This window comes from Duganella rhizosphaerae (genome assembly GCF_040364205.1).
Taxonomy (GTDB): domain Bacteria; phylum Pseudomonadota; class Gammaproteobacteria; order Burkholderiales; family Burkholderiaceae_D; genus Rugamonas; species Rugamonas rhizosphaerae.
In genome coordinates, this window is sequence record NZ_BPWK01000001.1 from 625714 (window position 1) to 848511 (window position 222798).

The window sequence follows — 222798 nt, forward strand, 5'->3', positions numbered from 1 at the left end:
GCGCAGCGCGGCCAGTTTGGGCGCGCCGATTTTTTCGGCGAAGTCGGCGCCTGTCTTTTCCGCGATCGCCAGCGGCAGCGGGGCTTCCAGGCCGAGCAGCGAACCGCTCTCGCCGATGGCGCCGGCGATCAAGTCCTTGGCCAACGGCGACATCATCTGCGCGCTGACCGACCACGAGCCGGCCGATTCGCCGGCGATGGTGACGCGCGCGGGATCGCCGCCGAAGGCCGCTATGTTCTTCGCCACCCATTGCAGCGCCGCCGCCTGGTCCATCAGGCCGTAGTTGCCGGAGGCCTTGTGCGGCGATTCGGCCGTCAGTTCCGGGTGGGCCAGGAAGCCGAAGATATTGAGCCGGTAGTTGACCGTCAGCGTGACGATGCCTTTGGCGGCCATGCTCTCGCCGTCGTAGCGCGGTTCGGAGCCGTCGCCCGCCGCGAAGCCGCCGCCGTAGAAGTACACCAGCACCGGCAGCTTGTCCTTGGCCGACTTGGCCGGCGTCCAGACGTTCAGGTAAAGGCAGTCTTCGCTGACGCCGTCGGAGCGGAACACCATGTCGCCGAACAGCGGCAGCTGCATGGCGCGCGGACCGAAGTGGTCGGCCTTGCGCACGCCCTGCCATTTCTGCGCCGGCTGCGGCGCCTTCCAGCGCAAATCGCCGACCGGCGGCGCCGCGAACGGTATCCCCTTGTACGATTTGACGCCGGAAGCCTCCAAAGTGCCCTCGACCACGCCGGTGGCGGTGGTGGCGCGTGGCGCGGCCGCGAAAGAGGGAGCGGCGATCACACTGAAAGCAGCCAGCAGCAAACCGTATTTATTCATGTCGTCATCGTGGAAGTTGAATGTCGACGCCCACTATAACTGGAAGCACTTCCACCTGTGATAACTTATTTACGATTTGCCATGCCAATCTGATCTACCCATGGAAGTATGCCGCCCGCTGCGGCGACATATCGGTTGGCATCATGTTGATGTTCGCGTTGTGCATGACGCACAGCGAGCCGGCCACCACGATCACGATCAGCAGCGCGGTGCAGATGAAGACCGCCGTGTTCTCGCGCTGATCCTTCGCCGCGCCCATGTGCAGGAAGTAGATCAGTTGCGCCAGCAACTGCGCCACCGCCAGCACGACGATGGACACCAGCCGCATGTCCGGCGGGATTACGCCGGACATGACGGCGCTGAACGATGCCAGTGCCAGTAGCGCGGACAGGGCCAGGCCGAGCCCATGGCTTTGCAGGCCGCCGTGGGAAGAGGTGTGATGTGCTTTCATGTGAACTCCCGCAGGTAGACAAAGGTGAAGACACAAATTCAGACCAAATCCAGGAAGTGCCAGAACAGACTGAGGCATGAATGTCGGGTTTTCAGGCATACTAGCGGCAAGCAAAATCCATACATATGGAAAAAATGTCGCAGTCAAAATCCATACAAGATGAAAGCCATGCGATCGCCTGGATAGGCCGGTTCGCCCAGCACTCCGGGCCGCGCTACCTGCAGATCGCCGATTTCGTCGAGCAGGCGCTGGCCGACGGCCGCCTGAAGCCGGGCGACCGCCTGCCGCCGCAACGCCGGCTGGCGCAGCTGCTCGACGTCGACCTGACCACGGTCACGCGCGCCTACGACGAGGCCAGGCGCCGCAATCTGCTGGAGGGGCGGGGCGCGCGCGGTACCTACGCTGCCGCGCCCAAGGTGGAGCTGGCGCAGCTGCTGGACCTGAGCATGAACATCCCGCCGCCGCCGGCCGGCGTCGACTTCGACGACCTGCTCAAACAGGGACTGGCGCAGGTGCTGCTGCGCACCGACAGCGGCCTGCTGATGAACTACCACCTGGGCGGCGGCAGCCAGGCCGACCGCGCAGCCGGCGCCGCGTGGCTGGCGCCCATGCTGGGCCGGGTGGACCAGGAGCAGGTGGTGGTGTGTCCCGGCGCGCAAGCCGCGCTGGCGGCGCTGATCCTGACCTTGAGTCGCCCGGGCGACACCATCCTGGCCGAACCGGCCGTGTATCCCGGCCTGCGCGCGGCCGCCGCGCAGCTCGGGCGGCGCGTGGTGGCGGTCGAGGTGGATGCGGCGGGCATGCTGCCGGACGCGCTGGAAAAAGCCTGCGGCAAGCAGCGCGTGGCGCTGCTCTACCTGAACCCGACGCTGCAAAATCCGACCACGCACACCATGCCGGCCGCGCGCCGGCGCGAGATCGCACGGGTGACGGCGCGCTGCGGCGTGCAGGTCATCGAGGACGATCCCTACTGGCTGCTGGCCGACGCTGCGCCACCACCGCTGGCGCATTACGCGCCGCGCCAGGTCAACTATATTTCGACGTTGTCCAAGTGCCTGGCGCCGGGCTTGCGCACGGCCTTCGTGCTGCTGTCCGATCCGCAGCGGCGCGAGGCTTTCATGACGGCGCTGCGTTCCTTCGTGCTGATGTCCACGCCGTTGACGACGGCGCTGACCACGCAGTGGATACACGACGGCTCGGCCCAGCGGCTGCTGGCGGGCGTGAAGGAGGAGGCGCGCAAGCGCCAGGTGATGGCGCACCAGCTGTTGGCCGGCAAGGTAGAGGCAGGGGCGGGGGCTGGCGCGGATGGCATCCATGTCTGGCTGCCGCTGCCCGCTTACTGGACCGCGCACGAACTGGCGCAGGCGGCGCAGGCCGAGGGCCTGGCCGTGACATTGTCGGAAGCGTTCTACGCGGGCCCGCGCCCGCCGAACGTGATCCGTATTTCATTGGGCTCGATCCGCGACAGCCGCCATTTGGCGGCCGCCTTGCGCAAGCTGTCGCAGCTGCTGGCGCGCAAGCCGTCGTCGCGGCATCAAGCCCTGGTCTGAACCCGGATCAGCCGCGGCGCGCGCGGCGGCGCGCCAGGCCGATCAGGCCCAAACCGCCGAGCAGCATGGCGTAGGTTTCCGGTTCCGGTACCGCGGCGATGGTGCCGTTGACGGCGAAGGGCAGCTCCACCGACAAGCCGCTGCCGGTTTCCTCCAACGTGGCGAATGGATCGCCGCCGGTCGATTGCGCGGCGTTGCCTTCACGGGCGTCGGACGTAGGCGGCTGCCATGGACCGGAAGCGGCGGTGCCTGCCAGGCCCCAGGTCAGCCAGTAGTGGCCGGAAGCCAGCGTGACGTCGGTGATGTCGGCGTTGACCGTGTAGATGGCGCGCTGCTTGTTTGTGAGCGTGCCTTCGGTGACGCGATAGCCGGCCAGGCCGCCATTGGTAACGCCGGTGGTGCCGGAGGCAACCACGGTGCCCGAATTGACGTCGCTACCCGAGACGATGCTCCAGGTGGCCGAAGTGAAGCTGAAGCCGTTGGCGCCGGTCTGGTAGCCAAAGAAGCTCAGGCTGGAGACATTCCAGCTTTTGCCCGCCGTGACATTGAAATCGTCGGCAACGAAATTGCCCGCACCGCTTTGAGCGCCGAAGCCGTAGGTGGAGGCGTCCTGGCCGATCACGGAGACACCGGTGGCATCGACCACCGGTCCGTTGTTATACAACTCGCCAGCGTTGGTAACACCGGCGACCAAAGCGAGTACTGCGAATGCGATTTTGTTCATCATTTCCCCATCTCTGTTGTAAGAAATGCAAAAATAACACCATTCGCCATTGTTGCCAATAAATTATTTCAAATATGCAAATTACATTCGATTAACGCAGCGTTTCCGTCAGCACCCGGCCCTCGGAACCGGCCGGCGGCCGCACGTGCAGCAAATTGGCCAGGGTCGGCGCGATGTCGACCACTTCCGCATACTGGCCGTAGGCGCCCGGCTTGATCCAGCGTTTGCCCATGATCAGCAGCGGCACATTGGTGTCGTAGGCGTACGGCGAGCCGTGCGAGGTGCCGCTGGTGCCGCTGCCGAAGTACCAGTAAGGCTTGGTGACCACCATCAGGTCGCCCGACGCTTCGCGGTTCCAGGCGCGGCGCATCAGCGTGGCGATGCGGGTGGTGTTGGCGGCGCCGCTTTCGAGCTGGGTGCGGGTGTAGGCTTCGACGATGCCGTTCTGCGCCAGCAGGTAGCGGGCGGCGGCGGTTTCCACTTCCTCGCGTTTCAGGCCGCTCTTGTCGATCTGCGCGTAGTCCAGGTGGATGTTGGGCAGCGACCAGGCGCTCAGCAGCTTGGCGCCGTCGAATTTTTCCGACAGGTGCTTGTCCAGCGCGGCCATCAGCTTGTCGCCGTCGATGCGCTGGGCGTCGATGTGCTGGGTCTGCGAGAACTCGGGCGTGTTCGGGAAGCCGTGGTCGGCGGTCAGCACCACCAGCACGTTGTCCATGCCGACGCGCTTGTCGAGGTAGTTGAAGAAGTCGCCCAGCATGCGGTCCACGCGCTGCAGGTGGTCGTGCGACATTTTGCTTTCCGGGCCGAAGGCGTGGTTGACGTAGTCGTGCGCCGACAGGCTCACGCCCAGCAGGTCCGGCACGCCGGCCGGATTGCGGCCGAGGTTTTCGCCTTCCACCGCGGCGCGCGCGAAGTCCAGCGTCAGCTGGTCGAGGAAGGGGCCGGTCTTCAGGCTGTTGTAGTAGCCGGCGTCGATCTGGCCGCTTTCGCTGTAGTAGGCGTAGGGCAGGCGGTTGTGGCTGCCCGGCTTGACCTGGTTCAGGTCTTCGCTGGCGTCGCCGGCGTAGGCCGCTTCGGGCAGCAGCGGCGTCCACGACTTGCCGTAGTAGCGGTCCTGCGGCTTGGTCGCCTGGTATTGCTGGACCCAGGCCGGATGCGCTTTCATGTAGAAGGTGCTGCTGGCGAAGTTGCCGCTCTTGTCCATGTACATGTAGGCGGTGCCGGTTTTGCCGGCCAGCAGAATCGCGCCGCGGTCCTTGCCGGAGACGGTGACCACCTTGCTGCGGCTGCCGGTGGCGTAGCGCAGCTGGTCGCCCAGCGTGTCGACTTTCAGGCGGGTCGGCGCGGTGCCGTCGCTCGGCTTGGTCTCTTCGCCGATGTAGGTGTAGTTGCTGTCTTCGGTGCAGTACACGGATTTCTTGGTGACCGGGTCGATCCAGTTGTTGCCGATGATGCCGTGCACATACGGGTAGGCGCCGGTCAGCACGGCGCTGTGGCCGATCGCGGTGACGGTGATGCCGTGCGCCTGGTGCGCGTTGCTGAACGACGCGCCCTGGTCCAGCATGCGACGTAAGCCACCTTGGCCACCCTGGCCGAACTGGTCGCGATAGCGCTGCACCTGCTCGTTCGGCAGGCCGTCCACCACCAGCACCACCACCAGTTTCGGCAGGGCCGAGGCGGCGCTGGCGGCAGGGGCGGCGGCATGCGCGGCGCTCAGCGCCAGGCAGGAGGTCGCGATTACGAGTGCGGGCAGGGACAGTTTCTTTGTCATGTTGGGTCGTCGTCAGGTTGGGAAGGATCGTCGGCGCACAGCCTACCATGCGCCGGCGATATCCTACCCCATCCTTGTGACGGCTCGATGACAAACACTAGGGCTGCGGGTTCCAGCCGGCGCCGCCGTTGTAGGCCGCGAACACCTTGGCGCGGTCGGCGAAGCCGGCCGCCACGTCGCTGGCGCTCAGCTGGAAGCCGCCGACGCGCGCCGCCAGATTGATCGGCGCGCCGGCCAGCGTGGTGCTGCCGTATTCGCGCCAGCCGCTGGCGGCGGTCGGCGTTACCGGGTTGGGGGCCGGCTGGCCGTTCACGCCGGCGCCGGCCCAGCCGACGGTGGCCACGTGCGCGTCCATCCTGGTGTTGATGAAGGCGACGTTGTCCCAGGTGGCGGTGCCGCCCGGGCTGCGCGCCAGGTAGGTCGAGCCGGCCGGCACGTCGCCATGCTGAGGGCCGGGACCGGCGCCGTGCGTCAGGCTGCTGTTGAGGAAGACGTAGCCCTTGTCGGTGGCGTTGGCCACGCGCGCTTGCAGCACGTAGCCGCCGCTGCCGGCGTTGGCGGTGTCGCCCACCGAGCGGATCTCGCTTTCCTCGAACAGCGCGGCGCGGCTGCCGCCCCAGATGAAGTCCACATTCCCCGCCACCAGCGAGTGATAGAACCAGGCGTAGCCTTTCAGGTTCAGCGTGTCCTGCTCGCTGTAGAAGTTGGCGTTCTTTGCCAGCAGGCGGCCGCTGTCGGTATTGAAGTATATCGTTTCCGCCTGGGCCGAAATGGCGCCCGAGCGCAGCGTGGTGTTCTTCAATGTCAGCGTGTCGAGGGTCAGCATGTCGGCCGCTTCGACCAGCATGACGGCGCGGCCGCCGGCTGGCGTGGCGCTGTCGCCGTTGGCCTGGCTGCTGCCGGAGCCGGTGTTCAGCGTGTCGTAGTTGGCATACTGGATCACGGCGCCGTCGCGGCTTTCGCCGGCCAGGGTGAGGTTGTTCTTGCCGCGCAGGTAGAGCAGCTCGTTGTAGGTGCCGTTGCGCACGGTGATGGTCAGCGGATCGTTGGCGGCCAGTTCCTTCATCGCGTAGTTCAGCGCCGCCTGCACGGTGTTGAAGTCGGCGTCGTCGGCGGCGCCCACCGTCAGGCTGGTGCTGCCGGCGGCCGGGCCGGCGGCGCGCGTGGTGAACCACCAGTCGCCCAGTTTGCCGATGCCGGCGAACGGTACGCCGCCCAGCGTGGCGCCGTTGAACACGCCGTTGGCGACGGCGACGTAGTATTCGGTGCCGTAAGCGAGCTTGTTGCTGTGCGGTTTGATCGTCACCGTATTGCCGCTGATGCTGACCGGCGTGGTGTTGACCTTGCGGATGGTCGGCTGTCCGGCATAACCCAGGATGTCGGTCTCGCCGGAGAGCCGGATCACATCGACCAGCGCGTCGTCGCTCTTTCGGAAGATGCGGATGCTGCCGCCGCTGCCCAGCGTCGGCGGGGTGTCGAAGGTCAGCCTGAGCGAGGCGTCGATGTTGGCGCTGCCGGCTTGCGCGGGCAGGGCGGCGCCGGTCAGAGGATAGGTTTGCGTCGGCTGCACGAACTGCGGGCTGATGGTGGCGGCGATAGTGCGCTGCAAGGTCGGATCGGAATCGCTGGTGATGACGATGCTGGCGCTGCCGGCGCCCACCGGCGTGATCGTCAGCAGCGTGCCGTTGATGGAAACCGCCGCCACCGCCGGGTTGCTGGAGCTGGCGCTGAAGCCGTCCAGCGCGCCGTTCGGCTTGACGGCGGTGACGCTGACGCCGAGCGGCGCGTCGCCCACTTCGGCCGCGTAGCTGGGCGAGGATGGATTGAGCGTCAGCTGCGAAGGCTTGAGCGCCGGATCGCCGATGCGCACGTCGTCGATCTGGAACGATTTGTTGGCCGTGTACAGGCCGACCCTGCCACGCTCCGCGAAGGCGGCATCGGTCACGGTGCCCAGCGCTTCGCCGTCCAGGTAGATGGTCAGCGAGCTGCCGATCATTTCAAAGCGCACCGTGTAGAACTGCGCGTCCATCGCGATCGGCTTCTTCACCTGCTTGGGGCGCGACAGCGAACCGGCCAGCATCCTGGCGATTTCCACCTGCGTGCTGGCGGTGCTGCTTTGCACATTGAGGCCGCCGCCGTACCAGTTGGCGGCGTCCTTGTAGCGGGTCACCAGGTACAGCTGCTTGTTGCCGGTGGTGCCGTTGGTCAGGGGCTTGATGCGGGCCTCGACGTAGTAGTCGGCGGACGGCACGCCGCCCAAGGCCGCAGGTTTGAGTAACGCCAGCACGCCGCCGGTGCTGGCCGCCGTGTACTGCATCACCAGGTTGGCGCCGCCCACGCTTTCGGCCTTGACGCTGAAGCTGCCGTTGGCGCCGGCCACCGGCAGCAGGTCCCAGTTGGCCGCGCCGCCGTTCTGGAAGTCGTCGCAGAAATACAGGCCGGACGGCGGGCAAGTCAGCATCACGCTGACGTCGGGCGTGACGTTGCCGCTGCCGCTGATGGCGGTGCTCAGCTTGCCGCCGCCGGCCTGCGCCAGCGCGTTGGCCTTGACCAGCGCCAGCGGCCGCGCCGCGTAGGCGTAGGGCACGGTGTAGGCGACGCTGTTCGGCGTCGAGCAGCCGGCCAGCGGCGCGCCGTTCAGCATCGAGCCGCTGTCCTTGAACGCGCCCGGCACGGTGCCGCCGATCGGTTCGACAACGTCGTCGCAACGCAGGGTACGCGGGCCGGCGATCTCGAACACATTGTTGTTGGACAGGATCTGCGCCGCCTGGCCCACGCCTATGCTGTATTCGTAGGGGTAGGCCGGATGCGATTTGCTGCCGACGAAATAGTTGTTGTACACGTGGACCTGGCCGTAGCGCACGCGCGGCGCGCGGCTGACGATGTCGCGGAAGACGTTGTTGCTGAAGCTGACGTGCAGCTTGCCGCTGTCGGCGGAGGCGCTGTCGCTGGAGCCGATCAGGTTGTTCTTGCGGTGCTGGCCGAAGACGTTGTACGACACCGTCACGTAGTCGGAGGCGTTGGTGATGTCGAGCGCGCCGTCGTGGCACTGCTTGGGCTGGCCGTTCTCGATTGGCAGCAGGTCGTCGCTCATGGCGCCGTCAGTGAAGGTGTTGTGGTCGATCCAGATGTGGTCCGAGCCGCTGACGCCGATGCCGTCGTAGGCCGAGTTCCAGTTGCCGATCGCGCCGTCGCTCGGGTCCCAGACCGGGCCGACGTCGCAAGGGTTGACGATCTTCAGGTTGCGGATGATGACCTGCGAGACGTTGGCGACCACGATGTGGCCGTTGACGATGCCCGACGCCGCGCCGTCGCCGATCAGCGTGGTGTTGCTGGGCAGGCGTATCAGGCCGCGTATCGCCTGGTCGCCGGTGTTGGCGTAGGGCACGCCCTCGCTCATGTCGATGGTGCCGCTCAACTTGATGATCTTGGGCGCGGCGCCGCCGTGCTTGATGGCCGCCAGCAGTTGCACGCGATTGGTCGCGGTGTAGATGTTGGACGACAGCGCCGTGGCGCCGCCGCTGGTGCCGCCGGCCATGGCGGCAAAGCCGTCGGCGGGCGCGGTCTGCAAGGCGACGTCGGGCGATGCCGCCTGGGCGGACAGTGCAATGAGAAGGGACAGGCGTAGCGCCGCCCTGAAACTGTAGCGTTTCATATGGTGCTCCTTGGATGGTGAGGGCGGTTTAGTGCTGCGGCTTGCGGCGGCGCGCCATGGCGCCCAAGCCTGCGAGTCCGGCCAGCAGCATCCAGCCGGCGGCCGGTTCCGGCACCGGCATCGCTTGCAGGACGATGGCGGTTTCCAGCGCGTTGAAGTCGCCGTTCCAGTTCACCGCGCTCAGGTCGATGGCGATGGCATGGCTGTTGACGATGGTCAGCACCGGCGTGCCGCTGGTGGCGCCGCTGTCGACAACGCTGAAGCCGGCGATGGGCGCGGCCAGCGTGGCGCCGAAGTCGAAGGTTGCGCTGTAGCTGCCGCCGCTGACCGGGCCGTTGTTGAGGATGGTCAGGTGGCCGTCGGCCGAGAAGTCGAAGGCCAGCAGGTAGTCGGCGCTCAGGAATTCGGCGCCGGGAGTGTTGGGATCGAGGCCGCTGACGTTGCTGCCCGGTTCGGCGTTGAAGCCGTGGTCCAGGCCCAGCATGCCGGCGGCGTCGCCGTTGTAGCTGGCGCTGATGACGGCGTTGTGCAGCGGAGCGGCCGCCTGCGCGCTGCCGCCGGCGAGGGCCAGCGGCAGGGCGATACAGGCGGCAGAAGTGGCGGCCGCCACGGCTTTGAGTAAGTTGACGTGCATTTTTGTCTCCAGATATTGAGTTGCATAACGCCGGTCTGCGCCGGTCGCCGGTCGGCACACCTCGCGTATGCCGTGCCACCGCGAGGAGGGCGCGGGGAGCGCCGAGCTCGTGGTTGGTCAAAAATCTGTGTAATGCGGGAAGAGGGTGGTGCTGTGGTCAATTGGTCAGCCAATTCTACGGTGGCCTGACCAATTAATCAAGGTGGACTGTCCAATAAGGTGGCGTGAGGGTCACAAGCGCATGTGCATGAAGGTGGTGGGCCCAAGCGTGCCGTCGGGCAGGGCGGCGTAGTCGGGCACCACGCCGGTGACGGCGAAGCCCAGCTTTTCATACATGCCCTGCGCAGGGAAGCCGGTGCAGGTATCGAGCACCAGCAGCTTGCAGCCCAGCGCGCCCGCCCGCGCCAGCGCATGCCGCATCAGCGCCTGGGCGATGCCTTGCCGGCGCGCGCCGGAATGGACCAGCATCTTGGAAATCTCCGCGCGGTGGCGGCCGTTGGGCAGGCGGCACAATACCAGTTGCACCGTCCCGCACAGCGCGCCGTGGTCATCATGCGCGATGAACAGCAGCCGTTCGCCGCTGTCGACCTGCGGCGCCAGCGCCAGCCAGAAGGCCTCGGCTTCTTCTTGTGAACAGGGCAGCAGGAAGCCGACGCTGGCGCCGTGCAGCACGCAATTGCGCAGCACGTGCGCCAGCTCTGTGGCATGCCGGCGCAGGCCGGCGGCATCGAGTTGGGTTATGGTGGACATAGGGCGATCAGGTAGCGGGCCGGCGACGGCCCTGGGCAGAAAAAGCGCGTGGCGCCGAACAGGTGAAAACGCAGGCAATCGCCCGCCTGCAGCTGATGGGTGACGCCGTCGAGCGTGTAGTCCAGCGCGCCCTCCAGCAGCCACAGGTGCTGCTCCATGCCGGGCACCGGGGCGCTGTCGTAGTCGATGCGGGCGCCGGGCGGCAGCCAGCCCTCCACCAGTTCGACGCCGTAGCCGCGCGCCGGCGGCGACACCATGCGCCGCCGGAAACCGCTGGCGGGGTCCTGCCATAGCGCCTGGTCGGCGGCGCGCAGCAGCTCGCCGGGCTGCGATTCGGCCTCGGCGATCAGGCGCGACATCGGCAAGCCGAACACGGCGCACAGCTTGCCCAGCAGGGCGGCGGTGGGACTGGTCTCGCCGCGCTCCAGGCGCGACAGCGTGGCGCGGCTGATGCCGCTGGCGCCGGCCAGCTCGTCCAGCGACAGTCCGCGCTCCACGCGCAGGGCGGCCAGGCGCTGGGCCAGGCGGGATTCGATCTCGTTTCTCATAATCGAGAATATATCTCTATTGTGAGATGGTGGCAAGGCCGGTCCGCTGATTTATCAACGACTCCTCTGCGCTGCATCAATCGCGCGGCCATGGCGGCCAGTATCTTTTGACGGTAATCCCAATCGAAAGGAGCTTACGATGGCCACGACATCCACCCCCCATATCATTCCCGGCAGCGGCCAGTTGGCGTTGCAGGGCGCGGTCGCGCTGGGTCCGGTTGCGGACGAGCAGACCATAGAAATCACCGTGCGGCTGCGCGCCGCGCCCGATCGCGCGCCGCTCGACCTGCAGGCGGCCACCGCCGACGCCCAGCCGGTCGCGCGCCAGTACCTGAGCCGCGAACAGTTCGCCCAGGCCCACGGCGCCAGCGACGCCGACATCGCCCAGGTCGAGGCCTTCGCGGCCCAGCAGGGCATGGTGGTGATCAGCAGCGATGCGGCCCAGCGGCGCGTGGTGCTGGCCGGCACGGCCGCGCAGATGTGCGAGGCCTTCGGCGTCCAGCTGGAAGAGTACGAATATCCGGACGGCAGCTACCGCGGCCGGACCGGCGAACTGAGCGTGCCCGCTGCGCTGGCCGGCGTGGTCGAGGGCGTGTTCGGGCTGGACGACCGGCCGGTCGCCACGCCCAAGTTCCAGCGCCTGCAGGCGGACGGCTTCGCCTCGGCGGCGGCCGCCAACATCGCGTTCTCGCCGCCGCAGCTGGCGCGGCTGTACAACTTCCCGCAGGGGCTGGACGGCAGCGGCCAGTGCATCGCCATCATCGAGCTGGGCGGCGGCAGCCGGCCGCGCGACCTGAAGGTGTATTTCGGCGAGCTGGGCTTGCCGGTGCCGCGCGTCAAGTCGGTCTGCATCGACCACGCCAAGAACCGCCCCTCCACCGCCAACAGCGCCGACGGCGAGGTGATGCTCGACATCGAGGTGGCGGGCGCGGTGGCGCCGGGCGCGCTGATCGCGGTCTACTACGCGCCCAACACCGAACGCGGGTTTCTCGATGCCATCACGGCCGCCGTGCACGACGCGACCAACAAGCCGTCGGTGATCTCGATCAGCTGGGGCGCGCCGGAATCGGCCTGGACCGGCCAGGCCATGACCGCCTTCGAACAAGCCTTCGCCGACGCCGCCGCGATGGGCGTGACGATCTTGTGCGCGGCCGGCGACAACGGCTCCACCGACGGCGTCGGCGACGGCGCCCAGCACGTGGACTTCCCGGCGTCGGCGCCGCACGCGCTGGCCTGCGGCGGCACCCGCGTGATGCTGCAGGACGGCGGCCCCGCCGTCGAAACCGTGTGGAACAGCGGCCCCAACAGCGCCACCGGCGGCGGCTACAGCAGCTTCTTCGGCTGCCCCGACTACCAGCAGGGCGTGGTCAACGGCCATGCCGCGCGCGGCGTGCCGGACGTGGCCGGCGACGCCGATCCGGCCAGCGGCTACAAGGTGCGGGTCGACGGCCAGAACCTGGTGTTCGGCGGCACCAGCGCGGTGGCGCCGCTGTGGGCCGGCCTGCTGGCGCTGATCAACCAGCGGCTCGGCCGTCCGGTCGGCTTCCTGCATCCCTTGCTGTACGGCTCGCTGCAGGGCAGGGGCGTGACCAGGGACGTTACGAACGGCAATAATGGCGCCCAACAGGCGGTGCCGGGATGGGACGCCTGCACGGGTTGGGGCTGTCCCGATGGGGAAAAACTATTGCAGGCTTTGAGTGATTAATTTTGTAAATTAGAACAATTCTTTAGTGCAAGTTTCGCATGGGAAAAAGACACTTTTTCGCTCTACAGCCCGCTAAAAATGGTGATTGTTGCCAAAACCTTGATAGAATGATGGGGTAGAAGTTATTTTTGCTCGACAGTTCCAGGTGTCGTCAAACAGGAGTCGATTATGATCATGGTGAACAATATTGGTGGTGCTTCCCTTCCTGCGGCCGTGGTCGCGGAGAAGACGCTTGAGCCGAAGAAAAACGCCACGCCTGTAGCCGAAACCAATGCGGACTTGAGCGCATCGGTCGCCGCCTATCTGTCCCTGCCTGGCTTCAATTCCCCGGTGCAAAACGACCCCGTGCTGACCGCCAACGCGGCCGACAAGGCCAGCGCCGTGGTCAAGGCCGTGGCGGAATCGGATGACGATGGCATGAAGCTGGCGTTGAAGCAATTCGACGAAGGCTTGAAGCGCCTGGTGCAGCGTCCTGAGACCGAGTTCTTCCGCGCCAAGTTCGGCGTCGACGCCAGCGCCGACGACAGCAACAAGCTGGTGTCGCCCGATCCTTTGCCGGGCGTCGATGAAAACGGCGTGCTGGGCAGCGGCAAGGTCGACATGGCCGCCGACACCAACAAGGACGGCAAGATCAGTCCCGAAGAGCTGCGCCGCTACCAGATGCCGATCACCTACCGCAGCAGCGAGCGCGCGGTGGATTCCGCCGTCAACGGCCCATCGGCCTTTTCGCTGACCGAAGTCAACCGCGCTTACGGCGTGGTGGCCACCGCAGAAGCCGCCTGACCTGTCCCACACAGCTTGCCCTAAAACGGGCTTCGCCTTCACGGCGGAGCCCGTTTTTTTTCGTGCTGCAAGTTTCGCGGCGCAAACGTCATACAAAAAACACACTCAGCACCTAAAAAATGCGAATATGTCAGGCAAAAGTGCAGTTCAGTTAACCTTTTGGTCTGGCATGACCCTTCAGCGGGAGTTTTTTGTGAGAAAACAGAACTTCAGGCAGTTCCACCGGCAAGCCGTGCACGCCGGCGTGGCGGCGCTGGTCGCGGCGGGATTGGGCGGCTGCGCCCTCGGCCCCGAATTCAAGACGCCGGCCGCACCCGCTGCGGCGGGCGAGCGCTACACCCCCACGCCGCTGGCGGCCCAGACGGCGGCATCGGCCGGCGTCGGCGGCGCCGCCCAGCAGTTCGCCATGGGCCAGGATATTCCGGCGCAGTGGTGGACGGTGTTCCGCTCGCCGGCGCTGGACCAACTGATCCGCAGCGCGCTGGAGCAGAACCCGAATATGGCGGCGGCCGAAGCGGCGCTGCGCCAGGCGCAGGAAAGCTATAACGCCCAGTCCGGCAGTCTGGTCTATCCCACGGTGAACGGCCAACTGGGCGTGGCGCGCCAGAAGGTGTCCGAGTCCGGCGGCGGCAACGGCGGCGTCTTCAACCTGTACAACGCCTCGGTCAACGTCGCCTACACGCCGGACGTGTTCGGCGCCACCCGGCGCACGCTGGAAGGCGCGCGCGCCCAGGTCGACTACCAGCGCTTCCAGGTCGAGGCGACCTACCTGGCGCTGAGCGCCAATGTGGTGACCACCGCCATCCGCGAAGCGTCGCTGCGCGCGCAGCTGAAGGCCACGCAGGAAGTGCTGGCCGCCCTCAACCAGCAGCTGGGCGTGATCGAGAAACAATTCCAGTTCGGCGCCGTGCCGCGCAACACCTTGCTCACCCAGCGCAACCAGGCGGCGCAGATCGCCGCCACCTTGCCGCCGCTGGAAAAGGCGCTGGCGCAAAGCCGCCATCAGCTGTCCGTGCTGGCCGGCAAGCTGCCGAGCGAGGCCGGCATGCCCGAGTTCGAGCTGGCCTCGCTGACCCTGCCGGAATCGCTGCCGGTGTCGCTGCCGTCGGCGCTGGTGCGCCAGCGGCCCGACATCCGCGCCAGCGAGGAACAGCTGCACGCGGCCAGCGCGGCGATCGGCGTGGCGACGGCGGCCCAGTATCCGCAGTTCACGCTGAGCGGCAGCTACGGCTCGTCGGCCCAGACCTTCAGCAAGCTGTTCGACGCCGAGACCACCGCCTGGAACCTGGCCGCCGGCCTGACCGCGCCCATCTTCAACGGCGGCGCCCTGAGCGCCAAACGGCGCGCGGCGGAAGCGGCCTACGACGTGGCGGCGGCCCAGTACCGCGCCACGGTGCTGACGGCGTTCCAGAACGTCGCCGACAGCCTGCGCGCGCTCGACTCCGACGCCGCCGCGCTCAAGGCCCAGGCCGAGGCGGAGTCGCTGGCGGCCGAATCGCTGGCGCTGGCCACCCAGCAGTACAAGCTGGGCGGCATCAGCTACCTGGTGCTGCTGGACGCGCAGCGCAGCTACCAGCAGGCCCACGTGGCGCTGGTGCAGGCGCAGGCGGCCCGCTATGCCGACACGGCGGCGCTGTTCCAGGCGCTGGGCGGCGGCTGGTGGAACCGCGCCGGCGGCGTGCCGGCGGCCACGGCGGTGTCGGCGGCCGCGCCCTACGGCAGTGCCAAGTAAGCAGCACATATCAAACAACACTAAAAAGCAGGAGAACGATACATGACCAAGCGTATGTTCATCATGATAGGCGCCGTCCTTTTACTGATCGTCGTGCTGGCGTTCGGCAAGTATTTGCAGATTAAAAAACTGATCGCCAGTTCGCCCAAGCCGACCGCGCAGGTCGTCACCGCGATCAAGGCCACCGTCTCCGAATGGCAACCGCAGCTGACGTCGGTCGGCACGCTGGTGCCGGTGCGCGGCGTCGACGTCACCACCGAGATCGCCGGCCTGGTGCGCCAGGTGCACTTCAAGTCGGGCGACGAGGTCAAGGCCGGCCAGGTGCTGTTCGAGATGAACGCCGATTCCGACATCGCGCAGCTGCGCGCGCTGCAGGCGGCGGCCGACCTGTCGGCCTCGGTGCTCAAGCGCGACAAGCTGCAATTCGCCGCCCAGGCCATCAGCCAGGCCCAGCTCGACAACGACGACGCCGACCTGAAGAGCCGCAAGGCGCTGGTGGCGCAGCAGCAGGCCGTGGTCGACAAGAAGACCATCCGCGCGCCGTTCGCCGGCAAGCTGGGCATCACCGCCGTCAATCCCGGCCAGTACCTGAACCCCGGCGACAAGCTGGTGACCTTGCAAACCATCGATACCGTTTATATCGATTTCTTCGTGCCGCAGAAACAGCTGGCCGGCCTGTCCATCGGCCAGAAGCTCAGCCTGACCAGCGACGCCTATCCGGGCGTGGCCTTCCCCGGCAAGGTGACCTCGATCAGCCCGAAAGTCGACGCCGCCACCCGCAACGTGCAGGTCGAGGCCACGGTGCCGAACGCCAAGCGCCAGCTGCTGCCGGGCATGTTCGCCAACGTCAGCCTGGACCAGGGCGACCAGAAGAAATACCTGACCCTGCCGCAGACCTCGATCACCTACAACCCCTACGGCTCGACCGTGTTCGTGCTGGCGCCGCCGCCGGCCGACGCCAAGGACACGCTCAAGGATGACAAGGGCAACGCCCACCTGGTGGCGCAGCAGGTGTTCGTCACCACCGGCCCCACGCGCGGCGACCAGGTCGCCATCCTGACCGGCGTCAAGGAAGGCCAGACCGTGGTCACCAGCGGCCAGCTCAAGCTGAAGAACGGCACGCCGGCCGTGATCGACAACAAGGTGCAGCCGGCCAACAACCCGAACCCGACGCCGCAGGAACACTAAGGGAATCCGCGCCATGAATTTCACCGACATCTTCATCAAGCGGCCGGTCCTGGCCAGCGTCGTCAGCCTGCTGATCGTGGTGCTGGGCCTGCGTTCGTTGTTCAGCCTGCCGATCAACCAGTATCCGAAGACGCAGAACGCGGTGGTCACCATTTCCACCACCTACTACGGCGCCGACGCCTCCACCGTGGCCGGCTTCATCACCCAGCCGCTGGAAGGGGCCATCGCCCAGGCGCAGGGCATCGACTACCTGTCGTCGTCGTCCAACAGCGGCGTGTCGGTGATCACCGCCACCCTGCGGCTGAACTACGATTCCAACCGCGCGCTGACCGAGATCACCACCCAGGTCAACTCGGTGCGCAACCAGCTGCCGCAACAGGCGCAGCAGCCGGTGCTGACGGTGCAGACCGGCCAGACCACCGACGCCATGTACATGGGCTTCTACAGCAACACGCTGCCGACCAACAACGTCACCGACTTCCTGGCGCGCGTGGTCAAGCCGAAACTCGATTCGATCCAGGGCGTGCAGACCGCCGAGCTGCTGGGCGCGCGCCAGTTCGCGCTGCGCGCCTGGCTGGACGCCGGCAAGATGGCGGCGCACGGCGTCACCGCGACCGAGGTCAGCGCCGCGCTGGCGCAGAACAACTACCTGACCGGCCTGGGCGCCACCAAGGGCCAGATGGTGACCGTGCCGCTGACCGCCGGCACCGACCTGCACACGGTCGACGAGTTCAAGGCGCTGGCCATCAAGCAGGCCGGCGGCGCCATCGTCCACCTGGAGGACATCGCCACCGTCACGCTGGGTTCGGAAAACTACGACTTCAACGTCGCCTTCAGCGGCGTGCGCTCGGTGTTCATCGGCATCAAGGTGGCGCCGGAAGCCAACATCCTGGACGTGGCCAAGCGCGTGCGCGAGGCCTTCCCGCCGATCAAGGAACAGCTGCCGAACGGCCTGACCGGCGAGATCGTCTACGACTCGACCGAGTTCATCAACACCTCCATCGACGAAGTGGTCAAGACCCTGATCGAAGCGCTGGTCATCGTCACCATCGTCATCTACCTGTTCCTGGGCAGCTTCCGCGCGGTGATCGTGCCGGTGATCGCGATGCCGCTGTCCTTGATCGGCACCTTCTTCGTGATGCTGATGCTGGGCTATTCGATCAACCTGCTGACCCTGCTGGCCATCGTGCTGGCGATCGGCCTGGTGGTGGACGACGCCATCATCGTGGTGGAGAACGTCGACCGCCACATGAAGGAGGGCATCAAGCCGTTCGACGCCGCCATCATGGCCGCGCGCGAGCTGGGCAGCCCGATCCTGGCGATGACGGTGGTGCTGATCGCGGTGTACGTGCCGATCGGCTTCCAGGGCGGCCTGACCGGCGCGCTGTTTACCGAGTTCGCCTTCACCTTGGCCGGCGCGGTGGCGGTGTCGGGCATCGTCGCGCTGACCTTGTCGCCGATGATGTGCGGCCACTTCTTCGACCCCAAGCAGGATGAAGGCAAGTTCGTCAAGGCCATCGACAAGGTGTTCGAGAAGGTCCATAGCGGCTACCTGCGTTTGCTGCACAGCCTGCTCAACACCTGGCCGGTGCTGATCGTCATGGGCCTGATCCTGAGCCTGCTGCTGGGCGTGATGTTCAAGATGTCGCAGTCGGAACTGGCGCCGGAAGAGGACCAGGGCATCGTGCTGTCGCAGGTGGTCGGCGCGCCGACCGCCACCTCGGACCAGATGCAGGCCTACGCCAAGCAGATCTTCGACATCGCGCACCAACTGCCCGAATACGAGCAGATGTTCCAGATCACCGGCGTGCCGACCACCAATTCGGGCATCGGCGGCGTGCTGTTCAAGTCGTGGGACAAGCGCTCGCGCTCGGCGCACGAGATCCAGCAGGACCTGCAGGAAAAATGGAGCCATGTGGCCGGCGGCCGCGTGGCGGCGTTCCAGTTCCCGGCGCTGCCGGGCAGCTCGGGCTTGCCGGTGCAGTTCGTCATCACCACCACCGAGCCGTTCGAGAACCTCAACACGGTGGCGCAGGCGGTGCTGGACAAGGCGCGCAAGGACAACAAGTTCTACTTCGCCGACGTCGACCTGAAGATCGATTCGCCGCAGGCGCGCGTCGAGGTCGACCGCGACAAGCTGGCCACGCTGGGCCTGACGCAGCAGGACTTCGGCAACGCCATGGGCGCGGCGCTGGGCGGCGGCTACGTCAACTACTTCTCGATCTCCGGCCGGTCCTACAAGGTGATCCCGCAGGTGCAGCAGGTCGACCGCCTGAACCCGGCCGACGTGCTGGACTTCTACATCAAGACCCCGGGCGGCGTCATGATTCCGGCCAGCACCGTGGCCAGCATCAAGTACAGCGTGCAGCCGGAATCGGTGACCCGCTTCCAGCAGCTGAACTCGGCCACCATCGCCGGCGTCACCGGCGCCTCGCAGGGCGAGATCCTGGAATACCTGCGCAACACCGTCAAGGAAGTGGCGCCGTCGGGCTACACGGTCGACTACTCGGGCGGCTCGCGCCAGTACATGAGCGAATCGGGCGGCTTCGTGGTGACGATGGCGTTCGCCGTCATCATCGTGTTCCTGGCGCTGGCGGCGCAGTTCGAGAGCTTCCGCGATCCGATCGTGATCCTGTTCTCGGTGCCGATGGCGCTGTTCGGCGCGATGACCTTCATCTTCCTCGGCTACGCCTCGATCAACATCTACACCCAGGTCGGGCTGGTGACGCTGATGGGGCTCATTTCCAAGCACGGCATTTTGATCGTGGAAGTGGCCAACCACCTGCGCGCGGCCGGCAAGAGCAAGCGGGAAGCGATCGAGGAGGCGGCGGCCACCCGCCTGCGCCCCATCCTGATGACGACCGCAGCGATGGTGTTCGGCGTGGTGCCGCTGGTGGTGGCCTCGGGCGCCGGCGCGGCCGGCCGCCATGCGATGGGCCTGGTGATCTTCACCGGCCTGTCGATCGGCACCTTGTTCACGCTGTTCGTGGTGCCGGCCATGTATATGTTCCTGTCCGGCCAGCATAAAGCCGAACCGCAGGCCGAACCGCAGGCCGCCCCCCACGGCGCCGGCGGCGCGGCGCCGGCCCACACCGCCGGGCAGCCGACCTGAAGCCGGGTACGATGTCCGCCGCGGACCAGGAGACGGCGCGGCGCTTCGGCTGGCTGAACGGCCAGCGCAAGCGCAGCATGGAAGAAGTCATTCTGATGATGCTGTGCGCGCTGTGCGTGCCCAGCATCCTGCCGTTCGGCATCTACCGCCTGATGCAGCACCAGTGGCTGTCGGCCATGGTCGACATGGCGCTGGTGCTGGCCATGCTGGCGGTGATCGCGCATGTGTGGCGCACCGGCCGCCACCGGGTCGCCAGCTTCTGCGTCACGCTGTTTTATTCGGCCGGCATGCTGGCCACGGTGTACCTGCGCGGCGTGTCGCTGATCTACTGGGTGTATCCGACCATGATCGCCTGCTACTTCGTGCTGCGGCCCGGCGTGGCGGTGGCGATCAACAGCGTCTCGCTGGCGGTGCTGGTGGTAATCCTGCTGTCGCAGCTGGCGGTGCTGAACCTGATGACCATCGTCGTCACCATCGGCCTGGTCAACCTGTTCGCGTATATCTTCGCCCAGCGCACGGGCGCGCAGAACAAGGCGCTGCACACCGAGGTGGAGCTGGACTTCCTGACCGGCGTCGGCAACCGCCGCTCGCTGGACCGCAAGCTGGCCGACCACGCCGACGAGCGCCGTCCGCACCTGCCGTCCTGCCTGCTGTTGCTGGACCTGGATCACTTCAAGCAGGTCAACGATCTGTACGGCCACGCGGCCGGCGACCAGGCGCTGATACGGCTGTGCGAGGTGATGCGCCTGCATACGCGCTCGAGCGACCGCATCTTCCGCTACGGCGGCGAGGAGTTCGCCGTCATCGCCAACGGCGCGGCGCTGGACGCGGCCAGCCGCCTGGCCGACAACCTGCGGGCCGCCGTGGCCGCGGCCAGCCTGATTGAAGGCCATCCGCTGACGATCTCGATCGGCGTGGCCTTCATGGACAAGCGCCGCACGCCGGCCGACTGGCTGATGCAGGCTGACAAAATGCTGTACGCGGCCAAGCAGGGCGGGCGCAACGCCGTGCGCGTGGCCGCCGGCGATGCGCCCGACATGGAGCAAGTATGAGAAATACCATCGTCGCGGGAATATTGGCGGCCATGCCGCTGCTTGCCTGGTCTTTGCCGGAAGTGCCGCCACCGGCCCCCAAAGCGCAGCCCGAACTGCTGGCGCGCGACCTGAGCCTGCCGCCCGCGTTGTCCGACGAGATGATACGCAAGGCGGTACGCGCCACCATCGTCGAAGATCCGCATCCGGCCGACACGGCGAACCGCGCGGCCGGCGTCTTCGGCACCACGGCGCCGACCATGCATGACACGATGACGGCCGCCTTCGAGCAGGCCAAGGTGCCCGATTGCCTGCACGGCGACGCGCTCAAGCTGCAACCTGCGCATATCGGCCCCATCGCCGTGGTGGGGCCTTACTCGCTGCCGTGGGTGATCGCGGCGGTGATACGGGGCAAATGCAACTGAGGTGTCAGAACGGCTTCACGCCGATCAGCATCTGGTGCAGCCAGTGGGCGAACAGCACCGCCACACCGAAGCCGGCCACCACCGTGACGGCCGTCGCCACGCCCTTGCCGGGCGGGTAGATGGTGCCGGCGGCGGCGTCGCGCCGGCGCGCCGTGCGGAACAGCAGCACCGACCACACCAGGAAGCTGCCGAACAGGATGATGTCATGCAGCGTGCCGTTGGCCAGCAGGTGGGCCAGCGCCCAGACCTTGACGGCCAGCGTCATCGGATGATGCAGGCGCGCCTTGATGCCGTTGCCCGGCACATAGGCCGCCATCAGCAGGATGAAGGACAGCACCATCAGCGGCGCGGCGATGTGCGCCATGAAGCGCGGCGGCGACCACACCACCACCGGCTGCTGGCGCGCCAGCCCGTAGCCCCAGACCAGCAGGCCGAAGCCGGCCAGCGACACCAGCGAATACAGTCCCTTCCAGCCGTTCTCGCCCAGGCGCGCGCGCATGGCGCCGCGCCAGTCGTCGGCGAAGATGCGGACCGAATGCAGCCCGAGGAAAATCAGCAAACCTAATATCAGTAGCGCCATCATCACATCCCTGGAGTTGGTTGAACTGCGCCGACGATACACCGGCTGGCGGCGGCATGCAATGTCGGCGTAGTCAGCGTAGCCGGCCCGCGAGGTGGACCATGTCGCCGCCGCCGGCCAGCCGCAGCGCGCGCCAGCCGTCGGCGCCGGCCTCCGATGCCAGCTGCACCGACAGCGCCTGGCCGGGCAGCGTGACCGGGCGCAGGAAGCGCACATCGAGCTCGCGGAAGCTGCCCGGCGCCAGCGTTTCGTAACTGCGCGCCAGGCTGCCGAAACCGTGCAGCACCTTGCCGCCGAAGATGGAGCGGCGCGCCAGCGGCCCGCACCAGTGGATCGGGTTGAAGTCGCCGGTCAGCAGCGAGAAGCGCAGGCCGTCGCTGGCGTCGGCGCGCCAGGTGCCGGCGGTCAGCCAGGCGGGATCGGGCGGCCGGACCGGGGTGTTGCGGGCGGAACGCCCGCCAGGCAGGCGCACGCGCATGTGCAGCCGCGACTCCACCAGGCGCGCCTGCTGCGCGGTGCCGGTGCCGACCGCCACGACGATCCTGGCCCAGCCGTCCGCATGCGCGACCTGTTCGACCGAGGCGCTCAGCGTCAGCGGCGTGTCGCGCGGCAGCGGGCCATGCACCGTCATCGCAACGCCCTGGTTGATGATGCCGGTGAGCCGGTAGGGCAGCTGCATCAGCAGTTCGCTCACCAGCGGCAAGCTCCATTGCGACACCATGTGCGGCGGCAGCTGGCCGTCGTAGCGGCCGGCCGCGCCGCACCAGCGGATGTAGTGTTCGACCAGCTGCGCCGGCGGCGCGGCGATGCGGCGCTGGAGCGGTGCGACGGCGAGCGTCCGCACCGGGGGCGCATCCGGTGGCGCATCGGCGCTATGGGGCACCTCGGGCGCCTGGGGCGCCAGCAGGGCGCGGCCTGCGGCTTGCAGCAGCATCCTGGCGGTGGCCCTGAGCATCGCGCCCTGGTGGCGCAGCAGGCCGTAGGGAATGGCGTCGGCCGCCGTCATTCCAGCGCCCTGATCACGGCGCCGAGCAGCGCCTGCGGCTGATAGTTCAGGCGACCCGGCGTCAGGCCCAGCCGCACCAGCACCAGCTGCTTCGACGGCACGATGGCGATGGTCTGGCCGTCGTGGCCCTCCAGCCAGTAGGTATCGGCCGGAAGCTTGAACGGCGGGTCCGGGTCCTGTCCTTCCGGCGTGCTGCCGGACGGTCCCCAGCGCCATACTTGGCCCTGTCCGTACTGGCCGCCGGAGGCCGGCGCCACCTGCTGCATAGTGGCCACGAAGCCTTCCGGCAGCAGGCGCTTGCCTTGCCAGACACCGTCCTGCAGCAGGAACTGGCCGAAGCGCGCCCAGTCCTGCGTGGTCGCATACATATAGCTGGAGCCGACCAGATTGCCGCGCGCATCCGCCTCCATCACGGCGCTGCTCATCCCCAGCGGCTCGAACAGGCGCGCGTGCGGCAGCGACAGCACGGCCGCCGATGTCGGCGCAGCGTTCGCGCCGGCCGCCGCGCGCTGCCAGATCCGCGACAGCAGCAGCGTGGTGCCGCTGGAGTAGTTGAAGGCGGCGCCGGGTGGCTGCACCAGCGGCCGGGCGGCGGCGTAGGCCGCCATGTCCGGTTCCAGGTACAGCATGCGCGTGACGTCAGAGACGTCGCCATAGCCTTCGTTGAATTGCAGGCCGCTGCTCATCGCCATCAGCTGCGCCAGCGTGATGGCCGCGCGCGGATCGGTATCTGGGCTGCCTGCATTCGGCCAGAAGCCGCTTTGCTGCAACGCCAGTTTGCCGTCGGCGATCAGGATGCCGACCAGCGCCGCGCTGACGGTCTTGGTCATCGACCATCCCAGCAGCGGTGTGCCGGCGTGGAAGCCGGCGCCGTAGCGCTGCGCTACCAGGCGGCCATGGTGGATCACGGCCATGCCGCGCATGCCGGGACCGGCCAGCGCATCCTGCGCCAGCAAGGCCTGCACCGCCGGCAGGGTCTCCGGCTGCGAGCCGGTCGGCCACGCCACATTGGCGGACGGCGCCCAGATCTTCAACGGCGAGAACCGGTACTGCGCGGCCTGCGTAACGTCGTTGTCCGGCACCACGGCGCATCCGGTGCCGGGCCGGTACACGGCCAGGCCCTTGCCGATAAAGCCCAGCAGGTCGGCGCGCACCAGCTTTTGCTCCTGGTCGACGCGCACTTGCAGCAGCTTGAGGAGGGGATGGCCGGGCGCCTGCACGTCGTCGGCCAGCACGGCCTGCGCATCGCGGCCGGCGATGAACACATTCGAGCACACCATCTTGGCGCCGTAGCTGGCGCCCACCCGCAGCAGCTCGGGCGGATGCAGCGCCAGCGTCAGCACGGCGCCACCCACCAGCACCAGGGCTGCGGCGGCGGTGAGCTTGAGTACCTTGGCCATCTACAAGCTGGCCCGGAATTCCACCGCGATCATGCGCGGCGGCGTGAGGTAGGCATAGGGCGCACCATATTGCTCCGTTTGTCCACCGAGGCTGGTAATGTAGCGCTGGTCGAACACATTGTTGACCAGCAGCGCCACGCCGTAGCGCGAACTCGGGCTGTCCCAGCCCAGGCGCAGGTCGAACTTGCTGGTGGCCTTGCCCGTCTCAAGCTGCGCGGTGCGCAGGCACTGGAGCTTGGCGGTGTCGCTGTTGCAGCGCTGCGCGCTCGAATGCGTGCCCTGGAAATTCAGGCTGCTGCGGCCGCCCAGTGTTTCCCAGTTGAGGTTCACGCCCGCCATCGCCGTCAGGCGCGGCGTGCCGACCGGCTGGCCGCCCAGGTCCAGCGTGACGTTGCCTGCGGCGTCGAGGCGCTGGTAGCGGGTATAGGTCTGGTCGATGTATTCCATGCCGCCGAATACCGTCACGCGCGGCGTGATGCGCATGCGACCGTCCAGATCCAGGCCGTGCGCCTTCTGGTCGCTGGACACCACGTTATAGGTCGGCAGCGTGCCCACGCTGTACAGCTGGATGTCCTGCAGATTCTTGAACTTGTAGGCGAACAGCGAAGCGTTGACGGTGGCGCGCAGCTCGGGGAAGGCCAGCTTCACGCCGGCTTCGAAGTTGGTCATCTTCTCGGGCGCGAAGCTCGGGTCCTTGCCGGTGTTGGTCGGCGAGGCCGGATTCGGCGGCGTGAAGATATTGAAGCCGCCGGCCTGGTAGCCGCGCGCCAGGGACGTGAACAGCAGCGTGTCCTTGTTCAGCTTATGGTCCAGCACCAGGCGCGGGCTCCAGTCGGTCCAGTCCTTCTCGCGCGTGACGGGCGACGATGCCAGCTGCGCCGCCGTGCTGAAGATGACGTTGGACGGGAAGGCCGAGGCATCGAGTCCCGCCAGCGGGCCGAAGCTGTTGAGGAAGTTGTCCAGCTGCGGCGACACGCGGCCCGGCACGTACCAGGTCATCTGCTTGTTATCTCGCGTGTAGCGCAGGCCGGCGGTGACGTTGGTGGCCGGCGTCAGGTGCCAGATGGTGTCGCCGTAGATCGAGACCGACTTGGTCTTGACGTCGCTGTAGTGCGTTTCGTCCCAGCTGAACACCGTGTTCGGGCCGATGCCCGGCAAGCCCGCCGCGCCCAGGCCGCCGAACAGCATGGCGAAATTCGGCTGGCCGCCGCCGAACTGGCTCAGCGTGTCCAGCGTGCCGGTGGTGACGAAGGCGCCGGCGTCCTGGTGCTCGTTGTTGTGATAGAAGCTCAGACCCGCGATCCAGTCCAGCTTATCGGTTTTGCCGGACAGCTTGAACTCCTGCTGGAAGCTGTGGGCGCGCTTGGCGTCCAGCGTGGTCAGGTACAGGTCGGGACGGGCGCCGCCGTCGTTGTCGGTCACGTTGTGGGTGCTGAAGCGGCGATAGGCGGTGGTGGAGTTGAAGGTCATGCCGGCCAGCGGCGTTTCGAAGCGCAGCGTGGCGCCGTCGAACTTCCGTCCCTCGGTGCCCTGGTCGTCGTTCTGCAGCGGCGCCTTGAAGGGATCGACGAAGTTGGCGGTGTAGGCCGCGTCATAGACGCCGGTGTAGCCGCCCAGCGGCAGCCGTGGATCCTTGATGACGCCGAAAGCGGGGCGGCCATGCTGCTCCATGTTCTCGTGCTCCCATGCGAACACCAGCTTGGCGGCGTCGAAGTCCTTGCGCAACGTCAGGCGGGTGGCCCAGTCCTTGTCGCCGCCGGATTTTTTTCCGGTGGCGGTGTTGTCGACCCAGCCCTCGCTGCCCGAGCGCACCGCCACCAGGCGCGCGGCGAAGCTGTCGCTGATCGGCAGGTTCATCATGACGTCGGCATTGGCGCGGCCGTATTTGCCCAGCTTTATATGGCCGGCGGCGTCGAGCTCCTTGCCCGGTTCATTGGTGGTGATGGCGATGGCGCCGGCCGCGCTGTTACGGCCGAACAGCGTGCCCTGCGGACCCTTGACCACTTCGATGCGCTGGACGTCGATGAAGTTCATCAGCGCGCCGCCGGTCTTGCCGGTGTAGACGCCGTCGACATAGATGCCTACCGGCGAATCGGTGGCGATGCCGAAGTCGCCGGTCTGCACGCCGCGTATGCCGAAGCCGGGCTGGGTCGGCTCGACCGCGTCCACCACCAGGCCGGGAACGTAGCCGTTCAAATCGCCCAGGTCCTTGGCGCCGATGGCGTCGAGGTCTTTGGCGGTCAGTACCTGGATGGTCATCGGCACGTCCTGCACGAACTGCTTGCGGGACTGTGCGGTGACCACCACCGACGGGATCTCGTCGGCGGCCCACGCGGGCGGCACGAAGAAGGCTGCGGCCAGGCTGGCGGAAATTACGGTGCGGGCAGGGATGCTCATGTCGTCCTCCATTGGAAAGTTTTTATATTCTTGTCCAGCCAAACTACAGCGATCACCATGACGACCAGGATCGTCAACTTCAAAACCATCGGCGCTGCATACCCGAACCACTGCGGCAGCAGCGCGAACGCCAACCCTAGTCCCAACGCGCGCGCCTGTTCCGCGCGCAGCGCCCACCGGCGGTCTTCCAGCAGCGCCCCCAGCGTCAGTGTGCTGGCGACGACCACGCCCGCATACAGCAGCAACTGCGGCTGCGCCAGCGAAGGCGCGATCGCGATCAGGTGCGATACGCACGGCACCAGCAAGGCGAATTGCAGCATGGCGTAGAGCGCGGCGGCAGGCGGCGTGGCGGGGCGGTAGTGCGTGAACAGGGTGGCGTCGAAGTGACCGAGCGGTTCGCCGGTCCAGCCGCCGGGTGGCCCGAACCACACATGCAGCTTGCCGCGCCAGCCGCGAACGCTGCGCGACGCGAGCCACAAATCGGCATAGTAGTGCAGGTTGGCCCAGGCGGGATTGAGGCTGCGCAGCGGCGTGCGCACGCCGTAGATAATGCGTTCGTCCGCGCGCTCGTCGGCGTAGGTGCCGAACATGCGGTCGAACAGGATCAGGATGCCGCCGTAGTTGCGGTCGATGCAGTAGTCGTTCTGGCCGTGGTGTACGCGGTGGTTGGACGGCGTGACGAACACCCGGTCCAGCAATCCGAGGCGGCCGACCATTTCGGTGTGCACCCAGTACTGGTACAGCAGGTCGATCAGGCCGACGCCGACCAGCACCAGCGGCGGCACGCCGGCCAGCGCCATCGGCAGGTAGAACAGCCAGCCCAGCACCCAGCCGCTGGAGGTCTGGCGCAGCGCGGTGGAGAGGTTGTAGAACTCGGACGAGTGGTGCACCACGTGCGCGGCCCACATCACGCCGACCTCGTGGCCCAGGCGGTGCGTCCAGTAGTAGCAGAAATCGTAGGCCAGCAATGCGCCCAGCCACACCCACACGCTGTTGGCGGGCAGCGAGACGAAACGCCAGTGCTCGTAGACGGCGGTGTAAATGCCCAGCATCGCCAGCTTGACGAACAGGCCGACCACCTGGCTCACCATGCCGAGGTGCAGGCTGGTGAGGGCGTCGGCGGTATCGTAGGCGGCCAGTCCACGGCGATGCGCAATCCATGCTTCGAGCAGGATGGTCAGCATGAAAACGGGAATGGCGAAGACGATAGGATTCACTTCGGGCCGGGGTCGTTTAAGTCCAAACGATTATGCCTATATCCATGCAAGATACACAAGAATTAACGGCAATGTTGAGGCTTGTGAAACACAAACGGGTCAGATTTACATTGATAGTTAATCCAGTTGCAGCCGGGACTTGCCGGCCATGAGCGCAACCGCGCCGGCGACGACGCCGAGCAAGTGCGCCTGCCACGCGACCACCACGTCGGCCGGCAGGTTGGACCAGCCTAGCTGCTGGCCAAGATCTGCGCCGGCGGCTTCGGCGCAGATCTTGGCCAGCAGCGTAGCGGCCATCAGCAGCAGGGCTGCGCGCGTGGAGCGGGCGGCGCGCGGCCACAATGCGCCGCCGGCCATCACCACCAGCATCGCGGCGATGCCGGATGCGCCGCGGTAGTACAGGCAGTGCGGCGCGAGCAGCAGCATGCCCAGCGAGATGAACGGCGCGCCCAGGCCCAGTGCTACCAGCAAGCGGCGCATGCCGGCGGCCGGCGATGCGCTCAGGTGCACCACGATGACGGCGGCCGCCAGCACCACCGCGAAGTCGATCAGCGCATGCCGCATGGAGTAGTGGACCAGGTGCCCGGTCCATAGCCGCCATAGCTGGCCGGCCAGCAGGGCGTGGCGGTCGAATTCCAGCAGCTCAGGCACGGCGCCCCAGTCGCCACGCCAGGCCTGCCAGCAGCGCCACCAGCGCCAGGCCTAGCCAGTCCATCGCGCCGCCGCCCTTGTAGCCTTCCTTGTTTTCCACCTGGTAGTTGGCGTCATGCTTGATGCGCTCGCGGAAGTTGTCCAGCTCCGCTTGCAGGTTGGGCACCAGCTGGTCGACCGCGGCGTTGTAGCCCTCGACCTGCGCGGCGCGCGATTTTTCGCTGAATCCCGCCCAGCTGGCGCTGCCCTTGACCTGGCTGGTGCCCGGCGCGCGGAACAACAGCTTGTGGCTGCGGACATCGAACACCGAGGCGTCCAGCATGGTCTGCACATCGTACTGGTCGCCGTGGATGACGTAGGCGCCGATGATGGTCCAGTACAGCATCGACAGCGCGTTGGAGTCGTTGAACTGCACCTGGTCGTAGGAGAGCAGGGCCACCACTTCAACGTCGAACATGCGTCCCACTTGCTCAAGATTGGTGAAGCCGCCCCTGGCCCGCATGTACTGGGTTGGGATGATTTCGATCTTGCCGATGTAGGGATGCCTGGAGAAGGAATCGCGCACGCGCTCCAGCAGTTTCATGCGGGCCGCCTCGGACGTGCCGTTGCCCCAGCCCGCGCCGGGCACGAAGGCGATGCCGACCTTTACCGGCGGCCGCAAGCGCGTGACCGTGGGCGTCATGGCCGGTGGTTCCTAGGCGTCCGGGTAGAGGTAATCGACGATGCTGCCGGTCTGTTTGACGCTGCGGCTGTAGCTCATGGAAGCGCAGCTGGACAGCAAGGCCGCCAGCAGCGCAATGGTCAGGATATTCAGGATACGCATGTGGATTCTCCGGTGGTTGCGGATTATGCGTTCCTGAATCTCCTGTGTGAAAGCGCCGTGCCCGTAGTACTACCGGATGCTACAGGCGGTATCGTCGCAGTGCACTTCCGGCTGCGCCACCGGTTCGGCGAGCAGGCGGCCGATCAGCGCGCCAACCTGCATGTCGTCGGCGCGGCCGAAGTGGTTCAACCGCAGCCGCCCCTGGCGATCGATCAGCAACAGCGTCGGCGTCCCGCGCAGCTGGTACTGTTCCATCGTCAGCGGAATGGCGCCGCGCGGCGCCGGCTGGTCTATCGCCACCGGGAACTGGATGTGGTACTCGTGCACAAAGGCTTCCAGCGCTTTGGCCGTCATGACGTCGTGGTGCTCGAACACGGAATGCAGTCCGATCACGGCGACGTCCTGCTCGTCGAAAGTGCTGCGTATCGTCCTGGCCTGCGGGATGCCGTGCGAAACGCAGCCGGGACAAAGCATCTGGAAGGCATGGACGGCGACGACCTTGCCGCGCAGCTGACTTAGCGACAGCGGCTGGGCGGTGTTCAACCAGGCCGCAACCTGGAGTTCGGGGGCGATAGCGTGCATGGTTGCTCCTTATTTGGCGCGCAGTTTCACCGCAGGGAAGTCGACCGGCACCTGGAAGGCGACGTTGACGTAGTTGGTGAACAGGTTCAGCGCTACATGGGCCATGATCTCGACGATGGCCTCGTCGTTGAAGCCGGCGATGCGCAGCGCTTCCACGTCCTCGTTGTCGATCTGCGCGCGGTTGCTGACGACGGCGACGGCGAAGCGCAGCGCGGCGGCGGTCTTTGGATCGGTTGACTGGCCGGCCTGCGCGGCGCTCATTTCGTCAGCGCTGGCGCCGGCCTTGCGGCCCAGGGCCGTGTGCGCGGCCAGGCAGTAGTCGCAGGCATTGCGGTCGGCGATGGCGACGGCGATCTGCTCGCCGAGTTTTGCGTCGATCACGCCGCCGCCGAGGGCGCCGAACGAGCCCCACATGCTCTTCAACGCGGCGGTCGAATTGGCGACGGCCTTGAACATATTCGGCGTGGCGCCGAACGCGCCCTGGATTTGCGCCAGCAGTTGTTGGCGTTCGCCGGTGGTGTCGGCAGGGGTGACGAGGGAGATGCGGTTCATGGTATTTCCTTTCAAGGGTTAAAAAGTACTGCGGTTAAAAAACAAGTAGGACTCCTAATTATTGTGGCGAAAAAAAATCTCAGGCAAACACCTTCCAGTTGCGGCGGCGCGTGGCGGGATCGGCCGGCACCTGCTCCGGGCAGTCCATGCGCAGCAGCGCTACCGACAGCGGCGCGTTCACCAGCCCGCAGTGGTGCGGCGCGGGCTTGCCGGGATGGCGGTTGGCTTCGAAATACTGGCATGACAGGCAGGCCCGCATCTCGGGGAAGCGCTCGGTCTTTTGCAGTTGTGCGATCAGCTTGAACAGGCCTGTCAGCAATTCAGTCTGCTGGGCGGCGGGCAGGGCGGCGGCGGCATCTTCGGCAAAACTCAACGCGCTGCCGATGCGGGCCGCCGTGGCGACGCCTTCATCGGTGAGGAACAGCGCGGTGGCGCGGCCGTCGTCCTCCGCCCTGGCCTTGTACAGCAAACCCTTGGACACCAGCGCCGACACCGAATCGCTGGCGCTGGCCGCGCTGATCGACAGCTGCGACGCCAGCCAGGACAGGCGCACACCCTGCTTGCGGCCTTGCAGCAGCTGAAGGATCTCGGCCTGCGCCGGATTCAGGTTTTCGGACGTGGCGAACTCCCACATACCGGAGCGCATCACACTGGCGATGCGTCCGATAGAGGTGATGATACGCGCGGAGACATCCGGCGTATCCTGCCACGGCTTGTTTGGTTTGGTGTCCATGCTGTGCATTATACACAGGGATTCCAATTTAACAAGGACTCCTAACTAAAATCAGAATCCGACCGAAATTCCAGCGTAAAGCGTGCGGCGAGCACCGTATTGCGGCGCGCCCACGCCTACGCCGGAACCGTCGCGCAGCAGATAGGATTTGTCGAAGGCGTTGACCAGCGCCAGGCGGCCTTCGACGTTGCCGATCGCTGTATTCTTCCAGTTGTGCGTCAGGGACAGGTTGACTGTGGTGTAGTGCGGCAGCGTACCGGAGTTGGGCGCGGCGCCGTCGGGCGTCATGCGCAAGCCGCTTCCGTACAGGAAGTCGCCGTTCAACTGCGTCGCGCCCCAGTGGTAGTGGGCGCCGCCCGATACCGTGTAGGTCTGGTCGTGGTCGACGTAGATGTAGTGGTTGGCGATGTAGGCCAGTTCGTCCGGGCCGAACAGCGACTGGCCGGAGACGATGTTCTGGCCCTTGGCCTGCTGCGTGGTCAGATTGAGGAAGCCGCCCCAGTTGGCGCGGTTGTACACCGCCGACAGCTCCAGGCCCTTGGCATAACCACGGTCATAGTTAAACGGCGACAGTATCAGCGCCTGGCCGAACTGGCCTTCATCCAGCATGTTGCGGATTTTCTTGTAGTAGGCGTCGGCCGTCACGGTCAGCTGTTCGTTGACCTGGTGACTCAAGCCGATGTCGTAGTAGTTGGTGCGCTCGGCCTTGACGTTGTCCGACACCGCCACCTGCGGCGCGTTGGTGGTGCCGGCGTATTTGTCGATGCTCGATTGCGCGGCCAGTTCCTGCGGCGGTGGCGTGAAGTAGCGCGAGTAGCCGGCATGCAGCGCCGTACCTTTGGCGAGCTGGTAGGCCAGGTTGACACGCGGGCTCCATTGCTGCTCGTCGACGAAGGCCGATACCTTGTCGAAGCGCAGGCCGTAGTTCAGCGTCAGCGGCGCGGCGATATGCCATTCGTCCTGCAGATAGAAGCTGGACAGCTTGCCGGTCTTGCTGCTGTTGTCGATGATGGTGCGCGGATCGGTGCCGGCCTGAGAGCCGCTGTCGTCGGTGTCGAACACGGCGACCGCGTTGTCGCTGTGGGTGGTCTGGCGCGAGTAAGCCAGGCCGGCGCGCACGGTGTGGCTGTCGTTGAGTTTATAGCTGGCGTCGAACTGGGCGCCGCTGGCGGAGTTGGAGCGCAGCGTGTTGGAAGCGACGCCGTTGTAGATCAAATCGCCCAGCGCGTCCGGCGTGTAGTGCAGTTCCGAATACTGGTGGAAGGCCGATACCTGGTAATTCAGGTCGCCCAGGCTCTTTTGCAGCGACAGCACCAGGAAGCGGTTCACCTCGCGCTGGCGCTCGTCCAGCTGCGACGACGGCAGCTTGCTGGTGCCGGCGGCGGCGTCGCTTTGGCCGGTGAGGGAGAAGCCCGGCGCCTGGTCCGGATTGTTCGGAATCTGGAAGCGGCCGTTGTAGGTGCCGAACATCAGGCCCAATCGGGTTTGCTCGTCCAGGAACCAGGAGAGCGCGCCGAAGGACTTGCTTTGTTTGGTGCGGTCGTGCAGCGCGGAGCGGGTGGCCTGCGGATTCTCGATGCCCAGCGCGTTCGACAGGTAGCTGCCGGACAGGTAGTAGTTGAAGGCGCCCTGGGTGCCGAAGAATTCCGCGCTCGGTTCGACGTAGTCGTTGCCGCCCACCAGCACGCCGACGCGGCCGCCCGATTTGACCGTACCTTCCTTGGTCTGGATGTCGACGATGCCCGAGGTGCGCAGGCCGAATTGCGCCGGCAGCGCGCCGGTGATGAAGTCGGTCTGCTGGACGAAGCGGGTGTCGATCGACTGGCCGAAGCCGGTGATACTCTCCGGCAGCTGTACGCCGTTGACGCGGTACTGCACATTGGCGTGGTCGTCGCGCACGTGGATGGAGCCGGAGCCTTTCGAATCCTGGCTTACGCCGGGAAGGCGCAGCAGCACTTCGTTGAACGGCGTATTGTCGCCGCGGCCAAGCTGCTCGATCATGTGGCGGTCGATCGAATAAACGGTGGTGCCGACGTTCGGCGACAGGTCGATGCGCGCGCTCTTCAAATGGGCGGCGGTCACTTCCACTTGCTGCATCGGACTGCCGTCGGCGCTGGCCGGTGGGGCTGCGGGGCTGGCCGCGGCATCGTCGGCGGCGCTGGCGTGGTGGGCGCAGAAGGCGGCTGCGAGCAGCAGTGGAAGGGCGCGGAGTTGTGGCGTGCGTTGCATGGTAAGTCCTTGAATGTTCAGGCGTGGCTAGCCTCCGGCCTGCGCGATCATGTCGGGCAGGCGCGCGGCTACGCGCACGGGGCGCAAAAGTGCGGCCGTGTTAGGTGTAACGAAAAATCGTTACGAAAAATCGCGACGAAAAAAGCGAATCAGAGGGAGATAGCGGCAACGCCGGGTGGCGCGTGCGAGGGCGGGGTGAGGAAGTCGATCCGGCGGGCCCGGATGGATCGCTGCGGGACGAGGGCGGGCTGGCTGACCAGCATCGCCACCGGCACCACCGCCAATGCCGGTGGCGGAACACCGGCCGGCATGTGCGCGATTACGCAAGCTGCGCAATCGTTTTGAGTGTCGGCATAGGCGTGCTTGTGCGAGCTCGCCCCGATCAGTTGCAGCGACAGGAACACCAGCACGAACAGCATCAGGACGCGCTGGATGCGCGTCTTGTGATGTGAAGTGCCTACGGAGAGTGTATGTGCATGCATGCCTTGATTTTACAGCGCTTCTGCGAAGTTCGCCAATGACTATCTGGTAATGAAGTCAATGCTGGCCGATCGCGCCGTCGCCCACCAGGCCGCGCCGGGTGGCCAGCACCACCGCGTGGGTGCGGGCGGTGGCGCCCAGCTTGTCGAACAGTCCCTTGACGTGGGTCTTGACGGTGCCGACACCGATGCCCAGTTCGCGCGCGATCGACTTGTTGCACTGGCCTTGCGCCAGCAGTTGCAGCACATCGGTCTCGCGGCTGGTCAGGCCGACGCGGGTGAAGCTGTCGGCCACGCAGCGGCTCAGGTCCGCGCTCAGGTAGCGCAGGCCGCGGCTCAATGCGCGCACCGCCGCCGGCAGCTGGTCGGCGGCGCAGCTTTGCAGCAGGTAGCCGTGCACGCCCGCCATCATGGCGGTGCGCACTTCCCATTCGCGATCCATCTGCGTGACGATCAGCACGCGCGCTTGCGCCTCGCCGTGATGCGGCGCGTTGGCGCGTTGGCGCATGAGCTCCAGGGCGCCCTTGTGGTCGAAGATGACGACGTCCGCCTGGTTTGGCTGCGGCGGCGCCGCGTCATGCGCGATCTGCATGTCGCTCTCGGCGCCGAGCAGCGCGGCCAGGCCGGCGTTGATGATGGCGTCGCTGTGCGCGATCAGCACGCGCACCTTGACGTCCTGGTTGGCGAGGTTGCCCCCGATTGCGGTGTGTGGCCAGTTCCTGGTATCCAGTCGCATCTCAATTCTCCCCGAATAGTGACATTGAATTCGTTTGCTGTCCTGCGGCAGAAGATTAAACTGGATGAAGGTTTTTGCCACGCCCCGATACGGGGTAACGGCACTACCCAGAAAGGGTGATGGATGAAATGCATCCGACGATTTCAGACGAAACCGTCAGATGCACATGGGGGTGTTACTGAGTCGACGGCGTGGTCGTGGTTACTGTTGGCCAGTAGCGCGGGAACTCCGTGCGGATCAGGTCCGTGACTCGTTTCAGGTCGGCGTTGTTGCCGTTCCAGGTGGTGTACATAAAGCCGTCCACACCTTTCACGCCGTCGGCTTGCTCGCCCGCTTGCAGGTTAGTCAGCCAGGTACGGGTGGATGCCAGCGAGGAGTCGTCGTAGTACAAGGCGATCATCTGCCGGAAGTCCTTGTCCGAGAAGAATTTCAACGACTGGCGCTGCGACATGGTACTCCAGTTCATGATCGTCGTGTTCGGCTTCAGGCCTTTCCAGGCATCCGTCAGGTCGCCGTTGACGGCGAAGTACTTCGGCAAGGCGTTGAGGTTCGGGTCGAACATGTCGTTCCAGATGTACATGTTCACGTTGGGATTGGTTTGCAGTACAGTGTCCTGCATCTTGGTCGTGGTGCGGGCCAGGTAAGCGCCGGCGGTAGCGTCGGTGCAGGACGGATCCCAGTTCATCACGCGCCACTCGTCGTAGTAGATGAAGTAGTTCGACGGCGCAAACAGGTTGTTGATGCCGTCAAAGACCGCCTTCTGTTCGTCGAAGTAGGTTTGCGAGCAGGTCGACGCCGGCGTGGCGTAGCGACCGCTGAAGTTGTCGCCCGATTGGTACGACGATACCAGCAGCTTGTCGCCATTGCGTATCCGTCCGGTCGACAGGATGGACAGTTTCTCGGCCAACACCCTGTAGTCGGTCCCTTCGGTATAAACGGTGCCGTCAAGCGCGGTGACTTTTACCGGCAGCGTAGCGCGGCGGACGGTGTGCGGCAGGCCGACTTCGCGGATATCGATGTCGTCGATCCAGGCGGCGCCGTCGGTTTCCATGGTATTGCTCCACGTGCCCATATACAGGCGGAAGCCGTCGTAGTTGAGGGTATTGATATCGAAGTCGTAGCGCGTCCAATCCTGGTCGGCGGCAAACGTATTGGGGTTGTCGTTCCAGTTGCCGTTGCTCTGCGTGCCCCAGCCCATGCCGGCGTTGCTCGAGTAGTTACGATAGATGGCGTTCACGCCGGTCGGATCGTTGACCATGACAGTGAATTTGTTTTTGTAGTTCTGGGTCTTCATCCAGAACGAAACCCGGTACGAGGTGTGCGGCTTGAGATTGCCGAACTGGTGCCACAGGCGGGCGGTGCCATAATTCGGACCGTTCAGGCCGGCCGTCGAAATGAATTTGACCGAGTTCGTTTCTCCGCTGGCCGAAGGGTGGCCGACGGTGGTATCGAGCGTCATTCGGCTGATCGGATCTGCCAAGCCCCAACCGCCGAGGCCGTTCGCGAAGGTTCCGTCCGTGACGATCGACGTGCCGTCGGCCTGCGCCACGGCGCCATTGACGGTGAACGCCATGCGGTCGACCGGGATCGCCTCGACCAGTTCGGGATGGCGGTACTTGGGGATTTCCGGACCGCCGGAGACCGGGATCAGGTCAATGCCGAGATTCTTGGCCTTCAGGGACAAGGCCTTAAAGTTATCGACAAAGTTGCGATGGGGATTGTCCGGCGTGCCGAGCAGCGTCAGGTAGCTGCTGGCCAAAGCAATACCGTTGTAACCGTTGTCCTTGGCCGTGGTGATCAGATTGTTCAGGATGACGTAATAAGGATCCTGTTCGTACAGACCGTTGCCCATGTTGGACGAGTAGTAGATCCAGCGTTTTTTGAAGCAGGTATTGGTCGACTGGCAGGACGCCTCCGGCTCGAAAGGGGCGGCGGTGGTCATGACCTCGCCGGGGGCGCTGGTGGCTTGCGCTTGCGCTCCCTGGCAGGCAAACATCAGGCCCAGGCTCAATGCCAAGGGGGTTAACACGGGTGTGCGCATAACATTCCTTATTAAAAATCAATGGTTGTCTATTATGCTATGAGATTACAATTAATAAATATTTTTTTACAACTAACACCCCAAAAGTAGGAGCAAATGGGGATCATTCCCGGTGATGGCAAACCGAGAGCCGCCCTCTAGACTGTGGGCATGCAACGCTCACTCCTATTCGAGGAAACCCCCATGTCCAAAATGTACGTCGTGTCGCTGGCCGTTGGCCTGCTGGTTGGATTAATCTATGGCTTCCTGAACGTACGCTCGCCAGCGCCGCCGGTGGTGGCGCTGGTCGGCCTGCTGGGCATCCTGCTCGGCGAGCAGCTGCCGCCGCTGTTGCGCCAGTTGTGGCAGCCGCAGGCCAAGCAGGTGTCGTGGATCGAGGAGCACGTCAAGCCGCATTGCTTCGGCCAACTGCCGTCCGCGCAAAAGAATGACGAAACCAAAGGGAAAGCATGATGAGACTAGACCTGAACCCGCAGCCTGACCTGATCCTGCATCGCGGCCTGTTCACCACGCTCGACCGCAGCAATCCGCACGCCGAAGCGGTGGCCATCAAGGACGGCCGCTTCACCCATGTCGGCCGCGCCAACGAGATCCTGGCGCTGGCCGGTCCACGCACCAGGGTGGTCGACCTGCAAGGCAAGCGCGTGCTGCCCGGCCTGATCGACAACCATTGCCACATCATCCGCGGCGGCCTGAATTTCAACCTGGAGCTGCGCTGGGACGGCGTGCGTAGCCTGGCCGACGCGATGGCCATGCTGAAGGCGCAAGTGGCGATCACGCCCGCGCCGCAATGGGTGCGCGTGGTGGGCGGCTTCACCGAACATCAATTCGCCGAGAAGCGCCTGCCGACCATCGAGGAACTGAACGCGGTGGCGCCCGATACGCCGGTGTTCATCCTGCACCTGTACGACCGCGCGCTGCTCAACGGCGCCGCCTTGCGCGCCGTCGGCTACACCAAGGATACGCCGGAACCGCACGGCGGCCAGATCCTGCGCGACGGCGCCGGCAACCCGACCGGCCTGCTGCTGGCCAAGCCGAATGCGGCCATCCTGTACCAGACGCTGTCGAAGGGCCCCAAGCTGCCGCTGGAATACCAGGTCAACTCGACCCGCCACTTCATGCGCGAACTGAATCGCCTCGGCGTGACCGGCGCCATCGACGCCGGCGGCGGCTTCCAGAATTATCCCGAGGACTACCAGGTGATCCAGCAGCTGTCGGACGCCAAGCAGCTGACGATACGCCTGGCCTACAACCTGTTCACGCAAAAGCCCGCTCAGGAAAAGGAAGACTTCCTGAACTGGACGCAAAGCGTCAAGTACCAGCAGGGCGACGACTACTTCCGCCACAACGGCGCCGGCGAAATGCTGACCTTCTCGGCGGCCGACTTCGAGGACTTCCGCCAGCCGCGCCCGGACATGCCGGAGACGATGGAGGACGACCTGGAAGGCGTGGTGCGCGTGCTGGCGCAGAACCGCTGGCCGTGGCGCATGCACGCCACCTACGACGAAACCATCAGCCGCGCGCTGGACGTGTTCGAGCGCGTCAACCAGGACATTCCGCTGGCGGGATTGAACTGGTTCTTCGACCACGCCGAAACCATCTCCGACCAGTCGATCGACCGCATCGCCGCGCTGGGCGGCGGCGTCGCCGTGCAGCACCGCATGGCCTACCAGGGCGAGTACTTCGTCGAACGCTACGGCCACGGCGCGGCCGAGGCCACGCCGCCGGTCAAGAAAATCCTGGAGGCCGGCGTGAAGGTCTCGGCCGGCACCGACGCCACGCGCGTGGCCTCGTACAATCCGTGGGTGTCGTTGGCCTGGCTCATTACCGGCAAGACCGTGGGCGGCATGCAGATGTACCCGCGCGCCAATTGCCTGGACCGCGAAACGGCCCTGCGCATGTGGACCGAGAACACCACCTGGTTCTCCAACGAGGTAGGCAAAAAGGGCCGCATCGAAGCGGGCCAGCTGGCCGACCTGATCGTGCCGGACAAGGACTTCTATGCCTGCGCCGAAAGCGAGATCGCCGACATGACGTCGCGCCTGACCATCGTCGGCGGCAAGATCGTCTACGCGGCCGGCGAATTCGCCAGCTACGACGAGCCGCCGCCGCCGGCCATGCCGGATTGGTCGCCGGTGCGGCGCTTCGGCGGCTACGCCGGCTGGGGCGAGCAGATCGGCAACAACCGCGCCGCCCTGAAGGAGCTGGAGCAGCGCAAGCGCGAGCAGCAGCAGCTGCGCCAGCAGCAGGCCGCCTGCGGCTGCGCCAACCAGTGCAACGTGCATGGCCACCAGCACGCCAGCGCGTGGGCCAGCAAGCTGCCGACGTCGGACCTGAAGAGCTTTTGGGGCGCGCTGGGCTGCGCCTGCTGGGCGGTGTGATGGCGGCGCTGCTCAAACCCTTGTTCAAACCATTGGGCGCACCGTGGCTGCGCTGGATCTTCCTGCTGCTGATCTGCGCCGCCTATCTGCAAGGCGGCATCAACAAGCTGCTGGACTTCCCGTCGGCCATCGGCGAGATGCAGCATTTCGGCCTGTCGCCGGCCGGCCCGATGGCCGCGCTGGTGATCGCCGGCGAACTGGGCGCCTCGCTGATGATTTTGTCCGGCTTCTACCGCTGGCTGGGCGCGGGCTACCTGGCCGCGTTCACGCTGATGGCTACCTTTGTCGCCAACCGCTACTGGGAAATCACCGGGCCGGAGCGCTTCATGGCGGCCAACGGTTTCTATGAACACCTGGGCCTGGCCGGCGCCTTTTTGCTGGTGGCGTGGCACGATATTCAGAAGGAGACCTGATGGAGCGTGGCGAGACTAAACAAAGCATGGCGCTGGGCTTCCTGGCCGGCTATGTCGACACGCTGGGCTTCGTCGGCCTGTTCGGATTGTTCACCGCCCACGTCACCGGCAACTTCGTGCTGATCGGCAGGGCGGTGTCGCGGCCGGCGCCGGACGTCTTGCTCAAGCTGCTGGTGTTCCCGGTGTTTGTGCTGTTCGTGGCGCTGGCGCGCTTGTTGATACTGCATTGGGAACGCGCCGGCGGCCGCCAGCTGCGCAACAGCTTCCTGCTCCAGGCCTTGCTGATGGCGGGCAGCGTCGCCAGCGCCTGGGCAGGCGCGCCGATCGAAGCACCCAATGCGCCGCTGACTTTGTTGACCGGCATGCTGTGCGCGGGCGCGATGGCGGTGCAAAACGCCTACGGCAAGCTGCTCTTGGGGAAGGTGGCCGCCACCACCGTCATGACCGGCAACGTGACCCAGCTGGTGATCGACCTGGTGGACACGCTGCGCGGCGACGCCGATGCGCACGGACGCCTGAAGAAACTTGCCTGGCCGGTGCTGGCGTTTGCCGTCGGCTGCATCAGCGGGGCGCTGGCGTTCGTGCAGGCCGGCTTCAACGGCCTGATACTGCCTTGCGTGCTGCTGATCTGGCTGGCCTGCGCGGCCAGCGACTAGATCGACATGATGCCGCGCTTGAGGGCGATCGTCACCGCATGGGTGCGATCGTTCGCGGCCAGCTTGGACAGCACGTTCTTCATGTGCGCCTTCACCGTCTCTTCCGAGATCGACAGCCGTTCGGCGATGCGCCGGTTGGAATGGCCGTTGGCGGCATGGCTCAACACTTCCGTCTCGCGCGCGCTCAACGGACCCTGGCCCATGTGCTCGGCCAGTTCCATCGCGATCTCCGGCGGGATGCGGCGCTGCCCCTGGTGCACGCCGCGTATCGTATCGAGCAACTCCTTGCGCAAGGTACTCTTCAACAAAAAGCCCGCGGCGCCGGCCTGCACGGCGCGCAGGATCTGCACGTCGCCCTTGTAGGTGGTCAGCATGACGACGCGCGCGCCGGGATGCGCGCGCCGTATCGCTTGCAGCGCGCTGACGCCGCACATCTCCGGCATGACGATGTCCATGATGGTGACGTCGGGCCGCAGGACCTCGTGCTGCTCGACGGCCTCGCGGCCGTTGCTGGCTTCACCGACCACGCGCATGTCATCCTGGCTGGCGATGGCTTCGCCCAAGCCCATGCGTAGCAAGGGATGGTCATCCACCACCAGCACGCTGATGGGGCGAGGGATGTCAGGCATTTCCATGTCGGCCAGTTTAACGCAGCTGCGTGTAATTCGCCGGCACCCACTGGTAAGCCTTGCCGCTGCTGCGCAAGTGGCCCAGGCCGGGGAAGGGCAGGTGGGCCGCGCCGATCAGCGCGCCTTCCTTGGCGGCCTCGGTGAAGGCTTGCTTGCGGGCTTGGGCGGCGGTCTTCGGATCGGTGTCGAAGCCGATGGTCACTTCCGGATGGTCGAACTGCACGGCGCCGGCGTGGATCAGGTCGCCCACCACCAGCAGCTTCTTGCCTTTGCTTTCAACCATGTAGCTGATGTGGCCCGGCGTGTGGCCGTAGCTGGCGACGGCGCGGATGCCCGGCGTGATGTCGCTGGCGCCATTGAACGGTTGCAGGTGCTGGTTGGCGACGTACGGCGCCAGCGACGTCATCGCGCCCTGGAAGAAGCCCTTGCTGTCGGCCGGCGCCTTGTCCATATTGGCCTGGCTGAGCCAGAAGTCGGCATCGTGCTTGTCGGCGCGGATGGTGGCGTTGGGGAAGGCCGCCTGGCCGTTGGCCGCGAGGCCGCCCACGTGGTCCGGGTGCATGTGGGTGATCAGCACTTCGTCAACCTGCTCCGGCTGGTAGCCCGAGGCTTTCAGGTTGGCCAGCAGCTTGCCCAGCGTCGGGCCGAACAGGCTGCCGGCGCCGGCGTCGATCAACACCAGCTTGGCGCCGGTGTTGACCAGGTAGCCGGTGACCGAGGTCTCCACCGGGTTGCTCAGGAAGGAGCGGGCCAGTTCCTGGTCGGTCTTGGCGGCCGGCTGCTGCAGCAGCTTGTTCATCGGCAGATCGACGGTGCCGTCGCTGATCGCGGTCACTTCAAAATCGCCCAGCATGATGCGGAAGAAGCCTGGCGCGTTGGTGCCGGCCAATGGTGCTGCGGCCATTGCAGGGGCGCTGATGGCGAAAGCCAGGGCAAGCGGGCTGAGTTTGCGTAAGAGTTGCATAAAGTTCCTCATTAATGAATTTACTAAACACAGTATGCAGCTTTGCAAAAAATGGCACAATATCCAATAATGCAAATTGTATTTGCGCGAATTGCAAAGAAAGGGAACGTGATGATCGATTGCCTGAAGTGCCTGTTGGCGGTGGTGGAGCATGGCAGTTTGTCGCGCGCGGCGGCGGAGCTGAAGATGGCGGTGTCCTCGGTGTCGCGCAAACTGGACGCGCTGGAGGCCGAAGTGGGTTCGCGCCTGCTATTGCGCAGCTCGCGGCAAATGCTGTTGACCGACGCCGGCGAACGCTTCCTGCCGCGCGCGCGCAACATCCTGGCCGAACTGGCCGAAGGCAAGGCCGCCGTGCAGGAGTTGGACAGCGAACCGCGCGGCCTGCTGACGGTGACGGCGCCGGCCGCCTTCGGGCGCCTGCACGTGGCGCCGGCCATCGCCGAGTTCCTGCGCCACTGTCCGCTGCTGGAGGTGGAGCTGCACGTCAGCGACGATATCGTCGACCTGTCGGCGCGCCGCGTCGACGTGGCGGTGCGCGCGGGCGTGCTGCCCGACAGCGACCTGGTGGCGACGCGGCTGGCGATCCAGAACCGCGTGGTCAGCGCCAGCCCGGATTACCTGGAACGCCACGGCTGGCCGCAAACGCCGATGGACCTGCTCAACCACCAATGCCTGACCGTGACCGGGCGCTCGGCGCCGCGCGGCTGGTGGCGCTTCGACGGCGTGAACCAGAACCAGCCGCTGGCCGTCAAGGGCAAGCTGCGCTGCGACGATACCGATTCCTTGCTGCACGCGGCCATCGGCGGCGCCGGGCTGGTGCATCTGGCGAACTGGCTGGTGAGCGACGCCATCGTCGCCGGCCAGCTGGTGCCGGTGTTCCCGATGGCGCCGGTGCTGCGCGGGGCGGCATCGGACCGGCGTGAACCGCACGAGTCCGCAGTGCATGCGGTGCACATGCCGGGCCGTTCCAACCAGGCCAAGGCCCAGCTGCTGATACGTCATTTGAAGGAGTATTTCGGCGATCCGCCGTATTGGGATCTTGCGATGGAAGCTGCCGGGGCGGGCGAGCGCCGCGCCCCGTGAGGTGAAAAGAGGAGCGGAGATTAATCCCAGTCGCCGCCACCGCCGCCGCCACTGTCGCCGCCGCCACCGCTGCTGCCGGAATCGTCCCAGCCGCCGCTGACGCCGAAGTCCTGGCCGCCCATGTCATCGCGGCGCAGCAGTTCGTCGCGTGACGGATCGTCATAGACGATGTCGTTGCGCGGCTGGCTGCTGTTGCCCGAATCGTGGTTGCCGCCGGTGAACTGGCGCGCCAGCGCTTCACCGGCGACGATACCCGCGCCTACCGCTGCGCCGGTCGCCAGGCCGCCCATGATGCGCGAACCCATGCCGCTACCTTGTTGTGGCTGGCCGTAGCCCGGTTGCGGATAACCCTGCTGCGGATAAGCGCCTGGCGCATAGCCGGGCGCCGGAGCGCCGCCGGGATTGAAGCCGGCCGGATTGTTGTAGCTGTCGGCTGGCGGGTTACGGCGCGACATGAAGCGCGACGCCAGCCAGATAAAGCCTATCAAGCCGCCGCCCAGGATCAGGATGGTGCCCCAGGGGATGCCGCTGCTTTGCGGTGCGCCGTAGTTGCCGTTGCTGTAGCCGGCGTTGCTGCGGGCGGGCTGCTGCTGCGAATAGTTGGCCTTGGGTTTCTGGCCCTCGGCCAGCAGCGTGCGCAGCTTGGCCAGCGCGTTTGGATTCACCTTCGGCAGGCCGGGCGACAGCCGTTCGGCCGTGGCCAGCTCGCCCTGCGCGGCGGCGAACTTGCCTTGCTTGGCCAGCAGTTCGGCCTCCACGAAGTGCGCGGTGGCGCTGTTCGGGTGGGCTTTCAGTACCTGGTCCATCAGGTCCTGGGCGTCGCTGTACTTGCCTGCTTCTGCGGCGACATAAACATCGTGTATCGTGGGTTCGGCCGCAAACGCCGGCACCGCCAGCGCCAAAGCGCCGGCCAGCAGGGTCATACGTGCGAAAGATTTTGCCGTCATGTCAGATCTCCTTGTAGTCCTTGTAGGGACAGGCTGAATATAGTGGCAGTTTACGCCATTTTCAAGCCCTGCGCGGTACGCTGGCTAACCGATGGCGTTGGAATGCCCACTGCGGCCATGACGGTATCGGCGATGATGTCGGCCGTGGCGGCCGATAAAGTCCAGCCCAGGTGGCCGTGGCCGGTGTTGTAGAACACGGTGGGCGCCTTGCCGCGGCCGACGCGCGGCATCAGGTTCGGCATCATCGGCCGCAGGCCGGCCCATGGCGTAACGTCGCGCGTGCTGATGTCGGGGAAGCATTGTTGCACCCAGTTGTGCAGCGGCGCGATGCGGTCGGCGCGGATGTCGCGGTTGTAGCCGTTGAACTCCGCCGTACCGGCCACGCGCAGGCGGTCCTCGCCCAGGCGGCTGGCGACCAGTTTGGTGGCGTCGTCCACCAGGCTGACGTTGGGGGCTGCGGCCTGGCTGGCGGCGTCGTGCAGATGTACGGTGATCGAGTAACCCTTGACCGGATAGACGTTGACGCGGTCGCCCAGCATGGCCGCCAGCGCGCGGCTGGCGGTGCCGGCGCAGACCACCACGGCATCGTAGCGCCGCGTGTCGTCGGCGCCGTCGCGGGTGGTGGTGATGAAGGCGCCGTTGGCGTCGGCGCGGACCTTGGTCACGTGCTGCTCGAAGCGCAGGTCCACGCCCAGTCGCTGCGCCGCTTGCGCCAGGCCGGCGGTGAATTTGTGGATATCGCCGGAGCTGTCGCTTTCGGTGTAGTGGCCGCCGTAGAACTGGCCGGTCAGCGTAGGTTCGAGCGCGCGCATTTCCTCGGGCGTGACCGCGCGGCGCGGCAGGCCGCCTTGCGCCAGCAGTTTTGATACCTCGGCCGCGTGCTCGAAATCGGCGCGGTCGCGATGGATGTGCAGGATGCCTGCGCGCTTGTGGTTGAAGTCTATGCCTTCCTGCGCGGCCCAACTGAACAGATGCTCGCGCGCGGCCACGGCCAGCCTGGTGGTGGCGATGGTGTTGTAGCGATAGTGGGGCAGGGCGGCGATGAACTCGGCGAACCAGGACAACTTATGCCAGCTGGGTTTCGGGCTGACCAGCAGCGGCGCGTCGTTCTTCAGCATCCACTTCAGGCCTTTGACGATGGTGCTGCGGTGGTTCCACGCTTCGGCGTTGGAGGCGGACAGCTGGCCGCCGTTGGCGAACGAGGTTTCCATCGCGGTGTAGCGATGGCGCTCCAGCAGCGTGACGGCGTAGCCTCTGCTGGCGAGCGCGTAAGCAGTGGTGACGCCGGTGACCCCGCCGCCGATGATGGCTATGGTTTTCATCCAAATAGTTTACCATCTAAGGTGGCGCCAGCCCTGGAAGCAGACTAGACTAGGAAAAAAACAGGGAGAAAACCATGGCGCGTATCCGTTTGCTGCTGGTTGTGCTGGGCGTCGGCCTGATCAACGCTTGCGGCGGGGGCGGCGGCGGTTCAGGCGGCAATACCCAACCCTTTGTCCCTGTGCCTACGAATACCGCCAGCGGTACGGTCATGTTCAAGGGCGCGCCGCTGGCCGGCGCCACCGTGACGGTCTACGAGACCAATAGCAACCGCGTCTTCGCCACCCTGACCACCGACGCCAATGGCAATTACAGCGTTGGCGGCCTGGGGACTTCCTGCACCATGTCCTGCACCATCAATTACCAGTTCTTTGCCTCGAAAGCCGGCTACGCGTTCAATCCGTTCATGGCGACGAATGTGTCGGGCGACCGTTCCGCCTATCTGTGGGACCCATCGCCCAAGAATTGGTACGCCAATAGCGGCGCCGCCGTGACGCGGGCCGGCTATAACGGTGCGTTTTCGAATCCCGATGGCGGTTCCGGCATCATGTTCAACGTCGTCAATTTGAATTCGTCAGTCAACAACTCCATCACCGGCGCCAACTTCAATGCCTACGACGGCAGCAATCCATTGGTGAGCATCGCCTCGACCGGGCTGTCGAAACGCTACACCGACAATCAAGACGGCACCGTCACCGACAACTTGACCGGCCTGGTCTGGCTGAAGAACGCCGGTTGCCTCAGTCCGGCATTATGGGCGAACGCGCTGACCGAGGCCAACCAGCTGGCGAGCGGAACGTGCGGATTGACGGATGGATCCAAGGCCGGCGATTGGCGCTTGCCCAACCTGGTGGAACTTGAAAGCTTGGTCGACGTCTCCGCCAGCAATCCGGCGCTCACCGCCGGCAACCCGTTCACTTCCGTATCGACGGGAATCTACTGGACCTCGACCAGCTACTACGGCGGCCAGGCGGGCTCGCCGAACGCATGGGCGATCCGCATGCAGGATGGGCGCTACATCAACGACACCGCCAGTTCGAATCTCAACCTCAAGGCGACATCGACGAACGCGGTGTGGGCGGTCAAAGGCACGAGTTCCGGGGCGGGCAGGTTGCAGGCGACGGGGTTCTATGTTTTCTACGCCAAGGGCGACGACGGCTCGCTGGAGAAGGGCGCACCGCTCCCCGCGCCACGCATGCGCGACAACGGCAACGGCACGGTCACCGACACGGTCACCGGCCTGGTCTGGCTGAAGAAAGCCGATTGCATCCAGCAAAACTGGACGGCGGCTCTCGGCGCCATCAGCACGCTGGCGAGCGGCCAGTGCGGCCTGACCGATGGTTCCGTCGCGGGCGCCTGGAGAATGCCGACCCGGAAAGAAATGCTGAGCCTGGCCGATCGTGCGCAGGGCAATATGGCGGACTATTTTGACGAGTCCTTCAACAGCTCGGCGGCGGGCATCGCCTCGCAGCCCGCCAGCTTTACCAACTTTGCGCAGTTTCAGTACTATTGGACATCCGGCACCAATGCCGCCAGTCCCGGCGACGCGTGGAGCGTGTTCAGCTGCGACTTTGGCGTCTACAACATCCCCAAGGGGAATGCCGGCTATGCGCTGGCGGTTCGTTAGTCGTCCAAGCCTTTGCCCTTGAGGATGTGCGGAATACATTTCTCGACTCTGGACTCGCGGGTCTTGGCTTGCTTAGCTGAGGAGAAGTGCAGCAGGTAGCCGCGTTGCCGCCCCGGCGTCAGGGCGGCGAAGGCTTCCTGCAGTTCGGGCGATTCCTCCAGCCGGTTCAGGAATTCTTCCGGCATGGCGAATTCGGCGGTCTTCTTGAATTCCACTTGCGCGCCGGACCGCTCCACCTTGATGGCGTCGCGGATGTAGGACTTCAAGGTCGACGCCATCTTGGCGATTTCTTCGGCGCTGGTGAAACGGATCTGGCGCCCCGCCTGCACGTTCTCGGTCTGCTGGATCAGAATGCCTTTGGGATCCTGCATCAAAGCGCCTTTGAAAAACAGCAGCGCGCAGTATTCCTTGAAGCCGTGGATCAGCACGATGTTCTGGTCGTCGAGCGTATAGCAGGGATGGCCCCATTTGAATTCCTCGGTCAGATCGCAGTCGAGGACGATGGCGCGCAGCTTGATGTATGCATCCTGCCATTGGCCTGGCTTGCCGACGTAGGCATCGACCTTGGAATTCAACGTCTTCTCTGTCATAGTGCACCTCGATGGAGTCAATAGTGGCAAAAAAATAATTATACCCGGCTCATTGCCGGGCGCACCCTGATGCCTTCGGCCGAGTTCCAAAACCGGAATTAGAGAAAATTTGGTGCGCGCACTGGCCAACGCATTTCTCGCCACGCTTAACAAGGATAGAAGTGAGTCTATACACGATAAAAAGTCTTTTGATGGCCACTGCAATTTTCGGTCTCAGCCTACCGCCTGTCGCACTTTGTGCCAATAAAAGTCCAGACAAAATAACGTTAGAGAAGATGACATGCCCGGCCTCAAGCATAAAGAATGCTGTGTGCATAAAAGCCATCGTTCCTGAAAACTACGATTTACCGAGTGGTCGCCAAATTAGTTTGGATGTGGTCATCCTCAAAGCCGCCATGCCGGCCACTCCGTCACGATCACTTTTTGTGCTCCAGGGTGGCCCAGGTCAAAGAACTACTTCAACGATAGAGGACGAATCTGAGGTTTGGAAAAAACTGGGACGCACGCATGACCTTGTATTCATTGATCAGAGAGGCACGGGCATTTCACCGGACCTCCATTGCGCGAACCCGAATGAAGACAAAAGTGTCTTACTGAGAGATCTCTGGTCAGCCGAAAATCTCACCGCATGCGCGAAACGCTTGTCCGACACTGTCGATCTGACGCGGTATACGACGACCGACGCCGCGCGCGACTTAAACAATATCCGGGCGGCCTTGTCTTACGATCAGATTGGCATAGTGGCCTATTCTTATGGAACCCGCTTGGCACAGGAATATCTTCGCCATTATGATAATTCGGTGCGTGCGACATTGCTAATGGGCCCGGTGGCGCCAGGGACATATGTACCCGCCGGCCTTGCCAGCGAGGCTGAAATCTCTTTAACCCAAATATTGAACCGATGCAAAGCCGACAAAAAATGTTCGACCGCGTTTCCAGATGTCTTTGGTGACCTGAAAAAATTGAAGGCTATTCTCAACGGACGAGGTCTTGTTCTGCACAAAGGATCGAAAGGCCAGGCCAACGACGTGCAGATTTCATCCGGTGTTGTGGCGTCATATTTACGCATGTATCTTTACGCAGTATCAAGCGCGGCGCCCCTGCCGCGATTGATACACACGCTTGCCAACGAAGACAAGAATCAAGAACAGCTCGCGTTGATTGTTCAATGGCGCGAACAATTCGAGGATGCGGCGCCTTGGGGCTTGTACATGGCTATCACATGCAATGAGGATTTGCCTTTCATCGATGAGAAGAAAGAACGTAGGCTTGCCGCAGGTACCCTCATCGGATCATTCCGCATCGATCAGCAGTTTGCCGCTTGCCGGAACTGGCCGCGGAGTCAGGTAAGTCCGGAATTTCATACCCCCGTCGATTCCGACAAGCCGATCTTGCTACTTGTTGGCCAATTTGATCCATCTACTCCCTCAAGCAACAGCGAACAAATTCTCTCCCATATGCCGAATGGCAAATTAATCATTGTCCCCAACAGGTCGCACGCCATGTTTGAAGATTGGGACGAGTGCCTTGAAAAGGTAACGACCAATTTTCTGGAAAATGCAAATGCAAGAACCGTCGACACTGCCTGCGTGAACCGCCTCAGATTGCCGAGTTTCGACATCCCACCCCTGTAGATTCTAACTTGGGCCGTTACACCTCAGGCCTTCTTCGCGCCGTTGATGTAGCGGTCCACCACCGTCGGCAGCACCGTCAGCGGCACGCCGCAGCTTTGCACCAGCGCGTCGTTGAAGCCGGCCAGGTCGAACGTGCCGCCCAGCGCGGCCTTGGCGCGTTCGCGCTGGCGCAGGATTTCGTTGTGGCCCATCTTGTAGCCGCAGGCCTGGCCCGGTGACACGCAATAGCGGTCGATCTCGCTGGTCATCGCCTGCATGCCACGCCCGGTGTTCTCGACCAGGAAGCGGATCGCCTGCTGGCGTGTCCACTTCATCGCGTGGATGCCGGTATCGACCACCAGGCGGCAGGCGCGGAACTGCTGCGCTTGCAGATAGCCGATCTGGCTGAACGGATCGTTGGCGTACAAGCCGAATTCGTCGACCAGCTGTTCGGCATACAGCGCCCAGCCTTCGACGAAGGCGTTAAAACCCATCAGCGAAGCAATCAGCGGCAGCTCGTCGTGGTGCTCGGCCAGATACGCGCCCTGGAAGGCGTGGCCCGGCAGGCCTTCGTGCGCGGTCAGCGTGGCCAGTTCGGACTTCGGCCACAGTGTGGTCGATTTCAGGTTGATGTAGTAGATCGCCGGGCGCGAGCCGTCCAATGCGGCGAAGTTCATATACCCCAGCGCGGCGCCGGCTTCGATATCGACCGGCACGCGCTTGATTTGCAGCGGCACCTTCAAGTCCATGTGCGAAATCTTCGGCATCAGTGCGCGCACGGCGTTGACGCGCTCATTGCAGTAGGCGATCAGCTGTTCGCGGCCCTGGGCGTTGTCGGCGTAGAAGCGCTTCGGGTCCTTGGCCAGCGCCTGCAAGCGCGCGCCCACGGTGCCCTGCGTGATGCCCTGCGCCTTGAGGATGGCGTGGATGCGCGCTTGCAGCTGCTTGTTCTGTTCCAGCCCGATCGCGTGGATCTCCCTGGCGCTATGGCTGGTCGAGGTGCCCAGCTTGAGCGCCCATTCGTAGTACGCGCCGCCGTCCGGCAGGCGGTGCACGCCGGCGACGCTGGTCGCCTTGGCGGTGGCCTTGGCGAAGGCGGCGATCTGCCGGTCCAGCGCCGGGTAGACCGCGGCTTCCACCAGCTTGGCGGCGCGCGCGTTCCAGTCGCCGGCGATGCCCAGCTTTCCGGTGCGCTCGCTGATCGAGGTGACCAGTTTTTGCGCGGCGACGGCGGTTTTTCGGTAATCCTTCAATTGTCCGATGGCGGTGCGGGCGATGAAGTCCGGCGGCATGATGCCTTGCCCGGCCTGGTCGACGATGCGGGCGGTTTCCTGGTCCAGCATGCGCGCCATGCCGGCCACGCGTTCGAGGTAGGCCTCGGCATCGGCGGCGTTGGCGATCTGGTGCTGCGAATCGAGGAACTCGGGGATGCGGGTCAGCGCGCCGTCCTGCTGCGTGACGGGGAAGGGCGCGGTGCCGCCGAAGAAGCCGCTGGCGGCGCCGCCGAAGGAAAAGCGCAAACCGGCCACGCCTTCGTTGGCGGCATAGCGCACGGTGTCGTAGCGGATTTGCGCGTCGGCGCCGAGGGCGTTGCGGTCCAGCGCGGACAGGCGGCCCAGCATCGACTCGACCTGCGCGGCCCAGGCGGCGTCGCCGACCGGAGACAAGTCTTCCAGTTGCGCCTTCAGGCCGGCGCGCGCGCCCTTGTCCAGTCCCAGCGAGGTGGCGCTGGTCGGCGCCAGCCGCAGAATCTCGTCGGCGAAGTTCTCCAGCAGCGTGGCGAACCGGGCGTCGGCCGGTGCGGCTTGCGCCAGTGCGTAGCCGGGCAGGGCGCTGACGGCGGTGGCGGACAAGGCGGACAGCAGCAGGTCGCGGCGGGAGAAATTCTGAGGCTGATTGTTCATGACTTCCTTTATGGTCGGGCTAAGAATTCGTGCGAGGACGACCTTAGCCCGACGCCGGGAAGCGTGTCAATCAATTTTGCCGGGGGCGAAGCGCAAGTGATAGCGTTCTACCAAGTTACGCAGGGTGTCGAGTTCCTGGCGTGGCAGGGCCAGCGCCACGTGCATATCGGGGCGGACCAGGTAGGCGGCGTCGCGCAGCAAGCCGGCGTCCGCTGCGGCGTCGCTCCATGGATAGACATGCAGCGGCAGCGACACTTCGTGCGCGGCGGCGCTCAGCAAGGCCGAAGGCTGGCCGTAGACGTGCAGCTGCCAGTCCAGCGTTTGCAGCGCGCTGAAGTTGTCCTCGCCGTCCGGCTGCGGCACCCACGGCAGGCGGTCGCCGCCGATCACGTCGCCGGCGCGCCCGCCGCTCAGATGGCTGTCGGGATAGTGGATCTGCACTTGCGACAAGGTCTTGAACAGCGTGCGGCGCGCGGCCGCAAAGCCGGCCAGCACCGGGAACACATGCGGCACCAGCCATCCGCGCAACAGCTGGCCGCCGGCTCCCTGCGAGACGATCATCTGGAAGGCGCGGTCGGTGGTGGCCACCAGCTTGCGCGCGAACACGATGCGCTCGGCCTGGTAGGTCTCGAGCAGGGCGGGATCGGCGCGGCCCTGCAGCACCTGCGCCAGTTTCCACGACAGGTTGACGGCGTCGCCGATCCCGGTGTTCATGCCCTGGCCGCCGGCGGGGCTGTGGATGTGGGCCGCGTCGCCGCCCAGGAAGCAGCGGCCGGAGCGGAACTGCGACGCCACCCGGTGATGCACGCGATAGGTGGAGAACCAGTTGACCTGTTCCACCTTGATGCCCAGCAGCGGCTCCAGCACCGGGCGGACGTCTTCAAAGCCCGGCTCGGGCAGCGCTTCCGCTTGCGGCGGCAAGATGCCGATCAGCCGCTGCATGCCGCGCGAGCGCACCGGCAGCATCAGCGCAAAGGTGTTGGCGCCGATGTGGCCGACCAGGTCGCGGTTCTCCGGGCCGGAGGTCTTGACGTCGGCCACGTAGTACAGATGTTCGTAGGTGCCGCCGCTGAAATCGAATTTCAGCGACTCGCGCACACGGCTGCGGGCGCCGTCGCAGCCGCACAGGTAGGCGCTGCTGCTGGCGATGCGGTCGCCGTTGCGCTCCAACACCGCGCGCACGCCCCATTCGTCCTGCGTGAACGACTCCAGCTCGGTGTTCCATTCGACCTCCACCCCCATGGCCTTGAGCTGCTCGACCAGGAAGCGCTCGTGGTCGTCCTGCGGGAAGGCCAGCACAAAGGGATAGGGACTGAGGCCGGCGCCGATGTCCTTGAGCGGCAGCTGGGCGACATCTTCGCCGCCTTCGCGCAGGTGGATGGCTTCGATCTTGATGCCGAGGTTGACGACGACATCGGCAAAGCCCAGCTGGCGGTAGAATTCCAGCGTGCGCGCATGCACCGCCATGGCGCGCGAAGCCTGTCCGGGGCCGCTGTTTTTGTCGATGATGCGCACGGCGACACCATGCCTCGCCAGGCGGATAGCGAGCACCAGGCCGGTGGGACCGGCGCCGACGATGAGGACTTGAGGGGCCATGCGAAGAGTCTACATCCGGCGCAGAATAGAGGGGCGTTCAATTGAATACGGGCTTAAGAAACGGCTGGTAAGATGCCAAACATTGCTTAACTTACACCTGTGCACCATGACCGTTTTCGCCTCCCGCCGTGCCCTGATCCTGGCGCTTGCCGCCGCCCCCTTCGCCCATGCCGCCGATTTGCTCGATTCCGCCCCGGCCTCCGCGCCGAATTCGGCGGCGGCGCTGCTGGCCAAGCTGGAGGGCGAATCGGGCGGCCGCCTGGGCGTGGCCGCGCTGAACACGGGCGACGGCCGCCGGCTGCTGCATCGCGCCGACGAGCGCTTCCCGTTTTGCAGCACCTTCAAGACGATGCTGTGCGCCGCCGTGCTGGCCAGGGAGCCGGCGCTGCTGAAGAAGCGCGTGCACTACACGAAAAAAGACCTGGTGACCTACTCGCCGGTCACCGAAAAACATGTCGGCAAGAGCATGACGGTGGCGGCGCTGTGCGAGGCCACCATCCAGACCAGCGACAACACCGCGGCCAACCTGTTGATGCAGCAGATCGGTGGACCGGCCGCAGTGACGGCGTTCGCGCGCTCGATCGGCGACATGGAATTCCGGCTGGACCGCATCGAAACAGAGCTCAACACCGCACTGCCCGGCGATCCGCGCGACACCACCACGCCGGTCTCGATGGCGGAGTCGCTGCACAAGCTGCTGCTGGGCGACGGCCTGGGCGCGGTGCAGCGCAAGCAGCTGAAGGACTGGATGCTGGGGAATACCACCGGCGACACCCGCATCCGCGCCGGCGTCCCGTCCGGCAGCCTGGTGGCCGACAAAACCGGCACCGGCGACTATGGCAGCACCAACGATATCGGCGTCATTTGGCAGCCGGGCAAGGCGCCGATCGTGCTGGTGACCTACCTCACCCAGCCCGGCAAGGACGACAAGGCGCGCAGCGAGATCCTCGCCGAGGCGACCAGGATAGTCGTCGAAGCGTTCCGAGTCGGTTAAACTACGGCCTTACACATTAAGGCCAGACCATGACGAACAAGAAACAAGCAGCGCCCGCGCCTACGGGCCGGGTAGCGAATCCCTTCCTGAACGCCGAGTTTTACTCGCGCATGCGCGACTACACGGAGCGCGATGCGGCGTTTTCCAAGGAAACCAAGGCGATCGGCGAGAGCGGCGCCGGCAAGCAGAGCACCGATGCGCGCCATGCGCCGTCGCTGGCGCTGCTGCGCGCTGTGGTGAAAAAGGGCCTGACGCTGGAGGAAATGTTGAACCGCATCGTGAAAGGTGTGGAATCGGGCCTGTGGGAGCCTTGGCTGACCGCCTTCGGCATCGAACTGCGCGGCGTGAACTACGCCAAGACCGGCGAGCGCAATGCCCGCCTGGCGATCGACATGAGCATGAGCTCCAAGGCGCACACGATCTTCTCCGCCGCCGGCGTCGGCAACTGGCGCAGCCTGGTGGCCGAGGACTGCGCCCAAATCCAGATCGACAAGCCTACCGAGAAGACCCCGGCCAAAGTCACCGCCATCTTCTTCCTCGACGCCGCCGCCTAGTTCCACTCCAGATGCACCACGCTGTAGCCGCGCTGCTTGAGTAGTTTGAGCAGCGCCGGCAACGCTTGCGCGGTCGGCACGTTCACGTCGTGCATCAGGATGATGCCGCCGCCGGTGTCGTCCAGGCTCTTGACGAGGCGCTGCACCAGGATGTCGGTGGTGTCTTCCGGCAGCCAGTCGTTGATGCCGAGGTCTACCGACATCACGGTGATGCCGGCCTCCTTGAGCGCCGCCAGCATGGTCGGCGTCTCCTCCAGATAGGGGAAACGATAGGCAGGCGTGGCCTTGCGGAATACCGCCTGGTAGGCTGCCAGCACTTGACGAAGGTCGGCCAGCTGCTCGGGCGCGCTCATCGCGGACAGATGCGGGTGCGTCTGGCTGTGCACTCCGGTCGAATGGCCTGCCGCCACAACGCGCCGCGCCAGTTCAGGCGATTTCTCCAGATTGCTGCCGACCATGAAGAAGGTGGCTCGCGCGCATTGGTCCGCCAGCGCCTTGAGTACCAGCGGCGTGGTTTCCGGCACCGGGCCGTCGTCGAAGGTCAGCACGACTTCGCCCTTTTTCAGCGGCAGCGGCGCATGCTGCAAGGCGCCGTAGAGCGCGGCCTCGCGTTTCAGCGTGATGGTGCGGGCGGTGCCCAGTTTGTCGGCGCCGCAGTCGGCGGCGCTGGCTATTCCGGCCAACGCCATCAGCAGGCCTGCTATCGCGATTTTCATTTGATTGGCTCCCAAGGACGGCAAGCCAGCGAGGCTACCAGATTATTTGGGAGCGGGGCGGAACGCGCGGGCGTCGCCAGCGCTGCAATCTCGTCGCACCATTCGGCAAGTTGAATGCCATGGCATTTGAGCTTGGCCTCGTGCCTGGTCCAGGCGAGCACGAATGCGAGAGTCTGTTCGGCGGCCGGCGTCGTGGCCAGCGTGGCGCAGACTTCCGGGCCGAGATAGTCGCGCGCCACCGCTTGCCAGTCGAAGACTTCCTCCACCCGCATCAAGTCGACGCCGACCGCGCCATGCAGGTTGATGGCGGCCAGCGAATATCCGTCTTCATGCGTGAATGAGCAGCCGATGGTGCGCTCGTCGCCTGCCAGCGTGACGCGCGGCGCCTGGCCGGGCGTGCTGTCGATGAGGATATGGTTGGCATCGACGCCCAGCACCGAGGCCAGCGCGGCGCGTGTCGCCGAGCGGATTTGTTCGCGCGCGCGTGGCCGCTCCACGCTGGTGGCAACGCCTATCACGAACAGGCCATCCTGCGTCGTCGGCACGGGACCGGGCCAGGGGTGGACGATCAGCTCCATCATCGCGCCGGCGCGGCCGGACAGCCCGCCCAGTAGCCGTTGGCGGGAATCTGCTCGCCCTTCATCACCAGCGTCAGCGCGCCCAGACGGGCGTTGTCGCCGACGACGGCGCTGTACAGCACCGCGCTGCGCGGCCCCATGTAGACGCCCTTGCCGATGGTGACGCGGTCGATCTTCATCACGCGGTCTTCGAACAAATGGGTCTGCGGGCAGGTCAGCGCATTGAGTTCGCTGTGGTCGCCGATGTGGACGCAGTCGAATTCCGTGATGTCGGTGGTGTCCAGGTAGACGCCCTTGCCGATGTGGGAACCCAGCATGTTGAACGCCAACGGCAGCCACGGCGTGCCGCGCAGGTAGCGCATGAAGTTCGGCACGGCGATGCCTTCGTACAGATTGGTCACGCCTTCGGACAGCCAGACAAACGGCGTCCACATCGGCTCCGACTGTTTGCGATAGCGGCCGATCAGCAGCCATTTCAACAGCACCACGAAGAAGTAGTTGCCGATGCCGTAGCCCAGGCCCGCCAGCGTCAGGTCCCACGTCACTTCGGACCAGCGTCCGGCGCCGGCGGCCGGCATCACCGCCAGCACCAGCGTGTAGCCCACCGCGATCACCAGCGCATGCGGCGCGACGATGCGGAATGCCTCGATCAGGCCGCGGCCCAGGCGGCGCATGGGCGACGGGTGGAAGGTCAGGTTTTCAGGATAGCCGCTGGTCTGCTCGCGCGCGGGCAGGTTGATCGGCGGGGAGCCGAGCCAGGTGTCGCCGCTCTTCATCTGCTCATTGTCCGGCGCGCGCGAGTGCACGCCGATCAGCACACTCTCCGGCAGGATGGTGCCGTCCGGGATGTAGGCGCCGTTGCCGACGAAGCTGCGGTTTGAAATCACGGTCGGCTTCATGATCATCCAGCCGCCGTCGATTTCCTCGTCGCCCAGCATGACCGCGTCGGCGATGAAGGTTTCGTCGCCCAGGGTCAGCATGTCCGGCACCACGCCCAGCGCGGTGGAGATCTCGGCATCCTTGCCGACCTTGGCGCCCAGCAGGCGATACCAGTACGGCGCGAACACCGTGGCGTAAATGCCGTGCAGGACGTTGAGGCTCGATTCCTGGATCTGGCTCACCAGCCACTTGGCGCAGTAGGTGTTGCTGTGGATGGCCGAGCGGCCCGGCTGCAGGCGTGGCAGCACGCTCCAGCGGATGCCGGCCGACAGCAATGCCGTCAGCACGATCAGCACCGTACTGGCGGGGAAGGCCAGCAGGAAGTAGCGCAGCAGCTGGATGCGCAGGTCGTCGCCCTGGATCCACGGCAGCCAGCCTTGTTCGTCGAACCAGTCGATCAACACGAAGCTCGGGAACACCGGCATGAAGAACAGCGTGACGATCAGCAGGATGCCGAAGACGAAGAACACGCCTTCGCCCATGCGGCGCGCGGCGCTGACCTGGGGACGCGGCGGCAGGCGGGCGGTGTCGAAGGCGCCGGTGTCGCGCGCCGGCGAACCGGCCCAGACGCGGCCGGCCGGCACGCGCATGCCGTCGCTCAGCGCCGACTGGCCTTCCAGGTGGCCCAGCGCTTCGATGTGCGTGTTCCCTTCCATGACGGCGAAGGAACTGACGCAGGTGTCGTCTTCCAGCGTGATCTGGCCCAGCAGCAGGCGGCCGCGCTGCACGCGGGCGTTCTCGAAATTGACGGCGTTGCCGATGCTGACGTTGTCGCCGATGCTGAGCAAATCGGGCGAGCGCAAGGTCATCGAGCCGATGATGACGTCCTTGCCCACCTTGGCGCCCAGCGCGCGCAGCCACCAGGCGCTGAGCGAGGAGCCGCTCAGCAGGTAGGCCGGCGCCGCTTCGACCAGCCGGTCGGCCAGCCACCAGCGGTAGTAGGTGACGCCCCACAGCGGATAGTCGCCGGCCTTCAGGCGGCCGGCGATCAGCCATTTGCCGGCGATGGCGATGGCGAATTCGCCGATGGTCGCCAGCAGGAACACGCCGACCGAGGCGGCGATCGCGCGCGCCACCGAGTCGCCCGGATCGCCGGTGAAGAAGTGGTAGGTGAAGAACGGCGCCAGCCACTGCGCCATGCGCAGCGCCACCAGCGCCGGCATCGCGGCCACTTGCGCCAGGCCGCAGGTCCAGCGCTTGAGCGTGGAGGGCGGCGTCCAGTCGGCTTCCGCTTCGGCGGCGATGGGCGCGTCGGCCAGCACCTGGGCGATCTTGCCGATCTGGCGTTGCTGGTAGATGTCGCGCACGGTGATGTGGGCGAAACGTGGATCGGCGCGCAGGGCCGAGGCCAGGCGCGCGGCGAAGAACGAGTGGCCACCGAGGTCGGTGAAGAAGTCGGCCTGGCGCAGCACCGGCTGGCCGGGGAACAGCGCGGCCAGCGCGGCGAACAGCGCCACTTCGGCCGGCGTTTCGGGCAGGTCGGAATCTTCGTTGCCGCCGGCCGGCGGTGCGCTCAGCGGCATGGCCTTGAGCGCCTTGCGGTCGATTTTGCCGGAGGTCAGGCGCGGCATGGCTTCCTGCATTTCGTAGCGGCCGGGGACCATGTACGGCGGCAGCTTGGCGGCCAGGCTGGCGCGCAGGGTCTTTGTGTCCAGCGCAGCGCCGGCTTCCGGCACGATGTAGGCCACCAGCTGGTCGATGCCGTCGTCCTTGCGCAGCAGGACGGCGACGGTGCCCACGCCTTCCTGCTGCGCCAGCACGGCTTCGATCTCGCCCAGCTCCACGCGGAAGCCGCGGATTTTCACCTGGTCGTCGGCGCGGCCGAGGCACAGCACTTCGCCCTCGGCGTCGATGCGGGCCAGGTCGCCGGTGCGGTACAGGCGGGCGTCGTGCTGGCCGCTGGACCACGGATTGACCAGGAATTTTTCTTCGGTCAGGTCCGGGCGGCCCAGGTAGCCGGCCGCCAGGCCAGGGCCGGTGATGCACAGCTCACCGATCTCGCCGCGCGGCAGCAGGCGCAGCGCCGGCATGGCGTTGGTGTCGATCACCAGCAGGCCGTAGTTGGGCAGCGGCGTGCCGATGGTGACCGGATGGCCCGGTTGCAGGCGCGCCAGGCTGGCCGATACCGTGGCTTCGGTCGGGCCGTAGGTGTTGAACATCTGCCGGCCGGGGCGCGACCAGCGCTCCACCAGCGATTCCGGGCACATCTCGCCGCCCAGGTTGATCAGGCGCAGGCTGGGCACTTCCTGATTGAACAGCGCCAGCAGGGTAGGCACGGCGTGCAGCACCGTGACCTGGTTCTCGTCGAGCATGCGCGGCAGCGTTTCCGGGTCGCCGCTGATTTCCTTGGGGCCTATCCACAGCGTGGCGCCAACCAGGTAGGCGATCCAGATCTCTTCGAACGACATGTCGAAGGCCACCGAGAAGCCTTGATAGACTTTGTCCCCGGCCGTGACGCCGAGCACCGCGTTCTCGCTGCGCAGGAAGTGACAGATGCTGCGCTGGGTGATCAGGATGCCTTTCGGCTTGCCGGTCGAGCCGGAAGTGTAGATGACGTAGGCCGGTACGTCGGGCGAAACGGCGCCACGGCGCGACAGTACGGCGCCGGTGGCGGGGGCGGCCAGCAGCGCTTCGGCGGTCCACACGGGACGGCTGAAAGTGCCGAGCGCGGCCAGGCGCGGCGCCAGGGCGTCGCAGGTCAGCACGCCGGCGCCGTCGGCGTCGTCCAGGCACACTTGCAGGCGGTCGACCGGGGTGTCCTCGTCGACCGGCAGCCAGGCCGCGCCGGCCTTGGCGATGCCCGCCTGCAGTACCAGCAGCTCGATCCCGCGCGGCAGCCACAGGCCGACGATCTGGCCCGGCCGCACGCCGGCGTCGATCAGGCGGGCGGCGACCAGGTCGGCCTGGGCGTTCAATTCGCGGTAGCTGAGGCGGCGGTCGCCGAAGATCAGCGCGGTCTGGTCGGGAGTGCGGGCGGCGCTTGCTTCCAGCAGGTCCGCCAGGATTTCCTCGCGCAGCAACTCGCTTTGCGGTTTCCCGTAAAGAATGTCTGGATGCGATTGTGGAATGTGCGGCGATACTGGGTCGTTCATGCTGATACTTTATTTTGTGTTGGCGGGTGTCATTGTACGGTACGCGTGTACGTTCCAATAGAGGGAGAATGCAAGTTCCGCTTACAGCCTTTACAATAGGAAATATCGGGAGATTTTCCTGTTTCATCGAGGAGCCGCATGTCAATGAACCGTCCGTTTATCGCCCCCATGCAATTTGACGATCCGATTGCCGCTTATGAACAGGTGTTGGCCATCTACGAGGCCAACGTCGCCCACTTGCGCGACGCCATGAAACGCTTTGTCGCCGGCGAAGATGTCGGCGAACATGTGCGCGGCTGCTACCCCTTTGTGCGGGTCCATACCGACACCGTGGCCCGCGCCGACTCGACGCTGGCGTTCGGCTTCGTGGCCGGTCCGGGCACCTACGAAACCACGCTGACCCGGCCCGACCTGTTCGCGCGCTACTACCAGCAACAGTTCAAGCTGCTGCTGAAGAACCACGGCAGCCACCACCTGCGCATCGAGGTGGGTACCAGTTCGCAGCCGATTCCGATCCACTTTTCGTTTGCCGAGCACGAGCACATCGAAGGCAATATGAGCGCGGAACGACGCCTGCTGATGCGCGACGTATTTGACCTGCCCAACCTTGCCGCGATGGACGACGGCATCGCCAACGGCACCCACGAGCCGCCGCCGGGCGAGGCGCAGCCGCTGTCGCTGTTCACGGCGCCGCGCGTGGACTACTCGCTGCAACGCCTGCGCCACTACACCGGCACCTCGTGCGAGCACTTCCAGAAGTTTGTGCTGTTCACCAACTACCAGTTTTATATCGACGAGTTCGTCAAGCTGGGCCACGAGCTGATGGGCCAGGCCGCCGGCGCGCCGGACGACGATTACATCGCCTTCATCGAGCCGGGCAATATGGTCACGCGCCGCGTCGGCCAGGCGGTGCAGGCCAGCGACGCCCACGGCGCGCCGCTGCCGCGCCTGCCGCAGATGCCGGGCTACCACCTGATCCGCGCCGACGGCACCGGCATTTCGATGGTCAATATCGGGGTCGGTCCGGCCAATGCCAAGACCATCACCGACCATATCGCCGTGCTGCGCCCGCATGCCTGGCTGATGCTGGGCCATTGCGCCGGCCTGCGCAACACCCAGCAGCTGGGCGATTACGTGCTGGCGCACGGCTATGTGCGCGAAGACCATGTGCTCGACGAGGACTTGCCGCTGTGGGTGCCGATCCCGCCGTTGGCCGAGGTGCAGGTGGCGATCGAGGCCGCCGTGGCCGAGGTCACGCGGCTGACCGGCCACGACCTCAAGCGCGTGATGCGCACCGGTACCGTCGCCAGCACCGACAACCGCAACTGGGAATTGCTGCCGCAGCGCACGCCGGAGCGCCGTTTCAGCCAGAGCAGGGCGATCGCGCTGGACATGGAAAGCGCCACCATCGCCGCCAACGGCTTCCGTTTCCGCGTGCCGTACGGGACTTTGTTGTGCGTGAGCGACAAGCCCATGCATGGTGAGATCAAGTTACCGGGCATGGCTAACCAGTTTTATCGCGAACGCGTCGACCAGCATTTGCGCATCGGCATCCGGGCGCTGGAACTGCTGCGCGCCTTGGGCGTGGACAAGCTTCACAGCCGCAAGTTACGCAGCTTCACGGAAGTCGCGTTCCAGTAAAACTATGCAGAAAATGCATAAAAGCCCGCCAAGTGCGGGCTTTTTTTCAGTTTCTCCACCTGTGGCGATACTTTTTTCGGTATCGAAAACCCGAAAAAATTGATTGGTTTGTTTTTTAGCCAGACCCTAAGATGATTTTGAGGTTGCTGCACAAAACTATAAAACAGATAACACAGGAGACGTATGAACAAACTATCAACCGGGACTTTCGAGTCCCAGGCGAAGCATCGCCTCGTCCTGAAAACCGGCGTCGCGGTGCTGGCCGCAGCCGGCCTGCTCAGCAGCGCCTCGGTGTGGGCGCAAGCGGCCGCCGAAAAGTCCGAGCCTGCCGACGCCGCGACCGTGGTCGTCACGGGTGTCAAGGCATCGTTGATCAAGAGCCTGGCCATCAAGCGCACCAGCGACCAGGTCGTGGAATCGATCGTTGCCGAAGACATCGGCAAGCTGCCCGACAACAATGTCGTCGAAGCGCTGCAGCGCGTGACCGGGATCCAGGTCACCGACCGCTCCGGCGGCGAGGTCGGCACCTTGTCCATCCGTGGCTTGCCCGACGTCCAGACGACCTGGAACGGCCGCACCATCTTTACGGCGTCGGGCACGCAGGTCGCGCTCCAGGACATTCCGTCGACCCTGGTTCGCCAGATCGACGTCTACAAAACGCGCGACGCCAGCCAGCTGGAAACCGGCATTGCAGGCCAGGTCGACGTCAAGTCGCTGCGCCCGTTCGATTTCAAGGGTCAGAAAATTTCGCTGACGGCGCGTGAAACCTATCTCGAGCCCGCGAACAAGGCCAACCCACAGCTCAGCGGCATGTACAGCAACCGCTGGCAAACCGGCATCGGCGAAGTCGGCGCCCTGGTCAACCTGTCGGATGTGAAGACGAAATACCGCAACGAAAGCGTGGCGCCGGGTGCGATGGTGCCGTTCACCAGCCCCAATGCCGCCGAAGTTCCCGCGGGTTACACGCCCTTGCAGCGCATCTTCGACAACAATGTCTGGACGCCAGGTACCCATGCCGGCTTGTCGAGCGCAGCGGGTTCGACGCTCAATTTCAACGGCAAGGCTTATCCTTACTACCTGGCGCGCGACGCCGTTTTCCAGTCCGACAACAAGGGCGAGCGCGAGCGTCCCTCCGCCAACCTCGCCTTGCAGTGGAAACCGAACAGCGACTCGGTCTACACCTTCGAATCGATGTACAACGGTTATCGCGACAAGGCCTTCAACCAGATGCTGTTCAGCTTTGTCGACTGGTGGGGTGACCTCGGCAGCAACCCTGCAAGCTCGATTACGACCTTCCCGGGGACGAACATCATCAAGAGCCGTAACGTCAACAACGTCTATGGTTTCAACAGCGGCGACTACACCACGTCGGCAACCGACTCCTACGTTTATGCCCTGAACGGCAAGTGGGACATCAGCGACAAGCTGAAGCTGGAAGGCGACCTGTCGTACCAGACCAGCACCTTCCACTCGGAATTCACCGCCACCCGGATCGATCGCGTTGCACCGTCCATCTCGGTCGATTTCAATGGCGGCGGCAACAACACGGCGTTCCGCTTCAATAACAATGCCGACCTGACCGACCCGACCAAGTGGAATGTCGCGCAGTTCTACGATACCGCCAACCGCAACAAGGGCAGCGCCGCGACGGCCAGCCTGGGGGGCGTCTACGATACCGACTGGGGTCCGCTGCAGACGGTCCAATTCGGCCTGCGCTACGACGACCGCAAGGCGTCGGAGGCCAACCGGAACCAATCGGCCTTCCTGGGCCGCAACCTGGCCTCGCTGGGTCCGGCGTATTCCTCCACCAACTCGAACTTCGGCACGTCCATCTCGGACGTCCCGCGCTCCTGGGTGGAGCCCAACGCCTACTACATCCGCGACCATATCGACGAGTGGCGCAAGATGTATAACGCGGCCGATGCGAACTTCCTGACGACGGACAAACTGAGCCTGCAGAAGACGTTCGACGTCGATGAAAAGACGAAGAACCTGTTCGTGATGGGCAATACCCAGAACGAGCTGTTCGGCCATCGCCTGCGCGGCAATTTCGGCATGCGCTACGTTAAGGTCGATACCGACATGAACTTCTACAAGATTGATGCCACCACCAAGGCGGTCACGCCGTCCGGTGCCAGCAAGTCGACCAGCAAGTTCTTGCCCAGCATGACCCTGATCTACGACCCATCCAAGGACGTCGTGGTGCGCTTTAACTATGGCCAGACCCTGCGCCGCCCGAGCTTTGGCGACCTGAATCCTGTCCTGCAACTCGGCGACGACGTTTCGAAGGTGGGGTATGGATCGGGCACCGGCGGCAATCCCGACCTGAAACCGACACGTTCCACCAACCTCGACCTGACGGGTGAGTGGTATTTCCAGAAGGACAGCGCACTCTACGGCACTCTGTTCAAGCGCAAGATCGACGGCCTGATCGTGAGCTTGCGTCACAAGGTGCACGTCGATCCGGCGAACGACCCGTTCCGCAACTCGACCTCGGGCGGCGACCATACGAACGGCTATGACTACGTCATCAACTCGCCGGTCAACGCCTCCAACGGCGACATCAAAGGCGCCGAGGTCGGCTTGATCTACTTCCCGAAAGGGTTGCCGAGCCTGCTGGACGGCCTGGGCATCCAGGGCAGCTATACGCGACTCAGCTCGTCGCAGAACGTGCCCGACGCCAATGACGCCGGCGTCATCGTCTCGCAGCTCGAGACACCGTTCTTCGGCGTGTCGCACAGCTCGTACAACGCCACCCTGGCTTACGAAAAGGGCCCGATCAGCGCGCGCTTGTCCTATGTCTGGCGCTCCGCCTTCCTGGCCAAGAACGAAGCCGCCCTGTTTGCCAATCCGATTGGTATCTGGCGTAGTCCGGAAAAGAGTGTGGACATGCAAGTCTCCTATAAAATCAACGACAGGATGTCGGTCGATGTCAGCGGTGTCAACTTGACCAACTCAATGCAGCAGCAGTACTACCACTTCGGTAGTGCGGGTACCCCGCAGTTGAACAATTTCGGTACGCTGCAGATCGGACGTTCGGTCTCGGCCGCCCTGCGCTGGCAGATGTAACTGCAAGATCTAAGAGCGTTCCCGTTAGCGGGAACGCCAACCTGTTGGAGTATCCGATGTCGAATCAAAAATTATCGTTGCTGGAAAAAGTGGGCTTTGGCGCCGGCGACATGGCGCTGAACGTGGTGATTTCGTCGATGATGTTGATCATTACCTTCTTCTACACCGATATCTACGGCCTGAAGACGATGGACCTGGCGCTGATGTTCGGCGTGGTGAAGTTCGTCGGCGCGATGGCCGACCTGACGATGGGGCAGATCACCGACCGCGTCACCAGCCGCTGGGGGCGTTACCGTCCGTGGCTGCTGCTGTTGGCCGTGCCGTATGGGCTCAGCGTGTTCTTCGTCTTCACCACGCCCGATTGGGGCTACAGCGCCAAGCTGGTTTGGGCCTACTCGACCTACATCATCATGACCATCATGACGGCGGGCGTGGGCATTCCATACATCTCGCTGCCCAGCGCCTTGTCCAAGGATCCGCAGGAAACCTTGTCCGCCAACGGCTACCGCCTGTTCTTCGCCAAGATCGGCGCCTTCATGGTGACGGTGATCGTGCCGCTGCTGTCGGAACGCTGGGGCGGCGGCAACGCGGCCGCCGGCTACCAGTTCGCCATGGCGGTGATGGCCGGCATGGGCGTGCTGCTGTTCCTGTTCTGCTTCTTCACCACCCAGGAGCGCGTGCGGCACGTGGTGCAGCGCCAGTCGCTGTGGGCGCAGATCAAGGTGCTGGTGAAAAACGACCAGTGGCTGATCCTGTGCGGCGTCTGCGTGACCGGCACCATCGGCTATGTGGTGCGTGGCTCGGTGGCCATCTACTACGCAAAATACTATCTCGGCGCGGACGGCCCCACCATCTCGGCCTTCCTGTCCACCGGCGTGGTGGCCGCCATCGTGTCGATGATCGCTTCGACGTGGATCACCAAGGTCTATTGCAAGGTCAATCTGTTCCGCTGGACGCAGATCGGCGTGGGCCTGATCAGCGCCGCGATGTATTTCTTCGTCGGGCCGGGCGACACCATGCTGGCGTTTGTGCTGTACTTCCTGCTGTCGTTCGTGGTGGACCTGCATGCGCCGGTGTTCTGGTCGGCCATCGCCGAGACCATCGACTACGGCATGGTCAAGACGGGCAAGCGTGTATCGGGCTTCGCTTTCGGCGGTATTTCGGTCTGCCAGAAGGCGGGCATGGGCATTGCCGGCATCTTGGTCGGCAAGTTGTTGACGCATTTCGCCTATGTGCCCAACGTCCAGCAGACCGCTTACGCGTTGCACGGCATCGTCCTGATGATGACGTTGATTCCGGGTTTCTTCCATACCGTTATGGGACTTTTGATGTTCAAGTATCGTATCAACGACGAGTACTACACCGAGGTCAAGGCGGAAATGGGAGTCAAGGGTTATGTGGCAGTCTAATTTTTTGGAAATCGAAGCAATGGAAGATGTACTCACGCCGCTGATCGAGCAGCGCGCCGATCCTTTTATCATTCGTCACAGCGACGGCTACTACTACTTCACCGCCTCGGTGCCACAGTACGACCGCATCGAGCTGCGCCGCGCGAAGACCATCGCCGGACTGGCGGATGCGGACAAGGTCGACGTCTGGCACAAGCCGGACACCGGTCCGTATAGCGAACTGGTTTGGGCGCCGGAGCTGCACTTCAATGACGGCGCATGGTACGTCTACTTCGCCGCCGCGCCGAGCCGCGAGATCAAACACAAGCTGTTCCAGCACCGCATGTACGCGATCCGCAACGCCAATCCGAATCCGTTGGAAGGCGAGTGGGAGTTCATGGGGCAGATCGACACCGGCATCGACACCTTCTGCCTGGACGCCACCACCTTCAGCCACAAGGGCCAGCTGTACTACCTGTGGGCGCAGAAGGACGTCGCCATCGAGGGCAATTCCAACCTGCACATCGCGCCGATGAAGACGCCGTGGCAGCTGGGCGGCCCGCCGGTCATGCTGAGCAAGCCGGAATTCGACTGGGAGATCCGCGGCTTCTGGGTCAACGAAGGCCCGTCGGTGCTGAAGAAGAACGGCAAGATCTTCATCAGCTATTCGGCCAGCGCCACCGACGAGAACTACGCCATGGGCCTGTTGTGGGCGGACGAACAGGCCGACCTGCTGGACCCGGCGTCGTGGACCAAGCTGCCGCAGCCGGTGCTGCAAACCTGCTACGAGCATGGCGTGTACGGACCGGGACATAACAGCTTCACCATTGGCGATGATGGCGAGACGGTCATGTTGGTTTATCATGCACGCACCTATACCGAGATTATCGGCGATCCGCTGTGGAACCCGGACCGGCACACCTACGTCAAACCGTTGAAATGGGACGAGCAGGGCATGCCGGTATTCGGAAAGCCATCGTTAGCTTAAAAGCACGTCGTCCTCGCGAAAGCGGGGACCCATAGAACATTCGCGGCGGCCACGGGATACGAATCCCGTCGGCCGCCGTTGCCGTAGAAAGCACCCATGCAGCCAACCATCGCCACATCGGCCTTCGGCCCCGAAGCTACCCTGTACACCCTGACCAACGCCAACGGCATGATCGTCAAGATCAGCGACCTTGGCGGCGTGATCACCGAAATCCACACCCCGGACCGGGACGGCCACCTGGCCGACGTCTGCCTCGGCTTCGACGATGCCGCCGCCTACCTGGGCGAATCGCACTACCTCGGCGCGCTGATCGGCCGTTACGGCAACCGCATTGCCAACGGCCGCTTTACGCTGGACGGCGAAACCTATCAGCTGAATGTGAACAACGGTGTAAACCATTTACACGGAGGCCTGGATGGCTTCCACCGCCGCATGTGGGAAGCCGAAACCTTCGCCACGCCCAAATCGGCAGGCCTGATCCTGAGCTACCTGAGCCCCGACGGCGAACAAGGCTACCCGGGCAACCTGGAAGTGACGGCGATCTACGAACTGCGTAACAATAACGAATTGCGTATCGCTTTCCACGCGATCACCGATAAAGCGACGCCGGTCAACCTGACCAACCACGCTTATTTCAACCTGGCCGGCAAGGGCGACATCCTGTCCCACGAGCTGACCATCGCCGCCGACGCCTACACGCCGGTCGACAGCGGCCTGATACCGACCGGCGAACTGCCTGCGGTGGCCGGCACGCCGTTCGACTTCCGCACGCCGCACGCGATCGGCGCGCGCATCGACGAGGACGACGAACAGCTGCGCCACGGCGCCGGCTACGACCACAACTTCGTGCTGAACAAATCCGCGCCAGGCGCGCTGGAACTGGCGGCCCGCGTGCGCGATCCGTCCTCGGGCCGCGTGCTGGAAGTGCTGACCCAGGAGCCGGGCGTGCAGTTCTACAGCGGGAACTTCCTGCACGACGGCATGGGCGGAAAAGGGCGCATCTACAGCCATCGCAGCGGTTTTTGCCTCGAACCGCAGCACTATCCCGACTCGCCGAACCGTCCCGAGTTCCCGTCGACGATACTGCGTCCGGGCGAGGAGTACACCACCGTCATGAGCTACCGCTTCTCCGTGGAGGACTGATACCGATTCGGGTATCGAAGTCGAATAATAATTTATTGGAAAGATATCTCACTACAACTTAGTATGGCTTATCGATGCGGGGGCATGACAAGCACGCCCCCGTACAAGAACATACTTAGGAGATATGCATGTCCGATAATGACAAAAAGGTGAAGCTGCGCTCCGCCGAGTGGTTTGGTACCCAAGACAAAAACGGTTTCATGTACCGCAGCTGGATGAAGAATCAGGGCATACCCGATCACGAATTCCAGGGCAAACCTATCATCGGCATCTGCAACACGTGGTCGGAACTGACCCCTTGCAATGCCCACTTCCGCAAGCTGGCGGAACACGTCAAGCGCGGCATTCTCGAAGCAGGCGGCTTCCCGGTTGAATTCCCGGTGTTCTCCAACGGCGAATCGAACCTGCGTCCAACCGCCATGCTGACCCGTAACCTGGCCAGCATGGACGTCGAAGAATCCATCCGCGGCAATCCGATGGACGGCGTGGTGCTGCTGGTCGGCTGCGACAAGACCACGCCGGCGCTGTTGATGGGCGCCGCATCGGTCGACATTCCCACCATCGTTGTCAGCGGCGGTCCTATGCTGAACGGTAAGCTGAACGGCAAGAACATCGGCTCCGGCACCGCCGTATGGCAGCTGCACGAGCAGGTCAAGGCCGGCGAAATCACCATGCACGAATTCATGTCGGCGGAATCGGGTCACTCCCGCTCCGCAGGCACCTGCAACACCATGGGCACCGCGTCGACGATGGCCTGCATGGCCGAAGCGCTGGGCACCACGCTGCCGCACAACGCCGCCATTCCCGCCGTCGATTCGCGCCGCTACATCCTGGCGCATATGTCGGGCATCCGCGCCGTCGAGATGGTCAAGGAAGGCCTGACGCTGTCGAAGATCCTCAGGCGCGAGAACTTCGAGAACGCGATCCGCGTCAACGCCGCCATCGGTGGTTCGACCAACGCCGTGATCCACCTGAAGGCCATCGCCGGCCGCATCGGCGTCGACCTGGAGCTGGAGGACTGGACCCGCGTCGGCCGCGGCACGCCGACCATCGTCGACCTGCTGCCGTCGGGCCGCTTCCTGATGGAAGAGTTCTACTACGCCGGCGGCCTGCCGGGCGCGATCCGCCGCATGGGCGAGGGTGACCTGGTGCCGCATCCGAGCGCGCTGACCGTCAACGGCAAGTCGCTGTGGGACAACTGCAAGGATGCGCCTATCTATGACGATGAAGTGATACGCCCGCTGGACAAGCCGCTGCTGAAGGATGGCGGCATCTGCATCCTGCGTGGCAACCTGGCGCCGCGCGGCGCCGTGCTGAAACCGTCGGCCGCCACGCCGGAGCTGATGCAGCATCGCGGCCGTGCAGTGGTGTTCGAGGACTTTGAGCATTACAAGAGCCGCATCGTCGATCCTGAACTGGAAGTCGATGCCAACTCGGTGCTGGTGATGAAGAACTGCGGCCCGAAAGGTTATCCGGGCATGGCCGAAGTAGGCAATATGGGACTGCCGCCGAAACTGCTGGCGGCCGGCGTCAAGGACATGGTCCGCATCTCGGATGCGCGCATGAGCGGCACCGCCTACGGCACCGTGGTGCTGCACGTGGCGCCGGAAGCGATGGCCGGTGGCCCGCTGGGCATCGTCAAGGATGGCGACTGGATCACGCTCGATTGCGCTGGCGGCCTGCTGAATCTGGAGATTTCCGATGCGGAGATGGCGGAGCGCCAGGCGGTGCGCGTCGCCGGCTCGGCGCCGGGTCCCAAGACCGGCTACCAGAAACTGTACATCGATCACGTGCTGCAAGCCGATGAAGGCTGCGATTTCGACTTCCTGGTCGGGAACCGCGGATCGGCCGTGCCGCGCCACTCGCACTAATCAAATTCGGAGACACCATGCTACTCGTGCAATTCAAGAACGAACAAGGCGCGCGCCAGATCGGCGTGCTGGAACAGAACACCATCCGCGTCATCGAAGGCTACGATACGACCTACGCACTGGCGCAGGCAGCGATACGCCAGTCGACCGGCCTGGCCGACCTGGCGACCAAGGCCGTCGGTCACGCCGTGCAGGCGTTTGACGCCGTCGCGGCGGCGGGCCGTCTGCTGCCGCCGCTGGACCACAGCGACGACGCCCATTGCTACGTCACCGGCACCGGACTGACCCACCTGGGCAGCGCCGACACCCGCGACGCCATGCACAAGAAAATCGGCGGCGATGTTGAATCCCTGAGCGACTCCATGAAAATGTTCCGCATGGGTGTTGAAGGCGGCAAGCCTGCCGAGGGCGAAGCCGGCGTGCAGCCGGAATGGTTCTACAAGGGCGACGGTTCCATCGTCGCCGCCAGCGGCCAGGCCCTGAGCATGCCGGACTTCGCGCTGGATGGCGGCGAAGAGCCTGAAGTGGCGGGCCTCTACGTGATCGGCGACGACGGCCAGCCGTATCGCGTCGGCTACGCCATCGGTAACGAATTCTCGGACCACGTGACCGAACGCCAGAACTACCTGTACCTGGCGCACTCCAAGTTGCGCGCCTGCGGGTTGGGCCCGGCATTGCTGGTCGGCGAAGCGCCTGCGCACATTGAAGGCACCTCGCGCATCTACGACGTGGAGGGCAAGGTGCGCTGGGAGAAGGCGTTCTTCAGCGGCGAACAGAATATGTCGCACACCATCGGCAACCTGGAACACCACCACTTCAAATACCCGCTGTTCAAGCGTCCCGGCGATGTGCACATCCACTTCTTTGGCACGGCGACGCTGAGCGTGGCCGACAACATCGTCGTCAAACCCGGCGAAACCTTTGAAATCGAAGCGCCGCAATTCGGTCCAGCCCTGCGCAACAAGCTGACCGTGTACAAAACCGAAGTCGCGAAAGTGAAGGCATTATGATCATTACCGGTGAAGCGCTGATAGGCGGCGTTGCCGTCAAAGGAACGGGCGCTGCGATCCGCGCCTTCAATCCATCGCTGCAACAGCCGATGGAGCCTGAATTTCATACCGTCGATTTCGCGCAGATCGACCAGGCTTGCCATCTGGCCGACGCCGCGTTCGACACTTTCCGCGCGCTGAGCGACGAGCAGCGCGCCGTCTTCCTCGAAACCATCGGGGAGCAGATCATGGCGCTGGGCGATGTGCTGGTGGAGCGCGTGATGGCCGAAAGCGGCCTGCCGCGCCCGCGCATCGAGGGTGAGCGCGGCCGCACTGTCGGCCAGCTGAAACTGTTTGCCAACCTGCTGCGCGAAGGCTCGTGGAACGACGTCCGCATCGACAAGGCGCTGCCGGAACGGACGCCGCCGCGTCCCGACCTGCGGATGCGCATGATCGGCCTCGGTCCGGTGGCGGTCTTCGCGGCCAGTAACTTCCCGTTGGCTTTTTCTGTCGCTGGTGGTGACACCGCGTCGGCCTTGGCGGCCGGCTGCCCGGTGGTGTTGAAGGCGCACTCCGCGCATCCCGGCACGTCCGAGCTGGTGGGGCGCGCCGTGGTCAAGGCGGTGGAGCTTTGTGGCCTGCCTGCCGGCGTGTTCTCGCTGCTGACCGGCAGCGGTAACGGCATCGGCCAGGAGCTGGTGCGTCATCCTGCGATCAAGGCGGTCGGTTTCACCGGCTCGCGCAGCGGTGGCATGGCGCTGATGGCTGTTGCAGCCGCGCGTTCGGTGCCGATTCCCGTGTATGCGGAAATGAGTTCGATCAATCCGGTGTTCCTGATGCCGCGCGCATTGGCTGCGCGCGCCGAGGAAATCGCCGCCGGTTTCGCCGGTTCGCTGGTACTGGGCGTGGGGCAGATGTGCACCAACCCGGGATTGGTGATCGGCGTCGGCGGCCCTGACCTGGACCGTTTTGCCAACGCCGCCGCCCAGGCGCTGGCCGGTGGCGCCGCCTGCGCGATGCTGTCGCCGGGCATCGCCGGCAGCTTCCAGCGCGGGATCACGCAACTGGCGGAACATGCGGACGTGAAGACGCTGGCGCTGGCGCCGCAATCGGAGGGCAAGGGCGCCCCGGCGCTGTTCGTCGCCAGTGGCGCCGCATTCCTGTCGCAGCATGCATTGTCGGAAGAAGTATTCGGCCCGGCTTCGCTGCTGGTCGCCTGCAAGGACATCGCGGAGCTGCATCAAGTCGCCGAAAGCCTGGAAGGCCAACTGACCGCCACCCTGCAGCTGGACGATGGCGATCTGGATCTGGCGCATGCACTGCTGCCGGTACTGGAGCGCAAAGCCGGCCGCATCCTGGCCAACGGTTTCCCGACCGGCGTGGAAGTGTGCAGTGCGATGGTGCACGGCGGCCCGTTCCCGTCGACTTCCGATGGCCGCAGCACGTCCGTAGGTACGGGCGCTATCGTGCGCTTCCTGCGTCCGGTGTCGTACCAGAACCTGTCGCAGGCCTTGCTGCCTGAGGTATTGCGCGACAACGGCGCCGCAACCTGGCGCCGCCGCGAGGGCGAGCTGACGCGCGGTTGATAAAAATAAAAACGGAGACTGTATGACCCAGTTGGCCAAATTTGGCAGCTTGCGCGGCAAGCGAGTATTCATTACGGGTGGTGGCACCGGCATCGGCGAGGCGATGGTGATTTCCTTCGCCGAGCAGGGCGCGCAAGTGGCGTTCGTCGACATCGCGCGCGACGCCAGCCTGGCCTTGATACGCCGGGTGAAGGAAGCCGGCTACCCTGAGCCGCTGTTCCGCCAGTGCGACATCACCGATATCCCGGCGCTGCAAGCCACCATGTCCGAGATGGCGGCCAACGTCGGCGATTTCGACATCCTCGTCAACAACGCGGCCAACGACCAGCGCCACGAGACGGCCGAGGTGACGGTGGATTACTGGAACGAGCGCATCGCCATCAACCAGCGGCCGATGTTCTTCACCTGCCAGGCGGTCCTGGAAGGCATGAAGAAGAAGGGCTCCGGTTCGATCATCAACGTCGGTTCGATTTCGTGGCATGTGAAGAACGCTGGCTATGCGGTGTATGCCACCTCCAAGGCGGCGGTGCACGGCTTGACGCGCGGACTGGCGCGCGAGTTCGGCGCGCACGGCATTCGCGTCAACACCGTCACGCCGGGCTGGGTGATGACGCAGCGCCAGATCGACCTGTGGCTGGACGAAGCGGGCGAGCAGGATATCAAGCGCAACCAGTGCATGCCGACCAAGCTGCTGCCGCAGCACGTGGCATCGATGGTGCTGTTCCTCGCCGCCGAAGACGGCGCGATGTGCACCGCCCAGGAGTTCATTGTGGATGCAGGCTGGGTTTAAAGTTCTGCCCCGGAGACAACCGTCCTATGAGGCGGCGGGAATATATAACCATAAAAAGGCAAGAACATGGCAAAGGCATGTTTCTCCGCGCTGGCGCTCGCAGCCAGTGCAATGACGGCGGCCGCTGCGCCGCCTGAACTCAACAGCCCCGATCATCACATCAGCGTCAAGGTGCACGCCACCGCTGGTGGTGGGTTGGGGTATTCGATCTCGCGCGATAGCAAGCCGGTGCTGCTGGCTTCCGACCTTGGCTTGCAACTGCAAGGTGCCGATCTGGCGAGCACACTGACAATTGCGGCCACCTCCAAGGCCCGCGCCGTCAGCGACCAGTACCAGATGGCCGTCGGTAAAAAGAGCAGCATCAGTTATCGCGCCAACGAGCAGACCTACACCGTGCGCAACGCGCAACAGCAGGCGATGGACATCGTGTTCCGCGTGTCGAACGATGGCGTGGCCTTCCGCTACGTCGTTGCCGAGCCTTCGCTACCGCACAAAAAACTGATACAGGAGCGCACCACCTTTGCCTTGCCGCCTGCGGCCAAGGCATGGCTGCAACCGATCGCCGTGGCCCAAACCGGCTGGGGCAGAACCAATCCGTCCTACGAAGAGCACTATCAGATGGACATCCCGGTCGGCACCACGTCGCCGTCGCCGGCTGGCTGGGTGTTCCCGGCGCTGTTCAAGAGCGGCGACAACTGGGTGGCGATCTCCGAAGCGGGCATGGACGGCAGCTTCCAGGCTTCGCGCCTGGCGCCGGAATCGGCTGGCGGAAAATACAGCATCGGCAATCCGATGGCCGCGGAAATCTATCCGGGCGGTGGCCTGCTGGCCGAAGTAGACGGCACGCTGACATCGCCCTGGCGCCTGCTGGCACTGGGTTCCCTGAAGACTGTGACCAACTCCACGCTCGGCACCGACCTTGCCGCCCCGGCCATCGCCTTCGACAAACAACTGGTCAAGCCAGGCCACGCTTCGTGGAGCTGGGCGTTGATGAAGGACGACGCCACGGTCTACGACGTGCAGAAGAAGTTCATCGACTACGCCGCCGACATGCACTGGGACTACACCCTGATCGACGCCGACTGGGACCGCAAGATCGGCTACGAAAAGATCAAGCAACTGGTCGACTACGCGGCGACCAAGCAGGTCGGCATTCTGCTGTGGTACAACTCGTCCGGCCCATGGAACTCAACCGAATACTCGCCTAAAAGCCAGCTGCTGACCCATGAGCAGCGCGTGGCCGAGTTCAAGCGCCTGCACGATATGGGCGTCAAAGGGGTGAAGATCGACTTCTTCAACGGCGACGCGCAATCGATGATCGCCTACTACGTCGCCATCCTTCGCGACGCTGCCGATGCAGGGCTGCTGGTCAACTTCCATGGCGCCACGCTGCCGCGCGGCTGGACCCGCACCTGGCCGAACCTGATGACGATGGAAGCCGTACGCGGCATGGAGTTCACTACCTTCGAGCAGGCCGACGAAGACAAGATGCCGACCCACGCGGCCATGTTGCCGTTCGCCCGCAACCTGTTCGATCCGATGGACTTTACGCCGATGGTGTTCGGCGATATCCCCAAGATCAAGCGCACTTCCAGCAACGGCTTCGAGCTGGCCACGTCGGTGCTCTACATCTCCGGCATCCAGCACTTCGCCGAGATCCCGGAGGGCATGGCCACCGTGCCGGCCTACGTCAAATCCTTCTTGCAGGAGCTGCCGCGCAGCTGGGACGACAGCCGCCTTGTGGACGGCTATCCAGGCCAGTACGCCGTCATCGCGCGCCGCTCCGGCGACACCTGGTACATCGCCGGCATCAACGCCACCAATGCAGACAAGGCGTTGACGCTGGACCTGTCCTTCGTCGGCGCCAGGCAGGGCGTCATTATCGGCGACGGCAGTGCCGAACGCGATTTCAGCCAGCGCAGCATCGCTGCCGGAAAAAAAGTAGCTGTAACGATCAAGCCGCATGGCGGCTTTGTCATAAAACTATAAACAGGAGATTAGAATGAACTACATCAAACATGGCGTACTTTCCCTTTGCCTGCTCGCTTCCGGCGGTGCCTTCGCTGCCGACGCCATCGGCCTGACCATCGATGCCGGCAAGCCGGGCGCCGTCATCAACAAGGACATCTACGGCCAGTTCGCCGAGCACTTGGGTACCGGCATCTACGAAGGCATGTGGGTCGGCCCCAAGTCGAAAATCCCGAATACCAAGGGCTGGCGCAACGACGTCGTCGGCGCATTGAAGGCCATGCACGTGCCCCTGGTGCGCTGGCCGGGTGGCTGCTTCGCCGATGAGTATCACTGGAAGGATGGCCTGGGCCCGCGCGAGAAGCGTCCGGTCAAGGTCAACACCAACTGGGGCGGCGTGGCGGAATCCAACGCCGTCGGCACGCACGAGTTCTTCGACCTGGTCGACCTGCTGGGTGCCGATGCCTACGTCAACGGCAATCTCGGCACGGGCAGCGCGCAAGAGATGTCGGAGTGGATCGAGTACATGACCTCCGACAGCCAATCCACGCTGGCCAATCTGCGCCGCAAGAACGGCCATGAGAAGCCGTTCAAGGTCGCTTATTTCGCGATCGGTAACGAGGCCTGGGGCTGCGGCGGCAATATGTCGCCGGAACATTACGCGGACCTGTACAAGAACGTCGAGACCTTCCTGCGCGCGCCGCAGCAATACCGTCCGAAGATGATCGCCAGCGGCGGCAACGACAACGACGTGACCTGGTCCGAAGTGCTGAGCAAGCAGCTGAAGCGCCAGACCGACGGCATCAGCTTCCACTACTACACCATCCCGACCGGAAAATGGGAAGTGAAGGGCGCCGCCACCGGCTTCCCTGAGAAGGAGTGGATGTCCACGCTGACCAATACGCTGCGCATGGAAGATCACATCCGCAAGAACTCCGCCGCGATGGACAAGAACGACCCGGAGAAAAAACTGGGCCTGTTCGTCGATGAGTGGGGCACCTGGTACGACGTGGAGAAGGGCACCAACGCGGGCTTCCTGTTTCAGCAGAATACCCTGCGCGATGCGGTTGTTGCAGCGCTTAACTTCAACATCTTCCATGCCCATGCGGACCGCGTGCGCATGACTAATATCGCGCAGATGGTCAACGTGCTGCAATCGATGATCATCACCGACAAGGACAAGATGGTGCTGACGCCGACCTATCACGCCTTCGAGATGTACGTGCCGTTCCAGGGCGCGACCTCGCTGCCGCTGACGTTGTCGAACAATCCGCAGTATGCGCTGGATGGCGCAAGCGTTCCTGAAATCAGCGCATCGGCCGCGCGCGGCACCGATGGCAAGCTGTATCTGGCGCTGGTCAACACCAATCCGGGGCAGGCTGCGGATGTGGCGATCAACGTACCGGGACAGACGATCAAGTCGGTCAAGGGCCGCGTGCTCACCGCCGCCGCGATGGATGCGCATAACACCTTCCAGACGCCGCAGGCGATCAAGCCGGCGCCGTACAGTGCCACCGCGGTCGATGGCAAGCTGACGGTGAAGATCCCAGCCAAGGCTGTTGTCGTTGTAGCGGTGGAGTGAGAGCATGAGTGAACACGATATCTCGATCTCGCGCCGCAAGGCCATCGCCGGCGGCGTAGCACTGCTGCTGGCAGGCTGCGGTGGTGGCGGTGGAAGCTCCAATCCGGTCACGCCGGTGCCGACGCCAGCGCCGACGCCTACACCTACACCAACTCCGACTCCGACTCCGACTCCGACTCCGACTCCAACGCCGTCGCCGACCACCATCACGTTTGGCGATGCATCGGTACACGACCCGGCCGTGATCAAGGTAGACGGCACGTACTACGTATTCGGCTCGCACCTGGCCGCCGCCAAATCGACGGACCTGATGAACTGGACCAAGATCGCGGACGGCGTCAACGCCGCCAATCCACTGTTCAACAACGTCGTCACCTCACTGGCGGACACCTTCACCTGGGCGCAGGTGACGGATCTGTGGGCCCCGGACGTGGTCAAGCTCGGCGACGGCAAGTTCTACTTCTACTACAACGCCTGCAAGGGCGACTCGCCCCGTTCGGCGCTGGGCGTGGCCGTGGCGGACAAGATCGAAGGCCCATACGTCAACAAGCAGCTCATGCTCAAATCCGGCATGTGGGGCCAGGTCAGCGAGGACGGCGTCAACGTCTACGATGCGCTGACGATGCCGAACGTGGTCGACCCGAACACCTTCTTCGACAAGGACGGCAAGCTGTGGATGATCTACGGCTCCTACTCCGGCGGCATCTTCATCCTGGCGATGGATCCAGTTACCGGTTTGCAGAAGCCTGGACAGGGCTACGGCAAGCACCTGATGGGCGGGAATCACAGCCGCATCGAGGGTGCGTATGTGATGTACAGCCCACAGTCGAAGTACTACTACCTGTTCACGTCCTTCGGCGGACTGGATGCAAACGGCGCCTACAACATGCGCGTGGCGCGCTCACTGAATCCGGACGGTCCCTACGTGGACGCCAAGGGTAACGACATGGCGAACGTCAAGGCCAATCCCGCGCTACCGCTGTTCGACGACGCCAGCATCGCACCGTTCGGACAGAAGATCATGGGGAACCACCAGTTCGCGCTGGCGGACGGCGAGACCGGCACGCCGCTGGGCTACGTATCGGCAGGCCACAACTCCGCATATTATGAAGCGGCGACGGGCCAGTACTTCCTGGTGTTCCACACGCGCTTCCCCGGCACCGGAGAGTTCCATCAGATCCGCGTGCACGAGATGTTCATCAACGAAGACGGCTGGATCGTCGTGTCGCCGTTCCGCTATGCTCCGCTCAGCAAGAACGCGACGGCGCTGTCGGCCGAGGTGACCGCCGCCGATGCCGCCGGCACGTACAAGATGATCAATCACGGCAAGGACATCACGGCGGCAATCAAGGCTTCGCAGAATATCAAGCTGGCGGCCGACGGCACGGTTTCCGGCGCCGCCACCGGCACTTGGAAGCATAATGGCGCCAACAAGATCACGATTTCGCTGGGTGCTACCGGAACCTTCAACGGCGTTCTGTCGCGCCAATGGAATACCAACGCCAGTGCCTTCGTGGTGACGTGGACCGCGCAGTCGGTGGATGGCGTGTCGATCTGGGGCGCGCGCACAGGGAGCTAGGATGAAGTCAGCGATATTTGCATTGGGCCTGTTGGCGCTGTCGGCTTGCTCAGCCAAGGAAGTCAGCGTCCACGATCCGGTGATGGCGAAGGAGGGCGATACCTGGTATGTATTCAGCACCGGGCCGGGCATCACCTTCTACAGCTCCAAAAACATGAAGGACTGGACGCCGGAAGGCCGCGTCTTCAAGGAGCAGCCGGTGTGGGCCAAGCGCGCCGCACCGACCTTCGACGGCCATATCTGGGCGCCGGATGTGCACTTCCATAACGGTCAATACTATTTGTACTATTCCGTTTCGGGCTTCGGCAAGAACACATCGGGTATCGGCGTCACGGTCAACAAGACGCTCAATCCCCGCTCGCCGGACTACCGCTGGGAAGACAAGGGCATGGTGCTGCAATCGGTGCCGCTGCGCGACGACTGGAACGCCATCGACCCGAACATCGTTGAAGACGGCAAGGGTGGTGCGTGGATGGCGTTCGGCTCATTCTGGAGCGGCCTGAAACTGGTCAAGCTGAATGCGGATTGGACCGGACTCGCGGAGCCGCAGGAATGGCATGCGATCGCCAGCCGTTCGCGCGGGCCGTCGGTGGCGGAGAAGTCGGCGGGGCCGGATGAAATCGAGGCGCCGTTTGTCTACAAGAAGGGCGATTACTACTATCTGTTCGCGTCGTTCGGGCTTTGCTGCCGCAAGGGCGACAGCACCTACCACGTTGTTGTCGGCCGGTCCAGGGAGGTCGCTGGTCCTTATGTGGACAAGAATGGCGTCGACATGATGAAGGGCGGCGGCTCCACTGTCATCGCCGGCGACAAGGATTGGAAAGGCCTGGGCCACAACAGCGCCTACACCATCGACGGCAAGGACTACCTGGTGCTGCACGCCTACGAGACGGCGGACAACTACCTGCAAAAGCTGAAGATCATGGAAATGAAGTGGGATGCCAGCGGCTGGCCGGTGGTGGACCAGGCGGACCTGAACCGGTACCGCAGCAACCAGCTTCCATCGCCATGAAGGGAGCCCTGAAGGCGGCGTTGATCGCCGCCGTCATGCTGTGCGCATCGGCTACGGCCGCTCCGTTGCAGCTGTTCCCTCTCGGCGATGTTCGCCTTGGCGACAGCCCCTTCCTGGAAGCCCAGCGGACGGACCTCCATTACCTGCTTGAGATGGAGCCCGACCGCCTGCTAGCGCCGTTCCTGCGCGAAGCCGGCCTGCCGCTGAAGCAGCCCAGCTACGGCAATTGGGAAGCGTCCGGCCTGGACGGCCACCTTGGCGGCCACTATCTGTCCGCGCTGGCGCTGATGTACGCGTCCACCGGCGACGACGAAATTCTCCGCCGCCTGAACTACTTCGTGGCGGAGCTCAAGCGCTGCCAGGAACGCAACGGCAACGGCTACATCGGCGGCATCCCGGACGGCAGCGCCGCATGGCAAGCCATCGCCAAGGGCGAACTCCATGCCGACAATTTCTCCGTCAACGGCAAGTGGGTCCCTTGGTATAACCTGCACAAGGTGTATGCGGGCCTGCGCGATGCCTACACCTACGCCGGCAACGCCGACGCCCGCGCCATGCTGATCGCCATGTCCGACTGGGCGCTGGAATTGACCTCGCACCTGAGCGAGGAGCAGATGCAGTCCATGCTGCGCAGTGAACACGGCGGCATGAATGAAGTACTGGCCGATGTCGCCCAGATGACGGGGCAGAAAAAATACATGGACCTGGCGATCCGCTTCTCCCACCAGGCCATCCTGCGGCCGCTGGAAGAAGGCAAGGACCAGCTCACCGGCCTGCACGCGAATACGCAGATTCCCAAGGTGATCGGATTCAAGCGCATCGGCGACATCACCGGCCGTCGCGACTGGCAGCAGGCCGCACAATTCTTCTGGCAGACCGTGCACGATCACCGCACCGTCGCCATCGGCGGCAACAGCGTCAAGGAGCACTTCCACGACGATAAGGACTTCTCTTCGATGGTCGATGAAGTCGAAGGCCCGGAGACCTGCAACACCTACAATATGCTCAAGCTCACCGAGCTGCTGTTCCTGGGCGACGCCAAGGGCAGCTACGGCGACTACTACGAGCGCGCGCTGTACAACCATATCCTGTCTTCGCAGCGGCCGGACAGCGGCGGCTTCGTCTACTTCACGCCGATGCGGCCCAATCATTATCGCGTCTACTCCCAGGTGGACAAGGCCATGTGGTGCTGCGTAGGCTCCGGCATCGAGAGTCACGCCAAGTACGGAGAATTCATCTACGCCCATCGCGGCGACCAGCTCTTCGTGAACCTCTTCATCCCTTCGACGCTGAACTGGCGCGAACAAGGCATAAGCATCACGCAGGCCAACCGCTTCCCGGACGAGGACCGCAGCACGATTGTGGTCAAGGGCAGCAAGGCGTTCACGATGAAGATCCGTTATCCCGAATGGGTGGCACGAGGCGCCTTGCGTATCACGATCAACGGCAAACCGGTGACGGCCGATGCGGAGGCGGACCGCTACGTCAGCCTGCGCCGCGAATGGCGGGACGGCGACAAGGTCGAGATCCTGCTGCCGATGAAAACCCATCTGGAGCAGATGCCGGACAAATCCAACTACTATGCGGTGCTGCACGGCCCCATCGTAATGGCGGCGAAAACCAACCCCTTCGCCGGCGAGAAGCTGAACTTCTTCGCCGACGATTCGCGCATGGGCCATGTAGCACAGGGACAGGTCTGCCCGTTGGAATCCGCACCGATGCTGGTCAGCGACACCAAGGCCTTCATGGACCGTTTCAAGCCCGTGCCGGGCAAGCCGCTGACGTTCACGGCGCCGGGTCTGGTGCAGGGAAAGAATGTCGGCAGCGTGACATTCATCCCGTTCTTCCGTCTGCACGACTCGCGCTACGTGGTCTATTGGCCGTATTCGACGCCGGCCAACCTGGCCTTCATGCAGTCCGAGGCCGCCCAGGACGAGGCTGCGCGCCTGGCGCTGGACGCCCAGACCATCGACCAGGTGGCGCCGGGCGAGCAGCAGCCGGAATCCGATCACTTCTTCAAAGGCGAGGGCGCCGACGCCGGCATCAACAAAGGCCTGCACTGGCGGCATGCGAGCGGCTGGTTCAGCTACGACCTGACCGACAAGAAGGGCGAAGCGAAGACCCTCAGGCTGACTTATTCGACGCTGGATGCCGGCCGCCGTTTCGACATCTTTGTCAACGGCCAGCTGCTGGCCGAGGTGGCGCTGGACGCGGCGGCGCCGCAGGAGATCTATACCAAGGACTACGCCATCCCGCCCGTAATGGCGGTTGGCGGAAAACTGGTGGTCAAGTTTGTCGCCCGCAAAGGCTCGATGGCCGGTGGTTTGTATGGTTTGCGCTTGTTGCGTTGATATCAAAATTGGTATCGAACTGCCAGAAAATGTCATTGGATAGATATTCTCGTTTCTCATAGTATGTGATCCAGAAAATACACAAAAATCCATCTGGAGACTTCGCTATGACATGCAATCGCAGAACCGTGCTGGCCGCCGCATTCCTCGCCGCCTTTACCTTCAACGCCCCGGTCTTCGCGGCCAAGCCGCTGGTGATCGGGTTCTCGCAGGTCGGCGCCGAGAGCGAATGGCGCACCGCGAACACCGTGTCGATCAAGGACGCGGCCAAGAAGGACGGCATCACCCTCAAATTCGCCGACGCCCAGCAGAAGCAGGAAAACCAGGTGAAGGCGATCCGCTCCTTCATCGCCCAGCGCGTGGACCTGATCGCGTTTTCGCCGGTGGTGGAATCGGGCTGGGACACCGTGCTGCGCGAAGCCAAGGCCGCCAAGATCCCCGTCATCCTGACCGACCGCGCCGTCAACGTCAGCGATCCTTCGCTGTACGCCACCTTTATCGGGTCGGACTTCGTCGAGGAAGGTCGCCGCGCCGGCCGCTGGCTGCTGGAGCGCGCGAAGAAGACGCCCGATACCGTTATCAATATCGTTGAGCTGCAAGGCACCGTCGGTTCTGCCCCCGCGCTGGACCGCAAGAAAGGCTTCGAGGAAGTCATTGCCGGTAATCCGAAGCTGAAGGTTATCCGCTCACAGACCGGCGACTTCACCCGCGCCAAGGGCAAGGAAGTGATGGAGGCTTTCCTCAAGGCCGAGGGCAAGAAGATCAATGTGCTGTACGCGCATAACGACGACATGGCGATCGGCGCGATCCAGGCCATCGAGGAAGCGGGCCTCAAACCGGGCAAGGACATCGTCGTGATTTCCATCGACGGCGTCAAGGGCGCTTTCGAGGCGATGATCGCCGGGAAGCTGAACGTGACCGTGGAATGCAGCCCGCTGCTGGGTCCACAGTTGATGCAGCTGGCGCGCGATGTGGTGGCCGGTAAGCCGGTGCCGAAGCGCGTCGTTACTCAAGAAGGCGTGTTCCCGGCCGAAGTCGCGGCCAAGGAATTCCCGAACCGTAAATACTAATCCAATGGCTATCTTAACTTCCGCGCCTGCTCCGGTGCTGGAGCTGCGCGGCATCAGCAAGGCATTCCCCGGTGTGCAGGCCTTGAGCGGTGTGGCGTTGAACCTGTATCCGGGCGAGGTGCATACGCTGATGGGCCAGAACGGCGCCGGCAAATCGACCCTGATCAAAGTGCTGACCGGCGTGTATGCGCCGGACCAGGGCCAGATCCTGCTGGAGGGACGGGCGATACAGCCTGCATCCACGCTGGAAGCGCAGAACCTTGGCATCAGCACTGTTTATCAGGAAGTGAATCTTTGCCCGAATTTGTCGGTGGCGGAGAATATCTTCATCGGCCGTTATCCGCGCAAGCGCGGCGGCATCGACTGGGCCGGCATGCAGCGGCAGGCGGTGGAGCTGCTCGAGCGGATGCAGATACGGATCGATGTATCGCTGCCGCTGGCGCGCTATCCGCTGGCGATCCAGCAGATGGTGGCGATCTCGCGCGCCTTGCTGGTATCGGCCAAGGTGCTGATACTCGATGAGCCGACATCCAGTCTCGACGAGAAGGAAGTGGAGCTGTTATTCAGCGTATTGCGTGGCCTGCGCGAGCAGGGCATGGCGATACTGTTTGTGACGCACTTCCTGGACCAGACCTATGCGATTTCGGATCGCATCACCGTCATGCGCAATGGCGAACGGGAAGGCGAGTACGCGTGCAGCGAGTTGTCGCGGTTTGATCTGGTCAACAAGATGGTCGGCGCCGCTGCGGTTGCGGTCAGCGAGGGCTCAGCCGCGCCAGCCGCACCTGCTGCGCCGTCGAAACTGGCGACCTTCCTGCGCGCGACCGGCTTGGGCCGCAAGGGTGCCTTGTCGCCGATGGATATCGAATTGCGCCAGGGCGAGCTGCTAGGCCTGGCCGGCCTGCTGGGATCCGGCCGCACCGAGGCGGCGCGCTTGCTGTTTGGGGCGGACAAGGCGGACAGCGGCGACATCGTCGTTGACGGCAAGGCGTGCAGCTTCGCCTCGCCGCGCGACGCCATCGCCGCCGGCATCGGCTTCTGCTCCGAGGACCGCAAGCATGAAGGTGCTGTGCTTGAGCTGTCCGTGCGTGAGAATCTGATCCTGGCGCTGCAGGCCCGCACCGGCATCCTGCGCGCGATTCCGCTCAAGCGTCAGCAGCAACTGGCGGAGGAATACGTCAAGGCGCTGGGCATCAAGACGGCGAGTATCGAAACGCCTATCGGCACGCTCTCCGGCGGCAATCAGCAGAAGGTGCTGTTGGCGCGCTGGCTGGCCACCGAGCCGAAGATGCTGATCCTGGACGAGCCCACGCGCGGCATCGACGTGCGCGCCAAACAGGAGATCATGGACTATGTGACCGCCCTGTGCCGCAAGGGCATGGCGATCCTGTTCATTTCGTCCGAGCTGCCGGAAGTGCTGCGCGTGAGCGACCGTATCGTCGTCATGCGCGACCGCAAAGCCGGCGGCGAGTACCCGCGCGGCGCGCTGGACGAGAGCTCGGTGCTGCAAGTGATCGCCGCAGGAGACGTCCATGAATAGCCCGTTGAACGAAATCGCCGTGCCACGCCCCGCTGCTGCTACGGCTGTGCCGAATGCCGGCTCAACCTCACCATCGACTGTATCCATGTTTGTGCGCCATCCCTTATTCCGCCCGCTGGCCGCGCTGCTCTTGCTGCTGCTGGTGGACTTGCTGCTGGTTCCCGGCTTCTTCCATCTGGAGATCAAGGACGGCCATCTGTACGGCAGTTTGATCGACATCGCCAACCGCGCCGCGCCGCTGGTGCTGGCAGCCCTCGGCATGACGCTGGTAATTGCCACGCGCGGCATCGACATCTCGGTCGGCGCCGTGGTCGCCATCAGCGGCACCGTCGCCGCGATGCTCATCGGCGGCACGATGGTGATGCAGAACGGCGTACCCGAATACGTCGCCAACACGCCGATGGTCTGGGCCTTGTGCGCAGCCATGGGCGCGGCGCTGCTGTGCGGCGCCTGGAACGGCCTGCTGGTGGCCGGCCTTGGCCTGCAACCCATCGTCGCCACGTTGATCCTGATGGTGGCCGGGCGAGGCCTGGCGCAGCTGTTCACGGACGGCCAGATCGTCACCGTCTACTACAAGCCATTCTTCTTCCTCGGCAGCGGCTACCTGTTCGGATTACCGTTCTCGCTCTACATCGTCGGTGCGGTATTCCTGGTCACCGCGCTGTTGATGCGCAAGACAGCGCTGGGCCTGTTCATCCAGGCGGTCGGCATCAATCCTGTCGCGGCGCGGCTGGCGGGCTTGAAGACTGCTGTGCTGATCTTCTTCGTCTATGTGTTTTGCAGCGCCTGCGCCGGCCTGGCTGGCCTGATGATCAGCGCGAACATCAAGAGCGCGGACGCCAACAACGCCGGCCTGCTGCTGGAGCTGGACGCTATCCTGGCCGTCACGCTGGGCGGCACCTCGCTGGCGGGAGGTAAATTCAGCCTGGCCGGCAGCGTGATTGGCGCGCTGATCATCCAGACGCTGACCTACACCATCTACTCCCTCGGCCTGCCGCCGGAAATCAACATGGTCGTCAAGTCGGTGGTGGTCTTCCTGGTATGCCTGTCGCAGTCGGCGGAATTCAAGAACATGTGGCGCGCCTTCCGCGCCCGGACTAAAGGTGGCGCAGCATGAGCACCATGATACTTCGCGGGCGCGCCTGGATGGCGTCGCCGTATTTCACGTCGCTGGTCACGGTGCTGCTGCTGATCGTCCTGCTGGCGGCGGGCGGCGTGGCCTATCCCGGCTTCCTGTCCTTGCAGGTGCTGTTCAATCTCCTGATCGACAACGCCTTCCTGCTGGTGATCGCGGTCGGCATGAGCTTCGTCATCCTCTCCGGCGGCATCGACCTGTCGGTGGGGTCGGTGCTGGCGCTGACGACGATGATCTCCGCCTGGCTGCTGCAAAGCTGGCACCTGCCGCCGCTGCTGGTGATCGTGATCGCACTGGCGCTGGGCGCGGGCTTCGGCGCGGCGATGGGCGCGATGATCCACTACTTCAAGCTGCAACCGTTCATCGTCACGCTGGCCGGCATGTTCCTGGCGCGCGGCCTGTGCTACCTGATCAGCATTAACTCGATTACCATCGACGATCCGCTGTACGTCGCCATGTCGCAGACCCAGTTGCCGATACTGGGTGGCTTCATTTCGCCTGGAGCGCTGATCGCGATACTGACCTTGGCCGCGGCGATTTACGTCGCGCACTGCACGCCGTTCGGCCGCGCCATCTATGCGGTCGGCGGCAACGAGCAATCGGCGTTGATGATGGGCTTGAGGGTAGGGCGCACCAAGGTGCTGATCTACGCCTTCAGCGGCTTCTGCGCCGCGCTGGCCGGCGTGCTGTTCTCGTTCTACATGCTGTCCGGCTACGGCCTGCACGCGCAGGGTACGGAGCTGGACGCCATCGCTGCGGTGGTCATCGGCGGCACCTTGCTGAGCGGCGGTTATGGCTACGTGGCCGGCTCGCTGTCGGGCGTGCTGGTGCTGGGCACCATACAAACGCTGATCGCCTTCGACGGCACCCTCAGCTCCTGGTGGACCAAGATCGTGATCGGCGGCCTGCTGTTCGTCTTCTGCGTGGTGCAGCGCCTGATGGCGCTGGGCGCAAAACATAAAAAATAACCGGAGAGACCTTTGAAAATCAAGCTGACTAAATTCGTGGCTGTTGCCGTGGCGGGCCTGGCGCTGAGCGCCGCGCAGGCGGCCAACCCGCTGTTCCCCAAGCTGTTCACGGCCGATCCGTCGGCGTACGTGGAAAACGGCACCGTCTACCTCTACGTCGGCCACGACGAAGCCACGCCGAAAAGCCCGGACTACGTGATGAACGAGTGGCGCGTCTACACCAGCTGCGACATGAAGAACTGGACCGACCGTGGTTCGCCGGTGCAGGCATCCACCTTCAAATGGGCCAAGGGCCACGCCTGGGCCGCCGACATCACCAAGCGCGATGGCAAGTACTACTTCTATTCGACCGTCGATCACGCGACCATCCCCGGCCACGCCATCGGCGTCGCCGTCTCCGACAGCCCGACCGGCCCGTTCGTCGATGCCCGCGGTTCGGCGCTGGTCAGCAACGACATGACGCTGCAAACGCCGATCGCCTGGGATGACATCGATCCGGCCATCTTCCAGGACGACGATGGCCAGGCCTATCTCTACTGGGGCAACACGGTGCTGAAGTACGCCAAGCTGAAACCAAACATGATCGAATTCGACGGCCCGATCCAAACCGTCGGCATGGACATGTTCACCGAAGCGTCCTACCTGCACAAGCATAACGGCACATACTATTTATCCTATTCCCGCAACTTCCCGGAAGAGACGGCGTACATGACCGGCCCGAGCGCGACCGGCCCGTGGCAGTATCGCGGCGTGATCATGTCGAAGAACGCCAAGGTCAAGACCATACACCAGGCCATCATCGATTTCAACGGCAAGTCCTACATCTTCTACCACAACGCCAAGCTGCCGGGTGGTAGCGAATACCGCCGCTCGGTCGCGCTGGAGGAGTTCCAGTACAACGCCGACGGCACCATCCCGTTCATCAAGCAGACCAAGGAAGGCCCCGCCGCCAATCCTTCCGTGGCGTGCAAGTGATACCGCAACAGTCGGTATGCCATTAACATCAATACCGATTGTGATATCATTTTTCCATGGAAACTAACCCGAACTGGTTCTTGCGCGCGCGTCTCAAAACGCGCCAGCTGCTGCTGCTGATCGCGCTCGATGAACAACGCAATATCCACCGCGCCTCCGAAGAACTGCACATGACGCAGCCGGCCGCCTCCAAGCAGCTGAAGGACCTGGAGGAGATGCTGGGCGTGCAGCTGTTCGATCGCCTGCCGCGCGGCATGGAGCCGACCATCTACGGCGAAACGATGATACGCCACGCCCGCATGGCGCTGACCAGCCTCTCGCTGGCGCACGAGGACATCGTCGCCATCAAGGCCGGCCTGTCCGGGCAGGTGGACATCGGCACCATCATGACACCGGGGATCGCGCTGCTGCCGCAGGCGATCACGCGCACCAAGCTGCAGGCGCCCAAGCTGCGCATCGGCGTGGAGATGGAGCAGTCCAATATCCTGCTGGAGCAGTTGCAGCGCGGCCGGCTGGACTTCATGATCGGCCGCATCCCCGAGCGCCAGAGCGCAGAGGGCTTGAGCTACGAGGAACTGGGCGACGAACCGGCATGCGCGGTGGTGCGTCCCGGCCATCCGCTGCTGAAGGCGCGCAACCTGTCGCTGCGCGATATCGCCAGCCAGCCGTGGATCCTGCCGCCGCAAGGCAGCATCCTGCGCGCCCGCTGCGAATTGATGTTCCGCCGCGCCGGCCTCGAAGTGCCGGTCAACGTGGTCGATACCACCGCTGTGCTGTTGATTAAACCGCTGTTGCAGCAGACGGACGCGCTCAACGTCATGCCGATCGCCGTCGCCAAGTACTACGAATCGCAGAATGTGCTCAACATCCTGCCGATCGAGCTGCCATGCCGCATGGACGCCTATGGCATCATCACGGTCGATGGCCACATCATGTCGCCGGGCGCCGGCCTGCTGTTGAAGGCCGTGCGCGAAGTGGCGAAAGAAATGTTCTAAGTCTTGTGCGGCGCCGGCTGCTCGAAGCTGGCGAAGGCGTCCAGCAACACTTTGGCGCGGAACGGTTTGAGGATCACACGGCTGATGTGGCGTTCCCGCAGGTCGCTCAGCAGCTGGGCGGTGGCGTGTTCCGCCATCACGGCGATAGGGATGTCGCTGTCGCTGGCGTACATGCCGTTGCGCATCCGGTCCAGCAAGGTCAGGTTGTAGGTGCAGCCTGGCAGCAAGCCGCAGTCGATCGAGATCACCGCGCCGTGGAAGCTGTGCTCGCGCAGCAGGCGTTCAGCCGCTTCCATGCTGGCCGCTTCATGGATGGTTCCCAGTCCCAGTGTGCGCGCCGTCAGCGCGACGGTCCGGCGCAACAGCGTTTGCTCCTCCACCAGCAGCATGTTCAGGTTCTTGATCGCATTCTCAGGCATGTGGCGCCTCCGGACTTTGGCTGAGTTCTTCGAGCAGCAAGTCGCGCAGCGTCGTCAGGATCGCCAGTTCGGTCGCATCCAGCGTGCGCGGCTTGTGGTCGATCAGGCACAAGGTGCCGATGGTGAAGCCGGACGGCATGGACAGCGGAGCGCCGGCGTAGAAGATCACATGCGGCTCGCCGGTGACGATGGGATTGTCGGCAAAGCGCGCATCGGCGCGGGCGTCGGGGATGACGAAGATGTCCGATTGCAGGATCGCGTGGCCGCAGAAGGAAATGTCGCGCGCGGTCTCGCATACATCCAGTCCCACGTTGGCCTTGAACCACTGGCGGTTTTCGTCGATCAGCGACAGCAGAGCGATCGGCATGTCGAATTCCTCGGCGGCGAACTGCACCACCTTGTCGAAGCGCTCTTCCGGCGGCGTGTCCAGTATCAGTAGTTCGCGCAATGCCGCCAGACGCTCGGCATCGTTGTCGGGGATCGGGGCTGCTTGCATGGGCATCGGGGCGGGAAGTAGGGTTGTTGTGACTCTAGCACCGCTACGCCCGTTGCGGGATTTAATGTTGACTGAGTCAACAATCTGTTGCAAAATCGGCTTATGTTCCAGCCGGAGGTCGTATGTCTGTCCCTGTTTTTGATGACCGCGTCGCGGCGGTCCGTTCTTTCAACCGCTTCTTCACGCGCCAGATCGGCGTGCTGCGCGAGGGCCTGCTGCACAGCGAATACACACTGACCGAGATGCGCGTGCTGTACGAGCTGGCCCAGCACGGTGACCAGCCGGCGGCGGTGCTGGGCCGCGATCTTGGCCTGGATCGCGGTTACCTGAGCCGCATCCTGGCCAAGTTCGAGAGCGCGGGGCTGGTGTCCAAGGTGCCGTCGGCCACCGATGGCCGCTCCAAGCTGCTGCACCTGACGGCGCAGGGGCGCGCCGTCTACGAGCCGCTGGAGCGCCGCTCGCGCGATGAAATCGGCGATCTGTTGGGCCGCTTCGGCGAGGCCGACCAGCTGCGCATGCTCGATGCGATGCACACCATCCAGCAGCTGCTGGACGCCGGCAGTGGCCTGAAATACGCCCAGCCCTTCGTGCTGCGCACCTTCCGTCCCGGCGACATGGAGTGGATCACCCGCCGCCACGGCGCGCTGTACACGGCGGAGCAGGGCTGGGACGACAGCTTCGAAACGCTGGTCGGCGAGATCTGCGCCGACTTCGCGCGTAACTTCGATCCGGCGCAGGAGCAATGCTGGATCGCCGAGATGGCGGGCCAGCCGGTCGGTTCGATCGCGCTGGCGCGCAGCGGCGAGGCGGGCGTGGGCAAGCTGCGGCTGCTGCTGGTGGAAGAGCAGGCGCGCGGCTACGGCCTCGGTTCGCGGCTGGTGGACGAATGCCATCGCTACGCGCGCGCCGCCGGCTACCGCACCATGCGCCTGTGGACCACGGACCAGCAAAAGGAAGCCCGCCAGATCTACCGCGGCAAGGGTTATGTGCTGGTGGCCGAGGAGCCGGTGCACGCCTTCGGCCAGGACATGGTCAACGAAACCTGGGAGCTGAAGCTCTGACATCAAGCAGCTGATTGCCTGAGCGGCCCGTTCTCTGGCACTATCCCCAACATGGCAATTTAATCAATCGTGGGGATTTTATGCAAAAAAACAGGCTGGCGGTGTGGTCCAAGCGTGTCGTAATCGGACTGGTGGTGTTGATCGGGCTGGCCATCGCGGCGGCCTGGATGTATTTGCGCGGCAGCCTGGCGCAGTTGGAGGGCACGGTGCCGGCGGCGGGGCTGGAGACCGGCGCCAGCGTGGCGCGCGATGAACACGGCGTGCCGGTCATCAGCGGCGGCAGCCGGCTGGACGTGGCCTACGCCACGGGTTTCGTCCACGCGCAAGAGCGCTACTTCCAGATGGATTTGCTGCGCCGCGTATCGTCCGGCGAATTGTCCGAACTGTTCGGCGCGCGCGCGCTGCCGCTGGATAAATCCCATCGCCTGCACCGCTTCCGTGCCCGCGCCGAACTGGCGCTGGCGGCCATGCCGCCGGCCGACCGCGCACTGCTGGACCGCTACGTGGCCGGCGTCAATGCGGGCCTCGATAAGCTGCGCGCCAAGCCATTCGAGTATGCGCTGATCGGCATGCCGCCGCGCGCCTGGTCGGCGGCCGATTCGCTGCTGGTGATCTGGGCCATGTACTTCGACCTGCAGGGCAGCCAGGAACCGCGCGAACTGGCGCGCGGCTGGTTCCGCGACCATGCGACGGACGAGCAGCGCGCCTTCCTTGCGCCGGAATCGACGCAGTGGGATGCGCCGCTCGACGCGCCAACCATCGCAGCGGCGGACATCGCAATCCCGGCCACGCCGCCCGCATGGTGGGGCAAGCCGAAGGCGAGCGGAGAAAAGTCGCACACCGATCCCAAGGTGGCGGCGGCGGAATTCCTCAACACGGTGGGCAGCAACAACTGGGCCGTGGCCGGCGCCCGCAGCGACACCGGCGGCGCCATCGTGTCGGACGATATGCACCTCGGCATACAATTGCCGGCGATCTGGTACCGCGCGGCCTTGCAGTTCCCCGACGGGAAAGGCGGCCAGCGCCGCGTGGTCGGCGTGACGCTGCCGGGCGCGCCGGTGGTGGTGGTCGGCAGTAACGGCCATGTAGCCTGGGGCTTCACCAACAGCTATGGCGACTATCTCGACCTGATCGCGCTCGACACCGACCCGGCCAAGCCTGGCCAGGTGCGCACCCAAGCCGGCTGGGAGACCCCGGCACTGCATGAGGAAACGATATTAATCAAAGGCGAGCCGGCCGCCAAACTGGCCGTGCGCGAGACCAGCCTCGGTCCGATCCGCGAGGCCATGGGCCGCAGCTACGCCATCCACTGGGTCGCGCACACGGCGGCCGCCGTCAACGTCAACGCCAAGAACCTGGAGTTCGCCGACACGCTGGACCAGGCGCTGGCGATCGCGCCGACGATGGGCATCCCGGCGCAGAATTTTGTCGGCGGCGACGACAAGGGCAATATCGGCTGGACCATCGCCGGTGCGCTTCCGCGCCGCGCGCCTGCCGGCGTGGCCGCCACCTATCCGCTGTCGGCGGACGACCAGGCCGGCGTCTGGACCGGCTGGCTCAAGCCGGAGGAATATCCCAAGGTCGTCAACCCGGCAGGCGGCCAGCTGGCCACCGCCAATAGCCGCCAGCTGGCCAACGCCGGCGCCGAGCTGCTGGGCGACGGTGGCTTCGATCTCGGTGCGCGCACCCACCAGGTGCGCGACGACCTGACCGCGCTTGGCGCCAAGACCGATGTGAAAAAAGTCTACGCCATCACGCTGGACGACCGCGCCGTCTTCATGAGCGCCTGGCGTGACCGCGCCATCGCCGCGCTGGACGGCAAGGCCGTCGAAGGCCATGCCGAGCGCGCCGAGGCGCTGAAGATGCTGAAGGACAGCTGGACCGGCAAGGCCAGTGTGGACTCGGTAGGCTACCGCATCACGCGCGCCTATATGTACGCGCTGTACGACATCCTGTTCGAAAGCGCCAACGAGGAAATGGCGAAGGTCGACGCCAAATCGAACATGGCCGCGGTGACGTCGCGCTGGCCGGTGGTGGTGGCGCGCGTGCTGGATCAGCAGCCGGCCGCCTGGTTGCCGCCGCAGTACGCCAGCTGGCAGGCCTTGCAGCTGGCGGCGCTGGACCGCGTGATCGCCGACCTGACCAAGGACGGCAAGCCGCTGGCCAAGGCCACCTGGGGCGATCGCAATACGGCGGCCAGCGCGCATCCGTTCGCGGCGCTGGTGCCGGTGCTGGGCAAATACCTTAAAGTGGCGCCGGACATGATGTCGGGCGACCAGCACATGCCGCGCGTGGCGGGGCCGGCCTTCGGCCAGTCCGAGCGGCTGACGGTGTCGCCGGGCCATGAGGAGCAGGGCGTCTTCAACATGCCGGGTGGGCAGAGCGGCCATCCCTTGTCGCCGTACTTCCTGGATGGCCGCAGCGATTGGCTCAGCGGGCGGGACTCGCCGCTGCTGCCGGGACCTGCGGCGCATACGCTGACGCTTGTGAAGTAGCGCGACCGAGGCCGAACAGTGGGCGCAGCACGGCGATGCGGCGCACCACTTCGAACACGCCGAAGCTGATGGCGAAGGTCAGCACGATCAGCACCACGCCTTCGATGCCGGGCGCCAGCTTCACCGGCTTGAGCCAGTGCGCCATGCTGACGATCAGCGTCTGGTGCACGATGTAGACCGGGAACACGGCTTCGGTCAGGTAGCGGCGCTTGGCGCTGTCGAAGGCCAGGTGGCGATGGCCGAAGCCGCAGATCGCCATGATCGGCGCCCATTGACCGAGGCAGACGATCATGCGCAGCAGCGGCTTCAGTTGCGCGATGATGGGCAGGTTGGCCACCGGTTCCGGCATGCCGTTCAGGCACACCACCACCGCCCAGCTGAACAGCCACAGACCCAGGCTGGTCCAGCGCAGCTTGTCCACATTGGCCCAGAAACCTTTTTGCAGCGCCAGCATCACACCCATCACGAACAGGAAGAAGTAGTGGGCGTGGTTGTACCAGTCGTTGACCAGCGCGTGGGTTTCGGGGAAGGACTCGACCAGCGCATAGCGGGCCACGAACAGCACCAGCACCGGCAGCGCGATGATCTTCCAGCCGGTCAGCTGGCGGCCCAGCGTGGCGGACCATGAGCGCAGGCGCTCGGCGCCGGCCAGCGCGGCCACGGCGCCGATCACCATCGTGTAGGCCCACAGGTAGATCACGAACCACAGATGGTTCCAGGTTGGCAGGTCGAGGCAGCCGCCGTCCTTGCAGAAACCGTGGTAGCCGCTGACGTACAGGCGCATGAAGTCGGCGTAGCTGCCGGCGTAGTTGAGTTTTTCGATCACTTCAAAATACGGCTGGGGCGGCACGATCACCAGCATGCCGAACACCAGCGGCACCAGCAGGCGCCAGCTGCGCTGCCTGAGCAGGGCGCCGACGCGGATTTTCTGCAGCATGAAGGCGGTGGCGACGCCGGAGATCATGAACAGCAGGCCAAGCCGCCATGGCGAGGACAGCATCATCAGCGGTTCGATGGCGTCGCTGGCGTACGGGCTCTTGACGTGCCAGCCCCAGCTTACGTAATACATGCCGGTGTGGTAGAAGATCAGGACGAAGAACGCGAAGATGCGTATCCAGTCGAGGAAGTACAGGCGGTTGTTCTCGGTGGTGTTCATAGGACTGGCTCCTGGTTGAATGAAGCCAGTCTAGCGAGGCCCCGCCGCCGGCGTCCAGCGCGCTGGGGCGAACCGGGATGCGGCCGGGGCGAGCCGGTTTTTCGGCTTGATTATTGCCCGGCGTAGGCCTTCTTCAGCGCCGCGAGGTCGATGCGTTTCATGCCCATCAGCGCCGCCATGACGCGCCCGGCTTTCTCCGGGTCGGCATCCATCAGCATGGCCGGCAAGGCCGTCGGCACCACCTGCCAGGACAGGCCGTATTTGTCGGCCAGCCAGCCGCATTGCCTGGCCTCCGGCGCGCCGCCCTCGGACAGCTGGTTCCAGAAGTGGTCGATTTCTTCCTGGCTTTCGCAGTTGACCACGAACGACACCGCCGGCGTGAACTGGAAGGCCGGGCCGCCGTTCAGCAGCGTGAACTCCTGCCCGTCCAGTTTCACGGTGACGATCATGACGCTGCCGGGCTGCTGGCCGTGCTGCTCCCGGCCGGCCTCGGTGTAGCGGACGATATTGCAGATCTTGGAATTGCGGAAGATGCCGACGTAGAACTCGGCCGCTTCCTCCGCTTGCCCCGCGAACCACAGGAAGGGGGTGATCTTCTGGATGCTGTGCATGGCTGTCTCCTGGTCTGGTGAGAGACGGACAGGTTAACAGGACGGCGGCCGCTCCGGCGCACGGATAGGCTACGGCGGCGCCTGCAGGCGCTCCATCACTTCGGCCCGGTACTGACGCGAGCAGGGCACGCGCACGCCGCTGCGCAGCACCAGTTCGCCGTCGCCCTTGTCGAGATGCTGCACGCTGGCGATCCAGTCCAGCTGCACGGCGGCGCGCCGGTGGCAGCGCTGGAAGCGCGGGCCGAGCTTGTCGACCAGGCCGGCCAGGGTCTGGCGCATCAGCGGCTGGCCGTCGGCCGTGTGCAGCACGACGTAGTTGTCGGCCGTTTCTATCCACTGGATGTGTTCGACGCGGACGATACGGGTGCCGCCCCGTTCCGGGATCAGCAACTGGCTGATGGCGGGCAGCGGATGCGACTTGATAGGGGCTGTGGTATGGACAGGTTCGTCGGTGAGCGTTGGCGGCATGGGCTGGACGGTCAGGGCGGCGCGCTGCTGGGCGAGGCGTTCGCGCACGCGCTGGAGGGCGCGCTGCAGGCGCTGCTGGTCGTAGGGTTTGAGCAGGTAGTCGATGGCGTTGGCGTCGAAGGCGCGGATCGCGTATTCGTCGTAGGCGGTGACGAACACCACCAGCGGCGCCGGCGCCGGCAGCGAGGCGGCCACTTCCAGGCCGGTGATCTCCGGCATCTGGATGTCGAGCAGCAGCAGGTCGGGCGCGAAGCCGGGCAGGCGTTCCAGCGCGTCGACGCCGTCGCGGGCTTCGTCGATGGCGCTGATGTCCGGCTCCTGCTCCAGCAGGCGGCGCAGCTTGTCGCGCGCGGGGCGCTCGTCGTCGACGATCAGGACGCGCATGGCAATCGCATTTCCGCCCGCACGCCGGCCGGCGAGAGCTGGATCAAATCGAAGGAGGCGCCGGCGCCGTACAAGGCCGCCAGCCGCTCGCGCAGATTGCGCACGCCGATGCCGCCGCCCGGCCGCGCGTCGGCGGCTGGCAGCATGCCGCCATCGTCGTCCAGCCGCAGCAGCATCGCGCCTTGCTCGCGGCTGACCGAGATGGTGATGCCGGTGGCCTGGCGGCGCCGTTCGACGGTGTGCTTGAAGATGTTCTCCAGCAGTGGCTGCATGCTCATCACCGGCACCTGGCAGCCCAGCAGCGCCTCGTCGATCTGCCATTCGATGTGCACGCGGTCGGAAAACCGTTCGCTCATCAGGGCCGCGTAGCCGCGCAGCAGGCGCAGCTCCATCTCCAGCGTGACCTGGTGCTGCTCGCTGACGTCGAGCGTGGCGCGCAGCACGTCGGCCAGCTGGATCAGCATGGCGTCGGCGCGCGCTACGTCGCTGTGCATCAGCGAGGAGATGGTGTTGAGGGCGTTGAACAGGAAGTGCGGCTGCATCTGCTGGGTAAGCCGCAGCAGCTGCGCTTCGCGCAGCGAGGCGTTGACCCGCTCGACCCGCAGCTTCTCGTTCTGCATCGCGTGGTAGGACAGCACGCCGAACATGATGGTGGCGAAGATGCTGAAGAACACCGTCATCTTCACATCTTCGTACATAAAGGTTTGTGGCCACGGCAGGTGCTCGTAGGTTTCGCCGGCCAGCGCGTACACGCCGGCGCGGATGCCGAAAGCGATGGGGACGAACAGCACCCAGTAGATCGGCAGCCACACCAGTTGGCGCGCGAACCAGCGCAGCGGCTGCGCCAGCAGGTGGTCATACCTGCGCGTGAAATGGCGCTGGGCCAGCAGCAGCAGGGTGCCGGTCAGCGCGGACGAGCTCTCCCACACGATCGGCTTCCACACACCGTGCTCATGGTCGCGCAGGTATTCCTGAACGGCGGTGACGTTCATCAGCAGCCAGAACAGGATCCAGGCGGCGGCGATGGTGATTTGTGTGCGCTTCGGTAGCATGGCCCAGATGATTACCGATTCTTATCAATACGTCAATGAGCTGAAAAGACTAGCGGTAGCGCGCTTCCATCAGGTCGATCTCGCGCACCAGCTTGCGCGAGATCTCGTCGGAGATGTGGTCGTGCCGCGCCAGCTCGTAGACGGCGTGCCGCTCCGCCTCCATCGCCGCCAGCCGCAGTTCCTTCTCGGCGTGGTCGGTCTTGCGCCAGGCGGCGTCGTTGCCGGGATCGACTTCGCGCAGCTTGTGCTGGTAGAAGGCGATGATGCGCGCCGCCGCTTGCGGATACACCTCCGGGTCGACGCAGGAATCGGCCTCCATCAAGGCGATCTGCGTCTGCTCGACGGCGGCGATGGCGGCGTTGGCCGCCGCGCGCCGCGCCAGGTCTTCCTCCTGCTGTTCCTCCGGCGAGGCCGGGAAGGTCATGCCGGCCAGCAGGCGCGGCAGGCCCAGGCTGGCCGTCAGCAGCGAGATCAGGATCACCGAGCAGGCCAGGAAGATGGTCAGCGCGCGCGCCGGGAAGGGCGTGCCGTCGGGCATGGCCAGCGGCAGCGTCAGCACGCCCGCCAGCGTGATGGCGCCGCGCGCGCCGGCCAGCGTGGTCGCCAGCAGCAGGCGCGGATTGATCTTCATGCGCGGCTGGTTGCGCATCTTCTGCTTGTAGATGGTCAGCCGCAGCGAAGCCCACACCCACAGCATGCGCAGCACCAGCAGGCCGACGTTGATGGCCACCGCATACACCGCCAGCCACCACGGATTCAGATGGCCGCTCTCCTCGATGGTGGCGCTGGCGCCGCGGAAGATGTCCGGCAGCTGTTCGCCCAGCAGCACGAACATGATGCCGTTCAGCGCGAACTGCACCGTGTCCCACACGGCCGAGCGCTGGATGCGCGTGTTGGCCAAGGTGTGGCCGCCCAGCTCCGCGTAGCTCATGGTGATGCCGGCCGCCACCGCCGCCAGGATGCCGGAAGCGTGCAGGCGCTCCGCCACCAGGTAGGCGCCGAACGGCAGCAGCAGGCTGACCAGGATGGGCGAGCCGGTCGGCTCGCCGTAGCGGCAGCTCAGCCAGTATTGCGCGCGCGTCACCAGCATGGTCACCGCGACGCCGGCGCCGATGCCGGCCACCACCAGCCAGAGGAAGGTGAGGCCGGCGGTGCTGACCGAAAACGCGCCGGTCAGCGCGGCGGCCACGGCGAAGCGGAAGCACACCAGGCCGGAAGCGTCGTTCAGCAGCGATTCGCCCTCCAGGATGTGCATCAGGCGCTTGGGGATGGGCGTGGTGGCGGCGATGGCGCTGACGGCGATCGGATCGGTGGGTGAGATGATGGCGGCCAGCGCGAACGCGACCGGCAGCGGCATGGCGGGGATCAGCCAGTGGATCAGGAAGCCGGCGCCGATGACGGTGAAGATCACCAGCCCCAGCGCCAGCTCCAGGATGGTGCCCTTGTCGCGCAGCAGGCCGCTCTTGGGGATGCGCCAGCCATCGAGGAACAGCAGCGGCGGCAGGAACACCAGGAAGAACAGGTCCGGCTCCAGGTCGACGCCACGGGTGGACTTGGCGGCGATCAGCGCGCCGAGCGCGATCTGCACCAGCGGCAGCGGCACCGCGCGCGGCAGGAAGCGGGTGAGGTAGGCGCTGGCCACCACCGCCAGCAGCATCACCAGCACGACTTCGATCGAATCCATACCCATTCCTTCATCATTGCGAAATGTTTGCCAGCTTACACTATCGATGGTTTTGTAAAAAGTTGAAGCTGAGCACTAGTAAAGTGGAAATCTTTCTGTCATAATTTCGTCTTCTGCGGGAGTAGCTCAGTTGGTAGAGCGCAACCTTGCCAAGGTTGAGGTCGAGAGTTCGAGACTCTTCTCCCGCTCCAGAATTCGGTAGCACATTGAAAGGAAGCCTGCGGGCTTCCTTTTTTTACGTCCGCACGTCCGGCAACCGTTGTATCTCGTGCTGCAAAACAATATCTCTGCGCCCAAAGTGTGACGGGGGCAGTGGCAGCCGCTATACTTGCTACGAAGCTACCACCGACGGAGACGAAATCTATGAAATCAGTTCAGCAGGAAGTTGATGAGCGCAGTAACCTGACCAACTCCAATAAATTCGAACTGCTACTGTTCCGCCTTGGCGCCGACGCCAACGGCGAACATTCCGAGTTGTTCGGTATTAACGTCTTCAAAATCCGCGAAATCGTCGCGATGCCCGAAGTGACCGCAGTGGCCGGATCCCCGCCACATATGCTGGGCGTCGTCAATCTGCGCGGACAAATCATCACGGTGCTGGATTTGCCAGGCATCGTCGGTGTGACCCCAAAAACCGGTCTGAATATCATGTTGGTCACCGAGTTCGCGCGCACCACCCAGGCGTTCGCCGTGGAATCGGTGGATGAAATCGTGCGCCTGGACTGGAGCCAGGTGCTGACCGCCGAAGGCACCGCCGGCGGCAAGGTCACCAGTATCGCCCGCGTCGACGGCGACGTGCAGAACACCCGCCTGGCGCAGGTGCTGGACGTGGAAACCATCCTGCGCGAGCTGGTGCCGTCCGAAGGCAAGGACGTCGATCCTGAAACCATCGGCCCGAAAGTCATCCTCAAGCCGGGCGCGGTGATCCTGGCGGCGGACGACTCCGTGGTCGCCCGCAACCTGATCGAGAAGGGCCTGGAAGCGATGGGGGTGCACTTCATCATGACCAAGTCCGGCAAGGAAGCATGGGATCGCCTGCAGCACATTTCCGACGGCGCCAAAGCCGAAGGCGTGCCGATCACCGACCGCGTGGCCATGATCCTGACCGACCTGGAAATGCCGGAGATGGACGGCTTCACGCTGACCCGCCTGGTCAAGCAGGATGCGCGCTTTGCCAAGATCCCGGTCGTGATCCATTCCTCGTTGTCGGGCAAGACCAACGAAGACCACGTCAAGGGCGTGGGCGCGGATGCTTACGTGGCCAAGTTCTCGGCCGAAGAGCTGGCGGGCACCATCCGCACCGTGCTGGCCAAAGCGGCGGCGTAAGCACGCCAACCCGAACAAGGGTACTATCGAAGGGCCGTGACGGCGACGTCACGGCCCTTTTTTTGTTTTTCATTTCTTGAAAGGATATACCGTGGCGGCTAAGAAAATACTGTTTCTGACGGGCGACTTTGCAGAAGACTACGAAACCATGGTGCCATTCCAGGCGCTGCAAATGGTGGGCCATGCGGTGCACGCGGTGTGCCCCGACAAGCGGGCGGGCGACACCATCAAGACAGCCATTCATGACTTCGAGGGCGACCAGACCTACACGGAAAAACCGGGCCACCTGTTCGCGCTCAACGCCAACTTCGCCGATGTCGACGTGGCCAATTACGATGGGCTGATGATCGCCGGCGGCCGTGCGCCGGAATACCTGCGGCTCAATCCGCGCGTGATCGAGATCGTGCAGCAGTTCGCCGCCGCGAACAAGCCGATCGCCGCCGTTTGCCACGGCGCGCAGTTGCTGGCGGCGGCCGATGTCATCCGCGGCAAGACCATCTCGGCCTATCCGGCTTGCGCGCCGGAAGTCAAACTGGCCGGCGCCAATTATGCCGACATTCCTGTCGACCAGGCTGTCACCGACGGCAACTTCGTCACCGCGCCCGCCTGGCCTGCGCATCCTGCGTGGCTGGGCCAGTTCCTGCAGCGCCTGGGCACGGAAATCAAGCTGTAGATCAAGTTGGCGCTACAGCGCCGCCAGGCAGCGCGCGTGGAAGCGGATGTGGTCTTCCATGAAGCTGGCGATGAAGTAGTAGCCGTGATCGTAACGCGCATGCCGCCGCAGTTCCAGCGGCTGCGCGGCGGTGCGGCAGGCCGCTTCGAACACTTCCGGATACAGCTGCTCCTTGAGGAACTTGTCGCCCAAACCCTGGTCGATCAGGATGCCGGCCGGGAAGGGCGTGTGCGAGCGCGCCATCAGCAGGCTGGCGTCGTACTGTTCCCAGTCGCCGGGATTGTCGCCGAGGTAGCCGCTGAAGGCCTTCTTACCCCACGGGCACATCGACGGCGCCGCGATCGGCGCGAAGGCGGAGACGGAACGGAACAGGTCCGGCCGCTTCAACGCGATGGTCAGCGCGCCGTGGCCGCCCATCGAGTGGCCGAAGATGCCGATGCGTTCGGCGTCCACCGGCAGTTCCCGCACCACCAGTTCGCGCAGTTCGTGGATGTAGCTGTACATGCGGTAGTGCGTGGCCCACGGTTCCTGCGTGGCGTCGAGATAGAAGCCGGCGCCGACGCCGAAATCCCAGTTGTCCGTTTCGCCATCGACGCCGGCGCCGCGCGGGCTGGTGTCCGGCGCGATCAGGATCAGGCCCGCTTCGGCGGCGGCGCGTTGGGCGCCGGCCTTGATCATGAAAGTCTCTTCGTTGCAGGTCAGTCCGGCCAGGTAGAACAGCGCCGGCACGCGGCCTTCGGCGGCCTTGACTGGAATGAAAACGGAAAAGCGCATCGGCAGGCCGATCTCGCGCGACGCGCGTTGGTAGAAACGCTGTACGCCGCCAAAACAGGCGTGTTCGCTGATTAGTTCAAGCATGTTGCTCCCTTATGTTTCTTAGCGCACAGTCAAAATGCCAGTAATTGTACAGAATTGTACAAGTATCTTTTAAAAGGAGAAGTACATGCCGGATATTCAGGTCTTCATGGCCGAACTAGGCTGGCCCTTGGCGATTGCGCTGGCTTGGCTGTCAGGAGAATTCATACACCGCTGGACCCGTTTGCCGCGCATCAGCGTGTACGGCCTGGTCGGTTTTTTAATGGCGCAGGCTTTTCCGACCGCGCTGAGCAGCGGCGCCTCGAGCACGGTGACCCTGTTGGCCAACCTGGCTTTCGGACTGATACTGTTTGAATTTGGTTATCGCATCAATCTGCACTGGCTGCGGATTAATCCCTGGATCGCGGTCAGCGGGCTGGCCGAATCGGCCGCTACTTTCGGCGTGGTCTATCTGATTTCGCACCTGACCGGCATGCCGTCGCTGACCTCGCTGTTGCTGGCGTCGCTGGCCATGTCCACTTCGCCGGCCGGTGTGCTGCGCGTGATTAACGAGGAAGACAGCTCGGGCCAGGTGACCGAGCGCGTGCTGCACCTGGTGGCCATCAACTGCGTGCTGGCGGTGTTCGTGTTCAAGGTGGTGGTGGGCTTCTGGGTGTTCCAGACCTCGGGTAGTTTGACGCAAGCCGTGTCGCACAGCCTGATCGAGTTGCTGATGTCGGCCGTGATGGGCGCGGTGCTGGGCTTTATCGTGCCGGCCGTGCTGCGCCGCCTGGGCGCGATCGCGCAGGACGGCACAGTCGCCTTCGCCATGGGCGTGGTGCTGCTGGTGGCGTTGGCGCATGCCTTCGACGTCTCGCCGGTGCTGGCGACGCTGACCTTCGGCCTGGCCGCGCGCCACAGCCGCGTGGCGTTCAGCCGCACCGAGCGCAACTTCGGCGGCATCGGCGAACTGCTGACGGTGCTGTTGTTCGTGTTCGCCGTCTCCACGCTGGAGTGGGAGCGCGTGGTGGCCGGCGCCGGCCTGGGCGTGGTGCTGGTGCTGGCGCGCTTCCTGGTCAAGGCGGCCGCCGTGGCGGCGTTCGCGCACGTCGGCGGCATCTCGTGGCGCAAGGGCGTGCTGACCGGGATCGCGCTGTCGCCGATGTCGGTGTTCGTCACGCTGCTGCTGGAACAGACCCGCTACATGGGCATTGTATTGGTCGACGAACTGGCCGCGCTGGCGGCCATGACGCTGTTGCTGGAAGTGGTAGGCCCCATCATCACGCAGCGGGCGCTGATCTGGGCGAATGAAACCGCCGCTAAAGAGGAGCATTAACATGCCATTGGAACCCTTCAAATCATCGCAGCCGCTCACCATGGGTGTGGAGCTGGAGCTGCAACTGGTCAGCCTGTCGGACTTCGATCTGACCGCGTCCAGCCCGGACTTGCTGCATCTGTTGAGCCGCAAGCCATTTCCCGGCAACGTCACGCCGGAAATCACCGAGAGCATGATCGAGATTAACAGCGACGTGCACACGCATCACAGCGAGCTGGTGTCGCAGTTGCAGGTGATCCGCGACACGCTGGTGCAGGCCGGCGAGCAGCTCAACATCGGGATCTGCGGCGGCGGCACGCATCCGTTCCAGAAATGGTCGGAGCGCAGGATTTTTTCCAAGCCGCGCTTCAAGGAAGTGTCGGAGCTGTACGGCTATCTGGCTAAACAGTTTACGATTTTCGGCCAGCACGTGCACATCGGCTGCGCCTCGGGCGACGATGCGCTGTTCCTGCTGCATTCGCTGAGCCGCTACGTGCCGCACTTCATCGCGCTGTCGTCGTCGTCGCCGTATGTGCAGGGCAACGACACGCTGTTCAATTCGGCGCGGCTGAATTCCGTGTTCGCCTTCCCGATGAGCGGGCGGGCGCCGTTCACGCAAAGCTGGACGACCTTCGAGCACGAGTATTTCGCCAAGATGGAGCACACCGGCGTCATCAAGAGCATGAAGGACTTCTACTGGGATATCCGGCCCAAGCCGGAGTTCGGCACCATCGAGCTGCGCGTGTGCGACACGCCGTTGACGGTGGAGCGGGCGGCGGCGCTGGCGGTGTATCTGCAGGCGCTGTGCCGCTACCTGCTGGAGCGGCGCGAGGAGGCGCCGGCGGAGGACGACTACCTGGTCTACAACTACAACCGTTTCCAGGCCTGCCGCTTCGGCCTGGACGGCACGTTGGTGCATCCGAAGACGTATGAGAGCCTGTCGCTGCGGGAGGACATCCTGACCACGTTGCGCAAGATGGAGCCGCATGGTGCGGCGCTGGGCGGCACGGCGGGCTTGCAGCATCTGGTGCAGGTCACGCACGAGGGCAGCGACGCCCACTACCTGCGCCAGCAGTTCGACCGCAGCGGCAGCGCCGAAGGGATGGTCGACGCGGCGATCCAGCGCTTCCGGGGCGCGTGATCGGCTAAGGAAGAAAAAATTTCAGCCTGAAGAGGTGGTCACAGTTTGTGACCAGCTCCAATTTTTCGGCAGCTGCTTATTTAAGCGCGATCGCCTTGTTCAGGCGGATGATGACGTCGTCCGGCACGCTCTTGCTGCACATGACGTGGCGTTCCGGGCCGTGCGGCATGTCCTTGAAGTGCAGCAGGCGCAGGTTGCCGGTCTCGGAAACGGGATGGTGGGCCATGACATATTGGCCTTCGTCCTCGGAGATGAACATCATGTCCACCACACCCTTGCTGATCGACTGCACCATCTTGCCGGCGGCGGCCGTGGACACGGCCAGCGCGGCCTTGCGCGGCGCCAGCAGCTTGTCCAGCTCGGTGCCGTAGGAGTAATTGTCTTTCACGATGATGCGGGTTTCTGGCCGTTGCAGCAATTGGTGCAGCGAGGTGTCGCCGCGCGCGGCCAGGGCGGTATTGGCCAGCACCATCCAATCCTTGTCGCGGTAGATCGGCTTGGTGAACTTGGCGAAACCTTCGCGCTCGGCAGTCCAGAACCAGCCGACTGCACAGTTCAGCGCGGTGGCGTCACGGATCATCAATAGCTGACGGTTGGTCGGCATCTTTTGCCAATTGACGGGTATGCCCGCGGCCTTGAAGGCATTAACGGTGGGTGTTCCGGTCAGTCCGCTTGGCGCGCCGTCGGGCATGGACACCATGTAGGGCGGGCGTTCGCTGTAGGCGACATTGATGGTGTTTTCGGCGGCGCAGGGCAGTATCAGAGAGCTGACAGCGATCATGGTGGCGCTACGCAAACACGTCATGGGAGGCCTCGTTGGGTGTATCCCTTGAGTTTACACCCGGCAAGCATCCTCGGCCAATATTTTCCTAGAAGCGGGTCTCGCGCGCCACGCGCAGGAAGTTGTCCAGGATGGCAGTGCAGTCGAGCAGTTCGACGCCGCCGGCCTGGTGGAATTCCGGGTGCCATTGCAGGCCCATGACGAAGGGCGCCTTGCGGTAGCGGATCGCCTCGATCATATTGTCCGGCACCGACAGCGCTTCCACGCCCATATCGCGGCCCAGCGTCTTGACGGCCTGGTGGTGGATGGAGTTGACCAGGCCGGCGCTCTTGCCCTTGAACAGCTTGGCCAGCGAGGAACCGGCCGGGAAGCTCACTTCGTGGCGGTTGCGGTCGTAGTCGTCGTTGACGTGGGCCAGCGAGTCGGGCACGTCGGAGGCGATGTCCTGGTACAGCGTGCCGCCGAAGGCGACGTTGATCAACTGGCAGCCGCGGCAGATGCCCAGCACCGGTTTGCCCGCCTCGACGAATTCATGCAGCAGCTCCAGCTCGTACATATCGCGCGCGCGGTCGCCACCCCATTCGGGGCGGGTCGGCGTTTCCGAATAGCTTTGCGGCGAGACATCGGCGCCGCCTTGCAGCACCAGGCCGTCCAGGTGCTTGGCGTAGTCGCGCAGGCGGATGTTGGAGGGGTGGAGCAGGCCGTCGGTGTTGACGGTCGGGATCATGAACACCAGCACATCGCGCGACATCACCCATTGCGCGATGGACTCTTCGAGGTATTGCAGGTTCTTGCTGCGCAGGCCGGTTGCGCCGGGTTCCGGATGGAAGATGCGGGCCGAGACGCCGATGTGCAGCGGCCGTTGGATGATGTGGCGCGTGACGGCGACGGCGACGCGGCGGTAGCGCGCCATCAGCACGCGGCCCCACAGGCTGAAGACGGTGTCGCCGGGGTCCAGATAGCTCGGCGTGCCGATCTCCGGGCGCGACGCGCGGCGGTCGCGGTCGCTGCTGCGCCGATGCTCCGATGGCTTTGTTGGATCCTTGTCGTCCGGTCCCGCGCTCATGCTTTCCTCTTGCCCTGTCTACAGGATTGCAGTGTGCCACAAGCCAGCGCCATCAGTCGCCCGCTACAATCCCGGATTTAGCTCGCGGACCAGGGCGTCGGCGAAGGCGGTCACCAGCGGCTCGGCTTCGCGCCGGCTGGCCAGGCCGACCTTGGTGATCAGGGCGCCGCGCGAAAGCGGGATGAAGCGCACGCCGGCCGGCGCCATCAGCTGCATGCACTCCGGCACGATGGCGATGCCGAGGTCGGCCTCGATCAGGCTCAGTTGCGAGGATTTGCGCGACAGTACCCGCGCCGGCGTCGGGAAGAAACCCTGGTCCAGGCACAGGTTGGCGACCAGGTAGCTCAGGCCGCCGCGGTCCTTGTGCGGGATCGAGATGAACGGTTCCTTGCTCAGGCTGGCCAGTTCGATGTTGTCCAGCTTGGCCAGCGGCGAATGCTGCGACACCGCCACGACCAGCCGCTCCGTGGTCAGCTCGCGCACCTGGATGTGCGGATACTTGCGCAGGGTCGGCATGCGGATCAGGCCGATATCGGCGCGGCCTTCCTCGATGTCCATGGTCTGGTCCTCCGACGGCGCCATCGAAATTTCCAGTGTCGCGCCGGGGAACTCCGCCAGCAGCCGGCTCAGCGCGGCCGTCATCGCCGGTGTCAGGATCACCGAACTGGAATGCTGCAAACGGATCAGGCCTTGCGCGCCCAGGCCCACCTGGCGCGCCTGGACGACGGTGTGGTCGATGTCCTCGAGGATGCGTTTGCTGCGCTCGAAGAACAGGCTGCCGGCCGGCGTGAGCTCGATGTGGCGCGAGTCGCGCGTGAGCAGCTGGGTTTGCAGCTCGTCTTCCAGCTCCTTGATCTGCCGGCTCAGCGCCGATTGCGCGACGTACAGTTTTTCCGCCGCGCGCGAGTAGCTGCCGGCCTCCACGATCTCTACAAAATATTTAAACTGTTTAAGGGAAATCACCGTTATGCCGTTTCGAGATAGTTGGACGCCGTATTTGATATTGGATTGATAAGCGTGGCGCCGTTACAGTGAAGCGTCTCTTCACCATCTACGGAAACCGCCATGTTGGAACTCATCGGAATAATCGGCGTGATCGTAAGTATTGCAGTAAAACTAATATTCGTCCAGATCGGGGGCAGGAGCAGCGTCGACGATAAGGAGGACTAATGCCCCTATAATCGGGCATGCTAAAAAAATACCTGATCCTTGCCGGCAAGCTGTGCGCCTCCTTGTTGATGTTGTGCCTGTCGCTGTGGGGTGGCGGCGCGCTGTGGTTCCAGGCCGCGCCTGTCGTGGCGGTGGTTTGGGGCGTTTTCAGCGTGGCGACGCTGTTGGGGTGGTGGTGGCGTCGCAGCGCGCGCGTGCTGCTGCCGTGGGTGCTTGCGGTTGTGGTGATGATGGGCTGGTGGAGCACGATCAAACCCAGTCACGACCGGGTTTGGGCGGACGATGTGGCGCGCATGGTCACGGGCCGCGTGCAGGGCAGCGTCGTCACACTGGACCAAGTTCGCAATTTTGACTGGCGCAGCGATGCCGATTACACGCAGCGCTGGGAGCAGCGGTCGTATGACCTGAAGCAGTTGCAGTCGGTCGATGTGGCGATGTCGTACTGGATGGGGCCGGCGATCGCGCATACGCTGGTGTCGTTCGGCTTTTCCGACGGCCGCTACCTGACGTTCTCGATCGAGATCCGCAAGGAGCGCGGCGAGAGTTTCGACGGCATCGCCGGTTTCTTCAAACGCTTCGAGACCGTGCTGATCGCCGCCGACGAGCGCGACATCCTGCGCGTGCGCACCAATGCGCGTGGCGAGGACATGTATCTGTATCGCCTGAAGATGCCGCCGGAAGTCATGCGCTCGTTGTTCCTGTCGTATCTGGACGAAGGCGCGTTGCTCAAGCGCGAGCCGCGCTTCTACAACACACTGACCGCCAACTGCACCACCATCGTCTTCGAGATGGCGCGCCGCATCGATCCCGGTTTGCCGCTGGACTGGAGACTATTGGTGTCCGGTTACCTGGACCGCTACCTGTACGACATCGGCGCGCTGGCCGGGCAGGGTGGCTTCGATTCGCTGCGGCAGCAAGCGCACATCACCGCCAAGGCGCGCGCGGCTGACAAGGCGACCGACTTCTCTGACCGCATCAGGCTTCGTTGATAATCTTCGTTTATAAGTGTTCCCCTCTATCGCGGAAAATTTCATATTTTCTGCGAACACTCTCCGGACTTTATGGCGTTTCGAATTGCCGTCTGGCTGGCGTGACAATGCACGCCTTTTTCGAAAGAGCAAGATGCTACTATGACGACCATCGGCCGAGTTCGGCCAACAGCCGCCATTAAAACTTGAAGATAGATTTGTATGAACGAACGTCCAATACCTGCAGCAGCACAAAGGGACGCGGCATCGGTGGAAATGCTGCGCGTATGGGTAGCTGAAAAGCAATTGCATTGCTCATTGAAGATCGGCATGTACAGGGACGGGATGGGCGTTGACGAGGAATTGGCCTGGGGGACGATACTTGCGGACGCGGCCCGGCATATTGCGCGAGCACTTCATCCTGAAAATGCTGATGAAGAGCAGGTAGCTCTGCAAAAAATTCTTCGTGGGTTAAACGAGGAGCTCGCCGCGACGACCTCGGATCTCAAAGGTGGATTTGTATAATCGACTCAGTTCGGCCAGAAGCTGCCGGTCGCCTTCCGCCTTGCTAAGTAATGGAACTACTATGGAAATTATGTCGGTGTCGCCCGAAAAGAGTTTTGAGGTGCGAACTGAGGTCTGGGAGGCTCGGAACTCGCTGTGGGTGTATAGCCCGTCGATATGGGACGCCAGGCACAGCAGCTGTATATTTTCGTTTAAAGACGAGAACTGGTCGGTAGACACCAGCGTTTGGAAAGACGACGCTACCGTTAGCCTCTGTCTCCGCAAGTTTCCAGGAAATCACCGGCCAGACAGTCTAAGGGTTGAGATAAACTGTTTAGCGTTGCAGGCAAAGGTGCTTATGCCCGCGGCAGTTGTGGCCATTGAAGACCTTGAAAGTGCTTTAGATAAAGCGTTGAAATTTGACCGTTGACTCTTGAGAAGAGTGCGGCAACGTTCGGCCAGCAGCAACCCCTTCCCAACCTTGCGATACCATGAATACTGATTTAAACGCCTCTGAATTCGACCAAATGATTTCACTTCGGGATGCTTACCGTTGCATGGAAGTGTTCGTCGAGGCATATGTCGCTCGCGGCGACGGAGCTGTTTCCGAGTTCTTGGATTTCTACGTCAGCACGGCTGCCGATGGGCTTGCCAAAAATTCTGGTGCACCAAGAGACTTTTTGAATGCGTTTCGTGCGGCTCACCGTGATGAACGCTGCTAGCGGCCAATAACCGACGTTCGTCAGTGACAAGAAGACCTGAATGGAAATGACATATCTTCGCCACCAGAAGATTTATCAGGACGCAATGGCACAATTCGTTCAAGACGCGCTGTCGGCTGATGAGTTCATTATCCGTTTTATGCAGCAATGGCGTTTGGACCGGGATGCTCTATGGGAGCATATTAATGCAGGTAAGGCCAGAGTCGTTGACGACCGTGTGTTTTGCGAAATCATGGATCAAGTTTTCACAGCATGTGACTGCTACTCGCCCGAACCGTCATCTCCACCAGACATATCGGCGGCTCAGCTCAAATCCGAGGTCAGAGAGAGTTACCAAAGGTGGTGGACAGAACCAGGCGCATAACGGCTGTAAGCAGTCAAACACGCCGCCTCCTTAGCGGAATATGATAAGTGACAACGATGACAGAAGATTGGGATTTCTATTTTTGTACTGTGGATGACAAGCTCGCCTCGATCTATGTGGATCTGGGGACCATCAAAATGTTGCCAATTGAGACGCATCCTTTTATGGCCTACGTGCGCTTGACAATGGTTACCCCCCGGGAGGATGGCATGTCGAGCAGCGAAGAGTACGACAAGCTCATTGCGGTTGAAGACGCACTGGAGACTTTGTGTTTTGGCGGCGAGGTGAATTATGTGGGGCGCTGCACTTCGGACGGACACCGTGATTTTTATTTCTACATTAAGGACGGAATTATTTGGCAAGATCGCGTCGCCGAATGTTTGCGTGCTTTCCCCGACTACCAATACGAAATAGGTAGCCGTGAGGATTCAGCTTGGTCGACCTACCTCTCTTATCTGTACCCCAGCGATGCTAATCGCCAGTCTATTGAGAATCGCCGCGTCTGCGTAGTACTGGAGCGTAATGGCGACAAGCTGCTCGTTGCCCGGGAGGTGGATCACTGGGCTGAATTTGCTGACGTGGCTGGAAGGGACTCATTTGTCGCGGGCGCAGTCAGGCTCGGCTTTGCGGTGCGTGCGCTCACAACGCGTGAAGACGATGGAAAGTTCTGCGCTCAACTTTTCCGCAGTGATATTCCAAGCATGAACGGAATTGACGATGTCACTTTGCCCTTGTATAAGCTCGCCCAGGAGTGCGACGGGAATTATGACGGGTGGGAGTCCGTCGTTGTACGCTCCGATCCGAAGGTGGGGGACAGTGTTCCGGCCGAGACTTTTGCTACGCGACTCAAGAATGCGTGCCGGACCTTTATAGGGATGTGACACTGATATCCCAGTGTTTTAATTTGGATGGCGTCAGAGTTCCGATGTCGGCCAGCAACTGCCGTTCGCTCGTCAGTAAAAAATTTTGCAAAGGGTTATATGCTCGATCAATTCCTTTCAACAATTGAAGAAGTTCAAGCAGACGGCGCGGTCGTACTCCTGAAATGGGATGGGCAGCGTGTGGCCAATCGATACACGGTGGTCATTACTAAATCCGATGTGGACTACGTGTGGCGTCAGGATTGCGACGATATGGCACAAACACTTCAGGCAGCATTGACCGATTACAAAAAGGCGCAGGGCTTGTAGTACTCGTCGCTATCGGCCACAACCGGACATAAAAATTTGTGAGGTTAGGAATGCACTTCGCTACGATGTTAAGTATTGTAGGTTCGACTGTTGCGATGGCCAGCTTTGCTTGGCAAAAACAATGGCTGCCCTCGTTGATTTTCGCCTTTTCGCTAAGCTACACAATCTTCGATAAGGTATTTCCGGCCCTTCTACCTGAGCATTTGGTTACCGGGTTGTCCGTCATCTCTCTGGTCTTAGCGATGATTTTTTGCTGGCAGACTTTTTCTCGCAAAAGAGACATCTAGCGGCCACGCGGCCAGTGTTTTGGAGCAGAAGATGGACCGAAAAAATATGCAGCGTTACATCAATATTGTGACCATCGTTCTGGGATTGGTCATTGCTGGCGCGGTGGTGTGGGAGTTGCTCTTTCCCGGCTCTCGCCTGGCTAAAATTACCGGTTTCATTGCGTTCGGTGCGCTTTGCATTTTTCTTCGGACTGTTCCGCCAAAATTTTTAATTCCGAAGCCGAAGAAGTAGAGTGCGAACTTCTGGCACCGGCCAGAAGCCGCCCCTCGACTTTATAAGCTTTTGAGTCCACAAGTGGGTAAAGGGATAGGAGATACTATTTGAACATCAATGAAGTGAACTCGTTGCTTGAGGAAATCCAACCCGCGTTGGTTGCGGCAGTAACGCACGATATCGAGAAGCACGTGGCAAGGTTGGCAGCAATCGGCAGGGAGTTTTACGGATACGCGCTTCTTCTAGGTGAGTCCCACGACATGCGTGGTGTCGTTGTTGTGACCAATAGCGAAAGTGATATCAAGGTCCCAGTCTCAGACAATCTGTATCGTTACCACCGGTTCTCTGTGGACGAATGGACGAGTTGGGAGCGCGACGAATTCGGCAATACTAATTCCGTTCTGGTAGAGGCGAACAAGCTCTTCCAATCGCAGCATTCGCGTGAGCATGATAGTTTCCTGATGGACGAATGCGAAGTTGCGTTCGTTGGCGGATTGTTGGAATCATTGGTCAACGGCCTTGAGGCAGCAAAAAAGGCAGGAGCATTCGGCGACACAGAAAAGTTCCTGGTTGTATGGATTTCGGATTCAAACGTGCCAATTATGTCAGAGTCGGCGAAACGCCTGAATTCGGCTACGGTCGCAGCTGAATTTACGGAGGAGTTCGGATAAAAGGTGTCCGATGGCTATAGCCCCAATCAAGGTGTGCCTAGAGAGGTACTTGTGATGTACTCGAAAGAATTCAAGGTGTTTAGACGCTGGAACAGAATCGGCGTCGCTTCGTTTGTCTGCACTGTAGTGTGCTTTTTTGCTAGCAAATGGATAAAGTCAACTAGTGGGGTTAGTGATCTGATTCCGCTGCTTCCTGCTGTTATTTTTGCGTACAGTCTCATGCGGGTAACCTTATTCCGATGCCCAAGATGTGGAAAGCCATTTTCTCTGACGTTGAGATATGGAAAATCTACAGGAAGAAATTGTGCACACTGCAATCTCGCTTCAGAATTCTAGCCGAAGGGCTTCGTAGTTTTGCGCGACTTCGGTACAGGAGCAGTTCGGCATTCTCAAATGCGATTGTCCGATGTTGGATGAATTTGGTAAATAAATTTGAAGGTCCGAGTTAGGGCGGCTTCAGTCTAAAGTGAGAATTCGTGAGTTTTGCTGATTGGCAAGCTGCTATCCTGAACGCCGTCGGCCGAGTTCGGCCAAGAGCTGCCCTTCAAGATCATATGAGCATACATACTTCAACCGGATGGATTCTCCTCGCGCTCGCCTTGGTGGCGCTTGCCCTTGATGCAATCGCCATGCGAAAAGTATTGGCTTCGCCATTTTACGAGCCTGCGCAACGGTGGGCACAAGCTGCTTTTATCTTGCTTGTGCCAATATTAGGTGCTTACCTAACCTGGTACTTGGCGCGTGAGCACGTTCCACTCTTCCAGTCGCCGCCAGTCGATCATGTTAAGGATATTGACCCTACCTGCGGAGATATTGATTATCATGGATGAAATTGCAGATATGGCATTCGGCCAGAAACGGACGACGTCGTATTGCGCAACTGCATGAATAAACAACCTTAGAAGGCTACATGAAAATAATATTTTTTATTTCGTTATTTTTTATTTCAGAAATGGCATTTTGCGCAGACGAAATTACGCTGCCAGCGGAAGGTTTTTCCTCGGCCGAAAGTATTCGAAATTGTGAATCCCAACTAGCCAAGCTGGAAAAATATCAGAAAAAAGTGAGAAAAACTACAAATGGTTACACGAAAATCGATCCGAACTCAGATTCATTTATCTATGTTTTCACCACCTCATCTGAACCAGCGCACCCGGCCATGATAAAAATTACACTACATCGCATGGCTGATGTTCGACATCCGGCGCCCAGTGAAATAGAGACTTTTGGTTCGTACGCTGGTAAGGAGAAGGATTTTCTCGCGTGGGGGAACCGCGTTACATATGAGCTAGGAAGAGGTTTTGGAGATGCGGTAAACGGCAATAAGTAGCCTAGCTTTAAATATGATGTGATTGCCACAATCGGCCAAAAGAGACTTCCAGGAATGGCAGAACGCCTGAACTGACCCTATGCATACTTATGCGTACTAATGCCTCGAGAACTGCCCCTAATTCCACTCGTTGATTTTTCGTCTGTTTGATCAACTATAGGATCTTTTAATATGTACGAAGACGACAAGGATAAGGTTCGTCGCAACCTAGTGGCTTTGAGTGGATTCATCCTTGTCTCCGCATATCTCGAGCTGAAGTTGCCGAATAAAGTATTTGACGTTCAACTACCGAAAGAGACCAACAAGATATGGGTTGTGGTTTTGGTCGTCTTGGCCTATGCGTTTTGGCGGTTTATTCATACCGACGACGCGCGTAAGGCACGGTCGAGCATTGCCTCTCAATATGCCGATTGCAGAACCCAGGTCTTTAATTTCTTGATCTTTCGAGACTTGAAGCGGGTGTTTCACGCCAAGCCGCCACGATGGATCAATGCCGCTCCAATTGAGGCCAGGATGGAGCAAGAGCGAAATAGTGGCCAGTATCAATATGTCCGAGTTACTGCGCTTGTGCCAAGTAACACGCGGAGGTGGCCACATAATGGATTCGAGCAACGGAGCGGCTCGACAGTGATAGATGTCAAATTTGCGTTTCTGTACACTCCAGAAATGGCGGGTCATGATGCAATATTGCACAACTTTGAACAACAGGCTTCGACAGGCGTCGGAGAACTAACGTTTACGTTCCCCCGATGGATCGAATTTTTTGTAACCTTGTCTTCAATCGTGATTTTATTGGTGCGTAGCGAGATTATTCCCGAAGTTATAATTCCATATGGTATGGCTGTCGGTGCAGGAGTGATCACACTGACTCGGGCACTGAGCTGATTATCTTCACGAAGGTCCGAGTTGGGGCGGAAACCGCCGGTCGTCTGATGTAATGCGTCAAATCAAATCTGAGGAATTCCACTTCAACGGGCGAAGTAAAGGTCGTGGAGATGCTGGAGCTCGACTTCGGATGCCGATTGGGACAGGGCGACGCGCCCACTTTGCATCAGGTAGACGTGATCCGCCGCGGCCACCGCGCGTTCGGTGTTCTGTTCAACCAGGATGATGGTGCGGCCGCCGGCCTTGAGCCTTTCCAGTATCTCGAACAGTTCGTTGACGACCAGCGGCGCAAGGCCGAGCGAGGGTTCGTCGATAATCAACAGGCGTGGGTTGGACATCAGCCCGCGCGCCATTGCCAGCATCTGCGCCTCTCCGCCGGACAGCGATCCGGCCAGTTGCGTGCGGCGTTCGCGCAGGCGGGGGAACATTTCGTAGACTTCTTCCAGCCGCTGCTTCATATGGGCACGGTGCGATTTGTGGAAGGCGCCCATGATCAGGTTTTCTTCCACGCCCATGTCGCGGAAGACCATGCGGCCTTCGGGGATCATGGCGATACCGTGGTCCGCCATCTCCCACGTTGGCGTGCCGTTCAGGCGCTGGCCGTCCAGGCGGATCTCGCCGGCGCTCAGCGGCGCCAGTCCCATGATCGCGCGCAGCAGCGTGGTCTTGCCGGCGCCGTTCGGGCCGATGATGGTGGTGAGCTTGCCCGCTTCGGCCTTCAGCGATACATCCCACAGCACGTTGATCGCGCCATAGCCTGCGCGTATCTGGTCTACTTCAAGCATGCGCCGCTCCCGTGTAGCTGCGGATGACTTCCGGATCGTTGAACACTTCGTCCGGCGTGCCGTCCGCGATCAACTGGCCGAAGTTGAGCACTACCACGCGCTGGCACAGCGAGTTGATGGTCTCGATATCGTGTTCGATGATGACGATGCCGACACCGAAGCGCGCGTGCATCTCCTTCAACATGCCCATGAAGCGCCGCTTGCCGCTGGTCTCCAGTCCGGCCAGCACTTCATCCAGCAACAGCAGCTTGGGCGTGGTGGCCAGCGCCTTGGCCACTTCCAGCGCTTTGAGCTCGGTCAGCGCCAGCTCGGTGGCGGCGTCACGATCGGCTTTGTCGGCCAGGCTGGTGAACTCCAGGATCTCGTCTATCTTGTCCTCGTCGACCTTGCCGGTGCCGAAGCGCTGCGCCACTATCAGGTTCTCGCGCACCGTCAGTTCATGCATTGGTTGCGGTATCTGGAAGGTGCGGCCTATGCCCAGCCGCGCGCGCCGGTAGATGGGCGTGCGCATTACGTCGTGGCGGTCGAAGCGTATCGTGCCGCCGGTCGGCCGCACCAGACCGGAGATGGCGTTGAACAGCGTGGTCTTGCCGGCGCCGTTGGGGCCGACGAGTCCGACCACGTCGTGCGTGCCGACCGTCAGGTTGACCGCGTTGACCGCCGTCAGGCCGCCGAAGCGGACCGAGAGATTGTTCAACTCAAGCATGGTTTTTCCTTCGCAGCAGGGCAAGCAGGCCGGTGGGGCTGAAGATGATCATCGCCACCAGCAGCCCGCCCAACACCAGCTGATGCCCGGTGGGTATCAGCGACTTGAACACCAGTTGGTCCAGCAGGTACACCACCAGCGCGCCGACCACCGGCCCGGCGATGCTGCGGTAGCCGCCGAAGATGGCGGCGACGATGGGCACCGTCACCCACACGCCGTTGAAGGCGTAGTCAGGTTCGAGGAAGTTGATGTAGTGGGCGTTGAACGCGCCCGCCACGCCCGCCATGAAGGCGGACACCATCAGCATCAGCCCTTTGAGCAGCGTGCTGTTGACGCCGACCACGCGGGTGGCGTCCTCGCTGTCGTGCATGGCGCGCAGGGCGATGCCGTAGTAGCTGGCGCGGATGGTGCGGTAGGCCAGCGCGAACAGCAGCACGATGGTAAGTATCACCAGGTAGGCGCCGGTTTTGCCGCTCATGTCGTAGCCGAAGATGGTCGGCAGCACCGGGATGTTGGCGATGCCGCCGGAGCCGCCGGTGAGCGAGCTCCATTCGGTGGCGAGGATGCGGAAGATGTGGGCGTATGCCAGGATGGCCAGCGCGAAGTAGGGGCCGCGCAGCCGCAGCACCGGCAGCATCGCCACGGACGCCAGCAGCGCGCCGACGCCGCCCAGCGCGATCCCCGCCAGCACCGGCACGCCCAGCTTGACGGTGACGATGGCCGATACATAGGCGCCCACGCCGAAGAAGGCGCTGTGGCCGAAGCTGACCATGCCGCCCATATTCCCCAGCAGCGCCCAGGACAGGGCGACGCAGCCGATCACCATGGCCGCGACGATCAGGCTCATGACGTAGTTGTTGGAACCCAGAACGGCGGGAACGACCAAATATGCAGCTGCGATCAGCAAGCCGTAGACTAGCCTTGCAGACTTCGATTGAGCGCCAACCCGCAACCCGGACGCCGGGGTCAGACCCCGTACGGGGTCTGACCCCTCCCTGCCGCCGTGCGGGGTCATCCGCGCCTCCGGGCCGCGCCCATCAAGCCATTCGGCATCACCAGCAGCACCAGCAGGAATAGCGTCATGCCGGCCAGTTCCTGCAAGGCGGAACTGGCCAGCGTGACGGTCAGCGCCTCGGCCACGCCGAGCAGCACAGCGCCCAGCAGCACGCCGGGAATCGAACCTATCCCCGCCAGCACGGTGATGATGAAGGCCTTGACCGTCAACGCGCCGCCATACGCGGGCTGGATCACGCCATAGCTGTACAAGGCCACACCCGCAAATCCGGCCAGCATGCCAGCCACGATGAACGACACCAGCTCCGTGCGTCCGGGCGCGATGCCCATCAACTTGGCGGCGTCGCGGTTGCTGGACACGGCCCGCAGCGCGCGCCCATACCAGCTGCGCGACAGCCACCACCACAAGCCGCCCATCAACACCAGGCTGACCACGAAGAAGATCAACTCGCTGCGCATGCTGTACAGCGGCCCGACCACGAAGGCTTCCTGCAGCCAGCTGGAACTGGTCGAGCGCACGTCGGCCTTCCAGATCAGCAGGATCAGATTGGTCAGGATCACGCCGATGCCGAAGGTGAGTATCAGCGAATTGATCTCCCTGTCCTTCTTGATGCGGCTGACGACCCAGTACACGCCGGCCGACGTCGCGCCTACCACGACCACCGCGACCGGTATCGCCCACGCCGGATTGAGCCCCAGCCCCGACTCCACCGAGTAGGCGATATAGGCCGCCAGCAGCACCAGCTCACCGTGGGCCAGGTTAATCACCCGCATGGTGCCGAACACCAGCGCCAGTCCCAGCGCGATCAGCGCGTAGGAGCCGCCTTGCAGCAGGCCGGAATACAGCGCCTGGAGTATCAGTTCCGTCACGGCGGCTTACCAGGGCAGGCCTGGATACACCATCTTGCCGGTCGCCGTCTCCTTGGGCCAGACGATGACGATGTTCTTGCCCTGGTGCTGGCCCATGCGGTGCACGAAGTTGGGATTGTCGCCGTTGGCGCCGAACTGCACCCGGCCGATCAGCGTTTCGCGGTCGGTCTTGCGCAGCTCCTCGGCCACGCCGCCTTTCTTCACTGTGCCTTTGTCGGCGGCGCGGGCGATGGCTTCGAACAGCAGCGACGCCTGCACGTAGCCGAACTGGCCCAGGTAGTCCGGCTCCTTCTTGTACAGCGCCTTGTAGGCGTCGGCGAAGGCCTTACCGTCCGCAGTGTCGAAGACGGCGGGGAAGGGCAGCAGCGCGGTGCCGTACACATTGGGCATCAGGTCCGGGAACTCGGCGGCCATCTTGGGCGTGGCCAGCGACCACACACCGATCATTGCCTTGACCGGCGGCTTGAGCACGCGCGCGGCGCGCAGGATCCCGACGTAGTCGTTCTCGTAGCCGACCATCAGTATCGCCTCCGATTTGTCCTGGAGCTTGATCTTGTTGATGATGGGCTTGAAGTCGGTGATGGCCGGATCGAAGGAGTGCGTGGTGACCTTGATGCCCTTGGCGGTCAGCGCCTTCTGCACCGAGGCGGTCAGGTCGGACGTGGCCTCCTTGGTCGAGAACACGATGGACACGGACTTCGCGCCCATGTCGGCCAGCAGTCCCAGTACGGCTTTTTCGTAGCCTGCGGTGTTATTGATGCGGAAGAAGTTCTTGCGGCCGCTGTTGACCAAGCTATCGTCCACGCCGCCGGAGGTCATGTAGACCAGCCCCAGTTTGTTGGCCGCATCCGACGCCGGCGAGATGTTGTTGGAGCCGTAGCCGCCGGTGATCGCCACCGCGCCCTGGCTGGCCAGCTTTTCCACCGCCGCCACCGCCTTGGCCGGCGCCGATTCGTCGTCGATGGTGATGATCTTGATTTTGTGCTTGCCGTTGGTCTTGTTGAAGACTTCGGCGGCCACCAGCACGCCTTCCTGCATGCCCGAACCCACGCGGGCCAATGCGCCGGTCAGCGGCAGTTCCGCGCCGACGGTGAATTCCTCGGCGCGCGCGCCGCTTGCCAGTGCCATCGCGATCAGTGCCGCGATTGTCGTGTTTTTCATGCTGGTCTCCCGTTGTGGTTATTTTTGTGCCAGTTGCCGCAGCTGTCCTTTCAATATCTTTCCGGTTGCCGCTGCGGGCAGGGCTTGCATTGCGATGATCTCGGATGGGCATTTGTAAGGCGACAGCAGGCCCGCCAGGTACTGCTGCAATTCTTCGGGCGTGACGCGATGGCGCGGATCGATTTCCACGAAGGCGACCACTTCCTCGTTGCCGTCGGCGGCGTTGCGGCCGACCACGGCCGATTGCGTCACCGCCGGATGGGCGTTGAGCACCGTCTCCACTTCCAGCGGATAGACGTTGAAACCGGAACGGATGATCAGCTCCTTGGTGCGGCCGACGATGAACAGCGCGCCGTCCGCATCCTGACGCGCGACGTCGCCGGTGTTGAGCCAGCCGCCGTCGCGCATGGCCGCCGCCGTCAGTTCTGGCTCGCGGTAGTAGCCGGCCATGATGTTGGGGCCGCGCACCCACAGTTCGCCGTCGGCGCCGGGCGTTACGTCGTCGCCGCCGGCGTCCACCAGGCGCAGTTCGACGCCGGGGATGACCTGGCCGACCGAGGCGTCGTTGCGCGGTTGGTCGAGGCGGGTCTGGCTGACGGTGGGCGAAGTCTCGGTCAGGCCGTAGCCGTTGTGCAGCGGCAGGCCAAACAACTGCTGCACCTGCGCCTTCAGGCTGGGCGCCAATGGCGAACCGCCGGCGTAGATGAAGCGCAACTGGGACTTGATTTGTTCGCCAGCGCCCAGGGTCTCCAGCAGGCGCGCATACATGGCGGGTACGCCTTGCAGGATGGTCAGGTCGTCGTCGCGGATCGCCTTCAGCACGGCGTCCGGCGAGAAGCGCGGGCACAGGTACAGGCAGGCGCCCGCGTACAGGGTGCCCAGCATGACCGAGGCCAGGCCGTAGACGTGGGTGATGGGCAGCACGCCGTAGGCGCGGTCGGTGGGCGTGAGGCCGCGCAGGGTGCTGGAGACGGCGGCGATGAACAGCAGGTTGCGGTGCGTGAGCATCACGCCTTTGGGCTGGCCGGTGGTGCCGGTGGTGTAGATCAGCGCCGCCACCTGCTGCGCCGAGTCGGCGTGCACCGGCTCCGGCGCGCAGTCGGGATTGAGCGTGCCTATCATCCACGGGCCGAACGGCGAGGGCGTTAGCACGGCCGCATGGCGCTGGCCGTGGGCGGCGGATTCCGGTGAAGTGGGCGTCGACAGGTAGATCACGCGCCGCGCCCCGCTGTGACCGCGGATCTGGTCCACCTCGCGCGCGGACAGCCTGCCGTTGACGTTGACGATCCACGCGTCCACCTCGGCGGCGGCGAAGATCAGCGCCACCTGCGCCGCGCAGTTTTCGCCGACCACCATCAGACGGTCGCCGGGCCGCACTTGCAGTGCGCGCAGCAGGGCGGCGGTTTCATCGACGGCCGCCGCCAGTTCGGCGTAGGTCCAGTGGCGCGCGCCGTCGTGCAGCGCCCACGCCTGCGGCGCGCGTTCGGCCCAGCGGCGCGGGATGCCGCTGAGGCGCTCGGGCAGCGTCGCCAATATGTGGGCGGTGGCGATGGCCTCCATCAGGCCTCGGCCGCCTTGATCATGTTGCGGGCGATGACCAGTTGTTGGATCTGCGAGGTGCCTTCGTAGATGCGGAACAGCCGCACGTCGCGGTAGAAACGCTCCGCCGCGTACTCCGACATGTAGCCGGCGCCGCCGTGGATCTGCACCGCGCGGTCGGCCACGCGGCCGCACATTTCGGAGGCGAACAGCTTGCAGCAGGAGGCTTCGGTGGAGATGTCCTCGCGGTTGTCGCGGCGGCGGGCGGCGTCCAGCACCATGCTGCGGGCGGCGTAGATCTCGGCCTTGCTGTCGGCCAGCATGGCCTGGATCAGCTGGAACTCGGCGATGGGCTGGCCGAACTGCTGGCGCTCCATCGCATAGCGCAGCGCGTCATCCAGCATGCGCTCGGCCACGCCGACGCAGATCGCCGAAATGTGCAGGCGGCCTTTGTCGAGCACCTTCATCGCGGTCTTGAAGCCCTGGCCTTCCTTGCCGCCGATGATGCTGGTGGCGGGCACGCGGCAGTTCTCGAAGATCACGTCACAGGTGTGGGCGCCTTGCTGTCCCATCTTCTTGTCGTTTTTGCCGAGCGAGATGCCGGGCGTGCTGCGTTCGACGATGAAGGCCGAGACGCCGCTGGGCCCCTTGCGGGTGCTGTCGGTGCGCGCCATCACGGTGAACACGCCGGCCTCCGGCGCGTTGGTGATGTAGCGCTTGGTGCCGTTGATGATGTAGTGGTCGCCGTCGCGCACGGCGGACGTGGCGAGCGAGCCGGCGTCGGAGCCGTATCCGGGCTCGGTCAGCGCGAAGGAGCCAACCACTTCGCCGGAGGCCATGCGCGGCAGCCAGGTGTTCTTTTGTTCCTCGGTGCCGTCGATCAGGATGCCCTGCGAGCCGATGCCGTTGTTGGTGCCGAACAGCGAGCGGAAGGCGGGCGAGGTGCGGGCGATTTCAAACGCGGCCAGCACTTCCTCTTCCATCGTCAGACCCAGGCCGCCGTATTGTTCGGGGATGGACAGGCCGAACAGGCCCAGTTCGCGCATCTGCGCCACCAGCGCGGGAGGGATTTCGTCGGTGTCGGCCACTTGCTGCTCGTGCGGCACCAGTTGTTCACGCACGAAGCGGCGGATGCTATCGAGCAGAATGTTCAGCGTTTCCTGGTCTCTTATCATGGGTCTCCCTCTTCGGCAGACTTCAATGTGCCGATTCGGCCAGACCCTGTCAAGCTTTGGTATTGATTAGGGTGCCGATATTCTGGTCGGCGGCCTGGATCACCTTGGCCGACAGATCGAATTGCGCCTTGTAGACCAGCGAGTTGGTGGTCTCGGTGGCGAGGTTGGTGGCGCTGGGCGCGTCCGCCGCTTGCAGCTGCTGCGCCTGGAAGGAGATCGACACGCCGCTGCCGGCCGGGGCGCTTTCCTTGAACACGGCCTGGGTCGGCTGGAAGCCCTGGGTGCCGAGGTTGGCGATCGCGTGCGCGCTGTTGCCCAACGCCCGTTCGGAAGCGTTGAGACCGGTGATTCCTGAGCTGAGTGCGGCGATGGCCATGATATTTCCCTTCGGCAAGTGTTGAAAGTGTACACCCGTGCGCCTCTGAATGCACGTGTTTGATTAAAAATTCAGCAGACTTGACGCCGCCGGGCAACTGGGTGACTATTGTCATGGAGATACTTTGGTGGAACTGGAGATATGTCTACGCTACGCCGAATGCTGTGCGCCTGCCTGATGCTGCTTGCGGCCGAGTCTGTGCTTGCTGCGGCGGCCGAACCCATCCTGATCCACTATCCACGCGCCGAGAGCATCGACGACGAGCGCGGCGAATACGGCCTGGCGTTGTTGCAGCTGGCGCTGGCCAAGACCGGCGCCCAGTACCGGGTCGAGCTGTCGCCGACCCGCATGCAGCAGAACCGCGCGCTGGTGGAGTTACAGTCCGGCTCCGGGCGCATTGATATCATCGGCACCATGACTTCGATCGAGCGCGAGGCCGCGCTGCTGCCGGTGCGGATCCCGATGACGCGCGGGCTGATCGGCTGGCGCATCGGCCTGGTGCGCGCCGACCACAAGGATTTGCTGCGCGACGTGCGTTCGCTGGAGGACTTGAAGCGCTTCAGCACGGCCCAGGGGCATGACTGGCCGGATCTGGAGATACTGCGGCATAGCGGGCTGAAGGTGCATCCGGTGGCCGTGTACAGCGGCCTGTTCGGCATGCTGAACGCCGGCCGCATTGACTGGACGCCGCGCTCGGCCAACGAGATCTGGGCCGAAGCGGCGCACCATCCCGAACTGGCGATCGATACCCACATCGTGCTGCACTATCCCACCGCCGATTATTTCTTCGTCAACCGCAACAACCCGGCGCTGGCCGAGGCGGTTCGGCTAGGCCTGGAGGCGGCGCTGGCCGACGGCAGCTTCGAGCAATTGTTTTATCTGCATTACGGCCGCCTGCTGCGCAACGCCAGGCTCGAGCAGCGCCTGATCATCCAGCTTCCCAATCCTTTGCTGAGCCCGCAAACCCCGCTGGCCCGCAAAGAACTGTGGTTTTCGTTAGACGATTTGAAACGCTATCCATAAGACAAGTCACTAGCTTTATGCTACGCTCCCGCCCTTAGTTGTATTTGGGAAACATGTACTCAAGTTACATGAATAAAAAGGGGCTTTTCATATGGCAATTTTTGATTTTCTGGAAAAGGAGCGGACGGTAGCGGGGTCCGGCTTCAATCGTTGGCTGGTGCCGCCTGCGGCGCTGGCGATCCACCTGTGCATCGGCATGGCCTACGGCTTTTCCGTGTTCTGGCTGCCGCTGTCGCGCGCGCTCGGCATCAAGGAAGCGCTGGCCTGTCCGGCCGACATGGACTTGATGGCCAAGATCCTGTCGTCCACCTGCGACTGGCAGATCTCGATGCTGGGCTGGATGTACACCATGTTCTTCGTCTTCCTCGGCCTGGCCGCCTGGCTGTTCGGCGGCTGGCTGGAACACGCCGGTCCGCGCAAGGCCGGCGTGGTGTCGGCGCTGTGCTGGTGCGGCGGCCTGGTGATCTCGGCGCTGGGCGTGTACCAGCATCAGATCTGGCTGATGTGGCTGGGCTCCGGCGTGATCGGCGGCATCGGCCTGGGCCTGGGCTACATCTCGCCGGTGTCGACGCTGATCAAATGGTTCCCGGACCGCCGCGGCATGGCGACCGGCATGGCCATCATGGGCTTCGGCGGCGGCGCGATGATCGGTGCGCCGCTGGCCGACAAGTTGATGAAGTTCTTCGCTACGCCCGACTCGGTCGGCGTGTGGCAGACCTTCCTGGTGATGGCGGCGATCTACTTCGTCTTCATGATGGCCGGCGCGCTGTCGTACCGCGTGCCGCCGACCGGCTGGAAACCGGCTGGCTGGACGCCGCCCGCCAAGGCCAGCGCCAACACCATGATCACCAGCCGCCACGTCCACGCCAGCAAGGTGTGGGGCATACCGCAATTCTGGCTGGTGTGGCTGGTGCTGTGCCTGAACGTGACGGCAGGTATCGGCATCCTCGGCATGGCTTCGCCGCTGCTGCAGGAGATCTTCGCCGGCCAGCTGCTGGGCGTGAATGTCGCGTTCAACGACTTGACGCTGGCGCAGAAGGGCCAGATCGCCGCCATCGCCGCCGGCTTCACCGGCTTGCTGTCGCTGTTTAACATCGGCGGCCGTTTCGTCTGGGCCTCGTGCTCGGACTTCCTGGGCCGCAAAGCCACCTACGGCATCTTCTTCGTGCTGGGCATCGCGCTGTACGGCCTGATTCCATCGATGGCGCATGGCGCGCAGCTGGCGTTGTTCGTCGGCTTCTTCTGCATCATCCTGTCGATGTACGGTGGCGGTTTTGCAACGGTGCCGGCCTACCTGGCCGATTTGTTCGGCACCCAGATGGTGGGCGCGATCCACGGCCGCCTGCTGACCGCGTGGTCGATGGCCGGCGTGTTCGGCCCATTTCTGGTGACGTACGTCCGCGAGTACCAGATCGCCCACGGCGTGCCGAAGGCGCAGGCCTACGACATCACCATGTACGTGCTGGCGGGCCTGCTGGTGATTGGCCTGCTGTGCAACCTGATGGTGCGCCCGGTGGCCGACAAGCACTTCATGAGCGAGGCCGAACTGGCCGCCGAGAAGAAGCTGGCGCACGAGCGCGACGCCGCCGCATCGAGCGGCACGGTGGTGGCGTCGAACGGCGTGACCAGCCCGGCGGCGGTGGCTTTCGGCTGGCTGGCGGTCGGCATTCCGCTGGCGATCGGCGTGTGGCTGACGGTGCAAAAAGCGGCCGTGTTATTTAAATAACGCAGTAGAATAAGGCACCCCGCAAGCGGGGCCGGTCCGGCATGGTGCTGGCCCGGCCCCGCTTTCATTTTCAGGAGCGCTTTGTACATGCTTGAACTACGCAACGTCGTCAAATCTTATACGAAGAACGTGCGGGCAGTCGACGACGTCAGTTTGAACCTGCCGGCCGGCGTGGTCGGCCTGATCGGCCACAACGGCGCGGGCAAGACCTCGCTGATGCAGATGATCGCCACGCTGACCAAGCCGACCAGCGGCGAGATCCTGTTCGACGGCGCCGACATCGTGAAGAAGCCCGATGCGATCCGTGGCCGGCTGGGCTTTCTGCCGCAGGACTTCGGCGTGTATCCGAACCTGACGGCGCTGGAGTTCCTGCAGTACTTCGCGGCGCTGAAGGGCGTGCGCGATCCGGCCCGTCTGCGGCTGCTGCTGGAGATGGTCAACCTGCACGAGCATGCGCACCGCCAGGCGGCGGGCTTCTCGGGCGGCATGCGGCGCCGGCTCGGCATCGCGCAGGCGCTGCTCAACGATCCCGATGTGCTGATCGTCGACGAGCCGACCGCCGGCCTCGATCCCGAAGAACGGCTGCGGTTCCGCCATCTGCTGTCGGAGATCGGCTTCCGCAAGCTGGTGATCGTGTCGACCCACATCGTGTCCGACATCGAGAACATGGCCGGCCACCTGGCCATCATGAACAAGGGGAAGCTGGTGGCTTTCGATACGCCGGACAGCTTCGTGCACGGCGCGCGCAGCCAGGTATGGTCGGTCACGGTGGAGGCGCAGCACTACGAAGCCTTGCGCGCGGAGGTGCAGGTGTTGCAAGCGCAGCGCAATGAACATGGCATCAACCTGCGCATTGCGCATCCAACGTCGCCGTGCGCGGGCGCGGTGCCGGCCGAGCCGACGCTGGAAGAAGCGCTGATGACGCAGCGTTACGCGGTGCAGGAAGCGGCGGCATGAACGCGCTGGCATTGAAGCTGTTGGTGCTGACCGAGGTGCGGCTGCGCATGCGCCGCACCGGCACTTTGGTGGCCGTGCTGGCGTTGATCGCAGCGACCTGGCTGATGGTGGGCGATCCAGCCAAGGGGCAGGCGATGATCGTCGCCGACAATGTGCGCGTGGCTTACACCAGCAGCTGCCTGGCCTTGGGCAGCGCGGGACTGGGCGGCCTGTTTTTCGGGCTGGCGGGTTTCTACCTGGTGCGCGGGCGCATGAGCGAGGACGTGCGCAGCGGCGCCGGCGCGGTGCTGGCGGCTACACCTGTGAGCAACGCCGTGTTCCTGCTCGGCCGCTGGCTGGGCGGTGTAGCCTACCTTTGCGGGCTGCTGCTCATCTTCATGTTGACCATGCTGGTGCTGCATTTGTTGCGCGGCCAGGGGCCGATACAGCTGCTGGTCTATCTGCAGACCTTCGCGATGCTGTTGTTGCCGCTGCTGTTCTTCACCGCCGCGATGGCGCTGCTGTGCGACGCCTGGGCGCCGCTGATGGGCAGGCGCGGCGACGTGCTGTACTTCATCTTCTACATGGCGCAGCTGGCGGGGCCCATCGTGTTGACGGCGGACAGCAATGACGCATGGTCGCCACTGCTGCTGCTCGATTTCTCCGGCATGGGCGCGACGGTGCTGACGGTGAAGGCGCTGCTGCATACCTCGAATTTCGTCATCGGTGGCGGCGATTTCAATCCGGCGCTGCCGCCGGTGATACTGCCCACCTGGTTGTGGTCGGCGGAACTGGGGGCCACGCGCGTCGGTTGCGCGCTAGTGGCCTTGCTGCCGCTGCTGCCGGCCTGGCGGCTGTTCCATCGTTTCGCGCCGGATCGGGTCAAAGTGCGAGCATCCGGCGGTGGCCGCTGGTCGCCGCTGGCATTGGCGAACCGCTTGCTACGGCCATTGATGCGGCTGGTGCGCCCGCTGTTCGGCCTGGCCGCACGCGTTCCCGGCACGGCCGGCCAGGCGCTGGCGGTGCTGGCATTGACGCTGGTGTCTAATCCGGCGGCGGTGGCGGCGGCGCTGGTGCTGTTGATCGTCGGCAGCGTGCTGCCGGTGGCGGCGCTGGGCGGCGTGGTCATTGCAGCCATCGCCATCTGGGGTGTCCTGGTCAGCGACATCGGCGTGCGCGACCACCAGCACGACGTGGACGCGATGAGCGGCACGGCGCCGGGCGGCGCCGTGCGGCGCTATGGCGCGCAGTTGCTGGCGTCCTGCCTGCTGGCGCTGTTGTTCACCGCGCCGGTGCTGTGGCGATGGACGATGGCTGCGCCGTTGCGCGCTGCCGCGCTGTCGACCGGCGTGCTGGCGCTGGCCGGCGTCGCCAGCCTGCTCGGAGGCCTCAGTCGCAGCGCGCGCACCTTCCTCGCGTTGTTTCTGTTCGGCCTGTACATCGCAACGCAGGCGACCAAGGTGCCCGTGCTGGATGTGGTCGGTTTCAACGGGGTCGCCACGACCCAGACGGTCGGAGTGCAGCTGTTGCTGGGGCTGGTGCTGGCCGCTGGCGGACTCTGGCATGAACGCTGGCGGGCGGCACGGAACTGAAGAAGGGATGACCTAGGATTAATCCGCTTTGCAGAGTTCCTGCGACAGCGGCAACGCACGTTTGATCTAGATCAGACGTCGCGGGACGGTCTAACGTAGCCTTGGCATTCGCGCTGCGATGCGGCGTCGAAACCGGTTCGACAATTCCCAGGCCATCTTTTACTTTCTTTTCGAGGCATCTATGTATCCATTTTCTCAATCTGTCACCCCAGCAGCCAAAACCCATATGGAAGCCCAACTGGCGTTCTTTAACGACATGTCGAAATCGCTGTTCCGTACAGTTCAGCAGTACAGCGACCTGAACATCCAATTGGCTCAAACCTTGCTGGAAGAAAGCACGACGACGGGCCAGCAAATCATCACCGCGCACCGTCCGACGGAGGCGATTGCCGCCGCCGCCGCCCATGCCCAACCCACCGCAGAGAAGCTGCGCGCCTACCAGCAGCATCTGTCTCGCATCGCCGCCGACACCCAGGTCGACCTGTCCAAAGTGGCGGAAGAGCACGTGCAGGAAACCAGTCGTACCGCCAAGGCCCTGGCTGATGAAGTGGCCCGCGTGACGTCGGAAGAAACGGAAAAAACATTGCGCAGCCATCAGGACGCGGTGGAACGTTTCTCCGATCCGTTCATCAGCCATAGCGATGGCGCACGCCAATCGCGCGGCAATGAAATGCGTAGCAGCTCGACCATGCAAAGCGCAGGTCAGAACGGCACCGAAAGCCGCGAAAGCCGCGAAGGCAGCATGCAAGGCGGCCAGCAAGCCTCCCAGGCCCAGACTGCCGCTCAAGCTGCTCAATCCGCCAAGCAAACCGGCGCCCGCAAGGAAACCTGAGCCTGACGACAGAGCCGACAGGCTCTAGTCTTCGCCGCGCCCGCGATCTTGCATCGCGCGGCGCGGCATTTTTTTTGTCCTTGCTTTATCATGGCTGGCTTGATGCTGTCTGGAGATAAAGATGACGAATACCGCCGCCGTGCAGCCCGAATCGCTGCACATCGTTTGCCCCCATTGCGACGCCGTGAACCGCGTGCCTTCCGCCAAGCTGGCGCAGCAGCCGGTGTGCGGCAAGTGCCAGAAGGCGCTGTTCACCGGACAGCCGCTGGAATTGTCTGCCGCGCGCTTTCTCAAGCACATCGAGCGCAGCGACATTCCTGTGCTGGTGGATTTCTGGGCGCCGTGGTGCGGGCCTTGCAGGACCATGGCGCCGTTCTACGCGCAGGCCACGCAGCGGCTGGAGCCGGAGTTCCGCGTGGTGAAGCTCAACACCGAGGAGGCGCAGGAACTGGCGGCGCGCTATGCGATCCGCAGCATTCCGACGCTGGCGCTGTTCAAGGGCGGGCGCGAAGTGGCGCGGCAGCCGGGCGCGATGGATGCGTCCAATATCGTCGCCTGGGCGACGCAGAATAATCGAGGTTGAGTGGTAGCGTCGCCGGCTACTCGGCGGCGCGTTCCAGCCATTTGCGGATGCCGTCCAAGGTGCGGAAGTCGGCCACGGAGCGGGTGTTGATGTGCGGGTGGCGGCTTTGCAGCATGCGCGATAACGCGGCGCCGGGGCCGAGTTCCAGCGCGTAGGTGATGCCGGCTTCGGCGGCGGCGTCCATGCAGGCGGCCCAGTGTATCGTTTCCGCCAGCTGGCGCGAGAGCTGGTCCACGGCCGACGCTTTGCTGTTGACGGCCATCGCGCCGACGCCCGCCAGTACCGGTGCAGTCATCGGCTGGAATGCTGTCCGCTGCAAGGCTGCGGCGAAGGGGGCAACCGCTGCCTGCATGTAGCGCGTGTGCGAGGCCACCTCCACCGGCAGGCGCGTGCTGCGGCCGCCGGTGGCGTGCACCGCCCGCTCAAGCGCTTCGGCGCCAGCGGCCGGGCCGCCAGCGATGCAGGCGTCGTCGCCGTTCTCTATGCTCATGTGAAAAGCGTGTTCGGCAAGCAGGGCCGAGGTGCGGGATAGCGGCAGGCCGGAAATCGACATCAGCGTTTGGCCGGGCAGGGCGCGGGCACAATCGTCCATCAACTGCGCGCGTTCTGCCGCCAGTTGCACCACCGTCTGCGGCGGGAGGGCGCCGGCGACGCCGTAGGCGGACAGCTCGCCGATACTGTAGCCGGCCACCAGCGCCGGCGGGGGCGTGAACTCGCGTATCGCTGCCCACATCGACAGCGTGGCCGCGACGATCAATGGCTGGGCGTTGCGGTTGGCGTAGATGTCCGCGTCGTCGGCCAGCGCCAGGCCGGCCAGCAGTGCGCTGGCGGCGGCGTCGCCGGACGGACCGCTACGGGGCAGGTCGAACATCGCGGCATGCTGGCCGCCTTGGCCGGGGCAGAGCAGCAGCAGGCGGGATGGCGCGCCGTAGGACGTGATCATGGTTCGTACTGCTCCATCGCGGCGATGGCGTGTACCAGGCAGCTGGCCGCCAGCAAGTCCGCCGCGCCGCCTGGGGACAGGTGCTCACGCACGAACGCCTGATGGCTGGCCAGCGCCTGCGCGCGCCATTCGGCGTTGGCCGTGCCGCCCAGATCGACGAAGTGCTGGGCGTGCGTGCGCACCGTTTGCGCGCCTTGAAGACCGGCGCGGTGATAGACGTTGCTGTCGCTGATGCGCGCCATTAGCGTGAACAGAGTGTCGATGCGCGCATGCGTCATGCTGGCGCCGCGCGCGCGTGAGGCCAGCAGCGCCGGCACGCCGATTTCGAACACCGAAGGCAATCCGAGCGCGCCTTCTTCCCGCGCGCCGCTGACCGCATATTGCGCCGCGACGCGCAGGCCGTTGCTGGCCGGCGTGCTCGATGGAGCGGCATGCATGGCCAGCTCCTCGCCCCAGCGTATCAGCATGGCGGCGCGCAGCGCGGCTGGCGTCAGCGGCGTGCCTTGCGCGCGCGCGCGACCGGCGGTGGCGCACAGCAGGCCGAGGCTGAAGATCGCGCCTCGATGCGTATTGATGCCGCGTGTCGCCTTCAGCATCGCCGCTTCTGCTTCGATGCCCAGATGTTTAAGCCGCGCGAACGGCGCATCGCCCAATCCTGCCAGGCATATTTTCTTGAAGTAGTGGCGCAGCGAGAACAGGCTGCGCATGAAGGTCTGTGCATCCATGTCGTCATGACTGCCAGAGTCCACCAGCGACACCAGTCCCGGCTTGGGATACAGGCAAAGCTCCGCGTGCAGGCTGCGAACCGCCAGCCGCGCCACGTCGCCGGCGAAGCTGTGCTGCGCCGTGCGGCTCAGCCTCGGCATCATCATTGCTTGCGTCCGCAGGCGCGCAGGTGCGAGGGCGGTGCGCATCAACGAGACTCCAAGGTCGCCAGCAACGACGCCGTATCGGCCAACCGCACCGCGTGCAGTTCCTTGACGATCACCCTGGCCGGATTTTCCATCGCCATGCGCCATTCCTTCCACGACACCGCCTGGCCCCCGGGGAATACGATCTCGCCATCGAGCGGCACGTGCGCCGCGTGCCGCGACAGCAGCGCCACGCCGTCATGCAGCTCCTCGCGGCTGCGCGGATGGAACAGTATGTCGATGTCCGAGGCGGGCGTCAGGTACAGCAAGCCAGTCAGCGCCTGCATCGCCATCGAGCCGTAGATGCGCAGGTGCAGATGCTCTGTCTCGCGCTCCAACGTCGCCAGCGCCTCGCGCCACGGCCCTGCGCAGCGCAGCGCCGACCGCAGTTCCACCGCCTGCGATGTCCTGCTGATCTCTAGCGTCTGCGTGCGCAAGGAAATGCGCACCTTCTCACCGCTGTCCTCATCCGGCGGCAGCGGCAGGCCGAGGCAAACTTCGTCCGGCTGCGCGCCGATATCGAAGCGCCGCACCACGGCCGGCCAATCCTGCCCCTGCCAGAGCGTGAGCGCGGCCTTGTGCTGCGGCTGCGCCGCGCGCAGTACCGACTGCCAGCCCGGCTCCGTAAGCCAGACCAGCATATGCCGCTCAAGGCCGCGCGTGGCGGTCCCTGGCTGCAGCATCTGCTCCGATTCAGGCAACATGTACATGACTGTCAGTCATCACGGCATCGATCACCGGTTGCGCCCAGCGCCGTCCGCCGCGCTGGAGTCCCAATGCGCTGCGCTGGTCGCCGTCGGCCGTGCCCGCGAGCGCGGCGCGCAGATGCGCCGCCAGGTCGCCCTCCCAGATCGCTTCCAGCCCGCCCATGCGCAGATAGTTCTCCGGCCCAGGCGCGAACACCGGATTGCTCTGCGCGAGTTCGGTCAGGCGTTCTTCCGGCACCTTGGTGATGCGCGCCATCGCGGGCAAACCCATCACGCGGATGGTCGCGTCGGGCAGGGCGTAGCAGGCGTCGGCCATCAAGCCGCTGGTGATGAAACCGCCCGACAGCGCCTGGTCGTACACCAGGCCGATGATCTTGTGTCCCTTGCGACGTGCGAGGTCCACGCATTTTCCGAGGTGCGCCATGTAGCTGTTGATGCCCAACATCTCGTCGCGATGGCGCAGGCGCTGGCCCTGCGTATCGACCAGCATCAGTATCGGCATGCCGGGGAATTCGCGCACCGTGCGCAGGATGGCCTTGGCCTGCGCCAGCGCGATCTCCACGCCGATCGGCGTGTGGCCGGTGGTGCCGATCACCGCCACCGCTTGCCCGTCCACCTGGGCGCTGCCGCACAGGAAGTCGTTCTGCTCGACGATGGCATGCCCTTGCGGGAACAGCGTGTCCGCCAGTTTTTTCCAGTCCATCTCAGACTCCCATGCGGCGCTTGTCGGCGGCCGCGATAAAACTGTCGACGTCGAGCATCGGAATATTGGCCGCATCGGGGATCTGCATCGCGGCCCAGATATCGACCGGATCGGCGAGGGCGCCGAAGCGGGCGATGCGATCGACCAGCATCTGCTGTTCGGCTTCCAGTGCTTCCAGCGTCAGCTCCACCTGCGTGCCGGTCAGCGCGGCCACCGCATCGCGCGCGGCTGCGCGGAAGGCGGCGATATCGTCGGCCACGATGCGCTGGCAATCGCCCATCAGGTAGCGGTGCTTGCCGCCGCTGGTGCGCCACACCAGTGCGCGGTCGCGCGAATCGAATTCCTCGACGCCGCTTGCGGTCTCGATGACTTCCGGACCGGACATCGCCAGCCGGCCTTCCTCGGACATCACCACCACATTGGCGCAGCGCGAGACGATGCCCATGCCGCCAAAGGCGCCGTTCGAGCCGCCCACCAGCACGATCACGGGGATGCCGGCGGCGCGCGTATCGAGCAGCGCGCGCATCACTTCCGACACCGCGATCAGGCCGGCGTTGGCTTCGTGCAGGCGCACGCCGCCCGATTCCACCAGCAGCACCACCGCAGCGACCTGGTCGCGCACCGCGCGCCGCAGCAAGCCGACCAGCTTGGCGCCGTGCACCTCGCCGACCGCGCCGCCCATGAAACCACCTTCCTGCGCCGCCGTGTAGACGGTTACGTCGTCCAGTTTTGCGCGGCCTACCGCGACACCGTCGTCAAACGCGACCGGCGCGTTCAGCTGCCCCAGATGGGGGCTGACGATGCGCTCCGACGGCGGCAGGAATTCTTCAAAGCTGCCCGGGTCGAACAGCTGCTGCAACCGTTCGCGCGCGTTCGCTTCCTGGTAGCTGGATGTTCGGCTCATCAGGATACTCCCAGCATGGTTTGCACCGCCTGGTCCATGCGCAGGCTGACGACGGCGGGCGTGGCTCCCATGTCGTTGATCGAGATGCGGGTGTCGGCCAGCAGCCAGCGCTGGTGGAAGTCGCGCATCACCGCCTCCCAGATCGGCCCGAAGCCGACGGCGGCGGTGGTGATCTCGATGGTGCAGGCGCCGGCCAGGTCGGCCGGTTCGATCAGCACTTCCAGGTTGCCGGAGCCGACCACGCCCACTACGTGCGGCGTCGCTTTCAAACGCTGCGTTCCTTGTTCAAATCGGTAGTTCAGGGTTTCCATTGTCAGGCTCCTTACCAGTTGCGGAAACGCTTGGGCGGCTGGTACAAACCGCCCGATGCGCGCACCAGGTCTTTCATATTGCGGGCGGCCAGCAGGTCGCGCGTGGCCATGCGCTTGTCGATGCCGAGATCTTCCGCGCGTTGGATGATACCGCGATCGCGCAGGTTTTCCACCATCCGCTTATCCCGCGCCAGGCCGACCGGCGTGTAGCCGGCCACGCCGCGTATGGCCTGCTCGCGTTCCTCGTCGGTGCGGCACATCAGCAGGTTGGCGATGCCTTCTTCGGTCAGGACGTGGCTGACGTCGTCGCCGTAGATCATCACCGGCGGGATCGCCATCTTGGCCTGTTCCATCAGCTCCCATGCGTCGAGCTTATCGACGAAGGCCGGCTGCATATGTTCGCGGAAGGTCTCCACCATCTGCACCACCAGCTTCTGACCGCGCGGGATGGTGTTGCGGCCTTCGCGCGCCTGCTGGCCTGCCTTCAGCCACGCAGGGCTGGCGTGGCGCCGTCCGCGCGCGTCGGCGCCCATGTTGGAGGCGCCGCCGAAACCGGAAATACGGCCGGCGGTGGCGGTCGACGAATTGCCCTGCAAGTCGATCTGCAGCGTCGAGCCGATGAACATGTCGCAGGCGTAGTGGCCGGCGGCCTGGCACATGGCGCGGTTGCTGCGCATGGTGCCGTCCGGGCCGATGGCGAAGACGTCCGGCCGCGCATGGATGTAGTCCTCCATGCCCAGCTCCGAACCGAAGGAGTGCACCGACTGCACGAAGCCCGCTTCAATCGCCGGGATCAGCGCCGGGTGCGGGTTGAGCGCCCAGTGCTTGCCGATCTTGCCGCGCAGGCCCAGCGACTCGGCGTAGGTCGGCAGCAGCAGCTCGATGGCGGCGGTGTCGAAGCCGATGCCGTGGTTCAGGCGCTGCACGCCGTATTCGGCGTAGATGCCTTTGATCGCCATCATCGCCATCAGCACCTGGATCTCGGAGATCTGCGCCGGATCGCGCGTGAACAGCGGTTCGATGTAGTAGGGACGGGGCGACTGTACGACGAAATCGACCCAGTCGCCCGGTATGTCCACGCGCGGCACGGTGTCGACGATGCGGTTGACCTGCACGATGACGATGCCTTGTTTGAACGCTGTCGCTTCGACGATGGCCGGCGTGTCTTCGGTGTTCGGCCCGGTGTACAGGTTGCCGTGGCGGTCCGCCGCTTCCGCCGCGACCAAGCAGACGCGCGGCGGCAGGTCGATGAAGTAGCGGCTGAACAGCTCCAGGTAAGTGTGGATCGCGCCGATATTGAGCTTGCCGGCGGACGCCAGCCGCGCCACGCGCACCGCCTGCGGGCCGGAGAACGAGAAGTCCAGCTTCGAGGCGACGCCGCGTTCGAACACGTCCAGATGCTCCGGCAGCGCCAGCACCGACTGCAGCATGTGCAGGTGGTTGATGCGCTCCGGGTTCAGGTTGGCCAGCGCGTGGCCGAGGAAATCGGCCTGCTTCTGGTTGTTCCCTTCGAGGCAGACGCGGTCGCCGCACTCCAGCACCGTGTGCAGCAGGTCGGCGATGCGCGCGGACGGCAGGGTTTTGCCGTCCAGCTCATTGCCCAATGCGGTGCGCGCCCGCTGCAAGCGCGCATCGCGGTTGTCCCGAAGGGTGTTCCAGTTCATTTACTTTGCTCCCATGATCATGTCCGGCAGGCCGGTGGAAATAGACGGGAAGACGCACAACAGCAGCACCGCCACGAACATCAGGATCAGGAACGGGAACACGCCCCACACCACATCCTTGAGCGGAATGTCGGGCGCGATGTTCTTGATGACGAAGATGTTCAGGCCCACCGGCGGGTGGATCAGGCCCATCTCCATCACCACCGTCATGACGATGCCGAACCAGATCAGGTCAAAGCCGGCGGCCTTCAGCGGCGGCAGGATGATGGGCGCGGTCATCAGGATAATCGATACCGGCGGCAGGAAGAAGCCGAACACGATCACCATCAGCAGGATCACCGCCAGCAGCAGCCACTTCGACAGGTGCAGGCTGACCACCCACGCGGCGGCGGACTGGCTGATGTGCAGGTAGCTCATCACATACGAATAGAACAGCGACATGCCGATGATCAGTAACAGCATCGTCGATTCCTTGATCGATGAGCTGAGGATGGGTGACAGGTCCTTTGGCCGCCACACGCCGTAGATCACGGCCAGCAGCACCAGCGCCAGCAGCGCGCCCAGGCCAGCGGTTTCGGACGGCGTGGCGAAGCCGCCGTACAGCGCGACCATTACGCCGATCAGCAGGATGATGAAGGGCAGCACGCGCGGCAGCATTTCCACTTTTTGCGCCAGCGTGAAGTGTTCGTCTTCGAGGTAGGCCGACTTGGCGCCGCCCTGTTCGTAGATCACCAGCGCGGCCTTGTATTCCTTGTGCGCGCGGTAGACGGCGTAGCCGGCAAACAGCAGCACCAGCAGCACGCCGGGGCCTATCCCGGCCAGGAACAAGCGGCCCAGCGACTGTTCGGCGGCGACCGCGTACAGGATCATGGTGATCGACGGCGGCAGCAAAATGCCCAGCGTGCCGCCGGCGGCGATGATGCCGGCCGCGAAACCGGGCGAGTAGCCGCGGCGGCGCATCTCGGGAATACCGGCCGAGCCGATGGCCGAGCAGGTGGCGGGCGAGGAACCTGCCATCGCCGCGAACAGCGCGCAGGCGAAGACGTTGGCGATACCCAGGCCGCCCGGTATCTTGTGCATCCATGTGTGTATGGCGGAGTACAAGTCCTTGCCGGCCGGGGATTTGCCGATGGCCGCGCCCTTCAGGATGAACAGGGGGATGGACAGCAGCGTGATCGACGCCATCTCCTCGTACACGTTCTGGGTGATCGTGTCGAGCGAGGAGGGCGGCATGCAGAAGTACATGAAGCCGGTGGCCACCACGCCCAATGCGAAGGCGATCGGCATCCCGGAGAACATCACCACCAGGGTAACGGCGCCGTACAGGGCGCCAAGAGTCAGGTCGCTCATGCCGCGCGCTCCGTTTTGTTGGTCATACGTGCCAGCGTTTGCAGCACGATTTGCAGCGTGAGGATGCTCATCCCGGCGGCCATCATGGCGTAGGGTATCCACAGCGGCGGCGCGAAGGTGGAGGAGGTGGTCTGGCCGTCGACCCAGGCTTCGTGGAACAGCGTCCACGATTTCCAAGAGAAGAAGGCGCAGAACAGCGCCGACACCAGGTCCACCATGAACAGCCGCGCCGCGTTCACGCGCGGCGGCAGCAGCGACGCCAGCGCCTCGATGCCGATATGGCCGCGATGCGACTGCACGTAGGCGGTGCAGAAGAAGGTCACGCCGACCAGCATGAACACCGACGCTTCGTCCTGCCAGTCGGTGGGCGCGTGGAAGAAGTAGCGCGACACCACCGAGTAGGTCAGCACGAACGCCGTCAGCACCAGCGCCACCATGGACACCATCATCAGCGCGTGATTGAGTTTGCCCAGCAGTGCGGTCGCCATCGCGACGACGGCGTTGTCCGGCGGCGCCGCGGCGCGCGGCGGCTCCAGCTCTATGCCGTGGCTCATAGCGTTTTCTCTGCCAGTTTCAGCAGCTTGGCGCAGTTCTCATTGCGTTCGCCGTAGTCCTTCCATGCGGTGGTGCGGGCGATGGCCTGCCATTTTTTCAGCGCGGCCGGATTCAGGTCGACCACCTTGGCCTTGGCTTTGGCGTAGACGTTGGCCACTTCCGAGTCGTCGGCCTTGGCGGAGTTCAGTGCGAAGGTCTCCATCTCGGCGCCGACGGCCATGATGGTGGCTTGCTGTTCTTTCGTCAGTCGGTCGAAGATGGCCTTGGACATCATCAGCGGCTCGAACATGAACCAGTAGGCGCCCGCGCGGCCGGTGGTCAGCGCCTTCGACACTTCCTCCAGGCGGAACGAGATCAGCGAGGTGGAGGAGGTCAGCGCCGCCTCCATCGCGCCGGTCTGCATGGCGGCGTAGATTTCATTGGATGGCAGCGACACCACGGCGGCGCCGGCGGCCTTGAGGATCAGGTCCATCTCGCGCGAGCCGCCGCGTATCTTCATGCCCTTGGCGTCGTCCGGATCGATCACCGGCTTGGTGCGCGAGGCCACGCCGCCGGCCTGCCAGATCCAGCTAATGAGCACGATGCCTTTTTCGTTCAGGATGCGGCTCAACTCCTTGCCCACTTCGGCGTTCTTCCAGCCGTAGGCCTGCTCGTAGGACGTCACCAGGCCGGGCATCAGGCCGATGTTCACTTCCGGGACTTCGCCGCCGGCATACGACAGCGGCACCAGCGACATGTCCAGCGCGCCCTTGCGCATGGCCGAGAACTGGGCGTTGGTCTTCATCAGCGAGGAACCCGGATAGATCTCGAATTTGAGACTGCCCTTGCTGCGTTTTTCCACCTCGGCCGCGAACATGCGGGTCAGGCGGTCGCGGAAATCACCCTCGGCGACCGTCCCGCCGGGGAATTGGTGCGAAATCTTGAGGGTGGTGTTCTGCGCCCATACCGGTTGCAGCAACAGCGGGCTGGCGGCCAGGGCGGCCAGTACGGACCTGCGGGTGATTACGCTCATGATTCCTCCAAGGTGGGTCAAATATGCAACGATCTTTTTTGTGTATACAAGAATATATCGTTGGAATACATTGTCAAGCTAAATTCACTGCTTATAATGAAGCTTGTTATACACAAGACTGAAAAAACACCATGACCACGCATTCCGCCACGCTGCGCGAACAAATAGAAGAGATGATCGCCGTCGGCGAGCTCAAACCGGGACAGCACCTGGACGAGACCGAACTGGCCACGCGATTCGGCGTTTCGCGCACGCCGGTGCGGGAAACGCTGATCCAGCTGGCGTCGATGGGACTGGTGGTGATACGCCCACGGCGCGGCGCCATCGTCGCCGAGCTGGGCCCGCAGCAGCTGGTGGAGATGTTCGAGGTGATGTCGGAACTGGAGGCGACCTGCGGCCGCCTGGCGGCGCGGCGCATGACGCCCGAGGAGCAGCAGGCCCTGTTGGCGGCGCACCAGGCCTGCCAGGATGCGCGCGACGCGCAGGAGCCGGACGTCTACTACTACAAGAACGAGCTATTCCACGAGGCGATCTACGCCGGCAGCCATAACCAGTTCCTGATCGAGCAGACGCGCAATCTGTACCGGCGCCTGCGGCCTTACCGCCGCTTGCAGTTGCGGGTGCGCGATCGCCTGGCCACGTCCTACCACGAGCATGACGGCGTGGTGCAGGCCATCGTCAATGGCGACGGCGACCTGGCGGCGCGCCTGCTGCGCGAGCACGTGATGATACAGGGGCAGCGTTTTTCGGATTTGATGTCGTCGCTGCCGCGGCTGCGGCAGGACGCGGCCTAGCGCTAGGCTGCGGCGCCGCGCACGATGCGCACCGGCTTGGCCGCGTCGGGCGCGGCCTGCGGCAGCATGTCTTGCAGCGTTTGCTGATCCAGCACGGCCAGGAAGGCTTTGGTGGCGTCGTTGAGCGTGTGCTTCAGCGCGCAGTTGGGCGTCAGCGGGCAGGTGTCGGTCGCGCGGTCGAAGCATTCGGCCATGAAGAAGTCGGTCTCCGTCATCCGCACCAGCGCGCCGATGTTGATGTCCTTCGGCTCCTTGGCCAGCCGCAGGCCGCCATTGCGGCCGCGTACCGTCTCCACCAATCCCGACTGCCCCAGCTGATAGACCACCTTCATCAGGTGGTTCTTCGAGATCGAGTGCATGTCGGCGATGTCCTGGATCGTGACCAGCCGGTCCCGGTGGGCGCTCAGGTACAGCAAGGTCCGCAGGGAATAGTCGGTGAAGGAGGTGAGGCGCATGGCTGGCTCGGGATCGTGACAATGCAATCCACTATTCTACATGTTGATTAAGCTTTACTCCATTTGCACCAGAATGTCGCGCACGCGCAGCAGCGCGATGTCGATGTCCAGCGTCTCGATGCCGCCGTAGCCGAGGAACAGCCCGGCCTTGGGCGGCGTCGACGCGTAGAAGTTCGACAGCGGATAGAGGCCGACGTCGGCGCGCCGCGCCAGCCGCAGCAGCAAGTCCAGGTCGAGCGGCTTTTTGCAGAGCGCCGCCAGGTGGAAGCCGGCGCTGGCCGGCACCAGCTCGAACCACGGCGACAGCACATCGGCAAACAGCGTTTGCAGGCGCTCGCGCCGCGTCGCGTAGATCGCGCCGCAGCGGCGGATGTGGCGCGACAGATAGCCGTCGGCGATGAACTTGGCCAGCGCGTGCTGGTTGGCGGTGGCGGTATGCCAGTCGTTGAGGTGCTTGACGGTGAGGGCGGCGTTCAGTATCGCCTCCGGCAGCACCGCGTAGCCCAGCCGCAGTTCCGGCAGCATCACCTTGGAGAAGCTGCCGACGAAGGCCACCACGCCGTGACGGTCCATGCTTTGCAGCGAATCGGTGGGCCGGCCGTCGTAGCGGAACTCGCTGTCGTAATCGTCTTCGATGATGATGGCGCCGATCTCCAGCGCGCGCGCCAGCAGCGCCTCGCGGCGGGCCACGCTCATCTGCATCCCCAGCGGGAACTGGTGGGCCGGCGTGGTGTAGATCAGCCGCGTGCCTTGCGGGATCTGGTCGACCAGCATGCCTTCCCGGTCGACGCCGATGCCGACCACCTTCGCGCCCTGGCTGGCGAACAGCATGCGCGCCGCCGGATAGCCCGGTTCCTCGACGGCGACCACGCAGCCCGGTTCCAGCAGCACGCGGCCCAGCAGGTCCAGCGCCTGCTGGGCGCCGTTGGTGACGACCACGTTGTTGGCGGTGCAGACCACGCCGCGCGCAAAGGCCGCATGGTGGGCGATCGCGGCGCGCAGCTCGGCGATGCCTTCCGCCTGGCGGTACATGCCGCTGCCTTTGACGTCCTGGCGCAGGCCGTGCAGCATGCAGCGGCGCCATTCGTCGATCGGGAACAGCGAGGGCGTGACGCAGCCGCCGACGAACTCATAGCGCGAGCGGCCTTCGGGGAAGGGGATGCGCAACGGCGTGTGCATGGCGTCCCATTTGGCGACGATGGCGGCGCTGGCCAGGTTGTTGGCGAGCTGGCGGCGCGGCCTGGCCTCGGCCGGCGCGCTGACGAAGCTGCCCTTGCCGACCTGGCCCAGCACCAGCCGCTCCTGCGTCAGGCGGGTGTAGACATCGGAGACGGTCTTGCGGGACAGGCCGAGCTGCTCGGCCAGCAGGCGTGTAGGCGGCAATTGCTGGCCGTCGGCCAGCCGCCCGCTGCGGATCGAGTCGCTCAGCTGACGGTACAGCTGACCACCCAGGTCCTTCTTGCCTTCGATGACGATGTGGAGTTCCATGGTATGTTGGTGCGGCGCCTAACGGACGATACCGGCAGTTTGCCACAGACTGGCAATAACCACAGGAGGTACTATGGATAAGGAAGCCGCGCGCCGCCAGTTCGTCAACGAACTTTGGCAGCGCTATGAACAACTGCAGCAATGGGCTGAGGATAACTGGCCGGACAAGGAGAACCCCTTGTCCAGCGCGGACTTTGTCGAGACCCGCAAGGAGCTGCTAGGCCTGCGCAACCCTGCGCAGGCGCCGGGCCGGGCAGCGTCGGCCGGTGCTCAGGGCGATGCCCGTGAGCCGGAGCAGGGCGGCGCCCAATACATCGACGCGAATCCGACGCCCTGGCCTTGACGGCTTAGTGCAGGCTTGGTGCGGTCTTACTCGTGCGTGACCGGCTTGCCGGTCTGCGCCAGCAGCCAGGCGATCACGCTGACGACCAGGCTGGCGAGCACGCCCCAGGCCAGTTTCAGCGCGCTGTCGAACAGCAGCGGCGCCACCAGGCCGGACACCAGCGCGAACAGCAGCATCTGGATAAACGACTGCATCGACGACGCCAGTCCGCTGTTGTTGGGGAAGTACTCCAGCGCGATCAGCGACAAGGGCGTCATCGCCAGCGCCAGTCCGAAGGAGTAGATAAACAGCGGCATCACGGCGTAAGGCACGGCCGCGACAAAGGCGCTGTTGTAGGCGACGTTGATGACGCCGGCGGCGATCATGATGGCAAGGCCGATCCACACCTGCGTGTTGCGCGCGAACTTGAGCGCGAATTTTCCCGACAACGCCGAGCCGACCACCATGCCGCTGATCAGCGGCACGAACATCCAGGCGAACGCCGTCTCCGGCAGGTGCAGGATGTTCATCACAAAGTAGGCGGCCGAGCCGATATACAGCGCCACGCCCGCAAAGCTCATGCCGACCGCGATCGACAGCAGCAGGAACTGGTGGTGGCACAGCACCTTCCAGTAGTTGCCTGCGATGACGCCCAGATGGAAGGGATGACGGTCCTTGACGGGCAGGCTTTCCGGCAGCGCGCGCTGCACGGCGATGAACATCAGGACGCCGAAGGCGCTGAGGAACCAGAAGATCGAGCGCCAGCCGAAGCTCACCTGCAGCCAGCCGCCCAGCACCGGCGCGATGGCGGGCGCCAGGCCGAACACCATCATGATATGCGCCAGGATCTTCTGCGCGGCGGCGCCGGAGAAGCGGTCCTGCACGATGGCGCGGCCGACCACCGAGCCGGCGCCTGCCGCCAGGCCTTGCACGATGCGGCAGGCCAGCAGCACGCCGATGGACGGCGCCATCGCGCCAATGACTGAGGCGGCGATGTAGGCCACCAGCGATACCAGGATCACCGGGCGGCGGCCGAAGGAATCGGACAGCGTGCCGTAGAACAGCATCATGAAGGCAAAGCAGAACAGGAACATGCTCAACGTCTGCTGGATCAGCATCGGACTGGCGTCGAAGGTCTGGGCGATCGCCGGGAACGATGGCAGATAGGTGTCGATGGCCAGCGGCCCGACCATGGAAAGGCCGGCCAGCAGCAGTGTCAGCAAAATATTCATTTAAGGCGTATTGTTCAGTGGACCGAGCATTTTACGCGATATGCAGTCATCGTATATCCAAGGCGGAAATCATTCCTTCGCTTTAGGTGCGCGGCTGATTAAGCTGCCAGCATGGGCAATGCTGCCCGCGTTTTTATAATTCGAGACATTATGACTATCGATACCTATGATGGAACCGGCGTCAAGCCGTCGCATTGGAACCTGGGCCACGTGATCGAGCAGCTGCGCGTGTCGCGCGAGGCCACACACAACATCCGCCATCACGGCAAGGTGCGGGAGCTGCCCTCGCGCGAGGCGCTGACGATCATCGTCAACGGCCTGTCCGCAGTGCTGTTCCCCACGCATTACGGGCGGCCCAACCTGACCGACGAGAGCATCGACTACTTCGTCGGCGACACGCTCAACACCACCTTGAACCGCCTGACGGAACAGGTCCGGCGCGGCCTGCAGTTCTCGCTGGAGGACGCCACGCCCGATGAAGAAGCGCTGACCCGTCACGCCCATGCCATCACGCGTGAGTTCGCGGCCGGCCTGCCGGGCATACGCGGGCTGCTGGTGTCCGACGTGCAGGCGGCGTTCTCCGGCGATCCGGCGGCGACGTCGGTGGCCGAGATCATGCTGTGCTATCCGGGCACCATCGCCATCCTGTACTACCGGCTGGCGCACAGCCTGCACCGACTGGGCTCGCCGTTCCTGGCGCGGCTGATTTCGGACATCGGCCATTCGCTGACCGGGATCGACATCCATCCCGGCGCGCAGATCGGCGGCAGTTTTTTCATCGACCACGGCACCGGTGTGGTGATCGGCGAGACGGCGATCATCGGCCAGCGCGTGCGCCTGTACCAGCACGTGACCTTGGGCGCCAAGCGCTTCCCGGCGGACGAGAAGGGCACCCTGATCAAGGGCGTGCCGCGCCATCCCGTAGTGGAGGACGACGTGGTGATTTACGCCGGCGCCACCATCCTGGGCCGCATCACCATCGGCGCCGGCTCCACCATCGGCGGCAACGTGTGGCTCACGCAAAGCGTGCCGGCGGGGAGTAATGTGTCGCAAGCGCAGATGCGCAACGATTAGGGTATGCTTTTGGCTTGAATTTGCATGGAGTTTTGAATGACTGATCAATCGAAGTACGTACCGCCGAAAGTCTGGGTAGCCGAAGCGCCTTCGGGCGGCACCTTTGCGAGCATCAACCGCCCGGTTGCGGGCCCCACGCATGAGAAGGAGCTGCCGGTCGGGCAGCATCCCTTGCAGCTCTATTCCCTGGGTACGCCGAACGGCGTGAAGGTGACGATCCTGCTGGAAGAGCTGCTGGCCGCCGGGCATACCGGCGCTGAATATGACGCCTGGCTCATACGCATCAACGACGGCGAGCAGTTCTCCAGCGGCTTCGTCGACATCAATCCCAACTCGAAGATACCCGCGCTGGTGGACCGCAGCGGCGCGCAGCCGTTGCGCGTGTTCGAATCCGGCTCGATCCTGGTGTACCTGGCGGAGAAGTTCGGCGCCTTCCTGCCGAAGGAGCTGGCGGCCCGCACCGAGACGCTGAACTGGCTGTTCTGGCAGATGGGTTCCGCGCCGTTTCTGGGCGGAGGCTTCGGCCATTTCTACGCCTACGCGCCGGAAAAGCTGGAGTACCCGATCAACCGTTATGCGATGGAAGTCAAGCGCCAGCTCGACGTGCTCGATCGCCAGCTGGCCGATCACCGCTACGTCGCCGGCGACGACTACACCATCGCCGACATGGCGATCTGGCCGTGGTACGGCGTTCTGGTACTCGGAAAGATCTACGGCGCCGGCGAATTCCTGTCGGTGCACGAGTATAAGAACGTCCGCCGCTGGGCCGACGACATCGCAGCGCGTCCGGCGGTGATCCGCGGCCGCAAGGTCAACCGGACCTTCGGCGAACCGGAGGAGCAGGTACCTGAGCGGCACGCTGCTTCCGATCTGGACTAAGTATCACTTGCCCGGCTTGCCCGTGCCGGCCGCTTCCAGCGCCAGCTGGTCTTCGGTCTTCGAGTAGTCGGGGAAGTATTTGTTGGTCACGGCCAGGAACTCGCGCGAACGGTAGGCCGCCGCGAGATCCTTGGCGAACTGCTTGTCCTTGTCGGCGCTGCGGATCGCCACCAGGTTGATGTAGTTGGACGAGATCTTCTCGGTCAGCAGCGCCTCTTTCAGCTTCATGCCCGACGCCAGCGCGTAGTTGCCGTTGACGAAGGAGTAGTCGGTGTCCTGCAAGGAGCGCGGCAGCTGCGCCGCGTCCAGCGAGATCAGTTTGAGTTTCTTGACGTTGACGGCGATGTCCTTCTCCGATGCCTTCACCGGATCGAACTTGTCGCGCAGCTTGATCCAGCCCAGTTGATCCAGCAGCACCAGCGCGCGCGCCTGGTTGGTCGGATCGTTAGGCATGGCGACGGTGCCGCCTTCCTTCACCTCGGCCAGCGTCTTGTGCTTCTTGCTGTAGATGGCGATCGGCGCGGTCGGGATCTTCACCAGGTCGGCCAGCGGCAGCTTGTTCTTGGCCGCGAATTCATTCAGGTAGACGATGTGCTGGAAGACGTTGGCGTCCAGCGAACCTTCAGCCAGCGCGAAGTTCGGCTGGATGTAGTCGTTGAACTCCACCAGCTTGATCTTGTAACCTTGCTTTTCCAGGATAGGCTTGATGCCCAGCTTGATCTGGTCCGCATACGGGCCGGCGCTGGTGCCGATCACGATTTCTTTCGGATCCTTGGCGTAGCTTGGCGCGGCGATGCCGAGGGCGATGGTCAGTGCGGCGAGCAGCAGGTTGCGGCGAGGTGCGTTCATGTTGATTCCCTTGATTAGCGTTTGTCGAGGCGTTTGGCGATGCGGTTGCCGGTGAACTGGATCAGTTGCACCATGGCGATCAGGATGGCGACGGTGGCGACCATGATGTCGGTCTCGAAGCGGTAGTAGCCGTAGCGGATGGCGAGGTCGCCGATGCCACCGCCGCCCACCACGCCGGCCACGGCGGAGTAAGACAGGAAGCTGATCGACAGCACGGTCAGCGCCAGCACCAGGCCGGAACGGGCCTCCACCAGCAGCACCTTCAATACGATCTGCATCTCCGAGGCGCCCATCGCGTGGGCCGCTTCGATGACGCCGCGCGGCACTTCACGCAGGTTCTGTTCAACCATGCGGGCGAAGTAGGGCACGGCGGCGAAGGACAGCGGTACGGCGGCGGCCAGCGGCCCGATCGAGGTGCCGGCGATGATGCGCGTGAACGGCACCAGCGCCACCAGCAAAATGATGAAGGGGAAGGAGCGCACCGTGTTCACGAACCAGCCCAGTACCAGCGAGGCGGGGCGGTTTTGCAGCGATTGGCCGTCGGCCACCAGGAACAGCAGGATGCCGAGCGGGCCGCCGATCAGCACCGCGGCGGTCAGGCCGATGCCGAGCATGGTCAGCGTTTGACCGAGGGCGGTCCACATCTCCGGCAGCATGGCGATGATGGCGTCGAGCGAGGCGAGATATTCAGACATAGGCTGCCTCCGTGTTGGCGTTGTTGATGTTGGCGAGCGCGTTGGCGGCGCCGTGCTGCGCCAGCTCCCGGCCCAGCGCGGTCTTGCGCGGTTCGGCCGCGCTGGCGGCGTCGTCCAGCGCGAATTGTTCGGCGATCGCGCCGTCTTCGATGACGGCCACGCGGTTGCAGATCTCGCCCAGCACCGACAGCTCATGGCTGACGATCACGATGGTCACGTTCAGGCGGCGATTGATGTCGCGCAGCGTGGCGAGCAGCGCGCGCGTGGTCTCGGCATCCAGCGCGGAGGTGGGTTCGTCGCATAGCAGCACGGCCGGGCCGCTGGCCAGCGCGCGGGCGATGGCGACGCGCTGTTTCTGGCCGCCCGACAGCTGCGCCGGATAGCTGGCCGTCTTGCCGCTCAACTCGACCAGCTCCAGGCAATCATTGACGCGGGCGGTGATCTGCGCCGGCGTCATGCCGCCGTGGATGCGCAGCGGGAAGGCGACGTTGTCGAACACCGTGGCGTTTTGCAGCAGGTTGAATTGCTGGAAAATCATGCCGATATTGCGGCGGGCGTCGCGCAGGTCGCGCTTGGACAGCGCGGTCAATTCGCGGCCGTCGACGAATACGCGGCCGCTGTCGGGCTGCTCCAGCAGGTTGAACAGGCGCAGCAAGGTCGATTTTCCGGCGCCGCTTTTGCCGATCAGGCCGAAAATGTCGCCTTCGTTCACTTCCAGGGTAACGTCGCGTACTGCGTGGAACGCGCCGCCGTCGGGCAACGCAAAGGTTTTACTCGCATGATCGATGCGAATCAGTGGTGTAGTCATCAGAAATAGGGGTTGGTGCCGGTTGTAAGGTTCCGGTGCGCGAAGTATCGCATCAGCTGCTCATGCGGCAAACGAAGTTTTTCCCCTTTCTATATTCCAAAAAATTATAAAGAAGAAAATGCATATCAAAACGTAAAACTATTCGTTTTGATTTGATTGCTGCGGAATTAATCTGGTTGTCACGAACAGTCATGAATAGTCATGAACAGTCACGAACAACACCGGGAGCAGCAATGAGCATACTTCTGATCGGCGGCAGTCCCGCACTCCCTTCAAGCACCGGCCGTTTGCTGGATCACGTGGGCCAGAAGCTGGCCATTTACGGCCTTCGACACGGCACCTTGCAAGTGCGCGACCTGCCGGCGCGGGCGCTGCTGCATGCCGATACTTCGGACCTGGCGATCAAGCGCGCCCTGGCAGCGGTGGCCAACGCCGACGCCATCGTCATCGCCACGCCGGTGTACAAGGCTTCGTTCACCGGCATCCTCAAAGCTTTTCTCGACCTGCTGCCACAGGATGGCCTGGCGGGCAAGCTGGTGCTGCCATTGGCCACGGGCGGCAGCCAGTCGCACATGCTGGCGCTGGACTATGCGCTGCGGCCGGTGTTGCATGCGCTGGAAGCGCGCCATGTGTTGGCCAGTATCTACGCCACGTCGCAGCAGCTGGCCTGGAGCGACGACGCCGGCTTGACGCTGGACCCGGCCGTCGCCTGGCGCGTGGACGCCGGCGTGGAGGATCTGGCGACCGGCCTGCAAGCACTGGCCGGCCGCACCGAAGAAGTGTACGTGGCGCCGCTGCAGCCGGTACGCCTGGCACGCTGATTACTACAAAAAAGGAAAACCATGAGCATCGAACAAAAACGCGCAGCACGTCGCCACACATTGGGCCTGCTGTTTGCAGCGGGGGTCTTCGCAGCGGGCGCACCATCGGCCGCCAACGCGCAGGCCAGGCAGGAAGTCCGCATCGGCTACCAGAAATACGGCACGCTGACGTTGCTGAAAGGACGCGGCACGCTGGAGCAGCGCCTGGCCGCCAAAAACGTCACCGTCAAATGGACCGAGTTCCCGGCTGGCCCGGTGCTGCTGGAGGGACTGAATGTCGGCAGTATCGACTTCGGCACCGTCGGCGAAGCGCCACCCATCTTTGCGCAGGCGGCGGGCGCCAATCTGGTTTATATCGGCAATGAGCCGCCGTCGCCGTCCAGCGAGGCGATCGTCGTGCCCAAGGATTCGAAGATCCGCAGCCTGGCGGACCTGAAGGGCAAGAAGGTGGTGCTGAACAAAGGCTCCAACGTGCACTACCTGCTGGTCAAGGCGCTGGAGAAGGCCGGTCTGGCGTACAAGGACATCGAAGCGATCTACCTGCCGCCGGCCGATGCGCGCGCCGCGTTCGAACGCGGCAGCGTGGACGCCTGGGTGATCTGGGATCCGTTCCTGGCCGCCGCCGAGAAGCAGCTGGGCGCGCGCGTGCTGGCCGACGGCAAAGGGCTCGTATCCAATCACCAGTTCTACCTGGCCTCGCGCAGCTATGCGGAGAAGAACCCGGAGATCGTCCGCATCGTGCTCGATGAAATCGCCAAGGTGGACGAGTGGGGCGAGAAGAACCAGAAGGAAGTCGCCGTCATCCTGGCCGCGCAGACCGGTTTGTCCGTCGACGTGGTGGCGCTGGCCGCCTCGCGCTATGCCTACGGCGTCAAGCCGATCAACGCCGCCGTGATCGAGCAGCAGCAAAAAGTGGCGGATGCCTTCTCCAACCTGAAGCTGATCCCGAAATCCATCGTGGTCAAGGAAGCACTCTAAGGAAGCCATCATGTCCCTGAATATTTTCTGGTTCATCCCCACGCACGGCGACAGCCGCTATCTCGGCACCTCCAAAGGCGCGCGCCCGGTCGATGCCGACTACCTGAAACAGTGCGCAGTCGCCGCCGACACGCTGGGCTACGACGGCGTGCTGCTGCCCACCGGCCGTTCCTGCGAGGATGCCTGGGTGGTCGCCTCGTCGCTGATCGGCGCGACGCAGAAGCTCAAGTTCCTGGTGGCGATCCGTCCGGGCCTGACCACGCCGGGACTGGCGGTGCGCATGGCCGCGACGTTCGACCGTTTGTCCAATGGCCGCCTGCTGATTAACGTCGTCACCGGCGGCGACCAGGGCGAGCTGGAAGCGGACGGCCTGTTCGCCGACCACGCCAAGCGCTACGAGATATCGGATGAATTCATCCGTGTGTGGCGCGCCTCGCTGTCGGGCGAGGGCGGCGAGGCGGGCTACAACTTCGAGGGCAAGCATATCAAGGTCAGGGGCGCGAAGACGCTGTACCCGGCGGTGCAGAAGCCATATCCGCCGCTGTACTTCGGCGGCTCGTCGGAACCGGCGCACGCGCTGGCGGCCGAGCAGGTGGACGTCTATCTGACCTGGGGCGAGCCGCCGGCCGCCGTGGCCGAGAAGATCGCCGACATCCGCGCCCGCGCCGCCGCACATGGCCGCACCGTGAAGTTCGGCATACGCCTGCACGTGATCGTCCGCGAAACCAATGAGGCGGCGTGGCGCGCGGCCGATGAATTGATCAGCCACCTGGACGACGACATCATCGCCAAGGCGCAGGCGGCGTTCGGCAAGATGGATTCGGTGGGCCAGCAACGCATGGCCGCGCTGCACGGCGGAAGCCGCGACAAGCTGGAGGTCTCGCCCAACCTGTGGGCGGGCGTGGGCCTGGTGCGCGGCGGCGCCGGCACCGCGCTGGTGGGCGATCCGCAGACGGTGGTGGCGCGCATCCAGGAATATGCGGACCTGGGCATCGAGACCTTCATCTTCTCCGGCTATCCGCACCTGGAGGAATCGTACCGCTTCGCCGAACTGGTGTTCCCGTTGCTGGGCAAGGGCAAGGCGGCCGGCGAGCAGTCGCTGAGCGGTCCGTTTGGTGAAGTGATGGCCAGCGACATCGTGCCGCAGAATCTGCCGAAGAAGGCGGCATGACATGAGCACCACCGCCGCCCGTCCCAACGCCTTCGCGCCGTGGATACTGCCGGTGTTGCTGATCGCCGGCTGGCAGGCCGCGTCGCAACTGGGCTGGCTGTCCAGCCGCATCCTGCCGCAGCCGTGGGCGGTGGCCAAGGCCTTCTGGACATTGGCCGTCTCCGGCGAATTGTGGCTGCACCTGCGCACCAGCTTGTGGCGTGCGGCCAGCGGCTTTGCGATAGGCGCGGGAGCGGGACTGCTGCTTGGCCTGTTGACCGGCAGCGTGCGCCGCGCCGAAACGCTGCTCGACACCACGCTGCAGATGGTGCGCAACATCCCGGCGCTGGCCTTGATCCCGCTGGTGATCCTGTGGTTCGGCATCGATGAAACGGCCAAGCTGTTCCTGCTGGCGGTGGGCGTGTTCTTCCCGGTGTACTTGAACACCTTCCACGGCATCCGCTCCGCCGACCAGGGATTGATCGAGATGGCGCGCAGTTACGGGCTGTCCGGCTGGCCGCTATATCGCGACGTGATCCTGCCTGCGGCGTTGCCGTCGATACTGGTGGGCGTGCGCTTTTCGCTTGGCCTGGTGTGGGTGCTGCTGATCGTCGCCGAAACCATCTCGGCGCAGGCAGGCATCGGCTACATGACCATGAACGCCCGCGAGTTCCTGCAGACGGACGTGGTCCTGGTGGGCATCCTGCTGTACGCCTTGCTGGGCAAACTGGCCGACCTGCTGTCGCGCGGGATGGAGAGGCATTTCCTGCGCTGGAATCCCGCTTACCGTTGATGAAGGAAACCGTATGCATATCTCGACCGCTTTATTTGACACCGGCCATGCCGTGAGCCGCCGGCCCGCAGCGCCCACGCCCGTGCGGCGGCAGGGCGTATCCCTGGCGCTGGACGGTGTGAGCAAATCGTTCGGCGCCAGGCCGGTGCTGAGCGACGTGCGGCTGGAGCTGCGCGCCGGCGAGTTCGTCGCTGTGGTGGGCCGCAGCGGCTGCGGCAAAAGTACGCTGCTGCGCGCCATCGCGGGCTTGGACAATGCCGATGCCGGCAGCATCGCCGTCGGCAGCGGCAGCATCGCCGCCAGCATTCGCATCATGTTCCAGGAGGCGCGCCTGCTGCCGTGGAAATCGGTGCTGGAGAATGTGGCGATCGGCATGCCGCACTCGTTGAACGCGGCGGCGGCCACGCTGGCTACTGTCGGCCTGGCCGACCGCGCCGACGATTGGCCGGCTGAATTGTCGGGTGGCCAGCGGCAGCGGGTGGCGCTGGCGCGCGCCTTGCTGCACGAGCCGCAGTTGCTGCTGCTGGACGAACCGCTGGGCGCGCTCGATGCGCTGACCCGCATCGAAATGCAGCAGCTGATCGAAGCGCTGTGGCAGACGCGCGGCTTCACCGCCGTGCTGGTCACGCACGATGTGCAGGAGGCGCTGGCCCTGGCCGACCGCGTGGTGCTGATCGAGGAGGGCCGCATCACGCTGGACCTGAAAGTGGACTTGCCGCGCCCGCGTGCGCGTGGCAGCGTGGCGTTTGCCGCGCTGGAGCAGCGGCTGCTGGGCCGCATCCTGCATCATCCGGCGGTGGTCGCCGCCGCGGCCTGACATTCTTCCGTGGCCGCCATTACCCGGCCGGGTAGGGCGGTCACCGGTCTTTAGGCAGATCGCCGTTTCACGCCTGCTCCGTTATCATCCCTACATGAGTCGCCGGTTTTATGATCGATTTTATCGATAATAAGGCGGTAAATTTTTCGTTTTACAACTGTAGATGTGACGAGCATAATCGGTCCACTCGAAAGACATGCACCGGGCGGCTAGTATCGGCCAGGTCGAGTTCTTATACATTGTTCCCACATTCTGGAGTCTTACTAATGAAAAAAATCTTCGCCCTGCTGGTTGCCGCTGGTATCTCGCTGTCCGCCTTCGCCGCACCGGAAAGCTTCACCTCCGACGCGAATCACACCTTCGCCCGTTTCGAATACAGCCACTTCGGCTACTCGACCCAGCAAAGCCGCTTCAACAACACGACCGCCAAGATCGTGCTGGACCGCACCGGCAAGACCGGTTCGGTTGAAGCCGTGATCGACACTAAATCGGTGGACACCGGCTCGAAACTGTTCGACGGCCACATCCAGGGCGAAGACTTCCTCGACACCGCCAAGTTCCCGACCATCACCTACAAGTCGACCAAGTTCAACTTCAAGGGCGACGTACCGTCGACCATCGAAGGCAACCTGACGATCAAAGGCATCACCAAGCCGGTTACGCTGACCGTGACCCACTTCCAGTGCATGGATCACCCGATGATGAAGAAGCTGGCTTGCGGCGCCAACGCCACCGCCACCATCAAGCGTAGCGAATTCAACGCCGGTAAATACGCACCTAACGTCGGCGACGACGTCACCCTGACCTTCTCGGTCGAATCCATCAAGGACTAATCGAACTGAGCAAGGCTCAATTCGTTTGCCTCTGATGTGGGCCGGCGCGGTGCAAGCATCGCGCCGGCCCGTTTATTTTTAGGAGTAGTACAAATGAAATTGAACCAGCTCGCGTTCGCGGCGGCACTGGCTTGCACGAGTCTTGCGCAGGCCGCGCCGGATCTCATCATCAGCAACGGCAAGATCGCCACCATGACCCGGGAGGGCGCTTTCGCGCAAGCCCTCGCCATCAAGGACGGCAAGATCCAGGCCGTTGGCAGCAATGCCCAGATCCTCAAACTCAAGGCGGGCGGCACCCAGCTGATCGACGCCGGCGGCAAGACCGTCATCCCCGGCCTCAACGACTCCCACCTGCATATCATCCGCGAAGGCTTGAACTACAACGCCGAGCTGCGCTGGGACGGCGTGACTTCGCTGAAGAAGGCGCTGCAAATGCTCAAGGAGCAGGCCGCGCGCACGCCGGACGGCGCCTGGATCAAGGTGGTGGGCGGCTGGAACGAATTCCAGTTCGAAGAAAAACGCCTGCCGACGCTGGCGGAAATCAACGAGGCGGTGCCGGACAAACCGGTGTTCCTGTTGTATCTGTACGGCCTGGGTTTCCTGAACCAGAAGGGCATCGCCACGCTGGGCTACAACGCCGATACAAAATTCAAGGACGGCGTGGTCGAACTGGGCGCGGACGGCAAGCCGACCGGCCTGCTGATCGCCAAGCCCAACGCGATGATCCTGTACACCACGCTGGGCAAGACCAACGTGCTGCCGCGCGACCAACAGCTGAACTCCACGCTGCAGTACTACACCGAGCTGAATCGCCTCGGCCTGACCAGCGCCATCGATGCCGGCGGCGGCGGCCAGGCCTATCCCGACGATTACGCGGTCAGCCTGGAGCTGGCCAAGAGCGGCAAGCTGACGGTGCGCACATCCTACTACCTGTTTGCGCAAAAGCCCGGCAAGGAGCTGGAGGATTACCAGCGTTGGCTCGCGATGACCAAGCCGGACAAGAACGACCATCTGTTCTACGCCAACGGCTACAACACCGAAGGCGGCGGCGAGAACCTGGTGTGGAGCGCGGCCGACTTCGAGAACTTCCTGGAGCCGCGTCCGGACATGCCGCCGCAGATGGAGAGCGAGCTGGAGCCGGTGCTGCGCCTGCTGATCAAGAACCGCTGGCCGTTCCGCATCCATGCGACTTATGACGAGAGCATAGACCGCGACCTGGCCGTCATCGAGAAAGTGAACCAGGATACGCCGCTGAACGGCCTGCGCTGGTTCTTCGACCACGCCGAGACCATCAGCGACAAGCAGCTGGCGCGCGTGAAGGCGCTGGGCGGCGGCATCGCGGTGCAGAACCGCATGTACTTCCAGGGCGAGCTGTACTGGAAACAGTACGGCGCGCAAACCCGCCAGATGCCGCCGATCAAAAAAATGCTGGAGATGAAGATTCCCGTCGGCCTGGGTACGGACGGCACACGCGTCAGCAGTTACGGGCCGTGGCCGTCGATCTACTGGGCCGTGACGGGCAAGACTGCGGGCGGCCTCAGCGTATGGCAGCCCAAGGACGTACTGAGCCGCTATCAGGCGCTGAAGCTGATGACGCAGGGCAGCGCCTGGATGAGTGGCGAGGAAAAGCTCAAGGGCACGCTGGCCGCTGGCCAGTACGCGGATCTGGTGATACTGCCGCAAGACTATTTCTCGATGGCGGTGGAGCAGATCAAGAACCTGGACAGCAGCCTGACCATCGTCAATGGCAAGGTGGTGTACGCGGCGCGGGAGTTCGGGCAGTATGCGCCGGCCATGCCCGAGGTGCGGCCGGACTGGAGCCCCGTGAAATACTACGGCGGCTACCAGAACCCCGCACCGCGATGAACCGTTGGGGTCTGACCCCGTACGGGGTCAGACCCCGCTGTGCCGGGGGTTAAACCAGCTGGAACCAGCCCAGCAAGGCGCCGCCGGCCAATATCCACAGCAAGTGGATGCGGGTACGCCAGATCACCAGGCCGGCAACCACCGACAGGGTCCACAAGGGCCAGTCGGTGGCCCAGCTGTGATGCGCGCTGCCGAGTATGATCCCCACCGACACCATCAGCCCGACCACCACCGGCGCCATGCCTTGCTTGAAGGCGCGCACGCCCAGCAGTTCGCGGTTCTGGTGGCCCCAGCGCGCCGCCAGATAAGTCAGCGTGGTGCTCGGTATCATGATGCCCGTCATCGTCACCAGCACGCCGGCCATCGCCGCCGTGTAGCTGCCGGCGTTCAGGCCGACGTTCCAGCCCATCAGCGCCACGAACAGCACGTTCGGGCCCGGCGCCGCCTGGGCGATGGCGATCGAATCGTTGAACTGCGATTGCGTCAGCCAGTGATGTTCCTCGACCAGGAAGCGGTGCATCTCGGAGGTGGTGGAAATCGCGCCGCCGATCGACATCAGCGACAACAACATGTAATGGGCGAACAGGTTGAGCCAGTCGCCAAGGCTCAACACCAGATGCAGCGGAGCGTCGTTCATGGCTGGTGCCCCTTGAGCTTGCGGTGGGTGAGCGTGACGCCGATGCTGCCCAGGATCAGCAGGGTGTAAGCCAGCGGCAGGTGTAGCAGCACCACGAACACCACGCACAGCAGGGCGATGGCGCCGGTCAGCCACATCGGCAGCGGATGCTTGCCGAGCGCGGACGCAAGCTTGAGGCCGGTGGCGGCGATCATCCCGGCGGACACCGCCGCCATGCCGCGCAGTGCGCCGGCTACGCCGGGGTGGTGCGCGTAGTGGGAATGCAGCACGGCCAGCACCAGCACCACCAGCAGCGGCACGGTCAGCATGCCGGCCAGCGCGACCAGTCCGCCGCGCAAGCCAAAGTAGCGGTTGCCGATCATCAGCGCCAGGTTGACAACGTTGGGGCCGGGCATGATCTGGGCCACCGCCCATTCCTCGATAAATTCTTCCTGGGTCAGCCAGCGCTTGCGTTCGACCAACTCACGTTGCACGACGGCCAGTACGCCGCCAAAACCCTGGAGCGCCAAAATGGTGAAAGAGACGAATAGATCAAGTAGCGAGGCGGGGCGGAGGCGGGGCGGATCGATAGGCATGCACCATTATCGCGCCGGTATTGCCGCATGTCTATGAACTCAGGAGCACGGCGTGTTTTAAATTCGGAATTGATAGGAAGCTGACATTGACTTTGGTCTAGGGTCGCTCATACTCCTTTAGCATGCTGCAAATCAAAGTCAAACCCTTCAATTCTTGTTAAGGATCATGATGAACGTTTCGCTACTACAGCAGCGCAGTGATGAGCAATGCAGTGCCGCAGTGAATCGCGGCATTCAGGTGCAGTCCAGCTTCAATACCGTTTGTGCGATCGAATACATGAAATCCCATAATGTCGATCCGCAAGTGATCGAACGGGTGCTATTACACCCCGAACAGCGTCGAAAATCCCCTCATTGAGATGGCCGCTTAGAGCGGTATCGCGTTTACTTATGCACAAACCATGTTGACAAGAATTATTTTCAAAATATTTTCTTGCCACAATACGTTACGCGCTAAGTATTTGATTTGTAAGGGGTTTAATTTTGCCTTTTGGATGGGCAGTTTGTTGGAAACCGCATAGGTAAAGCCTCTCTGCGGTGTCAATGGGGTGATATCCACATAGATATCCACAGCCTCTGTGGATATCCCGAAAAGAGCTATAACAATCCGCGACTTACAGTGTTCTAGCGGGCGCTACAGCGGCCGTTTGAGCGCTTGCAGCACGCTGGCGACGACGATGTAGCGCGGCGGGCTGTCGGCGGTGGCCGTCACGGTGGCGCGCAGCCGCACCTCCTGGCCGTCGCGGCGCCAGGCGCTGACCACGTCGGTCCAGGCTTCGCCTTCCTTCAGCGCTTGCAGGGCGTCGGCCAATTGATCCGGCGGATAGGGCGGGGCGTGCAGCAGGCGCGGATCGGCGCCTTGCAGTTCCTCGCGGCTGTACTGGAATACCGCGCAGAATTTATCATTGACCGTGACGATCTTGCCGCGCGCATCCAGCGTCATCATGGCCGCGTGCTGGTCTACCGCGGCCAGCACCGTCTTGGCCTGGTCCAGCTCCTGTTGCAGCGACTGTATCTGCCGGTGCGCCTGCTCCAGCCCGGAATACGCGCGCAGCGACGAGATCACCGTGGTGAACAGCTTGCGCGTGGTGAGGTCGGTCTTGCACCAGAAATCGTTGATGTCGTAGTCGAGGATGATGCTGTGTTCCAGCGCCTGTCCCGGCTGGCCGGTGCGCAGCACGATGCGCACCAGGTTGTTGTGCAAGGTGTCGCGGATGTGGCGGGCCACGTTCAGGCCGGCGTCGCTGGTTTCCATGATGACGTCCAGCAGCACCAGCGCGATATCGGGCGTGGTGCGCAGCGTCGTCAGGGCTTCTTCGCCGCTGTAGGCGTGCAGAAAGCTCAGCCGCCGTCCCTGGAAGCAGACATTGCTCAATGAGAATTTGGTGACCACGTGGACATCGACATCGTCGTCCACGATCAGCACCCGCCACGGAGCGGGCGCCGGTGCGGCGCCGGGTTTGCCTGGCAGCGGCTGGCTGGCCGGCGGCGCTTCGTCTTCTATCATCCAATCGGTGTCGTCGTCGTTCTGGTTCATGCATCAATCCCGCGATAAGTCGAAGAAGGGAATTGCGGACCTTCAGAGTGACACTATTCCTTGCTAGCACTTTTGTCAAAGGATTCCCCGGCAGGCGTGCATTAGCGTGTCTCGCGGCCTACTTATGCACAAAAAAATATTTTTCAAGCGAGCAGGAAAACGTTTGAGGCTTGAATTGTACATGATCTAAGTCATTGATTTTACTGGAGAATAAATCTGCCTGTGGATTAGGCATTTTGTTGAATCCCGCGCCGTTAAAGGCGTTCTCGGCTGTCAAGAGGGGGTTATTCACAACCTTATCCACAGTTGATGTGGATATCTGTGAAAAGCGCTTTAATTACGGCTGCTTAGCGGCTTTTCTTCAGGCATTGTATGCGCGGCACGTAGCTGTCCAGGACGGTCTTTCTTGTTGAGAATCAAGTGATATGATCTCTGTGTAAGTTTTTATGAATTTCGATGCATTTTTGTTGTTCGATTTAACATTATTTCGCTCTCTTTAGGCCTTTTTCCTCGTTAAGTCATATGATGTCTATCGCCGTTGTACGATGACTTGGTTTATAAGTCATCGGTTGCGGTGCGTTTCTGGTTAATAAATTCAGATATCTATCTTGAGGAGACTGACTTGTGGCTATGAAAAAAACTATCATTTTTGGCGCCGTAGCGCTGCTGTGCGGCGGCGCTGCGTCCGCTGCCGATTGGCCCAGCGGGTATTCGAAATGTGCCGACGAGGGCGGCACCTGTAAAGCGGGTGCGAGCAGCAGGCTGGTGTCGTATGGCATCAAGGACAAGTGGGTGATTGCCACCCTTTCGGGCGACGTCCTGTGTGCCACGGCTACCTTCGGCAGTGATCCTAATCCTGGAATTGCCAAGAAGTGCGCAGTCGGTCCGCTGGCTACGCCAACGCCGACACCAACGCCAACGCCGACACCAACGCCGACACCGACACCGACACCGACACCAACGCCAACGCCAACGCCAACGCCAACGCCGACACCGACTCCAGCCGACGCCACATTCGAAGCTGCGCCGACCACTGGCTGGGCCGGGCAGAACGGCGGCACCACGGGCGGCGCGGCAGCGCCGGCCACGGCCATCTACAAGGTCAGCTCGGCATCGCAATTGATGGCTGCCATCTCGGCGCAAGGGGACAATCCGAAGATCATCAAACTGTACGGCACGATCGACCCAACGTCTGCGGACAACGGTGGCCCGTACACCAGCACCACCGACCAGGCCGCGCGTTTGCAGATCAAACTGGGCAGCAACACAACGCTGATCGGCATGGGCGGGAATACCAAACTGGTCAACGCCAACATCGTCATCAACGGCAAGCAAAACGTCATCGTCCGCAACATCAACATCGTCAATCCATGCGATATCGCGCCGGTCTGGGATCCGAACGACGGCAGCGCCGGCAACTGGAATTCCGAATATGACGGTGTCACCATCTTGGCGTCGAAGAATGTGTGGATCGATCACAATGTCTTCACCGACGCGCCGAAGACAGATGACCAGTTGCCCATCGAGAATGGCAAGATCAAGGAATGCCACGATGGTGCGCTGGACGTCAAGAATGGTTCGGACTACGTGACGGTCTCCAACAACCGCTTCGAATTACACGAGAAGAATAATTTGATCGGTTCGTCGGACTCCAAGACCAGCGACGACGGCCATTTGACGGTCACCTTCAACAACAACCACTTCCTGAACGTGGCGGAGCGCGCGCCGCGCGTACGCTTCGGCAAGGTTCACATCTACAACAACTACTTTGAAGGATCGCGTTCGCATTCGGTCTATCCGCATCAGTACAGCATCGGGGTGGCGTACAAGGCGAAGATCATTTCGCAGAACAATGCCTTTGACATAGCTGGCGCCAGCAGCTGTTCCAACATCATGACCAATCCGGGTTCGTCGAGTAAGACCGGCGCGGTCACCGATACAGGGTCTTTGCTGAACGGCGGCGCGCTGACTGCGGGCGGTGCCTGCAGCTTCAGTAGCGCAGTCGGCTGGAGTCTGCCTTATTCCGCTCCGTTGCTGAATGCGACGGCGGTCAAGGCTTCGGTCTTGAGCAATGCGGGGACCGGTAAAATCACCGTGAAGTAAGCTGGGCGCCGGCTTTGATGTACTCCAGGCCGGCGCGTCGGCCTGGATACGTTCAGCCGGTAATCCCGGCCAGCACCTTGCGCACGGCGCCGTGCGCCATGACGATCTCGGTGCCGTCGTGCAGCAAGGCGTTGTACTTGGCACGGAACTCGGCGTCGCCGTTCTCGGACGGACCGATCAGCGCTTCGATCGCCTTGCGGTAGGCTCCGGCTTCAGCGATGGTGACCGGCTCCGGCTCATCGAGCCGCTCGTCCATTTGCGCCATCAGTCCCGACAGTTTTTGCAGCCAGGCGAAATGCGGATGATTGGTCACCAGCTGCAAAAGCTCCAGCGGGCTGCCGACCGCGCCAAAATACTGCGTCTCCACATGAATCAGCTGCTTGTGCAGGTCGCGCAGGGCGCGCGCCAGCGCAGTCAGCTTGGCGTTGTTGGCCAGTTCGTTTTCGGGCGTCGTCATGAAATCTCCACGTAAAGTTACGCAGCAGTATAGCGCCGTTACCGAGTGCGCGGCATCGCCCGTAAGTCCTAGGCGCTGAGGGCCTTCAAGCGATCAAGCTCGGCCAGGAAGCGCTCGCTGGCGATGGCGGGCGGCCATGGCTCCCACGCGGTGCCGCCGTAGATCGCTTGCAGCGGATCGTCGTTCAACGGCGGCACGGTGATCTTCAGCGTGTGCAGCACTTCCTTGGCCGACCATCCCACCACATGCACCGCTTCGCTGGCCGCCGCCAGCCGGTCGGCCAGCTTGTGGGCGGCGTGCTCCTTCGGCGTCCAGTGTTGCAAGCCGTAGCGCAAGAACACCGCGCGTTCCAGCCGCACCGTCAGCGCCTTGAAGCCTTCGCCCAGGAAGGGCTTCAGCGGCGAGACGCAATCGAATCCCAGCAAGCCTTCCTCCGCATCGTGCAGCAGCTCGCGCAGCGCGGCCAGCGGCGGCAACGCCAGCCCGACCGCTGTGCAGGCTGCCGCGCGCAAATGCATCACCGTCAGCGAATGCTGCGCCACCGACAGCGGCAGCGGCCACGCCGAATGTCCACCCCAGCGATAGGTGCGCGCCAAACCCAGCGCCAGGTCGCTATCTTCCCAATCGAACGGCGTGGGGTCGAGCAGATCCAGCCGGCGCTCCGACGGCATGCGGACCCAGGCGCGGGTTTCATGATGATCGCGACCCATGCGGTGTTCCTTATTTGTGGCTCAGGCTACATCGTACACCCATGATGGCGAATTATTTTTCGGCAACCTACGTTGAATTTGAAATACACTGGATGACTGTTCAACCCTCGATGAATGAGCCATGGCGACCAGACCTTCATATATCTACCAGGGCGGATCGGTGATGATGCACTCGCCGCTGCAATTGAAAAACTCCGAGATGTACGGCTTCTTCGTCAAGGGCGACCTGGCCAGGCTCCAGGCCACGCTGGACGAGACGCTGAACCAGGTGGCCGGTCAGCGCATGCGCTTCAACGCCATTTCGCCGTACGTGCTGCTGACGTTCACGCGCGTCAACCACGCCGATTCGGCCGCCCCGGTCGACCATGCCAAGGGCTGGATCACCGAGATCGACATCGTCACCTGGATCATGGTCGGCGCCATGGACAACGAGGGCAAGCTGGCCCACATCTACTACTACCCCGCGCACATCTTCGTCGACGACGCGATGGCGCTGATTAACGGCCGCGAACTGTTCGGCTATCCCAAGTATCTGTGCGAGTACGAAATCCCTTTGGCCGGCACCGAGCCGCTGCGCTGCTCGGTCGCGGCCAAAGGCTTCCAGTCGTTTGCGCCGGAAACCAAAATCGCCATGCACCCGCTGCTGGAAGTGAACGCGACCCGCAAGACCGGCATTGAAAAACCCATCACCAGCGTGCTCGATCTGATTGAGCAGGCGATAGAGCTGTTCCTGTCCATCCCCGACTTCTTCAACCTGGACGTGGCGGGTTGGGACGACATCATCTCGCTGCTGCGCAATCCGCGCATCGATCAGATCTTCCTCAAGCAGTTCCCGGACAGCGCCGGTCTGAAAGCCGTGTACCAGGCCATCCTGGCGGCGCCGGCCACCATCGACAAGATCCATGGCGGCAAACTGCTGGGCTATGAATACGAGTGTGTGCTGCATGCCTTCGACAGCTTCCCGCTGCACGAGACACTGGGCCTGCAACTGGGCGCGCAGACCGCCATCCTGCCGTACAACCTCAATTTCGATTTCACCGCGCAGCCGGGCGAGGAGCTGATCGACAATTCCTCGATCGCGCCGCAGAAGATCGCCATTCTCGGCGGCGGCGTCGGTTCGATGACGGCGGCCTACTACCTGAGCGACCTGCCGGGCTGGCAGAACAACTACGACATCACCGTCTACCAGCAAGGCTGGCGCTTGGGCGGCAAGGGCGCCAGCGGACGCAATGCGCAGTACGGCCAGCGCATCGAAGAACACGGCCTGCACATCTGGTTCGGCTTCTATTCCAACGCGTTCAAGATGATCAAGGCCGCCTACACCAGTCTCGATCGCCCGGCCGGCGCGCCGCTGGCGACCTGGCGCGACGCCTTCAAGCAGCACGATTACGTGGCGCTGTCGGAGCAGGTCGGCGACCAGTGGCACAACTGGTCCATCGTGTTCCCGACGTTGCCGGGCGAACCGGGCGAGGGCAATGAGCAGATCACGCTGTGGCAGCTGGCGGTGGCGATGATGGGCTGGATCGACAAATGGATCAAGAGCCTGGACCAGCTGACCCGCGAACTGGAACTGCCGCCGCACGAGCACCACACCGGCATACTTCCGGACTGGCTGTACCACCTGGCCGAAGGCGTGGCGTCGTCGGCGCACGAACTGCTGGAGGATATGTCGCTGATGGGCGGCGCCTTGTACGGCATGGCGGTCAACCTGTCGGCCGACGCCGCGCAGCACACGGCGGGCGAGCACCGGGCGCTGGCCGGCGCGCTGGTGGGCGTGCGCCAGCGGCTGCACTCGCGCTACCGCAGCCTGATCGACCGCGCCGACGGCGACGCCAGCGACGACATCCGCCGCCTGTTCATCTGCCTGGACCTGGGCGTGACGGTGATGAAGGGCGTGTTCGAGGACGGCGTGATCCGCAACGGCTTCGACGTCATCAACGACGTCGATTTCCGCACCTGGCTGCGCAACCACGGCGGCGACGAAGAACTGTGTGTCGATTCGGCGCCGGTGCGCGGTTTCTACGACCTGGTGTTCGCCTACGAGGGCGGCGATTTCGGCAAACCGAATATCGAGGCTGGCACGCTGCTGCGGGCGATGGCGCGCATCGGCCTGGCCTACAAGGGCGGCATCATGTTCAAGATGCAGGCGGGCATGGGCGACACGGTGTTCACGCCGCTGTACCAGGCCTTGCTGGCGCGCGGCGTCAAGTTCAAGTTCTTCCACAAGGTCGAGGAGCTGGTGCCGGACGGCCGCCAGATCGGCAGCATCCGCATGACGCAGCAGGTGGCGCTGAAGGGCGAGGACTATGATCCGCTGGTGGACGTGAAGGACCTGGCCTGCTGGCCCAGCACCCCGAACTACGGCCAGATCGATCCGGCCCAAGCCGCGCTGCTCCAGGCGCACGACGTCAACCTGGAATCCTACTGGAGCGACTGGCCCAGGCTGTACCACCAGCAGTTCGACAAGGAGCTGCCGGTGCTGACGCTCAAGCGCGGCGTCGATTTCGACCAGGTGGTGTTCGGCATCTCGGTCGGTTCGCTCAAGCCTTTGTGCCCGCAGCTGCTGGCGCAAAGCCCGGCGCTGAACACCACCTACGAGCAGGTGCAGACGGTGGCCACGCAGGCCTATCAGGTCTGGCTGGACAAGGACCTGAAGCAGATGGGCTGGGACTATCAGCCCGACGGCCAGCAGCCGGTGCTGAGCGGCTTCGGCGAACCTTACGACACCTGGGCGCCGATGGACCAGCTGCTATGCCGCGAGGCTTGGCCGGCGCCGCTGGACCCGCGCAACGTCTCCTACTTCTGCAGCGCGTTGCCGGTGGCGAGCTATCCGCCGGCGAGCGACAGCGGCTTCCCGGCGCGCATGGCGGCGCTGGCGAAGGAGGGCGCGGTCGGGCAGTTGAGCAAAAAGATCTCCTCGCTATGGTCGGCGGCCGGTCCGGCCGGCGCCTTCCCTTGGCAATGGCTGGTGGACGGCAGCGAGGCGACCGGCGTGGCGCGCTTCGACAGCCAGTACTGGCGCGCCAACGTCGATCCGTCCGAGCGCTACGTGATGTCGGTGGTGAACAGCACCAAGTATCGCCTGCAGACCGACCAATCTGGCTTCTCCAATCTGTTCCTGACGGGCGACTGGATCAAGACCGGCTTGAACGCCGGCTGCGTGGAAGCGGCGGTGATGGCCGGCATGCAGACCTCGCGCGCGATGAGCGGCCATCCGGCCGTGATCGAGGGCGAGACCGACTTCTGACGCAGCGCTTGGTTGCGGCTGTCAGCGGCGGCGGGCCAGCGTCAGGCCGTCGCCGAGCGGCAGCAGCGACAGGTCGATGCGTTCGTCGTGGTGCAGCTTGATGTTCAGCGCTTGCAGCGCGGCGGTGTCGTCGCTGTCGGCGCGTTCGGTGACGCGGCCGCTCCACAGCGTGTTGTCGATGACGATCAGGCCGCCGGGCCGCACCAGCTGCAAACAGCGCTCATAATACCCGTCGTAATTGACCTTGTCCGCGTCGATAAAGGCGAAGTCGTAGCGGCCTGCCTCGCCGGCCGCCAGGCGCGCATCCAGCGTGGCCAGCGCGGGGCCCAGCTGCAAATCGATTTTATCGGCGATGCCGGCCTGCGCCCAGAACGGCTTGCCGATGCGGGTGTATTCGTCGCTGATGTCGCAAGCCAGGATGCGGCCGTCGGCCGGCAGCGCCAGCGCCACCGACAGCGCGCTGTAGCCGGTGAACACGCCGATCTCGATGGTGTTGCGGGCGCCGGTCAGCTTGACCAGCATCGCCATGAACTGCCCCTGCTCGGGCGCGATCTGCATGGTGGCGCGTTCGTGGCCGCGGGTGGCGTCGCGCAGGGCGGTTTGCGCCGGATGCTCACGCAGCGAATGCGCCAGCACATAATCGTACAGTGGGTCGGTGAGGTTGAGCGTGCGGTTGGACATGCGGCGTCTCCTTGGTTGGATGCCGCCAGTGTAGCAGTGTCACCGCTGCTTGCGCGCGCAGATCAGGTGGTCGATTCCTGCTGCGACATGGTCACGTCGTTGCTGGCGGCGCGACGCAGGTCGTTGCAGGCCTGGTCCAGCGCGGCGGCCACGCCCGGCAGGCGGCGGGTGACTTCGTCCAGGTCGCCGGCGGCGGCCGCTGCCTCCATCTCGTGGCACAGCGTGTGCAGGTGGGTCGAACTCAGATAGCCGGCGCTGCCCTTGAGCGCGTGGATCGCCGCCGCCGCCGCGTGGGCGTTGGCGGCCGTCACGGCGGCGCGCGCGTTCTCCAGCCGGCGCGGCGCTTCGTCGAGGAAGGCCTGGGTGATGCGCTGCATGTGCGAGTGCGACAGACCGGCCAGCGGCATGATCTGCACCGTGGCCGGATCGATGCGCTTCTCGATCGCCGGCTCCACGCCGAACTGCTCGTCCAGCGACTGCACGCGGTTGGCGGCCAGGCGCGCGGCATCGGTGGGCCGCAGCGGCCGGCCGCGGCTCAGGTGCTGGGCGATGGTCTTCTCGATTTGGTCGTACAGCAGGCGCTCGTCGATCGGCTTGCTGAGGAAACCGTCCATGCCCACCGCCAGGTAGCGCGCGCGGTCATGGTCGCTGGCGTTGGCGGTCAGCGCGATGATCGGTATGCCGGGATCGAGCACCCGGTAGTCCTCGCTGCCGCCGCTGCGGATCAGGCGCGCGGCCTGTTCGCCGTCCATCATCGGCATGCGGCCGTCCATCAGCACCAGGTCGTAGGCGGCGGTGCTGAGCGCGTGCAGCGCCTGCAAGCCGTTTTCCACCACGCGGATGTCGTGGCCCATGTTTTCCAGCAGCGTGCTGACGATGATCTGGTTGGTGCGCACGTCTTCTGCGCACAGCACGCGCAGGCGATAGGCGTGGTGCTCCTTGCGCGGCAGGCTGGAAGGATCGACGGCCGGCGCCGCGCCCAGCGCCAGCGGCAGCGTGAAGCTGAACGTAGAGCCGACGCCGACCCGGCTTTCGGCGGCGATCGAACCGCCCATCAGTTCGACCAGCTCCTTGCAGATCGCCAGGCCAAGGCCGGTGCCGCCGTAGCGGCGCGTGGTCGAATGGTCGGCCTGCTCGAACTTCTGGAACAGGCGTGGCAGCGTCTCAGCCGGGATGCCGGGGCCGGTGTCGGCGATGTCGAAGCTGACGCTGGTGCGGCCGTCGACGGTCAGCACGGCCGAGGCGTCCAACCGCACTTCGCCGCGGTCGGTGAACTTGATGGCGTTGCCCAGCAGGTTGAGCAGGATCTGGCGCAAGCGGGTCGGATCGCCGCGCACGTAGCGCGGCAGGTCCAGCGCCAGGTCGCAGCGCAGCAGCAGGCTCTTGGCGTCGGCCTGGCCTTGCAGGATGCCGATGGCGTCGTCGACCAGCGCGACCAGGTCGAAGTCCACCGTTTCGATCGACAGGCGGCCGGCGTCGATCTTGGAGAAATCGAGAATGTCGTTGAGGATGGCCAGCAGCGATTCACTGTTCTGCAAACCGATGCGCAGGTATTCCTCGGTGCGGCCGCGCACCGACTGGTCGCGCATGGCGAACTTGATCATGCCGATCACGCCGGCCAGCGGCGTGCGGATGTCGTGGCTCATCGCCGACAGGAAGTCGATGCGGTGGCGGCTCACCACTTCCGCGTGTTCCTTGGCTTCGGTCAGCTGCGCGGTGCGCTCCTGCACGCGCTGCTCCAGCGTGTTGCGCAGCAGACGGATCTGGTCGGCCAGCGCGAACGCCAGCAACACGCCGTCCAAGGTGCCGCCCAGTAGCGTGAACAGCTGGGCGTTGGTGATCATGGCCGGAATCAGGCCGAGGTTGGCCGGCAGGATGAACAGCCCCGGCACCATCAGCGCGACGAAGCCGAGCACGAAGAAACGCGCCGGATAATAGCCGCGCCGCCACACCACGATGCCGCTGGTGAGCGCCATCGTCATCCAGATCGTGATGACAACGGTGGCGATGGTGTGCGCATAGCTGAGGTAGAAGAAGCAGCTGGGCAGCGTCACCAGCGGCAGCACGATGTTGATGCGGCTGAGCCGGTGCAGCAGCGGCGAATGCTCTTTCAGCCGCAGGAAGTTGGTGTAGAACATGGTGCTCAGCACCGGCAGCAGGAAGAAGGGCACGTAGTGCCATTGCAGGTTGTGCCAGCCGAACAGGTCGGCCGTCATGTGGAAGGTCATGCCCCAGGCGATGGCATAGCACAGCACGTACAGCGAGTAGTACAGCGAGGAGTTGTCGCGGGTGATCGAGTAGATGAAGAAGTTGAACACCGTCAGCGCCAGCAGCGCGCCGATGGAGCCGATGATGAGCACGTTCTCGCGCGCCACCAGCTGCTGGTAGGCGGTGCGCGGCAGCACCGACATCACCGGCGTGCGGGCATAGTAGGGGCTGGCGAAGCGTATCAGCACCTGGTAGCGCTGGCCGGGTTGCAGGTCGACGTCTTTGCCGTAGTGCAGCAGGTAGGAATGCGGCTGGCGGTAGCCGGTCAGCATCTGGCGCGCGCTGCCGTCGGGGCCGAACACCTGGATGTCGACCATGTCGATCAGCGTGTCGTTGGGATCGATGACCCAGGCCGGCTGGTGGCTGTCGTTGCGCAGCTCGGCATAGAGCCAGTAGCCGCCGCCCAGCAGGTTGACCTTGGTGGCGGGATTGAGCCCGGCCAGCAGCTTGGGCAGGCCGGCGGCGTCGACCGGGAAGGGCTGACCTTCGTCCAGGTATAGCTTGCCTGTTGCCATCAAATCGATACTTGCGGTATTGACGCTGATCGCAGCCGGCAGACGCTCCGCCGCAGTGGCCGCAGTGGCCGCGGTCGGGGTCAACGCGAGTTGCCACCATGCCAGCATCGCCAGCAGCACGAGCAACACGCCACGTGTTAGACCGTCAGACATCTTGCAAGCTGTACTCATTAGTGTTCCGAAGGCCGCGGGTCTCGATAAGTTGGGTTTTTTCCATTTTAAACGAGAACTTATTGTTTTATTCAAAAATTGACCCATGGCACGGACTGATGCTTGGCGATGGTCAGCCGAGGCAGGTAAGATGGCGCTTTTGCGCCTAGGAATGAGATCGTGCTTATATCTCCAGAACAATTCATCGGCTTTCTCAGCGCCGCTTTGCTGATCACGATTTCGCCGGGCCCGGATAATTTGATGGTGCTCAGCGTCGGCATGTCGCGCGGACGGCGCCAAGGCATGGTGTTCGGCCTGGGCTGCGCGCTCGGTTGCCTGAGTCACACGTTGCTGGCGACCTTGGGCGTGAGCGCTTTGATCAAGGCGTCGCCGATGGCGTTTGGCGCGCTCAAGCTGCTGGGTGGCGGGTATTTGATCTGGCTGGGTATCGGCGCGCTGCGTAGTCGCGGCGGGGCGCGTGTCGAGGGCAGCGGCTCGCCGGACGAGAGCTTGGGCAAGCTGTTTGGCAAGGGTTTGTTCGCCAATGCCGTCAATCCGAAGGTGGTGCTATTTTTCCTGTCCTTCCTGCCGCAGTTCGTGGTGGCCGAGCGGGGCGATGTCAGCTGGCAGACCGCTCAGCTGGGCTTGCTGTTCACGGCGCAGGGCGTGGTGTTGTTTGGTTTGCTGGGATATTTTTCCGGCGCGGTGGGGGCATGGATCAACCGCCATCCGGGCGCGGGCATGTGGATGGACCGCGTGGCCGGTGCGATTTTCGTCGGCCTGGGACTGAAATTGATTATTTCTCGCTAGAAGAGCAAATAAAGTCTGTTCGCGGCGCCGATGTCATCATGGCGTAATGTTGCGCTGCAATACTGGCTTTGCTCTTTCAAGTCTCTCCCGATTTGAAAACTTTTGGCCCGCGCCTCTTTGTGCTGCGGGCTTTTTTTTGTCCGTCGCATTCTGAGGCTGGGATTGCAGCTGCAACTTTTCCATGTCATTATCGTCCGGACAACTATCTGGAGGTCGCTATGTCTACATACATCCCCGCTTTGATTTGGGCACTTTCGGCCGTGGCTTGCTTGGTCATTGCCAAGTACCGGTCTGTAAAAACGACTGGGATCAGGGCTGCTTTAGTGACTGTGCTAGGCCCAATTGCGATTCCTTTTGTGTTGGCTGCAAAGCCAGAGACACTCAAAGAAGCTTAAACGCATAGTCAACTGTCGGATCGATACCCCGAATCCGCAGAATTAGCAGCATCACTGGGTACAATTGCCAGTCTGCGTTTGGCCAAGATTAGCCGTTGAACGGCCTAAGAAAAAAACCGAAACATTGAAACGTTTGGAGCAACGATTTTGAATGAGATAATTGTTTTGAGAATTTCCGATAATGTTTGCGTGGATTTAAATGGCGTGAAGCTGCGTTCGACAAATGAGGTTGCGGAAGCGCTTGAAAAAAAGAATTCCGAAAATCCGGATGCGGTCATTTCCATCGAGGCAGACGATTCCATTCATTACGAGGCTATCGGCAAGGCTATTTACGGAAGCCACCGAGCTGGCTTTGCGGGCGAACGATTGCGCATCTTGGTCAATGGGAAGCTTTTGGAAGCCTGACTTCAATAAGTTGACTGCTGCTACCGCCCACAACCCGTCATTCGCTTATGCTCACATCCCGGGAGTACGCATGTCATTGGATCTTGATGAAATTGAGAAAGAATTCGCTATTGCGGTAAAAAAACACACTCCTTTTGCAAATTGGAAGAAGAAGGGGAAGAGAATTTTTTGGAGTCAAATTGACGAAATTCAACTTGGAGTTGAACTTACTCGTTTTAAAGCTTCATTTGAAAAAAATCAGCTAATTGGCGTGTGCGCATTTGTCTCGTTTCCTTGTCCGGAAAAACCGCCAGGCTATGTAAGTACTGATACCTGGCGTGATGGACGCGCCTACGTTCGCGCATATGTCGTTCCGGGACTTAAGATGGTTGATGAGCCAACTTTCATAAGTGGTGCAGTCATATCATTGCGCAGACCTGAAGATTTATATGCATTGACATCAAACCTTTCTATAGATTTTGACGTTCATATTTTTCCATGGCTTGAACGCCAAAGCAAACTCAAAATTGATGAACTTAGATTGTGCAGTGGGTAAGGCTATAGAAATCCAAAGGATACATTCGTAATTAATGTGCATTTTGGCGCAGTCAACGATTTGACCGATGCGTTGCGTTGACCGATTGAATCCACAGCCACAAGCTGCCGATGGAGGAAATAGATGAGTAAATTTTACACCAATGAGACTCTAGGTAAGGCTGAATCCCTAATCCGCAAAAGCTTCCATACGGAATCAGGTTATACGCGTCGCCTTGCAGAGGCGGCCTTGGATGGAATTGCTGCTCACGGATTGGATGCAAATGACTGGGATACGATAGTTGAGACTGTTAAAGTGGTCGTAAAGTCTTGGGTGGCGAATGGTGCTTTGAAGAATGAAAACATTCAATAGAAGCGTCGTGGCGGTTTTGGCGAGCACTAGAAGTCTGTGTCCGGCTGGAGAACGCCAACGTCGATGTAAGAAACAGCAGGACAGGCAAGCATTGAAATGGTTTTATGATGTGGCCTAATGATCCGGATAAGTTGTGTATCCACGCCCGAAGGTAGCCTCGGTGAATCTTGTGTGCAGACTGAAAAAATGGGCGACATGAGCTGGCTGCGGATTGGTCCGATGTTTGTGCGCATGCGTTTGAGCAAGCGCGTGTGCGTGTTTTGACATGAGCGATCTCCGATCCGGCCGAAGTGACCAGATTTAGCATCGCATCAATTTCAGCAGTTATCGTTGAATTCGCTCAGTAGTTAGGCTGGGGCCGAAACCGCTTTGTTTCAGATAAAAAAACGCATGGCCGTTGCCGGCACATGCGCTCTTCGTGGCTGCGGCACAGCGGCCGCGCCGGGATCAGCTCGTTTTCTTGCGGCGGGCTGCGTAGCCTAGCAAACCTAATCCGCCCAGCAACATGCCGTAGGTTGCCGGCTCAGGCACGGCTTCCAGTGGTGTCACGTTCAGGCTGCCACCATAGGCGCCGCCGCTGCTACCGTCGACGCTGCCGGTGATTTCCAGATAGTACTGTCCCTGGCTCAGGTTGTTCGCGTGGAACCTGAAGTAGTTCGGCAACAGTTGCGAAGCGTTGAGGGACGACAAAATCACGACATTGTTGTTGATATCGAGCGTGTAGTTCACCAGTTTTACCGTTGCCAGCGTCAGCGATTGAGTCGAGGTGAAATCCGATGAAACCGAGCCACCCGTTTCGAAAGAGGAACCGACGCCGAATCCAATGATGTCATCGAAGGTGCCATGCGTGTCGGTGTTGATGAAATTATTGCCAAAACTTATAGTGAAACCGCCCAAAGCATCGTTGATCTGCTGGCTGTATGGCGAACCGATAACGGTCGCGCCAATAGCAGAGTGCGCCATCAGTCCGGAGCAGGCAAGCAATGCGGAAAATATAACTGCCTTGTTAAAGACTTTCATACTCGTTCCAGTCATAAGTGAGGGCCGCAGGGAGGTTCATTCTGTTGTCGATATTTCATCGAAAAGAATAGCACAATAAGTCCTGCTGGAATTGTCTATTTGACTGTATTGTTCCTATTTGGCCACCAGCGTGAAGCGCAGTTCCAGCTGATCTTGCACGGCCAACGCACCGGCCATCACCGAAAACGGCGTGATGCCGAAATCAGTTTGTTTCAGGTTGACGCTGCCGGTGACGGTCATGACGCCGTTGGCTTCGCGGATTTCCGCCGGGATCGCCATGTTGCGCGTGACGCCGTGCAGCGTGATTGCCACTTGCAGCTGCTGGCCGGCGGCGCCGCGCTCGGCATGCACCGTGACCAGCGGATAGCGTTCCGCATCCAGCACCCTGGTCAGCATATTGTTGCGCGTGCCGTCGATGGCGTCGGCGGAGGGCTGCTTTTCCAGGCCTGCGGCGATGCGCAGCTCGGCTTCGTCGACCGTCAGCTGGTCGAGGCGGAACTGGAAATCGGCGCGGTTCTGCTTTGGCGATACGCTGCCGGTGATGTGGCGGCTGGCGACCAGGTGATCGTGTCCCAGCCGCGCCAGCAGGCCACCGCGCCGCACCGTGACGGCGATCAGCGATTGCGCGCTGTCGATGGTCAGCGCAGCGGCGGCTGGCGGCGGATACACGACGGGCGCCGCAGGCGCAGGCACGGCCGGCGGCGGGTTGCCTGGCAGTTGCGTGCACGCCGCCATGCTCACGCACAGCATGCTGATTTTTAGATAATTATATAATTTTGTCATTCCGCACCGTGGTCATTTGGCCGTCATATTGCCCGATTATGATGCGTCTCGCTGGTCCCAGCGTGCTCTAGTTGGTCTCGTGCCCAAGCCGGTGCGGGAATTCACAAAGCATGACTCAGCAGGCTGGCCGGTGGCCTGAAACACCGGCACCATCACCTCGATTCGGCTTCATTCCCGCCCCGATTCCCACCTTAATCAATCCCTAAGCCTATGCCGGCCGATAGCTGGCAAAGTAACACCTGTAGCGCGAGGTTAAAGCCCCGCGCCCGGCTGCCGGACTCCATCAAGCCCGGCACAAATTCCGCCCAGGCGGCACCATCGCCGCCGGGCAAACAGACATCCCCACGCTTTCGAGCGTTTTCGTAACCAGCATCATCTCACGATGACGCTGGTTTTTTTTTGCCTGTTAGCCGTGCTTCGCGAGCCAGCTGTTGATTTCCGGCAGGCGGGTGGTGCGCAGCTTCACGCGGTACTGGATCGAGGCGATGGCGGTCTTGGTGTCGCCCTGTGCTTCGGCCGGCAGGTACTGCTTGGCGTAGGCGCGCAGCTTGTCTATCATCGTCAGGTCGGCCGAACGTCCGCCCAGGCCCGGGAAGTAGCGGCTGCGCGAGCTGCCATCGACCTTCTTCTCCAGCTGTGCGTAGTGGCTGATGGCGAAATCGTAAGCCATGTCCGGATGATGACCGGCCACGTGGTTCAGGATCGACGCGCCTTCGGTGGCGCCGCCTTCGTCGGTCAGCGCCAGTTCCAGCGCGCGCTGCGCCAAAGCCTTGTCCTTGGCGGTGCCCAGCAGGTCATACAGCTCGCTCTTGATCATGGACGATTTCTCTTCCCTTGCGGCGGCGTGCAGCTGATCCCAGGTCGCGGCATCGGCGTTGGTGGCGATCACGCCCAGGATAGGGCGGCGCAGCGCGGCCGGCATCGCATCCTTGTCGGTAGCCGAGGCGGCATAACGGCGGCGCGCTTCCGCCACCACGCCTTCGTCGCCGACTGCGCCCAGCACATGGATCAGCGTCTCGCGCAGATTGGCGACCGGCGCCGCTTCATCCGCGGCCTTAGTCCAGCCTATGCGCGCCAGCACCGGCGCCAGGCGCTTGCGCGCGTAACGGTCCAGCGCCGCCTGCTGTTCCGGCTTGCCTTCGTAGCTGTCGTGCAGCGCGACCAGCGAATCGGCGATCTGGTCCCACACTTGCGGCGCGGCGTCCACCGGCGCCTTGCTGGCCAGGTCCAGGAAGCTGGAGGCCGGCATCAAGCCCGCCATGCCCAGCGACCAGCTGTCCGACAACAGGCCCATTTGATCGATGGTCGCCAGGGTGGCGAAGCTGTCGGTCAGCGCGGCAAACGCCTTCGGCGCGTACAGCGTGCGGTAGTAGCCGCTCTGGCCCGCATTGACGAGCACCGTGCCGCAGCCTGGCAGCGTCATGCCGGCCTTGCCGTTGACGATGGCGCGCACGGGAGCGCCGCCCACGGTCTGGGCGATTACCGGCACGCGCCAGCTCAGCGGCTTCTTGTCGGTCTGGTCTTTGCTGAACTCACCCTGCGTCAGCGCGATGGTGGTCTGGCCGTTTTTGCAGACGGCATCGGCCACGCGTATCATCGGCACGCCTGGCTTGAGCGTGAAGTCGTGCGCGATCGCGGTCACCGGCTTGTGCGCGGCCTTTTCCACTTCGCGCCACAGGTCGTCGGACACCGTGTTGCCGTAAGCATGCTTGGCCATGTAGCTGCGCACGCCGGCGCGCCAGGCGTCGTCGCCGACGTAGTTCTCCAGCATGCGGATGACCGACTCGCCTTTTTGATAGGTGATGCTGTCGAAGGCCTGGCTGGCCTGTTCCACGGTGCTGATGTGCTGCACCACCGGGTGGGTGGTGGCCAGCGCGTCACGGTTCATCGCCTGCTCGCGGGTGCCGATGGCGCGCAGTTCCCATTTCCATTCAGGATGCAGGCGGGTGGTGGTGCGCGATTCCATCCACGAGGCGAAGCCTTCGTTCAACCACAGGTCGTCCCACCAGGCCATCGTCACCAGATCGCCGAACCACTGGTGCGCCATTTCGTGCGCGGCCACCAGGAACGAGGTTTCCTTGTCCGACTGCGTGGCCACGCGCGGATCGAGCAGGATCGCCGATTCGAAGGTGAAGATCGCGCCCCAGTTTTCCATCGCGCTGAAGAACTGGCTGCGCCCCGGCGCGGCGATGTTGTCCAGCTTGGGCAGCGGGTACTTCACGCCGAAGTAGTCGTTGTATTCCTTCAGCACGGCGACCGACGAATCGAGCGCGAACTGGGCCTGGCCTATCGATCCTTTTTGCGTGACGACGCCCAGTTCCGTGCCGCCTTCAACCGCGGTCGCGCGTTCGAATTCGCCCAGGCCGAAGAACAGCAGATAGGTGGACATCTTCGGCGAGGTGGCGAAGCGCACCAGGTCGCGGCCGTCGGCCAGCTTGCTGGTGGAGACCACCGGCATGTTCGATACGGCCAGTTGGCCGGCCGGCACGGTCGCTTCCAGCGCGAAGGTGGCTTTGTAGAACGGCTCGTCCCACGACGGGATCACGCGGCGCGCTTCGGAGTTCTCAAACTGGGTGTACAGGGCGCGCGTCTTGTCGCCGCCGTTCTGGTAATCCAGCGAGAACATGCCGGTCGCCTGGGTGCCGATCACGCCGGTGTAGTCCAGCTTGAGCTGGTAGCTGCCCACGGCCAGCGGCTGGGCGAACTCGAAGGTGGCGGTCTGCTTGTCGTTGTCGACGTTGATCTTGCTGGCGGCCAGCGCAGGTTTGCCGGGACCGGCGCTGATCGCGGCGGCGCTGAATTTCAGGTCGGCGGCGTTGAGAGTGATGCTATTGCTGGCTTGCTTGATGTCGAGCGCGATGGTGACGCTGGCGCTGAAGCTGCTGTTGGCGGCGTCCGGCGTCAGCGAGACAGCGTAGTGGGTCGGCACGGCGTTGCGGGGAAGCTGGGTTGTCACCTTGGTGACCTTGGCGGACGGAGCGGCGGCCACGGCCAGAGGAGCGAGGCCGGAGGAAAAACCGAGCAGCGCCATCACGGCGAGCGAAATCAGACTACGTTGCATGCAAAATCCTTCAGTTGGGTGAGCCGACAGGCATACGATATAAACCGTTATTGGCTTCGTGGGCCAACGAGCAATCTACGGCTAACTGGTTACAATGTCAATCTACCACCACGGAAGAGGAGCTGGATATGAAGTTCTATACGTCGCCGCGCACGCCCAATCCGCGCCGGGTTGCCATGTTCATGGCTGAGAAAGGCCTGAGCGATATCGAGCAGGTGTCGATCGACCTGGTCGGCGGCGCGCACCGCAGTGCCGAGTACCTGGAAAAGAATCCCTTCGGCCGGGTGCCGGCGCTGGAGCTGGACGATGGCCGCATCCTGTGCGAAACCCGCGCCATCTGCACCTGGCTGGAAGGTTATGCGCCCGAGCCTAACCTGATGGGTGACGGCTTCGATGAACGCGCCTTTATCGAGATGACCGACCGCCGCGTTGAGCTGCACCTGTTCATGGGCATCGCCAACTGCGTGCGCCATACGCATCCCGGCCTGGCGATACTGGAGCAGCCGCAGTTTGCCGACTTCGGCGCGTCGCAAGGCGAGAAGATGCGCGACACGGCGCGTTGGCTGGATGGCGTGCTGGCCAAGCAGCCGTTCGTGGCCGGGCAGCGCTTCACCATTGCCGACATTACGACGTTCTGCGCGCTGGAGTTTGGACGCGGCCTGATGAAGTTCCGGCCTGGCGCGGAAGGCATGGAGCATCTGCAGGCCTGGCGCGACCGCATTGCCGAACGGCCGAGCGCCTCGGTGGTGTATTAAGCCTGTCAGGCCACCCGCTTGTACCACGGCTGTTGCGGGAACACCGGCTTGTAATGGACGGCCAACGGGTCGTCCAACTCCAGCGGGCGGTCCAGCACCAGCAGACCGGATTGTGCCAGGCTGTCGTCGAACAGCCGCAGCACGCGTTGGCGCAACGCCGGGCCGAAGTCGGGCAGGGCGCGCCGCCCGAATATCATCTGGAACTCATTGAACGAGGCGTCCGTCACCAGGTTGTATTGTGCCCACGTGATGCGGCTGCGCAGTTGCGGCAGCAGCGCCGCGTGCAGCCCGTCGCCGCTGACTTCGAAATAATCGAGCAGCTTGCCCACGCCGCCGCTGCGCACGTAGTTCGCTTGCAGCTCGCCCAGGCGCGCCATCGGCAGGCTTGCCGCCTGCGCTTCCGCCAGCAGCGCGTCGCTGGAGACGGTGGCGTAGATCTCGGTGCGCGCGCCCAGTTGTTCCTGTTCCAGCAGGATGGCCAGCGTCCACGCCTGCTGGGCGCCGGCGCAATCGGCCAGCCACACGCGCGGCAGCGCGGCACCGTGCAGGCATACGCCCAGCGACATGCGCAGCAGCGATACTTCCGAGGCATCGTCGAACATCAGCGCCGGTTCCACTGACAGTTCGCGCAGCAGGGTGTTCCAGGCATGCGGATCGTGCAGCACGCGCGCCTGCAATTCCGAGATGGTGGCCAGCGACATCTGTTTCATCGCCGCCTGCACGCGGCGCGTGACGACGTCGCGCTGGTAGCCGCGATAGTCGTAGCCGTAGACCTGGAACGCGGCCTCCAACAGCAGCTCCAGCTCCAGCTCCTCGACCGTGGACGGCGAGTGCCGGCGCGGACCATCCGCACGGCCGGCGACCGGCTCGGGCGGCGCTATCGGGCCAGTTGTGCCGATGGTGCCGTTGGTGCCGGTGCTACTGGCCGTGCTGGCCGTACCGCCCGAGTCGGCGGGCCGCAACGCTGCCCGCAACGTAGCCAATAACGAGTTCATCACCGCCATCAGTGCAGCCACACCCGCATCAGCGACAGCAGTTGCGCCACGTCGACCGGCTTGGTGATGTAATCCGACGCGCCGGCGGCGATACATTTATCGCGGTCGCCCTTCATCGCCTTCGCCGTCAGCGTGATGATCGGCAGCGATTTGAATTTGGGGATGCGGCGGATGGCGCGCATGGTGTCGTAGCCGTCCATCTCCGGCATCATGATGTCCATCAGGACGATCTCGATGGTCGGATCTTTTTCCAGCACCTCGATGCCGTCGCGGCCATTTTCGGCGAACGACACCTGCATCTGCTGGCGCTCCAGCAGCGACGACAGCGCGAAGATGTTGCGCAAGTCATCGTCGACGATCAGCACCTTGCGGCCGGCCAGGCCGCCGTCGGCAGCGTGGATCTCTTCCAGCATGCGGCGCTGCGCTTCCGGCAGGCTGGCCTGCGAGCGGTGCAGGAACAGCGCGGTTTCATCCAGCAGGCGCTCCGGCGAGCGGGCATCCTTGATGACGATGGTCTTGGCGTAGCGCTTCAGCTTTGCCACTTCCTTGCGGTTCAACTCCTTGGCGGTATTGATCACGATCGGCAGGTCGCGCAGCGATTCGTCCTTGCCGATGATGTCGAGCAGGTCGAAGCCGCTGATGTCGGGCAGCGTCAGGTCCAGCACCATGCAGTCGAAGCGCGCTTCGCGCAGCGCGTCCAGCGCCGCCTGGCCGGTGTCGACGGCGACGATGTGCAGGTCGGCGTCGCCGATCAGGGCGACGATGGCGTCGCGCTGCATCTGCTCGTCGTCCACCACCAGCAGGCTGCGCTTACCGCCCAGCAGGAATTTCTGGATGCGCGTGAACTCCTCCTGCAACGCGGCCTTGCTGACCGGCTTGTTCAGGTAGGAGATCGCGCCCAGGCGCAGCGCGCGCTCGCGCTCGCGCAGGCTGGACATCACATGCACCGGAATGTGACGGGTGCTCGGGTCGCGCTTCAGGCGATCCAGCACCGTGAAGCCGTCGATGTCCGGCAGGTCGAGGTCGAGCAGGATGGCGGACGGCAGGTAGTCGCGCGCCAGGCTCAAGGCCGAATCGCCTTGCAGCGTAACGATGCCCTTGAAGTTCTTCTCGCGCGCGAAGTCCAGCACGATCTTGGAGAAGCGCTCGTCGTCCTCGATGATCAGCACCGACGGATCGCCCGGCGCCACCAGGCCGCGGTCGTCGCTGCTGCCGTATTGCTCCATGTCGGCGTCGATGTCGGTGATGGCGCTCAGGCTGTCGTGCTCCGGCTGCGACAGTTCGCTGTAGTGCGGCGCCGTGTACACCACCTGCGGGGCCGGCGTCGGCAGGCGCACCTGCGGCTGGCGGCCCATGTCGTAGTTGACGAAACCGGCCCGGTTATACGGAAGGAACAGCGTGAAGGTGGAGCCGTTGCCCACCGCCGATTCGACGCGGATCTCGCCGCCCAGCAGGCGCGCCAGCTCGCGCGAGATCGACAGGCCCAGGCCCGTGCCGCCGTATTTGCGGGCGGTGGAGCCGTCGGCCTGCTGGAACGCTTCGAAGATCAGTTGCAGCTTGTCGGCGGCGATGCCGACGCCGGTGTCGCAAACGGCAAACGACAGCACCGCGTCCGCATGCAGCAGGTTGGGGTGGTCGCTGGAGAAGCCGCTGTTCACCAGGCTGATACTGAGCGAGACCTGGCCGTGCGTGGTGAACTTGAACGCGTTCGACAGCAGGTTTTTCAGCACCTGCTGCAGGCGCGTGGTGTCGGTCATCATCGCGGTCGGCAGGTTGTCCTTCAGCTCCACCGAGAAGCCCAGGTGCTTGGCCTCGGCCATGTGGCGGAAGGTGCGGTCGACGTAGTTGCGCAGGTTCTGGAAGCGGTACTCGGAGACGTCCAGCGTCACGGTACCGGATTCGATCTTCGACAGATCCAGGATGTCGTTAATCAGCGTAAGCAAGTCGGAGCCTGAGCCGTGGATGGTCTTGGCGAATTCCACCTGCTTGCCGGAGAGGTTGCCGTCCGGGTTGTCGCCCAGCTGCTGCGCCAGGATCAGCAGCGAGTTCAGAGGGGTGCGCAGCTCGTGCGACATATTCGCCAGGAACTCGGACTTGTACTTGGAGGACAACGCCAGCTGGGTGGCTTTCTCTTCCAGCGCCAGTTTGGCCTGCTCCACCTCCCGGTTCTTGCGTTCCACCTCGATGTTCTGCTCGGACAGCAGGCGGGCTTTTTCGGCCAGCTCCTGGTTGGTCTGTTGCAGTTCCTGCGCCAGCGATTGCGACTGCGTCAGCAGCGATTCGGTACGGCTGTTCGCCTCAATGGTATTCAGCACCACGCCGATCGATTCCATCAGCTGGTCGAGGAAGGACAGGTGGGTTTCGGTGAAGCGGTCCAGCGAGGCGATCTCGATCACCGCCTTGACCTGCTGCTCGAACAGAATCGGCAGCACGACGATGTTGGTCGGCGGCGCCGCGCCCAGGCCGGACGAAACGACGATGTAATCGCGCGGCACGTCGGTCAGCCAGATGCGCACCTTCTCCACCGCGCACTGGCCCACCAGGCCTTCGCCCGGCAGGAAGGAGGTCGGCAGCTTGCGGCTGGATCGGTAGCCGTAGCTGGCGATCATGCGCAGGCGGGCGTCCGATTCCTGCGAATCCATCATGTAGAACACGCCGTGGTGCGCCGACACCAGCGGCGCCAGCTCGGACAGAATCAGTTTGGTCACGGCCTGCAAGTCGCGCTGGCCCTGCAGCAGCCGGGTGAAGCGCGCCAGGTTGGTCTTCAGCCAATCCTGCTGCGCGTTCTTCAGCGTGGTGTCCTTCAGGTTGCGGATCATCTCGTTGATGTTGTCCTTCAGGTAGGACACCTCGCCGCGCGCCTCCACCTGAATGGAGCGGGACAAGTCGCCCCGTGTCACGGCGGTCGCCACCTCGGCGATCGCCCGCACCTGGTTGGTCAGGTTGGCCGCAAGCTGGTTGACGTTCTCGGTCAAGTCCTTCCACGTACCGGCCACGCCGGACACGTTGGCCTGGCCGCCTAGCTTACCCTCGGTACCCACCTCGCGCGCCACCCGCGTCACCTCGGATGCGAAGGAGGACAATTGGTCCACCATCACGTTGATGGTGTCTTTCAGTTCAAGAATCTCGCCCTTCACGTCTACGGTGATCTTCTTCGACAAGTCGCCGCGCGCCACGGCGGTGGTCACCGCCGCGATGTTACGCACCTGGCCCGTCAAGTTGGACGCCATGAAGTTCACGTTATCGGTCAAGTCCTTCCATGTGCCGCCGACGCCCGGCACATATGCCTGTCCGCCCAGCTTACCCTCGGTACCCACTTCGCGCGCCACCCGCGTCACCTCGGATGCGAAGGAGGACAATTGGTCCACCATCACGTTGATGGTGTTTTTCAGTTCGAGAATCTCACCCTTGACGTCCACCGTGATCTTCTTCGACAGGTCGCCGTTGGCCACGGCGGTGGTCACGTCGGCGATGTTGCGCACCTGGCCGGTCAGGTTACCCGCCATCGAGTTCACGCCGTCGGTCAAGTCCTTCCATGTGCCGGCCACGCCGGGCACGTTGGCCTGTCCGCCCAGCTTACCTTCGGTACCCACCTCGCGCGCCACCCGCGTCACCTCGGATGCGAAGGAGTTCAATTGGTCCACCATCACGTTGATGGTGTTTTTCAGTTCGAGAATCTCGCCCTTCACGTCGACCGTGATCTTCTTGGACAAGTCGCCGTTCGCCACGGCGGTGGTCACGTCGGCGATGTTACGCACCTGGCCCGTCAAGTTACCCGCCATCGAGTTCACCGAGTCGGTCAAGTCCTTCCATGTGCCGGCTACGCCTTTCACCTGCGCCTGGCCGCCCAGCTTGCCCTCGGTACCCACTTCCCGCGCCACCCGCGTCACCTCGGACGCGAAGGAGGACAGTTGGTCCACCATCACGTTGATGGTGTTTTTCAGTTCGAGAATCTCGCCCTTCACGTCGACCGTGATCTTCTTCGACAAGTCGCCGTTCGCCACGGCGGTGGTCACCGCCGCGATGTTACGCACCTGGCCCGTCAAGTTGGACGCCATGAAGTTCACGTTGTCGGTCAAGTCCTTCCATGTGCCGCCGACGCCCGGCACGTAGGCCTGGCCGCCCAGCTTACCCTCGGTACCCACCTCGCGCGCCACCCGCGTCACTTCCGACGCGAAGGAGCGCAGCTGGTCCACCATCACGTTGATGGTGTCCTTCAGCTGCAGGATCTCGCCGCGCACGTCGACCGTGATCTTCTTGGACAAGTCGCCGTTCGCCACGGCGGTGGTCACCTCGGCGATGTTACGCACCTGGGAGGTCAGGTTACCCGCCATCGAGTTCACCGAGTCGGTCAAGTCCTTCCATGTGCCGGCCACGCCTTTCACCTGCGCCTGGCCGCCCAGCTTACCCTCGGTACCGACCTCCCGCGCCACCCGCGTCACCTCGGAGGAGAACGACGACAGCTGTTCCACCATCGTGTTGGCGGTGGTTGCCGCCCGCAGGTACTGGCCTTTCAGCGGCACGCCGTCCACCTCCAGCGCCATGGTTTGCGACAGGTCGCCTTTTGCCACGGCGCCGATCACGCGCGCCATCTCGGTGGTCGGACGGACCAAGTCGTCGATCAGCGCGTTGACCGCGCTGACGATGGTGGCCCAGCCGCCGGACATATTGGGCACCTGCGCGCGCTGCGTCAGCCGGCCTTCGCGGCCCACCACGCGGCTCACGTCCGTCACCACCTGCACCATTTTTTCCTTGGTCTCGATGATCTCGTTGAGCGTGTCGGCGATCTTGCCTGCCATGCCGGTCCAGTCGGACGGCATGCGCGCCGTGAAATCGCCTTTTTTCAGCGCCATCAGGGTCGACAGCAGTCGCTTGGCGTCGATCTGCTCGCCCATGTCGGTCATATCATTCATCGGCTTAGTCCTCGTCGTTTAGGAGGGAATGGGATTTGGTGGCGGGTGCTGGTGGTTTGGCGCCCGTGTGTTCGATCAATTCAGCGGCGGTCAGCGGCGGGAAAAACAGTTCGCCCTGGCAGCTCTCGCAGCCCAGCGCGCGCAGCACGTCCAGATGTTCTTCCTGGTCGACGCCCATCGCCACCACCCGCATGGCCAGCGCGCGCGCCAGGTGGATGACGGCGGCGACGATGTCGGTGCCGCCTTCGTCGTTGCCGATGGCCTGGATGAAGCTGCGGTCTATCTTCAGCGCGTTGAGCTGCCAGCGCTTGCAGGCCGCCAGCGAGGAACGCGCGCTGCCGAAATCGTCCAGCGCGGCGCGCACGCCGCCGGCCTGCAATTGCAGCAGCAACTGGGTCAGCGGCTCGGCCGGGCCTTGCAGCAGCTTTTCGTTCAGCTCCACGCCGATGCTGCCCGGCGCCAGATGCTGCTTGCGCATCGCCGGCAGCAGCGTTTGCAGCAGGTCGGTATTGAGCTGCGGCGTGGCCAGGTTGATCCAGATGCACAGCGGCGCGCTTTTGCGGGCGCCGGCGCCTGCCGCCGCCACCCGCTGCCACAAGGCGGCTTGGGCGCAAGCCTGACCGATCACCCAGACGTCGACGCGGTCCAGCAGTCCGCGATCCTGCACGTGCGGCAGGAACTGCGGCGCTTCCAGCTCGCCCTTGTCGGGATGGCGCCAGTACAGCTGGGCCTCGGCGCCGATGGTGCGGCCGCTGGCGATGTCGACCTGCGGCTGGTAGCGCAGTTCCAGCTCGCCGGCGGCCAGTCCTTTGCGCAGTTCCAGCGCCCATTGGCTGCGTTCTCGCTCGCGCACGTTGAGCTCTTCGTGGAAGAACTGCACCGGGCCGGCGTCGTTTTGCTTGGCGTGGTACATCGCGGTATCGGCGTTCTTCATCAGCGTCTGCGCGTTGTTGCCGTCTTGCGGATAGATGGCGATGCCGATGCTGGCCGCCGTCTTCAATCGATGGCCGGCGATGTCGAAGGGCAGGGCGCACGCGAGTTCGATCTTGCGCGCCACGCGCGCGGCGTTGGCCGCCGCCGCACGGCCTTCGATCAGCACCACGAACTCGTCGCCGCCCAGCCGCGCCACCACGTCGGCCACGCGCACCGCCGCCGTCAGCCGCGCCGAGACCTGGCGCAGCAGCTCGTCGCCCGCTTCGTGGCCGTAGCTGTCGTTGATGTGCTTGAATTTGTCGAGGTCGAGGAACAGCAGCGCGAAGCCGGTGCCGCTGCGGTCCGAGGTGGCCACCGCGTGTTCCAGCTGCTGGATCAGCGCGCGGCGGTTGACCAGGTTGGTCAGCGCGTCGCGGGTGGAGAGCTCGTGGGCGCGCAACTCGGCCTGCTTGCGGTCCTTGATTTCCTGTTCCAGCTCGGCGTTGATGCGCTCCAGGTCTTGCAGGCGCTGCACCCGCAGGTCCTGGTTCAGGCGCGCCAGCTGCTCGCTCTTTTTGCGCAGCTGGATATTCTTCTTCGTCATTTCGACGAACACCGCCACCTTGGCCTGCAGGATCTGCGGGATCACCGGCGTGAACAGGTAATCTGCCGCGCCTTTCTGATAGGCCTTGAGGCGGTTGATCTCGTCCGCATAGTGGGCGGTGATGAAGATGATGGGCACGCCCGCCGAACGCGGGTGGGAGTGGATGGCTTCGGCCGTCTCGAAGCCGTCCATGCCGGGCATGCTGACGTCGAGCAGGATGACGGCGAATTCGTGCAGCAGCACCTGGCGCAAGGCTTCCTTGCCTGAGCCCGCCGTCAACAGGTCGTACACATGCTGGTCGGCGGCCTCGGACAGCAGGCTTTCCAGCGCATATAAGCTCGCCGGATCGTCATTTACGAGGAGGACTTTAGGAATAGGCACGGCTTGCTGAACGGTTGAGGTATCGGGCGGTCGCACTGTGTCTGGCAGGTAAAAGATACTCTTGTATGTCCGGGAGTCAAGCAAAATTGCGCTTAACCATACGATGGTTAAAACAGCATTTTATCAATATGACAATCGCCGTGCAGAAATTTTTTACCAGCAAAAATATTATCGTAATTCAATACTTTGCTGCGCACGATTGCGGCCCCGCTGGGTGACCCAGATCGGTGCGCTCCACAGCATTTTTCCGTCGTCCTGTGTCACCCTGGCGTAATAAAAATGCTCGCCGGTGGCCGGTTTGACGACGCTGCGGACGTTGTTGCCGAGCACGGCGACCGTGCCGTTGCGTCCTGGTACGCCGTGGAAGATCGTGATGGCGGCGGCGCCGCGCCCGCTGGAGTTGGCGTAGTCTGCTTGCAGCGTCAGCCTGCCGCGATTGACGAAGCGCTCGCCCATCAGGTGGCCGTTGGCGGTCAGGACCAGCCGCGCATTTTTATCCATCGTGGCGAATACACGACGGTTGCGCAGTGCCGCCAGCAGGCCGGGGCCGTCCAGCGGCGCGCCGGGCGGCAACAGCACGCCGGTGCGGTTGCTGTAGGAGGCGCCCCAGTTGGCGCAATGGTTGTCCTGGTCGCTGCTGAAGGCAACATGGTAGCCGGCCTCCAGCAGCTTGTTGCAGGCCGTTTCGTAGTTGCTCAGATGAGTTTCCGTCTCGTCGCTGCGGGTCGAAAAAGCGCTGCTGTTCATCACTTCGCACAACACCATGGCCTGGTCGCCGTCGGCGTTCCAGGCCAGCGGCTTGCCCAGCATGGCGAACTGGTCGTCCTGCGGATGGTTGAACTGGCCTATCCAGCCGCGCTCGCGCATCAATTTGTACAAAAAGGCGTAGTCGCCTTTGGGACTTTCCGTATCGGCGATCAGCTCGCCGAGGGCGTTGCGTTCCCAGCCCAGCAGTTCCTCGCTGTTGAGGATATTGAGGTGGCCGCCATGGTTGATGACGCCCCATTCCTGGCCGTAGATGGCGACAAAGCCCTGATGGCCCTGGTTCCACGCGGCGGCCGCTTGCAGGCCGCTCCGGTACAGCGCCTTGGCGGCGGCCGGATCGGCGGTGTTGTTGGTGCCGTCCGAGCCGTCGTACATATGGTTGTGCTCGGACGTCATCAGGAAATCCAGGCCGTGCTGTTGGGCATAGGCATAGGCGTCCGTGGGGCCGAGCGCGGCGCTCTGCGGCGCCTGCGCGCCGGTGCAATGGTCGAGCGCGCCGCCGCCGTCGCTGTGGTTGGTCTGGCTGTGCAGGTTGCCCAGATAGACGGCGTAGGGAAAGGTATCCACTGCCGTCGGCGCCAGCAGCGATGCCATCGGCGCCGGGCTTTTGCCCACCATCACGTTCCAGCTTTGCTCGACAGTGGGACTCGCGCCCGCTCTGGCGCGCAAGCGCAGCCGGTAGATGCCGTGGCGCAGCGTTGACGGCGCGCGCCAGCGCAGCGTCACGTCGTGGGTGGGCTCGGCCATGGCATGCGCGCCGCGCCAGCTGCGCAAGCTGCGGCCGTCCGGCGCCAGCAGGGCCAGGCGCCAGCGCAGCGTGTCGCCCGGCTGCGGATCCGGCGCGGAAAAATGCAGCGCCAAAGTGCGCGCGCCGTGGGCGTCGGCGTGGAAGGGCGCTTCCAGCCAGGCATCGAATTCGTGATGGTCAACAGTCGTCGCACGACTGGCCGCCGATATACAAACGATGCTTGAGAAAAATACCGCTACCATGGATGGGGCGCGCATGATGAGTCTCCCGCAATGCCGGCAAATTGCCAACCTCATCTTTTAGAGCGCGCCTTATCGCATATGGTTCCCTTGAATTTAGAGGGAGAAATTGGTGAATTCTCTCCAATTGTTTCACTGGTTCCCGAGCGGCATTAATAGTATGCTGCTGTGATGCAAAATTTTCCGCAAATTTATCGACCTAAAGTGATGGCGCATGCTCAAATCGGGTAACGCGACGGAAGCGGTTCGCAGCCCCCGCCTGTTGTTCTGGCTGGCGGGCGGCGCGTTGGCGCTGGCCGTCGGCGCGGCCTTGTATGGTACCGCTGCCAAGACCGTCGACGACGATGCCAACCAGCGTTTCGAGAACCTGGCGCGCAGCACTCAATACGGTATTTCGGCACGCATCAAATCGTATTCCGATCTGACGCGCGGCCTGGTGGCGCTGTTCCAGACCAGCGATGATTTGACACGCCTGCAATTTCACGAATACGTGGCCAGCCTGGAGATTCCGCGCCACTTCCCGGCCATCGAAGCGGTGACCTGGGCACCGCTGGTGCCCGACGCGCAGCGCGACGCCTTCGTCGCCCGCGTGCGCGCGGACCGCAGCATGTCGCCGCAGGGCTATCCGGACTTCGACATCAAGCCGCCAGGCCGGCGCCCGCACTACGCCGTGCTGACCTATCTGGAGCCGGCCTCGATGATGGGCGAGAAGATGGGCGTCGACGTGGTCGCCAATCCGCTGGTCGACAAGCTGGTGGCGGCCTCGCGCGACAGCGGCCAGGTCAGCGCTTCCGGCCAGCCGATCGTGGTCCAGCAGCCGTCGCCGCACATCGGCCTGGGCATCCGCTTGCCGGTCTATCGCCGCAATATGCCGGTGGCCGATGTGGCGGGCCGGCGCGCCGCCTATCTGGGCTCGGTCGGCATCGGTTTCAGCGTGTCCAAGCTGGTGCAGGGCGCCATCGACGAGATGACGGTGCGCCAGGTGCACCTGATGCTGTATGCCGACGGCAGCAAGGAAGTCGAGCAGCGCCGCCTGGTGATCGAGAAGACCGACCGCCTGCTCTTCAACGACAACGGCTCGATGAAGGCTGAGCCCATTCCGGTGGCGTCGCGCAGGGAGTATTTCGAGTCGGTGCTGCCGATCGATTTCAACGGCAGCCTGTGGAAGGCGCAGTTCCAGGTCAGGAAATCCGAGCTGCTGACGCGATTCGACCTGTATTTCCCGTGGGTCGCCGGCCTGACCGGGTTCGCCGGCACCATGCTGCTGTACAGTTACTTCTTTGTGCTGTATTCCTCGCGCCGCCGCGCGCTCAAGCAGGGCGTGCTGCTCGACACAGTGCTCAACAACGTCGACGCCCACGTCTACATGAAGGACCAGAAGCGCCGCTACATCTACGTCAATGCCAAGATGGCCGACTCGATGGGATTGCCGGTGGAGCAGATCGTCGGCAAGCTCGATCGCGAACTGATGCCGACCGCCGTCGCCGACGCCGCGTGGGCGCAGGAGCGGCCGGTGTTCGCCGACAACGTCAAGCGCTCCGGCGAGACCAAGTACGTGGGCCGCGACGGCGTGGTGCAGCACCTGTGGACCGTCAAGGTGCCGGTGGAGATAGACCGCGCCGTCACGGCCGTCATCGGCCTGTCGACCGACGTCACCGAGCTGCATCAGCTGAAGGAGGAAGCCGACATCGCCAACCAGGCCAAGAGCGATTTCCTGTCCAATATGAGCCACGAGATCCGCACGCCGATGAACAGTATCATCGGCATGGCCCACCTGGCGCTGAAATCGGTCACGCATCCGAAGCAGCGCGACTACCTGCAAAAGATCTACCATTCGGGCCAGCACCTGCTGGGCATCATCAACGACATCCTGGACTTCTCCAAGATCGAAGCCGGCAAGATGGACCTGGAAGTGCTGGACTTCTCGCTCGACTCGCTGCTGTCCAATATGTCCAGCCAACTGGGCGAGAGCGCGGCGGCCAAGGGCCTGGAACTGGTGTACGAGATCTGGCCGGGACTGTCGCAGCAGCTGCGCGGCGATCCGCTGCGGCTGGAGCAGGTGCTGCTGAACTTCACCAGCAACGCCATCAAGTTCTCGGAAAACGGCAAGGTGTATGTGCGCGCGCGGCCGCTGGAGGAGCGCGACGGCCATATCCTGGTGCGCTTCGAAGTGGAGGACCACGGCATCGGCATGTCGCCGGACCAGCTGGAGCAGCTGTTCCAGTCCTTCCACCAGGCCGATACCTCGACCACGCGCCGCTACGGCGGCACCGGCCTGGGACTGGTCATCAGCAAGCAGCTGGCGGAGCTGATGGGCGGCGGCGTCGGCGTCGACAGCCATCCCGGCGCCGGCAGCACCTTCTGGTTCACGGCGCGGCTGGCCAAGGGCGTCAGCATGCTGCAGCCGAGCGACGAATCGGTGCAGCCGGATGTGCTGGACAGCATACGCGGCGCCTCCATCCTGCTGGTCGAGGACAATATCTTCAGCCAGCAGGTCGGCCAGGAGCTGCTGGAGGACGCCGGCGCCACCGTCTGCGTGGCCAACAACGGCAAGGAGGCGATCGACCTGCTGCTCAAGGAACGCTTCGATTGCGTGCTGATGGACGTGCAGATGCCGGTGATGGACGGCTACGAGACCACGCGCCTGATCCGCGCCCATCCGAAATTGTCGGCCACGCTGATCATCGCGATGACCGCCAACGCCGGCCGCGACGACCAGGAACGCTGCCTGGGCGCGGGCATGGACGAATTTGTCACCAAGCCGATCGCGCCCAATTTGCTGTTCAATATGCTGTCCAAGTGGATGAGCCAACGGGCGCGCACGGCCAGCTTCGCGCGGCCGTTGGCGCCGCCGCCGCCGTCGTACTTCACCATGGCCGATGGCGCGTCCGCGCCGCTGCAAGGGCAGGTGCGGGCGATGGCGCCTGGCGTGGAGCCGCCTGCGGCGCGGTTGGAAGCGACTGCGCCGCCGATGCCGGCGAACGCCGTGGCGCCGGCTTCGGTGCCGGTAGAGGCGGAGCTGCTCGATGTCGCCGCGCTGGCCCAGACTTTCGGCGGCAAGGCCGACAAGATGCGCAAGTACGCGCTGCTGTTCCTGGACTCGGCCCGCGAGGGCCTGCGCGAAGTCGACACGGCGCTGGCGCGGGAAGACCTGGCGCAGCTGTCCGAGCTGGGACATCGCATCAAATCGTCGGCCCGCGCGGTGGGCGCGATGCGCTTCGGGAACCTGTGCCTGGCGCTGGAAAACGTGCGCCATGACGCCGATTGCACCAACGCCCGGCAACTGGTGCAAAAACTGCACGCCATGCTGGCGCTGCTGAACGAGCGCATGGAGCAGGAACTGCTGGCCTACGACCCCGGCTAGAGCGATAATACGGGCTCTATTCCCACGAAGAGCCCTATGCATTCGAGCATCACCCCCGGCCTGCTGATTTTGCATGGTAATCAAATGGAGCAGCTGCGCGCGGCGGTGTTCCAATGGCTGCGCAATCATCCGCTGGGGGCGCTCGAATCGGAAACCATCCTGGTGCAGTCGAACGGCGTGGCCGAATGGCTGAAGATCGCGCTGGCCGAGGAAATGCGGGTCTGCGCCGCCACCCGCGTGGCGCTGCCGGCGCGCTTTTTGTGGGAAACCTATCGCGGCATGCTGGGGCGCGAGCGCGTGCCGGTGCGCTCCGCCTTCGACAAAGGGCCGTTGACCTGGCGTTTGATGCGCCTGCTGCCCACCCTGCTGGCCGATCCCGTGTTCACGCCGCTGCGCCACTTCCTGGCCGACGGCGAGGCCGAACGCCGGCTGCAACTGGCCGAACGCCTGGCCGACTTGTTCGATCAATACCAGGTCTATCGCGCCGACTGGCTGGACGACTGGGCCCACGGCCGCGACCAGTTGCGCAACGCCCGCAACGAGGCGCACCCGCTGCCGGAAGACCAGCGCTGGCAAGGCCAGTTGTGGCGCGCCGTGATCGCCGACGTTGAACCGCATGAGCGGGAGCTGGGCCGCGCCACCGTCCATACCGAATTCGTGCGCGCCAGCGCCGCCGGCGAGGAACCGCTGGGCCGCCTGCCGCGGCGCATCGTGATCTTCGGCGTTTCTGCGCTGCCGTATCAAAGCTTGCAGGCCCTGGCTTCGCTGTCGCGCTACACGCAGGTGCTGCTGGCGGTGCCCAATCCGTGCCAGTTCTATTGGGGCGATATTATCGAAGGCCGCGAGCTGCTGCGCAGCGCGCACCGCCGCCAGCAGCTGCGCAACGGCCAGGATCTGGGCGCGATTCCGCTGGAAGAGCTGCATGCGCATAGTCATCCGCTGCTGGCCAGCTGGGGGCGGCAGGGCCGCGATTTCATTCGCATGCTGGACGAATTCGACGAGGCCTCGGCCGCCGCAGCCGCTGAAAACGACGAGGTTGCGCCACTGCGCATCGATTTGTTCAGCGACGACGAGGGCGCGGGGGGAGATAGCCCGCTGCTGTCGCAGGTGCAGGCGGCCATCCGCGATCTGCTGCCGCTGTCCGAACATCCACAGATACCGCCGCCGGACGACGACCGTTCGATCGAGTTCCACGTCACCCACAGCGTGCAGCGCGAGGTGGAGGTGCTGCACGACCAGCTGCTGGCCATGTTCGCTGATGGCAGCGGCCTGCGTCCGCGCGACGTGGTGGTGATGGTGCCGGACATCGACACCTTCACCGCCGCCATCCACGCGGTGTTCGCGCAGCATCGCCGCAGCGATCCGCGCTACATCCCGTTTGAAATCGGCGACGTCAACGATCGCAGCGTCAATCCGCTGCTGGTGGCGCTGGAATGGCTGCTGCGATTGCCGCAGCAGCGATGCCGCCAGAGCGAGGTGCGCGACCTGCTGGACGTGCCGGCGCTGGCTTCACGTTTCGGCTTGAAAGAGGACGACCTGCCGACGCTGGGCTTGTGGATCGAGGGCGCCGGTGTGCGCTGGGGGCTGGATACCGAACACCGCGCAGGCTTGGGTCTGGGCGCTGCGGGCGAGCAGAACTCCTGGCTGTTCGGCGTGCGCCGCATGCTGCTCGGCTACGCCAGCGGCGAGGACGCGGCCTTTGCCGGCATCGAAGCGTACGGCGAAGTGGGCGGCCTGGATGCGGCGCTGGCCGGATCGCTGGCGCAGCTGGTCGAAGCGCTGCTGCACTGGCGCGCCGTGCTGGCGCAATCGCACTCGCCGGCCGAGTGGGGCGTGCAGGCGCGCGCGCTGCTGGCGGCCTTCTTCAAAGCCGGCGAGGAGGGCGACCGCCTGACGCTGGCGCATCTGGACGATGCGCTCAACAACTGGCTGGAGACCTGCGAAGGCGCGCAATACGATGAAGCCGTGCCGCTGGCCGTGCTGCGCGAAGCGTGGCTGGGCCTACTGGACGAGCCGACGCTGAACCACCAATTCGTCTCCGGCGGCGTGACCTTCTGCACGCTGATGCCGATGCGCGCGGTGCCGTTCCGCGTGGTCTGCCTGCTGGGCATGAACGACGGCGACTTCCCGCGCCGCGCGCCCAAGGCCGACTTCGACCTGCTGGCGCAGCCGGGCATGGCCCGTCCGGGCGACCGCTCACGCCGCGACGACGACCGCTACCTGATGCTGGAAGCGCTGCTGGCCGCGCGCGACAAGCTGTACATCAGCTGGGTCGGACGCAATGTGCGGGACAACAGCGAGCAGCCGCCGTCGGTGCTGGTGTCGCAGCTGCGTGATTACCTGGTCAATGGCTGGCAGCTCAAGGAAGAACATCTGCACGCGCGCACCACGGAGCACGCCTTGCAGCCGTTCAGCCGCCGCTACTTCGAGGATGGCGGCCTGCTGACCTACGCGCGCGAATGGCGCGAGGCGCACGGCGAGGAGGCCGGCGATGCCGCCGCCACCGAGCTGCCGCCATACGAGATCGATGACAAGTACCGCCTCAAGCTATCGACGCTGACCAATTTCATGCGCCAGCCGGTGCGCTTCTTCTTCCGCCAGCGCCTCGGCGTGATGTTCGGCGACGCCGCGCTGGTGGGCGAGGACGAGGAACCGTTCTCGCTGAATGCGCTGGAACGCTATCTGCTCGAAGACACGATGCTGGACGACGGCGCCGAGGCGGAAGAACTCCATCAGGTCTACGACAAGATGACCGAGCGCGCCGAACGCCTGGCGCGCGAAGGCGTGCTGCCGATAGGTTTGATCGGCCAGCAGTACCAGCACCAGTTGGTGCAGGCGCTGGTGCCGGTACGCGTCGCCTGGCTGACGCTGCGCGAACGCTACGAACTGCCGGCGCCCAAGGTGGCGCTGAGCCTCCAGCTGGCCGGTGTGCAGATCGACGACTGGATCGACCAGCTGCGCAGCAACGGCAGCGACACCGTATGGCTGGCGCAGATGTCGTCCAAGGTCACGGACAAGCAGGGCAAGCCGCGCGGCGACAAATTGATCGCCATGTGGATGCGCCAGCTGGCGGTGGCGGCGGCCGGCATGCCGGTCGCCGGCTTCCTGGTGGCGCGCGACGCCATCGTCACCATGAAGCCGCTGGCGCAGGCCGACGCGCTGGAAGCCTTGCGGGAGCTGGTCTGCCTGTGGCGCGACGGCATGAACCGTCCCTTGCCGACCGCCTGCAAGACCGCCCTGGCGCTGGCGCAGGAAGGCGATCCGCGCGGCGTGTACGATGGCGGCTTCGAGATCTCCGGCGAGAACGACGACTTGTGCCTGGCCCGCCTGTGGCCGGACTTTGCGGCGCTCAGCGGCGAACCGGATTTTGCCGACGTCTCGCAAGCGCTCTACGGACCGCTGGCCGACTGGTTGGAGCATTCCATCACGATAGACGCCATTGACGCCCAAGGCGGCGAGGACGCAGCATGAGCAGTATCAGCACAAACGCCGCCAATTCGCTTGAGCCCCTGAGCTTCCCGCTGCACGGCTCGCGCCTGATCGAGGCCAGCGCTGGTACCGGCAAGACCTGGACCATCGCCGCGCTATACGTGCGGCTGGTGCTGGGCCACGGCGGCGACAACGCCTATCGCCGGCCCTTGCTGCCGGCCGATATCCTGGTGATGACCTTCACCCGTGCCGCCACGCGCGAGCTGTCGAACCGCGTGCGCGAACGGCTGGTGGAGGCGGCGGCTTACTTCCGAGGCTACTCGGCGATGGGCCTGGGCGCGGGCAGCGGCGTGGTGCGCGACGATTATCTGGATGCCATCCTCGAATCCTACCCAAGCCACGGCGAGCAGCAGCAAGCCGCGCACCGTTTGATGCTGGCGGCGGAGACGATGGACGAGGCGGCAATCTTCACCATCGACGCCTGGTGCCAGCGCATGCTGCGCGAGCACGCCTTCGACAGCGGCAGCCTGTTCGACGAGGAGCTGGTCAGCGATGAGCAGGCCCTGTTCGAGGACGCCGCGCACGACTACTGGCGGCAGCAGGTCTATCCGCTCAACGCCGTATCGCTGGATGCGCTGCTGTCGTGCTGGGGCGATGTAGGCGCGTTGAAGAAGTCGATACGGGAGCTGGTCAAGCGCGCCGACATCATCGGAGACCGCAGCGTGCCGGGCGCCACCGCCGGATCGCTGGCCGAGCTGATCGCCGCCGTCCAGCGCGAGCAGCAGGTGCAGCTCGCGGCCCTGAAGGCCGGTTGGATCGAGCGCGCCAACCGCATGGAACAATGGATCGCCACGGAGCGGGTGCTGTCGCCCAAATGCTTCAACGGCAACAAGATGCGGGCCGATTCGCTGGTGGCGTGGTTCAACGGCCTGCGCGCCTGGGCGCAAGATCCCGCCATGGTCATGCCCGACATCTCTGACACCGCCTGGAAGCGCCTGACGCCGCTCGGCCTTGAAGACGCTTTTTCAAAAGGCTACACCGCCACGATCCCCGACGACTTCGACGCCATCGAACCGCTGAAACGGGCGCTGGACGACATCGAACCGCTGTCGCACGCGCTGTACCGCCATGCGGCGGGCGCCGTCGCCGGCCGCATGGCGGAGCTGAAAAAGCGCAGCCGCCAGTTCGGCTTCGCCGACATGCTGGACCGCCTGAACGCGGCGCTGCAAGGCGAAAACGCCGCCGCGCTGCGCAAGCGCATCACCGACCAGTACCCGGTGGCGATGGTCGACGAGTTCCAGGACACGGCGCCCAACCAGTACCAGATCTTCAACCTGCTGTACCGCGTGGCGGACAACGATCCCGAGACGGGCCTGTTCCTGATCGGCGATCCGAAGCAGTCGATCTACGGCTTCCGTGGCGCCGACATCCACAGCTACCTGTCCGCGCGCCTGGCCACCACCGGCCGCCACTACCAGCTGAGCACCAACTACCGCTCGACCAAGCCGGTGGTGGACGCGGTCAACCACCTGTTCATGTACGCCGAAGGCCAGCCTGCGGAAGGCGGCTTCGGACGCGGCGCTTTCCGCTTCCGCGATCCCGGCACGCGCGTGAATCCGCTGCCGTTCGAAGCGGTCGACGCCAAGGGACGCGGTGAACGCATGGTCAACGCGACGGGCGATGTGCCGGCGCTGGTCATCGCATGCAGCGCCACGCAGGACCTGAAAGCCGACAGCTACCGCGAATTCTTTGCCTGGCACTGCGCCGAGCATATCGTCGCGCAGCTCAACGACGAGAACGCGGGCTTCGCGGGCCCGAAAGGCTTCGTACGCCTGCAACCGGCCGACATCGCCGTGCTGGTGCGCGACCGCAAGGAGGCGGCGGCCATACGCCGCGCGCTGCAGCGGCGCCAGGTCGCCAGCGTGTATTTGTCGGACAAGGATTCCGTCACCGACAGCGAGGAAGCGGCCGACGTGCTGCGCTGGCTGTCGGCCGTCGCCAGTCCGCTGGATGGCGGCCTGGCGCGCGCCGCCTTCGCCACCCGCACCACGGGCCTGCCGCTGGCGGAACTGGCGCTGCTGTCGTCGGACGAACTGGCGTGGGAGGCCCGCGTCGAGCAATTGAAAGCGCTGCACATCGTATGGCAGCGGCAGGGCGTGCTGGCGATGCTGCGCCGCTTCATCCACGAACTGAAACTGCCGGCCGCCTTGCTCCAGCAGCCGGGCGGCGAGCGACGACTGACCAACTTGCTGCACCTGGCGGAGCTGTTGCAATCGGCCAGCCGCCAGCTCGATGGCGAACAGGCGCTGATACGCTGGCTCGCCGAGCAGATCGACGGCGGCGAGGGCGCCGGCGACGAGCGCGTGCTGCGCCTGGAAAGCGATGCGGAGCTGGTGAAGGTGGTCACCGTCCACAAATCGAAGGGCCTGGAGTATCCGCTGGTGTACCTGCCGTTCGCCGTCACGGCGCGCAAGGTGGAGCGGCGCAACCGCAGCTTCTTCGAATTCAGCGACGAGGATGGCGTGCGCCAGATCGACATGGCGCTGACCGACACCGCGATGGAACTGGTCGAACGCGCGCGCCTGCAGGAGGACTTGCGTCTGCTGTACGTGGCGCTGACGCGGGCGCGCCACTTCCTGTGGCTGGGCGTGACGGCGCTGGCCGCGCGCAAGGCGGGCGACAACACGCTGCACGAATCGGCACTGGGTTATCTGCTGACCGGTGGCGAAGCGCTGCCCTCGGACCTGATGATGGAACGCTGGGGCCACGCCTGCAAAGGCTGCGATGGCATCAGCATCGAGACGCTGGAGATGGCGATGCAGCAGTTCACGCGCCTGAGCCGCATCGAACAGCGCCCGCCGTTGCTGGAGCCGCAGCTGTACACCGGCCGCTTCGAACGGGATTGGTCGGTGGGCAGTTTCAGTTCGCTGGCGCGGCGCACCGGCCCGACCGGCACCATCGGCAGCGGTGGCAGCGGCGGTTCGTCCTTGCCGGTGCCGCGCGACGGCTTGCAGGAGAACCTGCTGGAAGGCGCCGGCATGCCGTCGATCGCGCTGTCGAACCGCGTGGAAGACGCGCCGTGGCATCGCTTCCCGCGTGGCTCCGTGCCGGGTAACTTCCTGCACGAGCAGCTGGAGTGGATGGGGCAGGAGGGCTTTGCCGTCGTCGATCACGAACACTTCGAATCACGCCTGACGCGGCGGGTGGAGCGCGCCGGTTGGGGCAATCGCCTGGAGGATACGCTGGCGTGGCTGCGCGAGATCGCCACCACCACCTTGCCGTATCTCGATGCGCCGCTGAGCGCCATCGCCTCGCCGCTGCCCGAGATGGAATTCTGGTTCCCCAGCGAGCGCCTGAGCACCGGCGCGCTGGACACCTTGTGCGCGACCCATCTGCTGGGCGGCGTGGCGCGGCCGGCGCTGCCGGAGCGTCAGCTGCATGGCATGCTGAAAGGCTTCGCCGACCTGGTGTTCGAGCACGAAGGCCGGTTCTGGGTGCTGGACTACAAATCGAACGCGCTGGGCGCGGGCGACGCCGCCTATCACCAGCCGGCGCTGGTGGCGGCGATGGCCGAGCACCGCTACGACATCCAGGGCGCGATCTACATGCTGGCGTTGCACCGGTTGCTGCAAAGCCGCCTGGGCGACCAGTACGATCCGGCCGAGCACCTGGGCGGCGCGATTTTCCTGTTCCTGCGCGGCATTGCGAACCAGCAAACGCGCGGTTGTTACCTGATAGAACCCGATCCCGAGCTGCTGGACGGGCTGGACCGGTTGCTGGATGAGTCCGGCGTAGCGCAAGCAGAGGCACCGCATGAGTATTGAAACGTCCGCCGTCCTGTTCGAACAGGTCGACGCCTTGACCGAAAACGGCCAGCTGCGCCGGCTGAGCGGTGCCTTTGCGCGCTTCATTGGCTCGGTTGGCGTCAGTTCGCCGCAATTGATGGCGGTTTGTGTGCTGTTGTCCGAACTTGAAGGGCGTGGACACAGTTGCCTGATGCTCGATGAGTTGCAGGATGATCTCTCCGTGCAACTGGGCTGGACCAGCGACGAATGGCGGGCTCTGCGCGATGCGGCCGGCGCATGGCCGAAAAACGCCGCCGCCTGGGGCGCGTTGCTGGCGGGTTGCGACCAGGTCTTGCCGGTGGGCGACCTGGATTTCCAGCAACCGCTGGTGCTGGACGGCGAACGCCTCTACCTGCGCCGCTATTGGCGCGACGAAACACTGGTCGCAGAAGCCGTGCGCGGCCGCGCGCTGGGCGGGCTGATCGCCCTCGACGCCGACACCAGCACCGCCGATGTGCGTCACTGGCTGGACATTCTGTTCCCGCACGCTCCCCGGGGCGGCGCCACCGACTGGCAAAAGATTGCCTGCGCGGTGGCCATGCGAGGCAAGCTGGGCATTATTACCGGCGGCCCGGGTACCGGCAAAACGTACACGGTGGCTCGATTGCTGGCCTTGTTGTTTGCCACGGCCGGCGACCGCCAGTCCGGCTTGCGCGTGGCGCTGGCTGCGCCGACCGGCAAGGCGGCGGCGCGGCTCAAGCAATCGATTGATAGCGCGCTGGACGATTTGGCGGAAAAAGTGGGCTCGGCGCTGCCGTTGCGCGAGTTGGCGGCCCGCATGGGCGCCGCCCGCACTTTGCACAGCCTGCTCGGCGCGCGCCCTGATACGCGTGCCTTCCAGCACAATGCCGGCAATCAGCTGGATGTCGATGTGTTGATTGTTGATGAGGCATCAATGATCCATCTGGAAATGATGTCCGCGCTGCTGGCCGCCTTGCCCAAAACGGCGACCTTGATCTTGCTTGGTGACAAGGATCAGCTGGCATCGGTGGAGGCGGGCGCGGTCCTGGGCGACCTGTGCCACAACGCCGAAGCGGGCGGATATGAGGCGGAAACCTTGTCATACGTGCAAGCGAGTGCCGGCCAGCAGATCCCGGATGGCTTTGCCGGCGACGGCGGACCTATTGCTCAGCAGACAGTAATGCTGCGTGAAAGCCGGCGTTTCGGCGGTCCGATCGGCGCCTTGGCGTTGGCCGTGAACGCCGGAAATGCTGCCGCATCGCTACAAGTTTTGCGTGACAGCACTGACGGGAGGGTGGCCTGGATCGATCCGGCGCAGTCTTCCGACTTGTTGCAATTGGCTTGGGCGGGCCGCGCCGGCGCCGCCGGCGGCTACCAGGCTTACCTGAAAATGATCAAAAACGGAGCCCCGGAAGGCGGGGAGGTCGTACATCTTGCATGGGTGAAAGCTGTGCTGACCAGCTTTGAAACCTTCCGAATTCTGTGCGCGGTGCGCGACGGCGAGTGGGGTGTTGCTGGATTGAATGATGCCATCGAGCAAAGATTGCAGTCGGCCGGATTGCTGCGGAGAAGCGGCGAATGGTATGTCGGGCGGCCGGTCATGGTCACCCGCAACGATTACGGGACTGGTGTTTTCAACGGCGATATTGGCCTGACTTTGCCCGACCCGGCACGTCCCGGGGCGCTGCGCGTCTACTTCTCGGAAGGTGACAATGTGCGCAGCGTTCTTGCCACACGGCTGCGCAATGTCGAGACGGCGTTTGCCATGACGGTGCATAAATCACAAGGTTCCGAATTCCAGCATACGGTGCTGGTGTTGCCCAAAGACAGCGGCGGCATGCTGGCGCGTGAGCTGATCTACACCGGCATCACGCGCGCCCGCGACTACTTTACGTTACTCACGCCGAACGGCCAGGTGCTGCTCGACGCCATCGCCCAGCGCACCCAGCGCGCCAGCGGCCTGCGCACGCTGCTCGGCAACTAGTCCCTCTGTACGATGTCTGTCCAAGGGCTTGGTCATAGCCAAATCATGCTGGAAATTGGCATATAAACACCAAAATCTGGCTTGCAGAGGGACAAAAAAACCGGACCCTTGGGTCCGGTTGTCGTTGCGCCAGGCAGAAAAGATTAGGCTGCGCGGCGGTGACGCTTGGTGGATTTGGCGGCTTTCTTGTGGCGGGTGACCGATGCCTTCATGACTTTTGGTTCCCCATCCGGGCCGGCAACGAAGCGGCGGATGTTGAACGCATCCATCAAACGGGCCGAGTTGGCCTTGGCATTGAGCAGCACCAGGGTGGCGTTCTTGCCGGCCGATTTGAAGCGCATGATCAGGCAGCGGCCGGCTTCCTCTGTGTAGCCCGTCTTCGACAGGCCGACGTCCCAACCCTTGGCGCCGACTAGTCGGTTGGTGTTGTGGTACTCCACCTGGCGACCCTTGATATTGATCACGTCCTTGGTGTCGGTGGTGATGCGGCGGATGTCCGGGTAGGCCGAGGCGGCGGTGGCCATCTTGACCAGGTCGGTCGCGGTCGAGCGATTATTCGGCGACAGGCCGGTCGGTTCTTCGATCACGGTCTGGGTCAGGCCCAGCGCCTTGATCTTGGCGTTGACCGCCAGTTTGAACGCGGCGGGGCCGCCTGGATAGGTGCGGGCCAGCGATGCGGCGGCACGGTTGTCTGACGACATCAATGCAAGTTGCAGCGCATCGCGGCGGGCCAGTTCGGCGCCGACCGGCACCCGCGAGGTGCTGTGCTTGAGCATGTCCACGTCGGTTTTATCGATGCTGATGGGGGCATCCATGTCCGGCTTGGAATCGAGCACCACCATCGCGGTCATCAGCTTGGTCAGCGAGGCGATCGGTACTTGAACGTTGGAATTTTTTTCGAGCAGCACTTTGCCGGTGCCGTCTTCGACGACCAGCACCGACTGCGAGCCGAGTGGTACCGCGAGCGCAGCCGCAGTAAACGAACTCAGCAATACAGCGACAATTTTCTTGAGCATGTTAGGTATTCTTGGGAGTGAGGAGTGTATCGGGCGTCAGAAGTTGACGCGGCGCAAAACTAGTCTAGCTATGCGGCAATATTTCCTGAGGATAGAAGATAACATTAAAGTGGTTTCTCGTCTATTGAATGTAACTCCACGATTCCATTTATTTTCATTGGGGGTCAAGTCTGACATTCGGACACGGGCTCTGCCGTAACATCGGTTACGGCAGAGCCCGTGTCCGAATGTCAGACTTGACCCCCATGCACCCATGCAAAAAAGCCCTGAGACGGGATGGCTCAGGGCTTTCTTGGTCGCTGACGGCCGCGGCGGCGGCCGGGCGGCCGGGCTTAGTTGCTGCTGATCTTGGCGATCGAGACTTCGGTGGATTTTACGAGGGCAATGACTTCGCTGCCGACTTTCAAATCCAGGTCATGTATCGAGCGCGAGGTGATCACCGAGGTGACGATGCCGTGCTGGGTTTCCACATCGACTTCCGACACGACCGGCCCAAAGATGATTTCCTTGATCTTGCCGCGGAACTGGTTACGTACGTTAATTTCAGAAATGGCCATCGCGCTTCCTTTGTCTGGTTGGTTACTACGCTTCCAGATTACGGGCAGTCAGGCCGTTTGCAAACGAATCTGTCCGTATATCCTTATTTGCTCTGGTAGATCTTGTCGAATTCGCCGCCGTCGTCAAAATGCTTCTTCTGCGCCGATTTCCAGCCGCCGAAGACGTCATCCACCGTGAACAGCGTGATTTGACGGAAGTTGGCGTTGTACTTCTTGAACGCCGCTTCGGAGCGCGGACGGAAATAGTGCTTGGCGATGATGTCCTGCGCCTGCTCGGTGTACAGGAAGTTCAGGTAGCCGGTGGCCTGCTTGCGGACGCCACGACGGTCGACCACCTTGTCGACCACCGCCACCGGCGACTCGGCCAGGATGGAGATCGACGGGTAGACCACCTCGAAGTTGCTGCCGAACTCGGCGCGCACCAGGTTCACTTCGTTCTCAAACGTCACCAGCACGTCGCCGATTTCACGCTGGGTGAAGGTGGTGGTGGCGCCGCGGCCGCCTGCGTCCAGCACCGGCACGTTCTTGAAGATCTTGCCGACCAGTTCACGCGCCTGCGCTTCGGTGCCGCCTTTTTTCAGCACCGAGCCCCACGCCGCCAGGTAGGTGTAGCGGCCGTTGCCGGCGGTCTTGGGGTTGGGAATGACCACCTTGACGCCCGGCTTGGCCAGGTCGCCCCAGTCCTTGATCTGCTGCGGGTTGCCCTTGCGGACCAAAAACACCATGGTCGAATAGAAGGGCGCGGCGTTGTGCGGGAACTTCTTGGCCCAATCCTGCACCACCAGGCCCTTGTCGGCCAGCATGTCGATGTCGTTGGCCTGGTTCATGGTGACCACCGCCGCTTCCATGCCGTCGGCCACCGAACGGGCTTGCTTGGACGAGCCGCCGTGCGATTGGTTGACGTTGATGGTTTCGCCGGTGTTCTTCTTCCAGTCGGCCACGAAGACGGGGTTGATGTCCTTGAACAGTTCGCGCGCGACGTCGTAGGACGCGTTCAGCAGCACGGTTTCAGCCGCGTTCGCCTGCAGCGGCAGGCCCAGCATCACGGCGGAGGCGGCCAGGAAGGAGGAGATCAGCGCGCGGCGAGCAGGATTTTTGGTGGTCATAATGAGCTTTCGTAATAACAGGCGCCCATGGTGTAAAATTTCGCCCGGAAAAGATACGAATTTTTCGTAATATGCTTAGAAGGATGTTAGTCACGAGGTTTTCAGTAAAAACCGCATAACGATTTTTGAAAACATTCGTGGGCAAAAACAGGGCCAACCACTAGGCTGGGAGAGGCTGTCGGGTGCTCAATCGGACGCACCGGCAACGGCTTTTGCTGCTTGGTGTATAGTGGGTTTCAGGCACTGAAGAAGGCGCGCGGCGACACTGCGTGGCGTTTCATTTTTGCTATCGGGAATATTTGTGAGCGTACATGAGTCTTGAAATTCGGAGTCTTGAAATTCGTATTGCTGCTTCGACAGATGCGGATGCGGCATGCACGGTGTTGCGTCGTTCGATCACGGAGTGCTGCGACCTGGATCATAAAAACGATCCCGCCATCCTTGACGCCTGGCTAGGCAATAAAACTCCGCAGATGGTGGCGAACTGGTTCAGCTCGCCGACGAATTTTTCGCTGGTCGCGCTGAGCGAAGGCGTGGTTGTCGGCGTCGCGTTGCTGACCGGCGCCGGCAAGCTGGCCTTGTGCTATCTGTTGCCGGAGGCGCGCCGCCAGGGCGTCGGCAAGGCGCTGCTGGCGCGCATGGAGGAGCAGGCGTGCAGCTGGGGCGTGAAGGCGCTGCAATTGCACAGCACGGCCACCGGCCAGGATTTCTTTGCCAACCGTGGTTATGTGGATGCCGGCAAGGTGCGCTCGCCGTACGGTGTCGAAACGGTGTTCTTCTGGAAGCAGCTGGACGCCGGCGCCGAGGCGCCGGATGGCAGCAAGCGCAAGCGCTTCTGCAACTGCAATCCGATATAAGTCAGCTTAATAAGTCAACTCAGCAGCAAATCTCCAACTCCCACTCCTGGCGCCGCACCGGCGCCGCTCCCACTTCCAGTCCGTTGACAAACAGCTTCAGCTCGCCCGGCGCGAAGCGGGTCCAGGCTTCGTTCGAGGTCAGCGGCTGGGTCGCGATCACGGCGATGCGGTCGTCCAGATGGTTGTGCTTGCTGAAGTCGATGCTGAGGTCGCAATCGATCAGCTGCGCCACCGAGAATGGATATTCGCGCACCACCACGTGCAGGTCGGTGCTGCAATGGGCGAACAGCAGCTCGCCGTTGGACAGGATGAAATTGAAGGTGCCGTAGTCGGCGATCTCGCCGGCCAGCGTTTCCAGCGCGCCGAACAGCACATGGCGCGGCGGCCGCGTTTCAAAGCGCAGCGCCAGGCCGGACAGCAGGTGGCAGAAGGCACGCTCGCTGTCGGTGTCGCCATGCGGCGAGTACAGGCTGGGATTCGGATCGAACAGCTTCAGGTCGCCGTTGTGCGCGAACGACCAGGTCTGGCCCCACAGCTGGCGCGTGAACGGATGGCTGTTCTCCAGCGAGATGCGGCCCTGCGTGGCTTTGCGGATATGGGCGACGACGTTCCTGGCCTTGACCGGATGGTTGCGGATCTGCGCCGCCAGCGGCGAGTGGGTCGAGGCCAGCGCATCGGTGTAGAGCTGGCAGCCGCTGGCCGTATGCAGGGCGATGCCCCAGCCGTCGCGGTGCTCGCTGCCGCGCAGGGCGAAGCCGGCGAAGGAAAAATCGACGGTGGCGGGTTTGCTGCTGCTCATGGCGAGTAGTTGGCACATGGTGTTCTGGCGAAGAGTGGCGATGAGCCACGATAGCGGCCGCACTCTTCGGGCGGAACGAATGTTTTGGCATATCCATAGCTGAAAGCATTCGTTCTGCTTTGCCGCGCGCAGGCCTACGCTGTCGGTATTGTCCGCATCAGTCGAGGAGTTCCATGTCTTTTCCCATCCTGCAAAAATACCTGGCGCGTTTATCCGACGCGACCGGCGCCGCTTCCAGCATCTGGCTCGATCACGAGGGCAAGGCGCAGGGGCGGTTTTTCAATTGCACCATGAGCAGCGCGTTCCAGCCGATCCGGCAGCTGGAGTCGGGCCAGGTGCAGGCGTACGAAGGCCTGGCGCGCAGCGTGTCGGCGCAGGACCAGGGGCTGTCGCTGTGGAAGCTGCTCGACCATGCGGCCAGCGACGATGAGTCGATCGAGCTCGATCGCTTGTGCCGCATGCTGCATGCGATTAATTTCTTCCGCCAGGCGGGCGAGGGCGGGCAGGACTTGTACCTGAACGTGCACGATCGTTTGCTGAGCGCGGTCAGCAGCAATCACGGCCACGCCTTCCGCCGCATCCTCGACGCGCTGGAACTGCCGCTGGAACGGGTGGTGCTGCAATTGCCGGCGGCCTCGCCGCAGCAGGGCTGGCTGTTGAACTATGTGTCCGACAACTACCGCCGCAACGGTTTCCGCTTCGCCGTCAACGTGCCGAGCGCGCGCGAGGCCTTGCACGTGCTGGATCGCTTGCGGCCCGATGTGTTCAAGCTCGACGCGCGCGAGTTGCACGACAGCGAGGCGCTGCTGGCCTTGTTGAAGCGCAGCGCGGCGGCCGGCGTGGCGGTGGTGTTCAAGCGGCTGGAATCGCCGCAGGCCTTGACGGTGCTGCGTCAGCTGGGCGAGGCCGCGGACCTGCCCTTGCTGGCGCAAGGCTATCTGCTGGACGAGCCGCGCGCCGAATTGCTGGCCGCCGAACCGGAAGCCGCGGCCGCCTGATGCGGCGCTGCTGAGCCATTTCGAATATATATGCGGTGGCGCCGATGATAGACAGAATGAATTTGAGTTTTGCGTGCTGACTGCTTAAATGGAATCTCTCATTGCGGGGATTACATCATGAAAACCTTATGCTTAGCCGTGGTGGTGGGTGGTCTTGCATTGTCGCCGGCGTTGCAGGCGCAGCAGTCCGACGATACCGTGCGCGTGCCGGTTCCGGCCAATCAGGCCCGCATCGAGCTGCCCGCCGCGTACTACAAGATGTGGCCGGAGGATTATCGCGACCTGGTGGCCAGGTACTCGCTGTCGAACGGCCAGACCTTGTCCATCGTCGCCCGCGGCATGAGCATGTACGCCTTTGTGGACCAGGACCGGCCGCACAAAATCGTCAACGTCAGCCGCAACACCTATGTCGCGCTGGACCGGCAGCTGAAACTGGAGATCGATCGGCAGGATGAGAACGAGGTCCACGGCTGGTTGACGATGGTGGTGCCGCCGCACAACCTGGCAGACGGCAGCTTCATCCCCGAACGCACGGTCCAGCTGGCGCTGCGCTAGCATCCGGCGGCGCCCGGTTTTTTGCAGGAAACCGGCGTGTTCCCTTTTTCATTTCCCCCTGCATACGCTATAGTGTCCCCATTGGTTTTCACGGGTAGGCTATGGCAACGCGCAGAAATTTTTTACAGCAGGGTTTGGGCTTGGCGGGAGCGAGTTTTTTATCGGTGCCGCTGATAGGATGCGCCTCGCGCAGCAGCGTGCAACACAACACGGCCGCAGCGCCGAAACCTGCGCCGCATGCGCCCGCATCCGGCGGCTCGGCCAGCGCCGTGGCCCAGGCCAGGCCGGCCGCCAGCATGCCGCGCGCCACCGCGCCGTCCGGCTTCGGCGAGCTGGAACCACCACCGGATATCTTCGACGCGCAAGCGCTGGACCTGGAGTTCTGGCTCAAGCCGCGCACCATCGACGTGGTCCGTCCGGCGTCGGGCGAACGCGCCAAGCTGCTGTACTGGAAGGACGGCGAGATCATCGAATCGGCCTACCAGGACTTGTGCCACCTGCTGCGCGACGTCAACGGCAAGGAAACCGCGCGCATCGATCCCAAGCTGTTTGAAACGCTGTGGGGCACGCAGGCTTTCGTGGCGCGCTACGGCATCGACACGCCGCTGGAAATCCTGTCCGGCTACCGCACCCCGGCCTCCAACCAGAAGCTGCGCGAAGCGGGCGTGCCGGCCGCGCGCCAGTCGCTGCACATCGAAGGCCGCGCCGCCGACATCCGCCTGGCCAGCCTGAACTCCGAAGTGTTGGGCGGCCTCGTCAAGAGCTTCCGCCAGGGCGGCGTCGGCTTCTACTACCGCGCCGGTCCGCGCGGCGGCTGGATCCATGCGGATACCGGCCTCAAGCGCACTTGGAAGGGCTGAGCCTCATTCGTAAAAATACGAGTGATAAACCGTCGGCTTCAGTTCGGCCTTGCGGTCGCGGTCTATGCTTTGCGGATTCACCGGACGCTCCCACAATATGCGCCATCCCAGCTGCTGGTCGCGCCGCACTTCCGGGTGCTGGCGCAGGTAGTCGTTTAAAAACCGGGTGAACTCGGACTCGTATTCAAGGCGTCCGGGACCGTAGGGATATTTGTATTTCATGGCGCATGCCCTCCCATCGTTTAAACTGGCGGCTTAGTAAGTAAAACAGGACGACTATGCAAGACGATGACAAGCCAGCGCCACCGCGCTTCCGTCCGGTGCCGTGGAGCGGGCTGGAAACCCCGGCCGATGTGGAACTGTGGATAGCCGAGCACGATCTCAGCCTGCAGGAACATATCGCCAAGAATGAGACCGGCTACGGCGTCTGCTTCACGCTGGCCGAGGGCGGCGAGATCTATATGCAGACCACGCAGGACGGCGCCCTGATCCTCGATGTTACGCCCGATGCGGAATGGGTGGCGCCGCTGATCATGGCCGCCGCGCGCGTGGACGAGGCGCCGCAGGGCCGGCTGTGGGTGCTGCCCGACGATAAACTGATACAGTTGATGATAGGACTGAGCGGCCTGATCGCCAGTTCCATCCTGGTCGTGGGCCATGATTTCGGCCTGCGCCGCCGCATGGGCGCGTGGTAGCGCCTGCCATTTTTACAAGGAATTCCATGCATAAACGTGATTTCACTTTCAAGCTGGCGCAGGGCGCGTTGCTGGCGGCGACCCTGAGCCTGGCGGCGGCCGCCATGCCGGCCTCGGCGGCCGACCTGCTGGCCACGGTCAAGGCGCGCGGCGCGCTCAAGGTGGCGTTGGAGGGCACTTATCCGCCGTTCAACTACAAGGACCAGAAGAGCGGCGAACTGGCCGGCTACGACGTCGACGTGGCGCGCCTGCTGGCCGCCAAGCTGGGCGTGAAAGTGGAGTTCGTCAGCAGCGAATGGGCCAGCATCCTGGCCGGGCTGTCGGCCAATAAATACGATGTGATCATTTCGCAGGTCGGCATCAACCCCAAGCGCGAGCAGGCGTTCGATTTTTCGGCGCCGTATATCTACTCGATGCCGCAGCTGATCGTGCGCAAGAACGAGCAGGCCGGCTATAAAACCCTGGCCGACCTGAAGGGCAAGAAGCTGGGCGTGGGGCAGGGCAGCGTCTACGAGCAGCAGGCCAAGGCGGTGCCGGGCATCGAGGTGCGCAGCTACGCGGCGGCGCCGGACACCATGTCCGACCTGGCCAGCGGCCGCATCGACGCGGCGCTCAACGACAGCCTGATGTCGGCCTACCTGTTAAAAATTTCCAAGCTGCCGATCAAGGCCGGCGCGCAGGTGGGCGCGGTCGAGCGCATGGGCATCCCCTTCCAGAAGGGGAACCCGGAGTTCAAGCAGGCATTGAACAAGGCACTGGCCGACGCGGCCGCCGATGGCAGCCTGAAAGCGATCTCGCTGAAGTGGTTCGGCACCGACGTCAGCAAGGCGCCCTGAGCATGGACTGGCAGGGGCTGCTGGAGCTGTTGCGGGAGGCCGCGCCGGTGATGTTGCGCGGCGCCGGCTATACGGTGATCTTCGCCATGGCGTCGATGCTGGGCGGGCTGCTGATCGGCTTCCCGGTGGCGGTGCTGCGCATCTTGCCCTACCGCGTGTTGCGCTGGCCGGCCAGCGTGTACGTCAGCCTGATGCGCGGCACGCCGCTGCTGGTGCAGATGTTCGTCATCTACTACGGCCTGCCCAGCATCGGCATCGAATTCACGCCGGTGACGGCCGGCATCCTGGCGCTGAGCCTGAACGCCGGCGCCTTCCTGTCCGAAAGCCTGCGCGGCGCCATCGGCGCGGTCAGCAAGGGACAATGGGCGGCCAGCTACAGCCTGGGACTGGGCTACTGGCCGACGCTGTATCACGTGGTGCTGCCGCAGGCCTTGCGCATCGCGGTGCCGGCCATGAGCAACACGCTGATCAGCCTGATCAAGGATACCTCGCTGGTGTCGGTCATCACCATGACCGAACTGATGTTGTCGACCAAGGAGGTGATCGCGACCACCTTCCGGCCGCTGCCGCTGTACCTGGCCGCCGCCGTCATCTATTGGGCGCTGAGCCTGCTGTTCGAAGCGCTGCAACGGCGCGCAGAACAACGCTTGAACCGCGCGCATCGCTGAGGCGACGCCGTTCGCTCGACAGTGCGCGGCTTAAATGCTAGTCTGAACACCTACGCAAAGGGGTGGTATGGAGAAGCCTACGCACAATACCGAATTGCATGGCGGCCGGCAGCCGATCTCCGCGGCCCGCATCGACGGGCTCACCAGCATGGCTATCATGGACGAAGGCGCGGTGATGGAGCCGTTCGCCGAATTGCCCACGGCCGACGAGCTCAGCGCCGAACAAGCCTATTTCAACGACGTCTACCTGCTGGCGCCGGTCGGCTATTTCGTGCTCGGTTTCGACACCACCATTTTGCAGATGAACGTGGTGGCGGCCGACCTGCTGGGCCTGCCGCGCAACAACCCGGCCAAGGTGCCGCTGCGGCAGTTCATCGCGCCCCGTTTCCATGACGATTTCGACCGCTTCGTGCGGCTGGCGCTGAACAGCCTGCATCCCGAGCAATGCTCGCTGCAGATGACGCGGGCCCGCAACCAGCAGGGCTTCCCGGTCACGCTGCGCGCCAGCGCCGACAGCAGCGGCCAGGCGATCCGGGTGGTGCTGGAGCTGGCCGAGGGCAAGCTGGCGGCGCTCGAGCGCAGCGAGGAGCGCTTCCGCCGCATCGTCCACAGCGCCGAGGAGGGCATCTGGGAAATCGACGCCGCCGCCCGCACCAGCTTTGTCAATCCGAAGATGGCGCACATGCTGGGCTACGCCATCGAGGACATGCTGGACCAGCCGCTGGTGACCTTCATGGACGACGAGGGCCGCGCCATCCTGGAGCGCAATATCGCGCGGCGCCAGCAGGGCCTGGCCGAGCGCCACGAATTCAAGTTCCTGCGCAAGGATGGCAGCGAACTGTGGGCCACGCTGGCCACCAACCCCATCTTCGACGCCGAGGGCAGCTACCTGGGCGCGCTGGCGCTGGTGACCGACATCACCGACAGCCGCGCGACCACCGAGCGCATCTGGCACCAGGCCAATTTCGACGACCTGACCGCGCTGCCCAACCGCCATATGTTCCAGGACCGGCTGGGCCAGGAGGTCAAGAAGGCGCAGCGCGAAGGCATGCAGCTGGCGCTGCTGTTCATCGACCTGGACGGCTTCAAGCAGGTCAACGACAGCCTCGGCCACGCGCATGGCGACACCCTGCTGGTGGAGGCGGCGCGCCGCATCGGCGCCTGCGTGCGCAACTCGGACACGGTGGCGCGGCTGGGCGGCGACGAGTTCACCGTGATCCTGTCCGGCATCGAGCAGACCGCCGGCATCGAGCGCATCACGCAGACCATGTTGGCGCTGCTGAACCGGCCGTTCGCGCTGGGCGCGGCCAACCCGTCGATCTCGGCCAGCATCGGCATCGCGCTGTATCCGTCGGACGCGGTGGCGCCGGAGGACTTGCTGCGCCATGCCGACCAGGCCATGTACGCGGCCAAGGAGTCCGGCCGCAACCGCTACAGCTATTTCACGGCCGACCTGCAGCTGGCGGCGCAGGCGCGCCAGCAGATCACTTTGGATTTGCGCTCGGCGCTGGCGCAGCGCCAGTTCGAGCTGCACTTCCAGCCCATCGTCAACCTGCAGACCGGCACCATCGAACGGGCCGAGGCGCTGCTGCGCTGGCGCCATCCGCAGCGCGGCCTGCTGGTGCCGGCCGAGTTCCTGGCGCACGCCGAGTCGGGCGGGCTGATGATGGAGATCGGCGACTGGGTGTTCCGCCAGGCGGCCCTGCAGGCGCGCCGCTGGCAGGACGAGCTGGGGCCGGGCTTCCAGGTCAGCATCAACCAGTCGGCGGCGCAGTTCCGCGGCGACACCGCGCTCTACGTCGGCTGGCTGCACTACGCGGCCGAGCTGCAGCTGGCGCCGCGCAGCATCGTCATCGAGATCACCGAAGGGGTGCTGATGGACGGCATGGCCAAGGCCGCCGACCGCCTGCGCGAGCTGCGCGAGATGGGCTTGCAGGTGGCGCTGGACAACTTCGGCACCGGCTATTCCTCGCTGTCGCACCTGAAGCATTTCGGCATCGACCTGCTCAAGCTGGACCGCAGCTTCATCCAGCACCTGGCGGTCGACAGCGGCGACCTGGCGATGTGCGAGGCGCTGATCGTCATGGCGCACAAGCTGGGGCTGCGGGTGGTGGCGGAGGGCGTCGAGACGGCGGCCCAGAGCGCCTTGCTGGCGCTGGCCGGCTGCGACTATGCGCAGGGCTTCGTGTATGCGGGGGCGTTGCCGGCCGAGCAGCTGACCGAGCTGGCCAGGCGCGGGCTGCCGCGGCTGGCGATGGAGTGAGCCGGGGGGGCGCTTAGCGCAGGCTCAGCAGCGAGATCACGCGCTCGCGGCTGATGCCCGCCAGCGCCGAGGTGATCGACAGCAGCGACTGGTAGCCGGGCTGCTTGGCGGTCGAGACGAAATTCTGCGCCACCTGGTCCATGCCGTCGGTGGTGTCGCTGGGCGTGGCGCTCTGCACCCGCGCGCTGACCTGGTTGAGCGCGGTGTGCACCGAGGCGATCGCCTGTTCCACCTGCGCCAGCGCCTGCACCACTTGCTGCAGCGTCGAGCGGATCGATTCCATGTCCGAGGTTTGCCAGCTGTCGGGATCGACGGCCGGCGCTTCGGCCTCGGCCTTCACGCGGTTCAGCTGGCCGGTCGGGAAGCGGATGCCGCCGCCCTGCACGGCGATGGTGTCGCGGATATTGGTCCACGACGATTCGGCGGTGGTGAATTCCAGCTGGCCTTCCTCGTTGAGGTCGGCGCGCACGCCGCTCGGCGCCAGCGCGTCGTCGAAGCGCTGGGCGATTTGCTCGTCGGACAGGCCGGGCTCGAGCACCACCGAGCGCAGGTTCTGGCCGCCGCCCAGCGAGATCGCCAGCACCTCGCGGCCGCCGGTGCGCAGGTTGCCGATGTTCATGCCGCGCACCGTGAAGCGGGTGGTGCTGGTCTTGTTGCTGAATTTGAGGCGGGCGTCGAGCGTGCCGCCGGAGGCCGCGCTGCGGTTGCGCCAGCTGTTGCTGAACTGGCGCACGCGCGCGTCCAGGGTGCCGTCGGCGCGCTGGCGGTTGGCCAGGCGGGCGCTGAGGTCGGCCTTCAGGTTGCGCAGCTGGGCCGCGCTCTGTTCCAGGAAGTCGAGCGCCTGCTGGGCGCCGGAGATGTCGCCCTGCAGCGGCTGGTCCCAGTTGTTCAGGCCGCGCCGCAGCGGCGCCGCCGAGGTCGGCGTCGGCGTGACTGGCGTGGCCGTGGCTGCGTTCTCGCCATTCAGCCCCAGTGAGGTGCCGTCCACCGCGCTGGCATTGCTGGCATTGCCAGGAACAATGACGGTGGGGTTGGAATTGGGCGAGATTTGCATGCGATGCTCGGTCTGGAGTTACAGGATGTTGAACAGCGACAGGTTGCTGATCTTGGAATAAGCCTTGTACGACGACTGCAAGGCCAGATTATAGCCGTTCAGCTGGGTCGCGGCGTCGCCGTAGTCCAATTGTCCCAGGTCCAGCATCGCCGTCTTGTTCGACTGGCTGACGTTGGCGTGGTTGCCGTCGAGCGTCTCGAGGATGTTCTGGGCGCCGCCCAGGTCGGCGATCTTGCCGGCCACCAGGTCCAGCGCGCTGCTGGCGCCGTCCATATTGGCGCCCAGCGCGGCGGTCAGCGAGGGCGAGCCCACCACCAGCGTCGGCGACGACAGCTGGTCGATGGTCGTGTCCATCAGGTTGAGCAAGTCGTCCACGCCCTTGACGTCGACGTTGGCGGTCTGCGTGATGCCGTTGCCGACCACGGTTTTCTGCTGGTTCTGGTTGCCGGTGAAGCTGTAGCGCGAACCGATCGGGGCCGCCGGGTCGAAGCTGATGGCCGGGGTGTTGGTCTGGGTGCCGGAGAAGATGTAGCGGCCTTCCTGGTCTTTTTCGTTGGAGCTGTAGAACAGGCTGTCGCGCAGCGCGGTCATCGGGTTGACCATGGCCTTCAGGTCGGTCGCGGTGTTGCTGCCGTCCGAGGCCCAGACCAGCAGGTCGTGGCTCTGGGTGATGTCGTTGACCATACTCTGCAGGTAGGTCTCGTTGGTGGTCAGGCGGATCTTGACGGCCGCGATGTTGTCGCGGTACTGGCCGACGATGGCTTCCTCGCGCGTCAGGCGCGACAGCCGCACATTGGTGACCGGATCGTCGGACGGCAGCTGGATCTTGTTGCCGGACGCCATTTGGGCGGTGATCTGGGCCAGGTGGCTCTGGTTGTCCTGCAGGCCGCGGTTCATGGTGGCCTGGAACTGACTGGTGGCGATGCGCATACAGGCTCTCCTTAACCGAACATTTGCAAGGTGGCGTCAAACAGCGTGTTGGCGACCGCGATCACCTTCATGTTGGCTTGATACATATTCTGGAACTCGACCAGGTTGATCGCTTCCTCGTCGGTGTTGACCGCGCTGGTCGATTTCCAGTCGTCCTCGGACTGCTGGCGCACGGTGGTGGCGGTGGTCATCTGCGCCTGGTTTTGCGCGCTGTCGATGCCCAGCTTGCCGACCAGCTGGGTATCGGCGTCGCCCAGCAGCACGTTGCCGAGCGTGGTCAGGGTGATCGGCTGGCCCTTGATGGCCACCAGTTGCTGCAGGTTGCCGCTGTCGCCCGGCGTGCCGTCGCTGGAAAAGGCCAGGTCGCTGGATTTGAAGCCGGCCGTCACTTGCAGCAGGCCGGTGGCGCTGGTGGGGTTGAACACCAGCAGCGGGGTGCCGGGAACGCCGGGGCTGGTCAAGCCGGCCGCCAGCTGGTTGTTGATTTTGGTCGACATCTGCTCGGCGATCTCGGAGATCGATTGCTGCAGCGGCTTCAGGGTGTTTTCCTGGTAGTCGGCCAGGCCGCCCAGCTGGCCGCCGACCTTGGTGTCGTCCAGCTTGAAGGTGGTGTTGGCGAAGGTCAGGTTCAGCTGCTGCACGCCGCTGCTGGTGTCGAAGCCCAGCTTGGCCGACAGGTTGCTGACCACCAGCGGCTGGCCGCTCTTGAGCGACACGCTGGCGGTGCCGTCCGGATTGTTGATCACTTCCACCGCCACCTGCGAGGCGACGCTGTCGATCAGCTGTTCGCGCTGGTCGATCAGCGGCGAGGTGTTGGCGCCGTTGGCGCCGGTCGAGATGATTTGCTGGTTCAGCGCGGCGATGCTGACGAGCGACTGGTTCAGTCCCGGCAGGATGGCGGAGCGCTGTTGCTGCACCGAGATCAGCTGGTTGGCGGTGACGTTGTAAATGCTGTTGAACTGCTGCGACATGGAGTCGGCGGCGGTGATCACCTGCTGGCGCAGCGGGGTCGAGGTCGGATCGACGCCGGCCGCGTTGAGCGCCTTGAAGAAGTTGTCGATACCGTAGCTGAGGCTGGATTTGTCATCGCTCATGACTTTTTCCATCTGCGTCAGGTAGGGCTGGGTCTGGGTATGCTGGCCCAGGTCGGACGCCGCGCGCCACATCTGCTGGGATTTATACGAGTCGCTGAAACGCAGCAGCGAGCCCACTTGCACGCCATTGCCGGGGCTGTTGCCGGAACCGTCGCCGGCCAGCGCCTGCAGCAGCACGCCCTGGCGGGTGTAGCCCTTGGTTTGCGAATTGGCGATGTTCTGGCTGACCGTGTTCAGGGCGGCCTGGGCGGCCAGGGCGCCGGACAGTGCGTTGTAAGAGATGCTCATATTGCAAGGGTCTTTCCTGGTGAAGGCCGGAGGACCAGTCGCTTGCAGTGTTTACACGAGGTCCACTGGTCCGTTAACTGTAAAGGGCGACCGTTTACTGCGCCGGATTAAGCACGGCGGGAATATTTTGCGGCTCAGCAACATTGGCTGCCGATGCTGCCGATGCGGCCGCCGCCTGGCGCGGCAGGCCGGCCTGCATCGCCACCGGGGCGCTGGCCGGCGGCAGCAGCTGGCGCAGGATGGCGTCGGCCACGCCGAAGGCGCGCTGGCCGGCCAGCTGGTCGGCCACCAGGTTGTCGGCCATGTCCAGCATGTCCTCGTTGATCTTGTCCTTGAACACGCTGTCCTCGGTGGCCAGCGCGCGGGTGCCGGCGCGCATCTGGTGCAGCATGTGGCCGATGAAGAAGCTCTCGAACTTGACCGCCGCCTCGGTGGCCTTGGCGCGGTATTTCGGATCGACGCCGTCGTCGCTCGCCGGGGCCGCCGCCACCGCCGGCTGCACGCCGCTGAGCTGGTCGGCCACGCCGATGCGCATGGTGCTGCCGTCGAATTTGCCGGGGTCGAAGTTCATGGGCTTTCCTTAGATGACGACCAGTTCGCCTTCGATGGCGCCGGCCTGGTCCAGCGCCTGCAGGATCGCCATGATGTCGTCCGGCGAGGCGCCCAGGCTGTTGATGACGTCGATGATAGACTGCAGCTTGGCGCCGGCCGGCCATTTGAACATCTGGCCCGAACCCTGGTCGACGCTGACCTGCGACTGCGGCGTGGCCACGGTGTTGCCCTGGGCCAGGGCGTTCGGCTGGCTGACCTTGGTCGATTCGGAAATCACCACCTTCAGCGAGCCATGGGTGACGGCGGCCGCGCGCACCCGCAGGCCGTCGGCGATGACCACGGTGCCGGTGCGGGAATTGAACACCACCTTGGGCGAATCGTCGCCGACGTCGATCGACAGCGCCTCCAGCTTGGCCATGAAGGCCACGCGCTGGGTCGGATTGGCCGGCGCCACCACGTCGATGCTGGTGGCGTCGGTGGTGGTGGCGATGTCGCCGAAGCGCTTGTTGATGGTGTCGACGATATTGATCGCGGTCTGGAAGTGCGGGTGGCGCAAGGACAGGCGCACCGTCGGCTTGGTGGAGAAATCGCTGGCGATCTCGCGCTCGATCGCGGCGCCGCTCGGGATGCGGCCGGAAGTCGGGGTGTTGACCGTGACCGAGGAGCCGCTCTTGCCGGAGGCGCTGAAGCCGCCGACCACCACGTTGCCCTGGGCCAGCGCATACACTTCGTTGTCGGCCGCGCGCAGCGGCGTCAGCAGCAGGGCGCCGCCGCGCAGGCTCTTGGCGTCGCCCATCGAGGACACCACCACGTCGATGTTCTGGCCCTTGCGGTAGCCGGGCGGGAACACCGCCGACACCATCACGGTGGCGACGTTCTTCGACTTGGCGTCGGTGCCGTCGGGCACCTTGACGCCGAACTGCTTGAGCATATTGATCACCGACTGGCTGGCGAACTTGACCTGGGTCGAGTCGCCGCTGCCGTTCAGGCCGACCACCAGGCCGTAGCCGACCAGCGGATTGTCGCGCATGCCTTCGACGGCGACCAGGTTGCGCAGCACTTGCGCGGCCTGGGCCGGGCCGGGCGTGGCGCCGCCCAGGGCGACGCAGAGGGCCAGCGGCAGGGCCAGAAGGCGGCGCAGGGAATTGAGGCGCGTGCGGAAATTCATGGGTTCACCCTATCTAAAACGTCGGCCGTTCAGAACGGCATCAGCGGGCCATTGAAGAAGCGCGACAGCCAGCCGGCCGATTGCGTGTCGGCCAAGGTGCCCTGCGCCGAGTAGGCGATGCGGGCGTTGGCGATGCGCAGCGACGACACCTGGTTGTCGGCGTCGATGTCGGCCGCGCGCAGGTAGCCGCGCAGGCGGACGAATTCTTCGCCCTGGTTCAGGGTCAGGGTTTTTTCGCCGGACACGCGCAGCAGGCCGTTCGGCAGCACTTCCTGCACGATCACGGTGATGGCGCCGGTCAGGGCGTTCTGCTGGGTGCTGGTGGCGTCGCCGGCGAAGCTGTTGGAGGCGCCCAGGCCGATCGCGGCCTTGCCGAAGGTCTTGCCCAGCAGGTTGGGGGCGACGATGTTGTCGGCCGAATTCTTGGAATAGCTGGTGCCGGCCTTCTTGCTGGCCTGGGTGGTTTCCTGCAGGTTGACGGTGACCACGTCGCCGACGCGGAAGGCGCGGCTGTCCGAGGTCAGCGACAGGCCCAGGTCGGGGCTGTAGACCCCGCCCGAGGTGCCTTTCGGGCCGATCACGCGCGACACCGCGGGCGGCTCGTCGGACGGGCCGGGCCGCACCGGCGGCGGCTGCAAGGCGGCGCAGCCGGCCAGCAGCGCGGCCAGCACGGCCAGGGCCGCCCTGGCCAGGCCTTGGATGGGCGCCGTGGCAGTCATCAGCGTGCCGCCTGCGACAGGTATTGCAGCATATTGTCGGCGGCCGACAGCACCTTGGTGTTCATCTCGTAGGTGCGCTGGGCGGCGATCATGTCGACCATTTCCTCGACCACCTGCACGTTCGAGCCCTCCAGCGTGCCTTGCTTGAGCTTGCCCCACTGGGCGTCGCCCGGCTTGCCGTCGGTCGGCGTGCCGCTGGACGGGGTTTCGGCGAACAGGTTCTCGCCCAGCGCCAGCAGGCCGGTCGGGTTGATGAAGCTGGTCAGGGTCAGCTGGCCCAGCTGGCTGGCGGTGGTGTTGCCGGCCAGCGTGGCCGAGACCACGCCGTCCTCGCCGATGGTCAGCGAGGTGGCGGCGGCCGGGATGGTGATCTGCGGGATCAGCGGCAGGCCGTGGGCGTTGACCAGGATGCCGTTGGCGTCGACCTGCAGCTGGCCGGCGCGGGTGTAGGCGGTTTCGCCGTTCGGCTGGCGCACCGACAGGAAGCCGTTGCCCATCACCGCCACGTCGAGCTGGTTGCCGGTGGTTTGCAGCGAACCCTGGCTGAAGACTTTTTGCGTGCCCACCATGTGCACGCCGTTGCCCAGCTGCACGCCGGACGGCGCCAGCGTGTTGTTGTCGGCGCGCTGGGTGCCGGGCTGCTGCTCGATCGAATAGAACAGGTCCTCGAACACCACGCGGTCGCGCTTGAAGCCGACCGTGTTGGCGTTGGCCAGGTTGTTGGCGATCGCTTGCAGTTTTTCGTCCTGCGCCTGCACGCCGGTTTTGCTGATCCACATTGCTGGATTCATGATTTCTCCCTGTTGCTAAAGATGACTAACGTGGACCGGCTCAGCCGCCGATCAGGCGGTTACCGGTTTCGGCCATCGAATCGCTGGCCTTGAACAACTTCATCTGGATTTCAAACGTGCGGTTCAAGCTCATGGTGGCGACCATTTCCTCCACCGCCGAGACATTGCTGCCCTCCAGGTGGCCGGGCTTGACCACCACGGTGGCGTCGGTCCCCAGCGGCTGGCCGCTGCGCGCCACCAGCAGGCCGGCCTCGTTCTTGGTCAGCTCCGACGCCTCGGCCTTGACCAGCTTGAGCTTGTCGATGGTCTGCATGGTGGTGGTGCCGGGGCTCTGGATCGACACCGTGCCGTCGGCGCCGACCGCGATCTTGCTGTACTCGGGCAGCGAGATCGGGCCGCCTTCGCCCAGCACCACGTTGCCGTTGATTTTCAGCGTGCCGGTTTCGTCGAGCGTCATGGCGCCGGCGCGGGTGTAGGCCTCGCCGGTCGGGCCCTGCACCGCGAAGAAGCCGTTGCCGTCGATCGCCACGTCGAGATCGCGGCCGGTGGCCTTGAGCGTGCCCTGGCGGGTCGACACCGCGTTGGCCTGCAGCTGCGACATGTGGCGGTCGTCGTAGCCGTAGCCGTTGACGGTCTGCGCCGACGACAGCTCCATATTGGCGCGGAAGCCGCCGGTTTCGATGTTCGCCAGGTTGTTGGCGTGTACCTGCTGGCCGCGCAGGGCCCGTTCGGCCCCGCTCATGGCGGTGTAGATCAGCGCATCCATGGGTCAGCTTGTCCTTACAGCGCTTGCATCAGCGATTGCATCATCTGGCTCTCGGTCTGGATGACCTTGGAGTTCGCCTGGTAGTTGCGTTGCGAGGTCATCAGGCCGACCAGTTCCGAGGTGATGTCCACGTTCGACTGTTCCAGCGAGCTGGTGTTGAGCGAACCGGTCATGCCGACGCCGGCGAAGTTGACCAGCGGCGTGCCCGAACCCTGCGACTGCACCCAGCTGGTGTCGTCGACCTGGGTCAGCGCGCCTTCGTCGGGGAAGGTGGCCAAGGTCAGCTTGCCGACCGGCTGCTTCTGGCCGTTGCTGTACTTGGCGATCACCGAACCGTCCTTGGCCAGGTCGACGCCGGCGAAGGTGCCGGAGGCGTAGCCGTTGGCGCTGTTGGTCGAGGTGGTCGCCTCGCCGGCGAAATAGGTGGTGCCGGTGTAGTTGATGTTGATCGGGGTCGCGGCCATCTTGGCGCCGCTGGTGAAGGCCGGCCACAGCACCGGGTCGGAGGTGTCGAGCGCGCTCAGATCGAGCTGCAGCGTGCCGTTGGTGGTCAGCGGATCGGGCGCCGGGGTGGTCATCTGGCCTTTGGTCGGGTCGAACGCCAGCGCGCCGTTGCCGACCAGGTTGCCGTCGAGCACGTAGTTGACCGCGACCGAGCCGGCCGCGGTGGCGCCGAAATACTGGGTCAGCGTGTGCTGGCCGCCCAGCGTATCGTAGAGGACGGTGGCCTTGGACATGCTGAAGGTGGACGGGTCGGGCGGCGTGGTCGGCGTGACGGCGGCCGGGAAGGCGGTCACCGGCCAGTCGGCCGACAGGTTGCCGATGTAGTTGACCTTGTCGCTGACCACGGCCGGGATCTGGCCGGTCGGGATCGTGATATCGCCTTGGGCGCCGGGCTGGGTGCTGGGCGGCGTGATGGTCGCGCCCTGCACCTTGCGGCCGGAGGCGTCGGTCAGGAAGCCGTCCTTGGAGGTGTTGAAGATGCCGACCCGGGTGTAGTTGATGGTGTTGCTGCTGTCTTTGACGATGAAGAAGCCGGCGCCGTTGATCGAGGCGTCCAGCGTGCGGCCGGTGTTGAGGATGCCGCCCGACAGGCCGATGTTCTGGGTGGTCGAGCCGACCTTGACGCCGGTCAGCTGGTCGCCCGCCACCAGCGACGAGAAGTTGGCGCGCGAGGCCTTGTAGCCGTAGGTGCCGGCGTTGGCGATGTTGTGGCTGGTGACGTCCAGCGCTTCGTTAATGGCCTGGATGCCAGACAATGCGATATCGAAACTCATGATGGAGTCCTTTCTTAGAGACTAGATTGAGTGGCGGAAGCGGTGGATTTACCGTTGAAAGCGGTGATCGCGGTCGGCGCGACTTCGCCGATGTTGCCGATGTTCAGGACGACGCTGCCGCTGGCGGCCAGGCGCACGCTGTTCAGGCGGCCCTGCAGGTCGATCGGCGGGTTTTCCTTGGTGCTGGTCTCGACCGTCATGGTGTAGCTGCCGGCGGGCAGGCCCAGCGCGGTCGGGTCGATGGCGAACGGCACCGTGCCGGCCGCGGTCGTGCCGAGGTTGACGGTGTGCTTGGCGCCGTCGGCGCCGGTCAGCACCACGCGGGTGGCGGTGCTGGTCGCGCCCAGCGTCATCTGGCCGCTGACCTTGGTGGCGCCGTCGGTCGTCAGCGTGCTGGTCTCGGCCATGACGTCGGAGCCGACCTGGGCGCCCAGGGCCAGCACCTGCATGCTTTGCAGCACGCTGGCGTTGGCGCTGGTCAGGCTCGACAGGTTCTGCAGCGATTCGGTCTGCGACAGCTGGGTCAGCTGCTGGACGAACTGGGCCGGATCGGTCGGCGACAGCGGATCCTGGTTCTTGATCTGCGCCACCAGCAGCTTGGTGAACATGTCCGAGGTCGCGCTGGCGCTGTTGCCGGTGATGTTGCTGCCGGTGCCGGCCGCCGCGTTGCTGCCGCTGCTGCCGTTGTTGAGGAGACTGACTGTCATGGCTTAACCTTCACCGAGTTTGAGGAGGGATTGCTGCATCGTGCGGATGCGGCCCAGTACTTCGACATTGGTCTCGAAGGCGCGCGAGGCCGACATCATGTCGGTCATCTCGGCCACCTGGTTGACGTTGGGGTAGAACACCATGCCGTCGGCGTTGGCCATCGGGTGGCCCGGTTCGTAGACCTTGCGCAGCGGCTCGCTCGATTCGACCACGTCCAGCACCTGCACCTTGCCGCCGGCGTTGCCGATGTCGCCGATGCTGTCGCCCATGACGGCGGCGAACACCGGCTTGCGGGCACGGTAGGTGTCGGCTTCGGTGCCGGCCACGGAATCGGCGTTGGCCAGGTTGCTGGCGATGGTATTGAGGCGCACCGACTGGGCCGCCATCGCCGAGCCGGCGATCTCTGAGATATTCTTGAACGACATTGCGCGCTCCTTATTGGCCGTTATTGGCCGTCATTGACCATCATTGGCCATTGATGGCTTTGGCCAGGCCCTTGAGGCTCATGTTGACGAAGGTCAGGCTGGTCTGGAAGTCCGAGGCGTTCTGCGAGAACGCCGCCTGCTCGACGCCGATCTCGACGGTGTTGCCGTCGCGGGTCGGGTGGAAGGGCACGCGGTACATCATGGCGCTGTCTTCGTCGCCGCCGATGTCGCCGCTCGCTTCGGCCTGGGTGTTGGCCAGCGTGGCGGCGAAGTCCATGTCGCGCGCCTGGAAGCCGGGCGTGTTTTCATTGGCGATGTTGGAGGCCAGGATGCGGGTGCGCTCGGCCCGCAGGTGCAGCGCGTCGGCATGCAGGCCCACCGCGTCTTTGAAATTAATCGCCATGTTCGTCCCCTGTGTAGGCATTGCTGTAAAACGATGTTGCATGAGTGAAAACCGCCCACGGCGGGGTAGAATGGCGCCCGGGGGCGGCATGCACCCGAGACGTTCCGGCTCCCGGCATCATAGTAGAGGTATTGCCCATGTTCAACAAAAGTATTGTAACCGCTTTGAGTGCAATGTTGCTGTTTTGCACTTCATTTTCTGCGGCGGGTTCCGCCGCCGGTCCGACCGCCGCCGAGCAGGTGCCGCTGGCGGTGGAGGCGGCCGCGCGCGTCCACGTGCAGCGCTGGGCCGACAGCAGCGGCCTGGTGGAACCGAAATTCGAACTGAACGTGGTGCGCGGCAGTCGGCCGCTGGCCGCATGCAGACAGGCTGTGACGGTCGAGGCGCTCGATACGCGGCTGCCAGGCCGCATGCGTTTCGCCGCCGTCTGCGCCGGCGCCGACGGCTGGCGATATGAGTTCGTGGTGCGCGCGCAGATCTCGGCGCGCATTGCCGTGATGGCAAGCGATGTGCCATCCGGGAAAGTATTGACCGACGACGACGTGTTGCTGGAGCGCCACGACATCTCCGGCATCGCCGACAGCGTGGCCGATCCGCAGGAGCTGGTGGGGCTGAGCGGCCGGCGCGCGCTGCGCAGCGGCGAGGTGTTGCGCATGGCCTTGCTGACCGCGCCGACCTTGGTCAAGCGCAACGACGCGGTGCGCATCGTGGCCAGGCGCGAGCAGATCGAGGTCAGCATGGCGGGCGAGGCGCTCGACAGCGGCGCGCGCGGCACGCTGGTGCGGGTGCGCAACGCCAACGGCACCGTGATCCGTGCCAGGGTGACGGGCGCGGCGACGGTGGAGCCGGTCGATATGCCCGTGTCCACTAATTCCCCGACGCAGTGAAGGTGCTGGCGCCGCGTTGCAACTGCGCGGCCAGTTTGCTGAGTTTGTCAGCGTAGTTGGGGTCGGTGGCGTAGCCGCCCTGCGCCAGCCCGTGCGCGAAGGCGCGGGCGTCGCTGCCGGTGTTGAGCGCGGCCTGGTAGCGCGGATTGCTGGTGAGCATGTCCGCGTAGTCGCGGAAGGCGCTGGCGGTGTCCGGATAGCTGCGGAAGCGTTCCACCTTTTTCAGCATGGCGCCGTGTTCGAATTCGGTGGTGCTGGCGGCCGCCACCGCGCCTTGCCAGCTGCCGCCGGCCTTCAGGCCGAACAGGTTGTTGCTGTCGGCGCCGCCCTGGCGCAGCGGATTGCGGCCCCAGCCCGATTCCAGCGCCGCGTGCGCGGCCACCACATCGGGCGAGACGCCCAGCTTGCCGGCGGTTTCCTCGGCCCACGGTTTGATCGAGGCCAGGAATTGTTGCTGGATCTCGGCGTCGGCGCCGCCGGCGATCGCGCCGGCGCCCTGGTGGCGCAGCGCCATCGCCTGCAGGTTCATGGCCGGCGTGGCGGCGGCGTCGGCGGTCCTGGCGGCGGAGGAGGGCGCGGCGCCGAAGCCGCCGCCCTGGGCGATGAAGGCGCTGACGTCGTGCTGGACTTGCTGGAAGGTGGAGGCGAACGCCCCGGACGACGCAACGCCGCCCAGCGCCGCGGTGGGGCGGCTGGCGGTCATGTTCGAGACGGTTGCTGCAGTGGGTGCGGTCGATTGCATCCGGTCAAGCTGGTGCATAAATCTGCTCCTCGCCATGCAGCACGCGCTGCATGATGCTGTACTGTTCTACCAGCAAGTCGCTATTGCGCTTGCCCAGACGCTTACATTCGATAACCATCTGTTCCAAGGTTGCCCAGTCAGCTTCCATTCTCTCCCGTGCCGCATTTTTCAGCAAGGCAAATGCCTGCAACATTGTCGATGTTGGTCCCAATAAACGTTGTACCAGCGCCACGCGCTGCTGGCGGCGCTCCTGCATGACGTCGACCAGGGTGGAAATCGCCTCGGCCACGGCGGCCAGCTGCGGACCCTGGTGGCGCACGGCGGCGTCGAATTGCTGTTCCAGCAGGCCGCGCAACTCGCGGTAGGCCATCAGATCCTCGGCGATGCCGGCCAGCAGCAGGCGCATGGCGTCCTGCCGGGTGGCCGGCGCGGCGCCGGCCGGGTGGACCGTGCTCACTTCTCGCTCCCGTGGAAGCGCTGCACCAGGCCGGCCAGCTTGGCGGCGTCGAACGGCAGCTCGCCCTTGGCCAGCGCGTCGCGCAGCATCTCGACTTTTTCCTGGTCGATTTCCGGCATTTCCCGCATCGCCTGCAGGGCCGGCTGCATCACCGCCGATTGCAGCGGCGCCTGCGGCGCCGGCGCCATGACGGCCTCGGCCGCTTCCGCCGGCGCGGCTTCCGCCACCCGCTGGACAGCGACGCCGTCCGGACTTCCTGTCGAGATTCTCATACGTGTGCCTCTGCTTGGCTTGGTTTCCATACTGTCTGCGTCTTATTTCTTGTGGCGGGGGTCGCGCACCGGGCTGTCGCTGCCGAGCTTGGCGCGCAGTTTTTCCAGCAGGGTGGCGTCCGGCAAGGCGGTGTCGATGTCCTCGGTCAGCGCGTTGCTGCTTTCCGGCATGCCAAACATGGTGGCGATCGATTTGGCCTGGGCCGTGGTCAAAATCAGCAACTCGATGCGGCGGTTGACGCCGGCGTCGGCGCGCTTGGTGTCGAGCGGCGCGCGGTCGGCCATGCCGACCACCTGCAGCACCGATTCCGGGTTCATGCTGCCGGCCAGCAGCTGCGAGCGGGCCGACATGGCGCGGTTGGCCGACAAGGTCCAGTTGGAGAAGGCGGCGTAGCTGCGGTCGGCGTATTGCAGCGAATCGGTGTGGCCGACGATCAGCATCTGGTTTTCCATCTGCCGGAACAGCGGCCCCATCTTGCGCAGCAGGGCGCGGAACTTGTCGGTCGGCACGGCCGAGCCGCGCACGAACATGCCCTGGCGGTCGGTGTCGTGCAGCATCACGCGCAAGCCGTAGGGGGTGATCACCGATTCCAGGTTGGCCGTCAGGCCGGCCTCGGCGCTCATCTTGGTCAGCGCCTTGGACAGCGCCGCCAGGTCGCTCGGGCTGTCGTACTTGACCTTGGCCGCCTCGACCACCGGCTGCGAGTCGCCGGTGACCTTGGTGTGGGCCTCGCCCTTGGCCTTGGCGTCGCCCGGCTCCTCGGTGCTGCCGGTGTGCGGCATCGGGAAACGGTCGATCAGGCTGCCGCGCGGGCCGCCCACCTGCTCGGGCATGACGCCCTTGCCCTGGTCGGTCTTGGCGCCGTCGGCCTCGGTCAGGATCTGTTCCAGCGATTCGAAGTTGCGCGCCGCCATCAGCCACAGCACCAGGAACAAGCACATCAGCGCCAGGCAGAAGTCGGCGAACGCCACCTTCCAGGCGCCGCCGTGGTCCTCGTGCTTGTGCTTGCCACCGCCGCGTTTGACGATGGTTTGCTCATGGCCCTTGTCATGCGACTTTAGCACCGCGGCCTCCTCTGCGCGAGCTGTCTTCGGCCGGGGCGCTGTCGCGTCCCTCGAGGTCGTTGATCCAGCGTTCCAGCTGGGCGAAGCTCGGCTTGATGTTCAGTTGCACCAGGCGGCGGCCGGCGTCGATCGCCAGCAGCGGCGGCTTGCCGGCCACGTGGGTCACCAGCACCACCTTGACGGTTTCCTTGTTCGACGCTTCCTGGTTGACCAGCTGCTTCATCATGTTGGAAATCGGGTCCAGGATGCCGTAGCAAAAGAAGATGCCGATGAAGGTGCCGACCATGGCGGCGCCGACGTGCTCGGCGATCTCGCCCGAGGTCGCGCCTTCGCTGACGGTGTTCATGGTGATCACGATGCCCAGCACGGCGGCCAGAATCCCGAAGCCCGGCATCGCCTCGCCGATCTTGCCCAGCGACTTGGCCGGCTGTTCCAGTTCGGTGTGGATGGCCTCCAGCTCCTGCTCCAGCACGCCTTCGAGCTCGTGCGCGTTGATCTTGCCCATGGCCATCAGGCGGAAGTTGTCGACGATGAAGGCCAGCAGCTTGGGCTCCTCCAGCACGCGCGGGTAGCGCTGGAACAGCGGGCTGTCCTTGGGCGCCTCGACGTGGGCGTCGAGCGCCTTCAGGCCGCCGGCGGCCAGCTGCAGCAGTTCGTACATCAGCAGCAGCAACTGGCGCTGAAATTCGGAGTCGTATTTTTTGCGGAACACGATCTTCTTGATCTGGGTCAGCGCCTCCATCAGCACGTGCGACGGGTTGCCGATCACCAGCGCGCCGAGACCGGCGCCGGCAATGACGATCAGCTCGATCGGCTGCCAGATCTGATGGAAGGCGCCGCCCATCATGAAGAAGCCACCGAAGACACTGCCTAAAACTATGATGATGCCGACTATCTGTTGCATGATGATTCGCCTTTCCGCGTCATTTTTCTAATCTTGCCTTGCGCCCGCTCTGGATCAGGCGTTTTGCAATACTGCCTTCATCTTGCCCAGCGCCGCCTTGTTGAGCTGGCAGACGCGGGCGTCGGTCAGGTCCAGCACGGCGGCGATTTCTTTGTAGCTGAGTTCGAATTCGTAATACATCTGCACCACCCGCTGCTCGCGCTCGTCGAGCCCGCGCAGCGCCTGCTCCAGGCTGCGCCGCACCATCAGCTGCTCTTCCGGGCTGGGGGCGCTGTCGTTGCTGACGCTCTCTTGCAGGACTTCGTCGAAGCTGGCGATCAGCTCGGCGTTCTCGTCCATCTGGTAAGCCTGGTAGGCTTCCGAGGTCAGGTTCAGCGCGCTCATGATTTCCTGTTCGCTGGGCTCGTGTCCCAGGCTGCGGGTCAGGGCGCGCACGCCGTCGCGCAGCTTGTGGCTTTGCTGGCGCACCGCGCGCGGGCGCCAGTCCTGGCGCCGCAGCTCGTCGAGGATGGCGCCGCGCACCCGCAGGCTGGCGTAGCTGCCGAAGGCGCCGTCGGGCTCGCCGTAGCGGCGCAGCGCCTCGAGCAGTCCCATCAGGCCGATCTGCTCCATGTCGTCGCGGTCGATGGCGCCGGCGATCTGCGAATTGAGCTGGCGGACGATGCGCTTGACCAGGGGCGCGTACGACAGCAGGTGTTTTTGCTCGTCGGCCACGCTGTGCGCCACCGGCGTGCCGCCGGGTTCGCCATAACTTTCGGCATAAGCGTCCGCATATTGCTCTATATAGGCCATGCCCGCTCCACTGGTCGCACCACTCGTCTTCATGCTTGCCATGCTGGTTGCAGCCTACTCAATGATCAGCTTGCCAATCATGACTTCGGAAAACGGCTTTTCCCGGCCCTCATGCTCGTACGTGGCCTCGAAAGCCTTGTTCAGTTCGCCCGCGAACTGGTCGATGGTCATCACTTGCGCGGTCGCCATCGGCAGGTTGGACAGCGTGCGCACCGCCACGCTGCGCAGCATCGGCAATTGTTCCTTGGCTTCCTTCTCTTTCTTCTCGGTGGTGGTGATCACCAGGTCGGCCGACATGTAGTGGGTCAGCGTGTCGCCGGGCTGGCGCTTGAGCATGATGACCACCTTGTCCACCGTCAGGTACTTCGGCGCCGATTTGTCGTCCTTGACTTCCTTCTTGGGGGCGGCCTTGGCCGGCTTGCCCTCGGCCGCCGGCTCATCCTTGCCCTTCGACATAAACCAGACTGCGCCGCCGGCCACTGCTGCGCCGACCACGGCCACCAGCACCAGCGCTATGATCATTTTCATGTTCTTCATCTACTGATTACTCCCGCTCGGACGTCATGGCAAAGGTGGTGGTGTCGTCGTCCGACAGGGCGCGGCCCGGCGTGCGGCCTTCTTCCTGCTCGCGCTGCTGGCCGTTGCGTCCGCCGCTGTCGGCCTGCGCCTGGGCGCGCGACGACGACACCGTCACCGAAACGTCGGCGAACTGGCGGGTCGACAAGTCCTGGCGCACGCTGTCGCCGATGGTGTTGAGCTGGCGCAGCACTTCGCTGTGGTTGGCGCTCAGGTTCACCTGCAGCGACCCGGCGCTGTGGCGGATCGAGATCTCGATGCTGCCCATGTTGGGCGGTTCCAGGCGGATCACGGCGTGGTCGTTATTGCGTTGCAGCTGCACTTGCAGACGGTCGCCCAGCGCTTCGCGCAACGGCTGCTGCCACTGGTCCGGCGCGCCCGCCAGCTTGACCACGGCGGCGGCGGCCGGCGTGGCGGCCGGGCTGGTCTGGCTGAAGCCGACGCTGTTGCCGACCGGGGCCGGGGCCGGCGCGCTGCTGCGCGGCAGGCCGTCGTCCTTGACGGCGGCGGCCAGGGCGCTGCTCGCGCCGCCGGGCTCCGGGGTGTCGGCGACGGCGACGGTGGCGTCGGCGCTGCGCGGCGT

The 222798-nt window shown here is 64.0% G+C and carries 200 protein-coding genes and 1 tRNA gene (1 of these 201 only partly in view); 93 read left to right on the top strand and 108 right to left on the bottom strand.

What is annotated here, in order from left to right:
* Positions 1–819 carry the 5' portion of a carboxylesterase/lipase family protein gene (locus tag RUGAMON1_RS02790; protein ID WP_445229053.1) on the bottom strand. 702 nt of this gene lie to the left of the window's left edge, so 819 of the gene's 1521 nt are visible here — the first part of the coding sequence; its start codon is at positions 817–819; its stop codon lies beyond the left edge, outside the window.
* Between the two features lie 94 nt (positions 820–913).
* Positions 914–1270, bottom strand: coding sequence for a cytochrome o ubiquinol oxidase subunit IV (cyoD, locus tag RUGAMON1_RS02795; RefSeq protein ID WP_445229054.1), 357 nt, complete (start codon positions 1268–1270; stop codon positions 914–916).
* 134 nt (positions 1271–1404) lie between these two features.
* Between cyoD and RUGAMON1_RS02800 the strand changes: the two genes are divergently transcribed.
* Positions 1405–2820 (top strand): aminotransferase-like domain-containing protein, encoded by a 1416-nt coding sequence (locus RUGAMON1_RS02800; RefSeq protein WP_445229055.1) that lies wholly within the window; start codon positions 1405–1407, stop codon positions 2818–2820.
* A gap of 7 nt (positions 2821–2827) precedes the next feature.
* Here RUGAMON1_RS02800 and RUGAMON1_RS02805 read toward each other — a convergent pair whose 3' ends face one another.
* The 6 genes from RUGAMON1_RS02805 to RUGAMON1_RS02830 form a co-directional block, all read right to left on the bottom strand.
* The gene (locus RUGAMON1_RS02805) at positions 2828–3547 is read right to left on the bottom strand and encodes a PEP-CTERM sorting domain-containing protein (RefSeq protein WP_445229056.1); all 720 of its coding nucleotides are present in this window, start codon (positions 3545–3547) and stop codon (positions 2828–2830) included.
* Between the two features lie 88 nt (positions 3548–3635).
* On the bottom strand, positions 3636–5315 hold the full coding sequence (locus tag RUGAMON1_RS02810; RefSeq protein ID WP_445229057.1) for an alkaline phosphatase family protein: 1680 nt from the start codon (positions 5313–5315) through the stop codon (positions 3636–3638).
* 97 nt (positions 5316–5412) lie between these two features.
* Positions 5413–8970: a pectinesterase family protein gene (locus tag RUGAMON1_RS02815; RefSeq protein ID WP_445229058.1), complete on the bottom strand. Its 3558-nt coding sequence runs from the start codon at positions 8968–8970 to the stop codon at positions 5413–5415.
* 28 nt (positions 8971–8998) lie between these two features.
* The gene (locus RUGAMON1_RS02820; protein WP_445229059.1) at positions 8999–9604 is read right to left on the bottom strand and encodes a VPLPA-CTERM sorting domain-containing protein; all 606 of its coding nucleotides are present in this window, start codon (positions 9602–9604) and stop codon (positions 8999–9001) included.
* A gap of 231 nt (positions 9605–9835) precedes the next feature.
* Positions 9836–10354, bottom strand: a complete 519-nt coding sequence (locus RUGAMON1_RS02825) for a GNAT family N-acetyltransferase (RefSeq protein ID WP_445229060.1) — start codon at positions 10352–10354, stop codon at positions 9836–9838.
* A complete protein-coding gene (locus tag RUGAMON1_RS02830) occupies positions 10342–10902 on the bottom strand; it encodes a helix-turn-helix domain-containing protein (RefSeq protein ID WP_445229061.1) in 561 nt (186 codons plus the stop codon). Before RUGAMON1_RS02830 ends, RUGAMON1_RS02825 begins: the two co-directional genes overlap by 13 nt.
* Positions 10903–11041: 139 nt before the next feature.
* Here RUGAMON1_RS02830 and RUGAMON1_RS02835 point away from each other — a divergent pair, with 139 nt between their 5' ends.
* The 7 genes from RUGAMON1_RS02835 (at position 11042) to RUGAMON1_RS02865 (ending at position 20878) form a co-directional block, all read left to right on the top strand.
* On the top strand, positions 11042–12607 hold the full coding sequence (locus RUGAMON1_RS02835; protein ID WP_445229062.1) for a S53 family peptidase: 1566 nt from the start codon (positions 11042–11044) through the stop codon (positions 12605–12607).
* Between the two features lie 168 nt (positions 12608–12775).
* On the top strand, positions 12776–13390 hold the full coding sequence (locus RUGAMON1_RS02840) for an EF-hand domain-containing protein (RefSeq protein ID WP_445229063.1): 615 nt from the start codon (positions 12776–12778) through the stop codon (positions 13388–13390).
* A 193-nt stretch (positions 13391–13583) separates the two neighbouring features.
* A complete protein-coding gene (locus tag RUGAMON1_RS02845; RefSeq protein ID WP_445229064.1) occupies positions 13584–15122 on the top strand; it encodes an efflux transporter outer membrane subunit in 1539 nt (512 codons plus the stop codon).
* A 42-nt stretch (positions 15123–15164) separates the two neighbouring features.
* Complete coding sequence (locus RUGAMON1_RS02850; protein ID WP_445229065.1) at positions 15165–16310, top strand: efflux RND transporter periplasmic adaptor subunit; 1146 nt, start codon at positions 15165–15167, stop codon at positions 16308–16310.
* Between the two features lie 13 nt (positions 16311–16323).
* Positions 16324–19422, top strand: a complete 3099-nt coding sequence (locus RUGAMON1_RS02855) for an efflux RND transporter permease subunit (RefSeq protein ID WP_445229066.1) — start codon at positions 16324–16326, stop codon at positions 19420–19422.
* Between the two features lie 11 nt (positions 19423–19433).
* Positions 19434–20474 carry a GGDEF domain-containing protein gene (locus RUGAMON1_RS02860; protein ID WP_445229067.1) on the top strand — a complete coding sequence of 347 codons (1041 nt, stop codon included), beginning with the start codon at positions 19434–19436 and terminating at the stop codon, positions 20472–20474.
* Complete coding sequence (locus RUGAMON1_RS02865) at positions 20471–20878, top strand: hypothetical protein (protein WP_445229068.1); 408 nt, start codon at positions 20471–20473, stop codon at positions 20876–20878. Before RUGAMON1_RS02860 ends, RUGAMON1_RS02865 begins: the two co-directional genes overlap by 4 nt.
* Positions 20879–20882: 4 nt before the next feature.
* On the opposite strand, the gene RUGAMON1_RS02870 is transcribed toward RUGAMON1_RS02865, so the two are convergent.
* The 15 genes from RUGAMON1_RS02870 to RUGAMON1_RS02940 all read right to left on the bottom strand — a co-directional run bounded on the left by RUGAMON1_RS02870 (position 20883) and on the right by RUGAMON1_RS02940 (position 36292).
* Positions 20883–21458 (bottom strand): NnrU family protein, encoded by a 576-nt coding sequence (locus tag RUGAMON1_RS02870; RefSeq protein ID WP_445229248.1) that lies wholly within the window; start codon positions 21456–21458, stop codon positions 20883–20885.
* A gap of 73 nt (positions 21459–21531) precedes the next feature.
* Positions 21532–22464, bottom strand: a complete 933-nt coding sequence (locus RUGAMON1_RS02875; RefSeq protein ID WP_445229069.1) for a MaoC/PaaZ C-terminal domain-containing protein — start codon at positions 22462–22464, stop codon at positions 21532–21534.
* Complete coding sequence (locus RUGAMON1_RS02880; protein ID WP_445229070.1) at positions 22461–23864, bottom strand: serine hydrolase domain-containing protein; 1404 nt, start codon at positions 23862–23864, stop codon at positions 22461–22463. Before RUGAMON1_RS02880 ends, RUGAMON1_RS02875 begins: the two co-directional genes overlap by 4 nt.
* Complete coding sequence (locus RUGAMON1_RS02885) at positions 23865–26261, bottom strand: TonB-dependent receptor (protein ID WP_445229071.1); 2397 nt, start codon at positions 26259–26261, stop codon at positions 23865–23867.
* Complete coding sequence (locus RUGAMON1_RS02890; protein ID WP_445229072.1) at positions 26258–27478, bottom strand: sterol desaturase family protein; 1221 nt, start codon at positions 27476–27478, stop codon at positions 26258–26260. The genes RUGAMON1_RS02885 and RUGAMON1_RS02890 overlap by 4 nt, the downstream gene beginning before the upstream one ends.
* A 117-nt stretch (positions 27479–27595) precedes the next feature.
* Positions 27596–28129: a rhombosortase gene (rrtA, locus tag RUGAMON1_RS02895; RefSeq protein ID WP_445229073.1), complete on the bottom strand. Its 534-nt coding sequence runs from the start codon at positions 28127–28129 to the stop codon at positions 27596–27598.
* The gene (rhlP, locus tag RUGAMON1_RS02900; protein ID WP_445229074.1) at positions 28122–28811 is read right to left on the bottom strand and encodes a rhombotarget lipoprotein; all 690 of its coding nucleotides are present in this window, start codon (positions 28809–28811) and stop codon (positions 28122–28124) included. The genes rrtA and rhlP overlap by 8 nt, the downstream gene beginning before the upstream one ends.
* A 12-nt stretch (positions 28812–28823) precedes the next feature.
* Entirely contained in the window at positions 28824–28952 is a 129-nt protein-coding gene (locus tag RUGAMON1_RS02905; RefSeq protein WP_445229075.1) for a hypothetical protein, read from the bottom strand.
* Between the two features lie 69 nt (positions 28953–29021).
* Positions 29022–29534 (bottom strand): redoxin domain-containing protein, encoded by a 513-nt coding sequence (locus RUGAMON1_RS02910; protein WP_445229076.1) that lies wholly within the window; start codon positions 29532–29534, stop codon positions 29022–29024.
* Between the two features lie 9 nt (positions 29535–29543).
* On the bottom strand, positions 29544–30086 hold the full coding sequence (locus RUGAMON1_RS02915; protein WP_445229077.1) for a carboxymuconolactone decarboxylase family protein: 543 nt from the start codon (positions 30084–30086) through the stop codon (positions 29544–29546).
* 79 nt (positions 30087–30165) lie between these two features.
* Positions 30166–30819, bottom strand: coding sequence for a MarR family transcriptional regulator (locus RUGAMON1_RS02920; RefSeq protein WP_445229078.1), 654 nt, complete (start codon positions 30817–30819; stop codon positions 30166–30168).
* 51 nt (positions 30820–30870) lie between these two features.
* Positions 30871–33048 (bottom strand): TonB-dependent receptor, encoded by a 2178-nt coding sequence (locus tag RUGAMON1_RS02925; protein ID WP_445229079.1) that lies wholly within the window; start codon positions 33046–33048, stop codon positions 30871–30873.
* 149 nt (positions 33049–33197) lie between these two features.
* A complete protein-coding gene (locus RUGAMON1_RS02930) occupies positions 33198–33467 on the bottom strand; it encodes a hypothetical protein (protein WP_445229080.1) in 270 nt (89 codons plus the stop codon).
* A 118-nt stretch (positions 33468–33585) separates the two neighbouring features.
* Positions 33586–34263 carry a response regulator transcription factor gene (locus tag RUGAMON1_RS02935; RefSeq protein ID WP_445229081.1) on the bottom strand — a complete coding sequence of 226 codons (678 nt, stop codon included), beginning with the start codon at positions 34261–34263 and terminating at the stop codon, positions 33586–33588.
* Between the two features lie 175 nt (positions 34264–34438).
* Entirely contained in the window at positions 34439–36292 is a 1854-nt protein-coding gene (locus RUGAMON1_RS02940; RefSeq protein WP_445229082.1) for a hypothetical protein, read from the bottom strand.
* 195 nt (positions 36293–36487) lie between these two features.
* On the opposite strand from RUGAMON1_RS02940, the gene RUGAMON1_RS02945 reads away from it, so the two are divergent.
* From RUGAMON1_RS02945 to RUGAMON1_RS02960, 4 genes are read left to right on the top strand one after another with little or no spacing between them, the layout of a single operon-like run.
* Positions 36488–36757: a DUF1427 family protein gene (locus RUGAMON1_RS02945; protein ID WP_445229083.1), complete on the top strand. Its 270-nt coding sequence runs from the start codon at positions 36488–36490 to the stop codon at positions 36755–36757.
* On the top strand, positions 36757–38685 hold the full coding sequence (locus RUGAMON1_RS02950; RefSeq protein ID WP_445229249.1) for an amidohydrolase: 1929 nt from the start codon (positions 36757–36759) through the stop codon (positions 38683–38685). Before RUGAMON1_RS02945 ends, RUGAMON1_RS02950 begins: the two co-directional genes overlap by 1 nt.
* Entirely contained in the window at positions 38685–39098 is a 414-nt protein-coding gene (locus tag RUGAMON1_RS02955; protein ID WP_445229250.1) for a DoxX family protein, read from the top strand. Before RUGAMON1_RS02950 ends, RUGAMON1_RS02955 begins: the two co-directional genes overlap by 1 nt.
* Complete coding sequence (locus RUGAMON1_RS02960) at positions 39098–39754, top strand: YoaK family protein (RefSeq protein WP_445229084.1); 657 nt, start codon at positions 39098–39100, stop codon at positions 39752–39754. The genes RUGAMON1_RS02955 and RUGAMON1_RS02960 overlap by 1 nt, the downstream gene beginning before the upstream one ends.
* Here the strand turns inward: RUGAMON1_RS02960 and RUGAMON1_RS02965 are convergent.
* Together RUGAMON1_RS02965 and RUGAMON1_RS02970 are read right to left on the bottom strand one after the other, a co-directional pair.
* On the bottom strand, positions 39751–40389 hold the full coding sequence (locus tag RUGAMON1_RS02965) for a response regulator (RefSeq protein WP_445229085.1): 639 nt from the start codon (positions 40387–40389) through the stop codon (positions 39751–39753). The two genes, RUGAMON1_RS02960 and RUGAMON1_RS02965, sit on opposite strands and share 4 nt — an antisense overlap.
* 10 nt (positions 40390–40399) lie before the next feature.
* Positions 40400–41347, bottom strand: coding sequence for an MBL fold metallo-hydrolase (locus RUGAMON1_RS02970; protein WP_445229086.1), 948 nt, complete (start codon positions 41345–41347; stop codon positions 40400–40402).
* Between the two features lie 111 nt (positions 41348–41458).
* Here RUGAMON1_RS02970 and RUGAMON1_RS02975 point away from each other — a divergent pair, with 111 nt between their 5' ends.
* Positions 41459–42430, top strand: coding sequence for a LysR family transcriptional regulator (locus tag RUGAMON1_RS02975; RefSeq protein ID WP_445229251.1), 972 nt, complete (start codon positions 41459–41461; stop codon positions 42428–42430).
* Positions 42431–42450: 20 nt separating this feature from the next.
* On the opposite strand, the gene RUGAMON1_RS02980 is transcribed toward RUGAMON1_RS02975, so the two are convergent.
* Both RUGAMON1_RS02980 and RUGAMON1_RS02985 read right to left on the bottom strand, forming a co-directional pair.
* A complete protein-coding gene (locus tag RUGAMON1_RS02980) occupies positions 42451–43377 on the bottom strand; it encodes a tetratricopeptide repeat protein (RefSeq protein ID WP_445229087.1) in 927 nt (308 codons plus the stop codon).
* A 50-nt stretch (positions 43378–43427) separates the two neighbouring features.
* Positions 43428–44699, bottom strand: coding sequence for a D-amino acid dehydrogenase (locus RUGAMON1_RS02985; RefSeq protein ID WP_445229088.1), 1272 nt, complete (start codon positions 44697–44699; stop codon positions 43428–43430).
* A gap of 74 nt (positions 44700–44773) precedes the next feature.
* Between RUGAMON1_RS02985 and RUGAMON1_RS02990 the strand changes: the two genes are divergently transcribed.
* Positions 44774–46324 (top strand): Lcl domain-containing protein, encoded by a 1551-nt coding sequence (locus RUGAMON1_RS02990; RefSeq protein ID WP_445229089.1) that lies wholly within the window; start codon positions 44774–44776, stop codon positions 46322–46324.
* Here RUGAMON1_RS02990 and RUGAMON1_RS02995 read toward each other — a convergent pair.
* Positions 46321–46914 (bottom strand): YdeI/OmpD-associated family protein, encoded by a 594-nt coding sequence (locus tag RUGAMON1_RS02995; protein WP_445229090.1) that lies wholly within the window; start codon positions 46912–46914, stop codon positions 46321–46323. The genes RUGAMON1_RS02990 and RUGAMON1_RS02995 overlap by 4 nt on opposite strands.
* Before the next feature lie 191 nt (positions 46915–47105).
* On the opposite strand from RUGAMON1_RS02995, the gene RUGAMON1_RS03000 reads away from it, so the two are divergent.
* Positions 47106–48548 (top strand): alpha/beta fold hydrolase, encoded by a 1443-nt coding sequence (locus tag RUGAMON1_RS03000; RefSeq protein WP_445229091.1) that lies wholly within the window; start codon positions 47106–47108, stop codon positions 48546–48548.
* 23 nt (positions 48549–48571) lie between these two features.
* On the opposite strand, the gene RUGAMON1_RS03005 is transcribed toward RUGAMON1_RS03000, so the two are convergent.
* Both RUGAMON1_RS03005 and RUGAMON1_RS03010 read right to left on the bottom strand, forming a co-directional pair.
* Positions 48572–50431: a DUF885 domain-containing protein gene (locus RUGAMON1_RS03005; protein ID WP_445229092.1), complete on the bottom strand. Its 1860-nt coding sequence runs from the start codon at positions 50429–50431 to the stop codon at positions 48572–48574.
* Between the two features lie 66 nt (positions 50432–50497).
* Positions 50498–52027, bottom strand: coding sequence for an FAD-dependent monooxygenase (locus RUGAMON1_RS03010; protein ID WP_445229093.1), 1530 nt, complete (start codon positions 52025–52027; stop codon positions 50498–50500).
* Positions 52028–52133: 106 nt separating this feature from the next.
* On the opposite strand from RUGAMON1_RS03010, the gene bla reads away from it, so the two are divergent.
* Together bla and RUGAMON1_RS03020 are read left to right on the top strand one after the other, a co-directional pair.
* Complete coding sequence (bla, locus tag RUGAMON1_RS03015) at positions 52134–53021, top strand: class A beta-lactamase (protein WP_445229094.1); 888 nt, start codon at positions 52134–52136, stop codon at positions 53019–53021.
* A 29-nt stretch (positions 53022–53050) separates the two neighbouring features.
* Positions 53051–53575 carry a hypothetical protein gene (locus RUGAMON1_RS03020; RefSeq protein ID WP_445229095.1) on the top strand — a complete coding sequence of 175 codons (525 nt, stop codon included), beginning with the start codon at positions 53051–53053 and terminating at the stop codon, positions 53573–53575.
* Here the strand turns inward: RUGAMON1_RS03020 and RUGAMON1_RS03025 are convergent.
* The 3 genes from RUGAMON1_RS03025 to RUGAMON1_RS03035 are packed head-to-tail and all read right to left on the bottom strand — an operon-like array spanning position 53572 to position 58900.
* Positions 53572–54291 carry a polysaccharide deacetylase family protein gene (locus tag RUGAMON1_RS03025; RefSeq protein WP_445229096.1) on the bottom strand — a complete coding sequence of 240 codons (720 nt, stop codon included), beginning with the start codon at positions 54289–54291 and terminating at the stop codon, positions 53572–53574. The genes RUGAMON1_RS03020 and RUGAMON1_RS03025 overlap by 4 nt on opposite strands.
* Positions 54288–54809: a 4'-phosphopantetheinyl transferase family protein gene (locus tag RUGAMON1_RS03030; protein ID WP_445229097.1), complete on the bottom strand. Its 522-nt coding sequence runs from the start codon at positions 54807–54809 to the stop codon at positions 54288–54290. The genes RUGAMON1_RS03025 and RUGAMON1_RS03030 overlap by 4 nt, the downstream gene beginning before the upstream one ends.
* Before the next feature lie 59 nt (positions 54810–54868).
* On the bottom strand, positions 54869–58900 hold the full coding sequence (locus RUGAMON1_RS03035; RefSeq protein ID WP_445229098.1) for a Pls/PosA family non-ribosomal peptide synthetase: 4032 nt from the start codon (positions 58898–58900) through the stop codon (positions 54869–54871).
* Positions 58901–59044: 144 nt separating this feature from the next.
* Here RUGAMON1_RS03035 and RUGAMON1_RS03040 point away from each other — a divergent pair, with 144 nt between their 5' ends.
* The 20 genes from RUGAMON1_RS03040 to RUGAMON1_RS03135 all read left to right on the top strand — a co-directional run bounded on the left by RUGAMON1_RS03040 (position 59045) and on the right by RUGAMON1_RS03135 (position 87540).
* Positions 59045–60541 carry an AMP nucleosidase gene (locus tag RUGAMON1_RS03040; protein ID WP_445229099.1) on the top strand — a complete coding sequence of 499 codons (1497 nt, stop codon included), beginning with the start codon at positions 59045–59047 and terminating at the stop codon, positions 60539–60541.
* Between the two features lie 183 nt (positions 60542–60724).
* Positions 60725–63610, top strand: a complete 2886-nt coding sequence (locus tag RUGAMON1_RS03045) for a TonB-dependent receptor (RefSeq protein ID WP_445229100.1) — start codon at positions 60725–60727, stop codon at positions 63608–63610.
* A 56-nt stretch (positions 63611–63666) separates the two neighbouring features.
* A complete protein-coding gene (locus RUGAMON1_RS03050) occupies positions 63667–65019 on the top strand; it encodes an MFS transporter (RefSeq protein ID WP_445229101.1) in 1353 nt (450 codons plus the stop codon).
* 19 nt (positions 65020–65038) lie between these two features.
* Positions 65039–65986 (top strand): glycoside hydrolase family 43 protein, encoded by a 948-nt coding sequence (locus RUGAMON1_RS03055; protein WP_445229102.1) that lies wholly within the window; start codon positions 65039–65041, stop codon positions 65984–65986.
* Between the two features lie 96 nt (positions 65987–66082).
* Complete coding sequence (locus RUGAMON1_RS03060) at positions 66083–67129, top strand: aldose epimerase family protein (RefSeq protein WP_445229103.1); 1047 nt, start codon at positions 66083–66085, stop codon at positions 67127–67129.
* A gap of 128 nt (positions 67130–67257) precedes the next feature.
* The gene (locus RUGAMON1_RS03065; RefSeq protein WP_445229104.1) at positions 67258–69000 is read left to right on the top strand and encodes an IlvD/Edd family dehydratase; all 1743 of its coding nucleotides are present in this window, start codon (positions 67258–67260) and stop codon (positions 68998–69000) included.
* A 17-nt stretch (positions 69001–69017) separates the two neighbouring features.
* On the top strand, positions 69018–70010 hold the full coding sequence (araD1, locus tag RUGAMON1_RS03070) for an AraD1 family protein (RefSeq protein WP_445229105.1): 993 nt from the start codon (positions 69018–69020) through the stop codon (positions 70008–70010).
* On the top strand, positions 70007–71575 hold the full coding sequence (locus RUGAMON1_RS03075) for an aldehyde dehydrogenase (NADP(+)) (RefSeq protein ID WP_445229106.1): 1569 nt from the start codon (positions 70007–70009) through the stop codon (positions 71573–71575). The genes araD1 and RUGAMON1_RS03075 overlap by 4 nt, the downstream gene beginning before the upstream one ends.
* Before the next feature lie 22 nt (positions 71576–71597).
* Positions 71598–72365 (top strand): SDR family NAD(P)-dependent oxidoreductase, encoded by a 768-nt coding sequence (locus RUGAMON1_RS03080; RefSeq protein ID WP_445229107.1) that lies wholly within the window; start codon positions 71598–71600, stop codon positions 72363–72365.
* A gap of 66 nt (positions 72366–72431) precedes the next feature.
* Positions 72432–74354 carry a glycoside hydrolase family 97 protein gene (locus RUGAMON1_RS03085; RefSeq protein WP_445229108.1) on the top strand — a complete coding sequence of 641 codons (1923 nt, stop codon included), beginning with the start codon at positions 72432–72434 and terminating at the stop codon, positions 74352–74354.
* A gap of 13 nt (positions 74355–74367) precedes the next feature.
* Positions 74368–75915 (top strand): alpha-N-arabinofuranosidase, encoded by a 1548-nt coding sequence (locus RUGAMON1_RS03090; protein ID WP_445229109.1) that lies wholly within the window; start codon positions 74368–74370, stop codon positions 75913–75915.
* 4 nt (positions 75916–75919) lie between these two features.
* Positions 75920–77494: a glycoside hydrolase family 43 protein gene (locus RUGAMON1_RS03095; RefSeq protein WP_445229110.1), complete on the top strand. Its 1575-nt coding sequence runs from the start codon at positions 75920–75922 to the stop codon at positions 77492–77494.
* A 1-nt stretch (position 77495) separates the two neighbouring features.
* Entirely contained in the window at positions 77496–78506 is a 1011-nt protein-coding gene (locus RUGAMON1_RS03100) for an arabinan endo-1,5-alpha-L-arabinosidase (protein WP_445229111.1), read from the top strand.
* Positions 78503–80857: a beta-L-arabinofuranosidase domain-containing protein gene (locus RUGAMON1_RS03105; RefSeq protein ID WP_445229112.1), complete on the top strand. Its 2355-nt coding sequence runs from the start codon at positions 78503–78505 to the stop codon at positions 80855–80857. Before RUGAMON1_RS03100 ends, RUGAMON1_RS03105 begins: the two co-directional genes overlap by 4 nt.
* Positions 80858–80964: 107 nt before the next feature.
* A complete protein-coding gene (locus tag RUGAMON1_RS03110) occupies positions 80965–81927 on the top strand; it encodes an ABC transporter substrate-binding protein (protein WP_445229113.1) in 963 nt (320 codons plus the stop codon).
* Positions 81928–81931: 4 nt separating this feature from the next.
* Complete coding sequence (locus RUGAMON1_RS03115) at positions 81932–83467, top strand: sugar ABC transporter ATP-binding protein (protein ID WP_445229114.1); 1536 nt, start codon at positions 81932–81934, stop codon at positions 83465–83467.
* 85 nt (positions 83468–83552) lie between these two features.
* On the top strand, positions 83553–84584 hold the full coding sequence (locus RUGAMON1_RS03120) for an ABC transporter permease (protein WP_445229252.1): 1032 nt from the start codon (positions 83553–83555) through the stop codon (positions 84582–84584).
* Positions 84581–85570: a galactofuranose ABC transporter, permease protein YjfF gene (gene yjfF / locus RUGAMON1_RS03125; RefSeq protein ID WP_445229115.1), complete on the top strand. Its 990-nt coding sequence runs from the start codon at positions 84581–84583 to the stop codon at positions 85568–85570. Before RUGAMON1_RS03120 ends, yjfF begins: the two co-directional genes overlap by 4 nt.
* 12 nt (positions 85571–85582) lie before the next feature.
* A complete protein-coding gene (locus RUGAMON1_RS03130; protein ID WP_445229116.1) occupies positions 85583–86545 on the top strand; it encodes a glycoside hydrolase family 43 protein in 963 nt (320 codons plus the stop codon).
* Positions 86546–86601: 56 nt separating this feature from the next.
* Entirely contained in the window at positions 86602–87540 is a 939-nt protein-coding gene (locus RUGAMON1_RS03135; protein ID WP_445229117.1) for a LysR family transcriptional regulator, read from the top strand.
* Here RUGAMON1_RS03135 and RUGAMON1_RS03140 read toward each other — a convergent pair.
* Together RUGAMON1_RS03140 and RUGAMON1_RS03145 are read right to left on the bottom strand one after the other, a co-directional pair.
* Positions 87537–87959 (bottom strand): DNA-binding transcriptional response regulator, encoded by a 423-nt coding sequence (locus RUGAMON1_RS03140; protein WP_445229118.1) that lies wholly within the window; start codon positions 87957–87959, stop codon positions 87537–87539. The two genes, RUGAMON1_RS03135 and RUGAMON1_RS03140, sit on opposite strands and share 4 nt — an antisense overlap.
* A complete protein-coding gene (locus tag RUGAMON1_RS03145) occupies positions 87952–88455 on the bottom strand; it encodes a GAF domain-containing protein (protein ID WP_445229119.1) in 504 nt (167 codons plus the stop codon). Before RUGAMON1_RS03145 ends, RUGAMON1_RS03140 begins: the two co-directional genes overlap by 8 nt.
* 122 nt (positions 88456–88577) lie before the next feature.
* Between RUGAMON1_RS03145 and RUGAMON1_RS03150 the strand changes: the two genes are divergently transcribed.
* Complete coding sequence (locus RUGAMON1_RS03150; RefSeq protein ID WP_445229120.1) at positions 88578–89516, top strand: bifunctional helix-turn-helix transcriptional regulator/GNAT family N-acetyltransferase; 939 nt, start codon at positions 88578–88580, stop codon at positions 89514–89516.
* An 80-nt stretch (positions 89517–89596) separates the two neighbouring features.
* Positions 89597–92011, top strand: a complete 2415-nt coding sequence (locus tag RUGAMON1_RS03155; protein ID WP_445229121.1) for a penicillin acylase family protein — start codon at positions 89597–89599, stop codon at positions 92009–92011.
* On the opposite strand, the gene RUGAMON1_RS03160 is transcribed toward RUGAMON1_RS03155, so the two are convergent.
* The 5 genes from RUGAMON1_RS03160 to RUGAMON1_RS03180 form a co-directional block, all read right to left on the bottom strand.
* Entirely contained in the window at positions 91947–93167 is a 1221-nt protein-coding gene (locus tag RUGAMON1_RS03160) for an acyltransferase family protein (protein ID WP_445229122.1), read from the bottom strand. The two genes, RUGAMON1_RS03155 and RUGAMON1_RS03160, sit on opposite strands and share 65 nt — an antisense overlap.
* Positions 93168–93277: 110 nt before the next feature.
* A complete protein-coding gene (locus tag RUGAMON1_RS03165; protein WP_445229123.1) occupies positions 93278–93778 on the bottom strand; it encodes a VOC family protein in 501 nt (166 codons plus the stop codon).
* A gap of 69 nt (positions 93779–93847) precedes the next feature.
* A complete protein-coding gene (locus RUGAMON1_RS03170) occupies positions 93848–94630 on the bottom strand; it encodes a LytR/AlgR family response regulator transcription factor (RefSeq protein ID WP_445229124.1) in 783 nt (260 codons plus the stop codon).
* The gene (locus RUGAMON1_RS03175) at positions 94618–95682 is read right to left on the bottom strand and encodes a sensor histidine kinase (RefSeq protein ID WP_445229125.1); all 1065 of its coding nucleotides are present in this window, start codon (positions 95680–95682) and stop codon (positions 94618–94620) included. Before RUGAMON1_RS03175 ends, RUGAMON1_RS03170 begins: the two co-directional genes overlap by 13 nt.
* Before the next feature lie 49 nt (positions 95683–95731).
* Positions 95732–97366, bottom strand: coding sequence for a Na+/H+ antiporter (locus RUGAMON1_RS03180; RefSeq protein ID WP_445229126.1), 1635 nt, complete (start codon positions 97364–97366; stop codon positions 95732–95734).
* A 115-nt stretch (positions 97367–97481) separates the two neighbouring features.
* Here RUGAMON1_RS03180 and RUGAMON1_RS03185 point away from each other — a divergent pair.
* From RUGAMON1_RS03185 to RUGAMON1_RS03195, 3 genes are all read left to right on the top strand, one after another.
* Positions 97482–97557: transfer RNA gene (locus tag RUGAMON1_RS03185), tRNA-Gly, on the top strand.
* Positions 97558–97729: 172 nt separating this feature from the next.
* On the top strand, positions 97730–98692 hold the full coding sequence (locus RUGAMON1_RS03190; protein WP_217940419.1) for a chemotaxis protein: 963 nt from the start codon (positions 97730–97732) through the stop codon (positions 98690–98692).
* A gap of 91 nt (positions 98693–98783) precedes the next feature.
* Complete coding sequence (locus RUGAMON1_RS03195) at positions 98784–99365, top strand: DJ-1/PfpI family protein (protein ID WP_445229127.1); 582 nt, start codon at positions 98784–98786, stop codon at positions 99363–99365.
* Between the two features lie 12 nt (positions 99366–99377).
* On the opposite strand, the gene fghA is transcribed toward RUGAMON1_RS03195, so the two are convergent.
* Positions 99378–100223: an S-formylglutathione hydrolase gene (gene fghA / locus RUGAMON1_RS03200; protein WP_445229128.1), complete on the bottom strand. Its 846-nt coding sequence runs from the start codon at positions 100221–100223 to the stop codon at positions 99378–99380.
* Positions 100224–100308: 85 nt separating this feature from the next.
* On the opposite strand from fghA, the gene RUGAMON1_RS03205 reads away from it, so the two are divergent.
* Positions 100309–101496 (top strand): cation:proton antiporter, encoded by a 1188-nt coding sequence (locus RUGAMON1_RS03205; RefSeq protein ID WP_445229129.1) that lies wholly within the window; start codon positions 100309–100311, stop codon positions 101494–101496.
* 1 nt (position 101497) lies between these two features.
* On the top strand, positions 101498–102616 hold the full coding sequence (locus RUGAMON1_RS03210; RefSeq protein WP_445229130.1) for a YbdK family carboxylate-amine ligase: 1119 nt from the start codon (positions 101498–101500) through the stop codon (positions 102614–102616).
* Between the two features lie 76 nt (positions 102617–102692).
* Here RUGAMON1_RS03210 and RUGAMON1_RS03215 read toward each other — a convergent pair whose 3' ends face one another.
* The 3 genes from RUGAMON1_RS03215 to RUGAMON1_RS03225 all read right to left on the bottom strand — a co-directional run bounded on the left by RUGAMON1_RS03215 (position 102693) and on the right by RUGAMON1_RS03225 (position 105426).
* Positions 102693–103421, bottom strand: a complete 729-nt coding sequence (locus tag RUGAMON1_RS03215; RefSeq protein ID WP_445229131.1) for a transporter substrate-binding domain-containing protein — start codon at positions 103419–103421, stop codon at positions 102693–102695.
* 64 nt (positions 103422–103485) lie between these two features.
* Positions 103486–104463, bottom strand: coding sequence for a gamma-glutamyl-gamma-aminobutyrate hydrolase family protein (locus tag RUGAMON1_RS03220; protein ID WP_445229132.1), 978 nt, complete (start codon positions 104461–104463; stop codon positions 103486–103488).
* A gap of 63 nt (positions 104464–104526) precedes the next feature.
* On the bottom strand, positions 104527–105426 hold the full coding sequence (locus RUGAMON1_RS03225; protein WP_445229133.1) for a LysR family transcriptional regulator: 900 nt from the start codon (positions 105424–105426) through the stop codon (positions 104527–104529).
* 224 nt (positions 105427–105650) lie between these two features.
* Here RUGAMON1_RS03225 and RUGAMON1_RS03230 point away from each other — a divergent pair, with 224 nt between their 5' ends.
* From RUGAMON1_RS03230 to RUGAMON1_RS03280, 11 genes are all read left to right on the top strand, one after another.
* Positions 105651–106622, top strand: coding sequence for an Lnb N-terminal periplasmic domain-containing protein (locus RUGAMON1_RS03230; protein WP_445229134.1), 972 nt, complete (start codon positions 105651–105653; stop codon positions 106620–106622).
* 201 nt (positions 106623–106823) lie between these two features.
* Positions 106824–107126 carry a DUF5076 domain-containing protein gene (locus RUGAMON1_RS03235; protein ID WP_445229135.1) on the top strand — a complete coding sequence of 101 codons (303 nt, stop codon included), beginning with the start codon at positions 106824–106826 and terminating at the stop codon, positions 107124–107126.
* Positions 107127–107596: 470 nt separating this feature from the next.
* Positions 107597–107827, top strand: coding sequence for a hypothetical protein (locus RUGAMON1_RS03240; RefSeq protein WP_445229136.1), 231 nt, complete (start codon positions 107597–107599; stop codon positions 107825–107827).
* Positions 107828–107867: 40 nt separating this feature from the next.
* Positions 107868–108191 carry a colicin immunity domain-containing protein gene (locus RUGAMON1_RS03245; protein ID WP_445229137.1) on the top strand — a complete coding sequence of 108 codons (324 nt, stop codon included), beginning with the start codon at positions 107868–107870 and terminating at the stop codon, positions 108189–108191.
* A gap of 56 nt (positions 108192–108247) precedes the next feature.
* Complete coding sequence (locus RUGAMON1_RS03250; protein WP_445229253.1) at positions 108248–109072, top strand: DUF695 domain-containing protein; 825 nt, start codon at positions 108248–108250, stop codon at positions 109070–109072.
* 99 nt (positions 109073–109171) lie between these two features.
* Positions 109172–109381 (top strand): hypothetical protein, encoded by a 210-nt coding sequence (locus RUGAMON1_RS03255; protein WP_445229138.1) that lies wholly within the window; start codon positions 109172–109174, stop codon positions 109379–109381.
* A gap of 318 nt (positions 109382–109699) precedes the next feature.
* Entirely contained in the window at positions 109700–109900 is a 201-nt protein-coding gene (locus tag RUGAMON1_RS03260) for a hypothetical protein (RefSeq protein ID WP_445229139.1), read from the top strand.
* Positions 109901–109989: 89 nt separating this feature from the next.
* Positions 109990–110553 carry a DUF4303 domain-containing protein gene (locus RUGAMON1_RS03265; protein WP_445229140.1) on the top strand — a complete coding sequence of 188 codons (564 nt, stop codon included), beginning with the start codon at positions 109990–109992 and terminating at the stop codon, positions 110551–110553.
* Positions 110554–111107: 554 nt separating this feature from the next.
* A complete protein-coding gene (locus RUGAMON1_RS03270; protein ID WP_445229141.1) occupies positions 111108–111383 on the top strand; it encodes a hypothetical protein in 276 nt (91 codons plus the stop codon).
* An 80-nt stretch (positions 111384–111463) separates the two neighbouring features.
* Complete coding sequence (locus RUGAMON1_RS03275; protein WP_445229142.1) at positions 111464–111883, top strand: hypothetical protein; 420 nt, start codon at positions 111464–111466, stop codon at positions 111881–111883.
* A 171-nt stretch (positions 111884–112054) separates the two neighbouring features.
* Positions 112055–112768 (top strand): hypothetical protein, encoded by a 714-nt coding sequence (locus RUGAMON1_RS03280; protein WP_445229143.1) that lies wholly within the window; start codon positions 112055–112057, stop codon positions 112766–112768.
* Between the two features lie 83 nt (positions 112769–112851).
* Here RUGAMON1_RS03280 and RUGAMON1_RS03285 read toward each other — a convergent pair whose 3' ends face one another.
* The 8 genes from RUGAMON1_RS03285 to RUGAMON1_RS03320 form a co-directional block, all read right to left on the bottom strand.
* Positions 112852–113553, bottom strand: coding sequence for an ABC transporter ATP-binding protein (locus RUGAMON1_RS03285; RefSeq protein ID WP_445229144.1), 702 nt, complete (start codon positions 113551–113553; stop codon positions 112852–112854).
* A complete protein-coding gene (locus RUGAMON1_RS03290) occupies positions 113546–114259 on the bottom strand; it encodes an ABC transporter ATP-binding protein (protein ID WP_445229145.1) in 714 nt (237 codons plus the stop codon). Before RUGAMON1_RS03290 ends, RUGAMON1_RS03285 begins: the two co-directional genes overlap by 8 nt.
* Positions 114252–115106, bottom strand: a complete 855-nt coding sequence (locus RUGAMON1_RS03295) for a branched-chain amino acid ABC transporter permease (RefSeq protein WP_445229146.1) — start codon at positions 115104–115106, stop codon at positions 114252–114254. The genes RUGAMON1_RS03290 and RUGAMON1_RS03295 overlap by 8 nt, the downstream gene beginning before the upstream one ends.
* A 164-nt stretch (positions 115107–115270) precedes the next feature.
* Positions 115271–116143, bottom strand: a complete 873-nt coding sequence (locus tag RUGAMON1_RS03300; RefSeq protein ID WP_445229147.1) for a branched-chain amino acid ABC transporter permease — start codon at positions 116141–116143, stop codon at positions 115271–115273.
* Positions 116144–116149: 6 nt separating this feature from the next.
* Positions 116150–117304 (bottom strand): ABC transporter substrate-binding protein, encoded by a 1155-nt coding sequence (locus tag RUGAMON1_RS03305; RefSeq protein ID WP_445229148.1) that lies wholly within the window; start codon positions 117302–117304, stop codon positions 116150–116152.
* A gap of 18 nt (positions 117305–117322) precedes the next feature.
* Positions 117323–118864: a class I adenylate-forming enzyme family protein gene (locus RUGAMON1_RS03310; protein WP_445229149.1), complete on the bottom strand. Its 1542-nt coding sequence runs from the start codon at positions 118862–118864 to the stop codon at positions 117323–117325.
* A complete protein-coding gene (locus tag RUGAMON1_RS03315) occupies positions 118864–120018 on the bottom strand; it encodes an acyl-CoA dehydrogenase family protein (protein ID WP_445229150.1) in 1155 nt (384 codons plus the stop codon). The genes RUGAMON1_RS03310 and RUGAMON1_RS03315 overlap by 1 nt, the downstream gene beginning before the upstream one ends.
* A 49-nt stretch (positions 120019–120067) precedes the next feature.
* A complete protein-coding gene (locus tag RUGAMON1_RS03320; RefSeq protein WP_445229151.1) occupies positions 120068–120394 on the bottom strand; it encodes a flagellar basal body rod C-terminal domain-containing protein in 327 nt (108 codons plus the stop codon).
* A gap of 141 nt (positions 120395–120535) precedes the next feature.
* Between RUGAMON1_RS03320 and RUGAMON1_RS03325 the strand changes: the two genes are divergently transcribed.
* From RUGAMON1_RS03325 to trxC, 6 genes are all read left to right on the top strand, one after another.
* The gene (locus tag RUGAMON1_RS03325; protein WP_445229152.1) at positions 120536–121417 is read left to right on the top strand and encodes a substrate-binding periplasmic protein; all 882 of its coding nucleotides are present in this window, start codon (positions 120536–120538) and stop codon (positions 121415–121417) included.
* Positions 121418–121508: 91 nt separating this feature from the next.
* On the top strand, positions 121509–123143 hold the full coding sequence (locus tag RUGAMON1_RS03330; RefSeq protein WP_445229153.1) for an OFA family MFS transporter: 1635 nt from the start codon (positions 121509–121511) through the stop codon (positions 123141–123143).
* An 87-nt stretch (positions 123144–123230) separates the two neighbouring features.
* On the top strand, positions 123231–124100 hold the full coding sequence (locus RUGAMON1_RS03335; RefSeq protein WP_445229154.1) for an ABC transporter ATP-binding protein: 870 nt from the start codon (positions 123231–123233) through the stop codon (positions 124098–124100).
* Positions 124097–125671: an ABC transporter permease gene (locus RUGAMON1_RS03340; protein WP_445229155.1), complete on the top strand. Its 1575-nt coding sequence runs from the start codon at positions 124097–124099 to the stop codon at positions 125669–125671. Before RUGAMON1_RS03335 ends, RUGAMON1_RS03340 begins: the two co-directional genes overlap by 4 nt.
* A gap of 226 nt (positions 125672–125897) precedes the next feature.
* On the top strand, positions 125898–126503 hold the full coding sequence (locus RUGAMON1_RS03345; protein ID WP_445229156.1) for a phasin family protein: 606 nt from the start codon (positions 125898–125900) through the stop codon (positions 126501–126503).
* Positions 126504–126624: 121 nt separating this feature from the next.
* Positions 126625–127086 carry a thioredoxin TrxC gene (gene trxC / locus RUGAMON1_RS03350; protein WP_445229157.1) on the top strand — a complete coding sequence of 154 codons (462 nt, stop codon included), beginning with the start codon at positions 126625–126627 and terminating at the stop codon, positions 127084–127086.
* A gap of 16 nt (positions 127087–127102) precedes the next feature.
* On the opposite strand, the gene RUGAMON1_RS03355 is transcribed toward trxC, so the two are convergent.
* The 10 genes from RUGAMON1_RS03355 to RUGAMON1_RS03400 are packed head-to-tail and all read right to left on the bottom strand — an operon-like array spanning position 127103 to position 136146.
* Complete coding sequence (locus RUGAMON1_RS03355) at positions 127103–128029, bottom strand: acyltransferase domain-containing protein (protein WP_445229158.1); 927 nt, start codon at positions 128027–128029, stop codon at positions 127103–127105.
* A complete protein-coding gene (gene mdcB / locus RUGAMON1_RS03360) occupies positions 128026–128943 on the bottom strand; it encodes a triphosphoribosyl-dephospho-CoA synthase MdcB (protein WP_445229159.1) in 918 nt (305 codons plus the stop codon). Before mdcB ends, RUGAMON1_RS03355 begins: the two co-directional genes overlap by 4 nt.
* Positions 128943–129581 (bottom strand): malonate decarboxylase holo-[acyl-carrier-protein] synthase, encoded by a 639-nt coding sequence (gene mdcG / locus RUGAMON1_RS03365; RefSeq protein ID WP_445229160.1) that lies wholly within the window; start codon positions 129579–129581, stop codon positions 128943–128945. The genes mdcB and mdcG overlap by 1 nt, the downstream gene beginning before the upstream one ends.
* Positions 129582–129633: 52 nt before the next feature.
* Positions 129634–130350, bottom strand: a complete 717-nt coding sequence (gene mdcE, locus RUGAMON1_RS03370) for a biotin-independent malonate decarboxylase subunit gamma (RefSeq protein WP_445229161.1) — start codon at positions 130348–130350, stop codon at positions 129634–129636.
* A 1-nt stretch (position 130351) separates the two neighbouring features.
* Positions 130352–131254, bottom strand: a complete 903-nt coding sequence (locus tag RUGAMON1_RS03375) for a biotin-independent malonate decarboxylase subunit beta (protein ID WP_445229162.1) — start codon at positions 131252–131254, stop codon at positions 130352–130354.
* On the bottom strand, positions 131254–131565 hold the full coding sequence (mdcC, locus tag RUGAMON1_RS03380) for a malonate decarboxylase acyl carrier protein (RefSeq protein WP_445229163.1): 312 nt from the start codon (positions 131563–131565) through the stop codon (positions 131254–131256). The genes RUGAMON1_RS03375 and mdcC overlap by 1 nt, the downstream gene beginning before the upstream one ends.
* Positions 131566–131576: 11 nt before the next feature.
* Positions 131577–133229, bottom strand: coding sequence for a malonate decarboxylase subunit alpha (gene mdcA / locus RUGAMON1_RS03385; RefSeq protein ID WP_445229164.1), 1653 nt, complete (start codon positions 133227–133229; stop codon positions 131577–131579).
* Positions 133230–134579: a TRAP transporter large permease gene (locus RUGAMON1_RS03390; protein ID WP_445229165.1), complete on the bottom strand. Its 1350-nt coding sequence runs from the start codon at positions 134577–134579 to the stop codon at positions 133230–133232. It abuts the gene before it with no gap.
* Entirely contained in the window at positions 134576–135133 is a 558-nt protein-coding gene (locus tag RUGAMON1_RS03395) for a TRAP transporter small permease (protein WP_445229166.1), read from the bottom strand. Before RUGAMON1_RS03395 ends, RUGAMON1_RS03390 begins: the two co-directional genes overlap by 4 nt.
* The gene (locus RUGAMON1_RS03400) at positions 135130–136146 is read right to left on the bottom strand and encodes a TRAP transporter substrate-binding protein (RefSeq protein WP_445229167.1); all 1017 of its coding nucleotides are present in this window, start codon (positions 136144–136146) and stop codon (positions 135130–135132) included. The genes RUGAMON1_RS03395 and RUGAMON1_RS03400 overlap by 4 nt, the downstream gene beginning before the upstream one ends.
* A gap of 131 nt (positions 136147–136277) precedes the next feature.
* Between RUGAMON1_RS03400 and RUGAMON1_RS03405 the strand changes: the two genes are divergently transcribed.
* A complete protein-coding gene (locus RUGAMON1_RS03405; protein WP_445229168.1) occupies positions 136278–136940 on the top strand; it encodes a GntR family transcriptional regulator in 663 nt (220 codons plus the stop codon).
* Positions 136941–136942: 2 nt separating this feature from the next.
* Here RUGAMON1_RS03405 and RUGAMON1_RS03410 read toward each other — a convergent pair whose 3' ends face one another.
* Both RUGAMON1_RS03410 and pdxR read right to left on the bottom strand, forming a co-directional pair.
* Positions 136943–137395, bottom strand: coding sequence for an RrF2 family transcriptional regulator (locus RUGAMON1_RS03410; protein ID WP_445229169.1), 453 nt, complete (start codon positions 137393–137395; stop codon positions 136943–136945).
* A gap of 54 nt (positions 137396–137449) precedes the next feature.
* Complete coding sequence (pdxR, locus tag RUGAMON1_RS03415; RefSeq protein WP_445229170.1) at positions 137450–138883, bottom strand: MocR-like pyridoxine biosynthesis transcription factor PdxR; 1434 nt, start codon at positions 138881–138883, stop codon at positions 137450–137452.
* Between the two features lie 73 nt (positions 138884–138956).
* Here pdxR and RUGAMON1_RS03420 point away from each other — a divergent pair, with 73 nt between their 5' ends.
* Positions 138957–139226, top strand: coding sequence for a hypothetical protein (locus RUGAMON1_RS03420; RefSeq protein WP_445229171.1), 270 nt, complete (start codon positions 138957–138959; stop codon positions 139224–139226).
* A 26-nt stretch (positions 139227–139252) separates the two neighbouring features.
* Here RUGAMON1_RS03420 and RUGAMON1_RS03425 read toward each other — a convergent pair whose 3' ends face one another.
* The gene (locus tag RUGAMON1_RS03425; RefSeq protein ID WP_445229172.1) at positions 139253–140437 is read right to left on the bottom strand and encodes a multidrug effflux MFS transporter; all 1185 of its coding nucleotides are present in this window, start codon (positions 140435–140437) and stop codon (positions 139253–139255) included.
* Positions 140438–140587: 150 nt separating this feature from the next.
* On the opposite strand from RUGAMON1_RS03425, the gene epsC reads away from it, so the two are divergent.
* Together epsC and yghU are read left to right on the top strand one after the other, a co-directional pair.
* The gene (gene epsC, locus RUGAMON1_RS03430) at positions 140588–141511 is read left to right on the top strand and encodes a serine O-acetyltransferase EpsC (protein WP_445229173.1); all 924 of its coding nucleotides are present in this window, start codon (positions 140588–140590) and stop codon (positions 141509–141511) included.
* A gap of 36 nt (positions 141512–141547) precedes the next feature.
* Positions 141548–142390, top strand: a complete 843-nt coding sequence (gene yghU / locus RUGAMON1_RS03435; protein WP_445229174.1) for a glutathione-dependent disulfide-bond oxidoreductase — start codon at positions 141548–141550, stop codon at positions 142388–142390.
* 3 nt (positions 142391–142393) lie between these two features.
* Here the strand turns inward: yghU and RUGAMON1_RS03440 are convergent, their stop codons facing one another.
* From RUGAMON1_RS03440 to RUGAMON1_RS03450, 3 genes are read right to left on the bottom strand one after another with little or no spacing between them, the layout of a single operon-like run.
* Positions 142394–143239 (bottom strand): MetQ/NlpA family ABC transporter substrate-binding protein, encoded by an 846-nt coding sequence (locus tag RUGAMON1_RS03440; RefSeq protein WP_445229175.1) that lies wholly within the window; start codon positions 143237–143239, stop codon positions 142394–142396.
* A gap of 14 nt (positions 143240–143253) precedes the next feature.
* Complete coding sequence (locus RUGAMON1_RS03445; RefSeq protein WP_445229176.1) at positions 143254–143934, bottom strand: methionine ABC transporter permease; 681 nt, start codon at positions 143932–143934, stop codon at positions 143254–143256.
* Positions 143927–144742 carry a methionine ABC transporter ATP-binding protein gene (locus RUGAMON1_RS03450; protein WP_445229177.1) on the bottom strand — a complete coding sequence of 272 codons (816 nt, stop codon included), beginning with the start codon at positions 144740–144742 and terminating at the stop codon, positions 143927–143929. The genes RUGAMON1_RS03445 and RUGAMON1_RS03450 overlap by 8 nt, the downstream gene beginning before the upstream one ends.
* 233 nt (positions 144743–144975) lie before the next feature.
* Between RUGAMON1_RS03450 and ssuE the strand changes: the two genes are divergently transcribed.
* From ssuE to RUGAMON1_RS03485, 7 genes are all read left to right on the top strand, one after another.
* Positions 144976–145563, top strand: a complete 588-nt coding sequence (gene ssuE / locus RUGAMON1_RS03455) for an NADPH-dependent FMN reductase (RefSeq protein ID WP_445229178.1) — start codon at positions 144976–144978, stop codon at positions 145561–145563.
* 21 nt (positions 145564–145584) lie between these two features.
* A complete protein-coding gene (locus tag RUGAMON1_RS03460; protein WP_445229179.1) occupies positions 145585–146541 on the top strand; it encodes a sulfonate ABC transporter substrate-binding protein in 957 nt (318 codons plus the stop codon).
* Positions 146542–146557: 16 nt separating this feature from the next.
* Positions 146558–147712 (top strand): FMNH2-dependent alkanesulfonate monooxygenase, encoded by a 1155-nt coding sequence (gene ssuD / locus RUGAMON1_RS03465; protein WP_445229254.1) that lies wholly within the window; start codon positions 146558–146560, stop codon positions 147710–147712.
* Position 147713: 1 nt separating this feature from the next.
* A complete protein-coding gene (gene ssuC / locus RUGAMON1_RS03470) occupies positions 147714–148484 on the top strand; it encodes an aliphatic sulfonate ABC transporter permease SsuC (RefSeq protein WP_445229180.1) in 771 nt (256 codons plus the stop codon).
* A gap of 13 nt (positions 148485–148497) precedes the next feature.
* Positions 148498–149301, top strand: coding sequence for an ATP-binding cassette domain-containing protein (locus RUGAMON1_RS03475; protein ID WP_445229181.1), 804 nt, complete (start codon positions 148498–148500; stop codon positions 149299–149301).
* A gap of 266 nt (positions 149302–149567) precedes the next feature.
* Positions 149568–150134: a YceI family protein gene (locus tag RUGAMON1_RS03480; protein ID WP_445229182.1), complete on the top strand. Its 567-nt coding sequence runs from the start codon at positions 149568–149570 to the stop codon at positions 150132–150134.
* 93 nt (positions 150135–150227) lie between these two features.
* Positions 150228–152000 carry an amidohydrolase gene (locus RUGAMON1_RS03485; protein ID WP_445229183.1) on the top strand — a complete coding sequence of 591 codons (1773 nt, stop codon included), beginning with the start codon at positions 150228–150230 and terminating at the stop codon, positions 151998–152000.
* A 49-nt stretch (positions 152001–152049) separates the two neighbouring features.
* Here the strand turns inward: RUGAMON1_RS03485 and RUGAMON1_RS03490 are convergent, their stop codons facing one another.
* Positions 152050–152637 carry a chromate transporter gene (locus tag RUGAMON1_RS03490; protein WP_445229184.1) on the bottom strand — a complete coding sequence of 196 codons (588 nt, stop codon included), beginning with the start codon at positions 152635–152637 and terminating at the stop codon, positions 152050–152052.
* Positions 152634–153212: a chromate transporter gene (locus tag RUGAMON1_RS03495; RefSeq protein WP_445229185.1), complete on the bottom strand. Its 579-nt coding sequence runs from the start codon at positions 153210–153212 to the stop codon at positions 152634–152636. Before RUGAMON1_RS03495 ends, RUGAMON1_RS03490 begins: the two co-directional genes overlap by 4 nt.
* Positions 153213–153378: 166 nt before the next feature.
* On the opposite strand from RUGAMON1_RS03495, the gene RUGAMON1_RS03500 reads away from it, so the two are divergent.
* Positions 153379–153570 carry a hypothetical protein gene (locus tag RUGAMON1_RS03500; protein ID WP_229211323.1) on the top strand — a complete coding sequence of 64 codons (192 nt, stop codon included), beginning with the start codon at positions 153379–153381 and terminating at the stop codon, positions 153568–153570.
* Between the two features lie 30 nt (positions 153571–153600).
* Here the strand turns inward: RUGAMON1_RS03500 and RUGAMON1_RS03505 are convergent, their stop codons facing one another.
* Positions 153601–153771, bottom strand: a complete 171-nt coding sequence (locus tag RUGAMON1_RS03505; RefSeq protein ID WP_445229186.1) for a hypothetical protein — start codon at positions 153769–153771, stop codon at positions 153601–153603.
* Between the two features lie 75 nt (positions 153772–153846).
* Positions 153847–154749, bottom strand: coding sequence for a PAS domain S-box protein (locus tag RUGAMON1_RS03510; protein WP_445229187.1), 903 nt, complete (start codon positions 154747–154749; stop codon positions 153847–153849).
* A 630-nt stretch (positions 154750–155379) separates the two neighbouring features.
* Here RUGAMON1_RS03510 and RUGAMON1_RS03515 point away from each other — a divergent pair.
* Complete coding sequence (locus tag RUGAMON1_RS03515) at positions 155380–156852, top strand: pectate lyase family protein (protein ID WP_445229188.1); 1473 nt, start codon at positions 155380–155382, stop codon at positions 156850–156852.
* Positions 156853–156904: 52 nt separating this feature from the next.
* Here RUGAMON1_RS03515 and RUGAMON1_RS03520 read toward each other — a convergent pair whose 3' ends face one another.
* Positions 156905–157309, bottom strand: a complete 405-nt coding sequence (locus RUGAMON1_RS03520) for a hypothetical protein (protein ID WP_445229189.1) — start codon at positions 157307–157309, stop codon at positions 156905–156907.
* A gap of 68 nt (positions 157310–157377) precedes the next feature.
* Complete coding sequence (locus RUGAMON1_RS03525; protein ID WP_445229190.1) at positions 157378–158019, bottom strand: phosphohydrolase; 642 nt, start codon at positions 158017–158019, stop codon at positions 157378–157380.
* Positions 158020–158140: 121 nt separating this feature from the next.
* Here RUGAMON1_RS03525 and RUGAMON1_RS03530 point away from each other — a divergent pair, with 121 nt between their 5' ends.
* Positions 158141–161266, top strand: a complete 3126-nt coding sequence (locus tag RUGAMON1_RS03530; RefSeq protein ID WP_445229191.1) for an NAD(P)-binding protein — start codon at positions 158141–158143, stop codon at positions 161264–161266.
* A 21-nt stretch (positions 161267–161287) separates the two neighbouring features.
* Here the strand turns inward: RUGAMON1_RS03530 and RUGAMON1_RS03535 are convergent, their stop codons facing one another.
* Positions 161288–161947 carry a class I SAM-dependent methyltransferase gene (locus RUGAMON1_RS03535; RefSeq protein WP_445229192.1) on the bottom strand — a complete coding sequence of 220 codons (660 nt, stop codon included), beginning with the start codon at positions 161945–161947 and terminating at the stop codon, positions 161288–161290.
* A 62-nt stretch (positions 161948–162009) separates the two neighbouring features.
* Positions 162010–164883 carry a hybrid sensor histidine kinase/response regulator gene (locus tag RUGAMON1_RS03540; protein WP_445229193.1) on the bottom strand — a complete coding sequence of 958 codons (2874 nt, stop codon included), beginning with the start codon at positions 164881–164883 and terminating at the stop codon, positions 162010–162012.
* A 177-nt stretch (positions 164884–165060) separates the two neighbouring features.
* Here RUGAMON1_RS03540 and RUGAMON1_RS03545 point away from each other — a divergent pair, with 177 nt between their 5' ends.
* From RUGAMON1_RS03545 to RUGAMON1_RS03560, 4 genes are all read left to right on the top strand, one after another.
* Positions 165061–165690: a LysE family translocator gene (locus tag RUGAMON1_RS03545; RefSeq protein ID WP_445229194.1), complete on the top strand. Its 630-nt coding sequence runs from the start codon at positions 165061–165063 to the stop codon at positions 165688–165690.
* Between the two features lie 542 nt (positions 165691–166232).
* A complete protein-coding gene (locus RUGAMON1_RS03550; protein ID WP_445229195.1) occupies positions 166233–166490 on the top strand; it encodes an ExbD/TolR family protein in 258 nt (85 codons plus the stop codon).
* Positions 166491–166560: 70 nt separating this feature from the next.
* Positions 166561–167025, top strand: coding sequence for a hypothetical protein (locus RUGAMON1_RS03555; RefSeq protein ID WP_445229196.1), 465 nt, complete (start codon positions 166561–166563; stop codon positions 167023–167025).
* A 123-nt stretch (positions 167026–167148) separates the two neighbouring features.
* Entirely contained in the window at positions 167149–167376 is a 228-nt protein-coding gene (locus RUGAMON1_RS03560) for a hypothetical protein (protein ID WP_445229197.1), read from the top strand.
* Between the two features lie 447 nt (positions 167377–167823).
* On the opposite strand, the gene RUGAMON1_RS03565 is transcribed toward RUGAMON1_RS03560, so the two are convergent.
* From RUGAMON1_RS03565 to RUGAMON1_RS03575, 3 genes are all read right to left on the bottom strand, one after another.
* Complete coding sequence (locus tag RUGAMON1_RS03565) at positions 167824–168396, bottom strand: FxDxF family PEP-CTERM protein (RefSeq protein ID WP_445229198.1); 573 nt, start codon at positions 168394–168396, stop codon at positions 167824–167826.
* 114 nt (positions 168397–168510) lie between these two features.
* The gene (locus RUGAMON1_RS03570; protein ID WP_445229199.1) at positions 168511–169146 is read right to left on the bottom strand and encodes a YceI family protein; all 636 of its coding nucleotides are present in this window, start codon (positions 169144–169146) and stop codon (positions 168511–168513) included.
* Positions 169147–169585: 439 nt separating this feature from the next.
* A complete protein-coding gene (locus RUGAMON1_RS03575) occupies positions 169586–172240 on the bottom strand; it encodes a M1 family metallopeptidase (RefSeq protein ID WP_445229200.1) in 2655 nt (884 codons plus the stop codon).
* 128 nt (positions 172241–172368) lie between these two features.
* On the opposite strand from RUGAMON1_RS03575, the gene RUGAMON1_RS03580 reads away from it, so the two are divergent.
* Entirely contained in the window at positions 172369–172995 is a 627-nt protein-coding gene (locus RUGAMON1_RS03580; RefSeq protein WP_445229201.1) for a glutathione S-transferase family protein, read from the top strand.
* A 5-nt stretch (positions 172996–173000) separates the two neighbouring features.
* On the opposite strand, the gene RUGAMON1_RS03585 is transcribed toward RUGAMON1_RS03580, so the two are convergent.
* The 4 genes from RUGAMON1_RS03585 to RUGAMON1_RS03600 form a co-directional block, all read right to left on the bottom strand.
* Positions 173001–173990, bottom strand: a complete 990-nt coding sequence (locus RUGAMON1_RS03585) for a CheR family methyltransferase (RefSeq protein WP_445229202.1) — start codon at positions 173988–173990, stop codon at positions 173001–173003.
* Positions 173991–173998: 8 nt separating this feature from the next.
* Complete coding sequence (locus RUGAMON1_RS03590; protein WP_445229203.1) at positions 173999–178903, bottom strand: hybrid sensor histidine kinase/response regulator; 4905 nt, start codon at positions 178901–178903, stop codon at positions 173999–174001.
* 4 nt (positions 178904–178907) lie between these two features.
* Entirely contained in the window at positions 178908–180800 is a 1893-nt protein-coding gene (locus tag RUGAMON1_RS03595) for a putative bifunctional diguanylate cyclase/phosphodiesterase (protein WP_445229204.1), read from the bottom strand.
* Positions 180801–180968: 168 nt separating this feature from the next.
* Positions 180969–182570 carry a CehA/McbA family metallohydrolase gene (locus tag RUGAMON1_RS03600; RefSeq protein WP_445229205.1) on the bottom strand — a complete coding sequence of 534 codons (1602 nt, stop codon included), beginning with the start codon at positions 182568–182570 and terminating at the stop codon, positions 180969–180971.
* 196 nt (positions 182571–182766) lie between these two features.
* Between RUGAMON1_RS03600 and RUGAMON1_RS03605 the strand changes: the two genes are divergently transcribed.
* The 4 genes from RUGAMON1_RS03605 to recD are packed head-to-tail and all read left to right on the top strand — an operon-like array spanning position 182767 to position 195135.
* On the top strand, positions 182767–185916 hold the full coding sequence (locus tag RUGAMON1_RS03605; protein WP_445229206.1) for a CHASE domain-containing hybrid sensor histidine kinase/response regulator family protein: 3150 nt from the start codon (positions 182767–182769) through the stop codon (positions 185914–185916).
* A 36-nt stretch (positions 185917–185952) separates the two neighbouring features.
* Positions 185953–189387 (top strand): exodeoxyribonuclease V subunit gamma, encoded by a 3435-nt coding sequence (recC, locus tag RUGAMON1_RS03610; RefSeq protein ID WP_445229207.1) that lies wholly within the window; start codon positions 185953–185955, stop codon positions 189385–189387.
* A complete protein-coding gene (gene recB, locus RUGAMON1_RS03615) occupies positions 189384–193169 on the top strand; it encodes an exodeoxyribonuclease V subunit beta (protein WP_445229208.1) in 3786 nt (1261 codons plus the stop codon). Before recC ends, recB begins: the two co-directional genes overlap by 4 nt.
* Positions 193159–195135, top strand: coding sequence for an exodeoxyribonuclease V subunit alpha (recD, locus tag RUGAMON1_RS03620; RefSeq protein ID WP_445229209.1), 1977 nt, complete (start codon positions 193159–193161; stop codon positions 195133–195135). The genes recB and recD overlap by 11 nt, the downstream gene beginning before the upstream one ends.
* A 143-nt stretch (positions 195136–195278) precedes the next feature.
* Here recD and RUGAMON1_RS03625 read toward each other — a convergent pair whose 3' ends face one another.
* The 3 genes from RUGAMON1_RS03625 to RUGAMON1_RS03635 form a co-directional block, all read right to left on the bottom strand.
* Positions 195279–196151 (bottom strand): serine hydrolase, encoded by an 873-nt coding sequence (locus tag RUGAMON1_RS03625; RefSeq protein WP_445229210.1) that lies wholly within the window; start codon positions 196149–196151, stop codon positions 195279–195281.
* Positions 196152–196483: 332 nt separating this feature from the next.
* Positions 196484–196708, bottom strand: coding sequence for a TOBE domain-containing protein (locus tag RUGAMON1_RS03630; protein ID WP_008449515.1), 225 nt, complete (start codon positions 196706–196708; stop codon positions 196484–196486).
* An 83-nt stretch (positions 196709–196791) separates the two neighbouring features.
* Complete coding sequence (locus RUGAMON1_RS03635) at positions 196792–197814, bottom strand: sulfate ABC transporter substrate-binding protein (RefSeq protein WP_445229211.1); 1023 nt, start codon at positions 197812–197814, stop codon at positions 196792–196794.
* A 383-nt stretch (positions 197815–198197) separates the two neighbouring features.
* On the opposite strand from RUGAMON1_RS03635, the gene RUGAMON1_RS03640 reads away from it, so the two are divergent.
* Positions 198198–198671, top strand: coding sequence for a GNAT family N-acetyltransferase (locus tag RUGAMON1_RS03640; protein ID WP_445229255.1), 474 nt, complete (start codon positions 198198–198200; stop codon positions 198669–198671).
* Between the two features lie 19 nt (positions 198672–198690).
* Here RUGAMON1_RS03640 and RUGAMON1_RS03645 read toward each other — a convergent pair whose 3' ends face one another.
* Positions 198691–199488, bottom strand: a complete 798-nt coding sequence (locus tag RUGAMON1_RS03645) for a class II glutamine amidotransferase (protein ID WP_445229212.1) — start codon at positions 199486–199488, stop codon at positions 198691–198693.
* 155 nt (positions 199489–199643) lie between these two features.
* Between RUGAMON1_RS03645 and RUGAMON1_RS03650 the strand changes: the two genes are divergently transcribed.
* The 3 genes from RUGAMON1_RS03650 (at position 199644) to RUGAMON1_RS03660 (ending at position 201883) form a co-directional block, all read left to right on the top strand.
* Positions 199644–200468, top strand: coding sequence for an EAL domain-containing protein (locus RUGAMON1_RS03650; RefSeq protein ID WP_445229213.1), 825 nt, complete (start codon positions 199644–199646; stop codon positions 200466–200468).
* A 117-nt stretch (positions 200469–200585) separates the two neighbouring features.
* Complete coding sequence (locus RUGAMON1_RS03655; RefSeq protein WP_445229214.1) at positions 200586–201023, top strand: hypothetical protein; 438 nt, start codon at positions 200586–200588, stop codon at positions 201021–201023.
* A gap of 296 nt (positions 201024–201319) precedes the next feature.
* A complete protein-coding gene (locus RUGAMON1_RS03660) occupies positions 201320–201883 on the top strand; it encodes a YcbK family protein (RefSeq protein WP_332856515.1) in 564 nt (187 codons plus the stop codon).
* A 3-nt stretch (positions 201884–201886) separates the two neighbouring features.
* Here RUGAMON1_RS03660 and RUGAMON1_RS03665 read toward each other — a convergent pair whose 3' ends face one another.
* Positions 201887–202105: a DUF3460 family protein gene (locus RUGAMON1_RS03665; RefSeq protein ID WP_445229215.1), complete on the bottom strand. Its 219-nt coding sequence runs from the start codon at positions 202103–202105 to the stop codon at positions 201887–201889.
* Positions 202106–202161: 56 nt separating this feature from the next.
* On the opposite strand from RUGAMON1_RS03665, the gene RUGAMON1_RS03670 reads away from it, so the two are divergent.
* The 4 genes from RUGAMON1_RS03670 to RUGAMON1_RS03685 all read left to right on the top strand — a co-directional run bounded on the left by RUGAMON1_RS03670 (position 202162) and on the right by RUGAMON1_RS03685 (position 206345).
* Complete coding sequence (locus RUGAMON1_RS03670) at positions 202162–202578, top strand: hypothetical protein (protein ID WP_116988530.1); 417 nt, start codon at positions 202162–202164, stop codon at positions 202576–202578.
* Positions 202579–202604: 26 nt separating this feature from the next.
* Positions 202605–203414, top strand: coding sequence for a transporter substrate-binding domain-containing protein (locus tag RUGAMON1_RS03675; RefSeq protein WP_445229216.1), 810 nt, complete (start codon positions 202605–202607; stop codon positions 203412–203414).
* 2 nt (positions 203415–203416) lie between these two features.
* Positions 203417–204082, top strand: coding sequence for an amino acid ABC transporter permease (locus RUGAMON1_RS03680; RefSeq protein ID WP_445229217.1), 666 nt, complete (start codon positions 203417–203419; stop codon positions 204080–204082).
* Between the two features lie 67 nt (positions 204083–204149).
* A complete protein-coding gene (locus RUGAMON1_RS03685; RefSeq protein ID WP_445229218.1) occupies positions 204150–206345 on the top strand; it encodes a putative bifunctional diguanylate cyclase/phosphodiesterase in 2196 nt (731 codons plus the stop codon).
* Between the two features lie 13 nt (positions 206346–206358).
* Here RUGAMON1_RS03685 and RUGAMON1_RS03690 read toward each other — a convergent pair whose 3' ends face one another.
* The 12 genes from RUGAMON1_RS03690 to flgB form a co-directional block, all read right to left on the bottom strand.
* A complete protein-coding gene (locus RUGAMON1_RS03690; RefSeq protein ID WP_445229219.1) occupies positions 206359–207399 on the bottom strand; it encodes a hypothetical protein in 1041 nt (346 codons plus the stop codon).
* Positions 207400–207417: 18 nt separating this feature from the next.
* Complete coding sequence (gene flgL, locus RUGAMON1_RS03695; protein ID WP_445229220.1) at positions 207418–208329, bottom strand: flagellar hook-associated protein FlgL; 912 nt, start codon at positions 208327–208329, stop codon at positions 207418–207420.
* An 11-nt stretch (positions 208330–208340) separates the two neighbouring features.
* Positions 208341–209711, bottom strand: coding sequence for a flagellar hook-associated protein FlgK (gene flgK / locus RUGAMON1_RS03700; RefSeq protein ID WP_445229221.1), 1371 nt, complete (start codon positions 209709–209711; stop codon positions 208341–208343).
* A 94-nt stretch (positions 209712–209805) separates the two neighbouring features.
* On the bottom strand, positions 209806–210282 hold the full coding sequence (locus RUGAMON1_RS03705; protein WP_445229222.1) for a rod-binding protein: 477 nt from the start codon (positions 210280–210282) through the stop codon (positions 209806–209808).
* A 9-nt stretch (positions 210283–210291) separates the two neighbouring features.
* Positions 210292–211431 (bottom strand): flagellar basal body P-ring protein FlgI, encoded by a 1140-nt coding sequence (locus RUGAMON1_RS03710; RefSeq protein ID WP_445229223.1) that lies wholly within the window; start codon positions 211429–211431, stop codon positions 210292–210294.
* 29 nt (positions 211432–211460) lie between these two features.
* On the bottom strand, positions 211461–212150 hold the full coding sequence (flgH, locus tag RUGAMON1_RS03715; protein WP_445229224.1) for a flagellar basal body L-ring protein FlgH: 690 nt from the start codon (positions 212148–212150) through the stop codon (positions 211461–211463).
* Positions 212150–212941 (bottom strand): flagellar basal-body rod protein FlgG, encoded by a 792-nt coding sequence (flgG, locus tag RUGAMON1_RS03720; protein WP_445229225.1) that lies wholly within the window; start codon positions 212939–212941, stop codon positions 212150–212152. Before flgG ends, flgH begins: the two co-directional genes overlap by 1 nt.
* Before the next feature lie 40 nt (positions 212942–212981).
* Positions 212982–213707: a flagellar basal-body rod protein FlgF gene (gene flgF / locus RUGAMON1_RS03725; RefSeq protein WP_445229226.1), complete on the bottom strand. Its 726-nt coding sequence runs from the start codon at positions 213705–213707 to the stop codon at positions 212982–212984.
* A 14-nt stretch (positions 213708–213721) separates the two neighbouring features.
* Positions 213722–214984, bottom strand: a complete 1263-nt coding sequence (locus tag RUGAMON1_RS03730) for a flagellar hook protein FlgE (RefSeq protein ID WP_445229227.1) — start codon at positions 214982–214984, stop codon at positions 213722–213724.
* Positions 214985–214998: 14 nt separating this feature from the next.
* Positions 214999–215691, bottom strand: a complete 693-nt coding sequence (locus RUGAMON1_RS03735) for a flagellar hook capping FlgD N-terminal domain-containing protein (RefSeq protein ID WP_445229228.1) — start codon at positions 215689–215691, stop codon at positions 214999–215001.
* A gap of 3 nt (positions 215692–215694) precedes the next feature.
* Positions 215695–216117, bottom strand: a complete 423-nt coding sequence (gene flgC / locus RUGAMON1_RS03740) for a flagellar basal body rod protein FlgC (protein WP_445229229.1) — start codon at positions 216115–216117, stop codon at positions 215695–215697.
* A gap of 40 nt (positions 216118–216157) precedes the next feature.
* Positions 216158–216520 carry a flagellar basal body rod protein FlgB gene (flgB, locus tag RUGAMON1_RS03745; protein WP_445229230.1) on the bottom strand — a complete coding sequence of 121 codons (363 nt, stop codon included), beginning with the start codon at positions 216518–216520 and terminating at the stop codon, positions 216158–216160.
* A 173-nt stretch (positions 216521–216693) separates the two neighbouring features.
* On the opposite strand from flgB, the gene flgA reads away from it, so the two are divergent.
* Complete coding sequence (gene flgA, locus RUGAMON1_RS03750) at positions 216694–217407, top strand: flagellar basal body P-ring formation chaperone FlgA (RefSeq protein WP_445229231.1); 714 nt, start codon at positions 216694–216696, stop codon at positions 217405–217407.
* On the opposite strand, the gene RUGAMON1_RS03755 is transcribed toward flgA, so the two are convergent.
* The 8 genes from RUGAMON1_RS03755 to RUGAMON1_RS03790 form a co-directional block, all read right to left on the bottom strand.
* Positions 217388–218167 carry a glycoside hydrolase family 73 protein gene (locus RUGAMON1_RS03755; RefSeq protein ID WP_445229232.1) on the bottom strand — a complete coding sequence of 260 codons (780 nt, stop codon included), beginning with the start codon at positions 218165–218167 and terminating at the stop codon, positions 217388–217390. The genes flgA and RUGAMON1_RS03755 overlap by 20 nt on opposite strands.
* Complete coding sequence (gene flgN / locus RUGAMON1_RS03760; RefSeq protein WP_445229233.1) at positions 218154–218606, bottom strand: flagellar export chaperone FlgN; 453 nt, start codon at positions 218604–218606, stop codon at positions 218154–218156. The genes RUGAMON1_RS03755 and flgN overlap by 14 nt, the downstream gene beginning before the upstream one ends.
* Positions 218603–218878: a flagellar biosynthesis anti-sigma factor FlgM gene (flgM, locus tag RUGAMON1_RS03765; RefSeq protein ID WP_445229234.1), complete on the bottom strand. Its 276-nt coding sequence runs from the start codon at positions 218876–218878 to the stop codon at positions 218603–218605. The genes flgN and flgM overlap by 4 nt, the downstream gene beginning before the upstream one ends.
* A 42-nt stretch (positions 218879–218920) precedes the next feature.
* On the bottom strand, positions 218921–219943 hold the full coding sequence (locus tag RUGAMON1_RS03770; RefSeq protein WP_445229235.1) for a flagellar motor protein MotB: 1023 nt from the start codon (positions 219941–219943) through the stop codon (positions 218921–218923).
* A complete protein-coding gene (gene motA / locus RUGAMON1_RS03775) occupies positions 219927–220847 on the bottom strand; it encodes a flagellar motor stator protein MotA (protein ID WP_445229236.1) in 921 nt (306 codons plus the stop codon). Before motA ends, RUGAMON1_RS03770 begins: the two co-directional genes overlap by 17 nt.
* Positions 220848–220901: 54 nt before the next feature.
* Positions 220902–221639, bottom strand: coding sequence for a FliA/WhiG family RNA polymerase sigma factor (locus tag RUGAMON1_RS03780; protein WP_445229237.1), 738 nt, complete (start codon positions 221637–221639; stop codon positions 220902–220904).
* Between the two features lie 54 nt (positions 221640–221693).
* Positions 221694–222176: a flagellar basal body-associated FliL family protein gene (locus tag RUGAMON1_RS03785; RefSeq protein WP_445229238.1), complete on the bottom strand. Its 483-nt coding sequence runs from the start codon at positions 222174–222176 to the stop codon at positions 221694–221696.
* Positions 222177–222183: 7 nt separating this feature from the next.
* The coding region (locus RUGAMON1_RS03790) for a flagellar hook-length control protein FliK (protein ID WP_445229239.1) at positions 222184–222798 on the bottom strand (615 nt) is incomplete at its 5' end.

Bases quoted from the DNA above. Each gene is read 5' to 3' on its own strand.
- RUGAMON1_RS03485 (WP_445229183.1), top strand. From the start codon at position 150,228: ATGAAATTGAACCAGCTCGCGTTCGCGGCGGCACTGGCTTGCACGAGT.
- RUGAMON1_RS03685 (WP_445229218.1), top strand. From the start codon at position 204,150: ATGGAGAAGCCTACGCACAATACCGAATTGCATGGCGGCCGGCAGCCG.
- RUGAMON1_RS02800 (WP_445229055.1), top strand. From the start codon at position 1,405: ATGTCGCAGTCAAAATCCATACAAGATGAAAGCCATGCGATCGCCTGG.
- RUGAMON1_RS02875 (WP_445229069.1), bottom strand. From the start codon at position 22,464: ATGACGGCGGCCGACGCCATTCCCTACGGCCTGCTGCGCCACCAGGGC.
- RUGAMON1_RS03045 (WP_445229100.1), top strand. From the start codon at position 60,725: ATGAACAAACTATCAACCGGGACTTTCGAGTCCCAGGCGAAGCATCGC.
- yghU (WP_445229174.1), top strand. From the start codon at position 141,548: ATGACTGATCAATCGAAGTACGTACCGCCGAAAGTCTGGGTAGCCGAA.
- RUGAMON1_RS02915 (WP_445229077.1), bottom strand. From the start codon at position 30,086: ATGAACCGCATCTCCCTCGTCACCCCTGCCGACACCACCGGCGAACGC.
- RUGAMON1_RS03090 (WP_445229109.1), top strand. From the start codon at position 74,368: ATGAACTACATCAAACATGGCGTACTTTCCCTTTGCCTGCTCGCTTCC.
- RUGAMON1_RS03020 (WP_445229095.1), top strand. From the start codon at position 53,051: ATGACGAACAAGAAACAAGCAGCGCCCGCGCCTACGGGCCGGGTAGCG.
- RUGAMON1_RS03290 (WP_445229145.1), bottom strand. From the start codon at position 114,259: ATGCTTGAGTTGAACAATCTCTCGGTCCGCTTCGGCGGCCTGACGGCG.
- RUGAMON1_RS02995 (WP_445229090.1), bottom strand. From the start codon at position 46,914: ATGACAGAGAAGACGTTGAATTCCAAGGTCGATGCCTACGTCGGCAAG.
- RUGAMON1_RS03165 (WP_445229123.1), bottom strand. From the start codon at position 93,778: ATGCACAGCATCCAGAAGATCACCCCCTTCCTGTGGTTCGCGGGGCAA.
- RUGAMON1_RS03585 (WP_445229202.1), bottom strand. From the start codon at position 173,990: ATGAACTCGTTATTGGCTACGTTGCGGGCAGCGTTGCGGCCCGCCGAC.
- RUGAMON1_RS03250 (WP_445229253.1), top strand. From the start codon at position 108,248: ATGACAGAAGATTGGGATTTCTATTTTTGTACTGTGGATGACAAGCTC.
- RUGAMON1_RS03705 (WP_445229222.1), bottom strand. From the start codon at position 210,282: ATGAACTTCGACCCCGGCAAATTCGACGGCAGCACCATGCGCATCGGC.
- mdcB (WP_445229159.1), bottom strand. From the start codon at position 128,943: ATGCGCACCGCCCTCGCACCTGCGCGCCTGCGGACGCAAGCAATGATG.
- RUGAMON1_RS03065 (WP_445229104.1), top strand. From the start codon at position 67,258: ATGTCCGATAATGACAAAAAGGTGAAGCTGCGCTCCGCCGAGTGGTTT.
- RUGAMON1_RS03410 (WP_445229169.1), bottom strand. From the start codon at position 137,395: ATGCGCCTCACCTCCTTCACCGACTATTCCCTGCGGACCTTGCTGTAC.
- cyoD (WP_445229054.1), bottom strand. From the start codon at position 1,270: ATGAAAGCACATCACACCTCTTCCCACGGCGGCCTGCAAAGCCATGGG.
- RUGAMON1_RS03145 (WP_445229119.1), bottom strand. From the start codon at position 88,455: ATGCAAGCAGCCCCGATCCCCGACAACGATGCCGAGCGTCTGGCGGCA.
- RUGAMON1_RS03085 (WP_445229108.1), top strand. From the start codon at position 72,432: ATGGCAAAGGCATGTTTCTCCGCGCTGGCGCTCGCAGCCAGTGCAATG.
- RUGAMON1_RS02835 (WP_445229062.1), top strand. From the start codon at position 11,042: ATGGCCACGACATCCACCCCCCATATCATTCCCGGCAGCGGCCAGTTG.
- RUGAMON1_RS03525 (WP_445229190.1), bottom strand. From the start codon at position 158,019: ATGGGTCGCGATCATCATGAAACCCGCGCCTGGGTCCGCATGCCGTCG.
- flgA (WP_445229231.1), top strand. From the start codon at position 216,694: ATGTTGCTGTTTTGCACTTCATTTTCTGCGGCGGGTTCCGCCGCCGGT.
- RUGAMON1_RS03345 (WP_445229156.1), top strand. From the start codon at position 125,898: ATGGAAGCCCAACTGGCGTTCTTTAACGACATGTCGAAATCGCTGTTC.
- RUGAMON1_RS03285 (WP_445229144.1), bottom strand. From the start codon at position 113,553: ATGCTTGAAGTAGACCAGATACGCGCAGGCTATGGCGCGATCAACGTG.
- RUGAMON1_RS03035 (WP_445229098.1), bottom strand. From the start codon at position 58,900: ATGAACGACCCAGTATCGCCGCACATTCCACAATCGCATCCAGACATT.
- RUGAMON1_RS03335 (WP_445229154.1), top strand. From the start codon at position 123,231: ATGCTTGAACTACGCAACGTCGTCAAATCTTATACGAAGAACGTGCGG.
- RUGAMON1_RS03530 (WP_445229191.1), top strand. From the start codon at position 158,141: ATGGCGACCAGACCTTCATATATCTACCAGGGCGGATCGGTGATGATG.
- RUGAMON1_RS02860 (WP_445229067.1), top strand. From the start codon at position 19,434: ATGTCCGCCGCGGACCAGGAGACGGCGCGGCGCTTCGGCTGGCTGAAC.
- RUGAMON1_RS03480 (WP_445229182.1), top strand. From the start codon at position 149,568: ATGAAAAAAATCTTCGCCCTGCTGGTTGCCGCTGGTATCTCGCTGTCC.
- RUGAMON1_RS03275 (WP_445229142.1), top strand. From the start codon at position 111,464: ATGAAAATAATATTTTTTATTTCGTTATTTTTTATTTCAGAAATGGCA.
- RUGAMON1_RS02825 (WP_445229060.1), bottom strand. From the start codon at position 10,354: ATGTCCACCATAACCCAACTCGATGCCGCCGGCCTGCGCCGGCATGCC.
- flgF (WP_445229226.1), bottom strand. From the start codon at position 213,707: ATGGATGCGCTGATCTACACCGCCATGAGCGGGGCCGAACGGGCCCTG.
- RUGAMON1_RS03260 (WP_445229139.1), top strand. From the start codon at position 109,700: ATGGACCGAAAAAATATGCAGCGTTACATCAATATTGTGACCATCGTT.
- RUGAMON1_RS03755 (WP_445229232.1), bottom strand. From the start codon at position 218,167: ATGCACCAGCTTGACCGGATGCAATCGACCGCACCCACTGCAGCAACC.
- RUGAMON1_RS03735 (WP_445229228.1), bottom strand. From the start codon at position 215,691: ATGACAGTCAGTCTCCTCAACAACGGCAGCAGCGGCAGCAACGCGGCG.
- RUGAMON1_RS02855 (WP_445229066.1), top strand. From the start codon at position 16,324: ATGAATTTCACCGACATCTTCATCAAGCGGCCGGTCCTGGCCAGCGTC.
- RUGAMON1_RS02870 (WP_445229248.1), bottom strand. From the start codon at position 21,458: ATGGCGCTACTGATATTAGGTTTGCTGATTTTCCTCGGGCTGCATTCG.
- ssuE (WP_445229178.1), top strand. From the start codon at position 144,976: ATGAGCATACTTCTGATCGGCGGCAGTCCCGCACTCCCTTCAAGCACC.
- RUGAMON1_RS03670 (WP_116988530.1), top strand. From the start codon at position 202,162: ATGCAAGACGATGACAAGCCAGCGCCACCGCGCTTCCGTCCGGTGCCG.
- RUGAMON1_RS03215 (WP_445229131.1), bottom strand. From the start codon at position 103,421: ATGACGTGTTTGCGTAGCGCCACCATGATCGCTGTCAGCTCTCTGATA.
- RUGAMON1_RS03325 (WP_445229152.1), top strand. From the start codon at position 120,536: ATGTCTACGCTACGCCGAATGCTGTGCGCCTGCCTGATGCTGCTTGCG.
- RUGAMON1_RS03320 (WP_445229151.1), bottom strand. From the start codon at position 120,394: ATGGCCATCGCCGCACTCAGCTCAGGAATCACCGGTCTCAACGCTTCC.
- RUGAMON1_RS03605 (WP_445229206.1), top strand. From the start codon at position 182,767: ATGCTCAAATCGGGTAACGCGACGGAAGCGGTTCGCAGCCCCCGCCTG.
- RUGAMON1_RS03540 (WP_445229193.1), bottom strand. From the start codon at position 164,883: ATGTCTGACGGTCTAACACGTGGCGTGTTGCTCGTGCTGCTGGCGATG.
- RUGAMON1_RS03515 (WP_445229188.1), top strand. From the start codon at position 155,380: ATGAAAAAAACTATCATTTTTGGCGCCGTAGCGCTGCTGTGCGGCGGC.
- RUGAMON1_RS02910 (WP_445229076.1), bottom strand. From the start codon at position 29,534: ATGCACGCTATCGCCCCCGAACTCCAGGTTGCGGCCTGGTTGAACACC.
- flgM (WP_445229234.1), bottom strand. From the start codon at position 218,878: ATGAGAATCTCGACAGGAAGTCCGGACGGCGTCGCTGTCCAGCGGGTG.
- RUGAMON1_RS02980 (WP_445229087.1), bottom strand. From the start codon at position 43,377: ATGACGGCAAAATCTTTCGCACGTATGACCCTGCTGGCCGGCGCTTTG.
- RUGAMON1_RS02950 (WP_445229249.1), top strand. From the start codon at position 36,757: ATGAGACTAGACCTGAACCCGCAGCCTGACCTGATCCTGCATCGCGGC.
- RUGAMON1_RS03655 (WP_445229214.1), top strand. From the start codon at position 200,586: ATGAAAACCTTATGCTTAGCCGTGGTGGTGGGTGGTCTTGCATTGTCG.
- RUGAMON1_RS03135 (WP_445229117.1), top strand. From the start codon at position 86,602: ATGGAAACTAACCCGAACTGGTTCTTGCGCGCGCGTCTCAAAACGCGC.
- RUGAMON1_RS03315 (WP_445229150.1), bottom strand. From the start codon at position 120,018: ATGATAAGAGACCAGGAAACGCTGAACATTCTGCTCGATAGCATCCGC.
- RUGAMON1_RS03665 (WP_445229215.1), bottom strand. From the start codon at position 202,105: ATGAAATACAAATATCCCTACGGTCCCGGACGCCTTGAATACGAGTCC.
- RUGAMON1_RS02905 (WP_445229075.1), bottom strand. From the start codon at position 28,952: ATGCGTATCCTGAATATCCTGACCATTGCGCTGCTGGCGGCCTTGCTG.
- flgB (WP_445229230.1), bottom strand. From the start codon at position 216,520: ATGGCGATTAATTTCAAAGACGCGGTGGGCCTGCATGCCGACGCGCTG.
- RUGAMON1_RS02970 (WP_445229086.1), bottom strand. From the start codon at position 41,347: ATGCAACTCTTACGCAAACTCAGCCCGCTTGCCCTGGCTTTCGCCATC.
- RUGAMON1_RS03375 (WP_445229162.1), bottom strand. From the start codon at position 131,254: ATGAGCCGAACATCCAGCTACCAGGAAGCGAACGCGCGCGAACGGTTG.
- RUGAMON1_RS03100 (WP_445229111.1), top strand. From the start codon at position 77,496: ATGAAGTCAGCGATATTTGCATTGGGCCTGTTGGCGCTGTCGGCTTGC.
- mdcA (WP_445229164.1), bottom strand. From the start codon at position 133,229: ATGAACTGGAACACCCTTCGGGACAACCGCGATGCGCGCTTGCAGCGG.
- RUGAMON1_RS03005 (WP_445229092.1), bottom strand. From the start codon at position 50,431: ATGAACAATCAGCCTCAGAATTTCTCCCGCCGCGACCTGCTGCTGTCC.
- RUGAMON1_RS02880 (WP_445229070.1), bottom strand. From the start codon at position 23,864: ATGGCCAAGGTACTCAAGCTCACCGCCGCCGCAGCCCTGGTGCTGGTG.
- RUGAMON1_RS03205 (WP_445229129.1), top strand. From the start codon at position 100,309: ATGCCGGATATTCAGGTCTTCATGGCCGAACTAGGCTGGCCCTTGGCG.
- RUGAMON1_RS03060 (WP_445229103.1), top strand. From the start codon at position 66,083: ATGCAGCCAACCATCGCCACATCGGCCTTCGGCCCCGAAGCTACCCTG.
- RUGAMON1_RS03520 (WP_445229189.1), bottom strand. From the start codon at position 157,309: ATGACGACGCCCGAAAACGAACTGGCCAACAACGCCAAGCTGACTGCG.
- trxC (WP_445229157.1), top strand. From the start codon at position 126,625: ATGACGAATACCGCCGCCGTGCAGCCCGAATCGCTGCACATCGTTTGC.
- RUGAMON1_RS03255 (WP_445229138.1), top strand. From the start codon at position 109,172: ATGCTCGATCAATTCCTTTCAACAATTGAAGAAGTTCAAGCAGACGGC.
- flgK (WP_445229221.1), bottom strand. From the start codon at position 209,711: ATGAGCATCTCTTACAACGCACTGTCCGGCGCCCTGGCCGCCCAGGCC.
- RUGAMON1_RS03580 (WP_445229201.1), top strand. From the start codon at position 172,369: ATGAAGTTCTATACGTCGCCGCGCACGCCCAATCCGCGCCGGGTTGCC.
- RUGAMON1_RS03140 (WP_445229118.1), bottom strand. From the start codon at position 87,959: ATGCCTGAGAATGCGATCAAGAACCTGAACATGCTGCTGGTGGAGGAG.
- RUGAMON1_RS03355 (WP_445229158.1), bottom strand. From the start codon at position 128,029: ATGATCACGTCCTACGGCGCGCCATCCCGCCTGCTGCTGCTCTGCCCC.
- RUGAMON1_RS03475 (WP_445229181.1), top strand. From the start codon at position 148,498: ATGCATATCTCGACCGCTTTATTTGACACCGGCCATGCCGTGAGCCGC.
- ssuC (WP_445229180.1), top strand. From the start codon at position 147,714: ATGAGCACCACCGCCGCCCGTCCCAACGCCTTCGCGCCGTGGATACTG.
- RUGAMON1_RS03175 (WP_445229125.1), bottom strand. From the start codon at position 95,682: ATGCTACCGAAGCGCACACAAATCACCATCGCCGCCGCCTGGATCCTG.
- recB (WP_445229208.1), top strand. From the start codon at position 189,384: ATGAGCAGTATCAGCACAAACGCCGCCAATTCGCTTGAGCCCCTGAGC.
- RUGAMON1_RS03105 (WP_445229112.1), top strand. From the start codon at position 78,503: ATGAAGGGAGCCCTGAAGGCGGCGTTGATCGCCGCCGTCATGCTGTGC.
- RUGAMON1_RS02990 (WP_445229089.1), top strand. From the start codon at position 44,774: ATGGCGCGTATCCGTTTGCTGCTGGTTGTGCTGGGCGTCGGCCTGATC.
- RUGAMON1_RS02985 (WP_445229088.1), bottom strand. From the start codon at position 44,699: ATGAAAACCATAGCCATCATCGGCGGCGGGGTCACCGGCGTCACCACT.
- fghA (WP_445229128.1), bottom strand. From the start codon at position 100,223: ATGCTTGAACTAATCAGCGAACACGCCTGTTTTGGCGGCGTACAGCGT.
- RUGAMON1_RS03645 (WP_445229212.1), bottom strand. From the start codon at position 199,488: ATGTGCCAACTACTCGCCATGAGCAGCAGCAAACCCGCCACCGTCGAT.
- RUGAMON1_RS03400 (WP_445229167.1), bottom strand. From the start codon at position 136,146: ATGAGCGTAATCACCCGCAGGTCCGTACTGGCCGCCCTGGCCGCCAGC.
- RUGAMON1_RS03555 (WP_445229196.1), top strand. From the start codon at position 166,561: ATGTCATTGGATCTTGATGAAATTGAGAAAGAATTCGCTATTGCGGTA.
- RUGAMON1_RS03190 (WP_217940419.1), top strand. From the start codon at position 97,730: ATGAAATCAGTTCAGCAGGAAGTTGATGAGCGCAGTAACCTGACCAAC.
- RUGAMON1_RS03445 (WP_445229176.1), bottom strand. From the start codon at position 143,934: ATGTCTGAATATCTCGCCTCGCTCGACGCCATCATCGCCATGCTGCCG.
- RUGAMON1_RS03405 (WP_445229168.1), top strand. From the start codon at position 136,278: ATGACCACGCATTCCGCCACGCTGCGCGAACAAATAGAAGAGATGATC.
- RUGAMON1_RS03570 (WP_445229199.1), bottom strand. From the start codon at position 169,146: ATGCTGTGCGTGAGCATGGCGGCGTGCACGCAACTGCCAGGCAACCCG.
- RUGAMON1_RS03170 (WP_445229124.1), bottom strand. From the start codon at position 94,630: ATGCGCGTCCTGATCGTCGACGACGAGCGCCCCGCGCGCGACAAGCTG.
- RUGAMON1_RS02960 (WP_445229084.1), top strand. From the start codon at position 39,098: ATGGAGCGTGGCGAGACTAAACAAAGCATGGCGCTGGGCTTCCTGGCC.
- RUGAMON1_RS03675 (WP_445229216.1), top strand. From the start codon at position 202,605: ATGCATAAACGTGATTTCACTTTCAAGCTGGCGCAGGGCGCGTTGCTG.
- RUGAMON1_RS03590 (WP_445229203.1), bottom strand. From the start codon at position 178,903: ATGAATGATATGACCGACATGGGCGAGCAGATCGACGCCAAGCGACTG.
- RUGAMON1_RS03075 (WP_445229106.1), top strand. From the start codon at position 70,007: ATGATCATTACCGGTGAAGCGCTGATAGGCGGCGTTGCCGTCAAAGGA.
- RUGAMON1_RS03625 (WP_445229210.1), bottom strand. From the start codon at position 196,151: ATGCTCAAGAAAATTGTCGCTGTATTGCTGAGTTCGTTTACTGCGGCT.
- rhlP (WP_445229074.1), bottom strand. From the start codon at position 28,811: ATGACGCCCACGGTCACGCGCTTGCGGCCGCCGGTAAAGGTCGGCATC.
- RUGAMON1_RS03330 (WP_445229153.1), top strand. From the start codon at position 121,509: ATGGCAATTTTTGATTTTCTGGAAAAGGAGCGGACGGTAGCGGGGTCC.
- RUGAMON1_RS02885 (WP_445229071.1), bottom strand. From the start codon at position 26,261: ATGAGCATCCCTGCCCGCACCGTAATTTCCGCCAGCCTGGCCGCAGCC.
- RUGAMON1_RS03500 (WP_229211323.1), top strand. From the start codon at position 153,379: ATGATGAACGTTTCGCTACTACAGCAGCGCAGTGATGAGCAATGCAGT.
- RUGAMON1_RS02975 (WP_445229251.1), top strand. From the start codon at position 41,459: ATGATCGATTGCCTGAAGTGCCTGTTGGCGGTGGTGGAGCATGGCAGT.
- RUGAMON1_RS03600 (WP_445229205.1), bottom strand. From the start codon at position 182,570: ATGCGCGCCCCATCCATGGTAGCGGTATTTTTCTCAAGCATCGTTTGT.
- flgH (WP_445229224.1), bottom strand. From the start codon at position 212,150: ATGACTGCCACGGCGCCCATCCAAGGCCTGGCCAGGGCGGCCCTGGCC.
- RUGAMON1_RS03785 (WP_445229238.1), bottom strand. From the start codon at position 222,176: ATGAAGAACATGAAAATGATCATAGCGCTGGTGCTGGTGGCCGTGGTC.
- mdcG (WP_445229160.1), bottom strand. From the start codon at position 129,581: ATGCTGGTCTGGCTTACGGAGCCGGGCTGGCAGTCGGTACTGCGCGCG.
- yjfF (WP_445229115.1), top strand. From the start codon at position 84,581: ATGAGCACCATGATACTTCGCGGGCGCGCCTGGATGGCGTCGCCGTAT.
- RUGAMON1_RS03420 (WP_445229171.1), top strand. From the start codon at position 138,957: ATGGATAAGGAAGCCGCGCGCCGCCAGTTCGTCAACGAACTTTGGCAG.
- RUGAMON1_RS03490 (WP_445229184.1), bottom strand. From the start codon at position 152,637: ATGAACGACGCTCCGCTGCATCTGGTGTTGAGCCTTGGCGACTGGCTC.
- RUGAMON1_RS03080 (WP_445229107.1), top strand. From the start codon at position 71,598: ATGACCCAGTTGGCCAAATTTGGCAGCTTGCGCGGCAAGCGAGTATTC.
- RUGAMON1_RS03310 (WP_445229149.1), bottom strand. From the start codon at position 118,864: ATGGAGGCCATCGCCACCGCCCACATATTGGCGACGCTGCCCGAGCGC.
- RUGAMON1_RS02840 (WP_445229063.1), top strand. From the start codon at position 12,776: ATGATCATGGTGAACAATATTGGTGGTGCTTCCCTTCCTGCGGCCGTG.
- RUGAMON1_RS03025 (WP_445229096.1), bottom strand. From the start codon at position 54,291: ATGAAAATCGCGATAGCAGGCCTGCTGATGGCGTTGGCCGGAATAGCC.
- RUGAMON1_RS02955 (WP_445229250.1), top strand. From the start codon at position 38,685: ATGGCGGCGCTGCTCAAACCCTTGTTCAAACCATTGGGCGCACCGTGG.
- RUGAMON1_RS03680 (WP_445229217.1), top strand. From the start codon at position 203,417: ATGGACTGGCAGGGGCTGCTGGAGCTGTTGCGGGAGGCCGCGCCGGTG.
- RUGAMON1_RS03295 (WP_445229146.1), bottom strand. From the start codon at position 115,106: ATGAGCCTGATCGTCGCGGCCATGGTGATCGGCTGCGTCGCCCTGTCC.
- RUGAMON1_RS02805 (WP_445229056.1), bottom strand. From the start codon at position 3,547: ATGATGAACAAAATCGCATTCGCAGTACTCGCTTTGGTCGCCGGTGTT.
- RUGAMON1_RS03050 (WP_445229101.1), top strand. From the start codon at position 63,667: ATGTCGAATCAAAAATTATCGTTGCTGGAAAAAGTGGGCTTTGGCGCC.
- RUGAMON1_RS02935 (WP_445229081.1), bottom strand. From the start codon at position 34,263: ATGCGACTGGATACCAGGAACTGGCCACACACCGCAATCGGGGGCAAC.
- RUGAMON1_RS03280 (WP_445229143.1), top strand. From the start codon at position 112,055: ATGTACGAAGACGACAAGGATAAGGTTCGTCGCAACCTAGTGGCTTTG.
- flgG (WP_445229225.1), bottom strand. From the start codon at position 212,941: ATGAATCCAGCAATGTGGATCAGCAAAACCGGCGTGCAGGCGCAGGAC.
- RUGAMON1_RS03010 (WP_445229093.1), bottom strand. From the start codon at position 52,027: ATGGCCCCTCAAGTCCTCATCGTCGGCGCCGGTCCCACCGGCCTGGTG.
- RUGAMON1_RS03055 (WP_445229102.1), top strand. From the start codon at position 65,039: ATGGAAGATGTACTCACGCCGCTGATCGAGCAGCGCGCCGATCCTTTT.
- RUGAMON1_RS03040 (WP_445229099.1), top strand. From the start codon at position 59,045: ATGAACCGTCCGTTTATCGCCCCCATGCAATTTGACGATCCGATTGCC.
- RUGAMON1_RS02815 (WP_445229058.1), bottom strand. From the start codon at position 8,970: ATGAAACGCTACAGTTTCAGGGCGGCGCTACGCCTGTCCCTTCTCATT.
- RUGAMON1_RS03660 (WP_332856515.1), top strand. From the start codon at position 201,320: ATGCCGCGCGCCACCGCGCCGTCCGGCTTCGGCGAGCTGGAACCACCA.
- RUGAMON1_RS03460 (WP_445229179.1), top strand. From the start codon at position 145,585: ATGAGCATCGAACAAAAACGCGCAGCACGTCGCCACACATTGGGCCTG.
- RUGAMON1_RS03240 (WP_445229136.1), top strand. From the start codon at position 107,597: ATGAATACTGATTTAAACGCCTCTGAATTCGACCAAATGATTTCACTT.
- RUGAMON1_RS03245 (WP_445229137.1), top strand. From the start codon at position 107,868: ATGGAAATGACATATCTTCGCCACCAGAAGATTTATCAGGACGCAATG.
- RUGAMON1_RS03630 (WP_008449515.1), bottom strand. From the start codon at position 196,708: ATGGCCATTTCTGAAATTAACGTACGTAACCAGTTCCGCGGCAAGATC.
- bla (WP_445229094.1), top strand. From the start codon at position 52,134: ATGACCGTTTTCGCCTCCCGCCGTGCCCTGATCCTGGCGCTTGCCGCC.
- RUGAMON1_RS03690 (WP_445229219.1), bottom strand. From the start codon at position 207,399: ATGCAAATCTCGCCCAATTCCAACCCCACCGTCATTGTTCCTGGCAAT.
- RUGAMON1_RS03395 (WP_445229166.1), bottom strand. From the start codon at position 135,133: ATGAGCCACGGCATAGAGCTGGAGCCGCCGCGCGCCGCGGCGCCGCCG.
- RUGAMON1_RS02925 (WP_445229079.1), bottom strand. From the start codon at position 33,048: ATGCAACGCACGCCACAACTCCGCGCCCTTCCACTGCTGCTCGCAGCC.
- RUGAMON1_RS03110 (WP_445229113.1), top strand. From the start codon at position 80,965: ATGACATGCAATCGCAGAACCGTGCTGGCCGCCGCATTCCTCGCCGCC.
- RUGAMON1_RS03115 (WP_445229114.1), top strand. From the start codon at position 81,932: ATGGCTATCTTAACTTCCGCGCCTGCTCCGGTGCTGGAGCTGCGCGGC.
- flgC (WP_445229229.1), bottom strand. From the start codon at position 216,117: ATGTCGTTCAAGAATATCTCAGAGATCGCCGGCTCGGCGATGGCGGCC.
- epsC (WP_445229173.1), top strand. From the start codon at position 140,588: ATGACTATCGATACCTATGATGGAACCGGCGTCAAGCCGTCGCATTGG.
- RUGAMON1_RS03440 (WP_445229175.1), bottom strand. From the start codon at position 143,239: ATGAACGCACCTCGCCGCAACCTGCTGCTCGCCGCACTGACCATCGCC.
- RUGAMON1_RS03270 (WP_445229141.1), top strand. From the start codon at position 111,108: ATGAGCATACATACTTCAACCGGATGGATTCTCCTCGCGCTCGCCTTG.
- RUGAMON1_RS03305 (WP_445229148.1), bottom strand. From the start codon at position 117,304: ATGAAAAACACGACAATCGCGGCACTGATCGCGATGGCACTGGCAAGC.
- RUGAMON1_RS02930 (WP_445229080.1), bottom strand. From the start codon at position 33,467: ATGCTGTTCGTGCTGGTGTTCCTGTCGCTGCAACTGATCGGGGCGAGC.
- RUGAMON1_RS03450 (WP_445229177.1), bottom strand. From the start codon at position 144,742: ATGACTACACCACTGATTCGCATCGATCATGCGAGTAAAACCTTTGCG.
- RUGAMON1_RS03235 (WP_445229135.1), top strand. From the start codon at position 106,824: ATGAACGAACGTCCAATACCTGCAGCAGCACAAAGGGACGCGGCATCG.
- RUGAMON1_RS03000 (WP_445229091.1), top strand. From the start codon at position 47,106: ATGGCCACTGCAATTTTCGGTCTCAGCCTACCGCCTGTCGCACTTTGT.
- RUGAMON1_RS02820 (WP_445229059.1), bottom strand. From the start codon at position 9,604: ATGCACGTCAACTTACTCAAAGCCGTGGCGGCCGCCACTTCTGCCGCC.
- RUGAMON1_RS02945 (WP_445229083.1), top strand. From the start codon at position 36,488: ATGTCCAAAATGTACGTCGTGTCGCTGGCCGTTGGCCTGCTGGTTGGA.
- RUGAMON1_RS03160 (WP_445229122.1), bottom strand. From the start codon at position 93,167: ATGAACACCACCGAGAACAACCGCCTGTACTTCCTCGACTGGATACGC.
- RUGAMON1_RS03340 (WP_445229155.1), top strand. From the start codon at position 124,097: ATGAACGCGCTGGCATTGAAGCTGTTGGTGCTGACCGAGGTGCGGCTG.
- flgL (WP_445229220.1), bottom strand. From the start codon at position 208,329: ATGCGCATCGCCACCAGTCAGTTCCAGGCCACCATGAACCGCGGCCTG.
- RUGAMON1_RS03730 (WP_445229227.1), bottom strand. From the start codon at position 214,984: ATGAGTTTCGATATCGCATTGTCTGGCATCCAGGCCATTAACGAAGCG.
- RUGAMON1_RS03155 (WP_445229121.1), top strand. From the start codon at position 89,597: ATGCAAAAAAACAGGCTGGCGGTGTGGTCCAAGCGTGTCGTAATCGGA.
- recC (WP_445229207.1), top strand. From the start codon at position 185,953: ATGCATTCGAGCATCACCCCCGGCCTGCTGATTTTGCATGGTAATCAA.
- RUGAMON1_RS03180 (WP_445229126.1), bottom strand. From the start codon at position 97,366: ATGGATTCGATCGAAGTCGTGCTGGTGATGCTGCTGGCGGTGGTGGCC.
- RUGAMON1_RS03425 (WP_445229172.1), bottom strand. From the start codon at position 140,437: ATGAATATTTTGCTGACACTGCTGCTGGCCGGCCTTTCCATGGTCGGG.
- motA (WP_445229236.1), bottom strand. From the start codon at position 220,847: ATGCAACAGATAGTCGGCATCATCATAGTTTTAGGCAGTGTCTTCGGT.
- RUGAMON1_RS03635 (WP_445229211.1), bottom strand. From the start codon at position 197,814: ATGACCACCAAAAATCCTGCTCGCCGCGCGCTGATCTCCTCCTTCCTG.
- RUGAMON1_RS03230 (WP_445229134.1), top strand. From the start codon at position 105,651: ATGCTAAAAAAATACCTGATCCTTGCCGGCAAGCTGTGCGCCTCCTTG.
- RUGAMON1_RS03535 (WP_445229192.1), bottom strand. From the start codon at position 161,947: ATGTCCAACCGCACGCTCAACCTCACCGACCCACTGTACGATTATGTG.
- RUGAMON1_RS03220 (WP_445229132.1), bottom strand. From the start codon at position 104,463: ATGAGCGCGGGACCGGACGACAAGGATCCAACAAAGCCATCGGAGCAT.
- recD (WP_445229209.1), top strand. From the start codon at position 193,159: ATGAGTATTGAAACGTCCGCCGTCCTGTTCGAACAGGTCGACGCCTTG.
- RUGAMON1_RS02865 (WP_445229068.1), top strand. From the start codon at position 20,471: ATGAGAAATACCATCGTCGCGGGAATATTGGCGGCCATGCCGCTGCTT.
- RUGAMON1_RS03575 (WP_445229200.1), bottom strand. From the start codon at position 172,240: ATGCAACGTAGTCTGATTTCGCTCGCCGTGATGGCGCTGCTCGGTTTT.
- RUGAMON1_RS02920 (WP_445229078.1), bottom strand. From the start codon at position 30,819: ATGGACACCAAACCAAACAAGCCGTGGCAGGATACGCCGGATGTCTCC.
- araD1 (WP_445229105.1), top strand. From the start codon at position 69,018: ATGCTACTCGTGCAATTCAAGAACGAACAAGGCGCGCGCCAGATCGGC.
- RUGAMON1_RS03150 (WP_445229120.1), top strand. From the start codon at position 88,578: ATGTCTGTCCCTGTTTTTGATGACCGCGTCGCGGCGGTCCGTTCTTTC.
- RUGAMON1_RS03780 (WP_445229237.1), bottom strand. From the start codon at position 221,639: ATGGCCTATATAGAGCAATATGCGGACGCTTATGCCGAAAGTTATGGC.
- mdcC (WP_445229163.1), bottom strand. From the start codon at position 131,565: ATGGAAACCCTGAACTACCGATTTGAACAAGGAACGCAGCGTTTGAAA.
- RUGAMON1_RS03390 (WP_445229165.1), bottom strand. From the start codon at position 134,579: ATGAGCGACCTGACTCTTGGCGCCCTGTACGGCGCCGTTACCCTGGTG.
- RUGAMON1_RS02850 (WP_445229065.1), top strand. From the start codon at position 15,165: ATGACCAAGCGTATGTTCATCATGATAGGCGCCGTCCTTTTACTGATC.
- mdcE (WP_445229161.1), bottom strand. From the start codon at position 130,350: ATGGACTGGAAAAAACTGGCGGACACGCTGTTCCCGCAAGGGCATGCC.
- RUGAMON1_RS02810 (WP_445229057.1), bottom strand. From the start codon at position 5,315: ATGACAAAGAAACTGTCCCTGCCCGCACTCGTAATCGCGACCTCCTGC.
- RUGAMON1_RS02830 (WP_445229061.1), bottom strand. From the start codon at position 10,902: ATGAGAAACGAGATCGAATCCCGCCTGGCCCAGCGCCTGGCCGCCCTG.
- RUGAMON1_RS03560 (WP_445229197.1), top strand. From the start codon at position 167,149: ATGAGTAAATTTTACACCAATGAGACTCTAGGTAAGGCTGAATCCCTA.
- RUGAMON1_RS03095 (WP_445229110.1), top strand. From the start codon at position 75,920: ATGAGTGAACACGATATCTCGATCTCGCGCCGCAAGGCCATCGCCGGC.
- RUGAMON1_RS03120 (WP_445229252.1), top strand. From the start codon at position 83,553: ATGTTTGTGCGCCATCCCTTATTCCGCCCGCTGGCCGCGCTGCTCTTG.
- RUGAMON1_RS03710 (WP_445229223.1), bottom strand. From the start codon at position 211,431: ATGAATTTCCGCACGCGCCTCAATTCCCTGCGCCGCCTTCTGGCCCTG.
- pdxR (WP_445229170.1), bottom strand. From the start codon at position 138,883: ATGGAACTCCACATCGTCATCGAAGGCAAGAAGGACCTGGGTGGTCAG.
- RUGAMON1_RS03650 (WP_445229213.1), top strand. From the start codon at position 199,644: ATGTCTTTTCCCATCCTGCAAAAATACCTGGCGCGTTTATCCGACGCG.
- RUGAMON1_RS03495 (WP_445229185.1), bottom strand. From the start codon at position 153,212: ATGCCTATCGATCCGCCCCGCCTCCGCCCCGCCTCGCTACTTGATCTA.
- RUGAMON1_RS03565 (WP_445229198.1), bottom strand. From the start codon at position 168,396: ATGAAAGTCTTTAACAAGGCAGTTATATTTTCCGCATTGCTTGCCTGC.
- RUGAMON1_RS03210 (WP_445229130.1), top strand. From the start codon at position 101,498: ATGCCATTGGAACCCTTCAAATCATCGCAGCCGCTCACCATGGGTGTG.
- RUGAMON1_RS03510 (WP_445229187.1), bottom strand. From the start codon at position 154,749: ATGAACCAGAACGACGACGACACCGATTGGATGATAGAAGACGAAGCG.
- RUGAMON1_RS02965 (WP_445229085.1), bottom strand. From the start codon at position 40,389: ATGGAAATGCCTGACATCCCTCGCCCCATCAGCGTGCTGGTGGTGGAT.